This window comes from Type-C symbiont of Plautia stali, assembly GCF_059730935.1.
This window is the reverse complement of record NZ_AP035923.1, coordinates 1204266-1434951: the sequence shown is the minus strand read 5'-3', so window position 1 is coordinate 1434951 and position 230686 is coordinate 1204266. Positions and strand designations below refer to the sequence as shown.

Sequence of the window (230686 nt, the reverse complement as noted above, 5' to 3'; positions counted from 1 at the left end):
ACGGTCAGTTTGAGCCACCGAAGCTGTACGACCAGGTAGTAAAAATGGTCGAGATGGGTAAATACGATCGCCATCTGCTGGAAGACTACAGCACCGAAGAGTTCGAGCAGATGGACGGCTTCATCGACCACTGGCGCGACATGAACTTCTCCTACGCGGCAGTGAAGCAGCTGGAAGGCAAATATCTGGTGCAGAACCGCGTCAGCGGTGAAATCTACGAGAGCGCCCAGTTCCTGTATATTCTGGTCGCCGCCTGCCTGTTCTCCGGCTATCCGCGCGATACGCGCATGGATTACATCAAGCGTTTCTACGATGCGATCTCCACGTTCAAGATCTCGCTGCCTACGCCTATCATGTCCGGCGTGCGCACCCCGACCCGTCAGTTCAGCTCCTGCGTACTGATTGAGTGCGGCGACAGCCTGGATTCCATCAACGCCACCTCCAGCGCTATTGTGAAATATGTGTCACAGCGTGCCGGTATCGGCATCAACGCGGGTCGCATTCGTGCGCTCGGCAGCCCAATCCGCGGCGGTGAAGCGTTCCACACCGGCTGTATCCCGTTCTATAAGCACTTCCAGACGGCGGTAAAATCCTGCTCGCAGGGCGGCGTGCGCGGCGGTGCGGCAACGCTGTTCTACCCGATGTGGCATCTGGAAGTGGAAAGCCTGCTGGTGCTGAAAAACAACCGCGGCGTTGAAGGCAACCGCGTGCGTCACATGGATTACGGCGTGCAGATCAACAAGCTGATGTACACCCGCCTGCTGAAAGGCGAAGACATCACCCTGTTCAGCCCGTCCGACGTGCCAGGCCTGTATGACGCGTTCTTCGCCGATCAGGATGAGTTTGAGCGTCTGTATACCAAATATGAGAAGGACGACAGCATCCGCAAGCAGCGCGTGAAAGCCGTCGACCTGTTCTCGCTGATGATGCAGGAACGTGCTTCAACCGGCCGTATCTACGTGCAGAACGTTGACCACTGCAACACTCACAGCCCGTTCGATCCGGCCATTGCGCCAGTGCGTCAGTCTAACCTGTGCCTGGAAATTGCGCTGCCGACCAAACCGCTGGAAGACGTCAACGACGAAAGCGGCGAGATCGCGCTGTGCACCCTGTCCGCCTTTAACCTCGGTGCGATTGAAAGCCTGGACGATCTGGAAGAGCTGGCGACGCTGGCAGTACGTGCGCTGGATGCCCTGCTCGATTACCAGGACTACCCGATTCCGGCGGCAAAACGCGGTGCGATGGGTCGTCGTACCCTGGGTATTGGCGTGATCAACTACGCCTATTACCTGGCGAAACACGGTGTGCGCTACTCTGACGGCAGCGCCAACAACCTGACGCACAAAACCTTTGAAGCCATTCAGTACTGGCTGCTGAAAGCCTCCAACGAGCTGGCGAAAGAGCAAGGTGCCTGCCCGTGGTTTAAAGAGACCACTTATTCGCAGGGCATTCTGCCGATCGATACCTATAAAAAGGATCTCGACAGCGTATGTAATGAGCCGCTGCACCTTGACTGGGAAGCGCTGCGCGAGTCGATTAAAACCCACGGCCTGCGCAACTCCACGCTGTCTGCACTGATGCCGTCTGAGACCTCTTCGCAGATTTCGAACGCCACCAACGGTATCGAGCCGCCGCGCGGTCACATCAGTATCAAAGCGTCGAAAGACGGGATTCTGCGCCAGGTAGTACCGGAGTATGAGCGTCTGAAAGATCAGTACGAACTGCTGTGGGAGATGCCATCAAACGACGGCTATCTGCAGCTGGTTGGCGTGATGCAGAAGTTTATCGATCAGGCGATTTCATCGAACACCAACTACGATCCAGGCCGTTTCGCCAATGGCAAAGTGCCGATGAAACAGCTGCTGAAAGATCTGCTGACCGCGTACAAATTTGGCGTGAAGACCCTGTACTACCAAAACACCCGTGACGGTGCCGAGGATGCGCAGGACGATCTGGCGCCGTCTATTCAGGACGATGGCTGCGAAAGCGGCGCCTGTAAAATTTGATCGAAAGGCGCCTGCGGGCGCCTTATCGTGTCTGGGCCAGCAGCGGCTGGCCCGTTTCACTTTTGGACTTAGTCATGGCTTACACTACTTTCTCACAGAACAAAAATGACCAGCTGAAAGAGCCGATGTTCTTCGGCCAGTCAGTGAACGTTGCCCGTTTCGACCAGCAGAAATACGACATCTTTGAAAAGCTGATCGAGAAGCAGCTCTCTTTCTTCTGGCGTCCGGAAGAGGTTGACGTCTCGCGCGATCGCATCGACTATCAGGCGCTGCCGGAGCACGAGAAGCACATCTTCATCAGTAACCTGAAGTATCAGACGCTGCTGGATTCCATTCAGGGCCGCAGCCCGAACGTGGCGCTGCTGCCGCTGATCTCGATTCCCGAGCTGGAAACCTGGGTAGAAACCTGGGCGTTCTCCGAGACCATCCACTCACGCTCGTACACTCACATCATCCGTAATATCGTCAACGATCCGTCACTGGTGTTTGATGACATCGTGACTAACGAGCAGATTCTGGCGCGCGCGCAGGATATCTCGAAGTATTACGACGATCTGATCGAGATGACCAACTACTGGCATCTGCTGGGTGAAGGCACGCATCAGGTGGCGGGCAAGAGCGTGACCGTGAATCTGCGTGCGCTGAAGAAGCAGCTGTATATCTGCCTGATGAGCGTTAACGCGCTGGAAGCGATTCGCTTCTACGTCAGCTTTGCCTGCTCCTTCGCCTTCGCCGAGCGTGAACTGATGGAAGGCAACGCCAAGATTATTCGTCTGATCGCCCGTGACGAAGCGCTGCACCTGACCGGCACTCAGCATATGCTGAATCTGATGCGTACCGGTGAAGACGATCCTGAAATGAAAGAGATCGCCGCTGAGTGCCGCGACGAGTGCTTCGACCTGTTTAAGAAAGCGGCCGAGCAGGAAAAAGAGTGGGCTGAGTATCTGTTCAGCGGCGGCTCAATGATTGGTCTAAACAAGGACATTCTGTGCCAGTACATTGAGTACATCACCAATATCCGCATGCAGGCGGTGGGTCTTGATCTGCCGTTCCAGACGCGTTCGAACCCGATTCCATGGATTAACTCGTGGCTGGTGTCAGATAACGTGCAGGTGGCGCCGCAGGAAGTTGAAGTGAGCTCCTATCTGGTGGGTCAGATCGACTCCGAAGTGGGCGAAGACGACTTCAACGATTTCCAGCTGTAAGCATGAGCCGTTCCGTGGTCATCCTGCGCAACTCCGGCTCCCGGCTGGAGTGCGCAGACGAACACCCTAATCTGCTGACGACGCTGGAAGCACACAATGTGTGCGTCGAGTTTCAATGTCGCGAAGGCTACTGCGGCTCCTGCCGCATGCGTCTGCTGAAAGGCGAAGTGGATTATGCGGAAACCCCACTGGCGTTTATTCAGCAGGGCGAGATTCTGCCCTGCTGTTGTAAGGCCAGAGGGGAGATTGAGATCGAGCTGTAACCTGCCTGCAGTACTGCTGAATCCCTTTTATCGCGTTAAGATCCCGCATGGTCAGAGGGGGAACTGAGCACGCCGGAACGGCAAAACCCGCTCCCTGCGGGCCTCGACACGCGGCATCCCTGCCGCGTGACGTCCGGCTAAGCCCAGCTTCCCCCTCTTCCCTTCCAATTCTGGTGCTGCTGTAACAGGCACCCGACAACAGCGACCACCGAATCCAGCAGGGCGTGGGAGGCATAGCCGCTTGCAGCAGCCTCCGCGCCATGGATGGCGCGGCGGCAGGCCCCAGGGAAGGGTTTATGCCGGTGCGGCAAGCGGCTATGCCTCTCACGACGCGGCACCCAACACGAAGCGATGCTGATTCCATGGCATCAGCAATCACAAGCCTGGGAAGCGTTAGCTCTTCACCGCCTCCAGGACATCAATCCAGCCGTGACCGGTACTGACTTCACTGCCGTGCAGCCAGCGGCGCAGCATATTCATCGCCATCATCGCTACCACTTTCTGCCGGGTTTCCAGATTGTGCCGCCCGTGTGTAAATTTCACCCGCTGGCCCCAGCTGGCTTCCGGAGTGTGCAGCGCAATCGACACTTCCCCTTCCTGCAGATCGCCAACCGACAAGGCCAGCACTGTGCCCTGCTGAGCGGCCAACTGACGCGTGCGAGTAACCTGCGCTTCCAGCGACTCCTCACGAGCCGGCAGCAGCTCAGCGGCGCTAAGCGGCACCTGCGCGGCGGCCAGCTGCCAGTGCAGCAACCCGGCCGTGTATTGTTCGCTCAGAGCAAGGCGGAAGCCGCGATCTTGCAGTTCCCGCGCCAGCACGGCGGGCAATCCTTCAAAGCCTTCAAAAATGGTGCACTCGGCCAGCAGTAACTTAACCTGCTGCCACACCTGCTCCATCGCTACGCGCTGGCTGGCCGGGCCGGTCAGTTTGATCTCAATGATGGGCATCGACGAACGGTAGCCCATCACTACGCCTTCCGGCAGCGGCAGCGGTTCAAGCTCCGCGGCGATATCGCTCTCGCCGCGACCAAAGGTGGTCAGACGCAGGCACAGTGGGGGTTCTGGCAACGTAAAACGCGCCTTAAGACGCGGAATAATCTGCTGCTCAACCATCACTTTGAATTCTGACGGCACGCCGGGGGTAAAGAATATCCAGCAGCGATTAAGCTGCAGGGCAAACCCACAGGCGGTGCCGACCGGGTTATCGATCAACTCGGCATTGGCCGGAATCTCCGCCTGCTTGCGATTACTGGGTGCCATGAGCCGCCCGCGGCTGGCAAACCAGGCTTCCATCTTCTCCAGCCACGCCTGCTGCAGCACCAGTTCGCTGCCGCTGGCGGTGGCCGCTGCCTGCGCGCTGAGATCGTCGCTGGTCGGCCCGAGACCGCCGTTCACGATCAGCACGTCGGCAATCTGACTGCGGCTCTGTAGCGCTTCAACCAGCGAGCTCATTGCATCGCCGACCGTGCTGCGACTGGTCATCGGCAGGCCGTGCTGAAACAGCATATCGGCCAGCCACGCGGCGTTGGTATCGACAATCTGCCCATGTAACACTTCATCGCCCGTTGAGAGCATTTCGACACGTATCACGATCTCTTCTCCTTATCCCTGTGGCTTTCACTGTAGGGAGCGCGCAGGCGAAACACAATCGCCGCCGGTGCGAAATAGCGGGTTAATCGCGATGCGGAAAGGAAACAGCGGCAAAGCAGGAATCGGGCGCGACGGACATCGCGCCCACGGGGATTAACGGCGCGCCAGCAGCAGGCCAACAAACAGACCGGCAGCCGCACCGATACCAATGCCCTGCCACGGTTTTTCATGCACGTAATCGTCGGCACGATACGCTGCCTGTTTGGCACGATAGTAATAGCTGTCGGACGCCTGGCTCACGCGATTCTTCACGTCTTCCAGCGCCTGCTCGGCTTTCTGCTTCAGTTCGATATATTTCTGGTCCGCCGGATCGCCCGAGGAGCGCAGCACTTCTTCCAGCGTTTCCGTCAGCAGCGCCAGATCGTCATCAAGACGGGTTTCAAATTGATCGGTAGATGACATGTTCACAATCCTCCATGTTTAAATGCGGTGTCGATTAACTATAGTCATAAATTGCGTTTTTGCGCCGCGCCGTCATCCGCTGACTGCGCTTTTTGCCGCGCTGAACGCAAAGTTATGTCATCCGGGGCGTTGCACGCGGAATTGTGCTTCGTTTATTTGATTAATCTGATAAATTTTCAGCGGACTGAATTTTTTATTTTCGCCACTGTCGTAACCCCCTGTAGCCTGACGCTAAATGTCTTGCGACAGCCTCAATACACCCGAGCAGCTAAGGAAAAGATTTCCGGCATGAATCGTAGAAAATTTATGAAAGCGTCCATGGCCCTCTCTGCCGTTAGCGGCATGACCGGGCTCTCCTCGCTGTTTGCGCAGTCCGCCTGGGCCGATGATGGCATCGCCGACGGAACCGCCGTGCGCTTCGATTTCGATGTGCTGAAAAAGAAAGCCGCGGCGCTGGCCAAACAGCCCTGGGGCGGCGCGCCCGGCCCCCTGCCCGCGACCCTGGCCAATCTGACACCGCAGGCGTATAACGAAATTCAGTACGACGCTAATCACTCACTGTGGAACAACATCGCCGACCGCGAGCTGGATGTGCAGTTCTTCCACGTTGGCATGGGCTTTAAGCGCCGCATTCGCATGTTCTCCGTGGACGCCGCCAGCCGCGAGGCGCGGGAAATCCACTTCCGTCCGGAACTGTTTAATTATCACAACGCCAACGTGGATACCCAGCAACTGGTGGGTAAAACCGACCTCGGCTTTGCCGGTTTCCGCGCCTTTAAAAAACCGGAGCTGGCGCGACGCGACATCGTTTCTTTCCTCGGTGCCAGCTACTTCCGCGCGGTAGATGAAACCTACCAATATGGCCTGTCAGCCCGTGGCGTCGCGGTTAACACCTTCAGCAATGGCCAGGAAGAATTTCCCGACTTCACCGCCTTCTGGTTCGAGACGCCAAAAGCTGAAGACACCACCTTTGTGGTGTATGCACTGCTGGACGGGGCCAGCGTCACCGGTGCCTACAAATTCACCATTCACTGCGAAGAAAAACGCGTGGTGATGGAGGTGGAAAACCACCTGTTTGCGCGCAACGAGATTCGTCAGCTCGGTATTGCGCCAATGACCAGCATGTTCAGCTGCGGCACCAACGAGCGCCGCATGTGCAATACCTATCATCCGCAGATTCATGACTCCGATCGCCTGGCGATGTGGAGCGGCAGCGGCGAGTGGATTGCCCGTCCGCTGAATAACCCGCAGCGCCTGCAGTTTAATGCCTATCAGGATGAAAACCCGCGCGGCTTCGGTCTGCTGCAGCTGAATCATGATTTCAAAGATTACCAGGACGTGATTGGCTGGTATGACAAACGCCCCAGCCTGTGGGTGGAGCCGATCGGTAAATGGGGTAAAGGCGCCATCAACCTGATGGAGATCCCGACAACCGGGGAAACGCTGGATAACATCGTGTGCTTCTGGCAGCCGGCCGAGCCGGTCAAGGCTGGCAGCGAGTTTAATTTCCAGTACAAACTCTACTGGAGCCAGCTGCCGCCGGTCCGCAGTGGTCTGGCCCGCGTTGATGCCACGCGCACCGGTATTGGTGGCTTCCCGGAAGGCTGGGCACCGGGCGAACACTTCCCGGACCAGTGGTGCCGCCGCTTTGCTATCGATTTCATTGGCGGCGACCTGCAGGCGGCCGCGCCGAAAGGCATCGAACCGGTGATCACCGTGTCGTCCGGCACCTTCAAACAGGTAGAGATTCTCTACGTCGAACCGCTGAAAGGTTACCGTATCCTGTTTGACTGGTATCCGAATAGCGACTCAACCAAACCGGTGGATATGCGCCTGTTCCTGCGCACCAAAGATGAGACGCTGAGCGAAACCTGGCTGTATCAGTATTTCCCGCCACCGCCCGATCAGCGCAAGTACACCGACGACCGGCAGATGACGCCGGGCTAACCTGCACGGCGAGGCCAACACCTCGCCGTTAGTTTTTCTGCATGCCGACGTGCGGAATATTATCTTCCAGATAAACGTCCGTGACCGCCCGGAAGCCCAGGCGACCATAAAAGCCTTCCAGATGCGCCTGCGCGGACAGATACACCGCCCGCTGCGGCCAGTGCTGTTCGCAGCTGTTCAGCGCCTGCTCCATCAGCCGATAGCCCAGTTTCAGGCCGCGCGCCTCTTCCGACACAATCACCCGACCAATGGTCACCGGCGAGGAAGCCAGCGCGGGCGTCAGCAGACGCGCATACGCCAGCAGTTTGCCATCAAGAAAGCCCAGCAGATGGCGGTTATCGGCCGTCAAATCCTGGCCATCTATATCCTGATACGGACAGGTCTGTTCGACGATAAACACCTGATTGCGCAGCGCCAGCACGGTATACAGCTGCTGCGCGGTCAGTTCACTGTGGTGGCAATCAAGCCATTGCATATCCATCGTGCTTCCTTGTCTGAGCGAAAAAAGTGATCTTCACAGCCTATCACAGCGCATGCGCTAAACGCAGTGGGCAGCACGTAACAGGGGCGGACACGCGGAGCAATGTGATCAAACTCTCAAATTGCAGGCAAAAAAAATCAGGCCCGCAGGCCTGATTGTGAATATGACACGCTGTTTACATCAGCGGCTGGGCCAGCTGCACCAGCGTGATGAGCGGCTGCGGATAAACACCGAGCAGCAACACGAGGATGGCGGAGATCAGCACCACCACACCACCGGCGGTGAACGCCCAGTTGGCCGGGGTATCGCGGGTGTGCAGTTCCGGCGGGCTGAGGTACAGGCTCACCGTAACGCGCAGGTAGTAATACAGACCAATAGCGCTACCGGCGACAACCGCCGCGGTCAGCCACCACAGATGCGCGTTAACACCGGACGCGATGACGTAAAACTTACCGATAAAGCCCAGCGTCATTGGGATCCCGGCCAGCGACAGCATCATCACCGTCATCACGGCGGAGAGAATCGGACGATGCCAGAACAGACCGCGATACGAGTAAAGCGTATCCGCATCCGGACCACGGTACGGGCTCGACATCAGGCTGACCACACCGAAGGCGCCGAGGCTGCTGAACAGGTAACCGGCCAGATAGACACCGGCGGTTTCCAGTGACAGCTGATGGGTTTTCACCGCAATCAGCGCCACCAGCAGATAGCCAAGATGCGCGATAGATGAATAGCCGAGCAGACGCTTGATGTTGCTCTGCGAAATCGCCATCAGGTTACCGAACAGAATCGAGACGAAGGCAATCACACCCAGCACGGTGCGCACTGCTTCACTGTCGGTTACCGGTGCGTACATGAACAGACGCATGATGACCGCAAAGATAGCGATTTTGCTGGCGGTGGCGAGGAAGGTCGAGACCGGAGCCGGCGCGCCCTGATAAACGTCTGGCGTCCACAGATGGAACGGCACCAGCGACAGCTTAAAGCCAAGACCGATGATCATCATGCCCAGCCCGACCAGTAGCAGCGGCTGCTGAATCATGCTGTCATTCAGGCTTTTGCCGAGCTGCACAAAGCTCAGGCTGCCGGAATCGGCGTAGACCAGCGCAATACCGAAGATCAGGAACGAGGAAGCCGCAGCCGACAGAATCATGTACTTCAGCGCCGCTTCCAGCGAGCGCTTCTGACGGAAGGCGTAGCCGATAAGACCAAACAGCGGCAGCGACAGCAGTTCGATACCGATGAACAGCGCCGCCAGATGGTTGGCGCTGGCCAGCACAATCCCGCCCAGCGCAGCGATCAGCACCAGCAGATAGAACTCATCTTTGTTGTCCGGGAAACCGGCCAGCCACGGATAAGCAAAGGTGCAGGTTGCCAGACTCGCCAGCATCACCAGCGCGGTATAGAACATCGAGTAGCCATCCACGCGCAGCAGCGGCGTGACATCCATGGCGCCCACGTGGCCCACAAACCACAGCGACAGCAGCGCGAGGTTAAGACCGATGACCGTCAGCGTGGCATTAACAAAGTGGTTGCGTCGCCACGCAATGGACAGCATCACAACCACCACCGTCAATCCGACGATTAACAGCGGTAGCAACGCGATCAATTGTTGAGGAGTTATTGTCATGGCGAATTACGGCCTTGTAGTTGAAATTGAAGCGGTAAACCACTGCTGAATATTGCTCATCGCAGCATGGGACGTGTCGAGGATTGGCTGCGGGTAAACGCCCAGCAGCACCAGCAGCACGACCAGTACACCGATGGTCAGGAATTCGCGCGGCGACATTCCAGCCAGCGGCTCTTTTGATTTGGCTTCGCCGTAGTAAGCGCGCTGCATCATGATCAGCGAGTACACCGAGGCAAATACCAGGCCGAAGGTGGCAATCACGATAATCAACGGCACCACCTGATAGCTGCCGGTCAGAATCATGAACTCACCAACAAAGTTACCGGTGCCCGGCATACCGAGGTTGGCCACGGCAAAGAACAGCGACAGGCCCGGAATCCACTTGATGCGCGACCACAGGCCGCCCATCTGGCGCATGTCACGGGTATGCAGACGTTCATACAGCTGACCGCACAGGATGAACAGCGCCGCGGCCGACAGGCCGTGCGCAATCATCTGCACCACCGCGCCCTGGAACGCCAGCTGGCTGCCGGTGTAGATGGCAATCAGCACGAAGCCCATGTGCGAAATCGAGGTGTAGGCGATCAGGCGTTTAATATCGGTCTGCGAGAACGCCATCCACGCGCCGTAGAAGATACCGATGATGCCGAGCCACATGGCGATCGGCGCGAACTCCGCCGACGCATTCGGGAACAGCGGCAGGCTAAAACGCAGCAGGCCGTAAGCCGCCGTTTTCAGCAGGATACCGGCAAGGTCAACCGAACCAGCGGTCGGTGCCTGGCTGTGGGCATCCGGCAGCCAGCCGTGCAGCGGCACCACCGGCATTTTCACCGCAAAGGCGATGAAGAAGCCGAGCATCAGCAGATACTCAACGGTGTGTGACATTGGCGTTTTCAGCAGCTCTTCATAGCTGAACGTCCAGACGCCAGTGGCGTTGTAGTGCACAAACACCAGCGCCAGAATGGCAATCAGCATCACCAGACCTGACGCCTGGGTATAGATGAAGAATTTGGTTGCCGCGCTGATACGGGTTTTCCCGTCAGACGCTTTGTGACCCCAGAGCGCGATGAGGAAGTACATCGGCACCAGCATCATTTCCCAGAAGAAGAAGAACAGGAACATGTCGATGGCGAGGAACACGCCGATTACGCCGCCGAGAATCCACATCAGGTTGAGGTGGAAGAAGCCCTGATACTTTTCGATTTCATTCCACGAGCAGAGTACCGCCATCAAACCCAGCAGGCCGGTCAGCACCACCATCAGCAGCGACAGACCATCCAACGCCAGATGGAAATTGATGCCAAAGCGTGGGATCCACGACACCAGGAAAGTCGACTGCCACTGCGGCAGGCCCGCAGCCTGCGTCAGCGAATAGCCGCCCTGCAGCCACAGCTGCAGGCCCAGCGCCAGCGTCAGCCCCATGGTGATCAGGGCAATCCAGCGCGGCACCTTCGCGCCAAGGCGCTCAGCCAGCCAGCAAAGCAAGCCCCCAACAAAGGGTATAATTATTAGCCAAGGTAATAACACGGCGTACATTCCCTATTTTCGTCTTCGTTCAGGCTATCGGACGCGCCCGTTTCGCCTCGCCCGCGCGGGCAACGTTCACGTATTACTACGCGCTGGTTGCTGCGCTGGCGAACACCAAACTGACTGCGTTGATCTCACCCGTGCATCAGACAATCTTGAACATTCTTACGTGGGGCGCTAAACCATCGCGCGCCCCGCTCATCAATCGTTAAATCACCAGCATCAGCGCCAGCACCAACACGGCACCGACGCTCATCGACGCGATATACCAGCGCAGATAGCCGTTCTCACTCACCACCAGACCTTTATTACCGATGCGCGACAGCAGCGCCGGCAGGTTCATCATGGAGTTGAGCGGATCGCGCTGCAGCAGCCAGGCAATGCCAAGGTACGGTTTAACAAATACCTTGTCGTACAGCCAGTCGAAGCCCCAGGCCGCAAACCACCAGGTGCCGAAGAAACGGCCCGGCGCGCTGTTGGCGATGCGGGTGACCAGCTGACGTTTGCCCAGCCACAGCGCGGCGGCAATCAGGATACCGATAATCGCCACGGCACCCGAGGTGATTTCCAGCGCCACTTTGCCGGTTTCACCAAACTCGTTCTGTGGCAGCACGCCCGCCAGCGGAGGCGTAATCAGCGCGCCAACAAAGGTTGAGAGTACCAGCAGCACAATCAGCGGCAGGTGATGCGTAATGCCTTTACCGGCATGCGCATGAATTTTCTCTTCGCCGTGGAACACGATGAAGATCATGCGGAAGGTGTAGATTGAGGTAAGGAATGCACCCACCAGACCGGCGACCATCAGATTGATGTGACCGTTAGCCAGCGCACCGAACAGAATCTCGTCCTTACTATAGAAGCCGGCGGTAATCAGCGGCAGCGCGGCCAGCGCAGCACCGCCCACCAGGAAGCAGACATACACCAGCGGGATGCTCTTACGCAGACCGCCCATTTTGAAAATGTTCTGCTCGTGATGACAGGCCAGAATCACGGAACCGGAGGAGAGGAACAGCAGCGCCTTGAAGAACGCATGGGTCATCAGGTGGAAAATCGCAGCGTCCCACGCCTGTACGCCCAGCGCCAGGAACATGTAGCCGATCTGACTCATGGTGGAGTAAGCCAGCACGCGTTTGATGTCGGTCTGCACCAGCGCGGCGAAGCCCGCCAGCACCAGCGTAATCGCACCAACGATACCCACCAGATGCAGCACTTCCGGCGTCAGCAGGAACAGACCGTGGGTGCGGGCAATCAGATAGACGCCTGCGGTTACCATGGTGGCAGCGTGGATCAGCGCGGAGACCGGCGTCGGACCGGCCATCGCATCGGCCAGCCACGTCTGCAACGGCAGCTGTGCCGATTTACCCACGGCACCGCCCAGCAGCATCAGCGTCGCCCACTGCAGCATGTGGTTGTCCGCCGCGAAGTGCGCCGGGGCCAGCTCCATCAGCTCACGGAAGTTCAGCGTACCCAGTTCGTTGTAGAGAATGAACAACGCAAAGGCGAGGAACACGTCACCGACACGGGTGATGATGAAGGCTTTCATCGCCGCTTTGCCGTTTTCCGGATTGCTGTAGTAGAAGCCAATCAGCAGGTAGGAACACAGCCCTACCCCTTCCCAGCCCAGGTACATCAGCATCAGGTTATCGGCCAGCACCAGCACCACCATGCTCGCGATGAACAGGTTAGTGTAAGCGAAGAAGCGTGAATAACCCTCTTCACCGCGCATGTACCACGAAGCGAACATGTGGATGAAGAAGCCGACGCCGGTGACCACCGACAGCATGGTCAGCGACAGACCATCCAGCACCAGGTTCACTTTGATGTCAAAGTTACCCACGTGCATCCAGGTCCACAGCGCCTGGGTAAATGGCTGCTGGCCGTGACTAAAGAAGTCCACACCCACAAATACGGTGGTCAGCGCCGCAAGGCCCACTGAACCCATCCCCACCGCAGCCGACAGGTTCTCCGACCAGCGACCACGGGAAAACGCCAATAGCAGGAAGCCAATCAGCGGAAATAATACGGTTAAATAGAGAAGATTCATCCGCGCATCTCGCTCACTGTGTCAATGTTCAGCGTCTGACGACGACGATAGAGCTGGAGCAGCAGCGCCAGACCAATACTGGCTTCCGCCGCCGCGAGGCTGATTGCCAGGATATACATCACCTGACCGTCGGCTTGTCCCCAGTAGCTGCCTGCCACCACCAGCGCCAGCGCCGCGGCATTGATCATGATCTCCAGACCGATCAGCATAAACAGCAGGTTGCGGCGCAGTACCAGCGAGGTCAGGCCGAGAACAAACAGCACAGCAGCCAGAATCAGGCCGTGTTGTAACGGGATCATGCGTGCTCCTCCTTATTGGCCGCCGCGTCTGACACGCGGTTGCTCAGCACTTCGCCCTGACGATCTTCACGTCCGATATGGAACGCCACCACCAGACCGGCCAGCAGCAGCATTGACGCCAGCTCAACCGCCAGAACATACGGGCCAAACAGACTGATGCCCACCGCTTTGGCATCGATGACGGTGCCATCAATACCCTGGTCGGTTGCGGTCAGGATGGCGTAGATCATCACCACCAGCAGCAGCAGCGAGACAATGCCCGGACCGATCCACAGCGACGGCTTCAGCCATTCGCGCTCCTGATCCTGCTGGGTTTTACCCAGGTTGAGCATCATCACCACGAACACAAACAGCACCATGATGGCACCGGCATAGACGATGATCTCCAGCGCACCGGCAAAATAGGCACCCATGGAGAAGAACACGCCGGCAATCGACAGCAGCGAAACAATCAGGTACAGCAGCGCATGTACCGGATTGGTGTGGGTGATGACGCGCAATGTCGTCAGCACCGCCACCAGTCCGCAAAGATAAAACGCAAATTCCATACCTGGCTCCTTAAGGTAATAAGCCTTTAACGTCGATCGGTTTGGCTTCGTTTTCCGCGTCGCCTTTGTCTTTACCGTCGATCGCCATACCTGCCATGCGGTAGAAGTTGTACTCCGGATATTTACCCGGGCCGGAAATCAGCAGGTCTTCCTTCTCATACACCAGATCCTGACGCTTGAACTCACCGAGTTCGAAGTCCGGCGTCAGCTGAATCGCGGTGGTCGGGCACGCTTCTTCACATAAACCACAGAAGATGCAGCGCGAGAAGTTGATGCGGAAAAATTCCGGATACCAGCGGCCATCCTGCATCTCCGCTTTCTGCAGCGAAATACAGCCGACCGGGCAGGCAACGGCGCACAGGTTACAGGCCACGCAGCGCTCTTCGCCGTCCGGATCGCGCGTCAGCACGATACGGCCACGGTAGCGCGGCGGCAGATAAACCGGCTCTTCCGGATACATCTGGGTTTCGCGCTTGGCGAAGGCATGCATGCCAATCATCCAGATACTGCGCACTGTCGTGCCGAAGCCAACGACAATATCTTTTAAAGTCATCTCAAAACCCCTTACTGCGCGTTGTACAGAATCACTGCGGCAGTGGCCAGCAGGTTCAATAACGTCAACGGCAGACATACTTTCCAGCCGAACGACAGCACCTGGTCATAGCGTGGACGCGGCAGCGCAGCACGAATCAGGATAAACATCACCATAAAGAACGCCGTTTTCAGGGCGAACCAGATGAACGGCGGCAGGAACGGACCGTGCCAGCCACCAAAGAACAGGGTGACGATCAGCGCCGATACGGTAGTAATGGCCACGTACTCACCGACAAAGAACAGGCCGAACTTCATCCCGGCATATTCGATGTGGTAACCGTCGGCCAGCTCCTGTTCCGCTTCCGGCTGGTCAAACGGATGACGGTGGCACACCGCGACGCCGGCAATACAGAAGGTCACGAAGCCAAAGAACTGCGGGATGATGTTCCACAGGTGCGTCTGGCTCTCAACGATGGCGTTCAGGTTAAAGGAACCCGCCTGCGCCACCACGCCCATCAGCGACAGGCCGAGGAACACTTCGTAGCTCAGGGTCTGCGCGGAGGCACGCATTGCACCGAGCAGCGAGTATTTGTTGTTACTCGACCAGCCCGCGAACAGTACGGCGTATACCGCCAGACCCGCCATCATCAGGAAGAACAGCAGACCGATGTTCAGGTCGGTGACCATCCAGCTCGGCGAAACCGGCACAATCGCAAACGCCAGCAGCAGCGAAACGAAGGCGATAACCGGTGCCAGGGTAAAGATGAAGCGATCGGTAAACGGCGGAACCCAGTCCTCTTTAAAGAACATTTTGATCATGTCCGCCGCCAGCTGCAGCGAGCCGCCCCAGCCTACACGGTTCGGTCCATAACGGTTCTGCCACAGGCCGAGCAGACGACGCTCGGCAAAGCTCATGAAGGCACCACAGGCCACCACCACCAGCAGGATGACAATGGCTTTCACCACCTGCAGGATGATGTCAATAACGTCCGGTGTCAGCCAGCTCATTGCGCTGCCTCCTGCAGTTTGTCAATTTGCGCACCCGCGAGGAACGGCGGTACACCCGGCATGCCGAGCGGCAGACCCACCTGCCCCGCCTGCAGTGCCGCAGAGAAGCGCACCGGCAGACGCAGCGTTTCACCGGCGCAAACCAGCTCCACGGACGCACCGTTATTAACGCCCAGCTTCTCAGCATCTGCCGGGTTGATCACCAGCGTGGCCGGCGCCATGCGTTTCTGGAAGGTTGGCGAGCGCTGAGTCATCTCTTCACTACCAAACAGCCGATAGTAAGGTGCCACGCGATACTGGCTGCCGCCCACGAAGCGTGCCGGAACCTGGCTGAACCAGTCCAGTGCACTTTCGCTGGCTTCGAACAGCCGCACGCCTGGATCGCCATGACGCAGTTTACCGCCCACTTCCGCCTGGAACTTGTTCCACGCCTGCGGTGAGTTCCAGCCTGGTGCCCAGGCAAAAGGAATCTGCGAACGCGGTGCCGACGGCTGGTTGTTACCTTCCATGGAGAAGGCAAACATGGTGTCTTTATCCTGCGGCTGACGCGGTTCGTGCACGCTGATGTTGGCGCGCGCAGCGGTACGGCCACTGGCACGATGCGGTGAACGCGCCAGTTTCTGGCCACGAATACGGAAGCTGGCGTCCGGCGCCGCATCCTTAATCCCTTTCAGCTGTGGCAGCGCCACAATCGCGGCATCAATCACGTGATCGAGCTGCGTCCAGTCAATCTGGCGGCTCTCGACGGCACTGTGCAGCGAATGCAGCCAGCGCCAGCTCTCCAGCATCACCACGCTATCGTCGTAGTAGGCCGGATCGTAAACCTGGAAGAAGCGCTGGGCGCGACCTTCATGGTTGATGGAGGTGCCGTCGCTCTCGGCAAAGCTGGCGGTGGATAGCACCAGACCGGCTTTCTCCAGCGTGGCGGTGCGTTGATGATCAACCACGATCACGTGCGCGGTGTTATGCAGTGCTGCATCGACGGTGGCTTTCGGTGCGTGACGGTAGAGATCGTTCTCCAGCACCACCAGCGCTTCCGCTTCGCCTTTGTCCAGCTGCTCCAGCGCGCTGTCCAGCGACTGGCCGCCCATCAGGCCGAGACCGAAGCTGTTGGCGGCACCGGCGAGGAAGGTAATACCGACGTCAGCACCGCGCGCTTTCAGCGCTTTAGCCACGTTGGCTGCCGCTTCAATCATTGCCGTGCTGCCCGAGTGGGTGCCGGAAATGATCAGCGGTTTTTTCGCGCCGGCCAGCGCCTGTACCACCACGTCCAGCTTGCCGTTCAGGCTGCTGTCAAAGTCGCTAACCGCCGGTGCGCTGTCATCCAGCGCGTGCGCGATGGCGAAGCCCAGGCGTGCCTGATCTTCCACCGGTGCGCGATAGCTCCACGCGGCAATATCATCGAGACGGGTTTCATCAACGTTAGTGACAAACAGCGGATGTTTGGCGTGCTGACCAATGTTGAGGATGGCGGCGATCTGCCAGTCCGCAACTTTCTGAGCGGCGGCCATTTCGCGTGCTTTGCCTTTAACGGCCTGACGCACCGACAGCGCCACGCGGGCACCAACCTGAGTCAGGTCTTCACCCAGCACCAGCACGGCGTCATAGCTTTCAATTTCACGCAGCGATGGCGTGTAGATGCCGCCCTGCTGCAGCACTTTCAGCATCAGCTCAACCCGCGCCTGCTCAGCTGCCGGCATACCGGTTGAGAAGTTTTCTGCGCCCACCAGTTCGCGCAGCGCGAAGTTGCTTTCGATACTGGCGCGTGGCGAACCGATACCGATCACCTTCTTCGCCTGACGCAGGATATCCGCGGCGGCATTAACCGCCTGCTCTGCGTTCAGCGTGATGCGGTCGCTACCGCGCAGCTGTTCCGGATGACGCGGACGATCTTTACGGTTTACGTAGCCATAGCCGAAACGGCCACGGTCGCACAGGAAGTAGTGGTTCACCGATCCGTTGTAGCGGTTTTCGATACGACGCAGCTCGCCATAGCGCTCGCCCGGGCTGGTGTTACAACCTACGCTGCACTGCTGGCAGATGCTGGGCGCAAACTGCATATCCCACTTACGGTTATAGCGTTCAGAGTGGGTTTTATCGGTGAACACGCCGGTCGGGCAGATTTCTACCAGGTTACCGGAGAATTCGCTCTCCAGCGTGCCATCTTCCGGACGGCCAAAGTAGACGTTGTCATGCGCGCCGTACACGCCAAGATCTTTGCCATCGGCGTAATCTTTGTAGTAGCGCACGCAGCGGTAACAGGCGATACAGCGGTTCATCTCATGCGAGATAAACGGCCCGAGATCCTGATTCTGATGGGTACGCTTGGTAAAACGGTAGCGACGGAAGCTGTGTCCCGTCATTACCGTCATATCCTGCAGGTGACAGTTACCGCCCTCTTCGCACACCGGACAGTCGTGCGGGTGGTTGGTCATCAGCCACTCCACCACGCTTTCACGAAACTCTTTCGCTTCGCCATCGTCGATGGAGATAAAGGTGCCGTCAGACGCAGGCGTCATGCAGGACATGACGAGGCGACCACGGGTATCTTCGGCATTCTGGAATTGCTTCACCGCGCACTGGCGGCAGGCTCCCACGCTTCCCAGCGCCGGATGCCAGCAAAAATAAGGAATATCAAGGCCCAGAGACAGACACGCCTGCAGCAGGTTGTCCGCTCCGTTCACATCATATTCTTTACCGTCTACATGGATTGTAGCCATAGTGAACATGCTTCCGTAAGGCTCGTCCGCAGACGAGCGTTAAACATCTAATTCCTGCCCCGCAGCCTCAGGCCCGGGCGATTCCGTGTACGACGGCGGCTTACCAGCGCGCTTTCAGCAGGTTAGGCTGAATCCCGCCAATGGCGCGGGTATTGCCAAACACCTGCGGCGCAATGCCAGCTTCAAACTCGTCACGGAAATATTTAATCGCGCTCTGCAGTGGCTCAACGGCACCCGGTGCGTGGGCGCAGAACGTCTTGCCCGGACCGAGCTGGCGGCACAGCTGCAGCAGGGTTTCGATATCCCCCGGCTGGCCTTTTTTCTGCTCCAGCGCACGCAGGATCTTCACGCTCCATGGCAGACCATCACGGCACGGCGTACACCAGCCGCACGACTCGCGCGCAAAGAACTCTTCGAGGTTGCGTACCAGCGACACCATATTGATTTCGTGGTCGACCGCCATCGCCAGCGCGGTACCCAGACGGCTGCCGGCTTTGCCGATGCTGGCAAATTCCATCGGCAGGTCGAGGTGCTGCTCGGTCAGGAAGTCGGTACCGGCTCCGCCCGGCTGCCAGGCTTTGAACTTGAGGCCATCGCGCATACCGCCGGCATAATCCTCAAGGATTTCGCGTGCGGTGGTGCCAAACGGCAGCTCCCACACGCCCGGATTTTTCACCCGGCCGGAGAAGCCCATCATCTTGGTGCCAGTGTCTTCGCTGCTGGAGATGTTTTTGTACCACTCCACGCCATTCAGGAAGATCGCCGGCACGTTGGACAGCGTCTCAACGTTGTTGACGCAGGTCGGTTTGCCCCAGACGCCGGCACTGGCCGGGAACGGCGGCTTGGAACGCGGGTTAGCGCGGCGCCCTTCCAGCGAGTTGATCAGCGCGGTCTCTTCGCCACAGATATAGCGGCCCGCACCGGTGTGAACAAACAGCTCGAAATCGAAGCCGGTACCAAGAATGTTTTTGCCGAGATAGCCCGCGGCAGTAGCTTCGGCAATGGCACGACGCAGGTTTTCCGCGGCTTCGATGTATTCACCGCGCAGGAAGATGTAGCCACGGTAGGCTTTCAGCGCAAACGCACTGATCAGCATGCCTTCCACCAGCTGGTGCGGCAACTGCTCCATCAGCAGGCGGTCTTTATAAGTGCCAGGTTCCATCTCATCGGCGTTACACAGCAGGTAACGGATGTTCATGGATTCATCTTTGGGCATCAGGCTCCATTTCAGGCCGGTGCTGAAGCCCGCACCGCCGCGCCCTTTCAGGCCGGAATCCTTCACCGCGGCGACGATCTCGTCCTGGCTCATGCCCTTCAGCGCTTTATCCGCGCCAACGTAGCCGTTTTTATTGCGGTATTCATCAAACCACACCGGCTGTTTGTCGTCGCGCAGACGCCAGGTCAGCGGATGCGTTTCCGCAGTACGAATGATCTGTTTAATGGTCATTGATACTGCTCCAGCAGGTTAGCGATGCCTTCCGGCGTCAGATGAACGTGCGTGTCTTCATCCACCATCATGGTCGGGCCTTTGTCACAGTTGCCGAGGCAGCAGGTTGGCAGCAGCGTAAAGCGGCCATCCGGCGTGGTTTGTCCCGGCTTGATGTTCAGGTTCTGCTCCAGCGCCGCCTGAATGCCCTGGTAACCGGTGATGTGGCACACTACGCTGTCGCAATAGCGGATCACATGGCGGCCAACCGGCGTACGGTAAATCTGGCTATAAAACGTCGCCACGCCTTCCACGTCGCTGGCCGGGATGCCCAGCACCTCAGCAATCGCGTTAATCGCGCCGTCCGGCACCCAGCCGCGCTGCTTCTGCACGATCTTCAGCGCTTCAATTGAGGCTGCGCGCGCATCTTCGTAGTGATGTTTCTCATGCTCAATAGCGTGGTGCTCGGCCTCGCTCAGCACAAAGACCTCATTCGGGTCGATGGTTTGAATGGCAATTTTTTGATCGTGCATAATTAGCGGTCCACGTCTGACATAACAAAATCGATACTACCGAGGTACACGATCAGGTCGGATACCAGGCTGCCGCGGATCACCGAAGGGATCTGCTGCAGATGCGGGAAGCTTGGCGTACGCACGCGGGTGCGGTAGCTCATGGTGCTGCCATCGCTGGTCAGGTAGTAGCTGTTGATCCCTTTCGTCGCTTCAATCATCTGGAACGATTCGTTGGCCGGCATTACCGGGCCCCACGAAACCTGCAGGAAGTGGGTGATCAGGGTTTCAATGTGCTGCAGCGTGCGCTCTTTCGGTGGCGGCGTGGTCAGCGGATGATCGGCCTTGAACGGACCCTCCGGCATGTTTTTCAGGCACTGCTCCAGGATACGCAGCGACTGCCACATCTCTTCCATCTTCAGCTGCACGCGGGTGTAAGCGTCGCTGATGCCCGCGCCGACCGGCACCTCAAAGTCGAAGTTTTCATAGCCGGAGTAGGGACGCCATTTACGCACGTCGAAGTCCAGACCGGTGGCGCGCAGACCGGCACCGGTGGTGCCCCACGCTAGCGCTTCGTCCATGTTATAAGCGGCCACGCCCTGCGAACGGCCCATCAGCACGGTGTTGCGCAGCGCAGCTTTGTCGTACTCTTTCAGACGCTTCGGCATCCAGTCGAGGAACTCGCGCAGCAGACGTTCCCAGCCTTTCGGCAGATCGTGCGCCACACCGCCGATGCGGAACCACGCCGGGTGCATACGGAAACCGGTGATCGCTTCCACCACGTCATAAATTTTCTGACGGTCGGTAAAGGCAAAGAACACCGGCGTCATGGCACCGACGTCCTGAATAAAGGTGGAGATGTACAGCAGGTGGCTGTTGATACGGAACAGCTCTGACAGCATCACGCGAATTACATTCACGCGATCCGGTACGGTGATGCCTGCCAGCTTTTCCACCGCCAGCACGTAAGGCATTTCGTTTACGCAACCGCCGAGGTACTCGATACGGTCGGTATACGGAATATAGCTGTGCCAGGACTGACGCTCGCCCATCTTCTCCGCGCCGCGATGGTGGTAACCCACGTCCGGAACGCAGTCGACGATCTCTTCGCCATCCAGCTGCAGAATGATGCGGAACGCACCGTGCGCTGAAGGGTGGTTCGGACCGAGGTTGAGGAACATAAAGTCCTCATTGGTGGTGCCACGCTTCATGCCCCAGTCTTCCGGCTTAAAGGTTAGTGACTCCATCTCCAGATCTTCTTTCTGCTTAGTCAGCGTGAAAGGATCGAACTCGGTGGCGCGCGCCGGGTAGTCTTTACGCAGCGGGTGCCCTTCCCAGGTCTGCGGCATCATGATGCGCGTCAGGTGCGGGTGGCCGTTGAAGGTGATACCAAACATCTCCCAGGTTTCGCGCTCGTACCAGTTGGCGTTGGCGAAAATTTTGGTGATGGTGGGCACATTCAGATCGTTTTCAGACAGCGCCACCTTGAGCATGATGTCGCGGTTGCGTTCAATCGACAGCAGGTGATAGAAAACGGAAAAATCCGCGGCGGGCAGACCGGCGCGGTGGGTACGTAAACGCTCATCGAAACCGTGCAGGTCATAGAGCATGACGTACGGCTTCGGCAGCTTACGCAGGAATTCAATGATTTCCAGTAGCTGTTCACGCTTCACCCAGACGACCGGAATGCCGGTGCGGGTGGCCTGAACGGTAAAGGCATCCGGCCCAAAACGGTTACGCAGCTCGCCGATCACCGGATCATCCAGGTGATCCCGGGTTTGCCATGCAGGCTGAGCGAGATCTTGCGTGGTTAAATCTGTCATACGTTACTCACCATTCCGGCCTGTAATCAGGCACTCAAAAGAAGGCGTCAGGATGGCGGCACACACTACGTTGTCATTATCTGCTGCGGCCGTGGCTCCATCCGTGTACGGGGTGCTTAAACTTCGTCTGGGGTTCTCAGGTTGGTGACGGCAATACGCTCACCGCGCTTTCTTTCACGCTCAGACTGCATATTGGCGCGATACACGCCCTGATCGCCAACCACCCACGAGAGTGGACGACGTTCTTTGCCGATGGACTCACGCAGCAGCAGCAGCGCCTGCATGTAAGCTTCCGGACGTGGCGGACAACCCGGGATATACACATCAACCGGCAGGAATTTATCCACACCCTGCACCACCGAATAGATGTCATACATGCCGCCGGAATTGGCGCAGGCCCCCATCGAAATCACCCATTTTGGTTCCAGCATCTGATCATACAAACGCTGAATCACCGGCGCCATTTTGGTAAACGGCGTACCGGCGATCACCATAAAGTCAGCCTGACGTGGCGAGGCGCGCATTACTTCCGCACCGAAACGCGCCACATCATGTACTGCGGTGAATGACGTGGTCATTTCCACGTAGCAACAGGAAAGGCCGAAGTTATACGGCCAGAGAGAGTTTTTACGACCCCAGTTCACCATGTCATGCAGGGCGTGCTCGAGCTTGCCCATATAGACGCTGCGATGAACGTGCTGCTCCAGAGGATCGGTAACAATCTCCTGTTTCTGCAGGGGATAACGGTCGTTATCGCCCCCGTTCGGGTCTACGCGTGTCAGCGTGTAGTCCATCTTATTGCCTCGCTTTTACTGCTTATGAGGGTTGGTGTGACTGTGGCTGACCGGGCTCGATTTGACGACTACGCGACGACGCGCAGGCGCCCAATCCAGCGCACCGATGCGCACCAGATAAACCAGGCCTGCCAGGAGCACCAAAATGAAAATTGCGGCTTCGACAAAGCCGACCCAGCCGCTTTCGCGAATGGAGGTCGACCATGCGTATAGATAGAGGGCTTCGACGTCGAAAATGACGAAAAACATCGCAACCAGATAGAATTTTGCCGAGAGGCGGATATGGGTATCACCGACGGATTCGATACCGGATTCAAACGGCGTGTCTTTGTGGCGCGCGCGTGCACGTCCACCTAACAACCAGCCACCGGTTAACATAAAGGCACACAGGCCAAACGCGATAACAATGAAAACAATAAACGCCCAGTGATGAGCGATGACTTCTGTGGTTGTTGACATACTCTTTGCTTACTCATCAAAAGTGGCGATGGCATCCTGCACTGTCGCAGCAAACACACCACATCGATTCAAGGGAAGGATAAAAAACCTTATAAACTTTGCTGTCTTTATCAATTAAGCAGCAATTTTATGGGGTTTTTTACTCCTTTCTATAACCTTTTGTCAACTTTGACAAAAGTATCCAAACATTAATTTACACCCGCATCATATTATTAACATATGCACCCCTGAGCGCCAGCTAAATCGCTTCAGTTTGTACGGTTAATTTCAGTGTAGCGGGTATTCACATGCATGGATCGTGCATTTAACAATCATAGTTTGACAGGTCTTGCGCGGATTTCCCCCCCCTTATCGGGGGTATTTTTTTGATCCAGAACACATATTGACGTTTTTTGCTGGAAAAACCGGCAGGCGGTCTGACGAAAGACGGAGATAAAGTTGGCACGAAATGATAAATAAATTCCGCGCAGGATGAAAACGAAACACATTTCACTTTTCAGGAAGTTAGTGAAATTATCAGGTGCTAATCGTGCTAAAAAAGCGGAAATAACCGCCATAAAAAAAGCCTTAGCTGATTTTCATCAGGCTAAGGCTCTTTTCTCTAACTTTTAACAATTATCTGGCATGCCGGTTGTGACGGATTACCAGTAACGGTCAACCTTACTCTTCATCATCCAGCAGCAGCGTACCGTCCGGATTCGCGCTCAGATTGTAAGGATCGTTAGTGGATTGCATCGCGTTGAAGATGGCCAGTGCCAGCTCATTATCGCTGTCCGGATTACGGCACAGCAGATATTGCGTATCCGGCAGCACCGGCAGGCCTTCTGCCGCCCCCATCACGCGCAGCTCCGGGCTCATCATTTCAACCGGACGCGCGGTGACACCCAGCCCCGCTTTTACCGCCGCACGTACCGCCGCCAGCGTGGAAGCCACGTAGGAGATACGCCACGGGATACCCGCTTCGTTGAGATGATCGATCGCCATGTCACGGTACGGGCTTGGCTCATCCAGCAGCACCAGCGGAATGGCTTCACCGCGCTGGAAAATGTAATCTGCCGCGCAGTACCACAGCGTTGGCGAGGTGCGCAGCACCTGGTAGGTGAAGTTACCCGGACTGGAGGTGGTCACCACCAGATCCACTTCGCCCTGGTTCAGCATCTCCATCATAAACGGATTACGCTTCACGCGGACGTCGATTGCCAGTTTCGGATACACTGACGTTACGCGGTTAAGCAGAAACGGCAGAATAGTATCAGAGGTATCGTCAGACGCGCCAATCGTCAGCACGCCCTGGATATTGCTGTACATTAAAGAAGTGCAGGCTTCATCGTTGAAACGCAGGATCTTCCTGGCGTAGCCAAGCAGCTGAATGCCATGCTCAGTCAGCAATTTGTTACGTCCATGTCTGGCAAACAGCTCTTTACCTACCAATTGTTCCAGACGTTGCATCTGCTGGCTTACGGCTGATTGCGTTCTGCATACTGCTGCAGCGGCGGCTGCAAAGGTATTCAGGTCAGCAACGGCGACAAAAGTACGCAGCAGATCGAGGTCGAGATTCAGTATCGGACGATTTGCATTAGTCATGTTATTTCTTCACTTATAAGATTTTTTGAAACTACTACCCTGGTGTATTACCATACTTATCAAAGAGATAAGTGGTAATGGTGCTTAATGATCGCCCTGTGTGAAGGCGCTCATGAAAAAATCGAGTCAGGCGGATGCCGACGAACACATCACCGCAAAACGGGCAATGGCGTCGTAAAAGTCAGAACAACTTCCTGGGCCAGGGACGTCAGTAGAACGTTGCTGGAAGCTGTGTAGTTGCCTGGTTTCCCGCCAAACTGTCCTGCGGGGCAAAAAGGAATAACATCTTGTTATGCTGATGCGAAGCGATAAAGTGCATCAAATAATAAATTATACTTAATCATTTTTACGCTATAAATGGAAATGTTTTTGTTCAAAACATCGTAATTTTTGACCAAAAGCCATTTCCGGCACATCCTGCCACAACGCTGCTGATTTTTTAACCCGCCTGGTTCTTAAACTGAATGATAAGCGTTAAAGTGACAGCGTAAATGCTATTTAAGCCGCTGCCACGCGGTTTTATCCCCGGCTGACGGGGCCTGGTTTCAACCGCTTCGCAAAGCAAATAACCATCGTCATCGCCTCATGCCAGATAGTGCTTAATCATTGCTGCACATTTTTTCGGCATCTAACAAGATTCCTTTAACTATTTCATCAAGTCGCTAACCATTCCTCAGACCGCAGTTAAATGAAAAATTGCTGAATGGCGCGGCGCGCGGCTGGATATCCCGGTTTACAGGCGACCCGATCAGCGCAAGCATTTAATGTTGGCTCCTGCCATTTTAATAGATAATTAAACCAGTTTTAATAGTTAAAAATGCGTTTCGCGCCACTGAATCCGGCAAAGCCTGGCTATCGCGCCAAAACCCAGCGCTGCCCTTCTTTTGTTACGGTGAGAGGAGTAAATTGAGCAGGTTTGATTTTAGTGGCAGGTTAAAAGGACTCTGCCCATTAAGGCGGTAACGATGAATTTTCAAATTGATAAATCCGGCAAGCTGGAAAATGTCTGTTACGACATTCGTGGCCCGGTACTGAAAGAAGCTAAACGTCTCGAAGAAGAAGGCAACAAAGTTCTCAAACTCAACATCGGCAACCCTGCCCCGTTTGGTTTTGAAGCCCCTGATGAAATCCTGGTAGACGTGATTCGTAACCTACCGAGCGCGCAAGGCTATTGCGACTCGAAAGGTCTCTATTCAGCACGTAAAGCCATCATGCAGCACTACCAGGCGCGCGACATGCGCGACGTTACGGTAGAAGATATCTATATTGGCAACGGTGTGTCTGAACTGATCGTGCAGGCAATGCAGGCGCTGCTGAACAGCGGCGATGAGATGCTGGTGCCCGCGCCAGATTATCCGCTGTGGACAGCGGCGGTTTCGCTGTCGAGCGGCAAAGCGGTGCACTATCTGTGCGACGAATCCGCGGGCTGGTTCCCGGATCTGGATGATATCCGCAGCAAAATCACGCCGCGTACCCGCGGAATCGTGATCATCAACCCCAACAACCCCACCGGTGCGGTGTACAGCAAAGAGCTGCTGCTGGAGATCGTGGAGATCGCCCGCCAGCATAACCTGATCATCTTCGCCGACGAGATCTACGACAAGATTCTGTATGACGAAGCCCAGCATCATTCGATTGCCGCGCTGGCACCGGACCTGCTGACCGTGACCTTCAATGGGCTGTCCAAAACCTACCGCGTGGCGGGTTTCCGCCAGGGCTGGATGGTGCTGAACGGACCGAAGAAGCACGCCAAAGGCTATATCGAAGGTCTGGAGATGCTGGCTTCAATGCGTCTGTGCGCTAACGTGCCGGCGCAGCATGCCATTCAGACTGCGCTGGGCGGCTATCAGAGCATCAGCGAGTTTATCGCGCCGGGTGGACGGCTGTTTGAGCAGCGCCAGCGCGCCTGGGAACTGATCAACGATATTCCCGGCGTCAGCTGCGTGAAGCCGCAGGGCGCGCTCTATATGTTCCCGCGCATTGATGCGAAGAAATTCAACATCATGGACGACCAGAAAATGGTGCTGGATTTCCTGCTGCAGGAAAAAGTACTGCTGGTGCAGGGCACCGCCTTTAACTGGCCGTGGCCGGATCACGTGCGCATCGTTACCCTGCCGCGCGTGGACGACCTCGAGATGGCCATCAACAAGTTTGGTCGCTTCCTGCAAGGCTATCGCCAGTAATCTGTGACGCGTATACTGTTTGACTTTCGGGGAGCCGCACAAGCTCCCCGCCGTGCAACAGGAACCGTCCATGACCCGTAGCCACTTTTTCGCCCACCTCTCCCGCCTGAAACTCATCAACCGCTGGCCGCTGATGCGCAATGTGCGCACGGAAAATGTCTCCGAGCACAGTCTGCAGGTCGCCATGGTGGCGCATGCGCTGGCCATCATCAAAAATAAAAAATTTAACGGCAATCTGAATGCCGATCGCATCGCCATGCTGGCGCTGTATCACGATGCCAGCGAAGTGCTGACCGGCGATTTGCCCACGCCGGTAAAGTACTACAACGCGCAGATTGCCCATGAATACAAGAAGATTGAAAAGATTGCGCAGCACAAGCTGATTGAGATGTTGCCGCCTGAGTTGCAGGACGCGTATCGTCCGCTGCTGGATGAGCACCTGCATAGCGAGAGCGAGCAGGCGGTGGTGAAACAGGCTGATGCGCTGTGCGCCTACCTTAAGTGCCTTGAAGAACTGTCGGCCGGCAACAACGAGTTTCTGCTGGCCAAAGCCCGTCTGGAGAAGACGCTGGCGCAGCGGCGATCGCCGGAGATGGATTACTTCGTTGAAGTCTTCATCCCCAGCTTCAGCCTGTCGCTGGATGAAATTTCCCAGGATACGCCGCTGTAACCTGCGCCGCTCAGCGTGGGCTGTTTCAGGCGCGCATCGTCACGCTGAAATAACCGTCCGGCTGTTTACTGATGTGCAGCGGCTGCAGATTTTCCACCTGCAGCGCCACTTCACTCAGGCGTGGCGCATCGGCCGGCGGATTGACCGCCACCACCGCGCTGCCCGCTTCCAGCCCGGCGATAATGCCCGCCGGGGCATCTTCCACCACTACGCATTCTGGCGCAGAAATCCCGAGCCGCTCAGCACCCAGCAAATAAGGTTCAGGATTGGGCTTGCCGAATTTAATGTCCTCGGCGGTAATAAACACCTCCGGCAGCGGTAAACCGGCCGCTTTGTGACGGGCATGCGCCACCGGGATCGATCCCGAGGTCACAATCGCCCAGGGAATGTCGAGTGCGTTCAGGGTGGCCAGCAACGCGTGTGCACCGGCAATCGCCTGCACGCCTGCCGTGTCTTCTGCTTCCAGCTGCTCCAGCCAGCGAAATTCGGCCTGGATCGCCGCTTCAGACTGGCCCGCCATAAAGTGGCGCAGCGAGTTGATCGCCGGTTTGCCGTGAATGTAGTCCAGCACCTGCTGCGCGGCCAGGCCGTGGCGCGCGCCCCAGCGTGACCAGGCGCGATTCACGGCCGGCAGTGAATCCACCAGCGTCCCGTCTAAATCAAACAGAAAACCCCTGTACTTCACACGTTGCTCCTTATTCAGGCATTGAGGATTTGCGCGATTTCATTCTCGCTGAGGTGATACTGACGCGGACAAGTGTGCCACACCGCCAGCATGCGTTGGTATTTTTCCCACATCGGGGTTTGCGCATTGAAGCCGTGGGTGCCGGAATCGAAATGGGTATAGCGCCCTTCCACATTAACCATAAAGCGCACATAGCCGAGGTAACGCGCTTCGGTGGCCGCGTCGAAGCCGAGAAACGCCAGGCGACGCTCTTCAATGTTGCACGGCGCTTTGTGATTGGACCAGGAAACATGCAGCGCATGATGCATTTCCATAATGTCGATCAGCGTACGGCAGGTCGCCTCGCTCAGTTCGCCGAACTCTTTGTCCAGCTCGCGCAATTGCAGTCCATAGCCGCGTTCAATAATGGTCTGATAGCGGCGATAGCGCTCGGCGTTATCCGGCTCAAGCATCGCCATCATCTGGTATTGATTAGAAAGAATCAGTCGCTGTGCATGGGTCATTTCCATGGTTTACTCCCGGGCCGCAGGGCCGCTTAAGATTTAAACAATGCAGAAATGATTACACAACGAAAGCGATGCGTGTATGTCCGCATCACTATTCTTTGATTTGAACCGGGATTGGGCGCAAATTCTCTGGCAGAGAAAAGCGCCATTTGATCAAAGATCGTCGAGGAAAGTACGGTCGAGCTGCTTAAAAGCACGCTTGAGCACATCCGCCAGCGCCTGGTAAGTCGGCTTGCCGTCGACGGGGGCAATGGCCTGTCCGGCCTCTTCCAGTTTGGCGCGCACTTCGTGGAACCAGTGCAGCAGCGTTGGCGGCAGCGGCGTGACGGAACGTTTACCCAGCCACCATAATCCCTGCATCGGCAGGCTACAGGCAAACAGCGCGGTGGCAATCGCCGGGCCGAGTTGCCCGCCGAGCGCGATTTGCCACGTCAGCGTAAAAATGGCCAGCGGTGGCATAAAGCGAATCGCAAAGCGGGTTGCCGTCACCACACGGTTCTCAGGAAACACCGGCGCCAGACGTTTGTCGGCGGGCCAGGTTTTCATGTAGTGCTGGCCGCGCTGAAATAAGCCGAACCAGCCTGGATTGCCTGCGTCATTCGCCATGGTAGACCTCAACTATTACTGCAGCATTTAAAAAAATTTTATAACTACACAACTTTACGTGACATCCTTCAAAAGATTTTGTCTTTGCGGGTCACAGTGGGTATTCTGACGCCGTTTTTGCAACATTACCGGAAGCCGCAGCTCAATAAAAGAGCGCGCTGGAGCCATGTTTCGCTTCGTGGATTTCAAAAATCTGCGTAAAATTACCGAAATTTTTTGCGTGTCGTTTCTTTTTTGACTAGCGCATGATGTTAATCATTAATCTACCAGCTTTCATAGGCTACGCTGTTAGTCTGATTGCGTTATTTTTAGCCACTATTTAACAAAATAGGTACTTCCATGTCGACGAAGTTAGTACTGGTCCTCAACTGCGGCAGCTCCTCTCTTAAGTTTGCCATTCTCAATCCAGCCAGCGGTGACGAATACCTTTCCGGTCTGGCGGAGTGTTTCCACCTGCCGGAAGCGCGCATCAAGTGGAAACTGGACGGCAGCAAACAGGAAGCCCCGCTCGGCGCGGGCGCAGCGCACAGCGAAGCGCTGAACTTCATCGTTAAAACTATTCTGGCACAAAAACCAGAGCTTTCGGCACAAATCGCTGCAATCGGCCATCGTATCGTTCACGGCGGCGAGCAGCTGACGCAATCGGTGGTGATTGACGAGTCCGTCATTCAGGGCATCAAAGACGCGTCGTCCTTCGCGCCACTGCACAATCCGGCGCACCTGATCGGCATCGACGAAGCCATGAAAAACTTCCCGCACCTGTCGGATAAAAATGTCGCCGTTTTCGACACCGCCTTCCATCAGACTATGCCGGAAGAGTCCTATCTCTATGCCCTGCCGTACAACCTGTATAAAGAGCACGGCGTGCGCCGCTACGGCGCGCACGGCACCAGTCACTACTATGTGACGCAGGAAGCCGCCAAAATGCTGAACAAGCCGGTCAGCGAGCTGAACATCATCACCTGCCATCTCGGCAACGGCGGTTCTGTGGCGGCCATCCGTAACGGCCAGTGCGTAGATACCTCAATGGGTCTGACGCCGCTGGAAGGTCTGGTGATGGGCACCCGCAGCGGTGACATCGATCCGGCTATCGTCTTCTTCCTGCACGATACGCTGGGCATGAGCGTGGATGCGATCAACAAACTGCTGACCAAAGAGTCCGGCCTGCTGGGCCTGACCGAAGTCACCAGCGACTGCCGTTACGTGGAAGATAACTACGCTACTAAAGACGATGCCAAACGTGCGATGGATGTGTTCTGTCACCGCCTGGCGAAGTACATCGGCAGCTACACCGCGCTGATGGAAGGCCGTCTGGATGCGGTGGTGTTTACCGGCGGTATCGGTGAAAACGCGGCGATGGTGCGTGAGCTGGCGCTGGACAAACTGGGTCTGCTTGGCTTCGAGGTTGACCACGAGCGCAACCTGGCTGCACGCTTTGGCAAGTCCGGCTTCATCAATAAAGAAGGTACCCGCCCGGCGGTGGTGATTCCAACCAATGAAGAGTGGGTCATCGCCCAGGACGCCGCGCGCCTCACCGCGTAATGTTTCTCTCCGTCAGCTTCGGCTGACGGTGTTGTTTTTGACACCCTGTAACACCGCGAGGTTTCTATAGTGTCACGTACAATTATGCTTATTCCTACCGGCACCAGCGTCGGCCTGACCAGCGTCAGCCTTGGCGTGATTCGTGCCATGGAGCGCAAAGGCGTGCGCCTGAGCGTGTTCAAACCGATCGCCCAGCCGCGCGCTGGCGGCGATGCGCCAGACCAGACCACCACCATCATCCGCAAAAACTCCGCTATTCCGGCCGCGGTTCCGCTGCCAATGTCCCGCGTTGAGTCGCTGCTGGGTTCTAACCAGCAGGATGTGCTGATGGAAGAGATCATCGCCAACTACCACGCCAACGCCAAAGATGCGGAAGTGGTGCTGGTGGAAGGCCTGGTTCCGACGCGCAAACATCAGTTTGCCTCGGCGCTGAACTATGAAATTGCCAAAACGCTGAACGCGGAGATCGTCTTCGTCATGTCGCTGGGTAACGACTCACCGGCACAGCTGAAAGAGCGCATCGAACTGACGCAGAGCAGCTTCGGCGGCAGCAAAAACAAAAACATCACCGGCGTCATCATCAACAAACTCAACGCGCCGGTGGATGAGCAGGGCCGCACCCGTCCGGATCTGTCAGAAATTTTCGACGACTCCTCGAAAGCCAGCATCGCCAACATCGATCCTAAGCAACTGTTCGCTAACAGCCCGCTGCCGGTGCTGGGCTGCGTGCCGTGGAGCTTTGATCTGATCGCGACGCGCGCCATTGATATGTGCCGCCATCTCAACGCGGAGATCATCAACGAAGGTGAAATCCACACGCGTCGCGTCAAATCCGTCACCTTCTGCGCGCGCAGCATCCCGCATATGCTGGAGCACTTCCGTCCGGGCTCGCTGCTTGTGACCTCAGCCGACCGTCCTGACGTGCTGGTGGCGGCCTGTCTGGCGGCGATGAACGGCATCGAAATTGGTGCGGTGCTGCTGACCGGCGGCTATCAGATTGAAGCGCCGATCGCCCGTCTGTGCGAACGCGCCTTCCAGACCGGCCTGCCGGTGTTCATGGTAAAAACCAACACCTGGCAAACCTCGCTCAGCCTGCAGAGCTTTAACCTGGAAGTGCCGGCTGACGACACGCAGCGCATCGAAAAAGTGCAGGAGTATGTGGCCGGCTTTATCAATGCTGACTGGGTTGAATCACTGACCGCCACATCCGAACGCAGCCGTCGTCTGTCACCGCCGGCATTCCGCTATCAGCTCACCGAACTGGCGCGTAAAGCCGGCAAGCGCATCGTCCTGCCGGAAGGCGACGAACCGCGTACCGTTAAAGCGGCGGCGATTTGTGCCGAGCGCGGCATCGCCACCTGTGTGCTGCTGGGCAATCCGGATGAGATTCAGCGCGTGGCCGCAGCGCAGGGCGTTGAGCTCGGCAAAGGCATTGAAATTGTCGATCCGCAGGTGGTGCGTGACAACTACGTGCCGCGCCTGGTTGAGCTGCGTAAGAGCAAAGGCATGACCGAAGTGGTCGCGCAGGAGCAGCTGGAAGATAACGTGGTGCTGGGCACCATGATGCTGGAAAGCGGCGAAGTTGACGGTCTGGTCTCGGGCGCGGTTCACACCACCGCCAACACAATTCGTCCGCCGTTGCAGCTGATCAAAACCGCGCCGAACAGCTCGCTGGTCTCCTCGGTGTTCTTCATGCTGCTGCCAGAGCAGGTGCTGGTGTACGGCGACTGCGCCATCAACCCGGATCCTAATCCGGAGCAGCTGGCCGAGATCGCGATTCAGTCCGCCGACTCCGCCAAAGCCTTCGGCATCGATCCACGCGTAGCGATGATCTCCTACTCTACCGGTAACTCCGGTGCCGGTAGTGACGTAGAGAAAGTGCGTGAAGCGACGCGCATTGCACAGGAAAAACGTCCGGATCTGGTGATCGACGGTCCACTGCAGTACGACGCCGCGATCATGGAAGACGTCGCCAAGTCTAAAGCACCGAACTCAGCGGTGGCCGGACGTGCGACGGTATTTATCTTCCCGGATCTCAACACCGGTAACACCACTTACAAAGCGGTGCAGCGTTCTGCCGACCTGATCTCCATCGGGCCGATGCTGCAGGGCATGCGCAAACCGGTTAACGACCTGTCACGCGGTGCGCTGGTCGATGATATTGTCTACACCATTGCACTGACGGCGATTCAGTCGCAGCAGGCTGAAGGCTAATCCCCTTCCCCGCTCCGCATCAGCACGCCCGCCCGGGCGTGCTTTTTTTTATCCTGCGCCACAACCCTGCCCGTATAAACGCACTGGCAAAATCCCGCCTGCGCGCTAACACTGATTACACTCTCCCGCGACTTACGAGGTCAGCAATGAGCAACAGTGATGTGCACAGCCGTCGGTTACAGGCCACGCCGCGTGGCGTGGGCGTGATGTGTGATTTCTTTGCAGCGAAAGCCGAAAACGCCACGCTGTGGGACCAGCAGGGGCGGGAATATATTGATTTCGCCGCCGGCATTGCGGTGCTCAATACCGGCCACCGGCATCCCAAAGTGCTGGCGGCGGTACAGCAGCAGCTCACGTGCTTCACCCATACCGCGTTTCAAATCGTGCCGTATGAGAACTACATTCACCTTGCGGAGCGTCTGAATGCGCTGGTGCCGATTGAAGGCGCCGTGAAAACCACCTTCTTCTCTACCGGCGCCGAGGCGGTCGAGAACGCGGTGAAAATCGCGCGCGCAGCCACCGGCCGTCCGGGAATTATCGCCTTCAGCGGCGCGTTCCACGGTCGCACCAATATGACCATGGCGCTGACCGGCAAAGTGCTGCCTTACAAAACCGGCTTCGGCCCGTTTGCCAGCCCGGTGTTTCACGCACGCTACCCCAATGCGCTGCATAATGTCAGCGTGCACGATGCGCTCGACAGTCTGGAGACGATTTTCCGCAGCGATATCGCGCCACAGCAGGTGGCGGCCATCATCTTTGAACCGGTTCAGGGCGAAGGCGGGTTTTATGTCGCGCCGCCAGAGTTTGTGACGGCGCTGCGTCAGCTGTGCGATCGCCACGGCATCCTGCTGATCGCCGATGAAGTACAGAGCGGTTTTGCGCGCACCGGCAGGCTGTTTGCCAGCGAATATTATGAGGTACAGCCGGATCTGATCACGCTGGCGAAAAGTCTGGCAGGCGGGTTTCCGCTGTCGGCGGTGAGCGGCCGGGCCGCGGTGATGGATGCACCGGAGCCGGGCGGTCTGGGCGGCACCTATGCTGGCCATCCGCCAGCAATTGCCGCCGCGCATGCGGTGCTGGATATTATCAGTGAAGAAAACCTGTGCGAGCGTGCGCAATGGCTCGGTACGCAGCTGGCAGAAGCGTTGAACGGCGCCGGCTGCCGTGCGCTGGCAGAGGTGCGCGGCTATGGCTCGATGATGGCGGCGGAGTTTCATGACGCCAGCGGCCGCCCCTCAGCGGAGATCGCCAAAGCGATTCAGCAGCAGGCGCTGGCCGAGGGATTGATTCTGCTGACCTGCGGCGTGCACAGCAACGTGATCCGCTTTCTTTATCCGCTAACCATTCCGGACGCCCAGTTCAGTACGGCGCTGAACATTCTCACCCGTATTCTCAGCCAGCATTAAACACAAAAGGCACCCTTGGGGTGCCTTTCTGTGGAAGCGCAGGAATCAGGCTTCGCTGCTTTGCTTACTGCGCACCGCGTCACTGTTGCGGCTCAGCCACAGCGACAGGGCTTTGAGTGAATCATCGGTGAATTCATCACAGCGGGCGGTGATCTCTTCCGGCGTCATCCAGAACACTTCATCCACTTCCTCTTCCTGCATGGCAAACGGACCGTGCGACACGCAGCTGAACAGCCCACCCCATACGCGGCAGTGCTGATCTTCGAAGTAGAATTTGCCGTGCTCGGCGAACGGGACATCGGCGATGCCGAGCTCCTCTTCCGCTTCACGACGGGCGGATTCCAGCAGGTCTTCACCGCTTTGCACCACACCACCCGCAGTGGCATCCAGCATACCCGGCATGAAATCTTTGCTCTCGGTACGGCGTTGCACCAGAATCTTGCCCATGCCGTCGTGCACCACAATATAGGTAGCGCGATGGCGCAGACATTGCGCACGCATCTGCGCACGGCTGGCCTGCGCAATCACTTCGTTTTCTTCGCTAACGATATCCACCCACTCGATACCGTCACCTGCCGTTTGATCCACCATCCGGTAACCCTTTCTCTGTTTTCGGCGTGCCCAGCACGCGCCTGTTTGCGATGCTTTATTAGAATGAGCGCTAAGGTAAAGCGTTCTTTTCGTCGCCGCAAGGTTTTAGCGTGCTTTACCCGACTCGGCCAGCCACAGCTGCACCGAGGCGCGCTGCCACTGGAATTCTGCATAGTGCTGCAGCTTCACTGGCAGCGGATCGCCGTGCAGCGCCAGCCGGTTAATCATCACCGCCAGGTCGGTGTCGGCAATCGACCACTCGCCAAACAGGTTCTGTTGGCCGTCCGGCAGCAGGCGCTGCACCGCGGCAATCAGTTTACTGGCGGCCTGTTCGCCAGCGGGCGTGAGCGGAGCAAAGCGTTCAGCAGCAAACAGCACCTCAGTGGGACGCTCCGTGCGCAGCGCCAGCAAATCGCTGCGCAGCCACGCCTGCACTTCGCGCGCGTGGGCACGTTTTTCGCGATCGCGCGGATAGAGGCGCTCAAACTCCGGCGCCGGAAAACGCTCTTCGAGGTATTCGGCGATGGCCGAGGATTCATTCAGGCTGACATCATCAATTTGCAGCGTGGGCACACGGCAGGTCAGCGACAGGCCGCGGTATTCCTCGTCAAGCTGTGCATTGCGCGACAGGTCAACGCGCCTGACGGTAAAGGGAATGCCCTTCTCGGTAAGCGCAACATAAACTGACATGGCATACGGGCTAAAAAAACAGGAATCGGACCACAACGTAATGGCGGGATAGTTCATCAGCTGCCTCGGCTAAGCGTCAGGTGTGCATCATGTTTACCGATTTTTGCCGGCTAAGGCAATGGCGCGCTGGTCCGATGTTTTGCCGCAGGACCACAGCAAACTGGCGGTTTTTCATCATAAGCGTAAGCGCTGTCACGCCGCAGCGGCACTTCTCTTCTATGCTCAATTCAGAGCAGATAATTAATGACAGGGAGACTAAACATGCACCTGCTTATTACCGGCGGTACCGGCCTGATAGGTCGCCATTTAATTCCGCGCCTGCTGCAGCTGGGCCATCAGGTGAATGTGGTAACGCGTGACGTGGCGGCCGCGCGGGAAAAACTCGATGCGCGCGTGATGCTGTGGTCAGGCATTAACCAGCAGTCCGATCTCAATGCTATTGACGGCGTCATCAATCTGGCGGGAGAACCAATTGCCGACAAGCGCTGGACCGAGCAGCAAAAGCAGCGCCTGTGCGAAAGCCGCTGGCAAATCACTGAGCAGATCGTCTCGCTGATCCACGCCAGCAGCCATCCGCCGCGCCTGTTTATTTCCGGCTCGGCCACCGGCTTTTATGGTGATAGCGGCGATGTGGTGGTGACCGAGGACGATCCGGGCCATGAGGAGTTTACCCACACCCTGTGCGCCCGCTGGGAGCAGCTGGCGCTGAAGGCGCAAAGCGAGCGCACCCGCGTGTGCCTGCTGCGCACCGGCGTGGTGCTGGCGCGCGAAGGTGGCGCGCTGAGCAAAATGAAGCTGCCGTTCAAACTTGGCGTCGGCGGACCGATTGGCAGCGGCAAACAGTACCTGCCGTGGATCCACGTGGACGATCTGGTCAACGCCATCCTGTGGTTGATCGATAACGATCAGTTGCAGGGCCCGTTCAACATGGTGGCGCCTTACGCGGTGCGCAACGAGCAGTTCGCCGCCACGCTGGGCCAGGTGATGCATCGTCCGGCCTTTATGCGCACCCCGGCCAGCGCCATCAAACTGATGATGGGAGAATCCGCCGTGCTGGTGCTGGGCGGGCAGCACGTGCTGCCGAAGCGGCTGGAGGAGTCCGGCTTTGGTTTCCGCTGGTACGATTTGCAGGAAGCGCTGCAGGATGTCGCCGGCTGACGCATCTCCGCTCAGGCTTACCGCGGCGCCACGGCGGGCGTGAGGCAAAGCTGCTGCAGGAAACGCGCCGTTAACGGTCGGGTATCCTGCCTGCGCCAGACGGCATATAGCACAATCTTCAGCGCCAGATCGGGTAGCGGCATCAGCACAACGTTATCCGGAACGATGCGCGCCAGGCTGTGCTGGATCAGGGTGAAACCCAGCCCGGCTTCGACACAGGCAAGCGCGGCCAGCGGACCATTCACTTCAAAACGAATATCCGGCTGGAAGCCGGCGCGCTGGCAGGCTGCCAGTAATCGCGCCCGCGCGGCAGGGTTGAGATTTTCCTGGTCGGCAATCCACGCCCGGCCGTGCAAATCAGCCGGTACGGGCGCGGTCAGCGCGCTGGATGCCGGCATCGCCAGCAGCACCGGTTCGGTCGCGATCTTCTTATGCACAAAATCCGCGTCATCGTGCGGCAGCGTATGCACAATGGCAATATCGATCGCCCCCGCCTCTAACCGGGCAATTTGCTGTGCGGAACGTAACGCATGCAGCCGGACATCAATGCCCGCCCCCGGTGCCAGCCGCGCCAGCGCCGCGGGCAGCAGGCGCGAGTGTATAGCCGCCTCCACATATCCAATATCCAGCCGCCCGACGTCACCCTGCTGCAGATGCTGCGCATACTCTTTTAGCCGTTCGTGATGCTGCAAAAAGGGCGTCACCTCGGTGAGAAAGCGCTTACCCTCGTCCGTCAGGCGCAGACGTTTCTTTTCACGGTGAAACAGCACCATGCCCAGTTCGCTTTCCAGCTGTTGAATTTGCCGGCTAAGCGGTGACGGCGAAATATGTAACCGTTCCGCAGCCTGACCAATATGCTCCAGCGCCGCGACAGTGGCAAAGGCGCGCAAAATTTTTATGTCCATGACAATCCGGGTCTCAACTCTGTCAAAAATGACACTGGTCACCTTAACGGTGTTAGCGTCATTATCGCGCTAACAGCCACTGACGCAGCATTATCATCGCGCTAATCCGCCGCGAAAATTGCCGCGTTATTTTGTTTAACGTGAACGAATAAATTAGCGCACAGAGATCATTATGAGCCAGGCAATATTTTCATACACCACCGGGAAATATCAGGTCAGCGCCATCAGCGACGGCACCATGCAAGCCAGTCTGAGTTTATTAACGGACATTCACCACGACGATGCGGTCGAACTGCAACGTCAGGCAGGCATAGCACAGCCGGGCGACATCCATGTGTTTTGTTATCTGATTCGCGGTCAGGGACGCGTGATTCTGGTGGATACCGGGATGGGAAAACGCGATGCGCAGAGCGGCAAATTACTGCCTCATCTGCAGCTGGCCGGGGTGACGCCGGACGACATCGATACCCTGTTATTAACCCATGCGCACCCCGATCATATTGGCGGCTTGCTGGACAGCGCGGGTCAGCCGGTCTTTCGCCATGCCCGGCTCTGCCTCAGCCACAGCGAAGCCGCCTTCTGGCAGGATGATGCGGCGATCAGCCAGCTGAGTGAACGCGCGCAGTTAAACGCGGCGCTGGTGCGGCGCACGCTGCAGGCTTATGGCCCGCGGCTGCAGCTGATGGCGGATGAGGAGATCAGCCCGGGAATCCGTGCGCTGGCGTTGCCCGGTCATACTCCGGGGCATTGCGGGTTTCGCATTGATTCAGACGGCGAGCGTTTATTGATTTGGGGTGATATTGTGCATTACCCGCCTGTTCAGCTGGCCTGTCCGCAGGTTTCTATCGCCTTCGATATTGATCCCGTCATGGCCAGAGAGACGCGCCGGCGTATTTTGCAGCAGGTGGCAGCGGAAAATACGGTGATTGCCGGCATGCATTTTGGCGCGTCTGGCTTTGCCAGAATCGTGGCGTTAGCGAACGGCGGTTATACGGCCAGCTATGTGTCAGCAAGTGACGATGGCGAAGCGAGTGAGCCATGACCGACTAACAGGCGGATTGACGGTGACAGTACACCTGACTCTCCGCCTGTTATCACTCACGCCTGTTTCGGCTGGCCGTTCGACGCCGTCAGGCCGCCATCGACCGGCAGGTTAACGCCGGTGATATAACGCGCGTCGTCGCTGGCGATGAAAGCAATCGCGCTGGCGATATCTTCCGGCTCACCGGCGCGGCCCAGCGGAATACGGTCATAGAAGCGTGCAAGCAGCGCCTCATCGTTTTTCATCTCTTCGGTGAGATCGGTAAAGGTAAAACCCGGGCAAACGGCGTTAACGCGCACGCCGTCGGTGCCATAATCCATCGCCAGCGCGCGGGTAAAATTGGTCACCGCGCCCTTGGCGGCGTTGTAGACACTCATGCCCCAGTCGCCGCCCAGTCCGGATACCGACGAGGTATTCACCACGTTGCCTTTACTGTTGAGCAGCGCGGGCATAAAGAAGTGGGTGCAGTAAAATACACCGTCGAGGTCAGTGCTCATCAGCGACTTCCAGTCCGCTATCGACACTTCGTGAATTTTGCCCTGCACGATGCTGCCGGCGTTATTCACCAGCACATCCACGCGCCCATACTGCTGCTGCACCTGCTCTGCCAGTTGTTTAACCTGATCCGCATCGCCGACGTCGCAGGGTGCCACCAGATGCTTCTCGCCGCTCAGCGTGCTCAGCACCTGTTCCAGCTTGTCGCGGGTTCTGCCCACCAGCACCACCTGTGCGCCTTCACTGGCGAAACGCTGCGCCGCGGCGGCACCAATGCCGGATCCGGCTCCGGTAATCACCACCACTTTCTCTGCAAAGCGCGACATATTTCCTCCTGGTTATTTCGTGGTTGAAACGGTTAAGCCTGGCAGCCAGCGCGCTGAGTTCAAGCGAAGCCTGCAGATTTAACGTGGCGCTTAGTTCAGAAAAAAACCGGCGGATTATCAAATAGTGCACTTTTTTGTACGGTTATTGGTCGCCACCACCCAGCCCGTCTACAGTTAACATTCGCCATAAAAATTTACAAAAACTGAAGATTCCGGCCCGTTGTGTCGCCGTGCACGCCGGCCGGTTACGCCTTATCTTGTTACTCTGTCTGGAAGCGATAATGAAAAAACGAGCCAAAACCCTGCCCGGTGTCACACGACGCCAGGTCCTGACCTGGTCGACGCTGGGCGTTGCCGCTGGCGTCACCCGCGCCGCCGATGCTGTCTCCCTCAAGGGCTCCCCCGGCTGGACGCCCTTCGCCGATAACCCACCGGAACAGTTCCAGGCTCAGGGCTGGCTGTTCTTCACCGAGGAAGAAGCGCGCACCGTGGAAGCCATGGTTGACCGCATTATTCCGGCGGACGAGCTGAGCGTGGGCGGCAAAGAAGCCGGCTGCGCTGTCTTTATCGACCGCCAGCTGCACGGCTTTTATGGCACCTTCGAACGCCTCTATATGCAGGGCCCGTTTCAGCAGGGCACCACCGAGCAGGGCGACCAGTCGCCGCTGGTGCCGCAACAGCGCTATCGCCAGGGGCTGGCGGCGCTCAACCGCTACGTGCAGCAAACCTCGCAAAAGAACTTTGTCGATCTGACGCCGGCGCAGCAGGACGCGCTGCTGGCAGACATGGAAGCCGGAAAGGTGCATTTCAGCGGCTTTGATGCGCAGTCGCTGTTTCTCGAGGTGCTGAACAACACCATGGAAGGCTTCTTTGCCGATCCGATCTACGGCGGCAACAAAGACATGGTGTCGTGGAAGATGCTGGGCTTTCCCGGCGCGCGCTACGACTATCGCGAATACATTGAGCGCCATAACGAAAATCTGGGCTTAGAGCCGATCAGCATTGCGCAATGGAAAGCACGGGGATAGATGATGAAGAAATTACCGAAAACCGATGTGGTGGTGATTGGTCTCGGCTGGGCCGGATCGATTATCGCCAATGAACTGGCCGACGAAGGCCTGGAAGTGATCGGCATTGAGCGCGGCCCGTGGCGCGACACCGCGCGCGACTTCAATATTGGCACCGTCACCGACGAGCTGCGCTACGTGATGCGCGAAGAGCTGATGCTGCGTACGCGGCAGAACACCTGCACCATGCGCAACAATCCGTCGCAAACCGCCCTGCCGATGCGCACCTGGGGCTCGTTCCATCCGGGCAACGGCACCGGCGGCGCGGGCAATCACTGGGCTGGCATTACCTTTCGCTTTCAGCCGGAAGAGTTTCGCCTGAAAAGCCACCTGACCGAACGCTACGGTGCCAGTGCCATTCCGGATGAGCTGGTGCTGCAGGACTGGGGCACCAGCTGGGAAGAGATGGAGCCGCACTACATGCAGTTTGAGCGCGTGGCCGGCACCTCGGGTTACGCCGGTAATATTCAGGGACAGAAACGGGCGGGCGGCAATCCGTTCGAAGGTGCCCGTTCGGCCGACTATCCGACGCCGCCGCTGCGCCAGCCCTATGGTCCGACGCTGTTTGCCGAAGCAGCAAAAAATCTCGGCTACCAGCCGTTTCCGGTGCCCTCCTCGCTGGTCTCCGAGGCGTACACCAATCCCTATGGCGTCACCATGGGTCCCTGCACCTTCTGCGGCTTCTGCACCAACTACGGCTGCGCCAACTACTCGAAAGCCAGCGCCATCACCACCGTGCTGCCGGCGCTGATGCGCAAAGAGAACTTTACCGCGTACACCAACTGCGAAGTGCTGGAAGTGCTGACCGATGCCAGCGGCAAACAGGCCACCGGCGTCACCTACATCGACTCCTCCGGCGATAAGTGGGAACAGCCGGCCGATCTGGTGATCGTCGCCGCCTTTACCTTTGAAAACGTGCGCCTGATGCTGCTCTCCGGCATTGGCCAGGCCTATGATCCGGTCACCAATAAAGGCACCACCGGTCGCAATTACGCCTACCAGACCGCCAACGGCGTCACGCTGTTTTTCGACAACAAAAACTTTAACCCGTTTATCGGTGCCGGCGCGGTGGGCATGGGCATTGATGAATTCAATAACGATAATTTTGACCACAGCGGTCTGGGCTTCTTCGGCGGCGGCAGCATCCGCGTGACGCCCATCGGCTCGGCACCGATTGGCTACCGGCCTCTGCCGCCCAACACGCCCAAATGGGGCTCGAAGTGGAAGCGCGCGCTGAAAGACAACTACCTCAGCACCATGTCGATTGGCTGCGAGGCCAGCAGTTACACCACGCGCACCAACTATCTGTCGCTCGATCCCAACTACAAAGATCCGCACGGCCGACCGCTGCTGCGCATCACCTTCGATTTTGCGGCGAACGATCTGAAAATGGCGCAGTACTGCACCGGTAAAGTGGCGGAAATCGCTAAATCGATGAACCCGCGCGAGATGATTGTCAAACCGATGACCGGCCACTGGAGCAGCGTGCCGTATCAGTCGTCGCACGTGGTTGGCGGCTTTATCATGGGCAGCGATCCCTCAACCAGCTCGGTCAATAAACATCTGCAGGTGTGGGATGTACCGAACCTGTTCGTGGTGGGCGCGTCAGCCTTTCCGCAAAACCCGGGCTATAACCCGACCGGCACCGTCGGCGCGCTGGCATTCAAAGCGGCGCATGCGATTCGTCACTACTATCTGCAACGTCCCGGGGAGATGATTACCGCATGAAAACACGCCTCTCTCTGTGCGCTGCCGCGCTGCTGCTCACCAGCTTTGTGTCTCACGCCCAGCCGGAATACGATCAGTACGCGCGCGGCAGCTATATCGCCACGCTGGCGGACTGCACCGCCTGCCACACCGCCGATCCGCAGCAGCCGTTTGCCGGGGGCGTCAGGTTGCAGACGCCGTTTGGTACGCTGGTCGGCGCTAACATCACGCCGGATCGCGAAACCGGCATCGGCAACTGGCGCTATGAAGATTTCCGCCGCGCGATGACCGAGGGCATCGGCCACGGCGGCAAGCGGCTGTACGGCGCGATGCCGTTCACCGCCTACACCAAAATGTCGGATAAGGATCTGCAGGATTTGTGGGCATGGATGCAGACGCTGCAGCCGATACACAACCCGGTCGAGACCAATCAGCTGCCCTTCCCTTTCAACATCCGCACCAGCCTGATGGTGTGGAACTGGATCAACTTTGACCGGGGCGCGTTCCAGCCGGACGCCCGTCAATCCGCCCAGTGGAATCGCGGTGCGTATCTGGTGCAGGGCGCGGGCCACTGCGGCACCTGCCACACGCCGAAAAACCTGCTCGGCGGCGATAAAAATGGCGCGTTTTTGCGCGGTGAAGTGGTCGAAGGCTGGATGGCGCCGGACATCACCGCGAACCCGCACAGCGGGCTGGGCAAATGGAGCCAGCAGGATATCGTCAGCTACCTGCGTACCGGCGTGAACCGTTTCGATATCGCTTCCGGTCCGATGGCCGACGCGGTGCGTCACTCCACGCAGCACTGGCGCGATGAAGATCTGCAGGCGGTGGCGGTGTACCTGAAAAGCGGTGAATCGCGTGATGAGCAAGCGCCCGCCGCACTTGCCGCGACGGACGATCGCATGAAGCTGGGCGCGCAAATCTATGCGGCGAAGTGTTCAGCCTGCCACAGCCCGGGCGGTCGCGGTGAGAAGAATATCTTCCCGCAGCTGGCGGACAATCCGTTGCTCAATCAGGATGATGCCACCTCGCTGATTCGGGTGGTCGCCGCCGGCAGTCGCGGTGTCGATACCGATGCCCGCCCCACGGCACCGGCAATGCCGGCCTTTGCCGGCACGCTGGGTGATGAGGAGATCGCCGCAGTGGTGAGCTACATCCGCAACAGCTGGGGAAATGCCGCCGCACCGGTCAGCGCTGACGACGTGAAGAAAGTGAAACAGAAGCTGGAATAGCGCCGTGTCAGCACCGGCAGTCCTTGCTGCCGGTGCGACAGGTTGACACTCAGCTTTAGCTACGCTGCTGCACCACCGACGACTTCACCGCTGACGCCTCTCGCGTGTGTCCCGGCTGCGGCACACGGATAATAAAGGTCAGCACGCCGGCGAACAGGTAGAGCGCGGTATAGGCCCACACCACCCCGACGATATCGAAGAACGGCAGCAGCAATGAAGCAATCGCCGGGGCCACAAAGTTACTCAGCCCGGCCGACAGATTGTAAATCGATACCGCTGCGCCCTTATGATGCGGTTCCAGCGTCGGGAACACCGCGGTCATTGGCACAAAGGCAGCGACAAAGATCCCCAGCATGATCGCCGGAATCAGCGCCACCCAGAAGTTATGCCCGGCATACAGCGGCAGGTAGTAAAACGCCAGGCTGGAGATCGCCATACCGAGACAGCCGAACCAGCGCACCTGACGGATCCAGCCCAGCTTCTCACCGGTAATGCCCCAGAAAATATTGGTAAAGATGGTGACGAAGAAGAACACCGCCCAAATCTGCAGCCATTCGGAGATGGTAAAGCCGAGCCGATCGACAAACAGCAGCGGCATGATGATGGCAAAACCAAACAGCGACAGCGTATTGATGATGCGGATCAGGCAGGCATAAAACACATGCTGGTTGGTGAACAGAATGGTTACGGCACGCGACATCTCCGTCATCTTATCGCGCAGCGGCAGATTAACGCGGGAACGATCCACCGGCACGTTGCGCAGGCTGAAGTAGGCCAGCACGCCGCCGCACGCCACCCAGACAATCGCCAGCCATAAGGTGCCGGTTTCGCCCAGCATCGGGATGGTCAGGCTCGGCAGATAGCTGCCCACCACGCCAATTCCCACGGAGTACATCGCCCAGAACCAGCCGGTAGCGGCGGCCAGCTTGTCACGCGGCAGCACCTGCACCAGCATCATCATGAACGAGTAGATAAACAGCGGATAGGCCAGGCCGCGAATGCCGTAGAACAGCACCATCAGCGGATAGTTACGCAGCCCAAGCCCCAGCGACATAAACAGCGCATGCATGACGATCCACAGCACAAAGCCAATCATCATGGCGCGCTGCGGCGTAATCAGCTCCGCCACCACGCCGGAGGCCCACGCCGCCAGCGCGGCGGCCAGGCCGTAAAACGTAAACACCACCGCCGACTGGGCCGGCGAAAAGCCCATGTCAGTAATGTGGCGCGACAGGAACGCCATTTCGAAGCCGTCGCCGGCCATGAAAATGGCGATGGCCAGAAAGCCCCAGAACATCTTTTTCGGTAAGCCAAACCAGTATGCGTTCGATTGCATGACAATCTTCCTTCCGTTCGCTAATCCGATCAGGCAGGCAGCAACGCGCGCGCCTGCTGTTGTTGTACATAGAGTTCACGGAACAGGCGCAGCCGCTGCTGCAGCACGGCCCCGCGCGCCGCATCGGGCTGATAGCGCGCCTGCACCGGCGGCTTCAGGCACACGTCGGCTTCACTGCCGCCGTCGGCCAGCCACGCCAGTCGCGCCGCACCCAGCGCGCCTGAGGCGCTGGCCGGATGGGTCACTATCGGCAGCTGCAGCACGTCGGCAATCAGCTGCGCCCACAGCGTGCTGCGCGCACCGCCGCCGGTCAGGCTGCACTGCTGAATCTGCTGCTGCGTATCGCCCAGCACCGCCAGACCATCCGCCAGGCCAAACGCCACGCCCTCAATCACCGCATAGCCGAGCAGCGCGCGCGGCGTTTCGTGGCGTAAATGGAAAAATGCTCCGGTCGCCTGCGGATCGTTATGCGGCGTGCGTTCACCAGAGAGATACGGCAGAAACAGCGGTGCCTGACGCAGCTGTTCCGCACTGAGCTGTGCCATCTCGTCCATCAGCTGGCTTTCGGTGACCGACAGCAGATTGCACAGCCAGCGCAGACAGCTGGCGGCGCTGAGCATCACGCTCATCTGGTGCCAGCGTCCCGGCAGCGCATGGCAGAAAGCGTGCACGCCGGATTGCGGATCGGCACGCAGCCGATCGTTAACCACAAAAATCACGCCTGACGTGCCGAGCGAGATAAAGGCATCGCCCGCATTAACCGCACCGACGCCCACCGCCGACGCGGCATTATCACCGCCGCCGCCGGCCACGCTCACCGTGGCGGCTAAGCCCCATTCGCTGGCCAAATCGGCGCGCAGCGTAGCGCTGACCGCGCTGCCCTCAACCAGTTCGGGCATCTGCGCGCGCGTCAGCCCGCTGATCGCCAGCAGTGCGTCAGACCAGTCGCGCTGCGCCACGTCGAGCCACAGCGTACCGGCGGCGTCCGACGGCTCGCTGACAAAGCGCCCGGTCAGACGCCAGCGCAGGTAATCTTTCGGCAGCAGCACCTTGTCGATGCGGCGAAAGATTTCGGGCTCATGTTCCGCCACCCAGTGCAGTTTCGGCGCGGTAAAGCCGGGCATAATCAGGTTGGCGGCGATTTCCATCATCTGCGGATGCTGCTGGCGCAGCGCATCACACTGCGCCGCGCTGCGCGTGTCGTTCCACAATATGCACGGCCGCAGCACCTCACCGGCGGCATCCAGCAGCACGGCGCCGTGCATCTGACCGGAAAGACCGATGGCGCGGATCGCGGCCCACGCGTCCGGTGCCTGCTGGCGCAGCCCGGCGATCGCCTGACCACACGCCTGCCACCAGCGCTCGGGGTCCTGCTCCGCCCAGTGCGGATGCGGGCGCTGCACGCTAAGCGTGGCGTGATTCGACGCCACAATCTCGCCCTGCGGGTTAACGATCAGCGCTTTGAGTTCAGAGGTGCCAATATCAATGCCGAGATACATGCTGTGCGCTCCTTACACCGTCGCCGGCTGCAGCAGTTGCTGCTCTATGGCGTCTACGCTGCGCGTCACCAGCGCATGAAAAGCGCGGTCATCGGCCAGTTCGGCAAACAGCGCGCGGTCGCTGAGGAACCGCTGCAGTGCATCCTCACCGGCCAGCTGCTGGCGCAGCGCATCAGCATTGAGCACGCCATCCTGATAGGCATACGGCAGCTGGTTGCTGGCCCAGTGTTGCAGGAACAGGTAGAACAGCGCCGGCAGCACGGCGGTAGCGGTCGGTTCTGCGCCGCGCTGATAGCATTCGCGCAGCGTTGGCGTCACCATGCCGGGGATTTTCGACAGCCCGTCGGCACCAACGCGCTGGTTGGTATCTTTGATGTAGGGATTGCTAAAGCGCGCCAGCACCACGTCGCGGTAATCCGCCAGATCGAGCGGGCTGGGCGACAGTGACGGGATCACGTCCTGCGTGATGTAGTCGTACGCCAGCTGATAGATCGCGGGCTGACGTGTGCTGTCATCAATGTAGTCATGGCCGGTGAGCGTGCCGGCCCAGGCAATCGCCGCGTGCGTGGCGTTGAGGATGCGGATTTTCGCCTCTTCCCACGGCAGCACCGACGCCACCAGCTCCACACCCACCTTTTCCAGCGCCGGGCGTCCGGCGATGAAATCATCCTCAATCACCCACTGGATAAACGATTCCGCCATCACCGCCGCGCCATCGTCTTTGCCGGTGGCCACTTTGACGCGTGCGGCAACATCCGGCGTGGGGCGCGGCGTGATGCGATCCACCATGGTGTTTGGCGAAGTGGTGTTATCGCGCACCCAGCTGGCCAGCGCGCGGTCGCCCTGCGCGGCGAGAAACGCCAGCATGCCGTGACGGAAACGTTCGCCGTTGTGACGCAGGTTGTCGCAGTTGAGCAGCGTGACCGGCGCACCGCCGCTGGCCACGCGCTGGCGCAGAATGCGGGTCAGCGCGCCGTAAATAGTGCGCGCCTCACCACGGAGATCGGCCTGGATATCGGCCTGGCTGAGATCGAGCTCATGCGCCGGCGTCAGGTAGTAACCGGCTTCGGTCACGGTAAAACCGATCACTTTTGTCTCAGCACTGGCGCCCTGCGCCACCAGCGCGCTGATCTCCGCGTCCCACGGCAGAATGGTGCGCAGCGAAGTAATGGTTTCATACGCGCGCTCGCCCTCCGGCGTCACGGTTTCCAGTACGTACTCGCCGTTTTGCGCCTGCAGCTGGTTGAGCAGCGCTACCGCATCGCCGCGGATGTTGCCGAGCGCGATGCTCCAGCTGTCATCGCCCTGCTGGTGCAGCTGGTGCAGATACCACGCCTGATGCGCGCGGTGAAAAGAACCTGCGCCGATATGCATCCACACTGATTTCGTCGTCATAGTCGCCTCGAAATAAACATTTGCCGCAATTGAGGGCATTTGCCCGATGAGGCGTAGCATAGTCGCCGGCGGGGCGATCGTTCTGCGAGATCCATCACATTTAATACTTTTGCTCTTTTTTAGGGCTTTTGCTCAGTTAACGCTTCAGGGGCAAGACGCGATAAACTGGCGCATCGGAGTTTGACGGAACAAGGCGATGAGCAGAGACGAGAAGAAGCAGGAGCTGGCAGCACGGGCAGCGTGGATGTATTACGTGGCGGGCGTCACGCAGCAGGAGATTGCGCGCGCGCTGGGCTTATCGCGGCAGGTGGCGCAGCGGCTGGTCTCCAGCGCACGTGAGATGGGCATGGTCAGCGTGAAGATCGACCATCCGGTCACGCACTGCCTGCATCTGGCGCGCGAGATCGAACAAAAGTTTGGCCTGACGCTGTGCCGCGTGGTGCCGTCAGCCGGGCTGGATGATGAGGCGATTCAGCAAATGCTGGCGGTGGAAGGCGCGGCGGTGATGGCGCAGTTTATCAACGAAGAGACCCCGCAGGTGTTTGGCATCGGTTCCGGCAAAACGCTGCGCTCAATGATTGATGCGCTGCCGTGGGTTGAACGGCCACAGCATCAGTGTGTGTCGATGATCGGCGCGATTGCGCGTGACGATTCCGGTACCCGCTACGACGTACCGCTGAAAATGGCGGAGAAGATGCAGGGCAAATATTTCTTCATTCCGGCGCCGCTGTATGCTGACACGCCGCAGGATAAGGCGATGTGGGTGCAGCATCAGGTCTATCAGCGCGTCACCCAGCGTGCGCTACAGGCGAACGTGGCGTTTGTCGGCATTGGCGAAGTGATGCCGGGCTGCCCGCTCAATGCCGAAGGCTTTATCACCGATGCGCAGGTAGAAGCGCTCAACGCGCGCGGCGTGGTGGGTGAAATGCTGGGGCATTTTTTCAATCAGCAGGGAGAGCGGGTATACGGCGAAACCGATGAGCTGCTGACCAGCGTGCTGCTGGAGAGCCAGACGCAGCGCAATATCATCGGCTTTGCCGGCAGCGCGCGCAAATACGCAGCGATTCACGCCGCGCTGCACGGCGGCTGGATCTCCGGGCTGGTGACGGATGAAGACACCGCGCTGAAACTGCTGCATGATTAATTAAAAATTTCTGTGATTCGTCGCGGCGCGATGTATCGCGCGGATTTGTCCGCCGCATCGCCGGGAAACGCGCAATACATTGCGCCGCAACGGTTCAGAAACCTATTTCAACGATCCCTTCAAAAACTGCTGCAGGCGCGGGCTTTTCGGGTTGCCGAACAGTTCGTCTGGCGCGCCCTGCTCTTCGATTTTGCCCTGATGCAGAAAAATCACGTGGCTGGATACGTGACGGGCGAACTCCATCTCGTGCGTCACTACCACCATGGTTTTGCCCTCTTCGGCCAGCTTCTGCATGATGCGCAGCACTTCGCCTACCAGCTCCGGATCGAGCGCCGAGGTCGGTTCGTCAAACAGCAACACTTCCGGCTCCATCGCCAGCGCGCGGGCAATCGAGACACGCTGCTGCTGGCCGCCTGACAGATGCACCGGGTATTTGGCACGCGCGCGCGCATCAATACCGACTTTATCGAGGTATTTAATTGCCCGCTCACGCGCTTCGGCTTTGCTCAGCCCCAGCACCTGAATCGGTGCTTCAGTGACGTTATCCAGCACCGTCATGTGGCTCCACAAATTGAAATGCTGGAACACCATGGTCAGCCGGGTACGCAGCGAACGCAGCTGCTCTTTGTTGGCCACTTTCAGCTGGCCATCGGTGTCGCGCACCAGGTTTATCGCCTCGTTGTTGACCGCGATGGTGCCTTCACTCGGCTTTTCGAGGAAGTTGATGCAGCGTAAAAAGGTACTTTTCCCGGAACCGGACGAGCCAATAATGCTGATCACATCGCCGGCGTTGGCCTGCAGCGACACGCCCTTCAGAACTTCATGTTCACCGTAACGCTTATGCAGTTCGGTAACGCTTAATTTATTTTCAGCCATAGTCATACTCAGTGCGACGAAGAGGGTTTCACATGCGCGAGGAAGCGGCGCTCCGCAAGGCGGAACAGGCTAATCAGCACGTAAGAGATAAGCAGGTACAGCACCGCAGCGATGCCGAACGCGGTGAACGGCTGATAGGTCGCCGAGTTGATATCGCGCGCGATTTTTAGCAAATCCGGCACGGTGGCGGTGAACGCCAGCGCGGTGGAGTGCAGCATCAGAATCACTTCATTGCTGTAGGCGGGCAGCGCGGTGCGCAGCGCCGACGGCAGAATGATGCAGCGGTAAAGTTTAAACGGCGAGAAACCATAGGCGCGCGCGGCTTCGATTTCACCGTGTGGCACGGCGCGAATGGCACCGGCAAAAATCTCGGTGGTATAAGCACAGGTGTTCAGGGTAAATGCCAGCAGCGTACAGTTCAGGCCACTGCGGAAGAAGGCGTTCAGCAGCTCGGAGCCTTTCACCACCTCCAGCGTGTACATGCCGGAATAGAACACCAGCAGCTGCACATACAGCGGCGTGCCGCGAAACACATAGGTAAACAGCCACACCGGCGTGGAGATATAGCGATTTGGTGAGACGCGCGCGATGGCCAGCAGCACCGCAAGGCTGCCGCCAATCACCACGGACAGAATCAGCAGCCACAGCGTGATGGCCACGCCGGTAAAACGGTAACCGTCGGTCCAGAGCAGTTGTTTCCAGTACTCCTGAATAATCTCGATCATAACTCTGCCCTTTTCACCCCTACCGAGTAGCGACGTTCAAGCCACCACAGCACGCCGTTGGACAGCGTGGTAAACACCAGATAGATCACCCCGGCAACAATCGCGAAGTAGAACGGTTGCCAGGTACTTTTGCCGGCCAGCTGCGTGGCTTTTACCACATCTTCAAGGCCGAGCAGCGACACCAGCGCGGTGGCTTTGAGGATCACCTGCCAGTTGTTGCCGATGCCGGGCAGCGCAAAGCGCATCATCGCCGGGAACAGAATGCGACGGAAAGTTTGCGCGCCGGTAAAGCCGAAGGCGGTGGCGGCTTCAATCTGCCCTTTCGGCACCGCGAGAAACGCGCCACGGAAGGTTTCAGTGAAGTAAGCACCGTAGATGAAGCCGAGCGTAATAATACCGGCCACCATCGGGTCGATATCAAACTGTGCCATGCCGAGCGCATCGGTTACGGCGTTGAGGGCAATCTGCAGACCGTAAAAGATCAGCAGCATCAGCACCAGGTCGGGCACGCCACGGATTAGCGTGGTGTAGCCTTCAAAAATCATCGCCAGCGGGCGATTGCGGGAGAGTTTGGCGCCGGCCCCTATCAGGCCCAGCACCACGGCCAGCACCACCGAGCTGAGCGCCAGCTCAAGGGTCACCAGCGTGCCTTTGAGAATTACTTCAGAATAGCCATACAACATGGGTTCGATCCTGTCGTGAGGGAAATAAACAAACGCTGTCCAACAACACACGGACAGTCCTGACCAGGATGTGAATCACGGAAGGATGGTGGCAAGCGTATGAACTCCGGGAGTTTACATAAGTAAGCGCCCGGAGTGAATAGTTATGACCCACGTTAGCGTGACTCAATACACCCGTTCAGGAACAGGAGTCTTAATCGCCGTAAACGTTGAAATCAAAGTACTTCTTCGCAATCTTGTCGTAGGTACCGTCTTTGCGCATGTCGTTAAAGGCTTTGTCGATAGCAGCTTTCAGATCGGCGTCATCTTTACGCAGGCCCATACCGGTGCCGACGCCAAAGATTTTGTCATCTTTCACCGCCGGACCGGCGAACGCGTAGTTTTTCCCGACCGGCTGCTTAAGGAAGCCTTCGCTCGCCTGCACCTCATCCTGGAACGCCGCATCAATACGACCAGCGTTCAGGTCCTGATACACCAGATCCTGGTTGGCATACGGCGTAACGGTCACCCCTTTTGGACGCCAGTATTCATTGGCGTAGGTTTCCTGCGTAGTGCCCTGCAGCAGACCGATGTTCTTGCCCTTCAGCGACTCAATGGTCGGCTGCAGTTTAGACCCCTTCGGCGCCACTAAACGCGCGTTCGCTGCATACAGTTTTTCCGAGAAGGCGATCTCTTCCTGACGTTTCTCGGTGATCGAGAGTGAAGAGATGATGGCGTCGATCTTCTTCGCTTTCAGCGACGGGATCAGCGCATCGAAATCACTTTCCACATAAGTACATTTGGTCTTGATACGCTTACAGATCTCGTTGGCCAGGTCGATATCAAAGCCAACCAGCTGGCCCTGCGCGTTCTTGGACTCAAACGGCGGGTAAGTTGGATCGGTCCCGATGCGCAGCGACTGCGGTACCGCCGCGAACACGCTCGCAGCGCCGGACATAGCCAGCATCAGAGAAAGAGCCAGAACTCGCTTTTTCATAGGTAACCCTCAAGTGAAGTGCTTATTGTTATGTGGTGCGTGATGTGTTTGCGCTGAATGTTTTGCAGGTTTCATGCCAGTTGTGCAAATCGGCGAAACTGTGCGCAGGCGCACTAAATACCGCGTCCATCTGGGACGCAAGCACTTAGTTTGTGAGGGAAATATAACAGCGGTGTGAGGAAGAAAAAGTGAGATTGTTAACTTTTGGTGCACAAGATGCACGAACAGTGATCGGCCCCGCGCTTTTGCACGCATTCAGTGCATTATTGCACCATCATGCACCCTGCCAGCGGGTAAACAGATCTTCCGGCAGCTCGATATCAAACTGATCCAGCACGCGGTTGACCGTCTGATCAATCAAATCGTCGATGCGCTGCGGGCGGTGATAAAACGCCGGCACCGGCGGCATAATCAGCGCCCCAAGCTCGGCGGCGGTGGTCATCATGCGCAGATGACCGAGATGCAGCGGGGTTTCCCGCACGCACAGGACCAGCCGGCGCTGCTCTTTCAGCACCACGTCGGCGGCGCGCGTCAGCAGACTGTCGCTGTAGCTGTGCACAATGCCGGACAGGGTTTTCATGGAACATGGCAGAATTGCCATACCCAGCGTTTTGAACGAGCCGGACGAGATGCTGGCGGCGATATCGCGCACATCGTGCACCACATCGGCCAGCGCCTGCACGTCACGCAGGCTGTAATCGGTCTCCAGCGCCAGCGTCTGCCGCGCCGCCGGGCTCATCACCAGATGGGTTTCCACTTCGGCTAACGGTTGCAGCACCTGCAGCATACGCACGCCGTAGATCGCGCCGCTGGCGCCGGAAATACCAATGATGAGTCGTTTCATAATTCAGCCTTGCTGCAAAAGAGTGCGCCAATAATAGCCGCTCTGCCGCCATAAATACAAAAACAAACAGGGCGGGATTGCGCCCGCCCTGTTTCGTCTGCCTGAGACTGACCTTAACCTTCGTTATGCAGTTCCAGGTTTTCCACTTCGTTCTGACGCGCAATCGCTTTGGCATCGTCGTTACGCAGCGACTGCAGATATTCCAGATACTGCAGGTCAACGTCTTTGGTGACGTAGATGCCGTTGAACACCGAGCATTCGAACTGGGCAATATCCGGGTTCTCTTCACGCACCGCGTCGATCAGATCCTGCAGATCCTGGAAAATCAGCGCATCGGCTTTAATCAGCTGACGAATCTCTTCCACTTCACGGCCATGAGCAATCAGCTCGGTAGCGCTCGGCATATCGATGCCGTAGACGTTAGGGAAGCGAATTTCCGGTGCCGCCGACGCCAGATAGACGCGCTTCGCGCCCGCTTCACGCGCCATCTCGATAATCTGCTCAGAGGTGGTGCCGCGCACAATCGAGTCATCCACCAATAGCACGTTTTTATCGCGGAACTCAGCGCGGTTGGCGTTGAGCTTACGGCGCACCGCACTGCGGCGCAGCTGCTGGCCCGGCATAATAAAGGTACGGCCCACGTAGCGGTTTTTCACAAAACCCTGGCGGTACGGCTTATCAAGAATACGGGCAATCTCCAGCGCGGTATCGGTCGAGGTTTCCGGAATCGGGATCACCACGTCAATATCAAGATCTTCCCACTCGCGGGCAATTTTCTCGCCCAGCTTGGTGCCCATGCGCACACGTGCGCTGTAGACGGAGATCTTGTCGAGGAACGAGTCCGGACGCGCAAAATAAACGTACTCGAACAGGCACGGATTGCTTTTCGGGTTCTCTGCGCACTGGCGCGTCGAGAGCTGACCCTGCTCGGTGATGTACACCGCTTCGCCTGGCGCAACGTCACGAATAAACTCGAAGCCGAGCGTATCCAGCGCCACGCTCTCTGAGGCCACCATGTATTCGGTGCGGCCATCGGCCAGCTCACGCTTGCCCAGTACCAGCGGACGGATACCGTTAGGATCGCGGAACGCAACCATGCCGTGACCGATAATCATCGCCACCACGGCGTAAGCACCGCGCACCTGCTGATGCACCGCCGCCACGGCAGCAAAAATGTTGTCAGCTTCCAGCGGATAGTGCTGAAAACGATCCAGCTCCTGAGCAAAGATGTTGAGCAGGATTTCGGAATCTGAGGTGGTATTCACATGACGGCGACCGACTTCGAACAGCTGCTTGCGCAGTTCATGGGCGTTGGTCAGGTTACCGTTGTGAGCCAGCGTGATGCCGTACGGCGAGTTCACGTAGAAGGGCTGCGCTTCAGAGGCGCTGGAGCTGCCGGCAGTCGGATAACGCACGTGGCCGATACCCATATTTCCCTGCAAACGCTGCATGTGGCGCGCTTCAAACACGTCGCTGACCAGGCCATTGGCCTTACGCAGACGGAAGCAGTTCAGCGCATCGATGGTACAAATGCCGGCGGCATCCTGCCCGCGGTGCTGCAGCACCGTTAACGCGTCATAGATCGACTGGTTTACTGGCATAAAACCGGTGATACCAACAATACCGCACATGTTGTCATTTCCTCATTAGCCGCACTCCCGGTGTTACCGGGGTAAAAAACTCGACGTGCTTTTCAGGTAATCGAAAAACCACCTGATGATGTAACTGAACTGGGGAATGAGTTGAGACTGTTGCCAGTCCGGACTTTTTGAAAAGCCGGTGAATGTATCAAGGAAGAAGAGAATGGCGGATACAATCAGCACGCCACGCAACGCCCCGAAACAGACCCCCAACACCCTGTCGGTTCCCGACAAGCCGGTTTTCTCAACCAGCGAGCCGATCACATAGTTCACGATGGCACCCACAATCAGGGTGGCAACGAATAACACCGCGATGGCGATGCCGTTGCGAACCAGTTCGTCGTCAAAACCTGTAAACCAGACTGCAAGGTAGGCGTAGTAATGACTGGCGACAAAAAACGCGCATCCCCAGGTAACAAGAGATAAGGCTTCCCGGACAAACCCGCGAATCAGGCTGACCAGAGCCGAAAAACCAACTACCGCAATAATGACGTAATCAATCCAGATCATGAACGCTTCCAGTACAGTGCATTTGCACCCCTGCATCCAGTTCGGGGCGCATTCTAACAGAAAAAGAAAACGTTTGCGTAGGGTTTTCCGGTTCTGTCCCGAGAAAAAGGGCGATGAAAAAAACTTTCCTCGCCCTTGTTGATGTCAGCCATTTAACCTGCTGATATTCCATAAATTTTCAGTAACGCTTCGCTAAAAAACACGCCAAAAGCCGCGCCTGTTTCTGCTATCGGCGCGGCTTATCAGTTGATCAGCGTGTGCTGTACGGCTTCACAACACCGCCGAGGCCGGAGATGCCTTTCAGCTCACCGAGTGCGCCCTGCAGTTTCGCTTTGGACGCATCCGGCCCGACGTAAATGCGGGTGATCTGCCCCTGCACCGGCGTCGACGGCACGGTAAAGGCGCGATAGCCGGAGAGCCGCAGCTGCGCCACGATCTCATTCACTTTGGCGGCGTTCTTCAGCGCGCCGAGCTGTACCACATACGCCTGCCCTGCTGGCGCGGCCGGTTCGCTCTGCTTCGGCGTTTCCGCCGCTTTGGGCTGCTCTGTGGCTTTGGGTTGTTCTGTCGCTTTTGGTTGTTCTGCCGGCTTCGGTTTCGGCTGCTCCACCGGTTTAGGCTTCGGCTGCTCGACCGGCTTCGGCTTCACCTGCTCTGCCGGCTTCTGCTGCTGATGCACCGGCGGCGGCGGCGTCACGACGCTGGGCTGGCTGTTTTGCGCTGGCTGCGTACTGCCGCTGGCGGCACTGTTTTGCGTTGCGCTGCTGGCGGGCGCCTGCTGCGCCGCGCTCGCACCTTCCGGCGGCTGCGACGGCAGCGGCTGCGTCACCGGCGGCACCATTTCGCTGTCCTGCTGATCGTCAGGCTTTGGCACCAGCGGAATCGCCGCGAACTCCTCTTTATAATGCTTTTTCTTACCGTCCAGCAGACCCGGTAACACGATGACGCCAATCGCCACCAGAATCACCGTACCCACTAAACGATTCTGAAACTTACTTGCCACTGCCGTTCTCCGCTGCCATCGATTGCATCACCTGCGCTACGGTGTGGAACGAGCCGCACACCAGAATCACATCGTCGGGCTGAGCCTGCTGCCGCGCCGCCTGCCACGCGGCTTCAACGCTCTGCCAGGCGCTGCCGCCCTGCAGATGCGCCATCAGCTCATCGGCGGACGCGCCGCGCGGGCCATCGAGCGGCGCGCAGTACCAGCGGTTAACCTGCGGTGCCAGCGCGGCCAGCGTCCCGGCGATATCCTTGTCGTGCAGCATGCCAACCACCGCATGCACCGTGCCGTGTACCGGCAGCTCAGCGAGACGTGAAGCCAGATAATAAGCCGCATGCGGATTGTGTGCCACATCAAGGATCACGCGCGGCGCGGTGCTGACCGTCTGGAAACGTCCCGGCAGAATCGCCAGCGGCAGATGCTGACGAATCAGCGCCTCGCTCACCGTCAGGCCGGAAGCGCGCAGCGCAGCAATGGCGGTGGCCGCGTTAGGGAGCGGCACCTGGGGCAGCGGCAGATCGCGCAGTTCACCCTGGGCATCCTGCAGCGTCCAGCTGTCGCCCTGGCGCTGCCACTGCCAGTCGCGGTTAATTTGTAACAGCTGCGCACCCTTCTCTGCGGCCACCTGGGCAATGGTGTCGGGCATATCAGCCTCGCCGACCACCGCCGGTTTACCGCCGCGGAATACGCCGGCCTTCTCGCGGCCAATGCTGGCGCGATCCGGCCCCAGCCAGTCGGTGTGGTCCAGCGCAATGCTGGTGATTACCGCCACGTCGGCGTCGACAATGTTCGTCGCATCCAGCCGGCCGCCCAGCCCCACTTCCAGAATCACGACGTCCAGCTGCGCTTCACGGAACAGATTAAGCGCGGACAGCGTGCCAAACTCAAAGTAGGTAAGCGAAATATCGCCGCGTCCGGCCTCGATGGCGGCAAAGCTGGCGCTGTGCCGGGCTTCATCCAGCTCAGCGCCCTGCACGCGCACGCGTTCGGTGTAGCGCACCAGATGCGGCGAGCTGTAGACGCCAACGCGATAGCCTGCGGCCATCAGCAGGGTTTCCAGCGTACGGCAGGTAGTGCCTTTGCCGTTGGTGCCGGCGACGGTGAAGACAAACGGAGCGGGTTTTAGCAGGTCGAGGCGTGCGGCGACGCGCTGAATACGGTCCAGGCCCAGATCGATGGCCTGAGAATGCAGATGCTCAAGATAATGAAGCCACGTGGCCAGAGGCGACGTGGCTTGCGGGAGGTGAAGAGTGTCCATGTGCCCTGTTAGCTCTTTACGATGTGGTGCATGAATAAAAAGGCGCATCACTCTGCGCCTTTCGGTTGCCTGTCAGGCTTCGTTGCTCTCCGGCTCAGCCGCAGTCGGGCGATCACCATCCTGCAGCGGTGCCGGCAGGTTCATCATTTTCGCCAGCAGGCTGGCCAGCTTAAAGCGCATTTCCGGACGACGGATGATCATGTCGATCGCGCCTTTTTCGATCAGGAACTCACTGCGCTGGAAGCCCGGCGGCAGCTTTTCACGTACCGTCTGTTCAATTACGCGTGGGCCGGCAAAGCCGATCAGCGCTTTTGGCTCTGCGACGTTTAAATCGCCCAGCATCGCGAAGCTGGCGGAGACGCCACCCATGGTCGGGTCAGTCAGTACCGAAATATACGGCAGACCGCGCTCCTGCATTTTTGCCAGCGCCGCACTGGTTTTCGCCATCTGCATCAGCGACTGCAGCGCTTCCTGCATACGCGCACCGCCAGAGGCGGAGAAGCAGATCAGCGGGCAGTTGTCTTCCAGCGCCTGCTCAACCGCACGCACGAAACGGGCGCCGACCACCGAGCCCATTGAGCCGCCCATAAAGGAGAACTCAAACGCGGCGGCCACCACCGGCATACCGTGCAGCTGGCCTTTCATTACCACCAGCGCATCTTTCTCGCCGGTCTCTTTCTGTGCCGCAACCAGACGATCTTTGTACTTCTTCGAGTCGCGGAACTTGAGCAGGTCTTTCGGTTCCAGCTCGCTACCCAGCTCTGTCATCGAACCTTCATCCATCAGGCTATGCAGACGCTCGCGCGCGTGCATACGCATGTGGTGGTCGCACTTCGGGCAGACTTCAAGGTTGCGCTCCAGCTCGGCGCGGTACAGCACCTGACCACAGCTATCGCATTTGGTCCACACCCCTTCCGGGATGCTGGCTTTGCGCGAAGGCGTGGTAGTGCTTTTATTCAGTATGCGTTCAATCCAGCTCATTGATGACCTTTCTGTTTAATGCTGACCTGGTCCAGTCTTGTCGTTACTGCTGAAATCACCTTCAGCAGGCCGTAAATGTCGCTCATTAAACCACAACCCGTTCACGCTGTGGATAAAAATCTGGTAACAGGCTTACTGCGACTTGTGCTGACGCGCCTGGCGGCGGTGACGCCACACTTCAATCACGCCTGGCAGTACCGAGACAATGATGATGCCGACAATCAGCAACTTAAGGTTTTCCTGCACCACCGGCAGGTCACCAAACAGGTAACCGGCATAGGAGAATAGCAGGACCCACAGCAGCGCGCCTGTCACGTTAAAGAGCGCGAAGTGGCGATAAGACATGTGTCCCATTCCCGCCACAAAGGGGGCAAAGGTTCGCACGATTGGCACAAAGCGCGCAAGTATAATGGTTTTGCCGCCGTGGCGATCGTAAAACGCGTGGGTTTTGTCGAGGTAGCTGCGGCGGAAAATTTTCGAGTTCGGGTTACTGAACAGCTTCTCGCCAAACAGCCGGCCAATGGTGTAGTTAACCGCGTCGCCGAGGATCGCGGCAATCACCAGCAGCGTCACCATCAGGTGCACGTTGAGGTCGTTGCCCGGCAGCGCCGCCAGCGCACCGGCGACGAACAGCAGCGAATCACCCGGCAGGAACGGCGTAACCACCAGCCCGGTTTCACAGAACAGAATCAGGAACAAAATGGCGTAAATCCAGATGCCGTACTGCGCCACCAGCTCGGCCAGATGCACGTCAATGTGCAGAATGAAATCGACGATAAAGTGGATAAACTCCATAACAGCTAACTCCCTGACACTTTCCGATTAAAATGAATCCGCGAGGAACAACGGTCCCAGCGCAGGCTGAGGTAACGCAAACTGAGCAGGGTAATCCACCGCCACCAGATACAGCCCTTCGGCTTTCGCCGTTGCCGCCGCCAGCGTACGATCTTTTGCCGCCAGCAGCGTGGCTATCCACGTTTCCGGCTGATTGCCGCAGCCAATCTCCAGCAGACTGCCGACGATATTGCGCACCATGTGATGCACAAAGGCGTTGGCTTTGATATCGACAATCACGTACGGCCCCAGGCGCGTGACGTTGAGATGCATCACGTTGCGCCACGGCGTGCGCGACTGGCACTGCACCGCACGGAACGAGGTAAAATCGTTCTCACCCAGTAAAGCCTGGGCGGCGCGGTGCATCTTTTCCGCATCCAGCGGATGGTAAAAATGGGTAATGCCGTTACCGAGAATTGCCGGGCGCAGCCGCTGGTTGTAGATCACGTAGCGATAACGGCGCGCGGTGGCGCTGAAGCGCGCGTGAAAGCTTTCCGGCACCGCTTTCACCCAGCGCACCGCAATATCGTCCGGCAGGTTGGCGTTCACGCCCAGCGTCCAGGCGCTGTCGGCACGCGAGGAGGTGGTCTCAAAATGCACCACCTGGCCGGTGCCGTGCACGCCCGCGTCGGTGCGTCCGGCGCAAAACACGTTCACCGGGTGATTGGCCACTTTCGCCAGTGCTTTTTCCAGCTTTTCCTGCACGCTGCGTACTTCATTCTGGCGCTGCCAGCCGTAGTAACGGCTGCCGTCATACTCAATGCCGAGCGCCAGCTTAAACGGGGTCGCGTCTTCCAGCATTAATACAGATACTCCTGCACCAGCTTCTCTGCGGTTTTCACCGCCATCAGCGCGCCGCCGAAGCGGATGTTGTCGGCCACCGACCAGAACTGCAGCAGCTCCGGGATGCCGTAGTCGTTGCGCACGCTGCCAATGCTCAGGGCTTCACTGCCGGAGGCGTCGCTGACCGGCGTCGGGTAATCACCGTCGTCGCTCAGGCTGATATCGTCGGCGCGCGCCAGTTCGTCACGCGCTTCCTCCGCCGACAGCGGCCGCAGGTTTTCGATATAGACGATCTGCGCGTTGCCATAGAACACCGGCGCCTGCACGCTGCTCACCGCAATCGGTAATCCTTCGTCCTGCAGCACTTTACGTACCTGATCGACCAGCCGGCGCTCGCTCGCCACGCTGCCGGCACCGTCCGCCTGCTGCGGCAGCAGGTTAAACGCCAGCTGGCGGCCAAAATAGTGCTCATCGGCCGGTACGCCGTTCAGCAGCCGCGCGCTCTCACCGGCCAGGCCGTCTACTGCCGCTTTGCCGTGGCTGGAGACCGAGACCAGGTTGGTTACCTGCAGACGGCCTAAACCGGCGGTATCCACCAGCGGTTTGATGGCGCTTAACAGCTGGCTCACCAGCGCATCGGCCACGGTAATGATGTTGCGATTACGGTAATCCGCCAGCACCTGTGGATTGACATCCGGCACCACCAGTGGCACGTCCGGCTCCAGCGCGAACAGGTCGCTGCTGTCGATTACCAGGCAACCCTGGCTGGCGGCTTCTTCGGCATAACGCGCCGACGCCTCGCGACCGGCGGTAAAGAACGCCAGCTGCGCCTGCGACCAGTCAAATTCCGCCGCGTCCTGCACGCGCAGCGAGCGGCCATCAAAACGCACGCTCTCACCGGCGCTGTTTTCACTCGCCAGCAGATATAACTCACCAACCGGGAACTGGCGTTCCGCCAGCAGTTCCAGTACAGCGTTCCCTACTGCGCCTGTCGCGCCCAGTAGCGCAATATTCCAGCCGTCAGACATGTTGGTTTACTCCAGACAATGACATAAAAAAGAGAGGCGATGACATGCATCGCCCATTAATTCAGAAAAATCAGAGATTAGTGATTCGCCCGCAGCGTGGCGCTGAAGCCAAGCTGATTGAGCAGCGCCGCGCTCTCCGCCTCATCACAGATCACCTGCAGCGAAGACCACTCACGGCGCTCGACATACTGCTTGCGCAGGCGATCAAATTCGCCCGGCTGCGCGGCCACTTTGCGCAGCGGCGCATCGTCGCGGCGCACATCATACACCAGATGTACCAGGCGTTTCAGCGTCGGCTGATCGAGCTTGCCGTGCAGCGTAAGGGTGCCAAACTCGGGGCGCGGCAGCAGCGTGTCCAGCGCCACCTGCTGCGGCTGACCAATAAATTCGCTCCACGCCTCAAACACCTGAGTGGTGCCGCGCGCTTTCCCTTCAAGGGTATAACCGGCGATATGCGCGGTGGCGATATCGACCTTGTCCAGCAGATCGAGGTTGAGATCCGGCTCCGGTTCCCACACGTCCAGCACCACGCTGAGATCGTTACGCAGCCGGAGCACCTCCAGCAGCGCGGCGTTATCCACCACCGGACCCCGGCAGGCATTGATCAGAATGGTGTTGGGGCGTAGCGCCATCAGCAGCGCGGCATCGGCCAGATGCCAGCTTTTATAGCGCCCATCTTTAAACAGCGGCGTGTGAAAGGTCAGGATATCGGCCTGTGCCACCAGCGCGTCGAGCGGGTGGAAATCTTCGTGATCGCCGCGATCGGCGCGCGGCGGATCGCACAGCAGGGTTTTTACTCCCCACGCGGCGAGGCGTTTAGCCAGCCGTCCGCCCACGTTACCGACGCCGACGATGCCCACGGTGCGATCGCGCAGATCAAAGCCGTCGCGTTCGGCCAGCAGCAGCAGCGCGGAGAACACATATTCCACCACCGCAATCGCGTTACAGCCCGGCGCGGCCGAGAAGCCGATCCCGGCCGCCGCCAGCGAGGCATCATCGACATGATCGGTGCCGGCAGTGGCGGTGCCGACAAACTTCACCGGCGTGCCGGCCAGCAGCGCGGCATCCACTTTGGTGACGGAGCGCACCATCAGCGCGCTGGCATCCTGCAGTTCGGCTATCGGCAGCGGGCGACCCGGCACCGCCACCACCTCTCCGGTGCGGCTGAACAGTTCACGGGCGTAGGGCATATTTTCATCGACGAGAATTTTCACGGCGGCGGTCCTGTCTGCTTGAAATAAACGGGGCATATCATGGCACAAAGCCGGGGATTAACCTAACCGACTGCGATAGCGATCCGGCGTGGTGCCCGCCTGCTGTTGAAACATCACGATCAGCGCAGAGGCGGAGCTGTAACCCAGCTCGTGGGCGATGCCCTGCACGCTGCAGCCCTGCTCCAGCAGCGCAATCGCGCGCAAAAAGCGTAAACGCTGGCGCCACTCGCTGAATGACATCTGCAGCTGCTGCTGACAGCGCCGCGCCAGCGTACGCTCGGTGGTAAACACGCGCTTCGCCCATTGTGCCAGCGTGGTGTTATCACCCGGGTTCTCTTCCAGCGCGCGCAAAATCGGTGCGAGGAATTTATCGTCGGACATCGGCAGATAGCTGGTGTTCACCGGTGCAAGACGCAGCCGATCAATCAGCACTTCGCACAGCCGCCAGTCGGCGTCGCTCTGCGGCTGCTCCAGCGCGCGGCGGGCAAAATCATTCATGATGGCGTGCACGATGGCGTCCACGCTCAGCAGGCAGGCTTTCTCCGGCATGCCGGCGCATAAATCAGCGGCAAGGTTGAAGGTGCGAAACTGCGCCTGACAATGGTTGTAGCTGCTGTGGCGCTGGCCCGGCGGGATCCAGATCGGCATCTCGGCTGGCGTCAGCAGCCGCTCGCCCTCCACTTCCATCTCCAGCACGTGGCTGGTGACGAAAATCGCCTGGCCCCAGTCGTGCTGGTGCGGCAGGTATTCGGTTTTGGCGTTGGTTTGCTCATAGCGCATGAAAAAACGCAGCAGCGGCGCGTCGCGCGGTGGCTGATACTCAACCTGAAGATTCATTCTGTCCGGTCACTAACGAATTTTGTCCGATTTAAACTATCTGCTTTAAACCGGTCAAACGTAAGCTAGTCGCGATTCACATTCGGAGCCGTACTATGAACTTATTGTTACCGCTGGTGGCGGTGCTGATCTGGTCGATCAACACCATCGTCAGCAAGCTGTCTGCCGGCAGCATCGATCCTGCTGCCATCTCTTTTTACCGCTGGTTGCTGGCGCTGCTGGTGCTTACGCCCTTCTGCCTGCCGGGCGTATGGCGCCATCGTCACACCATCAAAACCCAGCTGTGGCGCTTACTGGTGCTGGGCCTGCTCGGCATGGTGCTGTACCAGAGCCTCGCCTATTATGCGGCACACAGCGTTTCGGCGGTGATGATGGGGATTCTTGGCGCCACCATTCCGCTGCTGACCATCCTGCTCAGCCTGGTGGTACTGCGCCTTGCGCCGACGCGCGGCATCCTGATTGGCGGCCTGCTGTCGTTTGCCGGGCTGGTGTGGCTGGTGAGCGCCGGCAACCCGGCACAGCTGCTGAGCCAGCGCCTCGGCAACGGCGAGCTGATGATGCTGGCGGCCTCAACTTCCTACGCGCTGTACGGCGTACTGACGAAGCGCTGGGCAATCCCGCTGCCAACGTGGCAAAGCCTGTACGTGCAAATCTTCTTCGGCGTGCTGTTGCTGCTGCCCGGCTTCTGGCACGCGCCGGAGGTGGCGCTGAATGCCGACAATATTCCGCTGGTGCTGTTCGCCGGGCTGTTTGCTTCGATTGTGGCGCCGTTCCTGTGGATCCTTGGCGTGCAGCGCCTCGGCGCCAGCACCACCAGTATTTTCATGAACGTGGTGCCGGTGTTTACCGCCCTCATTGCCGTGCTGTTCCTGCACGAACAGTTGCATGCTTATCACTGGATTGGCGGCGGTCTGACGCTGGTCGGGGTGATCCTGGCGCAGCGGCTGAAAACCCCGCTGCGTAAAGCACGCGTGATGGCTCCGCCGATCAGCGAAAGCTAACCGTCACCCGCAGGCCGCCCAGCTGCGGGCTGCGGTCCAGCTGCAGCTGCGCGCCGTGCCAGGCGCAGATATCCTGCACCAGCGCCAGTCCAATGCCCGCCCCGGGCTGGCTGGCGTGATCGAGCCGGCCAAACGGCTGCAGCGCCTGCCGCTGCTGATCCGCCGCGATGCCCGGCCCGCTGTCTTCAATCTCCAGCACCTTTTGCCGCAGCCGCGCGGTCACCGTGCCGCCGTGTGGCGTGTATTTGATAGCGTTGTCCAGCAGATTGGCGCACAGCTCGGCCAGCAACAGCGCATCGCCCTGCACCTGGCTCGCCGCCTGCTCTTCAAACCCCAGGTCGATCTGTTTACGCCGCGCCGCCGCATAACCGCTAAAACAGGCCTGCTGCACGATGTCGCTGAGATTGACCTCACTGAAAGGCTTGTCTTCGCCGTGACGCGCCTTGATTTGCGCCAGCTGCAGCAGGCGATCGGTGAGCTGAACGGTGTCGTCCAGCGTGTGGCGCATGCCCTGCAGGCTTTCGCGCCACTGCTGCGGGTCGTCGCTACTGAGCGCGACGCCAACCTGGGTTTTCAGGATGGTGAGCGGCGTGCGCAGCTGGTGCGATACATCGGCGCTAAAGCGTTCCTGCCGCGCCAGCAGCCCGCGCAGCCGCTCCAGATGGCGGTTGAAGGCGACGATCAGCGGCTGCAGTTCGGACCACGGCAGCAGCGACGGCAGCGGCGTCAGTTCGCCCGGCGCGCGGCGCAGCATCATGCGCGACAGCCGGCGCAGCGGGCGCAGCACTTTCCGCAGCAGCAGCCCGGCCAGCAGCAGCGTAATCAGCACCAGAAAACTCTGGCTGATCAGCGCGGTGCGCAGCAGACTGTCGGCAAAGGCGTGACGTGAGTTAAGCGTTTCCGCCACCAGCACCAGCGCCATGCCCTGTACGCCTTCCTCGTTCACCGGCTGCCACAGCGCGGCCACGCGAATCGGCTGCTTGCGGTAGTGCGCATCGTAGAAATGCACCAGCGCCGGATAGACATCGGACAGCGGCGCGTTGCCCGGCACCAGCGGTAAATCCGGGTAGCCAGACAGCGTGCGACCTTCGGGCGAAATCACCTGATAGAACAGCTGATCGTTCATGTTGCGCTCAAAGCTGTCCAGCACCACCCAGGGCACATCCACCTCCAGCCGCTGATGACGCACCACCAGCCGCTCGGCCACGGTGCGCGCCGAGGCCAGCAGCGAGCGATCGTAAGCCTGATTCGCCGCCTGCAGCGCGCTCTGATAATGGGTGTAGACCGACAATCCCCACAGCAGCAGCAGCGGCGCGCCCAGCCACGCCAGCAGTTCACCGCGCAGCGAGTGGATCAGTCGCACGGCTGAACCTCGAGGCTGTAGCCGAGGCCGCGCAGTGTGACGATTGCCACGTCGCTGCCCGCCAGCTTTTTGCGTACCCGATGCACATACAGCTCAATGCTCTCCGGGCTGGCCTCATCCGCCAGCGTAAAGGTCTGCTCGTACAGATGCTGGCGTGACACCGGCCTTCCCGGGCGCTGCATCAGCGTCGACAGCACGCTGGCCTCGCGCGGCGTCAGCGGCAGCGGTTTGTGATTCAGCAGGAAATAGCCTTCCGCATCGCGCTCCAGCTGGCCGAGGCTTTGCGTCTGCGTGGCCTGCCCCTGACTGCGGCGCAGCAGCGCGCGCAGACGCGCGTCCAGCTCGTCCAGCTCAAACGGCTTGGTGAGGTAATCATCGGCGCCCGCATTCAGCCCCTGCACGCGCTGTTGCAGCGCGCTCTGTGCGGTGAGCAGCAGCACCGGCACGCGTTGCCCGCGCTTGCGCAGGCGCGCCAGCACCGCCAGGCCATCGAGCCGCGGCAGCGACACATCCAGCACCACCAGCGCATAGTCTTCGCTTTGCAGCACATGATCCGCCGCCACGCCGTCGGCCACCCAGTCCACGGCGAAGCCTTTTTGCGTCAGCGCTTTCTGCAGCCAGTTGGCCAGCTCGACGGTATCTTCCACCAGTAAGAGACGCATATCACATCCTGTTAGTTTTGCCGATGGCTGAAAGGTAAATGAAAGGTTGCTGTTTTAACAATTCAGCAACCCCGAATGTTCGGTGGCAATCACACTCTGGAAGAAACAATGGAGCGACAGATGAAAAAAACAATGCGCACCGCCTTCGCCACGACCCTGCTGGCTTTTTCTCTTTCTGCAGCACAGGCTGCGGCACCCGAGCGGACCGAATGTATCGCCCCGGCCAAACCCGGCGGCGGTTTTGATCTGACCTGTAAACTGATCCAGGTTTCGCTGCAGGAAACCGGGCAGATCACCACGCCGATGCGCGTGACCTACATGCCGGGCGGCGTCGGTGCCGTGGCATATAACGCCATCATTGCGCAGCGCCCCGCCGAAGCAGGCACGCTGGTGGCCTTCTCCGGCGGGTCGCTGCTGAACCTGTCACAGGGCAAGTTTGGTCGTTACTCAGTGGATGACGTGAAGTGGCTGGCGGCCATTGGCACGGACTACGGCATGGTCGCCGTGCGCGCTGACGCGCCGTGGAAAACGCTGGGCGAACTGCTGGAGGCGATGAAACAGGATCCGACTAAAGTGGTGGTCGGCGCTGGTGCCTCCATCGGCAGCCAGGACTGGATGAAAACCGCGCTGCTGGCACGGGAAGCCGGTATCGATCCGCGCAAAATGCGCTATGTGGCGTTTGAAGGCGGCGGCGAGCCGGTTACCGCGCTGCTCGGCAACCACATCCAGGTGGTATCAGGCGACATGAGTGAAATGGTGCCGCACCTGCAGGGCGGCAAGATGCGCGTACTGGCGGTAATGAGCGACAAACGCCTGCCGGGCGAACTGGCTGACATCCCGACCGCCAAAGAGCAAGGCTTTAACGTTGAGTGGCCGATTATTCGCGGCTATTACCTCGGCCCCAAAGTCAGCGATGCCGATTATCAGTGGTGGGAACAGACGTTTAAAAAACTGGTCACCACCAAAGAGTTTCAGCAGCAGCGCGATCTGCGCGGCCTGTTTGAGTTCAACCTGTTCGGAAGCGAGCTGGACGCCTACGTGAAAAAACAGGTGGCTGATTATCGCGAACAGGCGAAATCCTTCGGCCTGGCGAAATAACGGAGGCGCACATGAGCGATCGTATTTTTGCTGCCGTCTGGCTGGTGCTGTGCCTGGCCGGACTGTTTATCGGCTGGCAGATTCAGAGCGAGTACAGCTACGAACCGGTTGGCCCGCGCCCTTTCCCGCTGCTGCTGCTCGGGCTGATGGCGATCTGCGCAGTGATGATGCTGCTGCGCAAGCCGGACAGCGTGCAGTGGCCGGTGGCCTCAACGCTGAAAAAGCTGCTGGCGCTGTGCGTGATGCTAATCGTCTACGGCTGGCTGTTTGAGCGTCTTGGTTTTGCCCTGTGTACCACGCTGCTGACCTTTGGCATCGGCATGCTGTTTGGTGCGCGCTGGTGGGCGGCGGCGCTCTCCGGCGCGGTAATGGGCATTTCACTGTTCTACGCCTTCGATCATCTGCTGGATGTCACCCTGCCCTTCGGCAGCTGGCTGAGCTAACGGGAGTCACTTATGGATACCTGGTCTTTTCTGATGCAGGGCTTTGCCGTCGCCATGACGCCGGAAAACCTGATGATTGCCCTGATAGGCTGCTTTATCGGCACCATCGTCGGCCTGTTGCCCGGGCTGGGGCCGATTAACGGCGTCGCGATTCTGATGCCGCTGGCGTTTGCGCTGCACTTACCGGCGGAATCTGCGCTGATCCTGCTGGCAACGGTGTATATCGGCTGCGAATATGGCGGGCGCATCTCGTCGATTCTGCTCAACGTGCCGGGGGATGCCGGGGCGATCATGACGGCGCTGGATGGCTATCCGATGGCGCAGCAGGGCAAAGCCGGCGTGGCGCTGTCGATTTCGGCGGTCAGCTCGTTTATCGGCTCGACCATTGCCATCATCGGCATCATTCTGTTTGCGCCAATCCTCGCCAACTGGTCGCTGGCGTTTGGTCCGGCAGAGTATTTCGCGCTGATGGTGTTCGCCATTGCCTGTCTCGGCAGCATGATGAGCCACAACCCGCTGAAGTCGTTTCTTGCTGCACTGATCGGCCTCGGCATGGCGACGGTGGGCGTCGATGCGAATACCGGCGTCTATCGCTTTACCTTTGACAGCGTGCATCTCTCAGACGGCATCCAGTTTGTGGTGGTGGTCATCGGCCTGTTCTCGGTGAGCGAAATTCTGCTGATGCTGGAGTCCACCAGCAGCGGCCAGAAGATGGTGCGCGCCAGCGGCCGCATGCTGTTCAATATGAAAGAGGCGGCACAGGCCACCGGCGCGACGCTGCGCGCCTCGTTCATTGGCTTCTTTGTCGGCGTGCTGCCAGGTGCCGGTGCCACCATCGCCAGCGCCATTGCCTATATGAGTGAGAAGAAAATCAGCGGCAGCGATCAGTTTGGCAAGGGTGACATTCGCGGCGTGGCAGCGCCGGAGGCCGCGAACAACGCCTCAGCCTGCGGATCGTTTATCCCGATGCTAACGCTGGGCATTCCCGGCTCCGGCACCACGGCGGTGATGGTCGGCGCGCTGACGCTGTATAACATCACGCCCGGTCCGGCGATGTTTACCGAGCAGCCGGACATCGTCTGGGGGCTGATCGCCGCACTGCTGATCGGTAACGTGATGCTGCTGATCATGAACATCCCGATGATCAACATCTTTGCGCGCATGCTGACCATTCCGCTGTGGTTCCTGGTACCGGCAATTGCCGCGATTTCGGCGGTGGGCGTGTATGCGGTGCACAGCACTACGTTTGACCTGCTGCTGATGGTCGGGCTGGGTATTTTCGGCTATATCCTGCGTAAGATGGATTTCCCGATGTCGCCGCTGATTCTCGGCTTTGTGCTGGGCGAAATGCTGGAGCAGAACCTGCGCCGCGCGCTGTCAATCAGCAACGGCAACCTGCCAATTCTGTGGGAAAGCCTGATCTGTAAAGTGCTGCTGGTGCTGGCTGTCGCCGTGCTGGTGGTGCCGCCGCTGTGGAAGCGCTGGCGTCGCAAGCGCATGAAGCTGGCCGCCGCGGAATAAATCCGTGTCTTATTGTTTTTCTCCCTGCCGCCCCCGTGGATTTCCCGGGGGCTTTTGCTATCATGTGCCATCGTTTTTCCGGCGCACCCGGATCTGACTCGTTTTCAAGGATTCCGCCATGCAACCTCTCAGCGGTCCCGGTGTGCCCGCGGGCGATCGTTCCTCTGTTAACCCGGCTAACGGCACCGGCCGCCCCGGCGCGGCACTGGGCGACCAGCCGCTCTCCCCGGCCCAGCGCACCACGCTGGAACGCCTGATCGTCCGGATCATGTCACTCAGCACCCTGAAAGCGCCCGAACTGTGGGCTGGCATACGCCACGAAGTAGGCGTGAAAAATGACGCCGAACTGCAGTCGCGCCATTTTCCGGCGGCGGAGCAGCATCTCAACAGCCGTCTGACGCAGGTGCAGAACAGCCACGCCACGCGTCAGCTGTTGCAGCAGCTGCTGGAAAAGCTGCCGCAGGGCAACAATCGCCAGGCGGTGAGCGACTTTATCCGTCAGCAGTTCAACCAGACGGTGTTGAGTGCGCTGAGCCAGGATCAGCTGCGTCAGGTGCTGACCATGTTGCAGAACGGTCAGATGGCCATCCCGCAGCCGCAGCAGACGCGCACCACCGATCGCACCCTGTTACCAGCCGAGCAGCAGGCGCTTAACCAGCAGGTCACGCGCCTTGCCGCCGCGACCGGAGAATCGCCGGTAAAAGTGCTGGCCGACACGCTGAAACTGGTCAATCTGAAGAGCGGCGACCCGGTTCCGTCGCGCCACTTCCCGCTGCTGACGCAATTTTTGCAGGTGCGCCAGACGCTGAGCCAGCACAGCGCACCGACGCTGCAGCTGCTGGAAAGCTCGCTCAAACAGCCGCTGAGCCACGACGAGCAACGTATGCTGGAGGATTACAGCCTGCAGCGCTTCCAGGCCACGCCGCAGACGTTGCTGACTCCGGCGCAGAGTCAGGATCTGCTGATGCTGCTGTTCAGCCGCCGCGCCGAGCGCAACAGCGAAACGCCGCTGGCCGACAGCGAGCTGCGTCCGCAGCCAATCTGGGCACCGTTTGTCGAAATTCTGCCGCGTCCACTGGCGCAGCGCCCGGCGCTAACGCTGGTGCTCGGCCTGGCGCTGTTCTTCTTTTTGCTCTGGCTGCTGCTGTAGTTAAGCCATCGCTCTCAGCAGCCGCACTCCGCCGCGGGTGCCGCGGCGGGCCACTCGCCTGCCGCCGCGCCCCACGCCATCGGGTGGCCGTCGCGCTTCCAGAAATCCAGCCCGCCAATCAGCTCTTTAACCTGAAACCCCAGCTCAGCCAGCTTTAGCGCCGCTTTGGTCGAACCGTTGCAGCCGATGCCGTCGCAGTAAGTCACATAGACGCGGTGACGATCGAGCTGCGCGGTGCTGGCCGCATCCATCTCGCGATGCGGCAACGACAGCGCGCCGCAGATATGTCCGGCCTGATACGCGTCGCGGCTGCGGGCATCAATCACCACAATCTGCGTGACGCCCTGCGCCAAATCCGCCGCCAGATCCCAGGCATCGGTGTAATAGCTGAGTTTGTGCTGCAAATAAGCCACGCTGTGCTGCGGGCTGGCGGGCGGATAAAACAAAACGGCTGACATGGCATTCTCCTGTTGTGATGTCCCTGCAGTGTACGGCAAAGTGGTCTGCATCCTGATACCACTTTGACCGGAATGATAAGACCATTATGCACCACGCCTTTTTGCCGCTGTTTCGCCATCAGACGCAGGGCGGTTTACGTCAGCGGCTGTGCGCCACGCTGCGCCAGGCCATTGTCAGCGGCCATTTGCGCTTCGGGCAGAAGCTGCCTTCGAGCCGCCAGCTGGCTGCCGATCTGGCGCTGTCACGCGTGACGGTTGAAGCCGCTTACAGCCAGCTGGAGAGCGAAGGCTACGTGCAGCGGCACAGCGGACGCGGCACCTTCGTCGCTATCGCCCTGCCGCCACCGGCGGAAAAGGCGACAGCGCAGCGCGCACCGCGCTTTTCGCAGCGCGGCACGCAGGTGCTGGCGACCGGTGGCTGCCAGGATCCCCCTTTTCCCCTTGCCTTTGCCGCCGGATCACCGGAACTGCGCGCGTTTCCGCACCGCCAGTGGCAGCGGCTGAGCCAAAGCGTACAGCGCGCGCTGGGCAGTCAGGTGATGGGCTATGGCGATCCGCTCGGTTATGCGCCGCTGCGCCAGGCGGTGGCGGATTATCTGGCGCTGTCGCGCGGCGTGCGCTGTACGGCTGAGCAGGTCATCATGCTCACCAGTTCACAGCAGGCGCTGCAGCTGCTGGCGCTGATGTTTCTGGATGCAGAGGATGAAGTGTGGCTGGAGGAGCCGGGCTACCGTGGCGCACGGAACGCCTTTCTCGCCGCCGGTGCCCGCTGCCGTGCCATGCCGCTGGACGATCAGGGCGCGCTGCCACTCAGCGGCCGGGCGCAACTGGTGTATCTGACGCCCGGCCACCAGTATCCGACCGGCACACCGATGAGCCTCGCGCGGCGGCTGCAGTGGCTGGCGTGGGCTCGTCAGCACGATAGCTGGCTGATCGAGGATGACTACGACAGTGAATTTCACTATGACGGTCGCCCGGCGCCGGCGCTGCAGGGCATGGAAGCCGATAGCCGGGTTATCAGCCTGGGGACCTTTTCCAAAACCCTGTTTCCATCGCTGCGACTGGCGTGGATGATGGTGCCCGCGGCGCTGGTGACGGCGCTGGGTCGCGCACGCAGCGTACTGGACGGCCATAGCGCCCTGCTGCCGCAGGCGATCACCGCCGAATTTATCCAGCAAGGCTATTTCGCCAGCCACCTGCGGCTGATGCGTCAGCTCTATCATAGCCGGCGCGATCGGCTGCTGGCGCAGCTGGAACAGCATCTGCAGCCGTGGCTGCGGCCGCTGCCGGCAACAGGCGGGTTGCAATTGACGGTTGAGTTATTACAGGGAGATGAGGCGCGGCTCACGCAACAGGCGCAGGCCGACGGTCTGCTGCTGCCGCCGCTGTCACCCCTTTACGCCGGCGCATCGCCACAGCAGGGCTGGATACTCGGCTTTGCGGCGTTGACACCCGGCGAAATTGACCGCGCCTGCGCGAAGCTGGTAAGGCTGCTGGCAACCTGAATCCGTCAGCGACAAAAACAACAAAGGCCGGATTAACCGGCCTTTGAGCATTAGCGTAAGCGTTACGCCTGGTATTTACGCAGGGTCAGCGTGGCGTTGGTGCCACCGAAGCCGAAGCTGTTGGACATCACCGTGGTCAGCGCTTTTTCGGTTGGCTGCGTCACAATGTTCATGCCCTTCGCTGCGTCATCCAGCTGTTCCACGTTAATGCTTGGCGCGATGAAGCTGTGCTCCAGCATCAGCAGGGTGTAAATCGCTTCCTGCACGCCTGCCGCACCCAGCGAGTGACCGGTCATGGCTTTGGTCGCGGAGATGTATGGCGTGTTGTCACCAAACACTTCGCGAATTGCGCCCAGCTCTTTCACGTCGCCGACTGGCGTTGACGTGCCGTGGGTGTTGAGGTAGTCGATTGGCGTATCCAGACCCTGCATCGCCATCTTCATGCAACGCACCGCGCCTTCGCCTGACGGTGCCACCATGTCAGCGCCGTCAGAGGTTGCGCCGTAGCCGACGATCTCGGCGTAGATGTGGGCACCACGCGCCAGCGCATGCTCCAGCTCTTCCACCACCACCATACCGCCGCCACCGGCGATCACGAAACCGTCACGGCTGGCATCGTAAGTACGCGACGCTTTTTCCGGGGTTTCGTTGTATTTCGTCGAGAGCGCGCCCATGGCGTCGAACTCACAGGCCATTTCCCAGCTCAGCTCTTCGCCGCCGCCAGCAAATACCACATCCTGTTTGCCCAGCTGAATCTGCTCTACCGCGTTACCGATGCAGTGTGCCGAGGTGGCGCACGCCGAGCTGATGGAGTAGTTGACGCCGTGGATTTTGAACGGCGTGGCCAGGCAGGCAGAGACGCCGGACGCCATCGCTTTGGTCACTACGTATGGGCCAACGCCTTTCAGGCCGCGCGGGCCACGCATCGCGTCGGCACCGAACACCTGATAACGCGGGGAACCGCCACCGGAACCGGCAATCAGACCGACGCGCGGGTTGTTCTGGTACTGCTCATCCGTCAGGCCGGAATCTTTGATTGCTTCTGCCATCGACAGATAGGCATAGATTGAGGCATCACTCATGAAACGCACGATTTTGCGATCGATGAGCCCGTTAGTGTCCAGTTTGACGTTACCCCATACATGGCTGCGCATGCCGGCATCTTTCATCTCTTCGGAGAAAGTGATTCCGGAACGGCCTTCACGCAGGGAAGCCAGCACTTCCTGCTGGTTATTACCAATACTGGAAACGATACCCAGGCCAGTAATCACTGCACGTTTCATTCAATAGTCCTCATTCCACTTCTTTTGGATTGACGTGCACTCTAGCTTACAGTTGTACGCCGAACAAGTCCGATCAGCCATTTCCTTTTGTAAATTTGCGTCATGTGACGCCACTCGCTAAAATCGCGCCACTGCCTGAAAAATGAGCCTTTCCCGTGAAGTTATCCCCGGTTGAACACGCGCAATTAAACTGGAACGATCAGGGTACACCTGTTTCCCGAGCGTTCGACGACGTCTATTTCTCCAACGACAACGGACTGGAGGAGACGCGCTATGTGTTCCTCGACGGTAACCATCTTCCGCAGCGATTTGCCGCACATCCGCGCGATCTGTTCATCGTTGCCGAGAGCGGTTTTGGCACCGGACTCAACTTTCTTACCCTGTGGCAGGCGTTCGATCGCTTCCGCGCCGCCCATCCGCAAGCCGGCTTGCGCCGCCTGCACTTCATCAGCTGCGAAAAATACCCGCTGACCCACGCCGATCTGGTGAGCGCGCACTCGCACTGGCCGGAACTGGCCCCGTGGGCCGGACAGCTACAGCAGCAGTGGCCGCTGGCCCTGCCCGGCTGTCAGCGCCTGCTGTTCAATGGCGGCGAGGTGACGCTGGATCTGTGGCTGGGTGATATTAACGCGCTGATTGATACTTTTGATGACAGCCTCAACGGCCAGGTTGACGCGTGGTTTTTAGATGGCTTCGCGCCGGCGAAAAACCCGGAGATGTGGACGCCTTCGCTGTTCGCCGCCATGGCGCGGCTGGCGCGGCCCGGCGGCACCTTCGCCACCTTTACTTCGGCGGGCTTTGTGCGGCGGGGCTTACAGCAGGCCGGGTTCAGCGTGGCGAAGCGCAAAGGCTTCGGCCACAAGCGTGAAATGCTGACCGGCTTGCTGGACAGCGCCCCCGGGCAGCTAGCGGCTCAGCCGTGGTATGCGCGTCCGCAGGCAGCCAGCCGCGAGGTGGCGCTGATTGGCGGCGGCGTGGCCAGCGCGGTGCTGGCGCTGGCGCTGCTGCGGCGTGGCTGGCAGGTTACGCTGTACTGCGCCGATGCCGCCCCGGCGCTCGGCGCATCGGGTAATCGTCAGGGCGCGCTCTATCCGCTGCTTAACCAGCACGATCCGGCGCTCGCCACTTTTTTCCCGGCGGCATTCAGCTTTGCCCGTCGCCTGTACGATGCGCTGCCGGTGATGTTCGAACATCAGTGGAGCGGCGTGCTGCAGCTCGGCTGGGATGCCAAAAGCGCGGAGAAGATCGCGCAGATGCTGAGCATGGATCTGCCGCACGAGCTGGCGCACGGCGTCAGCCCGCAGCAGGCGCAACAGCTGGCCGGCGTCGATCTCGACTGCGGCGGTATTTTCTATCCGCAGGGCGGCTGGCTGTCGCCGTCACAGCTCACCAGCAATCTGCTGGAGTATGCCCAGACTCAGGGACTGCGCATGCACTGGCTGCATCGCGTGACGCAACTGGTCCGCCAGCAGGCAGGCTGGACGCTGCAGTTCGCCCAACAGCCTGCGGTAAGCCATCAGCAGGTGGTGCTGGCCAACGGCCATGCGCTGCAGGCGATCGGGCAAAGCCGCGATTTGCCGGTGTATGCGGTGGCCGGTCAGGTCAGCCATGTTCCAACCAACGCGGCGCTGAACCCGCTGCGCACCGTGCTGTGTTACGACGGCTATCTCACCCCGGTCAGCCCGAACTTTGCCACGCACTGCATCGGTGCCAGCTACCATCGCGGTGAAACGGCAACCGCTTTCCGCGCCGACGATCAGCAGGAGAATCGCCAGCGGCTGATTAACTGTCTGCCGCAGGTTAGCTGGCCGACGCAGGTTGACGTCAGCGCTGATGAAGCGCGCAGCGGCGTGCGCTGCGCCACGCGCGATCACCTGCCGATGAGCGGCAGCGTGCCGGATTACGCGGCGACGCTCAGTGAGTATGCGGATTTACCGGCGCAGCGCGCGCGCGGCGAGCAGATTGCGGAAGCGCCGGTGCATCCCGGCCTGTTCGTGCTCGGCGCACTGGGCTCGCGCGGATTGTGCAGCGCGCCGCTGGCAGCAGAAGTGCTGGCGGCGCAAATGAGCGGCGAGCCGCAGCCGCTGGACAGCAGCACGCTGGCGGCGCTGCATCCCAACCGTTACTGGGTGCGCAAATTGCTGAAAGGGAAAAAGGCAGGACGCTAAAGCGCGGGGCGAGCGATCGCCCCGGCCAGTCAGGCAGTGAGGCGCGCCTGGGTAAACAGGTTATCCCACATGCCCACTACCAGCGCCTGGTCGCGCGGCGACAGCTCACCGGCGGCGATGGCGTTTTGCAGGCTGTTGGTGACCTGAATTTGCAGCGCTTCCGGCGTGTGTTCGCCGCTCTGCTCAATTTCCGCTACTGCCAGCGTCAGATGGCCACGCAGATAACCGCTGGCAAACAGTTCGTCGTCGCTGGCGTGTTCGACCATATCGTCAATAAGCGCCAGAATGCGGGACTCGAATTCTACGATCATCTTCTCATCATCCTTCATTTATCGGAGTGCGGCTCACAGATCTTCCGGCCACGGAAACTGTGCCGCCGTCAGTGCAGGCGTACCATAATAGCTGGCTAACGCATCAATAAAGCGCGCCGGACGCGCCGGAATGCCGTGCTGCAGATAATGCATCACCTGCGCATGCACCTTGCGCTGAAACGCGATGCGATCCGGTTCACAATCGCCGTCGAGATTGTCACAGCTGACGTTGAAGGGAAAGCCGGCTGCCACACAGAACAGCCACTCCAGCGCCTGCGGCTTAATCTCCACCGCTTCAAACTGGCCCTGCGTTTGCGCATCGCGCCCGTCCGGGCAGTACCAGTAACCAAAATCCACCAGCTTACGCCGCGCTTCACCGGCAATGCACCAGTGCGAAATTTCGTGCAGCGCGCTGGCGTAAAAGCCATGGGCAAACACCACGCGGTGCCACGGTGAGGTGTCATCCGCTGGAAGATAAATAGGTTCATCATCGCCTTTAATTAGACGCGTCTGAAAATCGTCAGCAAAGCAGCCGTCAAAAATCTCCACCAGCTGCTGATAATGGTGCTCTTTACTCATAATATTTTAATCTTTAAACAAACCGCCGCCATTGTCGCACTGGCGGCCGGTTTTGACGAGTGCGGATTACAGTGCGGCAAACCAGGCGAGAATGACACTGCCGTGGCTGTCCCACAACAGCTTAGCGCTCATGACGGCAGACACCGTCACCACCATCGGGCGAATCAGCTTCTGACCGCGCCTCAGCACCAGCCTGGCGCCGAGGCGTGCGCCAATAAACGCCCCCAGCAGCATAATCACGCCGGTGCCCCACACCACCTTGCCGCCGAACATAAAGAACAGCAGACTGGCGAAGTTAGAGGTGAAATTTAGGATTTTGGCGTGGGCGGTGGCTTTCGCCAGATTGAAGCCGCAAAGCGTGACGAAGGCCAGCGCATAAAATGAGCCGGCACCCGGGCCGAAGAAGCCATCGTAAAAGCCGACGCAGCCGCCGCCCACCAGCGCAAACGCCAGGCCATGCAGGCGCTGCTCGCGATCGGCCTCGCCAAGACGTGGCATCAGCAGGAACCACAGCCCGATGCTGATCAGCAGCAGCGGCAGTATCTGGCGCAGTATCTCAGCCTGAATATGCTGAATCAGCAGCGTTCCGCCTATCGCGCCGAGAAAGGTCATGGCGATATTCAGCCGCTGCTCGCGCAGTTTCACCGCGCCGCGCCGCACAAAATAGAGGCTGGCCGAGAAGGAGCCGCCGACCGATTGCAGCTTGTTGGTCGCCAGCGCCTGCGCCGGCGAAAGACCGGCCGCCAGCAGCGACGGCACGGTCAGCAGACCGCCACCGCCGGCGATGGAATCAATAAAGGCCGCCAGCACCGCGACCAGAAACAGCACGCCAAGTACCACCGGGCTGACAACAAACAGATCCATCTCAGGTTCCTACAATAGATGCTTATCAAGTAACGCCTGGCAGGAAGGCGGCAACGGTGGCGGCGACTTCTTCACCGGCGGCGTAGTGCCTGGCTTCTTCGGCAGGAACCAGCTTTCCAGCTCTGCGCCGCAGCCATCGCCCGGCGGCGGTGGCGCCTGATCTTCACACTCCAGGCTGCCCGGCGGACAGCGCAGGCGCACGTGCATGTGTGCCCGGTGGGCGAACCACGGCCGCACTTTGTTGAGCCACGCACGATCGCTACCGGCATCGGCACAAAGCTGCTTTTTAATCGCCGGATTGACGAAGATGCGCGTGACGTCGTCATCTTTCGCCGCCAGCTTGATCAGGCTGTCGATCTGCGGCTGCCAGTGACGCGCGATCACCTGGCGGTCGTCCGGCCCAACCAGATCGAGCGGCTGCGGCTTCAGCAGCTGCTGTGCCGTCCAGCGGCTCTGCGGCAGCTGCAGCCAGATATCCACGTCGAGGCCGGTCTGATGGCTGGCGTGGCCGCTGCTGAAACGTCCGCCGGCGGCCATGCCCATATCACCAATCAGCACCTGGCCCAGCTGCAGCTGATGCACCTGGGTGCTGAGGCGCTGGATAAAGGCGATCAGGTCCGGGTGGCCGTAATAGCGGCGCTGATCCTGACGCATCACCTGATAGTTGGGCGAGTTGAGCGGCAGCTGCTGCGCCCCGACGATACAGCCGTTGGCAAAACTGCCGATGGACTGCGGGCTGCCGGCAATCGGTTGATGGATTTGCTGCCACGGCGTGGCAGCCAGGCTGGCCGCACTGCACAGCAGCGCGGCAAGGGAGAGAAGCAGGCGGCGTATCATGCGGCTTACCAGCGCGGGACGCTGCTGTTGACGTCAGCGTTCTGCCCACGCTGGCGCAGCAGGTGATCCATCAGCACAATCGCCATCATCGCTTCCGCGATCGGTACCGCGCGGATGCCAACACAGGGATCGTGACGGCCTTTGGTGATCATCTCCACTTCCGCGCCGTCGCGGGTGATGGTGTTGCCCGGCACGGTGATGCTGGAAGTGGGCTTCATCGCCAGGTTGGCGCTGATGGTCTGACCGCTGCTGATCCCGCCGAGAATGCCGCCGGCATGGTTGCTTTGAAAACCGTTGCTGCGGATTTCATCACGGTGCTGACTGCCGCGCTGGTTGATTACCGCGAAACCATCACCGATCTCCACGCCTTTCACCGCGTTAATGCTCATCAGCGCGTGCGCCAGGTCGGCGTCAAGGCGATCGAACACCGGCTCACCGAGGCCCGGCGGCACGTTTTCGGCCATCACCGTGACTTTGGCACCGATGGAGTCGCCCTCTTTTTTCAGCGCGCGCATCAGTTCGTCCAGCGCATCGAGTTGGTCGGCATCGGGGCAGAAAAACGGGTTATCTTCCACGATACTCCAGTCTTTCAGTTCGCAGGCGATGTCGCCAATCTGCGCCAGATAACCGCGCACCACGATGCCGTGCTTCATCTGCAGATACTTTTTAGCAATGGCACCGGCCGCCACGCGCATGGCGGTTTCGCGGGCCGAGGATCGGCCGCCGCCGCGATAGTCGCGCAGGCCATATTTTTGCTCGTAGGTGTAATCCGCATGGCCGGGACGGAACAGATCTTTAATCGCGCTGTAATCCTGCGAACGCTGGTCGGTGTTTTCAATCAGCAGACCGATGGAAGTGCCGGTGGTGACACCTTCAAACACGCCGGACAATATCTTCACCTGATCCGGTTCGCGACGCTGGGTGGTATAGCGCGAAGTGCCGGGACGACGGCGGTCAAGATCGTGCTGAATATCGGCTTCGGTCAGCGGGATGCCGGGCGGCACACCATCAACAATGCAGCCAAGCGCAATACCGTGCGACTCGCCAAAGGTGGTAACGCGAAAAAGTTGTCCGATGCTGTTTCCGGCCATGGGGGTTCCTTGTTGCGATGTTGCGGGCGAGCGCTCGCCCCGATTTTTAGTCTTTATAGAATGAGAAGTGCGACTGCGCTGCGACGATTTGATCGCGCGTCAGCATGAACACGCCGTCACCGCCGTTATCAAACTCCAGCCAGGTAAAAGGCACGTCCGGATACTGCTCCATCATGTGCACCATGCTGTTACCGACTTCGCAAATCAGCACGCCCTGCTCGCTGAGGTAGTCCGGCGCGCAGGCCAGGATGCGGCGCACCAGCTTCAGGCCGTCGCTGCCCGCGGCCAGACCGAGCTCCGGCTCGTGGCGATATTCGTTCGGCAGGTCGTCCATGTCTTCGGCATCGACGTACGGTGGATTGGTGACGATCAGATCATATTTAACCTGCGGCAGATTGCGGAACAGGTCGGCGCGAATCGGCGTGACGTGATGCAGCAGACCGTGCTCTTCAATATTCTGTTCGGCCACGGCCAGCGCGTCGGTGGAGATATCGACGGCATCCACTTCCGCCTCCGGGAAGGCGTACGCACAGGCGATGGCGATACAGCCGCTGCCGGTGCACATATCGAGAATGTGGCGTGGCGCTTCGTTGATCAGGCCGGCAAAGCGGTTTTCGATCAGCTCGCCAATCGGTGAACGCGGCACCAGCACGCGCTCATCGACGTAGAATTCATGGCCGCAGAACCAGGCTTTGTTGGTGAGATAGGCCACCGGAATGCGCTCGTTAACGCGACGGATGACGCGTTCCACGATGCGGTGACGTTCGCTGGCGGTCAGACGCGCGTGGCGCATGTCTTCCGGAATATCCAGCGGCAGCCACAGCGTCGGCAGCACCAGTTGGACCGCTTCGTCCCAGGGATTGTCCGTGCCGTGGCCGTACCAGATGCCCGCCGCCGAAAAGCGGCTTACTGCCCAGCGCAGCATATCCTGAATGGTGTGCAGTTCGTTCACTGCCTCATCGACGAAAATCTTGTCCACGTAGCCCTCCGCAGGCCATAAAATCAATCGGCCGATAGTGTGCCATGAAGCCGGGCAGAATTCAGCGCAGCGAGGTGAAAAAGCTGACATTTGTTGACGCTTAGCGGTAAGGTAACGGCCAGACACCCGCCATTTCTGATGATTCACTGAGACATGAGTAAAAAGACGCCGCTAAGCCAGGACGACCAGGCGCTGTTCCGCCAGCTAATGAGCGGTACGCGCCAGCTGAAACAGGATACGATCGTGCACAAACCGGCAGTGAAAAGCCGTGAAGTGCCGCTGAAGCGGCTGCTGTCTGAGCAGGCCGATAACAGCCATTATTTCTCCGATGAGTTTCAGCCCCTGCTCTCCAGCGACGGGCCGACGCGCTACGTGCGCGCCGACGTCAGCCATTACGAGCTGAAAAAATTACGGCGTGGCGATTACACGCCAGAGATTTTTCTCGATCTGCACGGGTTAACCCAGCTTCAGGCGAAACAGGAACTCGGCGCGCTGATTGCCGCCTGCCGCCGCGAGCATATTTTCTGTGCCAGCGTGATGACCGGTCACGGCAAGCACATTCTCAAGCAGCAAACCCCGCTGTGGCTGGCACAGCATCCGCACGTGATGGCGTTTCACCAGGCACCCAAACTGTTTGGCGGCGACGCCGCGCTGCTGGTATTGATTGAAGTCGAAGAGTGGCAGCCGCCGGAGTTACCCTGACAGGCCAGGTATTTATTTAGCGGCGGTTCAGGAATATTACGCACATCATTCCCCGAAATAATTCAGGTCGCAGCAAGGCGGCAAGGAAATGAATCCCCAGGAGCTTACATTAGTAAGTGACTGGGGTGAATTGACGCAGCCAACGCCGCTGCGGCCTGAAATATGACGGGGAATCCCCAGGAGCTTACATCAGTAAGTGACTGGGGTGAATTGACGCAGCCAACGCAGCTGCAGCCTGAAGTATGACGGGGAATTACATGGCTTTGGCTAATTTGGCCGGACTCACCTGCCACGCCAGCTTGCCTTCACAGGCGTCGGCATCGAACTCCACGCAGGCAATGGCGGAGGTGGCGAACATCGGTGGCGCTTCCTGCGGGCAGAGTTCGGAAACCAGATAACCGACCAGCGGCAGATGCGAAATCACCAGCACCGCGTGCGCACCCTGCACCGCCAGCGCCTGTAAATGACAGGCGACCATGCCCGGATCGCCGCCTGGCGTCAGTTCTGGCAGCACTTCCTGCCCTTCCGGCAGTTTCAGCGCTTCACGTACCGTGGCGAGCGTTTGCCCGGCGCGCAGATAAGGGCTGACCAGCACCTTATCGATTCCCGGCGTCTGACCATTCAGCCAGCTCGCCATCTGACGTGATTCGTCGCAGCCACACAGGGTGAGAGGACGAACCGCATCACTCGCTGCTTCCAGAGCTGCGTCGCCGTGACGCATGATAAAAACTTGCATAAAGCACCGCTGTTGTTTGTCGATATCGCCGGGTACCACAGCACCAGACGCTTCATTCTGCGAATGAACGCTGTGTTTTACCCCAATGGCTTGAGTATAGTCAACCGGTTGTTTATTAAATAAGCATATCTCAGAATGGTGCCGCGCCAGGCACTGTGCGGCCCCGATTCTAACCCGCTGAATCCGTGCGGCTATTCATGAATGTGCAGAAGTGTAAAAATTCGTTTTCCCTTCTGACATTGCCACTAACGCGTCACAGGGCGTAAAACGCTCGCCGTATTGCTGCATTAATGTACGTAATGTATTGACGATCTCGCCCGCACCACGCTGGTCAATATAGCGGAACGGCCCGCCGAGAAACGGCGGAAACCCGATGCCAAACACTGCCGCGATGTCGCCGTCGCGGGCGCTGCGGATCACCGCTTCGTCGAGACAACGTACCGCCTCGTTAAGCATCAGCATCACGCAGCGCGTGGCGATCTGCTGCTCGCTCTGTTTCGCCTGGGGTTTTAACTGCAGCAGGCGGTACAGACTGGCATCGGCCTGACGTTTGCGCGGCCAGCGCGTGCGCTGATAATCATAAAAGCCTTTCCGGTTTTTGCGCCCTTTGCGATCGTCGGCCAGGATAGCGCTCACCGCCTGCGGCGCGCTGAAGCGTGAACCGTAAGCCTGTTCGAGAATCGGGCTGATTTTGCTGCCGACATCAATACCAACTTCATCCAGCAATTGTAGCGGGCCGACCGGAAAACCAAATTTCACCAGTGCGCTATCAATGTGTTCAATGGGCTCGCCCTCCAGCAGACAACGCATGGCTTCATTTATATAGGGCGCGAGAATCCGGTTAACATAAAAGCCGGGACGGTCAGCCACCACCACGGCGGTTTTGCCCTGACGGCGCGCCAGTTCCACCGTGGTGGCCAGCGTCTGCGCCGACGTGCCGCTGTGCGGAATTACCTCAACCAGCGGCATCTTGTCTACCGGGCTGAAGAAGTGCAGGCCGATAACATTCTCCGGGCGCTGCGCGCCGGCGGCGATCTGCGCAATCGGCAGCGAAGAGGTGTTAGACGCAAAGATAGTGTGCGGCTGACAGTGTTCTTCAATCTCGGCCACCATTTGCTGCTTCAGCGCCAGATCCTCAAACACCGCTTCGATCACCAGATCGCGCTGGCGGAAGCCCTGATAATCGGTGCCGCCGCTGATGCGCGCCATCTGCTGCTGGCGTTCCGCCGGCTTGAGCTGGCGCCGTTTCACCTTTTTGCTCAGCAAATCCCAGCTGTACTGCAGCGCGTGGTTAACGCCGTTCAGGTTGATATCGCGGATTCGCACCGGCAGACCGGCTTTCAGCGCGGTGACGCTGGCAATCCCGCCGCCCATCAACCCGCCGCCCAGCACGCCGATCTGCTGCAGCGGGCGCGGCGGCGCATCCGCCATCGGCTCTTTCTTCAGGGCGGTGGACGCAAAAAACAGGCTGCGCAGTGCGTCCGACTGCGCGGTCATCGCCAGCTCGCCAAACGCACGCGCTTCCGCGGCGTGACCGGCGGCGCTGCCCTGCTCCAGCCCGATGCGCACCACCTGCAAAATGCGGTCGGTGGCCGGATAGTTACCGTGGGTTTTACCATCAGTCTGGCGTTTGGCCAGCGTAAACAGCAGCGGACGCGCCAGCGGCCCCTGCAGCAGGCGATCGCGGCGCGACAGGCTGCGTGTGGCGTGCTTTCCTTTATGGACACGTGCCACGGCGGTTGCCAGCAGAATCGCCTGCGGCACCGCATCATCCACCAGGCCAAGCTTTAGCGCCTGCTTAGCGCGCAGCTGTTTGCCACTGAGGATCAGCGGCAGCGCCTGCTGCACACCAATCAGACGCGGCAACCGCTGGGTACCGCCGGAACCGGGCAACAGGCCGAGCTGCACCTCCGGCAGGCCGAGACGGGTTTTCTCATCCAGCGAGCAGATGCGCGCATCGCAGGCCAGCGCCAGCTCCAGCCCGCCGCCAAGACAGGCTCCATGAATGGCGGCGACCACCGGGAACGGCAGCGCGGCGATCTCCGCCATCACTTCCTGTCCCTGCCGCGCCAGCGCTTCAGCCTGCTGCGCCGTTTCACAACTGGCGATCATGCTGATGTCCGCACCAGCGACAAAGTTGTCGCGTTTGCCCGAAATCAGCACGATGCCCGCCAGCTGCGCATCGCTGCGCGCCTCCGCCAGCACCGCGCGGATTTGCGGCACAAACTCCGCTTTCAGGGTGTTCATCTTTTCGCCCGGAACATCAATGGTGATCACCGCAACGTGATCCGGACGCATCTGTAAATGGAATGCAGATTCGCTCATTATTCGGCCTCCAGAACCATCGCGCTGCCTAATCCGCCAGCGGCACAGGCGGTCACCAGCCCTAAGCCGCCGCCGCGCCGCCGCAGCTCATGCAGCGTTTGCGTGATCATGCGCGCGCCGGTGGCGGCGAACGGATGACCGTAGGCGATGGAACCGCCCAGCACGTTGAAACGCGTCTCGTCGACTTCGCCCAGCGCGCGATCGCGCTTCAGCACCTCGCGCGCAAAGCGTTCATCGTTAAACAGCCTGAGGTTGGCCAGCGTCTGCGCGGCAAAGGCTTCATGCATGTCGATCAGCGTCAGATCGCCGAGGGTAATGCCGGCGCGATCCAGCGCCAGCGGTGATGCGTAAGCCGGTCCGAGCAACATGTCCTGCCAGACATCAATCGCGGCAAACGCATAGCTGCGCAGGTAACCGAGCGGTGTAATGCCCAGCTCACGCGCGCGTCCTTCGCGCATCAGAATCAGCGCCGCCGCGCCATCGGTCAGCGGCGTGCTGTTGGCCGCGGTAACCGAGCCGTGGCGACGGTCAAACGCCGGACGCAGCTTTGCATAATCCGCCGCGCTGGCGTTAAAGCGAATGTTGTTGTCCTGCTCAATCGGTGCTTTCCACGGCGGCACAAATGCCGGCATCACTTCCTGCGCCAGCACGCCGGATTGCCAGGCCTGTGCCGCACGCTGGTGCGAGCGCAGCGCCAGCGCGTCCTGCTGCTCACGCGTAATACCGTGCGTTTTGGCCATCTGCTCGGCGGTGTCGCCCATGCGTAAACCGGTGGAGTATTCCGCCACGGCCGGCGGCACCGGCAACAGATCGCGTGGGCGCAGGCGGCGTAAGATGTGTAATTTTTTGCTCAGGGTGCGGGCTTTATTGAGGTCAACCAGCGCGCGCGCCAGCGTTTTGCTGACGCCAATCGGCAGCACCGAGGAGGAGTCAGCGCCACCGGCAATACCTGCATCAATGGTCCCGGCCATCAGGCTTTCCGCCACGTTGGCCACTGCCTGAAAGCTGGTGGCGCAGGCGCGGCTCACGCTGTAGGCATCGGTGTGCACGCTCAGTCCGCTGCTCAGCACGATTTCACGCGCGATGTTGGGGGCTTCCGGCATCTGCACCACCTGGCCGAACACCAGCTGATCGATCACCTCCACCGGCAATTCGCTGCGCGCCATTAATTCGCTGACCACCATGCGCCCCAGCTCCAGCGCCGGAATGCCATGAAAGTCGCTTGCCTGGCGGGCAAACGGGGTGCGTAATCCGTGGGTAATGGCGATACGTTCGCCCTGACGCGTCAGCAGCGGCTGCGCTTTGCTCATTGCACTCACCTGTAATTTACGACCTGAGCATCATTGCCCAACAGGTCTGACCTGATCATCAGTGTTAACCAGGTGTTGCTAAGTCGCCAATAACAGAAGAAAAAAAGTGCGAGGAGTAACACGAAAAAGAGGCAACGCTGCCGAAAAAGCGGGTCGGCAGCGGCGGGATTAGCGTAAGCCGAGCTGGAAAATTAGCGTTTCGGCCTGGCAGGCAAAGGTGAAATCGACGTCCAGGCGCACGCCGTCTGCTTCGTCGGTAAAGCGCGAGTGAATCTCGCACGGATCGGACTCCACCTGGCGCGCTTTGGCGCTCAGCTCGACCAGCATTGCTTCTGCCGCCTGATGGTCAGCGAACACGCCTGACCAGCTGGCGCTGCAATCGGTATTGTCCATCACGGTGCCCACGTCAACGCAGCAGCAGGCTGCCGTTTCGTTCGCACTACAGTTTCTAATGGCATCAGTCATGTTTTTCTCCTGACGATAAATCAACACTATCGGATCATTTTCTGCTGCAAAGTGTACGCCGGATGCCACGTCGCGGCTATCTTCCGACCGCTAAGTGACGAATATCACACTAAAATTTGATCCAAAACAAATTTGACTCGCTATGCTGGAGCAGAACCGCAAGGATTTTGTTAAGCAGATCTGATTTTATCGATCAAAGCAGAAATATTTTAAAAACAATATTGCAACAAATACACAGGTCGGACCTATACTCGTCGCACTGGTCTGATATGTGTCTGTATCGTCAGTCCCTACAATCCGCCGTCCTTTGTTACGCGACGTAACTACGTTTAATAATAATTTAGATGAGGTTGTGGTCATGAACCATAAGAACCTGTTTGCAAAGTCAGCTGTGGCAGCTGCAGTGGCGCTCGTCTCTTCTCACGTCTACGCCGCAGGCTTTCAACTTAACGAATTCTCAGCAATCGGCCTGGGCCGCGCCTATTCCGGTGAAGGCGCCATGGGTGATACCGCCGCCTCTGCCAGCCGTAACCCAGCCACCATGGCCCTGATGGACCGCCCTTCTTTCTCCATCGGTGCCGTCTATATCGACCCGGAAGTGGATATCAGCGGTAACAGCCCGACCGGCAACAGCCTCAACGCCAGCAATATTGCGCCAAACCAGTGGATCCCGAACATCCATTATGTGCATCCGATTAACGATCAGTGGTGGATTGGCGCCTCGGCCACCTCGAACTACGGTCTGGCCACCGAATTTAATAACGGCTACACCGCGGGCGGCTTTGGTGGCAAAACCGATCTGATGACCGGCAACTTCAACCTCAGCACCGCTTATCGGTTAAATGATAACTTCAGCTTCGGCGTCGGCTTTGACGCGGTGTACGCCAAAGCGAAAATTGAGCGCTACGCCGGTGAAGCCGGTGCCCGCGCCGGTCTGCCGGCCGATACCCAGGTCGCGCACCTGAAAGGTGACGAATGGGGCTACGGCTGGAACGCCGGTATCCTGTATGAAGTGGATAAAAACAACCGCTTCGGCTTCACCTATCGTTCCAAAGTGAAGATCGACTTCGACGGCGACTATAAGAGCAATATCCCGCGCGCCTTTAACGGCACGCCGCAGGCGATTGCGCTGGGTCTGCCGTATGGCACCAGCGGCGCCACCATTCCGGGTTCGCTGACGCTGAACCTGCCGGAAATGTGGGAAGTGTCCGGCTGGCATAAAGTGGCGCCACAGTGGGCGGTGCACTACAGCCTCGCCTATACCAGCTGGAGCCAGTTCCAGGAGCTGAAAGCCACCGGCAGCAACGGCCAGACGCTGTTCTATAAAGATGAAGGCTACCGTGATGCATATCGCATCGCGTTAGGTACCACCTACAACTACGACGATAACTGGACGTTCCGTACCGGTATCGCGTTTGATGACAGCCCGGTGCCGGCGGATAAACGTTCTATCTCGATTCCGGATCAGGATCGCCTGTGGCTGAGCGCCGGTGCGTCTTACGCCTTCACGCCGGACGCGTCGGTTGATGTCGGTGTTTCCTATATGCACGGTCAGCACGTGACGGTGAAAGAAGGTCCTTATACCTTTAATTCCGAAGGTAAGGCCTGGCTGTACGGCGCTAACTTTAACTACAAGTTTTGATAATCAGTGCAGCGGCCCATGCGGGTCGCCAGCTGCAAACAAAACGGCGACCTGTTGGTCGCCGTTGTTGTTTACTGGGAGTCGATATCTTTTAAATCGTCCTGAATCGCGCTGGCGTTCGGATTCTCCTCCGGCTTCAGCTTGCCGCCGCTGGCGAGGAAATCGTTACGCTGGAAATAGGCGTTACGGATAAAGGCGTACGGATCCTGCTGCTGTCTGAGCAGGCCGTCGGAATCAAGCAGCTGCGCGCGCGTTTCCACCCCTTCCAGCGTCCATTTACCAATCGACATCGGCCAGGTTAGCCAGCTCAGCACCGGATAAAGCGTATCGACGTAGTCGCCGCCATCCTGACGCACGGTAAAGCTGCCGTAACCTGGCAGCACCACGTACGGACCGTAGCCAACACCATAACGGCCCAGCGTGCTGCCAAAGTGGTGCGGCACTTCACGCGCCAGCTGGGGATTGGCTTTGCCGGCGACGTCGATGAAACCGCCAAGGCCGAGCACGGTATTCAGGAAGAAACGGGTAAAGTGAATGCCCGCCTGACGCGGCTCGCCGACCAGAATCGAGTTCACCATGCTGGCCGGTTCATCAAGGTTACCGAGGAAGTTGCTCAGCCCGGTACGGGCCGGCACCGGCACGTAATCACGCCAGGCAACCGCCACCGGGCGCACCACATAGGGATCCAGCACGTTGTAGTTGAAGTTAAACATCGTGCGGTTGAACCCTTCGAGCGGATCGCTGCGCTGCGCAGGCGTCGTCTCGTCGGCCGGTTTGGAACTGGCACATCCCACCAGCAGTAAACTGGCCAGCGCCAGGCCGGTCAGGCGATTATTCATTCTTCTCTCCCTGTGCAGATAAAAGGTGTATCGCTTCAGGGCTGCTGCTGATTGACCTCAACAGCCATCGGCTGGTGACCATCCCAGGGGGTGACCGCGCTTAAACCAAACCAGTCGCCGGACTGCGGATTAGCACTACCATCGCGCGAAATGCGCACCCTGATCTGCACCTGATGCTGCGCCGAAAGCAGGCGATCCGGCATCATGGCGTTGCTGTCATCCAGCGTAAGCGATAGCGGGAAGTGGCTGAGCGGTAAACGCTTTACAGCCACAGGCACCGGTGAAACACCGTCAGACACAGAAATATACAACACTCCGCCCGGCGGTAACATTTTTTCTGCCTCTGGCGTTAAGCTCACCGTCAATGCAAGCTGGCTATTTTGCTGTCCCGCGTCGGTTTTCGCTTGTTCAATGCTGCGCTCTATCATGGTAATGCGTCGATCGCCGGCCGGCAGCAGCTTCAGCATCACCTGCCACGCGCCAATCGCTTCGCCATACTGCTGCTGCTCAAAGGCATTGAACGCCAGCAGACTGAGGGTGCGCACGTTGCTGTGGTCGCGCTTCAGCAGGTCTTTCAGCAGCATATTGGCCTGGCGGTTATCCTGCGGATCGCTGGAGCGCGTCAGCACTTCGGCATAATCCTGCTGCAGTTCAAGGTTGTCCGGCGCCAGCTGCAAAGCGTGCTCAAAGGCCTGGCTGGCATCGGTGGCGTTGTTCAGCACCATGCCGAGGCGACCCAGCATTGCCCAGTCATTGAGGTTTTGCGGATCGTTTTGCAGCGAGGTGCGCAGACCGAGCTGCAGACGCGCCAGCTCTTCCATGGTCAGCGGCTGCGCATTGGGATCCATCACCCGCGCGCGCAGCGCCGGGTACTCCTGCTGCACGCTCTGCCAGCCCGCCAGCTGGGCGAGGCCACCGGTTTTCAGATAAACGCCCACCGATACCAGAACCAGGACGATCACGCCCGGCAGCAGTACCCAGCGGCTGCTGTGATGCGCGTGTGCCGCCGCGTCACCGGGCACGTCGGTCAGCAGCGTTTGCTGCAGTTCGCGCACCATCTCCGGACGTTCACTGACCACGCCCTCGGCTTCATCATGCTCCAGCTCGCGCAGACGCTGCTGATAAAAATCAGTATTGAGGCGATCGCGATCGCCGCTGCTGGCCTGACGCTGCCGCCAGCCGGCACCGACAAACAGCGCCGTCGCCGCCGCCAGTAAAATAATCAGGGTAATCCAGAATCCAGTCATTACGGCTTCCCGTCACGCTTTAGAATCGCCGCAAGGCGCTGTTGTTCATCGTCATCCAGCTCGCTGCGCGCGTTGCCGCGTCGGCTGCGCAGAATAATAATCAGCCCGCCGAGCACCACAAACAGTGCCGGTCCGACCCACAGAATCAGCGTCGACGGCGTCACCGGCGGTTCATAAGTGACGAAGTTGCCATAACGCGCCACCATGTAATCAATGATCTGCTGGCGGCTCTGGCCCTGCTTCATCAGCTCATACACTTTCAGCCGCATGTCGGCGGCAATCATCGCGTTGGAGTCGGCAATACTGTTGTTCTGGCACTTCGGGCAGCGCAGCGATGCGGTGAGCTCGCGATACTGCTCCTCCTGCTGGACCGAATCGAACTGATAAGTATCGATCGCGGCCCACAGGCTGGTGCTCAGCAGCAGACTCGCGAGCAACATAAGCAGCTGTTTCATACGCCCGCCTCCTTGCTGTATTTCTGCCACAGCGGCTTCACCTCTTCATTCCACACCCGGTCGTTCATGTCGCCGGCGTGGCGGTAGCGGATAATGCCGTGACCATCAATCAGGAAGGTCTCCGGCGCGCCGTAGACGCCGAGATCCAGACCGAGCATGCCGTCGCCGTCATACAGGCTCAGCGCATACGGATTGCCGAGCGTGTTGAGCCAGGTGACGGCTTTGCTGCGGTCGTCTTTGTAATTGAGGCCAACCACGCGAATGCCCTGCTCCGCCAGCGTGTTGAGATATTGATGCTCGGCGCGGCAGGTCGGGCACCAGGTGGCCCAGACATTCAGCAGCAGCGGTTTGCCATCGGTCAGCACCTGCTGGTTATAGATTTTGCCCGGCTGATCCAGCGCTTCGAGTTTAAACACCGGCACTGGTTTACCGATCAGCGCCGATTCGAGGCGCGTAGGATCGTCACCGCTGGCGTTGCGCGTCAGCTGCCACAGCAGCGCCGCCGCCAGCAGCAGAAACAGGACTAAAGGAATAAACAGGATCTTTTTATTCATGCCAGTTCCTCGCGCTGCGCTTTTTTGCGCGAGCGATAGCGCGGATCGAGCAGGCACAGCAGGCCGCCCACCGCCATAAACACGCCGCCGAACCAGATCCAGCGTACAAAGGGTTTGTAATAAATACGCACCGCCCAGGAACCGTCATCCAGCTCTTCGCCCAGCGCCGCGTAGAGATCGCGCGTGAAGCCGCCGCTGATCGCCGCTTCCGTCATCATGGTGCGCGCTGCGGTATAGAAGCGCTTCTCTGCATGCAGCACCGCTTCTGGCTTACCGTTGCGTGTGACATCGATAATCGCCACGCCGCCGCTGTAGTTGGGGCCCTGCAGATTATGCACGTCGCGGAAAATAAAGTGATAGTTGTGGATATCCACGCTGTCGCCGGCCTTCATGCGCACGTCACGCTCAACGCTGTATTGGGTGCTGAAGGCAATGCCCACCACCGTCACCGCCACGCCAAGATGGCCCAGCACCATGCCCCAGTGGCTGCGCGACAGATGGCGCAATCCCGCCAGAAAACGATGCCGATGGGTAGCGCGTTCGTGCACCTCCATCAGCGTCAGCAGGATCACCCAGATGGCCATCAGCAGGCCAATCACCGTCATCGCTTCGATGCGATCCTGCAACAGCCACGGCAGCACGATCGACAGGATCAGCGTCACCAGCAGACCCACGCCGAGCCGCTTCCACAGCTTTTGCGGCTCATCGCGGCGCCAGCGCACCAGCGGCCCGATGCCGAGCATCAGCGCGAACGGCGCCATCAGCCAGGTGAACATGGTATTGAAGAACGGCTCGCCAACCGAAATGCTGCCCAGCCCGAGCTGTTTATGCACCAGCGGCAGCAGCGTACCGAGCAGCACCACCAGCATTGCGGCAATCAGCAGCACGTTGTTGCCGAGCAGGAAGGATTCGCGTGACCAGGCTTCGCTCTGCACACGGCTGCGCACCTGGCCCCCTTTCAGGGCGTACAGCAGCAGCGAACTGCCGATGACAATCACCAGGAAGGCGAGGATAAACATCCCGCGCGCCGGATCCGAGGCGAACGAGTGCACCGATACCAGCACGCCGGAACGCACCAGGAAGGTGCCCAGCAGGCTCAATGAGAACGCGGTAATCGCCAGCAGCACCGTCCACGACTTAAAGCTGCCGCGTTTTTCTGTCACCGCCAATGAGTGCATCAGCGCAGTACCGGCCAGCCACGGCATAAAGGACGCGTTTTCGACTGGATCCCAGAACCACCAGCCGCCCCAGCCGAGTTCGTAATACGCCCACGCGGAACCGAGCACGATACCAATAGTCAGAAATACCCATGCCGCGGTGGTCCACGGACGTGACCAGCGCGCCCAGGCGGTATCCAGCCGGCCTGCCATCAGCGACGCAATGGCAAAGGCAAACGCCACCGAGAAGCCAACATAGCCCATATAGAGCAGCGGCGGATGGAAGATCAGCCCGATATCCTGCAGCATCGGGTTGAGGTCGCGCCCATCAATCGGGAAGTTCGGCAGCGTGCGCGTAAACGGATTCGAGGTGAGGATGATGAACAACAGGAAGCCGAAATTGATCATCCCCATCACCGCCAGCACGCGCGCCAGCGCATCCTGCGGCATGCCGCGGCTGAAAATCGCCACCGCTAATGTCCAGGTGCTGAGCAGCAGCACCCACAGCAGCAGCGACCCTTCATGCGCGCCCCAGGTGGCGGCGATGCGATAATACACCGGCAGCAGCGAATTGGAGTTGGTGGCAACGTAGCCGACGGTAAAATCGTTGACCACAAACGCGTGCACCAGCACGAGGAACGCGGCGGCGATGCACAGGAACATGCCCCAGGTGAGCGGACGCGCCAGCGCCATCAGCCGGCCATCCTGACGCGCTGCGCCCCACAGCGGATAAATACTTAATAACAGCGCTAAGCCCAGCGCCAGACACAGCAGAAAGCTGCCAATTTCCGGCATCATGATTGCGTACCCGCCTGCTGATAGGCCGCTGCCGGTCCGTTATGATTCTTCTTCATTGCGTCCTGAATTTCCGGCGGCGTGTACTTCTCATCGTGCTTCGCCAGCACCTCTTTGGCGTTGACCAGATTCCCGTCCTCCAGCACGCCCTGCGCCACCACGCCCTGCCCTTCGCGGAACAGATCCGGCAGAATGCCTTCGTAGCTGACGCTGACCACGCCGTTGGCATCATACAGTTTGAACGACACCGCCAGCGTTTTCGGATCGCGTTTGACGCTACCGGGCATCACCATGCCGCCGACGCGCAGGCGCTGACCGGCCTCCGGCTTCTGGTGATCCTCACCTTTGCCGTAGAGAATTTCACTCGGGGTGTAGAACAGGTCGATGTTGGAACGCAGCGCGTACATCACCAGCGACGTGGCAAGGCCTAAGCCCACCAGCACCGCCACCACCACATACAGGCGGTTACGACGACGGATATTCACACGGACTCTCCTGCTGCTTCACTGGCAGCTTGTTTAGCTTTTGCCGCGCGGATGCGGCGCTCGCGGGACTGACGCTGGCGAATATCTGCCAGCAGGCGGCGACGGAACAACACGGTGTGCAGCACCAGACCGATCAGCGGAATCAGCGTAAAACACACGGCCAGCCAGACGTAAAAGGCATAGCCGCCCATAGCGAAAAACTCGCTCCACGATGAGAAGGCAGGCGTCATGCTTTGCGTCCTCCCTGCGCCACGTCAATCGCCCACGGGCGGTGACGCTCGGTAAACAGAATCAGATTGCGCAGACGCATCAGGGTGAGCGCACCAAACACCAGCAGATAGCCGAGAATCGACCAGCGCAGCGGCGTGCGCATGCTGGGATCGATCGCCTGTTGCAGAATGCCCGACGAGCCCTGATGCAGCGTGTTCCACCACTGCACGGAGAAGTGGATAATCGGCAGGTTAACCACGCCGACCAGAATCAGGATGCCGGCCGCGCGTCCGGCGGTGCGGCGATCGTCGAAAGAGTGATAGAGCGCAATCACGCCCATATAGAGGAACAGCAGCACCAGTTCAGAAGTCAGACGCGCATCCCAAATCCACCAGGTGCCCCACATCGGCTTGCCCCACGCCGAGCCGGTCACCAGTGCGATAAAGGTAAACACCGCACCAATCGGCGCCATCGCGGCAGCCGCCAGATCGGCCATTTTCATCTGCCACACCAGGCCGATGAAGGCGGCGATGGCCATCGAGGCATAGACGCCCATCGACCACATCGCCGCCGGCACGTGAATGTACATGATGCGGAAGCTGTTGCCCTGCTGATAATCCGCCGGCGCAAAGCCGAATCCCCAAATCCAGCCGAGCAGCAACGCACCGACGCCCAGGATTGCGAACCAGGGAATCAAGCGACCGCATAGCTGGTAAAGCCGCTCAGGCTTTGCCCACTGGTGTAACCATTTCCACATTGACATTGCTCACACTAAACAAGAATTCGGATGGCGACCTCTCTGCCGGAGGCCCGCCTTAATGCAGACTGATGCGCAGCGCGGCAGCGGTCGCAAACGGCGACAGCGTGGCGCTGACCGCCAGCATGGCGCCGAGGATCGCCAGATAACCGCCGATCGGTAACCCCTGACCGGCCGCATCAATCGCCGCGCTGGCAAAAATCAGTACCGGTATCGACAGCGGCAACACCAGTAAACTCAGCAATACGCCGCCGCGCCGCAGCCCGACGGTCAGGCCGGTGCCAATCGCACCGAGAAAACTCAGGGTTGGCGTGCCGATTAGCAGCGTCAGCGCCATTGCCCGCCAGCCAGCAAAATCCAGCGACAGCAGCAGCGCCGCGAGCGGCGAGAGTAAAATCAGCGGCAGCCCGGTAATCAGCCAGTGCGCAATCACCTTGCCCAGCACGGTGATCGGCAGCGGCGTCGGCAGCAACAGCAACTGCTCCAGCGATCCATCAAGAAAGTCGTCGCGAAACAGCCGCTCCAGCGCCAGCAGCGATGCCAGCAGCGCGGCTACCCAGGCGACGCCAGGTGCGATGCGCGCCAGCTGCTGCGGCTCAGGGCCAATGCCTAACGGGAACAGCGTAATCACGATCAGAAAAAACCACAGCGGATTAACCACTTCCGCGCCGCTGCGAAAGGCAATCTTTAACTCACGCTGAATAACCCGGCCTAGCATCACGCCCACTCCGATGTAAGACGAATTTTGCGCACGCGCGCATGGCTGTCCGGCAGATCCTGATGGGTCGTCAGAATCACCACGCCACCGTTATCGGCATGTTCGGCGAAGCGCGCCATTAATTTTTCCACGCCGTGTTTGTCGATGGCGGTCAGCGGCTCATCCAGAATCCACACCGGAGCCGGGCTGAGCCACAGTCGCGCCAGCGCCACGCGCCGCTGCTGCCCGGCAGAAAGCTGAGCCACCGGCACCTCTTCATAGCCCAGCAGATTGACCTGCTCCAGCGCGTCATAAAGCATGTCTTCACTGCGATCGCCGTGCCAGAAATGCAGATTCTCCCGCGGCGACAGCACCGATTTCACGCCCGGATGATGGCCGAGATACAGCAGGTTTTGCTGCCATATTTCGCGCTGCCGGCGAATAGACTGCTGTTGCCAGCGTACTTCGCCCTGCTCTGGCCGGCTTAACCCAGCCAGCAGTCGCAACAGTGAAGTTTTGCCTGCGCCGTTAGGCCCTTCGATTTGCACCACATCGCCCGCCTGCACCTGAAAACTCAGTCCGTGGAACAGGGTTCGCTCATCGCGAACGCAGGCGAGATTAATCACTTCGAGCATAGAAGGGAGATTCATAGCAATAAATGAGGCGTGAATAATACCACACTCAAACCAGGGGCCGAAGTCTGTGCGCAAGCTCCCCCTTCCCCCAAATGGGGTATTCATGCGCATCAGATCAAGAAAGCGCTCAAAAAACCACCTTTGCTAATCTCTTGTTACTCTTAATTTGAATCTTTGTAACATTTCGCCCTTGCTAAAAGCGTCTACGCTTATTACGCACTGGCATTATCACCGGGAGAAAAAATGAAGCCATCGCCATCAAATAGCACGCATGACAATGACGTGGACAGTGAAGAAAAAGAACAAGGCACGGATATTGAAGTGGACGAAGACGCCCTGCCCTCGCGGGCTGCGGCGATCCATGAAGAGATTCGACAGGATGGGGAAAAGGAGCTGGAACGCGACGGCATGGCGCTGCTGTGGTCAGCGATTGCCGCCGGCTTATCAATGGGCGCCTCGCTGATGGCGAAAGGCATTTTTCAGGTACACCTCGCTGGCGTGCCCGGTGCCTATCTTCTGGAGAATCTTGGCTACACCTTTGGTTTTGTCATCGTGATTATGGCGCGCCAGCAGCTGTTTACCGAGAATACCGTCACCGCCGTACTGCCGGTGATGCATAAACCCACCGGCGGCAATTTTATGCTGCTACTGAGGCTGTGGAGCGTGGTGCTGATCGGCAATTTGATTGGTACCGCACTGGGCGCGCTGGCGTTTAATCATATGCCGATTTTCGATGACGCTACGCGCCAGGCCTTCACCGCCATCAGCGAAAAAGTGATGGAGCACACGCCGGGAGAAATGTTTGCCAACGCGGTGATTTCGGGGTGGATCATCGCCACCATGGTATGGATGTTTCCTTACGCTGGCGGCGCCAAAATTGTGGTGATCGTGATGATGACCTGGCTGGTAGCGCTGGGCGATCTGGCACACATTGTGGTCGGTTCGGTTGAAGTGCTGTATCTGGTGTTTGCCGGCACGCTGCCGTGGCAGGAGTTTTTGTGGCCGTTTGCACTGCCCACCCTGCTGGGCAACATCACCGGCGGTACGCTGATTTTTGCCCTGATCAGTCACGCGCAGATCCGTAACGACATGAGCGAAGCGGCCAAAGCCAAAGCGCGAGCCGAACAGAAGCGTAAAGAGAGGCAGAAAAATCAGGAAAAAGCGTGATCGCCACCGCCTGATTGCTGACACTTTGAGCAAACAGGCGGCCTACGGTTAAAATCCCCTGCACGGTGCGCTATACTGCGCGCCGCACGTCTCCTTAGTTAAATGGATATAACGAGCCCCTCCTAAGGGCTAGTTGCAGGTTCGATTCCTGCAGGGGACACCATCTTTTATTTCATATCATCCTGCCGCATCTAAAAAGCCTTGCATTTCAAGAAGATAATCATTTTTTGTTATCATATTTTGCCTGCTAACGTCTAATAGAATCCTTACGCGGATATGTATAGTTTTGCGTAAAACCCGGTTCGTTCTTTTTTCTATACACATATGTTGCCATCGATACCCAAACCCAGACTACGCGTACTAGAGCTATGCCCCTTCAATAATGGCGCATGCTTATCACTGCTAATAGAACCCAATGACCTAAGGGCTGGCGATTCAGAAATGGCTTATCAAGCGAACAGCCACTTGAATGATTGACCGTCCTGTAAAAAATTGAGGACAGTGTTACGTTAGAGCAAGATCCGCCGCCAATGCGGTGGAGTTTTTAACTTTTCTGGGGTAACGGGCAGAGCTAAATATAATTTTGCGCCCGATATAGCTATCACATTAAACAGGCCCCATAAGAACTACTTTTTTCCTGACACAGACAGAGATTCCAGCTTTCGTTGAAGCGCTTAAAGGGTATCAGGGAAGCTCACTGACTAAATACGCTACACAGTTACTTATGCTTACTGGTGTTCGCAGCGTTGAATTTAGTAAGGTTTCGTGGTGTGAGTTTTATTTGGTTAACGATCTGTGGGAAATCGCGAAATGGCGAATGAATAAGCACAGCTCTCATTTGGTGCCGCTATCGTCTCAAGGAATTGAAATTTTTATTATAATGAAGGAAATATCAAGCAAATATCGATTTGTTTTTTCTGGCATGAACTCCGTTAGATAGCCAATGAGTGATGCCAGTATCAATAAGGTGAAAAAGAGGACTGAATATCATGGATGGCTTACGGAAAACAGCTTGCACCATATAGTGAGCACGATTTTGCTTGAGATGGCTTCGAAAGTAAGTGGATTAAGATGCTGTTTTTGCATATTGACAAAAGATTAATAAAATAAAATTACAATCATACGTTATCTTCAAACCATTGACAAGAAATGGTGCCATAGCATTCATAAAAATTCGGACTCAGCTATATTTCCTCGGTATCAAACTGAGCAAATGATGACCAGAAATAAACGTAGAATTAACTGAATCTACAATCTCTAAAACTTCGGCTTCAATCTCCAAATATGAATTCTTAGGACCTCGACTAACAATAACCCCTAAGACTTTGAAAGCTTCAATCATTTTCTGCTGATGAATCTTATAGACATAATCTCCAGGTGTTGAACTAATGTGATAATTTGCCTCATCTATTACTTTTTTCAATCCGTTTACTACATCGATATATGAAGAACAAAAAATCAAATCTCCATTTTTTGAATTAGGGAAAATTAAATTATACCAAACATAAACATCAACAGAAGATGGGGAAATTCTTTTTCTTTTTGCAACTTCAAGATTGACAAAATCTCTAAACATATTGATATGAGAAATGTGATTTGTAATGTTGCTATTACTTATACCTGTAATATAAGTCTTAAGAGCTAAGTATGCCCCACCAATCCCAGTAAAGAGAGTTACAATCCAACCCAATCCTTGAGCCAAGTTAATTGTCCCATCCATCTGCTTAGCCATGTATTTAATGCATTCACTCTTAAGACAAAAGGGAAGCTCATACATTTTCTTATCCATCATTGTTTGATAGAATGAACACCCTAAAAATATTACACTAACAGTGGCTGCAATGAGCAAAATAAACATCAGTTTTTTTAATGAGAAATTATTCAATTGGTTTCACCTTTGACAGTCTTTCCCTCAACTCTTTAGCGATTAGCTCAAAAGACTTAGCCCTGTTAATTATTGTAATCTGATAGCTAGCTAGGTTATACTTTCTTAAGTACCAGTCTTTATTATGGAAATTATTTTTGTGAGAGGTTTCTAAACTTGAGATTGCCTTTTTGCACGCAACAATATCTTTGTATGAAGGAAGCGGGTTTATAGCTTTAATTTTAGGTAAAAAAACATCAAACTTTTCATGCCCCATACGATTTAGTTTATATATCCTCCCCATACATCTATTATATTCTTTGCGATAGGCAATACTCGTTCTAGAGTTGTTTTTCTTGGATAGATCAATCAAATTATGCAATGAAGAACGTATTCTTTTAACTTCATCTGAAGGCAATCGTGGTTTTGAATGGTCTACTCTCAAACCATGAACTACCAATGGCTTAGTTGAGTTATGGAAAACACCACTCTTTTCGTTATTAAGAGGCAAATCCTTATCAGCCAAAAGATCTTCAATATGCTTTCTTATCTGACTAAAATCAAAATCGAAGACTTTTGATGAAACGGTTATATCATCTACAAGTCGTGTATAGACCAAACCTTTTCTTCTCGCTCTCCTTACAACATTCGTTTCTTTATCATGCAAACATAATGAGGCAATATAACTTGATGTAAGTGCGCCTTGAACAATAAAATCCCCATGAGTACACAAATCAACCAAAACTTCCAATGCAACACCGCGGAAATTAAAAAAAGAACTAAAAATATCCCTTACCAAGTCTTTATGAATATTATCAAAGAAATCTTTAATATCAATTTTAAGTATAGATTTTGCACCACAATGTAAAGAGGCACAGCTCACATAATCTCTTTTAACAGAATCACTAGTGTCATTATAACTTGGCACAGATCCAAATAAAAAATCGGGCCAAATTACGAGCTCTTTAAAAATGCGAGAATTTATCTTTCTTTGAACTTTTTTTATTTTATAATGAGGCTTATGGACAATTCTCTTAGAACCATCTGATTTTGGTATTAGTATTTTCTCGTAACGCTTATCTGATGGTATTTCTTTAATTTCTAAAAGTTCAGGTATAGAAATACCTAAAGTCTTTGATAAAGTTTCAAGTGAAGAAATCCCCGCACGGCTTTTATTTTTTGGTAAGTCTGAACTCACATTAATTGTCCATGAATGAAATGAGCAAAATCACTTACGGTCTCCCCATAATCAAGGGTGTAGTTCAACAGAGATGCTTACATCAACATTCGTTAGCAGCAGCCTCTGTTTTCCTCGACCGTAAGTAATGCCGTCAGCTACGGCACCGCCGGGGATGGCGATGGTGTGGCGTCGGAACTTGTCTGGAGAAAATCCAAACGCTTTCACGAATGAAAGCAAAGCTAACAAATTTTGGGTGTTGATTGTCACATTCTAGGCGGAGCGCCTGAGCTTGTTTCTAAATTATCATCGCATTGATAAAAACACAATTATGAAATAACAAAAATGGCGCCACGCCGCGCTACTCTAGTTTCCTTATCAAGAAATTGTTTCAGTTTCACTTTTCTTCAAAGCACCATCTCCACAAGTGACAGTAGAGGTTTCACGGCCCAGGTTGAGGGTCAAGAAGCCGCTACGCGGTTCATACCCTTAGGTCATTCACCCAGTCGATCCGCCACCCCAATGCTGTTTTTCATCTGCCACAAGGTGTAAATCTGCGATCGCAGGTGCTGTTCGAGCTGACGGATAAGCTGCTGCCGCTGGGGGGCACTGGCTGGTAGCGAGTGGATTTGCCGCAATTGTTCCTCAATGGGCTCAGCCTGCTGAAAACGGGTCATCATGCCAAATACCGAGGACTTCAGCTCACTCACCGTGATGTATTTGCCTTTTTGCTCATCCAGTCCATTCAGCCGCTCGCTTAACTGTGCCAGCTTCATCATTCCCTGATGCCAGGCCGCAAGGTTTTGCGCTGGCAACGTGCTGGCCTCAAGCTGATGCTGCCACCGTGCTGATAGCGAACCCGCCTGTTCCGGCCACAGCACCTGCGCCTGCTCCACCAGCTGCTGGCCATACGCAATATTCCAGTCGGGCGCGAGTTGTTCCAGACGAGATAACTGCTGCTGCGTGTCGGCAAGCAAAGCTGGTGGTAAGGACGTCTGCTGCCGCAGCACATCCCGCTGCTGTGGCGTGAGTGTGGCAGGTACAGGAGCCAGCGATGCCGCGAGCTGAGCCTGCAGTGGATCTGGCCGGTGCATATATTGCCAGCCGCTCACCGCGACCACGCTGATAAGCAACATGGTAAACATCCCGGCACTGAAAAATTGTCACTTATTACTACGGGACAGCGCCGCTGTCTGCACCTTTATCTTTGGCTGATGTTGCTGCTGCGCGACATACACCCATCTGGCGCTATGCGGAGTTTTCGTTTCATGCGGGTGTGCGGATATCGCCCCGTTATCTAGCGTGGTGCCGGGCAAGATGTCGCTGGTCGTATCGTCACGGCTTTCCAGCCTGGCGGCACTGTTGTGCATCAGAGCACGCAATGTATCAAGCTGGCTAAGATGTTTAAGCTCCAGCCGCTGTAACACGGTCCCCAGCCGGGTAAGCAATTGTTCAGCACGATAAAGCTGACTCAGATCGCCATAATTCAGGGAAAGGGGGCGCATCTGCTGCTGCACGCGCTGGCTCAGGCTGGTGAGAATGTCCATGCGCGCGTGAATCGGTTGCGGCCACAGCGCTCCCCACTGATGGCTCACCAGCGCTTCCACTAGCGCCAGACCTTCATTCAATCCGACTAAACCAGCCAGCTGCATGCGGGCAAGCGTGTACCAGGCCGCGGTCTGCAACTCCACTCCGTTTTGTTCGAACAGCGAAAGGCAGCGTTGTTCAACGTAAAGCCAGTCTATATCCGGCCGTGCCGGATGGGTCAATTTGCTCAGCTCTTCACGCAGAGCAGCATAATCCGGCAGCTTACGCGGGTCGCTGCCGGTTTTAATCCGACGGGCAGGCATGTCATTCATGACTTATTGTCCCTGTGAGGTATTTACAGCGTGGGAGGATAATTAATTATGCAGTCTGTTTTTTTGCCTGTTCTGAGTGATGAACGATGCAAATATTTCTTTACCGCCCCCCCTTACCCGCCTTAATTAATATTGATTACCGACGCAAATAGGTAAATGCGTATAGCCGGGTTGGCTGGCCATATAAAGCGGAGCGCAAGTCGGTTTTCGTGGTTGCAAATCGTTTTGATCCTGAGGCTGAACCACCGGCTGTGGCTGTTTCTTTGATGTAGCGATCTTTTTGGCCTGCGTTTTGCCGCTGTTAAGCGGTGGTTTTGCCTGCTGCGTGTTATCTGACGAATCATACCTGGAGCAAAATTTCTTCGACTGACTCAGACTTCCGTCATTACAAACAAAACGTCCATCTGAGGTACAGTGTGCAATACCACCCTTTGCACCAGAACAGGGTTTTCTGCCTCTGGCCGCCTCTGCCTGCAGAGTCACTAATAAACTAAAAACCAACAGCGGTATCAATTTTTTCATATTCAAATCCATATGTTATTTTATTATTCAGCCTTGTTCGTAATAATGCCGCTTAGATTTGCGCTTTACCATCAAGATATTGCTGCTGCCTGAGATGCCGCAACAGAACGCGCCCCTCCGGCATAAACTCAGTGCCGTACCGCACCAGACCGAATCCCTTCAGTTCCGCATCAATCGCGTAGCGCAGTTCGCCGGGCTGCGCCTGCTCCAGCAGCACCACTCTGATGCTTTTCAGGCGCGGCTCATACCTGAGCAGAACAGCAGACAGGGTGCCAATCAGCTCATGGGCAGTACCCGGCATGCCCTGCAGGATTTTGGTCATATCGGGCAGACCATAGTCCGGCAGATGCGCCAGCGTGCCGGCGCGGCAGTTGAGGATGCGCTGCATATTGTCGAGTACGGACAAAATCACCTGATTCTGTTCGCTGACCTGATGCAGGTCGAGGCCGCCGGTGAAGTTACCGGTGAGCATTTCATACAGCGAAGGTGTGTTATGTCCCTGGGGCATCAGTCGTCCTTGAGCGGTTGTAGCGTCAAATGGTTGTTACCGGCTTCCAGAATGCGCGGCTTATCCGGGTCAAGGTCTTCACGCCCTATCACCAGCTTCCAGGTGTTGTTAACTCTATCCGGATGGCGGAACAGCCCTGCCACGGCGACAAACTGCGCATCTTCTTCCATTGGCATATCGAGGTTCGCATCACCGCCAGGTTTTACCACCACATCCCGGGTCGCCAGCAGATCGGCTTTCAGGATGGTGTCGCCATCCCTGAGGAGCTGCTGATAGACCGTTTTGTCGAAGGTTTTACGGTCTTTCAGCTGCCAGACCCGAATAACCACCGGCTCAGACAGCGAATTACTCTCGCGGGAATCGGTGTTCAGCGCCTCACGGGCGGTAAAATCCAGGTGCAGCACCTTAATCTTTTGGTAAAACACGGCGTTAAATGCCGATTTGGTGCCATCGGTGATACCCTGCGTCACCCCACACCCCGTCAGGCTGAACACCATTAGCGCAGGTAGCCAGCATGCGGATTTAATCAAACTTGTACGTAACACGTCGGTTTCCTTGTTGTGATGATGCAGGCTCCAGCCCGGCGTAATAACCCAGTTCCGTGGTAAAGGTCTGCGGAATATCCTCCGGGAGATCTTCATCTTGCGCGCCCAGTACGCCATTCATCCCCAGCCAGAATGGGCCTTCGCCGAGCGGCGGCGCAACCAGCAGGCGGGTTCGGGTGGTCAGGGTGATTTTTGCTTTAAAGCGCCAGCCGAGATACACCTGCAGCATCACCAGAAAGTCCTGATACAGCAGGCCATCCGGTTTCCAGCCCTGTGATTCCTGCTCGTTATCGGTGAACAGAGCAATCAGCAACTGGCTGTTGGCATCTATCGCCTCTTCGCCCAGCGGCGTGTTGCCATCCAGCAGAAAATCGTCATCACCGTAAAAGCCCAGCGGCTGGCTGACTGCCACTGGTCGCAGGCAATACGGGCTCACCTGCACCGTCGTGTCGGGTGCCAGCAGGCTCACCAGGGCCTGTATTCCCTCCTGGGTTTTACCTGGCTGTTGCAGCACACCCAGCAGCGCCAGAAATCGGGATACCGGGGTGGCGATGTGCTCTGCGGTGCCCGGTATCCCAAGTCCCACCAGACCCAGCAGTGACTGCGAGATAGTATCAGTACCGCCGGGCTCAAATGTGGCCGGGTAGGAGTATTTACGCCAGATACGGTAAAACTGCGTCAGGATACGGTGGCTGAAGATATCCAGAAAACCCTGCAGCGCTTCGTGACCTTCGCGACGCTGAGTGATGTCATCGAGATAGGCGGTCGGCAAGGGGGAATCAACCCCGTACATCCCCATAAAGGTCGTGCGGATGAGCGGTGGCTTGCTGTCATCCTCCTCGTCATATTCGACAGCCTTTATTTCGCTGGCCGGAAATCCCATCCCCGGATGTGGCGCAAACCGCACCGGGTCATCCGCCGGGTGGCTGGTCGAACCCATCAGCGGCCTGCCAGGATTACGCTTCTCCAGCAGCTGGCATAAGCGGTAAAAGTTGATGCGGTGAAGGTCGGCTTCCAGCCGCGGGGTCAGCCGGGAATGCGGCGGTTGTGCTTCTCTTCCCATTCCAGGCGCTCTCCAGTCGGTTGCAGGATGATAATCAGGCGGTTGAACAGATAGATATCGGTATACAGCGCAAAGAAGCGGCTCAGCATCTCGCCGAACAGACAGATGTCGCCGCGCCCGGCAAAGCCGTGACTGTCCAGCGTCACCTCAATCTGCACACCGCGTACCAGATAGCCCTGCTCGAAACGCTCGGTTTCGCGGTGCTTCACGTCAATGATGGCTTCCAGCCGACGGCGGTTCATCTCACTGTCGGTCCATTCGTACAGCGCCAGCGTCCCGCGCAGCACGTCGGCGTTGTCCATCATCGACAGGAATCCGCTGCCGAGATGGCTCAGCACGCGCCAGTGGAAACGGTCCTGCGCCGGTGGATAACAGGGTAGTGTCGGCGCACACAGGTTACGCACGGCGATACTGGCTGAGGTGGTTTTCATCACCGTATCAAGCACCGTGCTCTGCAGAGCACGTCGTGGCAGCTGGCCGTTGGTGCCGGTGAGCGTCAGCGACAGGCTTTCGTCTTCCGGCACCGTGTGATTATCAAACGCTTCACCGCCGAGGATAAGCCAGGTGTTATGCAGTCCGGACGGACCGCGACGTACGCGAGTGTGGTAGTAATATTCGGGGGCCTGATGGCGCATCATGCCGCCTTTGTGGCGAAAGCTCGAAAACGGCACGTAGCTATGCTGGCTGGATGACATCACCGAATCCACCGCATAAATCTCGGTATGACCATCCTGCACGCGCATCGGGCGCAGCATGTACTCGGTCTGAAGAGAATTGAGCGTCAGCGGGTCTGACTCCAGCGGGAATAGGTTAATCACCGGCACACAGTTCAGGCGCAGATGTTTTTCGGTAAAGCTGAAGTCATGTTCCCAGCGCTCCGCCAGCACCACGTCGATTTCAAACCAGGGGAGCTCAGCCGGAAAGACCACGGTCTCCAGCCCACGCAGGCCTGTGAACATGAATTTCTCGCGGAAGGTGAAATACTCCAGCAACAGCTGATAGCCGCTGAAACTGCTGCTGCCCTTCGGCCACAGGTCGTCGTTATCGCCAAAGCCCAGCGCGGTGAAATACCCGTCGAGCGGTCTTGTGTCGATGTCACCCGGCAGGCGCAGCCACAGGCGGGCGACATTCATGGTGAAGGCTTCATGCATGGCACAGGCCAGCGGCGCGTCGGCGTTGAAATACAGCGGAATACAGCTCAGGTCGATGCGCGTCCAGTCAGCCAGGTCACTGCAGTGAAAACGCAGAGTCATAACCGAACGCCCGTCAGGATCAGTCGACAGACGGGCATGTTCCAGCCACAACGGCAGAAGAGTCGTCTCTTTGGTGGTGGTATACCGGCAGCGCGTGCCCTTCTCGCCGATCGGCCGCGAGTTCACCTCAAAACCTTTGACGATGCGCATCGGCTCTTTCATCTCGCGCCAGTCAGGGGTGAACTCGACCACCGACATGGACGGAATGGTACGCAGGTAATGTGGCCACAGCAGACTGACCAGCCCTTCGGTTAATTCGGGCAAGTCGTCATCGAGCTTCTCGCGCAGCCGGCCCATCAGGAAGGCAAAGCCCTCGAACAATCGCTCCACGTACGGGTCGCGCGCTCCCGCTTTATCGAGATTGAGCATTGCCGCCTGCTCGGGGTGAGCACGGGCAAACTCTTCACCGGCTTCCAGCAGGTAGCGCATTTCAGCGTCGAAGTAACGCAGGGTTAAATCATCCATAAAAACCTGAATATGTGTGTTTGAAAGGTATGCCTGGCGTTTTAGCCGCAAAGCACTGCGCTGCTGGCTGGATCGAGCGCAATCAGACCGGACAGCAGCAGATCCATCTCTGGCTGTAACCGTGATTTATCGGTTTCACTGCGTGTGGCTTTCATGCGTAGCAGTCTGAGGCGGCGGGATTTCACTTCAAACAGCAGTGCCGGTGTCCACTGCGTGAGGGTAATTGACTGTGCGGCACTGTCGAGCTCTCCCAGCAGATGCAGCGCCAGTTCATTTTTGCCCTTCTGCTCGGCCACGCGGGCCATCAGCAAACGCAGCAACCATCTGTCTTTTGTCGAGTCGGTGCCCGGGCGTGTCTGTAGCCAGTGAAGCGTGGCATCCAGACCGTCGGTGTCCGCTTTATCCAGCGCTTCCGGCTCGAGAGCCAGGATATCGTTATCTGTTTCACCGGCGGCACTGACCGGCTCATCCCGCCAGCCGGACATATCGTCCAGTACGTTCTGATTTATCCAGTTCAGCGTCACTTCATCGGCAAACGGCGTACCGTCATTAAAGGCCAGGGTTTCAAGCCCGGTAAGGCGACGCAGTAATCCTTTCAGGTCGGCGGCGATGATCCCGGCAAGCACCTCCTGCCCCGATTTCATCAGCGCCTGGTGGATATACCACTGCAAATCCAGCCAGAGGTGATTAGCGCCACGCGAAAAGGCGCTGTCTGCCTGCTCCAGTATTTCGCCCCAGCTCTGCTGCAGATACAGACGTTTGAGCATGGCACGCTGGTCTGCGCGAGGCGGATCTATGCGGGTTTTGCCTTGTGCATCCGGGGCAGGAATGCTGTGCAACGTGTCATGACGCAGGCTTTTCATCAGCCGGTGTGCGGCAAGCCAGCCATCGGGTTGATCACGCAGATATCCGGTCAGGGTGCGGGCCTGGGCCAGCAAATCCTGACCGGAGGTGATGCGGCTCAGCACTGGCGCATCTGGCTCCGTCACAGGCGTGGAGAACTGTGACGGAGCCTTATTACCTGCGTTCTGCGGTACCACGGCATCCACACCTCCGGCCTTTATCAGGCGGGATTCCAGCGCGCTGTACAGGGCATTCAGCTCTGGCCGCGACGCTTCCGGCTCTGTGTCCAGACAGTCGCGCAGCAGCAGCAACGCACCGGCAGTGCGTAGTGCATCGTCGCGAACCACTTCCGGCCAGAGTGACAGGCTGTCCAGAACACGGGAGCCTGCGAGCCACTCCAGCGCCGGTTTACGGCTCCGCTCGCGCTGAGGATGAAGCTGCGTGCCATAGCGCTGTAGCAATCCCGCCAGCAGCTCAAGTCCTTCGGCAAAACCGGCTTCGCCGTCCTGGTGCAGGCGCGCCCAGCAGTAATAAGTTGCAACCCGGATATCTTTGGCCGCAGTGGTCAGCAGTTTTTCGGCAAGCGTACAAATCAACCCGGTATCAATGCCGGAGAGCTTATTGACCTCTTCGCGGATACGCTGAAAATCATCATCATAGCCCGGGTCCTCACCGGTCGGACTGGCGCTACTTACCGGCGCAAGCCAGGGCTGCCAGTTTTCCGTGCGTACCTGCGCCTGCTGCCGCAGCTGAGTTTCGTCAGCCTGACAGGCGGTGACCAGATTCTGCAGTGTGCTCATTCTTCGACCTCCTCCATGTCACTGTTTGCGGTGTTAGCCATCAGCGCCTGCGCGGTGGCCGCGCTGTCGACACTGAATATCTGATCCGGCAGCGTGAAACCGCGCAGATCCAGCAACGCCAGCGGACCTTTCCCGAGTTGTGAGCGCAGCACCCACTGCAAAGTGCGACCGTCCGGGGCAGTAAAGCTCATCATCCACTGGCTGCGGTCAAGCTGCTGGCGTTTGCCCTGGTCCAGCCAGCGAATAAAGCCCCAGGTTCCGCTGTAATCCCCGAACAGACGCGCACCGGCGTTGACTGAGGTCCAGGTCAGCATCGTCCCCGGCTTGTAAGTGTCACCCGGCCAGCGGAAGCTCTGCCAGTCGGCCATCTGATTGAAGTAGTGCAGCTTTTGTCCATCAATAATCAACTGGGTTTCCACTACCTGCGGTACAGGACGCGCCTGCAGCTCAAAGCTGATGCCCTGGCTGCCATCGGTGAACAGAATGTCTGACAGTTGGCTCAGCTGATTAATCGCCCGCAGCAAGGCCGGGTTAAAGCTCAGCCCCTGGCTGTTGACCTTATCCGGCACCCACTGGCTGCCCTCTTTGTGCAGCACCCCGTTGAGCTCTGTGGTCAGGAAGCGCTCGATACGCCCGCTGTCCTTGCGCACAAATTCAGCCAGCATGGGTAAAGAGGCATCACTTTTGCTGGCGGCAAACGGGAAACGTCCGTCAAAGGCAGTTTGCCAGTTGGCGACAACCGAGCGGCTCCATTTATCATTCAGGCTCGCCGCCGACGGCTGAAGCACGGTCTCCCAGGCCTGAGTCAGGGGCTGGACAAACATTGTGCTGCCAAAACCACTCCACTCTTCGCCCAGGCTTGCCGAAATCAGACTGCCGTACTGCTGGGTGTCGGTCAGATCCACACTTTTGCCCTGGAACACGGTCTGCGCCAGAGTCTGCATCATTGCCTGCGGATCAGAGGCGCTGGCCACCTGCTGCAGGCGCAGGCGCACGCGGGTGATGCGGGTCAGATACGTCTGCAGGCTCAGTGACGTATCCGCCGACATAACGTTGCTGCCTTTGTTTTTACCTAAAAGCTGAAGCAGCGGGCCAAAGGTGTCATCCAGCGGGCCCTGCGGCCCTGATGCAGACTGGTCAATCGCTGGCTTGTCCTGTCCACTTACGAGATCTTTAGCCGATTTGATAATGGAATCCGACAGACTTTCGCTGTGCTGGCCGGTCTGCCCCTGCCAGGCAATGGTATTCATCAGGGCAATCAGTGGCGACTGGCGGACATCGCTCATCAGCGTCAGCTGGTCGGTAACGTCTGCGATGTTGTTCGCAGAATTAAGTCGCAGACTGTTAAGGAAGCTCAGCCAGCTACCGGCAAAGTCGGTGAAGTAACGTTGCGTCAGACGTGCTTTCAGGGCCTCCGGCGACAGGTCTGAAGAGACCGCTTTCCGGCTGTCACTCAGCACCCAGTCAATTTCATCCCGGCGAGAGTTGGCGGCCTTTTCGATAGCCTGCTGAATACCGCCCTCCCACGCCTGACGGGTGAACATGCCCGGTACCACTTCATCAGTGGTGAACAGGCGGCGGGCATCAGTACCGCTGGTCATGTCTTCCAGCGACACATCGGCAAAGTTACGGCGCACCGATGTGAGCATGTTTTCATACAGCGTGCTTTCGGCGTTACGCCGGCCAATTTGCTGCAACAGCACCTGGCGGCTCTGGCTCACCAGCTGCGCATCCGGGGTAATTTTCCACTGTGGTTGCCCGGGCAGTTCGTTGATGTAGAAAGCCCACAAATCCGGCGCCAGGCTTTGCCACAGACCGGTTGAAATGCCCTTTCGCGTCGGCTGCACAGCTTTCATGGTCTGGGCATAATACGCGCCATCGGCTTTATCCGGACGCGCCATCATCAGCCAGGCCTTCAGCTGGTCATAGCCCAGCGTCGCCAGCTGAGCGCGCCGATCGCTGTTCGGTTCGGAATTCGCCAGCGCATTGAGTTTTTTAGTCAGCGCAGCACTGGCCGGATCGCGGATCAGGCGATTGTTCGCCACGCCATACCAGGGCAGCAATGCATCGAGCAACTGCGGGTTATGGTCAAGGCCAAAACGCTGATACCAGGGGGCGCCTTCCTGAATACTATGCTGCAGGCGACCGGCATGATTACGCAGCGTATGCAGCGTCGTCAGCTGCTCATCCGATACCGCAGGATGCTCCACCAGGGCATGGGCCTGCTCAGCAACAGAAACGATCTGTTGACGGTTGACCGCGAACGACAGCAGCGTTCCCGCGCCCCAGATACCCATGATGGCCATCAGCGTCCAGGCAAGCGTCTGTTCCCACGCCATACCGACTCGGCGGCCACGAACACGGGTACAGTCGTCCACGATACCCTGCCAGGTCACCGGCAAAGTCAGCGCATGGCGTTGTGATTCCGGGATAAATTTCTCAGCGTCGGCTGTTTCCTCTGTCGGATGAATTGAGTGACTGTCCGGCAGGCTGAACATCAGACCACGCAGCGGAACGCGCTGCTGGGAGGCTGTCAGCCATGGCACCAGTTGCTGAGCCCAGCGGGCGATACCGCCGTCTTTGAGGTGCTGACCCAGACGCAGCAGGAAGTCGTGGCCGTTGTTCTCAGCGACCTGGCTCACCCCCTGCGTCCGCAGGTCCGACAGCATCCGTTCAAGCTGACGACAAATATCGTCAGGCTCAGCACGCAGAGGAAAAGTAGCCCCTACCGTCTGTTCAGTGCGTTTTGCCTGCGACCAGGCGCTGTCGCACAGCTGCCACAAATAAACCGGGGCGGAATAGCGCAGCAGTTCGCTGATTTTTTCCAGGCCGCGTAAATCGTTGTCGCTGATTTGCGGGGTCAGATTAAACGACTGCGGCATGACGCGGACAATCCCGTCCAGCGGACGCCCGCGGCGCAGTTTACGCAGCGCAGCGTATTTTTCCTTATCGGGTTCAGCAGTCAGGCTGCCGCCATAAATCAAGACCGTGCGGTTGCCTTCCAGCCACTGGCGGGCTTGCAGGTTGGGCACCAACTGAGCGATGGCGTTTTCATCGCCTGTGACTAACAGCAGGCGGACTTTACTTCGCCAGAAGAGGCTATAACGACGACGGAGATGGTTGCTGATGTCCGCCCTGAGCGGCAGACGGAGCGTTCTTTTCTTTTTGACCGGTCTGGAAGAAGCCTCTCCCATCACTTTTTCCCGAATCATTAAATGAAAAGCGATAAACCCCAGCACCAGTACGCAGAGCGACACTCCCCAGACAACAAAACAGGCCGTCATGATTCGACGTATCACGTCCCATTCCGTGGAGAGATCTTCCCCCCAATACCACCACAGTAACCCACCTGCCAGCACAAGTAGCGTGACAGTAGCAACAAACAACACCGCCGTGGCAAACACCGAAAATTCAGCGGGTTTATTTTCCTTCACCATAAGGTTTAATAATTCCAAGAGCGAGAGTATGTAGAGGATCTTTGGCTATCCAGCCGCAGGGTTGTTGATAATTATTTGCGTAAACGGCCGCCAGAATCAGCACGATAAGCATTTCCATATCACCGGGGTTCCCCCAGTTGAGGTCCTGAACGTGATGGGTCACATTCCAGCCGCTATGCGCCAGGGCGGGCAGCGCCGGCTGTGAGAACAGCATGCAGGTGTCAAGCGGCGTTCCGAGGTCACTTTGCTGCTCCGCTCGTTCGCAGACTGCGGTTAAAACCTCTTTCCCGGCCATATCGTAAACTTCCCCCCGGGTGAGGCTGACCAGCCCTTTCTGCGCGACCAGACACAGTGCAGCGGACTCACCGGCAGGCTGCGCAGAATTAAACGAGGCAACTATCGAATGACACCCGGCGACCAGAATGGCCTCTGTTTCAGGGAGCGTTTGAGCCGTTGCGGCAAGTGCAGACAACGTCTCTTCGCCTTGCCATGTCTCCGGTTTTTCAGGAAGCGCCACGTCAGGAAATGAAACCTGCATCTGGCTACAGAATGCACGCCAGGCATCCAGAGAACCCTGCCAGTAGCAGCGCCATAAGTGTGGCAGAGAGGAATCTGCGCGCTGCGTCCGCCATTGCAGCACCAGCATTTTTGCCAGTAAAGCCTCGCGCTCAGCCACCGTATCGACCAGCGTTCGACCGATACGCAGCGCTTTCCCGCTCGACTCATTTTTTATCTCAGGAACCCGATGCTCCCGCTTTAGCAGCCGCAGCCAGTGTGGCGAATCGGTCCCGGCCGGGCCCAGCAGCACCATTTCACTAAGCGCGAAACGATGTTGATGCTGCTCCCACCAGGCCTGCTGCTGCTGCTCAACCAGTTGTTTGTAGTACCGGGCGTTATGGGCCGACGTCCGGTAATACAGCAGGCGTATTAACCAGAGCACGCCCATCAGAACCACCGCGCCAGCCATTCCTTTTATCACCAGTCCGGCACCGCTCCCGGCAGGATGAAGCAGCGCGCCGCCTCCCCCGCACAGCAACACCATCAGCGCCCCCGCTGACAGCCATCGCTTGCCGTCAGGGGCGCGCGCCACCCGGTAGGGTGGATACTCCGGGAATGGTCTCACAGCTCAATGCCGCAATCGGGAAAAGAGCTCACCAGCGTGCAGCCACAGGCACAACGATGACCATGCAGCGCCACCGGCTGTCCGTCCACTTCCGATAACGAACTGCCTTCACTGATGACCGTGATGCCATGTTTATTGCACTTCACTGCATCGCCTTTACAGGCGATCCCTTTCCCGAAGCACAGATAATGCCCGCCCAGCACTTTCCCACCGTACTCCCGCAGGGTATCGCCCTCGCGTATCACTGTTTTCATCCTTCATCCTTCCCTGAATCAGGCCGTTACGGTCGCCTTAAGATTTTCCGCCCAGCTGGACTCAATCATCGTTTTTGCCAGTGCCAGCCGCTGATCGCTGATGAGCTGCGTTTGCTGAGCCACCACTGTGCCTGGCTCCATCGTTGGCGCCTGCAGCTGTGCAGCGTTGGGCAGCATTGGCAGCGGTTTGCCGGAAAGCAGATCGATGGCCTGCGTTTCGAGGTAAACGGCACCCGCGGTACCGGCAAGCCCCGCGAGTTTGCCCTTCGCGCTTTTCTGTCTGATGATAACGGCCGCGCCTGCGGCAAGGGTCGCGACGCCCACCACCGCTCCGGCAATCATCAACGGCGTCATTGGCTTACTGCTGCAGCTGCCGAAATAGATCATCCGGTAAAGGAAATAGCTGCCCCAGGGTTCGCGGGAGCCGAAGGCGTTGTGCATAAACCACGCGCGGGAATCGTGGATCTGATCGTCAAACAGTGCCCGCACCAGCCCGCCTGGTTCAGTGGCGTTACTCGCTTCGCCGGCCGCCGGGAAAAGCACTTTTACACGATCGTCTCCGGCGGTTTTCATGCTGAGCCATTCGCCATACTCATTATCGTTATTCAGCAGGAAGATGGCGTTACTCATTGAATCAACCGCAGTAAAAATCCAGTTACCGGTACCCGACCGGGAGAGGCCGTGGTAATCCTCTCTGAACTCCTCTGCGGCCTGACGCAGCTGGGTTTGCCCCAGCGCGGCGTCGAAATCCTTTGGCCCCGGCGGGAGCATCAGGAAGCCATCTTCAGGTTTATGTTCGGCAATTATTTCCTTACGAGCATCGTCAACTTTTTTCTGTGCTTCTTTCCAGTCATCCTCAGACTGCTTTCTGACCAGCGGATCGCTGTCTTTATCCAGCCCATTTGCCGCCGAATCGACATAGAAGCGCTGGGTCTTGTAGGTTCCCCCGGCATAGCGGTTAATACGCCAGGCGGTGATCCAGCCCATCTGATCTTCAAGGGCTTTCTCCAGGCTGACCGGCGCGCGCGGTGGATCGTATATTGCGGCTTGTTCGGGGAGAATCGGGACTGTGGACGAACTCAGACCGAGGGTAAGCTCGCGCCAGGCGTTGAAACGATTGACTAAAGCAGTATCAATATCGAATTCTAAGACTCTATCGGCATCCATTACCCTCCAGCGCTGAGTTTTAAGATCCTCAGGTAAACTATCCTCTGGAACTTTTAGAGGGGCACCTGATTCAAAAGCAGCGGCGTACATTTCATTTAAAGCAATTTGTGACAACAGCAAACTATCGCCATCACCATTGGCCTTTCCCTGATCTCCCGGTGGATATCCCCCGCCTAAATCCGAGTGCATTCCCGGATAAACCACCTCCTGGCTGTTCGCCGGATACGTACCATCCGGACGGCGGATCGAATCCAGCGGGAAACACAGCCGCTGCTCGTGGGAAGAGACCAGATGGACACACTTTTTAATCAAGCCGCCGTAGATCTTCTCTGCCGGCAGTTCCTGGGTCTCGTCTGCCCAGCCCATATGCCCTTCCGCCACCGGGGCGATATGCGCCACGCCCACCGAGGCCACCGTATCCAGCAGGCCCAGGAACTCTACACTGAGCGGAATTTTCAGATCGCCCACTGCCAGGCACTGCTCGGGTTTGTCTTTTCCCTCCTCAGGCTTTGGCAGCAGTTCGCTAAGCCAGCGGACAAAAGCTCGTGCTGCCGCTGCGCCGCGCGAAAAGCCGTACACGTACAGCTTGATTCCCATCAGCTTTGGCTTTCCGGGCTCGGTGGGTACCAGGGCCTTTTGCAGCTCTGGTGCCATATCTTTCAGCAGGCTCTGGAAGGTCTCATAACGGTTAGCGCTGCCGGTCAGCCCAAAGGACGCCATCGAGGTGGCCATTTTATCCACCGCGCTCCAGCTCGCACTGTTCGACAGACTCATCCTGGTTGTCGTCCGCTTCAGGGCATCGATAATTCGCAGCAGACCCCAGTTGATTCTGTCCTCCCCGTGGGTCGCTGTCGCCAGCCCCATCATGCTGAAATCCAGATCGTTCACCTCGGGAAAAGGCGTCCCGACGCCGGGAATATAATATTTGTAGTATTTATCATCGCCGCTGCCGTCAGCATCCAGCAGCTCCTCCCCTTTTGCTACCCCCCCGGCAGTCCCCTGCCCGATGGTGGCGCGAAACAGACGGGCAATATTGGTGGGATGCTTCGGGTCAGCAATATATAAGTCGTGATTAAGGTTATTGCCGGTGCCGTCGAAAAACAGGCTGATGTGTAAAGTTTTACAGCAGGGAGGCTCCACGCGCTGTCTGGCGGCCAGGCACAGTTTCTGCCGCCAGGCCAGTTCATCGCTGTCCTGCAGCGCGCAGTTTGCGCCTACCAGCGCAGCCCTGGTGGGTAAACGCCCCTGAGCCGGAAACGCCGGCGGGAACCATGCCAGATCGGTAATTATTTTGGACATACTTTCGGCTCCGGCATCTTAAGGGGCTCGTTGATCGGGTAGCCCAGCCGGCCGGGGCTCACGCAGCTGGTGGTCACCTTCACCTCATCACAGGGCATAAAGTGCACCGTTATCCCGCAGGTTTTTTGCCCCGTATAATCCGGTACTGGTACCACCGCACTGTGCTGCTTATTCTGGGCTTTTATTTTTTGGGCCCAGGATAAAAATTTTTGTTCATCGGCATAACCCGGAAAATCCATTGAGTATCCCACTCCTGTTTCCCAGTCGATTTTGACCGTCATACCCGGTCGCCAATTCGCCGGCACGCCATAGCAGCACCCCCCGCCGCCGCCCTGATACGGACCGATAATGTCAATTCCCGACTGACCGTCGACACTGAAATGGTTGATCGCCCATTTGGTGTGGTTGATGGCGACAATAATCCCACCGCCGCCGCTCCGGGTTTTGGCTTTCGCCACCGGCTGGCTACAGCCCGCCAGCAGCAGGGCGCCCAGTACCACGAGGTAATGTTGTATTTTCATTTTGCATTCCTTTGATGAAGAAACGGATGACGTCCGTCTTGCTCAGCCATGACTTTTCGGGATGGCATGGCTGAGCATTACTGAATAGGGATAAAGGTCAGGTCGTGATTAAGGTTATTGCCGGTGCCGTCAAAAAACAGGCTGATGTGTAAAGTTTTACAGCAGGGAGGCTCCGCGCGCCGTCTGGCGGCCAGGCACGGTTTCTGCCGCCAGGTCAGTTCATCGCTGTCCTGCAGCGCGCAGTTTGCACCAACCAGCGCAGCCCTGGTGGGTAGACGCCCCTGAGCCGGAAATGCCGGCGGGAACCACGCCAGATCGGTGATTATTTTGGACATACTTTTGGCTCCGGCATCTTAAGGGGCTCTTTGATCGGATGTTCCGGATGGCCATAGTTGGCGCAACTGGTCGTCACTCTCACCTCATCACAGGGCAGAAAATGCAGCGTTATCCCGCAGATTTCTTGTCCCGTATAGTCCGGAACCGGTACCACCGCGCTGTGCTGCTTATTCTGGGCCTGCATATCTTTTTTCCATTTTTTGAACTTCTCTCTATCTGCAAAGCCGGGAAAACCTTTTGAGCCGCCCACCCCCGTTTCCCAGTCGACTTTCACCGTCATACCCGGTCGCCATTTCGCCGGCACGCCATAGCAGCACCCCCCGCCGCCGCCCTGGTACGGACCGATAATGTCAATTCCCGACTGACCGTCGACACTGAAATGGTTGATCGCCCATTTGGTGTGGTTGATGGCGACAATAATCCCACCGCCGCCGCTCCGGGTTTTGGCTTTCGCCACCGGCTGGCTACAGCCCGCCAGCAGCAGGGCGCCCAGTACCACGAGGTAATGTTGTATTTTCATTTTGCATTCCTTTGATGAAGAAACGGATGACGTCCGTCTTGCTCAGCCATGACTTTTCGGGATGGCATGGCTGAGCATTACTGAATAGGGATAAAGGTCAGGTCGTGATTAAGGTTATTGCCGGTGCCGTCAAAAAACAGGCTGATGTGTAAAGTTTTACAGCAGGGAGGCTCCGCGCGCCGTCTGGCGGCCAGGCACGGTTTCTGCCGCCAGGTCAGTTCATCGCTGTCCTGCAGCGCGCAGTTTGCACCAACCAGCGCAGCCCTGGTGGGTAGACGCCCCTGAGCCGGAAATGCCGGCGGGAACCACGCCAGATCGGTGATTATTTTGGACATACTTTTGGCTCCGGCATCTTAAGGGGCTCTTTGATCGGATGTTCCGGATGGCCATAGTTGGCGCAACTGGTCGTCACTCTCACCTCATCACAGGGCAGAAAATGCAGCGTTATCCCGCAGATTTCTTGTCCCGTATAGTCCGGAACCGGTACCACCGCGCTGTGCTGCTTATTCTGGGCCTGCATATCTTTTTTCCATTTTTTGAACTTCTCTCTATCTGCAAAGCCGGGAAAACCTTTTGAGCCGCCCACCCCCGTTTCCCAGTCGACTTTCACCGTCATACCCGGTCGCCATTTCGCCGGCACGCCATAGCAGCACCCCCCGCCGCCGCCCTGGTACGGACCAATAGCATCGATGCCAGACTGACCGTCGACGCTGAAATGGTTGATTGCCCATCTGGTGTGGTTAATTGCCTCTATGGTTCCGCCGCCCCCCCGGCTTTCCGCGTTCGCCGCAGGCTGACTACAGCCCGCCAGCAGCAGGGCACCCAGTACCATGAGGTAATGTCGTATTTTCATTTTGCATTCCTTTGATGAAGAAACGGATGACGTCCGTCTTGCTCAGCCATGACTTTTCGGGATGGCATGGCTGAGCATTACTGAAGAGGAATAAAGGCCAGATCGTGATTAAGGTTATTGCCGGTGCCGTCGAAGAACAGGCTGATATGCACAGCCCTGCCGCCAGGTAAGCTCGTGGCTGTCCTGCAGCACGCAGTTTGCGCCAACCAGCGCAGCCTTGGTGGGTAAACGCCCCTGAGCCGGAAACGCCGGCGGAAACCATGCCAGATCGGTAATTATTTTGGACATACTTTCGGCTCCGGCATTTGCAATGGCTCGTTGATTGGGTACCCCGGCCGGCCGGGGCTCACGCAACTGGTTGTCACCTTCACCTCATCACAGGGCAGAAAGTGCACCGTGATGCCGCAGGTTTTTTGCCCCGTATAGTCCGGCACTGGGACAACCTTGCTATGCTGGCGATTATTAGCACTCATTTTTTTTTCCCAAGCCCGATACTTAGCTGTATCCGCAAACCCAGGAAAACCTTTCATTGAGGCTTCTCCGCTTTCCCAGTCAACCTTAACCCTCATACCCGGTCGCCATTTCGCCGGCACGCCATAGCAGCATCCCCCGCCGCCGCCCTGATACGGACCAATAGCATCGATGCCCGACTGACCGTCGACGCTGAAATGGTTGATCGCCCATTTGGTGTGGTTGATGGCGACAATAATCCCACCGCCGCCGCTCCGGTTTTCCGCCTTTGCCACCGGCTGGCTACAGCCCGCCAGCAACAGGGCACCCAGTACCACGAGGTAATGTCGTATTTTCATTTTGCATTCCTTTGATGAAGAAACGGATGACGTGCGTCTTGCTCAGCCATGACTTTTCGGGATGGCATGGCTGAGCATTACTGAAGATGAATAAAAACCAGATCGTGATTAAGGTTATTGCCGGTGCCGTCGAAAAACAGGCTGATATGCTCAGTCCTGCCGCCAGGTAAGCTCGTGGCTGTCCTGCTGCGCGCAGTTTTTGCCAAACCAGCGCAGCCCTGGTGGGTAAACGCCCCTGAGCCGGGAACGCTGGCGGGAACCACGCCAGATCGGTAATTATTTTGGACATACTTTTGGCTCCGGCATCTTAAGGGGCTCTTTGATCGGATGTTCCGGATGGCCATAGTTGGCACAACTGGTCGTCACTTTCACCTCATCACAGGGCAGAAAATGCACTGTGATCCCGCAGATTTCCTGTCCCGTATAGTCCGGAACTGGTACCACCGCACTGTGCTGCTTATTCTGGGCCTTAATTTTATCTCGCCATTCTCTGTATTTTTTTGAATCAGCGAATCCTGGAAACCCTTTTGTTGATGCTTCGCCACTTTCCCAGTCCACCCTCACCGTCATACCCGGCCGCCACTTCGCCGGCACGCCATAGCAACACCCCCCGCCGCCGCCCTGATACGGACCAATAGCATCGATGCCAGACTGACCGTCGACGCTGAAATGGTTGATCGCCCATTTGGTGTGGTTGATGGCGGCAATAATCCCACCGCCGCCGCTCCGGGTTTTGGCTTTCGCCACCGGCTGGCTACAGCCCGCCAGCAGCAGGGCACCCAGTACCACGAGGTAATGTCGTATTTTCATTTTACATTCCATGTATGGCAGCCTCTCCGGAAGGCGAACTGCCTCATGAACCCACTTTCAGACTTCTGCTGAGGACCGTCCGATCAGGGTCTTAATCACCCAATCCTCGCGCTCTTTATCCAGTAGCATCCCTTTGGCGGTGGCTGAAAGCATACCGTTGAAACAGGCCGTAAACCGTTCAGCCTGCGAAGCAAATCCCGTATCGGGAACGTCCCGATAGCGAAGCATCAGCCTGGCATCGCAGATGCACATCAGAGCTTCAAACTGGCTATCGCTCAAAGCGATGTTTTGGCACTTCTCGTTGATGGCGGGCTGTGCTCCCTGCCCCATCAGCAACCCCGGCTTCTCGTCAGGATCCAGCCAGCTCCAGAACAGCGCCGGGCGCTGCAACTGGGCCTGCTGATCAGGTTCCAGAATATGAGAGAACAAATAAGGAAAAATACGGGCATCAAAGTATCTGAACAGCCCCGCCCGTCCTTCATGTGTCGCATCGGTGCAGGTTGTTAACCATTCCGCCAGTGTCGCGAAAGGCCAGGGAGAACAGAGCACCAGTAGTGGAGCAGTTTTTTGTACTTTCTGAGCCAGCTCAATCAACCACTGTTTCTGAAGCGGATCGTTCAAAGAGATCCTGATCAACAGCGGCGACTCTTCTGGCAGGGCATCTTCCGGCAAGCCCTGATAGAGAGACTGCCATAACAGAGGTGGTGAAAAATCGCGCAGTACCGGAATGACGGAAAAATCAATACCGCACTGGTCGAGAATAAAATCAAGGTGGGTCAGGTTTATATCAGCGCAGGTTTGCTGAAGCAGATTCACCCAGTCAGTGATATGGGTCGTGTTCATTTATGCCTCCCTTGGCACAAAGCCCTGTGCCAGCCGCTGCGCCTTTTTCAGACACTCTTTGCATACTGATGAAGGCAATTCAGGCAGCGGATAATCCTCACTCGCCGGGCCCTGTAATTTATGTTGCCCCTTAAGGCTTAACAGGCCTGGACCATGCACGTTGATTTCGCCCTGTGGCGTGAGCTTGATGTAAGCGCCACCGCAGGCGAGCGTGATCCCATTCTTTGCCGTCAGCTGCAGGTGTCCCTGCGTTGACTGGACGGTGACATCCTTCAGGGAAGTCAGCGACAGCACATCACTATGTGATTCAATCTCCAGTGCACCTTTGGCAGATACCAGCCGCATTCCTTCCTGTAGGGCTAGCAGCGAAACCGACTGACTTGCGTTAACCGAATAGCGCTGTGCTGCGGTGATATTGACTTCTCCCAGGCTCTGCAGATACAACCCTTTCCCGCTGTGCATCAGAGTCGTTTCCGGCGTAACGGCAGCAATACCCTTAGGTGAAGACAGCAGCAGCGCAGGCTCTTTAAGCTCACTGGCAGCGGAAACAAATGCTCTTAATGGCCCAGAATCAGGCGTTATGTTGTGGTGAGTCTGCGTAATCGTTCCCCATCCAGTTACCTGATTCAACGCTCCTTTTAGCAGACTGACCGCCGGCTGCATCTCCAGCACCTGGCCCTGTGCTTTCGTCTGGCCATCAGCGCTGATAAACATCCCTTTCTGTGCCCGGATGGCGCCCCAGCTGTCGGTTCTGAGCTCGAAACCCTCTCCACGCTTCTGCTTTTCGCCGTCGACCAGGTGCCCCAGATTCAGCTGACTCTTGCCGCCGTACTCGGTGCTGACCTTGACATGCTCTTTTCCGCGCTCGTCGTCGAGGCGGATTTTGTTGTTCGCCGGCGTGCGCAGCACGTTGCGTTTGTAGTTGCGGATGGTGACGTGATCGCCGTGCGCCGAGTCGTGCAGCACGCCGGCGATGTACGGCCGGTCCGGGTTACCGTCCTCAAAGCCAATCGCCACTTCGGTGCCCGCCAGCAGCGGCAGGTGCAGACCGTAAGTATCGCCGGCATACGGGCGGGACTGGCGCACCCACAGACTCTCGAACCCGGCTTCCCGGTTATCCCGGTCAAACAGCATGTTGACGCGATAGCGGCCGTCTTTATCGATGTGGCCGTAGGTGTCGTTCTCTGTGGTGCTGGTGACGCGGGCCGGTAATGTGCCGGCCATCACCGGGCGTGAGCCTGGCTCAGGACGGAAACTAAAATCCGTGCTGTCCGGGATCCCGTCAAAATGCACTTCAAAATCCCGGTCACGCCGCGCATGGCTGCGCATCGCCGTGATGACCACGCCCTGAGCAAACACCTCGGCCACTTCATACCCACCGGTGACGTTGAGCACCTGGCCCGGAGAGAGGGTCGGGCAGCTGGTGGTGGCATGGGTCCGGGTCTGGCCATTCAGGTAGCGCTCATGACGAATGCGGGCATAGAACGCCCCCGACTCCGCAGCCGGATTGCGGTCGTATGTATTACCCTGGGTAAGGTAGTTGTCTCCCCAGTGGTAGGCATCCCCACAGGTGGTGGCATCCCCGCGGGTCACATCGACCTGGGTATTCATGTCATCCGTGGCCTGGCGGTAGTTGTAGTCGCGGGTGCTGACCTGCTTCTGTACCACGTTATGATGGCTCTCCATCCCCCACACCGCGTCCACTCCGTCTGAATGCTGGCCCGACGGCGGCACCGAGGGCAGCGTCAGGCCTTTTTCATACCCCTGCTGACCGTCGTAAAACTCCACCACGTCGATGTTCAGGCGCGTATCCGTGGTAAAGCGAAACCAGATACCCACCTCACCCAGCAGGCGGGTAATGAAGCGCAGGTCATCCTCGCCGTACTGCATCACCTGCTCACGGCGCGGGTACTCTTTTGAGAGCGAGAACAGAAAATCCTGACCGCGCAGGGTGTGACGCTCGCGCAGGATTTTTTCCACAATCTGCGGCACCGACATGTCCTGATAAATGGCGTTCTGGTGTGAACGGTCAAGCAGCGCCAGGCGTGGCTGCAGCGTCAGGGCATAATGGGTTTCATCTTTTGATGTACCGAGGCGTTCAAAGCCGCTCACCACGCCCTGAAGGGTGCGCACCGCCTGCTGTATTTTGATGCCGTAACCCTGGTCAACCGGGGCCTGCAGCGTCAGGGAGGCCGCTTTCATCAGCATCATCTCTTTGCTGATGGCATGTTCAGAGCTGGTGAATTCAATACGGTAGCTGAACGGCCGGCTGAGCGCTTCATCGCCTTCAAACGCCAGCACATCAAGCCCGGCTTCACAACCCTTCACCGATAACTGGTGATGGCTGTGGCTGAATCTGATCGGGAGACGGGTGTTCATGCGTTATCTCCTTCAGTCCGGTCAAACTCCAGCCCGATCCCCTCTTCCTCACTCCAGCTCAGGTATAGCGACTGTGGTTTCTGTCTGGCGGCCATGTGGCTCAGCAGTTGCTGACTCAGCACCGGCAAAATCTGCTGATTGAGCAGGCTGTCGACGTTGCGCGCCCCGGTATCCGGCAGCAGACAGGCAGAAGTGAGAGCGTCATACAGGCTTTCATCAATTTGTGTGGTCAGGCCGTAGTGGCGGTGCAGGCGCTTGCTGACCTGTGACAGCTTCATTTCCACAATGCTGCGCATCGCAGCTTCTGCCAGCGGGCGATAAATCACCGTCTGGAAGCGCGCCAGCAGCGCCGGCTGGAAGTGGTCGCGCAATATCGGGCGCAGCAGTTCGTGTAAATCGCCTTCGCTGGCATCCGGCCGTTCGTCCAGCAGCTGCATCAGATGGTCGCTGCCGAGGTTGGAGGTCATCAGGATAACGGTGTTACGGAAGTCAATTTCCCGGCCTTCGCCGTCACGCATAAAGCCGCGGTCGAACACCTGATAGAACAGGTTCATCACATCACGGTGCGCTTTTTCCACCTCATCGAGCAGTACCACGCTGTACGGGCGCTTACGTATAGCTTCGGTGAGAATGCCACCCTGACCGTAACCCACGTAGCCCGGCGGTGAACCTTTCAACTGGGAAACAGTGTGCGGCTCCTGGTACTCGGACAGGTTGATGGTAATCAGCGATTTTTCACCGCCGTACAGCACATCCGCCAACGCCAGCGCGGTTTCGGTTTTACCGACGCCGCTCGGACCGACCAGCAGGAACACGCCCTGCGGGCCGTTCTCTGACGTGAGTCCGGTCTTCGCCGCGCGCAGGCGCCGGGCGATGGCGGTCAGCGCCACGTCCTGCCCGACCACACGCTGGCCGATTTCGTTTTCCAGCGTCAGCAGTTCGGTTTGCTCGTCTTTCATCAGCGAAGACAGCGGGACACCGGTCCAGTCGGCAATCACATTCGCGACGGTGCGGGTGTCCACATCCACCTGAACCAGCACATCGCCCTGCTGCGCCTGTTCGAGCCGCTGTTGCAGGTCGGAAATCTCAGCCTGCTGGGTGAGGTCCTGACGGCTGGCCATCAATTGCTGTGCCAGCGCCTTTTCATGGCTGAAACGCGCTTCCTGCTCTTCGATGCGCATATCCAGTTCATTGCGCTGCTGCTCAATGGCACCCAGGCGGTCATCATGACGGTTGCTGCCGGCGGCGATATCTTCGCAAAGCGCCTGCGCTTCCAGTGCCAGCGCGGTCAGTTGCGCTTTCAGGCGTACAATTTGTTCTGGCACCGTGTCGAGACTCATCCGTACACGTGCGGCCGCGGTATCCAGCAGGTCAACCGCCTTGTCCGGCAGCTGGCGGCCAGTCAGATAGCGGCGGGAAAGCGTGACGGCTGCGCGTACAGCATCATCAGTGATATGCACGTTGTGGTGTTCGGCGTAGCGGGATTTGAGACCGCGCAGCATCAGGCAGGCGGTCTCGTCGTCCGGCTCGTCCACTTTCACCATCTGGAAGCGGCGCTCCAGCGCGGCATCGCGTTCGAAGTATTGCTTGTATTCAGACCAGGTAGTGGCGGCAATAGTACGCAGTTCGCCACGGGCGAGTGCCGGTTTCAGCAGGTTGGCGGCATCCGCGCCGCCGGCCTGGTTGCCGGCGCCAATGATGGTGTGCGCTTCATCGATAAACAGCAGAATCGGTACCGGGGACTGCTGCACCGCATCAATCACGTTTTTCAGGCGCTGTTCGAATTCGCCCTTCACGCCTGCGCCCGCCTGCAACAGGCCGAGGTCGAGGCTGCGCAGAATAACCGGCTTCAGGCTTTCCGGAACGTTGCCTTCGGCGATACGTAAAGCCAGGCCTTCCACCAGCGCGGTTTTACCGACGCCTGGTTCACCGACCAGAATCGGGTTGTTCTTGCGGCGACGCGAGAGAATATCCACCATCTGGCGGATCGCCGTATCGCGCCCAAAAACCGGGTCGATTTTGCCTTCTGTGGCTTTGGCAGTAACGTCGAGCGTGAATTTATCGAGTGCGTTCTGCAGCGCCGGATTGAGTTCGCCTTCCTTTATGGCCGCGCCGACCGGGCGCCCGACAAATTCCACCTCACCACCATGACTCTGCGCGAGTTCCGCTGCCTGTTGCCGCTCCGGGCGTTCCTCCGACTGCCCATCAAGCAGCGGGCGCAGACGCTCCAGCTGACTGCGGCCCAGCGTCAGCAGCGGCCACAGCCCGTCACAGCGCACCAGTTTCTGTTTATCAACCAGCGCCATCAGCAAATGGACGCTGCGGATCTGTTCCTCACCGTTGAGAGAAGCAATCAACCAGGCTTCCTGCATCAGCGTCTGAAGAGTGTCAGACAATTGCGGACGCTGACGGACTGAACGCGGCAGTTTATCCAGCCAGGCAAGCAAATCCTGCCATAGCATATCCATATCCCACTCATAGCGGCGTGCCAGCACCGTCAGGTCTCCTTCCCCCTGTTCGAGCAGCTTCAGAAGCCAGTGCTCAGGCAAAATTTCCGCATGGGCGCGGGTCTGACACAGGGAGGCGGCGGCTTCCAGTGCCTGCACGCAGAATGGGTTAAGACGACGCAGAAGCGCGGCTGGCTGACTGTCCATAGCAAAAATCTCCTGATTGGGGGTACGCTACCGCCCATCGCTGTAAACCAAAGCGCATAAGGCAGCAGGAAAGAAGGAAATGACTTGTGATTTCACCCGCCGCGGATGAAATCACCAGACATCTGACAGAATGCGTATCACGGTCGCGAACAAGGCAACACGGCCGAATTTGGGCGGCCAGAATGCCGCCCCCACGACGCCATCACACAGTCGATTACGCTAAATAGTTCGTGTCGCAGGAAGGCGGCAAGCTCATCCGCCCCGGGAGCATAGATAACTATGTGACCGGGGCGGACGAGCGCGGCCAACGCACCTGCGGCACGAAATATGACGCGTAATCAGGCGGTGGCGCGTTCGTTCCAGCTATCGGAATGAATGATGTTGCCGTCTTTATAGGTCCAGGTGATTTTTTCGTAGCGCAGTTCGATCTGCTCAAGGTGGTTGTGCTTCTCGAAAGAAGGATTTTTGATGTCATGCATCACCGGATTCACTTTCACGACTTTCACGTTTTCCAGTTTGGTGTTGAAGTACTCCACTTCCTGGCCCGCGTCGTTGATTTTGTACCACTTGAATTCCGCAGACTTGAGGGTCTGCCCGGTGGTCACCGCCTTGTACAGGTAAGGACTGGAGGAGTCGATTTCCTTAGTGAACAGGAACGGGGTGTGGATACGGGTACCGGTCAGCTTGCCAGTGTTGTTGTCGGTCGGGATGTACAGGTTATGCTGCTGTGCCACCACTTCGATGCTGCCTTCACGATCCTGAACGTCCACAGAACCTTTGATGTCCGCACCACCGTCGTCTTTCAGCCAAAGATAAACAGGGATTGCCATGGATTACTCTCCGTTGTGTTGTGATACGTCATCATCCTGCGATGACGTCTGGGTGTTGCCCGGTATCTGGCAGGCATCAGCCTGCGGTACAAGACTGATTTCGACACGGCGGTTGAGCGCGCGCCCATCCGTCGTGTCATTGGTTGCGACTGGGCGGCTTTCGCCATAACCCTGCACCGCAAAACAGCTTTCCGGTACATCACCGGTGTCACGCATCCAGTCGCGTACCGCTTCGGCACGTTTCAGAGAGAGCGTCTGGTTCAGTTGCGGGTTACCGGTATTATCGGTGTGGCCGGCGACCACAATCAGCCAGCCCGGCTTCGCTTTGATGCCGACCAGTGAGTTCACCAGCATTTTGGTGGACCCGGCTTTCAGCGTAGATTTGCCGGAATCGAACAGCGACATGCTGTCGAGGCGGACAATTTTCGGCACCGGTTTCGGCTGCGGTTTTGGCGGCGGTGGCGGGGGCACATACGAACGGATCGCATCCAGCACAGGCATTCGCAGACGCTCGCCCTGATACAGACCAAGGCCCATCCGCATCGGTACGCCATTGCGCGCCTGGTCATCCAGCCCGGCCACATCGTCACGCAGGACAGCAACAGCGTCGGCTTTGGGTGCGAAATCCTGCATCGGGATACGTTCATAGCGGGCAATATCGAAGCTGACACGCTGTAGCAACTGGCGATTGTTCCAGCCACTGCTGAGCAGTGCAGCCATGGCCGCCAGCGTGAAAATCGCGAGCGCATAACGGAAGGCTTGCCCACGCGGCGTCAGGCCTCGCCCTTCCGGCAGCAGCGGCAGGATAAAATCCGGCAACGGGGCAATAACCGTACTGTCCGTTCCCACCGGCTGCCAGCCCGCTACCTGTTGCATCGCAGTATGACGGGACAGCCATGCCGTCCATACCGAGGTGGCCAGACTTCCGGCCAGGATCGGTCCCAATCCCCACAGCACCGCAACCGGTGCAATGACCGGAACATCAGGGCTCTCATCAATGAAGACCGCTTTAACGTGCAACCGGAACCAGCTCATCAGGCTGTTCATCAGCACCTGTTGCTGCATCGCAGGCGCGCCACCGGTGGTGACCCATGCAGCGACTGAGCCCGGCGCTGAAGACGCACGCCAGACCCTCACCCCTTCCCCCGGGATAGCCGCCTGCCAGAGCAGATCATTGGTCATCGCACTGCCAACCTGACCATTCAGAACCAGCGGCACAGAATGCCCGGTTTCTTTACGCAGCTGGCTGATTTGCCAGCGTAGCGCCAGCAGACGACGGGTAAGCCGCTCGCTGTCGGCGTGTTTTTGCGGACAGACGCTGACCATCACCGACAGCTGTCGGCCCCAGTCAGGACGCAACCGCAGAATCTGACAGGCAACCTGCTGCAGATCCTGATGTTCCTCCACGCGGATCCAGCATCCTTGTGTCACAGTAAGCACCGGTGACTGCTGCATACATGCCAGCGGCAGATCCCCACAGACCAGCACCACAGGCTGACGGTAAGTGGCTTCCGGGAGGTCATCCAGACGCAGGTCGACGTCATGTTCCGCACGACGCCTGGCGACAATCCACAACGCCAGGATAAGCCCCAGCACGGCAAGCAGAAAGAGCACCGAAACCAGTCGCGATACCGGCAGGAAACTCAGGCAAACCACGGCACTCAGCAGGGCGGCCCACAGCGCAAGCCCGCGCTGCTGTGCAGGACTCATTTCACAGCTCCCGGCAGCAGGGTCACCAGCATCTGATCCAGCCAGTGGCTCAGTCCCCACCACAGCGCAGCCACCAGCACCACGCTCAGGCCAATACGCACGGGCCATGACGCCAGCCAGCCGCCCATTTCTCGTCCGGTACGGCTTTCCGCCAGAACCGGATGGGTTGGTGGATAGCTGAACGGCGTGACATGTTCACTGAGCGCGTTGACGAGTTTCTGGCGCTCCGGATCGTTAAGAGAGCGGAAACTGCCGAGGAACCCCAGCATCATGACCCGCTGAAAGCAGGTCATAACAGCCTGGTCAGGCGCCGGTTCACGCAGCACATCACGCATGCGATCGCACAGTGTATCACCGGCATCCATGGTGCCGAGGAAGTGCCCCTGCAGGGGAATGTCATACCACTGCACGCAGGCGTCATCCTCCACACCACGATCTTTGACCGCCTCATCAAGCAGCGCACACTGTGCGGTGAGAATATGCTGACAGCTGACTTCATCGAGTTCGCTCGCTTTCAGCTCATGCTGCACACGTTCGACATCGGCAATGCAACGCTCCCACAACGTGCGCCCCTCTCCGTCCTGAAACGTCGGACCGTGACGCAGGCTGATGACCTGCAGCCAGGTATCCTGCAGCAGAGCATCAATATCAATGGGCGCAGCAGTACTGCGTTTAGGCTCACTCATGTTCTCAGTACCGCAAAAAGTTCAAGTTCAGGCTCGCCGAGCATGCCCGGAACGTAAAACATACAGGTGCCGCTCTGAAGCATTTCGCTGGCCAGAGGATGTGAGACATCAAGGCTGAAATACTGGTTTTCCAGACGCAGCGGAATGGCTGCCGGCACATGGCGCAGTGGCGTCAGCGGCACGCCCACCCGTGAGGAATTGACGATACTCCTGACATGATCGGGACTGCCGATCTTGCACTGGCGCGGGAACTGCTCCTGCAGTTGTGCCACCGGCATCGGTGAACGCACGGAAAGGTAGTAATCCGCCCCTTCGCGCAGACGTGGGTCATGCAGACGGGCCTGCCAGACGTGCAGCCGGGCATCGTGCTCAAGCTCAATCGCCACCACCCGCGACGGCAGGCTGGCTTCCAGCAGATCGCCCAGTAAGTCAAACAGCGGCGGGAAGACGTTATTCAGCTGTTCATGCTGCCAGACCGGAATAGCACTCACCTGGTGTTCCAGCGAGAAAGTCAGCAGGCTGCCCGCAAGCCGCGCCAGTTCCGGGTACAAACGCTCCGGTGGACTTTGCAGGTTACGCTGAAACTGGCCGAGCACCGGTTCTGCGCTGTTCAGGGCATTGAGCAGCCAGAACAACGACACATCAGCCACGGCAAAGTCGGCCATGCGCTCGTTACTTTCACGTCGCATGGCCATTAGTCGACTCAGACGGGCACGCAGTTGCGTCATCAATTGTTCCAGCTGGGTTACCAGCCAGCGGCTGCCCTGCAGAGCCAGCAGTGGCGGAAGCCAGGTTTCATCGAGTGCCCAGCTGCCCTGGAAATCCTGCTGCAGACGGGCGACCGGACAGGTCAGATAATCACTGTTGTTCTGATGGGCAAAACGCAGCGTCAGCTCTGGCTGCATCACTGCAATCTGCCGGGTATCATCGCCAAAGGTGTTGCGGACATCCCGCCAGCGCTGGCGATAACGCACAGGGCGCTCGGCCACCTCATCGGGTTTAAGGCAGTTGCCGCCATTTGCCCGCAGCAGCGGAAGCGCCAGCACCACCACCACGTCCTGTGATTCGTCCTCAAGCATCAGCACCGGCGGCAGGTCATCGGCATTATCGGTGTCGATAAGCGTGCCATCGGGGAAACGGATGTGCAGATGACGGGCCTGCAGGCGGCCCAGCTTCAGTGCATCAGGTTCGAAGGTGGCCGCAATCATCCCCCAGGGATGGGAGAGGCCCAGCCGGGCGATGCATTCCGCAGACCAGGCCGCATAGGCGACCTGTTGCTGGAAGTGCTGGGGAGAGACCATAACGCCCCTGCCCCATAACGGTTGTTCCGTTTTCATTGGCTTCCTGCCTTCGCTTACGATTTCGCCTTCGGCATCTGGGAAACCAGTGACAGGTTGACGTCCATGCCCTCCACCTGGAAGTGTGGGATGGCGTACAGCCTGACGCGGAAAAAGCCCGGGTTGTCGTCGATATCTTCCACTACCACCTTCGCGTCGCGCAGCGGGTGAGAAGCCTGCAGCTCATCGCCCGGATCGGTCATTTCGGTCACCAGGCTGCGCACCCAGGTGTTCAACTCCAGTTCCAGCAGACGCCGATCCTTGGTGGTGCCGATGTTTTCACGCTGAATCAGCTTCAGATAATGCGCGATACGCGACAGCAGGAAGATATACGGCAGGCGGGCGTTAATGCGGCTGTTAGCGGTGGCATCCGCAGTGTCATACAGCGCGGGTTTCTGGGTGGAGTTGGCCGAGAAGAAGCAGCTGTAGTCGCGGTTTTTGTAGTAGGACAGCGGAATGAAACCGAGATTGGCGAACTCGAATTCACGGGTTTCCGGGATCATTACCTCACTCGGGATCTTCACCTGATTACCGGTGCCCAGATCGTACAGATGAATCGGCAGATCCTGCACCGCACCACCAGCCTGTGGACCACGGATTTGCACGCACCAGCCATTGTTAATGAAGCTGCGCACCATGTTGGATGCGAAGGCAAACGAGGCGTTGGTCCACAGGTATTTGTCGTGATCCGGGCCTTTGACTTCTTCAACGTAGTTGAAGCTGCGCACCGGTACGGTGTCCGGGCCATACGGCAGGCGACCCAGCACACGCGGCATCACCAGACCGATATAGCGCGAATCGTCCGTCTCGCGGAAGGATTTCCACTTGATGTATTCAGCGCGGTCAAAATAGTTACCGATATCTTTGATGGCCGCTACGTCTTCCATTGAATCCTTGAGGAAGAATTGCGGGCCGGCAGAGCCGATAAACGGCATATGCGCCGCAGCAGACACTTTTGAAATATTGCGCAGCAGGGCAACATCCTGCGCAGACGCATCAAACTCATAAGCGGAAATCAGCGCCGCAATCGGCTCGCCGCCTGGTGTGTCATACTCATCAATGTAGGTGTGTTTATACAGACCGCTCTGGATAATTTCCGGGCTGTCCTCGAAGTCCTGACGCAGATCTTCTTTAGACATATCCAGCAGTTCGACTTTCACGTTCTGGCGGAAATCGGTTTTATCAACCAGCGATTTCACGCCGCGCCACAGGCTCTCCACTGCCTGGAACTCTTCGCTGTGCATGACCGCATCCAGCTGACGGCTGATCTGGTGATCCAGCGCGGCGATATGATGGTCAATCAGGTTTTTGTCGAGTTTTTCAACTTTTGTGCCTGATTTTTTCAGGCACTCCAGAAATACCTGCATGCTGGCGGTTAAACGCTCATCCGCCGTTGCATCCGACATCGCCTGCGCATCCTGCCAGATATCCAGCGCGCTCAGCTCAGAAACCGGGTTAAGATTGATTTTTTCAAACAGGGTGGCATAGACCCCACCGGTTGCCGGACGTTCCAGCACCACGCTCTCGCCACCCGTCGCATTCTCATTATTTACAGACATCAGCATCTTCCTTATTAATCCGTTAAATCATCGTGATGGTTATGGCTGTTTTGGTGCCAGGGTTGAGAGCTCAGCGCGCAGTTCTGCGCTTAACGCCGGGTCCAGCAGAATTTTTTCCAGCTCTTTTCGGAAGGCATGGTTATCCAGCAGGTTGGCTTTTAAATCACGCAGTAAATTACGCATGGAAAGCATGGCCTTCAGCTGAGGTATTTGCCGGGAGACCTGTTCCGGAGAGAAATCTTTCATGCTCTGGAAAGTCAGACTGATGCTGTCTTCGCTGCCGTCATCGGCCAGCGTATTTTTAACGGCAACCGTGACTTTGGGCGAATATTCGGAAAGCACTGCGTCAAAATTATTTTTGTTCAGATTAACTTTGGCTCGCTCTGATAATGGTGCGGTTGCCTGACCATGACTGAAGTCGCCCGCCACCAGTAATTTCAGCGGAAGCTCGGTTTTCTTGCTTGCGCCCCCGGTATGCAGGTCAAGTTTTAAGTTAATACGTGCCTTTGGCACTTCATTCTGGAAACTATCTGCCATTTCATCATCCCTCTGTTTATCTCAGCGCACATTTTTCGCGCCATACTACTTTAGAGGTAACAACAGAGCAATGATCGACAAAAAAGCAAACAGCCAGATCTTTAAGCTACAAAAGCGACAGCCACAAGCCATTAACACTAAAAAATGCAGATCATTGTCACCTGAAACCAGCTAAAAAAACTGGCAAAGACATTAAAGGCCGCACATTAATGCCAATAAAAAATAAAGTTGTGGATTAATATTAATAAAGCGTGAATTTGTTGATTCAGGTCAAAATAAAAAATCCGCCAAAAACCATCACACCATCAAGAAAGAAATGACATAAAAAGATAAAAAATGCGGATAAAAGCAGTGCGGAGTTTTATACAGGACGGTAATGAGATGAAGTAAAGATTTCAGGTAAAACAGAGCGCAACTAAGCCCCGTGCTACATCCGTTCAACGTGATCGTATAAATCACCACCCATGTGGGAAATTTCGTATAAATAACGTTCGGGAGCGACCAGAGGGAATCAATCAGGATAGCGTGGTTCATGCAATAATGACGTACGCGATAAATCGCGCCGCTGCTAATTCAGTAATCTATTCCTCGCAAAATTCATTCCAACTGCCCCGTCAGCGCTGACGCCATGCCGAGGGTGCCATGCCGTGCAGCTGACGGAAGCGGTTGCTGAAATGGCTGGAGGAGTGGAAACCGCAGCGCAGGGCAATCTCAGTGAGCGACAGCGTGCTGAATTGCAGCAGCTGCTGCGCGGCTTCCATACGGCGGCGCATCACATACTGGTGCGGCGCTTCGCCGCTGCTGCTGCGGAACAAACGTGCAAAATGGTATTCGCTGAGCGCCGCCTCTGCCGCCAGTTGGGCCAGCGTTAACGGCTGATCCAGCTGCGTATCGATCAGCGCCAGCACGCGGCGCAATACCGCCGGCGCCAGTCCGCCGCGCACCTGCGGCAGCTGCCACTGTACCTCGCTGTAGCGCTGCAGCAGATGGGTCATCAGTAGTGTTGAGGCGCTGCTCAGCATCAGCTGGTTGGCCGGTTGCTGCCAGTCGGCGCTCAGCAGAAAATGACGATACAGTTGGGTGATGCGGTCATCGTCGGCAAAAATCTTCTCATGCAGATTAAGCTGCGCCGGGCTGCGATCCCACACCTGCTCACCAAGGTGACGCAAATGCGTATCGGTGCAGTAGAGGTGCACGAAGGATAAATCCGCGCGCAGATCCCAGGTCGACTCGGTGCCAGACGGCATCAGGCAAAAGCGATCCGGCGCGCCGCCGTTGCGCCAGCCGTGCGGTGTTTTGTGCCAGGTGTCGTAACCGTCAGCCACGTACAGGCTAAGCGTATGGTGATCGCTGAGGTTGGTCACGCGATCGCCACTGTTGAACCACGCCGCCAGCCGAATGCCGCCGCTCAGCTGCACGCTATCGCGCAGCTGCGCTTTGTGACGCTGAAGCATAGTAAACGTCTGATATTCCGGCATGGTCTGACATCGCTCTCTGGATTGATGTCCTGTAGTTTACGCAACTGACCGGACAGAAAACAGGCCAATGCCGGACCAGGCGGGAAAAAGCGCAAGAATTTGCAAGTGCTGCGCAAAGCCATGCAAGCCGCGCTCCTGTCGCTCAGGCACACTGCGAGCCTGATTCCGCCGGAGAGTTTCTGATGAACCTGATGTTATACCTCGCGGTGGTGCTGATTTGGGGCACCACCTGGATTGCGATTTTTCTGCAGCAGCAGGCCGCCGATACGCCGGTACTGGTGGCGGTGTTCTGGCGCTTCCTGTTCGCCTCGTTGACCATGCTGGTGCTTCTCCGGCTGCTGAAACGTCTGCGTACGCTGGATGCGCGTGACCACCTGTTTTGTCTGTTACAGGGCGGCTGCGTATTTGGTTTTAATTTTGTCTGCTTTTACCATGCGGCAGCGATGATCAGCACCGGACTGGAGTCGGTGATTTTTTCGATGGCGGTGCTGTATAACGCGCTCAACAGCTGGATCTTTTTCCGCCAGCGCCCGCCTTTCCGCCTGCTGCCCGCCGCCGCGCTGGGTCTCGGCGGAATTGTTGCGCTGTTCTGGCAGGATATTCAGTCAGCCCATGTTGCGCCGCAGCTGCTGTGGGGCGTGGGGCTGAGCGCGCTGGGCACGCTCGGTTTCTCCTTCGGCAATATGATTTCTACCCGCCATCAGCGTCGTCAGCGCGACGTGCTGACCACCAACAGCTACGCCATGCTGTACGGTGCGCTGATCATGGCCGTGCTGGCGCTGGTGAATGGCGACGCGCTGGCACCGGCACTCAATCTGCAGTGGCTGGGGGCAATGAGTTATCTGGCTTTGTTTGGCTCGGTGCTGGGCTTTGGTGCCTACTTCACGCTGGTGGGGCGCATCGGTGCCAGTCAGGCGGCTTACAGCACCCTGCTGTTTCCGCTGGTGGCACTGACGCTTTCGACGCTGTATGAAGGCTATCAGTGGCATAGCAATGCTATCGTCGGGCTGGTGATGATTCTGGCAGGGAATATGGTGATGTTCGTGCGCTGGCCGGCTCATCGCCGGTTACATCTGGCCTGAAGCAAGAGCGGGCATGACGCCCGCTCTGTCACTCCTCTAGCGCCAGCCCCCGACGCCGATGTTGAGCTGGTGAGGTTGGTTAATGGCTTTTCTGGCAATCCAGTAAAGCAGAACGCGTTCATCATCTCTGTCGCGGTCGGCCATCGCCAGTAATTTCAGCGACAGGGTGGACCTGGTCACAGGCTGCTGTTCATCGCTTAACTCGATAACCGCCTGACCGATGATGCAGCAAACCTCATCCCCGCTGGATACGGATTCATATGCCCGGTCTTTCATATTTCCTCCTGTTGAGTGAACTATAAGCCTGGCAAAGTTCCTGTGTTTTGCCGCGCAGATGCTGCGCTTAAAACACCCTGTTACACATGCTCACCTGTCGCAATGCCTGTTCATGTGACGACATCCGCGCTGCGCTTAAGCAAAGGCGCAATGCCATTCATACCGTTTTCACAGCATTTCATTCCGTCTCCCGCTCCGTTCACGCCCGTCCGCACCACCCGCGCCCGCGTGAGACTTATTATCGCTGCAGATTCCGTATTCCCGGATGGGAGAGAGAAAAATGACAACAGCCGTTACCCCTAATCATCAGCGTGTCCGTATCCTTACCCTCGCAGGCACCATCATTACCCAGTTCGCGCTCGGCTCGGTTTATACCTGGAGCCTGTTTAATGGCCAACTGGCACAGAAACTGGATGCGCCGGTCAGCCAGGTGGCTTTTTCCTTTGGTCTGCTCAGCCTCGGTCTGGCGATTGCCTCCTCGCTGGCCGGCAAGCTGCAGGAGCGCTTTGGCGTGCGCAATGTCACTATCGGTTCAGGCATTCTGATGGCCATTGGCTTCTGGCTGACCGCCCATGCTGACAACCTGATGATGCTGTACCTGAGCGCCGGCATTCTGGTCGGGCTGGCCGATGGCGCGGGCTATCTGATGACGCTCTCTAACTGCGTGAAGTGGTTTCCGGAGCGCAAAGGGCTGATTTCGGCCTGTTCGATCGGCGCTTACGGCCTCGGCAGTCTCGGCTTTAAATTTATCTGTGGTGCGCTGCTCAGCACTCAGGGGCTGGAAAATACCTTTGTGATTTGGGGTGCGCTGGCGATGACGATGATTATTGCCGGTGCCCTGATGATGCGCGATGCGCCGCTACAGCAGGCCGGCTCACGTCAGCAGCAGGCGGCACAGGAGTTTACGCTGGCGCAGTCGGTGCGCCTGCCGCAGTACTGGATGCTGGCGCTGATGTTCCTGACGGCCTGCATGAGCGGTCTGTATGTGATTGGCGTCGCGAAAGACATTGGTGAAGGCCTGGTGCACCTGACTACGCAAACGGCGGCCAATGCGGTGACGGTAATTGCCATTGCCAACCTGAGCGGACGACTGATTCTCGGCGTACTGTCGGACAAAATGGCGCGCATCCGGGTCATTTCGCTGGCACAGCTGGTTTCGCTGAGCGGTATGAGCATCCTGCTGTTCACCCACATGAATGAAACCACCTTCTTCCTGTCGCTGGCCTGCGTGGCGTTCAGCTTTGGCGGCACCATCACCGTCTTTCCGTCACTGGTCAGCGATTTCTTCGGCCTCAACAACCTGACCAAAAACTACGGCCTGATCTATCTCGGCTTCGGCATCGGTAGCGTGCTTGGCTCGCTGGTGGCTTCGGTGTTCGGCGGCTTCACCGTGACCTTCAGTCTGATTATGACACTGCTGGTGATCTCGCTGGTGCTGTCGCTCAGTATCCGTCTGCCAAATCGTCAAAACCTGGCCTCGCCGGTACTGCATAATTAATTCACCCACCCTGCCGTGTAAATGCACGGCAGGCTTTTTACTGATGACCACAGAATTGATCACGCGTTGAGAATGACTGTTATTTAACCTTGCATTTCAGAGTAATCGGGTTATTATCAGGCGCTATTCAGCTTATTCCGATTGGTTTATTTCCCGCCCTGTCACTTTTAGCTTTTAATTGACATATCTGGTAATAATTACGGAAATAACTCTACATTCACTGCATCTTCACTCCACTTTTCCCGGTTAATCTGGCCTCATTGGAAAAGAGGAGGACTCTCCATGAAGAAGTTAATAAAAGTCGCTTCGGTGGTGGCGATGATGACCATGCTAAGCGGGTGTATTATCGAGCACGACCATGGACGCGGTCCCGGCTGGGGCCACGGGCACGGCGGCGGCTGGCATCACGGCCATGGCGGCTATCGTCACTGGTAATTGGGCAAAGCACACACAGCACATAATAAAAAATGAATAAAGAAAGGGCGGAAATCAATCCCGCCCTTATTTTTTAGCTTTTCACTGCGTAATTACATTGATACCAGACTTTCTTCAGGCCAGGCAAATTACTGTCCTGCGCCGGAAGCGATTCGACTTTATCGAAGCCGCGCTGGTTACAGTAATTCGCCAGATCAAGTTCCAGCGCATCTTTATCCAGCTTCTGTGGATCGTAACGATACTGTACGGTATTTGAACGAGCATCTTCATCCACGCGCTCAAAACCCCCGGGTTTGCTGACACTACAACCGGCCAGCATAAAAAGCGCTAACGCGCTAATAAGCATTTTATTCATTAGGGTGTCCTCATCAGACGTTGCAGTGTAAAAGGCAACGCCACACGCCTCTATAGGAAAAAGACGCGAAATGTCCGATTAATGCAAAGCTTTCGCCAATCAAATCAATAAAACCAAACGGTTTTCCTTATCACATCAGCAGTGAGAAGATGACTTCAGACAACACGAAGTCTGCACCACACCAGGTGATACCCACAAAAAGACATACTGAAAGTGACCTTTATGCCCGTGCTGAGCGGGCTTTTTTTTGCCCGTTATCCGGTAAGGCTGACCATCTTACGCAAAAGATTGGCCGCTTGTTTGTCCGGCAATGCGAGAATTCCGCTGTAAAGATCAATCGACATCGCACACATCGTGCCGCGATCCACCGCCGTATCCGCCGGCATATTCAACTGCTGCAGCTTATCGCCCCACTTGCCATACAGTTTTTCCACCACGCGCTGCAGATCGCGCTGCGCCTGAGGCTGATCCACCGCCAGCTCGTCGCCGGTACTGTTTTGCAGCAGTGCCTCGAGCGCTTCACCATCGCGCTGATTAAGCTCCGGCGACAGCACCTGTTGCAGATTGACGCCACCGCTGACCTGCGGATAGAGGAAACGGAAGCAGCGCTGCGTATCCTGCTGCTGCAGCGCCTGCATCTCCTGCACCGAAACGCGGATGTAGTTGATGATCGCCGCATCGCTGGCGCGCGCCATGCGCTGATTCACCAAATCCATCAGCCAGCCGCGCATATCGCCCAGCGCCTGCTCCGCAGGTACGCCCTCTCCCAGCTTGTGCTGCAACTCGCGATTGAGCAGTTGCCACAGCGCCGGCTCCTGCACTTTCAGCACGCGATAACCCGGCGCGTCGCTCAGTTGGATAGCCACCTGCGCCGCCAGCGCCTCGCGCTCCTGACGCGGATGCAGCCAGCTAAACCACAGCAGATTGGCCAGCAGCACAGGCAGCAAAAACAGCAGGACACCCTGCCAGACGCGCAGCGCGGTGGTGCGCAGCAGTATCACGATGATGATCGCCAGCAGCACAAAAGCGGCCAGCGTGAGCGGGAAAAGCGAGAACATGGAGCGACATTAATCCTTGCGAACGTCAATTAAAACCGGACAGCTGGCGCGTTCAATCACTGCTGCGCTTACCGAGCCTTTCAGCAGGCGGTTGAGCGGCGACAGGTGACGACGGCCCATTATAATCATACTGGCGTGCAACGCCTCAGACTGCGCCACAATGGTTTCCGCCGCTTCACCGGCCAGAATCAGCCCGCGTGCGTCAATGCCAGCGCGCAGCAGCGGTGACAGCGCATGGCGTACCACCATTTCAGCTGTGTTTTGTTCATCCTGCGCCACGACAAAATCGTCCGGGTCTTCCCCGGCGTCGATCTCAATCGGCTGATTGCACGACGAATAAGCCGGATCGACACAGCACAGCACGGTGACCTGCGCCTGTTGCGCCAGCGCCTGTTCAATGGTCAGGGCGATCACTTTTTCCGCCACCGGTGAGTTATCGATGGCCATCAGCAAGGTTTTCATCAGTCGGTTATCCTTCCGCAGCAGTTATTTTGCCAATTTCGCGAATCAGCGCCTCTTTACACTTTATCAGCGCTGTCCGGTAATGCGCTTCCTGGCGCTGAAAACGTGCCGTCGGCACCAGCAGTGAGATCGAGAAGCGCCCGAACAGCGTATCAATCGCGACCGCCATGGTGGAAATGCCCTCCAGCGTTTCGCCGCGATCGATAGCCAGTCCGCTGGCGCGCACCTCCGCAATCAGCGTCAGCAACTGCGGTAGCGTTTTTACCGTCATTTCCGTCAGTTCCGCATAGGCTTCACCGACCATCACCCGCACATCTTCGTCGCTCTCCAGCGCCAGCAGCGCCCGGCCACCGGACGTACTGTAGAGCGGCAGATTCAGGCCGATGTGGGGCACCACGCGCAGCTCACGCGTGGCCACCACGTAATGGACAATCGCCAGCTGCGTTCCGCTGGCCCGCGCCAGCGATACCGTTTCATTGATTTCCGCCGAGAGTTGTTCGAGGAACGGCCGGACAATTTCCACCACGTCACTGTGCACGCTGGAGATCAGCTTCAGCAACGCCGGACCGAGGCGCAGTCCGCCTGCCCCGCCGCTGCGCACCAGCTGCGCGCTATCCAGCGCCGCCACGATGCGCTGCACCGTCGAGCGCGGCAGATCGACCACCTGCGCAATTTCACCCAGACTCATGCCGCCCGGATGCTCACCGAGCGCATTTAAAATTTTTGCCGCACGCGCAATGACCTGAATGCCACCCGCTTTTTCATCCTCACGGCTTGAGGGAGGTTCTACCATGATACGTTCCTTTTTGGCCTGCCCTACTTTAGCGCGAACGATCGCACTTTTACACCCTGTATCACATTGCAATACACCATATCGAAATGTAAGATGCGAGCTGTATCACATCGCAATACACTGCATCAACTAATAACGAGACACCTGCTATGAATGCCCAGCCCGTCGCGGCACCGGCACCGCATCCTTTTACCCTGCGCCTCGCGCTGGGTCTGGTAGGGGTGCTGATCGCCGCGCTGACCTCCGGATTAAACGATCGCGTCACCGACATCGCGCTGGTCGATATCCGTGCCGCAGTCGGCATTAGCTACGATGACGGCAGCTGGATTATTTCGGCCTATCAGGCAGCGGAAGTCGCCGCGATGATGATTGCGCCGTGGTTCGCCGTCACCTTTTCGCTGCGCCGCTTCGCGCTGGCGGTGTCGGCCGGTTTCATGGTGTGCGGTGTCCTGCTGCCCTTTATGCCCACGGCTCCGCTGTTTATTGCGCTGCGCGTGGTGCAGGGACTGTTTGGCGGCGCCCTGCCGCCGCTGCTGATGACGGTGGCGCTGCGCTTTCTGCCACCGCCGATCAAACTTTATGGGCTGAGTGCTTACGCCCTCACCGCCACGTTTGGCCCGAATCTGGCGGCGTCGCTGGCGGCGTTCTGGACCGATGACGTCAGCTGGATGTTTGTGTTCTGGCAGGTGGTGCCGGCCATGCTGATCGCCATGCTGCTGATCGGCTGGGGTCTGCCGCAGGATCCGCTGCGCACTGAGCGATTTAAACAGATCGACCTTTTCGGCATGCTGAGCGGCTGCTCGGGCATGGCGCTGCTGATTCTGGCGCTGACGCAGGGTGAGCGTCTCGACTGGCTCAGCTCGCCGCTGTTTGTCGCCCTATTATTCAGCGCGCTGGCGTTGCTGATTGTGTTCTTTATTAATGAATGGTTTCACCCGCTGCCGCTGTTTAAGTTGCAGATGCTGCGCCGGCGTAATTTGTCGCACGGTTTGCTGGCGCTGGCGGGTGTACTGATTCTGGCGCTGTCCGGTTCGGCGCTGCCGTCGGCCTATTTTGGTCAGGTGGAGGGGTTTCGCACGCTGCAGTTCGCGCCGCTGGCGTTGACCATCGGCCTGCCGCAGTTGCTGATTGCACCGCTGGTCGCCAGCCTGCTGAATATCCGCTGGATTGACTGCCGCTGGGTGCTGAGCGTCGGTGTGCTGCTGCTGGCGACCGCCTGCCTGCTGGGCATGCAGATTACCACCGACTGGGCGCGGCAAAACTTCTGGCTGATGCAGGTCTTGCAGGCGTTTGGTCAGCCGATGGTGATTCTGCCGGTGCTGATGAGCGCCACCAGCGTGGTCGCGCCGCCGGAAGGGCCGTTCGCCTCCGCCATGTTCAATACCGTACGCGGCTTTGCCAGCATTGCCGCCAGCACGCTGGTGGAGTGGTTTATCAGCCATCGTGAGCAGTTTCACTCCAGCGTGCTGGTCGATCAGGCTGCCAGCCGCAGCTGGCTGATGACCGCAGCGGATAGCCAGCAGGCCAGCAGCAGCCTGCCGCTGTTGGCCGACGGCAGCGCCAGCAGCGCGGCCAATCTCAGCGGCTTCGCCACCCTGCTGAAGCATCAGGCCATGGTGCTGAGCCTGAGCGATGCGTATCTGATGCTGATCGCCTTCGCTGCCGGGCTGTTAGTGCTGACGCTGTGCCTGGCGAAACGCGTCTGGCCACCGCAAACCCTGATTCAACCTGTTACCAAAACTCCGGAATAACTGTTATGCACGCTTTTGCTATGAAACGAACAATCCTGCTGAGCGCCCTGCTGCTGGTTTTGCTGGCGATGGCGTTCTGGCTGTGGTCAGCCATGACCGGCAACGACCATCGCACTGATGATGCCTGGGTGAATGCCGACTACACGCTGGTGGCCCCGAAGGTGTCCGGCTACATTGCCCACGTCAACGTGCAGGATAACCAGCGCGTGCGGGCTGGCGACGTGCTGGCGACGCTCGATGACCGCGACTATCGCGTGGCGCTGGAAACCGCGCGGGCCAATCTGCAAGTCAGCGACGCCAAACGGCTGAGCGCGCAGGCGCAGCTCGACCAGCAGCAGTCCACCATTGCCGAGGCCCGTGCCACGCTGGCCGCCAGTCAGGCATCGGCACAGTACGCCGGACAGAGCGCGGCGCGCTACAACCAGCTGTACAAGAGCGGCACCATAGCCGCTGACGATCAGCAGAAAGCCAGCTCAACCCAGCGTTCTGCGGCCGCTACGGTGCGCCAGAGCGCAGCGGCGCTGGCGGCGGCCGAACAGCAGGTGAAGGTGCTTGAGGCCGCGCTGCGTCAGGCGGAGGCTGATGTCGCGGCGGCGCAGGCCAGCGTCGACCAGGCCGGGCTGAATCTCTCTTATACGCGTATTATTGCGCCGGTGGATGGCATGGTGGGTCAGCGTTCAGTGCGCGTGGGAGCCTGGGTCAGCGCGGGTACGCGTCTGCTGGCCGTGGTGCCGCTACAGCGGACTTACATCACCGCCAATTATCTGGAGACGCAGCTGGCGGATGTGCGCCCGGGCCAGAAAGTGGTAGTGAAGATTGATGCATTGCCCGGCAAGACCTTCACCGGTCACGTTGACAGTATTGCGCCCGCTACCGGCGCCACGTTTTCCGCGATTGCCCCCGATAACGCCACCGGCAACTACACTAAAGTGGTTCAGCGTTTGCCGGTGAAAATTGTGCTGGATCCGCATCAAAGCGATCTGGCGCAATTACGTGTCGGCATGTCGGCGATTCCGCAGATTGAGACCCGATGAAAATGTGAGCAACTTCTCAGAAGTGACCTATTTATTTTCGGATCGATTCCGCGTAAATTAGCGCTCGATCCTGTTTCGGGGCAGCCCGAAGCGACCTGAGTAGAAAGCGTGTAGCGATGATGAACTCCACCTTTCTCTTATTCTGTTCGGGTTACGCTGGTTTGGGATCGCCATCATTGTAACCGCTCAGAGGAGTTGTTTTGTGAAATACGCCTTGATGGGAATCTCTTTCTTCGTCTTACTTTGGGTCGGCACCTTCGTGCTGATGCTGTAAAGACGCCAGCCGGGGCGACCGCTCAGTCGCCCCGATTTGTAGTTACTCTGCTTCTTCCACCGCTTTTACCGTTCCCGGCAAAATACCGTCGGCGCGGAACATCGCTTTAATGCCACGCACCGCCTGACGAATACGATCGCTGTTTTCAATCAGGGCAAAACGCACGTGGGTATCGCCGTAATCACCAAAGCCAATGCCTGGCGAGACGCACACTTTCGCCTCCTGCAGCAGCAGCTTGGCAAATTCCAGTGAGCCCAGATGCGCATAGTGATCGGGGATTTTCGCCCAGACGTACATGGACGCTTTCGGCAGATCGACCATCCAGCCTGCCTCATGCAGCCCCTTCACCAGTACATCGCGCCGGCGTTTATACTGCTCGGCGATATCACGCACGCACTGCTGATCGCCCTCCAGTGCCGCAATCGCCGCCACCTGCAGCGGTGTGAAGGTGCCGTAGTCGTGATAGCTTTTGATGCGTGCCAGTGCCGCCACCAGCTCTTTGTTGCCGACCATAAAGCCGATGCGCCAGCCTGCCATGTTGTAGCTTTTTGACAGGGTAAAGAATTCCACCGCCACATCGCGCGCGCCCGGCACCTGCATAATCGACGGCGCTTTCCAGCCGTCATAGGTGATGTCGGCGTAGGCCAGATCGTGGATGACCAGCACGTTGTACTGTTTCGCCAGCGCGATGACGCGCTCAAAGAAGTCCAGTTCCACGCACTGCGATGTCGGGTTGGACGGGAAGCCGAGGATCATCATCTTCGGTTTCGGGTAACTTTCGCGGATGGCGCGTTCCAGCTCATTGAAGAAATCTACCCCAGCGACCAGCGGCACCGAGCGCACCTGCGCGCCGGCGATCACCGCACCGTAGATGTGAATCGGGTAGCTGGGATTGGGCACCAGCACGGTGTCGCCGTGATCGAGCGTCGCCAGCATCAGGTGCGCCAGGCCCTCTTTCGAGCCGATGGTAACGATGGCTTCAGATTCCGGATCGATATCCACCTGGTAACGCTCGGCGTACCAGCGCGAAATGGCGCGGCGCAGGCGCGGAATCCCTTTGGAGGTAGAGTAGCCGTGCGTGTCTTCACGCTGTGCCACCTGACAGAGCTTTTCCACGATATGCGGTGGTGTCGCGCCATCCGGGTTGCCCATGGAGAAATCGATGATGTCTTCACCGCGCCGGCGCGCAGCCATCTTCAATTCAGCCGTGATGTTAAATACATAGGGGGGCAGACGTTCAATACGCGAGAAACGACGGGGGGTGCTGTTATCAGCCATGATGTCCTCTGGATTACGTTAGCGCCCGGACCGTCCGAGCGACGCTGGTCACTGCCGTGACCGAAACAAGAACATAACGCGCTGATAACAATATTGTCGAGGGGGGACGGCAAATTTTTTAGCCTGCTTCGTTTAAGCGCCCAAACACCCAATCGTTTACCCACTGGCCGTTGAGGTGGTAGTTATCGCGTAGCGTGCCTTCCAGCGCGAAACCGTTCTTTTCCAGAATGCGCCGCGACGGCCAGTTGCCCTCAATCACCAGCGCTTTGAGTTTGTGGAAGTCGGCCTGCAGCAGGAACGTGCACAATGCCTGCAACGCTTCGCTGCCGTAGCCCTGACCGGTACAGGCGTGGCGCAGCATGTAACCCACTTCGGCCTGACGATACGGATGCCATTCGGCGCTGCAGCCAAACAGGCCAATCGCTTCACCGCTGTCGCGCAGGCGCGCCACCAGGCACAGCATGTGAAAACTACTGGGTTGCCACGGTGCCAGCCGCTCGTTAAAGCGCTGGCGGATGTCGTTTTCATCGGGGATCTCGCTCACCCAGGTCATGGTCGCGGCATCTTCATGTACCGCTTTGAAAATCTGCCAGTCTTCCGGCTGTAACCGGCTGAGGGACAAACGAGGGGTGAGTAATTGCATGGCCACGCTCCGCTGTTGTGCTTACGGCAACATAGCAAACCGCATCCGTGACAACCAGTGAACGCTGCACGCTTTCAGCAATCCTCTTTTTGGCACTCAGGATTTCCTCTTTTCAGATTTCGAACCGAATAATCTGCCTTGCTTCCCTTCAGGGGCGGGTGTTACGGGCGGATCTGGTCGCCATAAATGGCGCCCCTGCGGTGCATCCGCGGTCTTGCAGGGTGCGCATTGATGCGCACCGGCAGCGCGCACCTTCATATTTGGTCGCCATAAATGGCGCCCCTGCAATGCATCTGCGGTCCTGTAGGGTGCGCATTGATGCGCACCGGCAGCGCGCACCTTAAAAATTGATCCAGGCTATGAGAAACGTCTGCAGCTTGCCGGGACGCTGGCGGATCGCGATCACATTTTTTATCATGTCCGCAACCTTGCCTGCTCCGGAGAACACCGTGCCTTCCCATTTCGACATGCTGCTGGCGGTGTTTGACCGCGCCGCGCTGATGCTGATCTGCCTGTTCTTCCTGACCCGCACCCGCGTATTTCGTCAGCTACTGCAAAAAGATGAGCACTCAATCGGCGAAAAAGCCGTGGTGACCGCCATCTTCTCGCTGTTTGCGCTGTTCAGCACCTGGTCCGGCATCAACGTTGACGGCTCACTGCTCAACGTCCGGGTGATTGCGGTCATGGCGGGCGGCATTCTGTTCGGGCCGTGGGTCGGCATTGCAACCGGTGTGATTGCCGGCGTGCACCGCTTCCTGATTGATATCGACGGCATCACCTCGGTGCCCTGTCTGATTACCAGCATCATCGCCGGTATCGCCGCCGGTGCCATCAACCGCTTCGTTAGCAAAGAGCAGCGCTGGCGCGCCGGCATCCTCGGCGGCATACTGTGTGAAAGCCTGACCATGCTGCTGATCGTGCTGTGGGCGAAACCGATGTCACTCGGTTTAACCATCGTGTCGGAAATTGCGCTGCCGATGATTCTCGGCGCGTCGAGCATTGGTTTGATTGTGCTGCTGGTGCAGAGCGTCGAAGGGGAAAAAGAGGCGATTGCCGCGCGTCAGGCCAAGCTGGCGCTGGAGATTGCCAACAAAACCCTGCCGCTGTTTCGTCAGGTTAATAGCGACTCGCTGCGCAAAGTGTGCGCCATCATTCGCAGCGACATCCATGCCGATGCGGTGGCGATCACTAACACCAAACAGATTCTGGCTTACGTTGGCTACGGCGAGCAGAACTACCACAACGGCGACGACGGCATCAGTCCGACCACCGCGCAGGCGATCGCCAGCGGTAAAATTATCATTAAGAATAATGATGAGGCACACCGCACCAAAGATATTCACTCAATGCTGGTGATTCCCCTTTGGGAAAAAGGGGAAGTGACCGGCACGCTGAAAATCTACTATCGCCGCGCCCATCGTATTACTGGTTCGCTGAAAGAGATGGCGGTCGGTCTGTCGCAAATCATCTCGACGCAGCTGGAAGTCTCGCGTGCCGAGCAGCTGCGCGAAATGGCCAATAAAGCCGAACTGCGCGCGCTGCAAAGCAAAATCAACCCGCACTTCCTGTTCAACGCGCTGAATGCCATCTCCTCATCGATTCGCCTGAATCCGGACACGGCGCGCCAGCTGGTGATTAATCTGTCGCGCTACCTGCGTTACAACCTGGAACTTAACGACGATGAACCCATCGACATCAAAAAAGAGCTGTGGCAGGTGAAAGATTACATCGCCATTGAGCAGGCACGGTTTGGCGACAAGCTGTCGATGATTTACGACATTGATGAGGATCTGCACTTTTCGCTGCCCAGCCTGCTGATTCAGCCGCTGGTGGAGAATGCCATCGTGCACGGTATTCAGCCCTGTCGCAGCAAAGGCGTGGTCACGCTAAGCGTGAAAGATCTAGGCGATCGCGTGCGCGTGGCGGTGCGCGATACCGGTGCCGGCATCAGCGAAGAGGTGGTCAGCCGGGTGGCGCGCAACGAAATGCCGGGCAACAAAATTGGCCTGCTGAATGTGCATCACCGGGTGAAACTGCTGTCCGGCCACGGCTTAACCATCACCCGTCATCAGCCCGGTACGGAAATCGCCTTTACCCTCAGCAAAAGTGGTCAGCGGCTGTCCGGCCCGCTCACCCCGTTAGCGGAAACCTCAGCGTGAAAGCCATTATTGTCGAAGACGAATTCCTGGCGCAGCAGGAGCTAAGCTGGATGATCCAGCAGCATAGCCAGATCAGCATCGAAGCCTGCTTTGATGACGGGCTGGAAGTGCTGAAGTATCTGCAGACTCATCGGGTGGACGTGATTTTTCTCGATATCAACATCCCGTCGCTGGACGGCATGCTGCTGGCGCAGAACATCAACCAGTTTATCCATAAGCCGATGATTGTGTTTATCACCGCGTGGAAAGAGCACGCGGTCGAGGCCTTCGAACTGCAGGCGTTTGACTACATCCTCAAGCCGTATCACGAGTCGCGCATCATCACCATGCTGAACAAGCTGGAGGCCAGCGCACAACAGCAGCAGGCGCAGCAGCACAATCCAGCAGCCAGCGCACCGCAAACGGTGAATTTAGTCAAAGATGAGCGCATTATCGTGACCGATATCAACGATATCTATTACGTAGAAGCACATGAGAAGCTGACGTTTGTCTACACGCGGCGCGAAGCCTATGTGATGTCGATGGCGATCAGCGAGTTTTGCAGCCGTTTGCCTGAGTCGATGTTCTTTCGCTGCCACCGTTCCTACTGCGTTAATCTGAGCAAGATTGGCGAGATCGAACCGTGGTTTAACAACACCTATCTGGTGAAGCTGCGCGATATGGATGCGCAGGTGCCGGTGAGTCGCAGCAAGGTGAAGGCGTTTCGCCAGCTGATGCATCTTTGAAGGCGAACGGCACGGGAAGCCGTTCGCCCGTCAGATTACAGCACGCGCCCCAGCGCCTGGCGCAGATGGGCACCGGCGCCAAGCAGGCCCGGCTGGTCGTGAGTAATCATGTAGACCGGGATATCAACGAGATAATCGCGGAAGCGGCCTTTGTCTTCAAACGCCGCACGGAAGCCAGACGCTTTAAAGAACTCGAGGAAGCGCGGCACGATGCCACCGGCAATGTAGACGCCGCCAAAGGTGCCGAGGTTCAGCGCCAGGTTGCCGCCAAACCGTCCCATGATGACGCAGAACAGCGTCAGCGCGCGGCGGCAGTCAATGCAGCTATCCTGCAGTGCCCGCTCGGTGACATCTTTAGGCTTGAGGTTTTCCGGCTCGCGCTGATCGGATTTCACAATCGCGCGATACAGGTTAACCAGTCCGGAACCCGACAGCACGCGCTCGGCAGAAACGTGACCCAGTTCGGCGCGCAGCACTTCGAGAATCGCATCCTCTTCTTCACTGTTTGGCGCGAAGTCAACGTGACCGCCCTCACCCGGCAGGCTGACCCAGCGCTTATCAACGTGCACCAGATGGCTGACGCCGAGCCCGGTGCCAGCACCGTAGATGGCAATCGGTTTATCCTGCACCGGCGATTTGCCGCCGAACTGCAGGACGTCCTGCGCAGTCAGCATCGGAATCGCCATAGAAACCGCGGTGAAATCGTTAATGATTTCCAGCGTAGTAAAGCCCAGACTTTCCTTCATCTGACGCGTTGAGAAGGCCCAGTCATGGTTGGTCATCTCCACCCAGTCGCCGGTGATCGGACAGGCGATGGCGATGCAGCCGTCGGTAATGTCCTGTTTTTGCTCATCCAGATAGTGACGGATAACTGCTTCAAGGTTGTCGTAGTCTGATGTTGAGAATGTTTTGGCCTGGGAGATGGCGCCGGTCTCCACCTCACACAAGGCGAGACGAGCGTTAGTGCCGCCCACATCGCCGACCAGGGCGTATTTTGTCATTCTTCTGCTGCTCCGCTTGGGTCATAAACAAGTGCAGGACACTATAAAAGCCTGCCAATAAAACAACAACGCTCACCTTGCACGATGAGCGTTGGTCATTCAGTGCGACGCACAGCCTGACTGTCGCCAGCCCAACTGTACAGAGGCAACTGTCCTAAACTTTGTGGCTATTGCGCTGGTGCAGCGCCGCCGTGACGGTGCGCAGCAGCGGCGGCAAATCCTGTTTCTCCATCACCACTTCAATCAGTGACAGGCAACGCGCCTGGCTGAGCAGCGCCATCACGGCGTCGAGCTGCGCCGTTTCACTGATGCGCCAGCTCTGAGCCACACAATTCAGGCTCATCGCCTGCGGCAGCGCGGTCCAGTTCCACTGCGCGATGTCGTTGTAGCGCTGTTCCGCTCCATGGATCGCGCGTTCGACAGTGTATCCCTCATTATTCAGCAGAAAAATGATCGGGCTTAAGCCGTCGCGCTGGATCGATCCCAGTTCCTGAATGGTCAGCTGCGCCGATCCATCGCCGATGATCAGAATGACGCGGCGGTCGGGCTGCGCCGTCTGGGCACCAAAGGTGGCGGGTAAAGTATAGCCAATGGAACCCCATAAAGGTTGTACCAGCAGCTGCGCATCATGCGGTAAACGTAGCGCGGCAGCGCCAAACGCCGCCGTGCCCTGATCGGCAAGGATAATATCACCGGGCTGCAGGAAACGCTGCATCGCCTGCCAGAAAGCCTGCTGACTGATTACGGCGGCAGCAGCGGGCGGTGCATCGTCCGGCATGTCGGCCTCGCCCGTGGCCCAGTGCGCGCAGTGGCGCTGATAAACCGGCAGCAGCGCGGCCAGCGCCTGCGCCATGCTCAGCGGTGCGAAGGTTTCTCCGGCGACGCTGGCATGAAACGGCTGCAGATCAATCACCCGCTGCGCCGACAGCTGCTGGGTAAACCCGGCGGTCAGGGTGTCGGTAAAACGCACGCCGACGCACAGGGTGACATCGGTGTCTTCAATTGCCGCGCGTACAGTTTTGCGGCTGCCGCTGGCGGCGTAGGTGCCGACGAAGCCCGGTTGCTGCTCATCCAGCACGCCCTTGCCCATCAGTAGCGTGGCAGCCGGAATGGCGCGCAGCGCACGCAGCTCAGCCAGCGGTGCCTGCAGCTGCCAGCGGGCAGCGAGAAAATCGGCCAGCAGCGCCACGCGCTGCGCCGGTGCCAGCAGGCGCTCCGCCGCTGCGGCAAAGGCCTGCGCCACGTCGCGGTTTTCAGCCGGTGCCGGGCTGGCGCTGGCTGACGGCAGCGTTACCGTGGTGGCGGCGACATCCACCGCCAGCAGCAGATAGCCCGGACGATGCTGCTGTAGCGCGCCAGCGATGACCCGATCAATTTCAGCCACGGCGTTGTCGGCGCTCAGCACCGCGCAGGCGGCACTGACTTCCTGGGCCATGCGCAGAAAATGGCCGAAATCGCCGTCGCCGAGCGAATGATGCACGCAGTCGCCCTGCTGCTGGGCGTGGCTGGCGGGAGCGCCAACGATGTGAATCACCGGCACATATTCGGCGTAGCTGCCGGCGATGCCGTTAATCGCGCTGAGTTCACCGACGCCAAAGGTGGTCAGCAGCGCGGCCGCGCCGTTGCAGCGACCGTAACCATCGGCCGCATAGGCGGCATTCAGTTCATTAGCGCAGCCAACCCAGGTAATGCCGGGATGGTCAATGACGCTGTCGAGAAATTGCAGGTTGTAGTCGCCGGGTACGCCGAACAGATGGCGGATACCCGCCTGGTGCAAACGATGCAGTAAATAGTCGCCAACGTTAAGAGTGTTCATCGACCGCTCCTGTGAGGGGGAATGATCAGGAGTATTAGCGATGTGGCTGAACTGGCGAGATTTTCACCATCATCGCGCTGTCATGCATGGCAAGCATTCGTTACGACGACAGAAAATTCTGTAAGTTGCGATCTTTGCCGCGTTACGGCGCAGTGTAAACGCATACACTGCTATGCTGATGCCACTTTCTCCCACCTGAGACAGGAACGCTGCATGAGTACTTTTCCCCACGCCGAACGTTATCACCAGATGCAGTATCGCCGCAGCGGCCGCAGCGGCCTGAAGCTGCCGGCAATTTCGCTGGGTCTATGGCACAACTTTGGCGACAGCACGCGCGTCGACAACAGCCGCGCGCTGCTGCGTCACGCGTTCGATCGCGGTATTACCCATTTTGATCTGGCCAATAACTACGGGCCGCCGCCCGGTTCCGCGGAGAGCAACTTTGGCCGCATTCTGCGCGAAGATTTTCACGGCCTGCGCGACGAACTGGTGATCTCCACCAAAGCGGGTTACACCATGTGGGACGGTCCGTACGGCGACTGGGGCTCACGCAAGTACCTGATTTCCAGTCTCGATCAAAGCCTGAAGCGCATGGGGCTGGAGTACGTGGATATCTTTTACCACCATCGTCCGGATCCGGAAACGCCGCTGGAAGAGACCATGCGCGCGCTCGATCAGGTGGTGCGTCAGGGTAAAGCGCTGTACGCGGCAATTTCGAACTACCCGGCGGATAAAGCCGCCGCCGCTATCGCCATGCTGCGCGATCTCGGCACCCCCTGCCTGATCCACCAGCCGCGCTATTCGATGTTCGAACGCACGCCGGAACAGGGTCTGCTGGATGTGCTGGGTGACAATGGCGTCGGCTGTATTGCTTTCTCGCCGCTGGCCGGTGGCGTGCTGACCGACCGCTATCTGCAGGGCATTCCGCAGGATTCGCGCATCGCCAGCGGCAGCAAATTCCTCAACGAAAACCAGCTAACGCCAGAGAAGATGGCGAAGGTGCAGCAGCTGCAGGCGCTGGCGCAGCAGCGCGGTCAAAAGCTGGCGCAAATGGCGCTGCGCTGGGTGCTGCGCGACACGCGCGTCACGTCGGTGCTGATTGGCGCCAGTAAAACCGCGCAGATCGATGATGCCGTCGACATGCTGAGCCAGCCTGAATTAACGGCGGACGAGATCGTCGCCATTGAGCAAATTCTGGTGTAACCGTTTACCCGCCCGGACTTTTCCGGGCGCTGTCTTTAGCAGAAAAGGCTGCACAACCTTTCGCTGACACTTTTTCAGACTAAATCTCAAGGCGTGTCTGGTCCGATATGGCACACTAGCGCCACGGTAGCCTCGATGCTATCGATGAGGAGAAAGTATGAAACGTGCAATTTTGTTTGCCGCTTTGCTGGCAACGTTATCCCCTCTGGCGCTGCACACAGCTGAAGCCAGTAGCGCTACCATCAATCTGGCCCCTGGCGTCACGCTGCATCTCGGCGATCGCGACCGTCGCGGCTACTACTGGGACGGCGGTCGCTGGCGTGAACCGCGCTGGTGGCACGATCGCTATCAGTACAACGATCATCGCTGGTGGCGTCACGAAGAGTGGAAACGCCATCGAGCCTGGGAGCGTGAACGTGAGCGCCGCTGGCACGAGCGCGAACGTCGCGAACACTGGCGTCACGATCACCGGCACGATCGGCATGACCGCCACGACCATCATCACCATTAAAAAAAATCCCGGCGCAGACGCAGCCGGGATTTTTCTATTCAGTCATTTGCTTACCAGCCGAGCGCTTCGCCCACCAGCAGATAGATATTCAGCGCCACCACCAGCACCACAATCAGACGCCCGGCATTTTGCATCAGGCGTGAGTTCACCAGTTCATCGCCCATGATGTCACGGTTCCCGGTGAACGACAGCAGCGGAATCAGCGCCAGCGCAATACCGAAGCTCAGCAGCACCTGGCTCATCACCAGAATGCGCGTCGGATCCCAGCCCGCCCAGATAACAATAAAGGACGGCAGCATGGTAATGGTACGACGGAACCACAGCGGGATGTGGAAGCGGATAAAGCCCTGCATCACCACCTGGCCGGCCAGCGTGCCCACCACGGTAGAAGAGAGGCCTGCCGCTACCAGACTCAGCCCGAACACAATCGCCGCCGCGTGACCCAGCAGCGGCTGCAGCGTCAGATAGGCCTGGTCGAGATCGACAATGCTGGTGTGACCACTAAAGTGGAACGCGGCCGCTGCGGTGGCCATCATCGCCAGGTTAACGAAACCGGCAATGGTCATGGCGATCGCCACGTCGAGCTTGGTGGAGGAGTAGCGCTCCGCCTTGCTGCCTTTATTACCGTACTGCGTCAGCGCCGAGTGCAGATAAATGACGTGCGGCATAATGGTCGCGCCCAGCACGCCAGCCGCGAGGAATACCGCGTCCGAAGTGGGCAGGCTCGGCAGCGCCATGCCCACCACCAGATCGCTGACGCGCGGCTGCGAGAAGAACAGCTCAACGATATAAGCGGCGGCGACAAACAGCAGCAGCCCGCCAATCACCAGCTCCAGCGGCTTCTGTCCACGGTTTTGCAGCATCAGGATCAGGAACGTGGCGATACCGGTTAACACCGCGCCCTGCAGTAGCGAGATGCCGAGCAGCAGCTTAAAGCCGAGCGCAGCCCCGATGAATTCCGCCAGATCGGTGGCCATGGCGATAATCTCCGCCTGTACCCAGTAGAACCACACCGCCGGGCGCGGGAAGCGATCGCGAATATGCTCGGCGAGGTTTTTACCGGTGGCAATACCCAGCTTGGCAGACATCAGCTGGATCAACATCGCCATGATGTTGGCCCATACCACCACCCACAGCAGTTTGTAGCCGTACGCGGCCCCCGCCTGGATGTTGGTGGCAAAGTTGCCGGGATCGATATAACCAATGGCCGCGATGAAGGCCGGTCCCAGCAGCGCGAGCTTGATCTTTCTGGCTCCGCGAGCGGCGCGCTCGGCGGTGCGACTTTCTGACATAGTTTTGACCCTGTCCTAACGCTTGTCTGACCCATCCAGCTTACGGGGCATTCAAGGCAAGTGAAATTTGGTTATAGTTATCGCATTGATAGATGGTGCTATAAAGTATAGCCATTGCTATACCACAAGGTAAAGTTAGCGCTTGCTAAAAATTATGCAACAGGTTTCACTCTACTCCCGGGTCAAATTATAGACAATCTCTTTGTGGATATTTCTTGTGATCTATTTGTAAACAGGTTGTGAGCGGTGAGACTAATCTGAGAAATAAAGCGATACCGAATACTTATATTGTGGTTTTGATCTCGTTTTTAAGTAACGCGTTACATAGAATACGCAGCAAAATACAACCCTCCTCAAATTTGGAGCCGATATGTCCCATATTTTGCACTTCCTTTTAGCATTGGTGGTGGTAGCCGTGCTGGCGTTACTCGTCAGTCACGATCGTAAGAGTATCCGGATTCGCTATATCGTTCAGCTGCTGGTGATTGAAGTGCTGCTGGCGTGGTTCTTCCTTAACTCCGAAGCAGGCCTTGGTTTTGTTAAAGGTTTCGCCGGGCTGTTTGATCATCTGCTTAAATATGCAGCAGAGGGTACCAATTTCGTGTTCGGTAACATGAACGAGAAAGGTCTGGCCTTCTTCTTCCTCAATGTTTTGTGCCCTATCGTCTTCATCTCAGCCCTGATCGGTATTTTGCAGCATTTCCGCATCCTGCCGTGGGTGATTCGCGCTATCGGTACCGTGCTGTCGAAGATCAACGGCATGGGCAAACTGGAATCCTTTAACGCCGTCAGCTCTCTGATTCTGGGACAGTCAGAAAACTTTATCGCCTATAAGGATATCCTTGGCAAAATGTCACAGCGCCGCATGTACACCATGGCAGCCACCGCGATGTCGACGGTGTCGATGTCGATTGTGGGTGCATACATGACGATGCTGCAGCCAAAGTACGTGGTGGCCGCGCTGGTGCTCAACATGTTCAGTACCTTTATCGTGCTGTCGCTGATTAACCCGTACCGCGTGGACAGCGAAGAAGACCTGCAGCTGCAGGATCTGCATAAAGGTCAGAGCTTCTTTGAGATGCTGGGTGAATACATCCTGGCCGGTTTCAAGGTGGCGATTATCGTTGCGGCGATGCTGATTGGCTTTATCGCGCTGATCTCCGGCCTCAACGCGCTGTTTGATACCATCTTCGGCATCAGCTTCCAGGGCGTGCTGGGCTATGTGTTCTATCCGTTTGCCTGGGTAATGGGCGTACCATCCAGCGAAGCGCTGCAGGTGGGCAGCATCATGGCGACCAAGCTGGTTTCTAACGAATTCGTTGCAATGATGGACCTGCAGAAAATCGCCGGTCAGCTGTCGCCGCATGCGGAAGGCATTCTGTCGGTGTTCCTGGTCTCCTTCGCCAACTTCTCCTCCATCGGCATTGTCGCAGGCGCGATCAAAGGTCTGCATGAAGAGCAGGGTAACGTGGTATCACGTTTCGGCCTGAAACTGCTGTACGGCTCGACGCTGGTGAGCGTGCTTTCCGCCGCCATCGCCGGTCTGGTGCTGGGCTTCTGATCTACAGGGCGGGCTGCGGCTCGCCCTTCTCTTCTTTTATATACCTAAGCGTTATATCCCGCGCCAGTCAGCCTGCCGCCGCGTCACGCCCTGCTTCACCGTTTCCCGCAAACCCTTTGCACAATATCGAATTTCCGTTGTTGCCGTCTGCGCCCGTAGCTTTTCCTTCTGACCTCACCTCAGGAGAATCGCATGAGCATTCAGTTCCTTGGCATGATTGGCCACCGGCTTGCCTCAGAAATCATTCCCGCATCCGGCACGTTGTTCGATAAAGATTACATTGCCCGCTTTGCCCGCGCCCATGAAGCGGCCGGCTTCGATCGCATTCTTGTCGGCTACTGGTCCGATCAACCCGATGGCTTTCTGGTCACCGCTCACGCAGCGGCGCATACCCAGAAGATTAAATTCCTGCTGGCGCACCGTCCGGGGTTTGTCGCGCCCACGCTGGCGGCCCGCAAGCTGGCTTCGCTCGACCATCTCACCGACGGCCGCCTGGCCGTGCACATTATCAGCGGCGGCAGCGACAGCGAACAGCGCCGCGACGGTGATTTTCTCAGCAAGGCTGAACGCTATGCGCGCACCGACGAATTTCTCAGCGTGCTGAAACAGAGCCTTGAGTCGCCACAGCCTTACGATCATCAGGGCCGGTTTTACCAGGCTGAGCAGGCTTTCTCTGCCATTAAACCGCTGCAACATAAGCTGCCGATCTATTTCGGCGGATCGTCACCGGAGGCGATTGACGTGGCGGCGCGACATGCCGATGTCTTCGCGCTGTGGGGCGAACCGTTAAAAGGCGCGGCCGAGACGGTACGTAATGTGCGTGCGGCGGCGGCCGCGCAGGGGCGCCAGATTGCGTTTAACATCTCCTTCCGGCCAATTCTGGGTAACACCGAAAAAGAAGCCTGGGAGCGTGCCGAACATATCCGCGCCACCGCAGAGAAGCAGCTGGCGGAGACCGGCTATACCTTTGGTTTGCCGAAGCCGCAGAGTGTCGGTGCGCAGCGTCTGCTGGCGGCGGCGCATGAGAGCGAACGCCACGACAAAGTGCTGTGGACCGGCGTGGCAAAACTGGTGCAGGGCGGCTACAACTCCACCGCGCTGGTCGGCACGCCGGATCAGGTTTCTGAGGCGCTGCTGGATTACTATCGCCTCGGCATTCATAGCGTGCTGATCCGCGGATTTGACCCTCTGAATGACGCGGTGGAATACGGCCGTGAGCTGCTGCCGCTGACGCGTGAGAAAGTGGCTGCGCTCAGCGCAACTGAAAAAAGGAGCGCCTGATGCGTCTCGCCGCTCTGTTTGCCGGTGTTGCGCTGGCCTTCGCGTCACTCCAGCCGCTACTGGCGGCCGATAAAGTCACGCTGCGCCTCGGCGATGTGAAAGGCGATCGTTTTGCCGCCCTGAAAGCCTCGGGCGAACTGAACAATCTGCCTTACGATCTTAAGCTCACCGCCTTTGACTCCGGCGCGCCGGTGCAGGAAGCGCTCAATGCCGGGGCGCTCGACGTTGGCTTTACCGGCGATTTGCCGTTTCTGTTTGTCTATGCGGCAGGTGCGCCGGTGAAAGCCGTGGGTGCCTGGCAAAATAACCCGGACAGCATTGCTCTGCTGACCCGCCCCGACGCCGGCATTCACCGGCTGCAGGATTTAAAAGGTAAGCAGATCGCGGTCAACCGCGGCGGCTGGGGACACTATCTGCTGCTTGGCCTGCTGGAGCGCGCGGGCCTGACGACGCAGGATGTCACGCTGCGCTTTCTCGGACCGGTGGATGGCCGCGCGGCGCTGACGTCCGGTGCGGTCGCGGCCTGGGCGCCGTGGGAGCCCTATATCGCCACTTCGACCGCCATCGACGGCACGGTGCGCGTACCGGACGGCGGGGGTAAAGGCATTATGTCCGGTTACTCCTACGCGCTGGCCCGCAATGAAGCGTTGCAGGACGCCGGCAAGCGGGAAGCGATTGCCGACCTGCTGGCGCGACTGGCGAAGGCGCAAATCTGGGCGCAACACCATCCGCAGGAATTCGCCGGCGTGCTGAGCCAAACCCTGAATATGCCCCCCGCCATTACCCGTAGCTGGATTGACGATGCGCGTATCCGCCCGCTGGTGTTTGACACGCACCTGATTGCCACGCTGCAGAAATCCGCCGACTTTTTCCATCGTTATCAGGTGTTGCCAAAACAGGTCGATGTCAGCCAGGCGTTTGACTTCAGTCTGTCCGCCGCCGCTAACCGCATCGCCCAGCACGCGCCGGGAGACAAATCATGAGTGATTATCAGCACCATCGCCTGCGCACCTTCGTCGCCCGGCTGGCCACCCTGCTCGACAGCCAGCCGGACGAAGCGACCATTTTGCGGCAGGGCAGCGGCTGGCTGGCCGAACTGATTCGCCACGATGACTGGCTGGATGAGGCGTTTACCCAGCCCCATCCACAGCACTATCAGCAATATCTGCTATATGCCGATGCGCAGCAGCGCTTTTCCGTGGTGAGTTTTGTCTGGGGGCCGGGTCAGCAGACGCCGATTCACGATCACCGCGTCTGGGGCCTGATTGGCATGCTGCGCGGCGCCGAGATTTCACAATCGTGGCAGCCGGGCCCGCACGGTTTACAGGCAGAAGGTGCGCCGGTGCGGCTTGAGCCCGGCAGCGTGGAGGCGGTGTCGCCAACGGTCGGTGATATCCATCGCGTCAGCAACGCCTATGACGATCGCGTCTCTGTCAGTATCCACGTGTATGGCGCGAATATCGGCGCGGTTGAGCGCGCGGTCTACACCGCCGACGGCCACGAAAAACGCTTTATTTCCGGCTACAGCAACCGTTATCTACCTAACATCTGGGACCTTTCACATGACTAAACCGGTTTTCCCGTTTCGCCAGGCGGCGGAACTGCTGACAGCGCTGCGTCAGCAACAGGAAGTGGCGATCATTGACGTGCGCGATGAGGCGCTGTTTGCCACCGGGCATCCGCTGTTTGCCGTCAACATTCCGCTGTCAAAGCTGGAGCTGGAGCTGCTGGACCGCATTCCCCAACGTCACACCGCCATTACGCTGTATGACAACGGCGAAGGCCTGGCGCAGACCGCTGCTGAACGTCTCGCCGCACTGGGTTATCAGCAGGTCACGCTACTGGCCGATGATTTAGCCGGCTGGCAGGCGGCTGGCGGCGAGCTGTTTATCGATGTTAATTCACCCAGCAAAGCGTTTGGCGAACTGGTAGAACATCATGCCCGCACGCCTTCGCTCTCCGCCGATGAGGTACAGGCGCTGATTAGCGATGATGCCGACGTGGTGGTGCTGGATGCGCGGCGCTTTGATGAATATCACACCATGAGCATTCCGGGCGCCACCAGCGTACCCGGCGGCGAACTGGTGCTGCGCGTTCGCGATTTAGCCCCCTCACCGCGCACCACGGTGATTGTGAATTGCGCCGGACGCACGCGCAGCATTATTGGCACGCAGTCGCTGGTCAATGCCGGTATTCGTAATCCGGTATTCGCGCTGCGCAACGGCACCATTGGCTGGACGCTGGCCGGTCATGCGCTGGAGCATGGGCAGAGCCGCCGCTATGGCAACACCAGCGAAACCGCGCAACGTCAGGCCGCGAGCCAGGCCCGCGCCATTGCCGATCGCGCTGGCGTGACACGCATTCCTCTGGCGACGCTGACGCGCTGGCAGCAGGAAGCACGCACCACCTACCTGTTTGACGTGCGTGATGCCGAAGAGTACGCCGCCGGTCATCTGCCGGGCAGCCGCCACGTGGCGGGCGGCCAGCTGGTACAGGAGACCGATCACTACGCCAGCGTGCGCGGTGCGCGTATCGTGCTGGTGGATGATGACGGTGTCCGCGCCAATATGACCGGCTCCTGGCTGGCGCAGCTTGGCTGGCAGGTGGCGGTGCTTGACGCATTGCAGGCCAGCGATTTCAGCGCTGTCGGTAGCTGGCAGCCGCAGGTGGCGCCGGTTGCTGCGCCGGAATCGATCTCCCCCGCGCAACTGGCCGAGTGGCTGGCGGCTGGCGACACGCAGGTGCTGGATTTCACCACGCTCGCCAATTACCGCAACAGCCATATTCCCGGGGCGGCCTGGCTACTGCGTTCCACCCTGCAGCAGCAGGGCAAGGCACTACTGCCGGATGCTGGCCGCTATGTGCTGACCTGCGGCAGCAGTCTGCTGGCCAGCTATGCCGTGGAGCAAATTGCCACGCTGACCGGCAAACCAGTGCGGGTGCTGGCGGGAGGCAATGCAGCCTGGCGTGCCGCCGGTCTGCCCACCGAACAGGGCGAGCAGCGCCTGCTCTCGCCGCCCATCGATCGTTATCGCCGCCCGTACGAAGGCACCGATATTGAACCGGACGTGATGCAGGCCTATCTCGACTGGGAATATGGTCTGGTGGCGCAACTGGATCGCGACGGTACCCACGGTTTTCGCGTGCTGCAGTTGCAGCCACAGGCCGTGACGGTTTAACACGTAAAGGCGCTGCAGGTCAGCGCCATTGCGCGCAGCCAGTCGGCGAATGCAACGTCACACTGCGCAAACGGCAGTATTATTATCGGGTTATCAATACGTTTGTTCTGAACGAACAGAGAATTGGTGGAGATAAGCGGGATCGAACCGCTGACCTCTTGCATGCCATGCAAGCGCTCTCCCAGCTGAGCTATACCCCCACATCTGGAATTCGTTTTTTCAGTGCAAACCGTTGGGAGCGGTTTGGTGGAGCTAAGCGGGATCGAACCGCTGACCTCTTGCATGCCATGCAAGCGCTCTCCCAGCTGAGCTATAGCCCCGTACCGAAAAAACCGCCGAGTTACCTCGACGGACGGCATAATATGAGACCGCTGTTTGAGTGTCAACGGCAAATTCTCGTTCTGCGTGCGATCGCTGAAAAAGGCGGCAACCCTGTGTCGCCGTGGCTTTTTTTTCAGCGCAGCGCGTACTCGTCATCCCTGCCCTCAGCAGTTATCTCAACGCCGCCTCAACGGTGCACCACGCCGAGGTTAACTTTAGGTTAAAGATGTTAGCGTCAGGCTTGTTTTCGTTAATGGTGCGTGTAAAACTTAGCGCGCTAATTAACCGGTTAGCCGTCCAGGGTATTCACTCGCTAACCGGCCAGCACGTCCTCCTTGTTTAATAAAAGAAAAGTGAACTATGTCGCTGCATACACCTAAAGAGATCGCGCAACTGGCGATTCAGGCCGGCGTGGCTAAAAGCCGTCTGCCGGTTTCCACCTTATTAATTCTTGGCTTTATGGCTGGCGCGTTTATCGCGACCGGCTTCCTGCTCGATCTGCACGTTATTAACCAGCTGCCTGCTGAATGGGGCTCGTTTGCCGGCTTCCTCGGTGCGGCGGTATTCCCGGTCGGACTGATTCTGACCGTGCTGGCGGGTGGCGAACTGCTGACCGGCAACATGATGACGCTGCCCATTGCCTGGTTCGCGCGCCGCATTAGCGGTTTCAGCGTGATGCGTAACTGGTTTTGGGTCACCATCGCCAATTTTATTGGCAGCGTTGCGGTAGCATGGTTCTTCGGCCATCTGCTCGGCATGACCGAAGGCGACTATCTGAAGAAAACCGTGGCGATCGCCCATGCCAAAGTGAACGCCGATTTCATGCACGCGTTCATCTCCGGCATCGGCTGCAACTGGCTGGTGTGTCTGGCGGTGTGGCTGGCCTTCGCCAGTAAAGATATGGTCGGCAAGATCTTCGGCATGTGGTTCCCGGTGATGGCCTTCGTGGCAATCGGTTTCCAGCACGTGGTGGCCAACATGTTTATCGTGCCTGCCGCAATTTTTGCCGGTCAGATGAGCTGGGCAGAATTTGCACCTAACGTGGTTGCGGTATTTTTAGGCAATGGTGTGGGCGGTGCGATCTTTGTCGGCCTCACCTATTTCCTCGCCTTCCGTCCGGCACAGGCGGCGGTCAGCGAAGCGCAGTAAACCGATTTTGCCTTTTGTCGCACAGCAAAAGGCATTTTCTGCCTTGATTACTTTTCCCCGTAACGTTTTGTTGTAATATGTAGAGCTAATGTATTTAACAGGGACAGCATCGTGAAAAAGGAATGGCTCACTCCCGAAGAGCTCGCGCTGGAAACGGGCTACAGTCGGCAGACGGTGAATAAATGGATCAAGCGTGAAAACTGGACGACCACGCCCAAGCCCGGTGTACAGGGCGGTAAGGCGCGATTAATCCACATTGATGAGCGTGTCAAAAGCTTCATTCAGTCCACCCGCCATGCAAACGAACCGGCGGCGAATTACGGCGCTCAGCAAAATACGTTACCTGCGTTATTAATAAATTCTGTCCAGCAAATGACGGCCACCGAACAGGAACAACTGGCGGCGCTGTTATTGCGGGAAGGGATCAGGGGCGTATTACAGCGGTTAGGAATCCAGGAAGAATAGAAAAGCCGGAAGCAGTGAGATGCTTCCGGCTTTTTTGTTGCCTGCCTCATCACAGCAGCCTGACAGGCCGCTGTTCAGCTCAATCAGGCCTGTGCTTCACGCTCCGCGATGAACGCCAGCGCTTTTTCGATACGCGCCACGCTGCGGCTGCGGCCGATGGCTTCCACCGTCACGTCGAGCCCAGGCGACTGACCGGCACCGGTTACGGCAACGCGCAGCGGCATACCGACTTTGCCCATGCCGAGCTCAAGTTCATCCGCAGCAGCCTGAATGGCGTTATGCACGTTTTCCGCATTCCAGTCGCTGTCGCTGATGGCCGCCAGCTTGTCGCGCACCACTTCCAGCGGCTGACGCGCCACCGGACGCAGATGCTTTTTCGCTGCGTCCGCATCAAACGCGTCAAACTCTTCATAGAAGTAGCGGCAGGACGCGGCGATTTCGACCAGCGTTTTGCAGCGCTCACCCAGCAGCGTCACCAGCTTCGCCAGCTCCGGTCCGGTGCGGGTATCGATATTCTGCTGCTCAATGTGCCACTGCAACTGGGTCGCGACATATTCCGGCGGCAGCGTATTAATGTAGTGGTGGTTGAGCCACTGCAGTTTCTCGGTGTTGAAGGCGCTGGCCGATTTGCTCACCGCATCAAGGGTGAACAGTTCAGTCATTTCCGCCACGCTGAAAATTTCCTGATCGCCATGTGACCAGCCGAGGCGCACCAGATAATTAAGCAGCGCTTCCGGCAGGTAGCCGTCGTCGCGATACTGCATGACGCCCACTGCGCCGTGACGCTTGGACAGCTTTTTACCGTCATCGCCAAGGATCATGGATACGTGCGCGTAGGTTGGCACTTCCGCACCAATCGCTTTCAGGATGTTGATCTGACGCGGCGTGTTGTTGATATGGTCTTCACCACGAATAACGTGCGTGATGCCCATATCCCAGTCGTCGACCACCACGCAGAAGTTGTAGGTCGGTGAACCGTCGGTACGGCGGATGATCAGATCATCCAGTTCCTGGTTGCTGAATTCGATCGGACCACGAATCTGATCGTCAAAAATCACCGAACCGTCCTGCGGGTTACGGAAGCGCACCACGCACGGCTCATCGGCAGCATGATGTTCATGGCTGTCGCGGCAGCGGCCGTCATAACGGGGCTTCTCGCCTTTTTCCATCTGCTCTTCACGCAGCGCGTCCAGACGCTCTTTCGAGCAATAGCATTTATAAGCAGTACCGGCTTCCAGCATTTCGTCGATAACGTCGTTATAACGGTCGAAACGTTTGGTCTGGTAGTACGGGCCCTCATCCCAGTCGAGATTCAGCCAGTTCATCCCATCCATAATGGCTTCGATCGCTTCCGGCGTGGAGCGCTCCAGGTCGGTATCTTCGATACGCAGGACGAATTCGCCCTGGTTATGGCGAGCATAAAGCCATGAGTAAAGCGCAGTACGCGCACCACCGACGTGCAGGTAGCCCGTCGGGCTGGGTGCGAAGCGAGTTTTGATTTTCATTCAGCATTGCCTTAAATGCGCAGGTTTCGTTGTCTGGATGACAAAAAAACGGGTTAACGCGGAAAAACAGTGCGCATATTCTAGCAGGTGAGGCTGATTCCTCAATCACTGTCACGCTGGCGGCGCGGGCAGAAGTGCGTTTTTCTGCTAATAAAACCAGCACATTGGCTAAAAGCGCTGCATGATGTCTAAATTTAAAGCGAACGCACATTTATGTTTTAAAAAGCGTTGACTCACTTCGAAGGATCCCTATAATGCGACTCCACACAGCGGGGGTGATTAGCTCAGTTGGTAGAGCATCTCCCTTACAAGGAGGGGGTCGGCGGTTCGAGCCCGTCATCACCCACCACTCTTAATGAGATGGCCCGCAGTGAACAAGAGATAAGATATGGGTGATTAGCTCAGTTGGTAGAGCATCTCCCTTACAAGGAGGGGGTCGGCGGTTCGAGCCCGTCATCACCCACCATATCTTAGTCAGATGACACTCTTGTTAAGCAGTACCGAAGTGGGTGATTAGCTCAGTTGGTAGAGCATCTCCCTTACAAGGAGGGGGTCGGCGGTTCGAGCCCGTCATCACCCACCACTTCGGGTCGTTAGCTCAGTTGGTAGAGCAGTTGACTTTTAATCAATTGGTCGCAGGTTCGAATCCTGCACGACCCACCAAATTCAGAAAAGAGCGCCCTTTGGGCGCTTTTTTCGTTTCTGTGTGCCGATGCTGAACGTGCAGGATGAGAACCTGCTGCAGGTTCGACTGAATCGCCGGGAGCGATTCAGGCTGATGCGCCAGCATCACCCGCAGGGCGAGGCCCCGGATGGGCCGAGGCATATCCTGCACGACCCACCAAATTCAGGAAAAAGCGCCCTCAGGGCGCTTTTTTCGTTTCTTTACATCCCACTTCCCAGGCTACCAGCTAAGCTGCAACTGCATTCAACCACGTTTGCACGTTTGGTAGCGGCGCAATTTATTGCGCGATGAATCGCGCCGCTACAAATGGTGTGCGATTTGCGGTTGCCTTACCTGGTTGCCCTTACGCCATCAGGGCGCTTTTTTCGTTTCTTCACATCCCACCCCCAAGACTGCCAGTTAAGCTGAAACTGCATTCAATCAAAGTTGCACATGTGGTAGCGGCGCAATTTATTGCGCGATGAATCGCGCCGCTACAAATGGTGTGCGACTTGCGGTTGCCATATCTGACCGCTCTTACATTCTAGGGCGCTTTTTTGCTTCAACTGTGAAGAAAGAACCCGCTCTGCCTGAGGCCGTGCCCGCTCTATCCCCTTCCGCCCTCGTTCCTGACGAAACCTTTTCGCAAATTTAACACCTCTCACCCTCAAGCCGCAGCGGCTGCGTTCCGATAACGAAAGGGCACATTTGCAAGGAGAACGTTATGACCACCATTTCGACCAATACCAATATTGGCAACAGCAGTACTTCCGGCTCCGGAAGCGCATCCGGCAGTAGCGATAGCGCCTCGAAAATCGCCAGCCTGACCAAACAAATCGCCAGCCTGAACGATGAACTGAAAGACATCGCGAAGGACAAAAGCCTGACCGAGAAGCAAAGAAAGGATAAGCAGGAGACGATTAACGCGCAGATTCAGCTGCTGCAGGCGCAAATCCAGCAGTTGCAGAAGCAGGAAAAGGAGAAAGCGGAGCAGAAGCAGGAGAAACAGGAGGTTACTGCAGTGAAAGCGGATGGCATCAACCGCCCAACCGACAGCAACCAACTTGACGTTTATGTTTAAAACGCCGGATTAAGCGCGCGATCCTGCGTCAGCAGCGCCGCCTGCTGACGCACTTCCTGCCAGATAGCCTCCGCTGCCGGCGTAAGTGACCGGTTTTTGCGTTTAATCAGCATCAGGCTGCGATTGATCTCCGGATAGAGCCGGCGCACCGTCAGCTTACGTCCGGACGGCAGCGGCAGCGCCAGTGCCGGTAAGATACTGATGCCAATGCCCGCTTCCACCATCGGATAAAGCGTGGCCGGATGGCCAATCTCCTGTACCACCTGCACGTTCAGCGCCAGCCGCTGCAATGCGGCATCGACCAGCAATCGGCTGCCCGACGCGTAATCCTGCAGCACCATAGCGCGACCAGCCAGCATTGACCACTGGGCCTGCGGCACCTGCGCCAGCGCATCATCCTGATGGCACAACAGTAAAAACGGCTCCTGCAGAATCTCCTCGCTATCGAAATCCGCATCCTGCAGCGGACCGATGACGATGCCAAAATCGACTTCCGCATTGCGCACGCTCTGCAATACCCACTGCTGCACGCGATCGTGCAGAATCACCCGAATGTCGGGGTAACGCAGCTGGCTGCTGGCCAGACATTGCGGCATCAGATGCGCCGAGGGCGTCTGACTGGCCGCCACGCGCACCGTGCCGCTGCGCTGCTCGCCATAGCTGCGCACATCGAGCAGCGTGGTATTGAGCTCCTCCAGCAGTCGTTCCAGCCGCGTTGCCAGTTGCTGTCCGGCTTCACTCAGTAACACCTCGCGCGTGGTGCGATCCAGCAGCCGTACGCCCATCTCCGCTTCCAGCTCTTTAATGCTATGACTAACAGCCGACTGGCTCAGCCCAATCGCCTGCCCTGCCTGGCTGAAACTGCCGTGCTGCGCCACCGCCACAAAGGTGCGCAACTGTCGTAAGGTGTAATTCATCGATTACGCTCATAGATTAATGCAATAAATCAATTTTATTTCTAAACGCGACTGACGCACAATCAGCAGCATCATTTATTACATTTAACCGGATTGTAACAATGGGCTTTTTACGACTTGATCCGATGATGGTCAAACTCATCATCACCGTGCTGCTGGCCAGCTTCTTCCCAGCCAAAGGCGGGTTTGTCGATTTCTTCGAATATCTGACCACCGCGGCCATCGCCCTGCTGTTCTTCATGCACGGTGCCAAACTGTCGCGTGAGAAGATCATCGCCGGCAGCAGCCACTGGCGGCTGCATCTGTGGATTATGTGCAGTACCTTCGTCATTTTCCCGATCCTTGGCCTGCTGCTGGTGTGGTGGCATCCGGTTAACGTCGGCGCGGAGATTTACACCGGTTTCCTCTACCTGTGTATCCTGCCGGCGACGGTGCAGTCCGCGATTGCTTTCACCTCCATGGCGGGCGGTAACGTTGCCGCGGCGGTGTGTGCTGCCTCCGCCTCCAGTCTGCTGGGCGTCTTTATTTCGCCGCTGCTGGTTAACCTGGTGATGAATGTGCACAGCGATGCGCCGGGCAACGGTCTGGAGCAGATTGGTAAAATCATGCTGCAGCTGCTGGTGCCCTTTGTGCTGGGCCACCTGGCACGCCGCTGGATTGGTGGCTGGGTGGAGAAGCATCGCAGCCTGATTGGCAAAACCGATCAAACCTCGATTCTGCTGGTGGTCTATTCGGCGTTCAGTGAAGCGGTAGTTAACGGCATCTGGCACCGCGTCGGTGTTGATACCCTGCTGTGGATTCTGGCTGGCAGCCTGCTGATTCTGTTCGTCGCACTGGCCATCAACCTTGGCGCTTCCCGGCTGTTTGGCTTTAGCCGTGCGGATGAGATTGTGGTGCTGTTTTGTGGCTCGAAAAAGAGCCTGGCAAACGGCGTGCCGATGGCTAACATTCTGTTCCCGGCCAGCGCAGTGGGGATTATTGTCCTGCCGCTGATGATCTTCCATCAGGTCCAGCTGATGGTGTGCTCGTTCATTGCCCAGCGCTATAAAGCCGGCAATGAGAAGAAGCTGGCGAAGCAACAGATTGAAGCGCAGAAGTCATAAAACATCAGGCCCGCAATTGCGGGCCTGTCACTTATTCACTGCGCTTGAGCGGTTTAACTAAGCCCTGTAAGCCTTCGATTTTGATCGCCAGCGTCAGCTGCATCAGCTCACCCAGTTTGCCGGCGGGAAACTCATTTTTACGCGCAAACCACAGCAGATACTCTTCCGGCACATCGATCAGCATCCGCCCTTTGTATTTGCCAAACGGCATCGCGGTATTGGCAATGTCAACCAGCTGCTGCTTATCCATCTCAGGCGCCCAGTAAGCGAATCATTTCGGCTTCATCGATCACCGCAATCCCCAGCTCCTGCGCTTTTGCCAGCTTGGAACCGGCGGCCTCACCGGCGATCAGCAAATCGGTTTTTTTCGATACGCTGCCGCTAACTTTGGCTCCCAGCGCCGTCAGCCGCGCTTTGGCATCGTCACGGTTCATCTGCGACAGCGAGCCAGTCAGTACCACGGTTTTTCCGGCGAACGGGCTGTCGATCTCTTCGGCTTTGACCACCACCACCGCCGGCCAGTGCACGCCCACCTCCTCCGTCAGCTGGCGGATCACTTCACGGTTACTCTCCTCTTCCATGAAGTTGCGCACGTGCGCTGCCACCACTTTGCCGACGTCCTGTACCGCGATTAGCGCATCGAGATCGGCGTTCATGACCTTTTCCAGCTCGCCAAAGTGGTTCGCCAGGTTGGCCGCCGTCGCCTCACCCACTTCGCGGATGCCGAGCGCATACAGGAAGCGCGGCAATGTAGTGAATTTGGCTTTTTCCAGCGCGTCCACCACGTTTTGCGCCGATTTGGGCCCCATGCGGTCCAGTCCGGTCAGCTTGCCAGCGGTGAGACGGAACAGGTCGGCCGGGGTTTTGACGTACTCTTTTTCCACCAGCTGGTCGATGATTTTATCGCCCATGCCGTCCACGTCCATCGCACGGCGTGAGACAAAGTGCTTCAGCGCTTCTTTACGCTGCGCGCCGCAAATCAGCCCGCCGGTACAGCGCGTTACGGCTTCGCCTTCCACACGCTCTACGTCAGAGCCGCACACCGGACAGTGGCTGGGGAACACAATCTCGCGCGCATCCGCCGGACGTTCGGATTCCACCACGTTGACCACCTGCGGAATCACGTCACCGGCGCGACGAATCACCACTTTGTCACCGATACGCAGCCCCAGCCGGGCGATTTCATCGGCGTTGTGCAGCGTCGCATTACTGACTATCACGCCCGCGACCTGCACCGGTTCGAGGCGCGCCACCGGCGTAATCGCCCCGGTACGTCCGACCTGAAACTCGACGTCGCGCACCACCGTCATCTGCTCCTGCGCCGGGAACTTGAATGCCACCGCCCAGCGCGGTGCGCGCGCCACAAAGCCCAGCTGCTCCTGCAGCGCCTGCGAGTCGACTTTGATCACCACGCCGTCAATATCAAAGCCGAGTGACGGACGGTCCTGCTCAACCTGACGATAAAATGCCAGCACTTCATCCGCGGTGTGCACCAGGCGAATCCGATCGCTGACCGGTAATCCCCAGGCCTTAAACTGTTGCAGACGCTGCCAGTGGCTGGCAGGCATTTCGCCGCCCTCCAGCAGGCCAAAGCCGTAGCAGAAGAAGGTCAGCGGACGTTTCGCGGTGATACGCGGATCGAGCTGGCGCAGCGAGCCGGCTGCCGCATTACGCGGGTTGGCGAACACTTTGCCGCCGGTGCGTCGCGCTTCCTCATTCAACTTCTCAAAGCCGCTTTCAGTCATGAACACTTCGCCGCGCACTTCTACCCGCGCCGGAATATTGTCGCCGTGCAGGCGCAGCGGAATGGCGTGAATGGTGCGCACGTTCGCCGTGATGTTTTCGCCGGTGGTGCCATCGCCGCGCGTGGCGGCACGCACCAGCAGGCCGTTTTCATACAGTAAACTTACCGCCAGACCATCCAGCTTCAGCTCACAGCAATAGGTGAGATCGTCAGTGCTTTTCAGGCGATCCTGCACGCGCTTATTGAAGGCAAGAAATCCGGCTTCATCAAAGGTGTTATCAAGCGACAGCATCGGCACTTCGTGGCGCACCTGTTCAAAGGTGGCAAGCGGTGCCGCGCCCACGCGCTGGGTGGGAGAATCCGGGGTGATTAAATCGGGATGCGCGCTCTCCAGCTCACGCAGTTCGCGCATCAATCGGTCATATTCTGCATCCGGGATTTCCGGCGTATCCATCACGTGATAGAGGTATTCGTGGTGGCGTAACGTGGTGCGCAGCGCGGTGATCTGCTCCTGAACCGATGTCATATTCTCTCGTCCGATAAAAAACCCCCGGCAAGCGGGGGTTATTTAGTTAAAGGGTGATACTGCTGGCGGCGCTTAGCCAATAACCTCGCGGATGCGTGCTTTATAGGTTTCCAGCTTTTGTGGTGTCATCATGCGACGCTCATCATCCAGCACCACGCCACCGACATCATCGGCGATGCGCTGTGCCGATTGCAGCATCAGCTTAAAGTTCTGATTGGCGTCACCGTAGGACGGCACCATCATAAAGATTGAGACGCCCGGCGTGGTGAAATCGCCCATTTCATCCGGATTGAACGAACCCGGTTTGACCATGTTTGCCAGGCTGAACAGCACCGGACCGCTGCCGGCCGGGCTGAGATGGCGATGGAAAATGTTCATTTCACCAAACTGGAAGCCGGCCTGCAGAATGCCCTGCAGCAGCGCTTCACCGTTCAGTGCGCCACCGGCATGCGCGGCAACGTGCAACACCAGTACCGCTTCTTTTTTACTGCCCGGCGCAGCGGGCTGCGGTTGCGGTGCAGCTTCCTGCACAGGTGCAGGTTCAGGTTGTTTAACCTCCGGCTCGGCGGCGGTAAACTCCGGGGCCGGCTGGGTGGCGGACAGCGGTTCATTATCCAGCAGCGGATCGGCCTGAATCGGTTGTGGCTGTGGCACGGGCTGCGCCACCGGCGCCTGCGGTTGTGGCGCAGGTGCAGGCTGACGTACCGGCTCATCGTCCAGCAGCGGATCGCCGCTTAACGGCGTTTCCTGGCGTGGAAACGGCTGACGCACCGGTTCCGGCGCACGCGGAGCAGCAGGTTTGGTGACCGGCGCATCGAACTGCGGCTCGTCTTCGGCATCACGCTGACGACGCACGCGTACTTCGCCGACGCCATCGTCTTCGCTGTTCAGCAGATCATCGTCATCCGCTTCTTCACGCTGTTTCAGACGTTTGTGCGGGCGATCGCGAAACACGGAAGAGCGCTCTTTACGGCTGGTCCACAGTCCGTGAAGAAGCAGCGCTATTATGGCGATCGCGCCAACAACGATTAATATCAGACGCAAATCCTGCATCATTGTATTCTCTGTTGTTCCAATACCTTGCCACCACGGCAAACTTTATCCTCTAACTGTATTTGCCCAGCTACACAAGTGCAAGTCTGTGCAGTATTTTCTGACAAATAAGATAGCTGCCCCACGCTTTTTTGCTGTTTTTTCGCGCAAAGTGCGCCTGTCACCGATAAAAAGCCAGGTTATGATGTTGGCGCCGCTACATAAAGGAGAAAGGCTCGCTATGCCCGCTGAGAATTCGGTCTCATCCATGAATGGTATTCATTATTTTGCCCAGGGCTGGAAACTGGTGCGTCTGCCCGGTATCCGCCGCTACGTCATCATCCCGCTGCTGGTGAACATTGTGCTGCTGGGCGGTGCGTTTATCTGGCTGTTTCAGCGCCTCGGCCAGTGGATTCCCCGGCTGATGTCGCACGTGCCGGACTGGCTGCAGTGGCTGAGCTATCTGCTGTGGCCACTGGCGGTGATTTCGATTGTGCTGGTATTCAGCTATTTCTTCTCCACCATCGCCAACTGGATTGCCGCGCCGTTTTGCGGCCTGCTGGCGGAGCAGCTGGAAGGACGTCTGACCGGAAAACCCCTGCCGGACAGTGGCTGGCTCGGCATGATGAAAGACATCCCGCGCATCATGAAGCGCGAGTTACAGAAGCTCGGCTACTATTTGCCGCGCGCGCTGGGCCTGCTGCTGCTCTATTTTATCCCCGGCTTTGGCCAGACCGTGGCGCCGGTGTTGTGGTTTCTGTTTAGCGCCTGGATGCTATCGATACAGTATTGCGACTATCCGTTCGACAACCACAAAGTCAGTTTTCCTCAGATGCGTAACGCGCTGCGTCAGCATAAAACCGCCAATATGCAGTTTGGCGCGCTGGTCAGTCTGTTCACCATGATTCCGATCCTCAATCTCGCCATCATGCCGGTCGCGGTATGTGGCGCGACCGCCATGTGGGTCGATCGCTACCGCAGCCAGCATGCGCGTCATCTATAATGCATCAAAAAGCCTTATGCATTTTTGCATCAGGCTTATGGTCGCAGGCTATATAGATATACGATTTCTTTCCTTCCGCCGGGGGTCAGAACAGGTATGCTCTGAGGGTTCCCAATATTTCATACAGTTAAGGACGGGCTATGAGTAAGATCTATGAAGACAACTCTCTGACAATTGGTCATACGCCGCTGGTTCGACTGAACCGCATCGGTAATGGACGCATTCTGGCGAAGGTCGAGTCGCGTAACCCGAGCTTCAGCGTTAAATGCCGTATCGGTGCCAATATGATTTGGGACGCAGAAAAACGCGGTATTCTGAAACCGGGCGTTGAGCTGGTAGAGCCAACCAGCGGCAACACCGGCATTGCGCTGGCCTATGTCGCCGCTGCGCGCGGCTACAAGCTGACGCTGACCATGCCTGAGACCATGTCGATTGAACGCCGCAAGCTGCTGAAAGCGCTGGGCGCCAATCTGGTGCTGACCGAAGGGCCAAAAGGCATGAAGGGTGCCATCGCCAGGGCAGAAGAGATTGTTGCCAGCGATCCGGACAAATATGTGCTGCTGCAGCAGTTCAGCAACCCGGCCAACCCGGAAATTCACGAAAAGACTACTGGCCCGGAGATCTGGGAAGACACTGACGGCGCCGTAGACGTTTTCATTGCCGGCGTGGGCACCGGCGGTACGCTGACCGGCGTGAGCCGCTACATCAAGAACACCAAAGGCAAGCAGGATTTGATCACCGTGGCCGTTGAGCCTACAGATTCCCCGGTCATCGCGCAGGCGCTGGCGGGAGAAGAGATCAAACCGGGCCCGCACAAGATTCAGGGCATCGGTGCCGGTTTTATTCCGGGCAACCTTGACCTGAAACTGATTGACCGCGTGGTGGCCATCACCAATGAAGAAGCGATCAGCACCGCGCGTCAGCTGATGGAAGAGGAAGGCATTCTGGCCGGTATCTCTTCCGGTGCAGCAGTGGCGGCTGCCCTTAAGCTGCAGGAAGATGAAGCCTTCGCCAATAAAAATATTGTGGTGATTCTGCCCTCTTCCGGCGAACGCTATCTCAGTACCGCACTGTTTGCCGATCTGTTCACCGAAAAAGAGCTGCAACAGTAAACGACAGAGTCTGAAAATGATGAAAAAAGCACCCAAATGGGTGCTTTTTTGTGGCGCAGATCTCACTTTTACCACCGGGCAGATTGATTTCAGTGATGCGGCTCTGGTATTTAAGCAGCCAATTATTTCGGTGCCTGAAATTAATCTGCCTTTGAAGTGGATCAAGCTGAATCGATTTACTGATTTGGTGAAACGGCGAATCACGGCATAATCAGCAGAGTGACGTATTGCAGCAGTTTTGATCCGTCATCGAAAAAATGACTTTTTCATTCAAGCGCATTTGTTGGTCAGCGTGATGCCGTACCAGCGCACCTACACAGGCTAAAGTTACGGCTCCAGGCTAGACTTTAGATCCATAACACCAAACCTGATAAAGTTGGGGAAATAGAATGTTCCAGCAAGAAGTTACCATTACCGCACCTAACGGCCTCCATACCCGTCCTGCAGCTCAGTTCGTGAAAGAAGCAAAGGCTTTCCAGTCTGAAATCACCGTTACTTCTAACGGCAAATCTGCCAGCGCGAAAAGCCTGTTCAAACTGCAGACTCTGGGTCTGACTCAGGGTACGGTTGTTACGCTTTCTGCAGAAGGTGAAGACGAGCAGCAGGCGGTTGAGCATCTGGTCAAACTGATGGCTGAACTGGAGTAATTCCGCTCCGGCAAGCCATTAAACCGACTCCTTTGCCCCATTGAGTGCAATTATGTTGATCGCGGACAACCTGTCCGCGTTATTGCTTCCTTAGAGTACTGCTCCGCGACAGTGGCAACGCATTGGGTCAATGAGCCATCGTGATTAAAAGGTAGGGTTATGATTTCAGGCATTTTAGCATCACCGGGTATCGCTTTCGGCAAAGCACTGCTGCTGAAGGAAGACGAGATCGTCATCAGCCGTAAAAAGATTACTGACGACCAGGTTGAGCAGGAAGTTCAGCGCTTCCTCGACGGTCGCAGCAAAGCAGCCGGGCAGCTTGAAGCCATCCGTGTGAAAGCCGGTGAAACCTTCGGTGAAGAGAAAGCGGCGATCTTTGAAGGTCACATCATGCTGCTCGAAGACGAAGAGCTTGAGCAGGAAATCATCGACCTGATTAAAAAAGATCACGTAACCGCTGACGCCGCCGCCCACTCTGTGGTTGAAGGCCAGGCAAAAGCGCTGGAAGAGCTCGACGACGAATATCTGAAAGAGCGCGCGGCTGACGTACGTGACATCGGCAAGCGTCTGCTGCAGAACATTCTGGGTCTGCATATCGTTGACCTGAGCGCCATTGCTGACGAATCCATTCTGGTGGCGAAAGATCTGACGCCATCCGAAACCGCACAGCTGAACCTGAAAAAGGTGCTGGGCTTTATTACCGATCTGGGTGGTCGTACTTCACACACCTCGATCATGGCGCGTTCGCTGGAGCTGCCTGCAATTGTCGGCACCGGCAACGTGACCGCTACCGTGAAAAACGGTGATTTCCTGATTATCGATGGCGTGAACAACAAGATTTACGTCAATCCGACCGACGACGTGCAGGAAGAGCTGAAAGCGATTCAGACGCAGTATCTGTCTGAGAAGCACGAGCTGGCGAAACTGAAAGATCTGCCAGCGATTACGCTGGACGGCCACCAGGTTGAAGTGTGCGCCAACATCGGTACCGTACGAGATGTCGCCGGTGCCGAGCGCAACGGCGCGGAAGGTGTAGGTCTGTACCGTACTGAATTCCTGTTTATGGACCGCGATTCGCTGCCAAGCGAAGAAGAGCAGTTCCAGGCTTACAAAGCTGTGGCGGAAGCGATGGGTTCCCAGGCCGTGATCGTGCGTACCATGGACATCGGCGGCGACAAAGATCTGCCGTACATGAACCTGCCAAAAGAAGAGAACCCGTTCCTCGGCTGGCGTGCGATTCGTATCGCCATGGACCGCAAAGAGATTCTGCATGCCCAACTGCGCGCCATTCTGCGTGCGTCTTCCTTCGGCAAACTGCGCATCATGTTCCCGATGATCATCTCGGTTGAAGAAGTGCGCTTCCTGAAGGCTGAGCTGGAGATGCTGAAGGCACAGCTGCGTGAAGAAGGTAAAGCCTTTGATGAGTCCATTGAAGTGGGCATCATGGTGGAAACCCCGGCTTCCGCAGTGATTGCCCGCCATCTGGCGAAAGAAGTCGACTTCTTTAGTATTGGGACAAATGACCTGACGCAGTATACTCTGGCGGTCGATCGTGGTAATGATTTGATTTCACACCTCTATAACCCAATGACGCCATCTGTACTGGGCCTCATCAAGCAAGTGATCGACGCATCACATGCAGAAGGGAAATGGACCGGCATGTGTGGTGAGCTGGCTGGTGATGAACGTGCTACACTACTGTTACTGGGAATGGGGCTGGACGAATTCAGCATGAGTGCCATTTCAATCCCAAGCATCAAGAAGATCATTCGCAATACCAATTTCGAAGATGCGAAGGCACTGGCAGAGCAGGCTCTGGCTCAACCCACAGCGGAAGATTTGATGAACCTGGTGAACAAGTTCATCAAAGAAAAAACGCTCTGCTGATCCGCGAGACGCTGGCCCCAAATTACTGCTTAGGAGAAGATCATGGGTTTGTTTTCTAAACTTTTTGGCGATAAATCAGAGAGCGCGTCAGGGACTATCGATATCGTTGCGCCTCTGTCAGGCGAAATCGTGAATATCGAAGACGTACCTGATGTGGTATTCGCAGAGAAAATCGTCGGTGATGGTATCGCCATCAAACCTACTGGCAACAAAATGGTTGCACCAGTGGATGGTACTATCGGCAAGATTTTCGAAACCAACCACGCGTTTTCTATCGAGTCTGATAACGGCATCGAACTGTTCGTGCACTTCGGTATCGACACGGTAGAACTGAAAGGTGAAGGCTTCAAACGCATCGCTGAAGAAGGCCAGAAAGTGAAAAAAGGCGATGTGGTGATCGAGTTTGATCTGCCGCTGCTGGAAGAGAAAGCCAAATCCACGCTGACCCCGGTCGTGATCTCGAATATGGATGAGATCAAAGACCTGGTGAAACTCTCCGGTCAGGTTACCGTGGGCGAAACGCCGGTTATCCGCATCAGGAAGTAAACCGCGCTGATTGCGTGAAAACGGCACCCAATGGGTGCCGTTTTTGTTTTTTCACACGTTGATGAAAGATTTGCAGGCGAGCGCTTCTGACAAAGCGCACCGTGCCTGTTTGAGGGCGGGACGACCGGGCAGAGGAGCAAAGCGTCCCGCGCCATGGATGGCGCGGGCCGAGGCCCAGGGACGGTTTATGCCGTCTTTGCGATCTGTCCGGTCGTCCTGACCGCCTGCGCCTGGCGTGATGATTTACGCCTGCTTCCAGCGCGGCAGCCGCAGCGTCACTTCCAGCCCGCCTTCCGGACGGTTCACCGCCTGAACTTCGCCGTGATGGGCCAGAACCACTTTGCGCACGATCGACAGTCCCAGCCCGTAACCTTTGCCCATCAGCGGCGAATTCACCCGAACGAACGGATCGAAGATACTCGACAGCTTCTCATCATCCACGCCCGGCCCCTGATCGCGCACGCGAATCGCCAGCCACTGATTCTCCGCCTGCAACTGCACGCTAATATGCTGCCCCTGATGCGAGAAACGCAGCGCGTTGCGCAGCACGTTCTCCACGCCGCGGCGGATTAGCTCAGCATTACCGCGCACGGTGTAATCCGCGTTCTCATCCACCAGAAAATCTACGTGCACACCGGGGATCTGCGCTTCGTAGCGCACATCGGTTACCACCGCATGCAGCAGGCCGGTCAGGTCAAAATACTGCTCGCCAGGCATGCTCTCATGCTCAGCGCGCGACAGCGTCAGCAGTTCGCCGATCATCTTATCCAGGCGGCGCGCCTCCTCGTCGATGCGATTGAGTGAGGATGCTACCGACTCCGGCGTCTGGCGCGCCAGACCGGTGGCTAACTGCAGGCGCGCCAGCGGGGAGCGCAGCTCGTGGGAGATATCATGCAGCAGCTCCTCACGCGCTTTCACCAGCGTATCCAGCCGCTCCACCATCGCATCAAAATCCTGGGCCACAATCGACAGCTCATCATGGCGTCGACGCATCACCGGATAGAGCCGCACCGACAAATCACCGCGCGACACGCGGGCAAACCCCTCGCGCAGCTGACGCATTGGTCGCGTCAGGTTCCACGCCAGCAGCAGACTGAACAGCAGCCCCAGCGCGCCGGCAAAGGTAAACATCGGCTCGGGGATATTCAGAATACGACGCGGGCCTCCGCCGCCCATTGAACTGTCTTCACGCAGCCCTTTGACGTCATAGCGCAGTTCATACTCTTTACCGTCAGCGCCCTTCACCCAGCGCACAATCACCTGCGGAAACGGGCCGTGAAACGGCTGATTAAAGGTCTCCGGCGGCGCATTGTCCGGCGTAGTGGCCGGTCTGGCGTGCTGAATCACCGAGAAAAACTGGCGATCGTTCGGCTCCCAGTCGGCCATCATATCGTCAAGCGAGCTGGGGCCGCCGCGCTCCAGTACCGACACCGCTGAAGCCATTTGCAGATTAACGATCCGACGTACCGCCACAATCTCCGGCGGCTCGTGACGGTTTCCTGACAAGGTAAAGCCCAGCCACAGCAGCTGGCTGATAATCACAAACACAATCCAGAAGCCCAGCAGGATCTTCCAGAACATGCGGCCACGGTAGCTGTGTTTCATCGAATGCGATAACCAATGCTGCGCACGGTTTCAATATTCACGCTGTCTGCGGTCAGCGCAGCCAGCTTCTGGCGGATGTTGCTGATGTGCACATCCACACTGCGATCGTAAGCTTCACGCGGACGGCCCAGCCCCTTCTCCGACAGCTCATCTTTGGACACCACGCGGTCCGGTGCGCGCAGCAGCAGATCCAGCAGATTGAACTCCGACGCGGTGAGATCAAAAGCTTTGCCCTGCCACTCCGTGATACGCGTGGCCGGGTTCAGGCTGAGATCGCCCCAGCGCAGGACCTCTTTCTTGTCCGGCACCGGTGCCTGATCTTCAAAGCGACGCAGCACCGCGCGCAGACGCGCCACCAGCTCGCGCGGATAGCAGGGTTTGGGCACGTAGTCATCCGCGCCCATCTCCAGGCCGATAACGCGGTCGATATTGTCGCCCTTCGCCGTCAGCATAATCACCGGCAGGCGGCTGTTCTGCCGCACCTGACGCAGCACATCAATACCGCTCATATCCGGCAGCATGATGTCGAGAATCATCGCGGTGTAGTGTCCGGATAACGCCCCTTCAATCCCGGCGCTGCCGGTCAGCACCAGCTGGGTTTCAAAACCTTCGGCAATCAGGTACTGGCTCAGCATGGTGCCAAGCTCAACATCGTCATCAACAAGCAGGATTTTCATCTTTTTCTCTCGTACAAAATTGCCGCTATTTTGTCCTGAGTGCCGCGGGAAAGCAGCCGGTTTTACGCGATCCTTACAGTGACCGCGTCAGAACATGCTTAGGGAGACTATAGACAAAAATGGCCCGTACGCCGCGTCACAGGGCGCACGAAGCCAGAAACAGGCGGGGGGAACTAGCGGTGAAAAACACCGGTGGAGAGATAGCGATCGCCGCGATCGCAGACAATAGCGACAACCACACTGCCCGGCTGCGCTGTCGCGATGCGCAATGCGCCAGCCACAGCCCCACCTGAACTGACGCCGCAGAAAATGCCTTCGCGCTGCGCCAGCGCGCGCATGGTCTCTTCCGCCTCCTGCTGCGCCATATCTATCACTTCATCCACCAGTTCCGGGCGATAAATCCCCGGCAGATAGGCCGCTGGCCAGCGACGAATACCGGGAATACTGCTGCCCTCCTGCGGCTGTAAACCAATCACTTTCACCGCCGGGGCAAACTCTTTCAGATAGCGCCCGACGCCGCTGATGGTGCCGGTGGTGCCCATGCTGGAGACAAAATGCGTCATACGACCGTGGCTTTGCTGCCAGATCTCCGGACCGGTGGTGAGATAATGGCCGAGCGGGTTGTCGGTATTATTAAACTGATCCAGCACTTTGCCTTCACCGCGCTGCGCCATGGCCTGCGCCAGATCGCGTGCGCCCTCCATGCCCTGCTCGCGTGTCACCAAAACCAGCTCAGCCCCGTAGGCGCGCATCGCATCCTGACGCTCCTGGCTCATGTTCTCCGGCATCAGCAGGCGTAACCGGTAGCCTTTCAGCGCGGCAATCATCGCCAGCGCAATGCCGGTATTGCCGCTGGTGGCCTCAATCAGCGTGTCGCCGGGCTGGATTTCACCCCGCAACTCAGCGTGGTGGATCATCGACCAGGCCGCGCGATCTTTCACCGAACCTGCCGGATTGTTGCCTTCCAGCTTGAGCCAGATTTCGCTGCCGTTATCCGGCGTCAGGCGCTGCAACTTAATCAGCGGCGTATTGCCGATGGTGTTTTCCAGAGTGGTCACGGTGTCATTCCAGCCGAAAGGAGTACAAATAAATCGGGCGGGAAAATCCCGCCCGAAGGAGTGACAAAAATATCAGGCGCTTTCGGCAAAGGCAACCGGGCGCAGCGGCGTGGTGCCCTGGTAGATACGTGCCTGTTGCAGACCAACAAACAGCCGTTCGCCGCGGATCGGCGCCGTCTGTTCACCGGCAAATACCACCGAGATTGGCTCGCTCTGCCAGCCGACGGGCTGAACCACCAGCTGCCAGAAGTGGCCACGCGGGCTGATCTCCAGCACCTGCACCGGTAACGGTGTCTCCAGGCTACTCTGGCGTGACACGTCCACTTCCCACGGACGCAGGAACAGCTCCACGTCGCCCTGATGCGCTGGCGTATAGCCCAGCGGCCAGCGATGCGCGCCCACATGGAACTGCGAGCCGTGCACTTCGCCGTCAAAGCGGTTCACTTCGCCAAGGAACTCCAGCACAAAGCGGGTCGCGGGCTCACGCCACACGTCATCCGGTGCGCCCACCTGCTCAATATTGCCCTGACTCATTACCACCACGCTATCCGCCACTTCCATCGCTTCTTCCTGGTCGTGGGTCACAAACACGCTGGTAAATTTAAGCTCTTCATGCAGCTGACGCAGCCAGCGGCGCAGCTCTTTACGCACCTGGGCATCCAGCGCGCCAAAGGGTTCGTCCAGCAGCAGAATCTGCGGCTCAACCGCCAGCGCACGCGCCAGCGCCACGCGCTGTTTCTGCCCACCGGAGAGCTGTGCCGGGTAGCGGTTGGCCAGATGTGCCAGCTGCACCATCTCCAGCAGACGGGTAACGCGCTGCTTAATTTCGGCGCTGTTCGGACGCTCGCGGCGCGGCAGCACCGTCAGGCCAAAGGCAATGTTGTCGAACACCGTCATATGGCGGAACAGCGCATAGTGCTGAAACACAAAGCCGACCTGACGATCGCGGGCGTGCGTGCGGCTGACGTCTTTGCCATGAAAATGGATCTGCCCGCTGCTCTGGTGCTCCAGCCCGGCGATAATGCGCAGCAGCGTGGTTTTACCTGAACCGGACGGTCCGAGCAGCGCCACCATCTTGCCGGAAGGAATATCCAGAGAGATATCGTTCAGCACCGGCGTGCGGCCAAATGCTTTATTAATGTGTTTAATCTCAATGCTCATGATTTTCCTCCTGTTGGCGCTTCTGCTGATGCTCTAATCGCCACTGCACCACGCTTTTCAGAAACAGCGTCACAATTGCCATCAGGGTCAGCAGCGCGGCGGCGGTAAAAGCGCCCACGGTGTTGTAATCCTGATGCAGTAATTCAACCTGTAAAGGTAAGGTATAGGTTTCGCCGCGAATCGAGCCGGACACTACCGATACCGCACCAAATTCGCCGATGGCGCGCGCGTTGGTCAGCACCACGCCGTACAGCAGCGCCCAGCGAATGTTTGGCAGCGTTACGCGGCGGAACATCTGCCAGCCAGACGCGCCAAGCAGCACGGCGGCTTCATCTTCGTGGCTGCCCTGGCTCAGCATCACCGGCACCAGCTCGCGCACCACAAACGGACAGGTGACGAAAATCGTTGCCAGCACCATACCCGGCCAGGCAAACATCACCTGGATGTTGTGCGCATCCAGCCAGCCGCCGGCCGGGCCGTTCACGCCCCAGAACAGCAGATACATCAGACCGGCCACCACCGGCGACACGGCAAACGGAATATCGAACAGCGTCAGCAACAGCTGGCGACCGGGAAAAGTGAAGCGCGTCACCAGCCAGGCCAGCAGCGTGCCGAACACCAGGTTAACCGGCACGGTAATCAGCGCCACCAGCACCGTCAGCCAGATAGCATGCAGCATGTCACCATCCTGCAGGTTGCTAAAGGCCTTGCCGATGCCCTGCCCCAGCGCCTCCCAGAAGATGGAGACCATCGGCACCACCAGCAGGCCAATCGATACCAGCACGCCAATGCCGATCAGCAGCCATTTGCCCCAGTTCACCGGCTGACGCTCGGCATGATTGATCTGTGAAATCTCAGCCATTAGTGACCTCCCAGACGGCGGCCAAAGCGGCTCTGCAGGGTGTTAATCGCAAACAGCAGCAGTAACGACGCCGCGAGGATCACCGAAGCGATGGCGCTGGCAGCCGGATAATCAAACTCCTGCAGGCGAACAAAAATCATCAGCGAGGTCACTTCAGTTTTCCAGGCGATGTTACCGGCGATAAAGATCACCGCGCCAAATTCACCGAGGCTGCGGGTAAACGACAGCGCGGTCCCGGCCAGCAGCGCCGGCGCGACTTCCGGCAGCACTACGCGCCGGAAACTCTGCCACGGTGTGGCACCAAGGGTTTCCGCCGCTTCCTCATACTCCGGGCCTAACTCTTCCAGCACCGGCTGCACGGTACGCACCACAAACGGAATGCTGGTGAAAGCCATCGCTACCGCGATACCGAGCCAGGTGTAAGACACTTTGATATCAAAATGCGCCAGCCACTGACCGTACCAGCCGTTAACCGAAAACAGTCCGGCCAGCGTCAGGCCGGCCACCGCCGTCGGCAGCGCAAACGGCAGGTCTATCAGGCCATCCAGCAGCGTACGGCCGGGAAAGCGATAGCGGGTCAGGATCCACGCCATCAACATGCCAAACACCGCGTTAAAGAGCGAGGCCACGCTAGCTGACAGCAGCGTGACTTTATACGCCGCCACCAGTTGCGGATTGCTGATCACCTGCCAGTACTGCGCCAGCGTCATCTGCGACAGCTGCATCAGCAGCGCGCTGATCGGCAGCAGCAGAATCAGACAGGTAAACAGCAGGCTGGTGCCGAGGCTGAGGCCAAAGCCGGGCAGAACGCGTTTCTGTGCAGAAGCCAACATCAGCCGCGCCCCGCTGCCAGTAATTTATCCAGCTCACCGCCGCTGGCGAAGTGGGTTTTCATCACCTGCGGCCAGCCGCCAAACGCGTCATTAACATTGAACAGCGCAGTCTGCGGGAAGCGATCTTTCTGCTCCGCCATCAGCTGCGGGTTATTCACGCGATAGTAAAAGCCGGTGATGATTTTCTGCGCCTGCGGCGTGTAGAGGTAGTTAAGATAGGCTTTCGCCGCTTCCGCCGTGCCGTTGTGTTCGACGTTCTTATCGACCCACGCGACCGGGAATTCAGCGAGAATGTTAGTTTTCGGCACAATCACTTCGTATTGGTCTTTACCGTACTGGTTACGGATATTGTTCACTTCCGATTCAAAGCTGATCAGCACATCACCCAGCCCGCGCTCGGCAAAAGTGGTGGTGGCGCCACGGCCGCCGGTATCAAACACTTCGACGTTCTTCAGGAACCTGGTCATAAACGCTTCGGTTTTGGCCTGATCTTTGCCGTCCGCCTGGTCGGCAGCGCCCCACGCGGCCAGATAGGTGTAACGGCCGTTACCAGAGGTTTTCGGATTCGGGAAAATCAGCTTCACGTTATCGCGCGCCAGATCGGCCCAGTCGTGAATCTGCTTAGGATTCCCCTTGCGCACCAGGAAGGCCATGGTGGAATAAAACGGTGAGCTGCTGTTAGGCAGACGACTCTGCCAGTCGGCCGGGATCAGGTTACCTTTGTCGTGCAGCACCTGCACATCGGTCACCTGATTATAGGTCACGACATCGGCACGCAACCCCTGCAGAATGGCCAGCGCCTGTTTTGAGGAGCCCGCATGTGACTGTTTAATGATCAGCTTGTCGTCAGGGTGCGCCGCGTTCCACTGCTGTTCAAACGGCGCATTCAGGGCAACAAACAGTTCACGTGACACATCGTAAGAGCTATTGAGCAGCTCTGTTGCCTGTGCCGCGCCCGCTAAACTCAGCGACAGCGCTATACCGCCAAGCCATTTTTTCGAAACCGAACGTGTCATGCTGCACCCTGAGAAATGGAGTTCGAGCCTATGCCATTAGATGCTGTCAGTGTATTTATAACTCTGGCGAAAGCTGTAACGGTTTTATATATCGTTTAGGGATTTCAAAGTCTAAAAAGGCATAAGCCAGCGGCAGAGTTTATGCGCAGGGCGGGATTAACTGAGCCGCGTCAAGCGGGGATGTGGTGCGCACGGCGGCGCACCGGTAAAACGCGATGGATTAACGTGACAGCGCCTGCAGCGCCGTCAGCGAAGGGGCAAAGAAGTAGCTGCCGCTCACCGGTTTGGTGAACCGTAACATGGCATCCATCTTGCCGTCGCGCTCGCCAAACATGCTCAGCAGCTGCTGCTCAATGTTATACAGACGATGACAGTACGAAATAAAATAGAGACCGTGGCGACCGCTGGCGGTGCCGTACGGCAGGCTCTGGCGCAGAATCTTCAGGCCTTTGCCCGCTTCTTTCAAATCCACGCGACTCAGGTGCGACGTCGCCGGCCGCTGATCGCCCGGCAGCTCTTCATTGTCCTGTTTGGTGCGGCCAATAATCGCTTCCTGCTTATCAATCGCCAGCCGGTTGAACTGCGGCAGGTTGTGCTCCCAGCGCTGGGTAAACACATAGCTGCCGCCGGCATCCGGGCCGTCAGCAATGATCGCCACCTGCTGGCGCGCCTCGCCCTGCGGGTTTTCGGTGCCATCAACAAAACCGGAAAGATCGCGATCTTCGACCCAGCGGAAACCGTGCGTCTCTTCTTCAATGGCGACCGCGCTGGCAAACGCCGTCAGCGCCGCCTGCGCCAGCGAAAAGTTCACGTCGTGACGCAGCGACTGAATATGGATCAACAGATCGCGCTGGGTCGCCGGTGCCGCACCTTTGCCGAGCGGCGTGAAAGCTTTGAGTTCGGGAGCTGAGTCGGTGCCCTGCAGATCGCGCCACAGCGCATCACCAAAGGCGATGACCGCACCAAGGCCGGCGTCCGGGAATTGCTGCTGTAGCGCAGCCAGCTGTTGCAGAAAGGCGTGGCAACCCTGACGCAGCGCAGCGAGGTCGCCGGTGGCGCGGGCTTCCAGCCAAATGGCAAAACGGCGGTGCTCCAGCAGGATCCCGCTCTGAAACTGAGACATGACAATGCTCTCCGGCATAAAAGTTAACGGCGTTTTTCGCCGGTATCATACCGGAAAGCCCTGCGCAGAAGATGCGTTAACGCAATTTTTTCGCCAGTTAACGCTGCCAGACGATCTTACTGATTTTCCAGCTTTTTAACGTATCATCTGACGGCATCAGCCCGGTCGGACCGTGCCACTCGCCGCTGTAGATATAGGCGATATGCTGACTACCCGGCGCGCGGCACTCAACATCGCGCACATCCAGCCCGGCAACCATTTTGCAATTATCAAACGCTTTGCTGAATTTATCGCTGAACGCATCACCGATTTTACTGCCGTCGGCGCTGCGCGCATCGCTATCGAGCACTTCAATGCGCTCGACGCTACGCTGGCCATTAATCACCAGCTTAACCTTACCGTCATCCAGCGCCTGCCAGAAATCCACTACCTGCCCGTTCTGCGTGCGCATGCCCTGACGCAGCTGATAATCATTGTTCAGCGCGGCGCTAATGGCGGACTCCGACATTGCCGTGTTGCTGTTCAGCCCGGCGACGCCCTGCTCGGTGACGGTGAGCGAACTGCCAAACCAGCTAAACGGATTGAGCGCCGACCAGTGATAGCTGAGCGGATTGTACCAGTGACTTTCGCTGGTGCTGGCAGAGGAAGAGGAACCGGAACTGGCGCAACCGGCCAGCACCAGGGCGCTGACCAGCAGGGCGGGACGAACAACTTTCATGCAAACTCCTTTCTTTTGTGCCGACTGGCGTGCCTGTTGGAGTCGCAAACCGGCAAAAAGTTTATTCGCGGTGCTGCATGGCGGGCAGAAACCCGGCCGCGCGACGCGTGGAATCAGTATTCACGGTCTTCAATCAGGCGTTTGCCCAGCAGCAGTGAGTCGACCGGCTCGTAATCCAGCTTCTCGTAGAAAGCCACCACCTGATCGTTCTCTTCGCGCACCATCAGATGGATTTTCGGGCAGCCGCGCGCAATCAGCTTTTTCTCCAGCCGGTTCATCAGCGCATTGGCAAATCCCCGGCCCTGATAATCAGGGTGCACCGCCAGATAGTAGGCGGAGCCGCGATGGCCATCGTAGCCGCCCATCAGCGTGCCCACGACCTCGCCGCCTACCTCAGCCACCAGAAACAGCTCCGGGTCATGGTTCATTTTGCGTTCGATATCGAGTTCCGGATCATTCCACGGCCGTAACAGATCGCAACGCTCCCAGAGCGTAATGACTTCTTCAAAATCTTCCTGGCGGAAGGAGCGGATTTCCATCGGCGTTACCCTGCAATGAGGCACAATTCGCTGATTATCACGCATTCTTTGCCAGGCGCAACCCTCGCAGGGCGCAACGGCTGAAAAAAACGGCTAAATAGCGATTCGCGGCCTGAAATACAAAGTAATGTCCTGAAATGGTTCGGCAGTCGCCGCCGGACGGCGCTTAAGCTATAACACGGGGCAGGTTTACTCTCAGGGACATGTTAATGAACAAGATTTCACTGTTGCGGCGCCTGACCAATCGCCGCCAGCTGATCCTCTCCGGCCTGGCGCTGGCGGTGCTGTCGCCGCGCGCGGTCCAGGCGCAGGAAACTCGCGCGGCAGTGCCCGTCAGCGCACGCCATACACCGCCGAAACCGGCCACCAGCGGCAAGCGCATTGTGATGATCGATCCCGGTCACGGCGGCATTGATTCTGGCGCGGTGGGTCAGGAAGGCTCAGAAGAGAAGCACATCGTACTGGAGATCGCCAACACCGTGCGTACGCTGCTGCAGAACCACCCGAAGGTGGAAGTGCGGCTGACGCGCGACAGCGACCACTTCATTCCGCTCTACCAGCGCGTGGAGATTGCGCATCAGCACGGCGCCAACCTGTTTATGTCGATTCACGCCGACGGCTACACCAGCCCGGAAGCCAACGGTGCGTCGGTGTTTGCCCTCTCCAATCGCGGTGCCAGCAGCGCCATGGCGCGCTATATGTCGCAGCGCGAAAACGACGCCGATAAAGTGGGCGGCGCGGCGGTGCAGGAAAAAGATAATTATCTTAACCAGATCCTGTTCGACCTGGTGCAGACCGATACCATCCGCAACAGCCTGACGCTGGGTAAACACGTGCTGGACCAGATTCGTCCGGTGCATCACCTGCACAGCCAGCACACCGAGCAGGCGGCGTTCGCAGTGTTAAAATCCCCGTCCATCCCGTCGGTGCTGGTGGAAACCTCGTTTATCACCAACCCGCGTGAAGAACAGCTGTTGGGCACCACGGCGTTTCGCCAGAAAATTGCCCGGGCGATTGCCGACGGTATCGTCAATTACTTTGATGAGTACGATCGTCGCCAGGCCTGATAGCGTTTTGTGCTAGAATCGCGGCAAATTTTTGCAATGAGTGAGCCATGAGCAATCCCGATATTTCGCGCGTCAAAGCCTATCTGCTGGCGCTGCAGGATGATATTTGCGCCGGTCTGGCGGCGGAAGACGGCAGCGCCAGCTTTGCCGAAGACACCTGGCAACGCCCCGGCGGCGGCGGCGGACGCAGCCGCGTGCTGCGCAATGGCAAGGTGTTCGAGCAGGCTGGGGTTAATTTCTCCCATGTGTATGGCGAGCAGATGCCCGCGTCAGCCACCGCGCATCGCCCGGAGCTGGCAGGCCGCAGCTTCGAAGCGATGGGCGTGTCGCTGGTGGTACACCCGGAAAATCCGTATGTGCCAACCAGCCACGCCAACGTGCGCTTTTTCATTGCTGAAAAGCCGGGCGCCGATCCGGTCTGGTGGTTTGGTGGCGGTTTCGATCTCACCCCTTATTACGGTTTCACAGAGGATGCCCGGCACTGGCATCAGACCGCGTTCGATCTGTGCCAGCCGTTTGGCGATGACGTCTATGCGCGCTACAAAAAGTGGTGTGACGACTACTTCTACCTGAAACACCGCAACGAGCAGCGCGGCATTGGCGGCCTGTTTTTTGATGATTTGAATACGCCGGATTTTGACCACTGCTTTGATTTCATGCAGGCGGTCGGCAACGGTTTCATGCAGGCCTATCAGCCGATTGTAGCGAAGCGCAAAGAACTGGCTTGGGGCGAACGCGAGCGTCAGTTCCAGCTTTACCGCCGGGGCCGCTACGTTGAGTTCAATCTGGTGTGGGATCGCGGCACGCTGTTCGGTCTGCAAACCGGCGGTCGCACCGAATCGATTCTGATGTCGATGCCGCCGCTGGTGCGCTGGGAATATGATTATCAACCCGCCGACGACTCCCCGGAAGCCGCGCTGACCCGCGATTTCCTGCCGGTGCAGGATTGGCTGGGGCTGGAAAAATAAGCCAGGTGCGCATTCATGCGCACCCTGCGGAATAACCCGATAAAACGCGCCCCCGTAGGGTCGCCCTTCAGGGCGACCGGGTATCAGGCCAGCTTGCCGCTCACAACGGCTCGGTCTGCGCCTCCACCACCGCCAGCGCCACCATGTTAACAATGCGTCGCACCGAGGCGATGCGCGTCAGCACATGCACCGGCTTGCGGATGCCCATCAGTACCGGCCCCACCGTCACCCCTTCCGAACAGGACACGCGCAGCAGGTTGTAGCTGATGCGTGCGGCCTCAACGTTCGGCATGATCAGCAGATTGGCGGTACCTTTCAGCGGGCTGTCCGGCATCAGCTCGCGACGAATACTCTCCACCAGCGCTGCATCGCCGTGCATCTCGCCGTCAATCTCCAGCTCTGGCGCTCGCTGCTGAATCAGCGCCAGCGCCTCGCGCATCTTCCGCGCGCCGGGTGCGTTCGAAGTGCCGAAACTGGAGTGCGACAGCAGCGCCACGCGCGGTTCGATGCCGAAACGCCGCACGGTTTCTGCCGCCAGCAGCGTGATATCCGCCAGCTGCTCAGCGCTGGGATCCTCATTCACATAGGTATCGGCAATAAAGGTGTTACCGCTCGGCAGCAGCAGCGCGTTCATCGCCCCGGCGACCTTGACGTCATCGCGGAAGCCAAACACCTTCTCCACCACGTCATAATGTTCACGGTAGTCGCCGATGGTACCGCAAATCATCGCGTCCGCTTCGCCACGATGCACCATGATGGCGCCGATCAGCGTGGGATTGCCAATCACCGCGCGCTGGGCGGTTTCCGGCGTGACGCCGCGCCGCTTCATCAGCTGATAATATTCATTCCAGTACTCCTTAAAGCGCGGGTCGGATTCGTTGTTCACAATCTCAAAATCACGCCCGGCTTCGATTTTCAGCCCCTGCTTCTGCAAACGCATGGCAATCACGTTGGGACGACCAATCAGTATCGGCTTCGCCAGCCCGAGCGACACCAGCTCCTGAGTGGCGTGCAGCACCCGCACCTCTTCGCCTTCCGCCAGCACCACGCGCTGCGGCGCTTTGCGCGCCTGCGAGAAGATCGGCTTCATGAACAGATTGGTTTTATACACGAACTCGGTGAGCTGCTCGCGGTAGGCGTCAAAGTCAGCAATCGGTCGCGTCGCCACGCCGGAATCCATCGCCGCTCTGGCGACGGCCGGGGCTATCTGCACAATCAAACGCGGATCGAACGGTTTGGGAATCAGGTATTCCGGGCCAAAGCTCAGATCCTGATCGTCGTAAGCGGACGCTACCACGTCGCTCTGTTCCGCCTGCGCCAGAGCGGCAATCGCATGTACCGCCGCCAGCTTCATCTCTTCGTTGATGGCGGTGGCACCCACGTCCAGCGCGCCGCGGAAGATGAACGGGAAGCACAGCACGTTATTCACCTGATTGGGGAAATCCGAGCGCCCGGTGCAGATAATCGCATCCGGCCGCACCTGCTTCGCCAGCGGCGGCATAATCTCCGGCTCCGGATTGGCCAGCGCCAGAATCAGCGGATTTGGTGCCATCTTCTGCACCATCTCTGGCGTCAGCGCTTTCGGACCGGAGCAGCCGAGAAAAATATCCGCGCCGCCAATTACCTCATCCAGCGTGCGCGCCCCGCTATCTTCCACGGCATAGGCGGCTTTGGTCGGCGTCATGTCCGCTTCGCGATCGCGGTAAATCACCCCTTTTGAATCACACACCACGATATTTTTCTGCTGCATGCCAAGCGCCACCAGCAGATTGAGGCAGGCAATGGCTGACGCGCCGGCGCCCGACACCACCAGCCGCACGTCGGCAATCGCCTTATTCACGATGCTCAGGCCGTTAAGCACTGCCGCGGTACAGATGATGGCGGTGCCGTGCTGATCGTCATGAAACACCGGAATCTGCATGCGCTGCCGCAGCTGCTGCTCAATGTAAAAACACTCCGGCGCTTTAATGTCCTCAAGGTTGATGCCGCCGAACGTCGGTTCCAGCGCGGCGATCACCTCAATCAGCTTATCCGGGTCGTGCTCGTCGATTTCGATGTCGAACACATCAATGCCGGCAAACTTTTTGAACAGCACGCCCTTGCCTTCCATCACTGGCTTGCCGGCCAGCGCGCCAATATTACCAAGCCCCAGCACCGCCGTGCCGTTGGAGATCACCGCCACCAGATTGCCGCGCGCGGTGTATTTGTGCGCGGCCAGCGGATCGGCGGCAATTTCCAGACAGGGTGCCGCCACACCGGGGGAATAGGCCAGTGCCAGATCGCGCTGCGTCGCCAGCGGCTTAGTGGGTGACACCTGAATTTTTCCGGGGGTGGGATATTGGTGAAAATCGAGCGCGCTTTGCTTCAGTTGATCGTCCATCAGACATCCTTTTGCACGGCTGAAAAGCCCTCAGTATAAGAACGCGCGGCGCAAAAGAGGGTGAAGGCGCTCAAAGAACGCACAGTCGCCAGGGCACGGATTGCCACGGCTTCGCCTGCGGCTTTGGGACAGCCTGCTATGCTTAAGGGTGGCAAAACGCTGAGCTGAACCGATCAGGCAGGCCTGACTATCAGAAACGCGCCCCGACGTCACAATCAGAGAAAACGCATTTTCTTCATCCGGCGTCTGTTGCACTGTGTGGAACCTCCCTTGCCCGATAAGGGCGCACCTAAGACGATGACTGCCCGGGTGCCTGTTTTGCCCACATTATTGCTAATCAAGGAGTTAAGCGATGAACCAGCTAGATGCATTAAAACAGTTCACCACCGTGGTGGCGGACAGCGGCGATATCGAATCCATTCGCCATTACCATCCGGAAGATGCCACCACTAACCCATCCCTGATCCTCAAAGCTGCCGGCCTCGACGCTTACAAACACCTGATTGATGACGCCATTGAGTACGCGAAAAAACAGGGCGGCAGCAAAGAGACGCAAATCATCAACGCCAGCGATAAAGTGGCGATCAACCTCGGTATGGAAATTCTGAAAAGCGTACCGGGCCGTGTTTCGACCGAAGTGGATGCGCGCCTCTCTTTCGATCGTGGCATGTGTGTGACCAAAGCGGAGAAACTGGTCCGCCTGTATGAAGAGAACGGCATCGACCGCTCACGTATTCTGATCAAACTGGCGTCCACCTGGGAAGGCATCAAAGCGGCGGAAGAGCTGGAGAAGAACGGCATCAACTGTAACCTGACGCTGCTGTTCTCCTTCGCCCAGGCGCGCGCCTGTGCCGAAGCCGGCGTGTTCCTGATTTCGCCGTTTGTCGGCCGAATCTACGACTGGTACAACACGCGCAAACCGCTCGACCCGTATGTGGTCGACGAAGACCCGGGCGTTAAATCGGTGCGTCGTATTTACGACTACTACAAAAAGCACCGTTACAACACTGTCATCATGGGTGCCAGCTTCCGTAAAGTGGAGCAGATTGTGGCGCTGGCCGGCTGCGATCGCCTGACCATCTCCCCGAACCTGCTGGAAGAGCTGGCCAACAGCGAAGCGCCGGTGGAGCGCAAACTGGAGCCATCAACCGAGGGCTTCCACCAGCCGGCACCGCTCTCCGAAGCGGAGTTCCGCTGGGAGCATAACCAGGATGCGATGGCCGTGGAGAAACTGTCCGACGGTATCCGCCAGTTTGCCGTCGACCAGCAGAAGCTGGAAGACGTGCTGGCCGCCCGCCTGTAATCCTGAACTCACCTTCTGCCGGACGGGTCGCGGCCCGTCCGCTTTTGCCCAATTACAAGGGAGAACCCTATGTCTTCACGCAGAGAGTTGGCTAACGCGATCCGCGCCCTGAGCATGGATGCGGTACAGAAAGCAAATTCCGGCCACCCAGGTATGCCGATGGGCATGGCTGACATCGCCGAAGTGCTGTGGCGCGACTTCCTGAAGCACAACCCGACCAACCCGGCCTGGGCGGATCGCGATCGCTTCATTCTGTCTAACGGGCACGGCTCGATGCTGCTGTATAGCCTGCTGCATCTCACCGGCTATGATCTGCCGCTGGAAGAGCTGAAAAACTTCCGCCAGCTGCACTCAAAAACGCCGGGCCACCCGGAAATTGGCTATACGCCGGGCGTTGAAACCACCACCGGCCCGCTCGGCCAGGGGCTGGCCAACGCTGTCGGTCTGGCGATTGCCGAGCGCACGCTGGCGGCCCAGTTTAACCAGCCTGGCCACGATATCGTCGATCACTTTACCTATGTGTTTATGGGCGACGGCTGTCTGATGGAAGGCATCTCACACGAAGTCTGTTCGCTGGCCGGCACGCTGGGCCTCGGCAAACTCATTGGCTTCTACGATCACAACGGTATCTCCATCGACGGCGAAACCGAAGGCTGGTTTACCGACGACACCCACAAGCGTTTTGAAGCTTATAACTGGCACGTGGTGGGCAGCGCCGAAGGCATCGACGGCCACGATCCGGACGCCATCGCGGCGGCCATCAAAGAAGCGCAAAGCGTCACCGACAAGCCTTCGCTGATCATCTGCCGCACGGTGATCGGCTTTGGCTCGCCAAACAAAGCCGGCAAAGAGAAGTCTCATGGGGCCGCGCTGGGCGAAGAAGAAGTGGCGCTGACGCGTAAACAGCTCGGCTGGAACTACGGTCCGTTCGAAATCCCGCAGGATATTTATCAGCAGTGGGATGCCAGAGAAGCCGGGGCCGCGCAGGAGAAATCCTGGGAAGAGAAGTTCACGGCTTATCAGCAGGCGCATCCGCAGCTGGCGGACGAATTCAGCCGCCGCCTGAAGGGCGAAATGCCGGCTGACTGGGAAAACAAAACCAGCCAGTTCATTCGCGATCTGCAGGCTAACCCGCAGAAAATCGCCAGCCGCAAAGCCTCACAGAACACGCTGGAAGCCTTCGGTAAACTGCTGCCGGAGTTCCTCGGCGGTTCCGCCGACCTCGCGCCCAGCAACCTCACTATCTGGTCCGGCTCGAAGCCGATCAAAGAGGATCACGCAGGTAACTACATTCATTACGGCGTACGCGAATTTGGCATGACGGCGATTGCCAACGGTATCGCGCATCACGGTGGCTTTGTGCCTTATACCGCCACCTTCCTGATGTTCGTCGAATACGCGCGTAACGCAGCGCGCATGGCCGCCCTGATGAAAGCGCGCCAGATTATGGTCTACACCCACGACTCAATTGGTCTGGGCGAAGATGGCCCGACGCACCAGCCGGTTGAACAGCTGGCCAGCCTGCGCGTGACGCCAAACTTCAGCACCTGGCGACCGTGCGATCAGGTCGAGACCGCCGTGGCGTGGAAAGCGGCGATTGAGCGCCATCACGGTCCGACCGCGCTGATTCTGTCGCGTCAGAACCTGCTGCAGCCGGAGCGCAGCGCGCAACAGGTAGAGAACATCGCGCGCGGTGGCTACATCCTCAAGGATTGTGACGGCACGCCGGACGTCATCCTGATTGCCACCGGTTCCGAAGTGGAGATCACGCTGGGCGCCGAAGCGAAACTCAGCGCCGACGGCCACAAGGTGCGCGTGGTGTCGCTGCCGAGCACTGACGTGTTTGATAAACAGGACGTGGCCTATCGTGAATCGGTGCTGCCTTCCACCGTGCGCGCGCGTGTGGCGGTTGAAGCCGGTATTGCCGACTACTGGTACAAATACGTCGGTATCGACGGCAAAATTGTCGGCATGACCACCTTCGGCGAATCGGCGCCAGCCGGCAAGCTGTTCCCGGCCTTTGGCTTTACCGTCGAGAACGTGGTGAGCCACGCCGAATCGCTGCTTAAGCCTGCCTGAGTGTCTGGCCCTTTCCCGCTACCGGGAGAGGGCCGTTTTATTTCACAGCCTGATACAGAAAAAAATCCGCCCCGCCCCCTTCCCGCTTTGCGCAAACTGATTACTATAGGTTTTCCTCCGATTCCTATAGCGGACGCTTTCCCGTTGAAAAAACGTACTCCTTTTTTACTGGCCTTAATGGTTGCTGTGCTGCCCTTTACCAGCACGGCGCAGGTATCGCCCGATCCGCTGCTGGCCTCGCAGATTGTCGATCGCTATGCAGAACACATCTTCTATGGCAGCGGTGCGACCGGCATGGCGCTGGTGGCAATTGACGGTAACCAGCGCGTGTTCGCCAGCTTCGGCGAAACCCGTCCCGGCAATAACGTGCGCCCACAGCAGGACTCACTGATCCGTATCGCCTCGCTGAGCAAACTAATGACCAGCGAAGTGATGGTGAAGATGGCCGAGCGCGGCCAGATTCGTCTTGACGATCCGCTGAGCAAATACGCGCCGCCGGGCGCCCGCGTACCGACGTACAACGGCCAGCCGATTCGGCTGATTAATCTCGCCACCCACACCAGCAGCCTGCCGCGTGAACAGCCGGGCGGCAAACCGCATCGTCCGGTGTTTGTCTGGCCAACCAAAGCCGACCGCTGGCAGTGGCTGCGCGGCGCGCAGCTCAAAGCCGCGCCGGGCACGCAGGCGGCTTACTCCAACCTCGCCTTCGATTTGCTGGGCGACGCGCTGGCTAAAGCCGCCGGTATGCCTTATCCGGCCCTGCTGCAGCAGCTGGTGACGCGTCCGCTCGGCATGAAGGACACCACCTTCACGCCATCACCGGATCAGTGTCAGCGCCTGATGATTGCCGAAAAAGGGGCCAGCCCGTGCAATAACACGCTGGCAGCCATCGGCAGCGGCGGCGTGTATTCCACGCCGGACGATATGGGACGCTGGATGCAGCAGTTCCTCAACTCGGCGGTGAATCACCGCACGCCGCAGATCGATCGGCTGCAAACGCTGATTTATCGCCGCGACCAGCTGACCAAGGTGGAAGGCATGGACGTGCCAGGACGCGCCGACGCGCTGGGCATGGGCTGGGTTTACATGGCACCGAAGGCGGGCCATCCGGGCATCATTCAGAAAACCGGCGGCGGCGGCGGCTTCATCACCTACATGGCGATGGTGCCACAGCACAACGTCGGCGTATTTGTGGTGGTGACGCGCTCGCCGCTGACCCGCTTCACCCCGATGAGCGATGGCGTCAACAACATGCTGGCTGAGCTGGTGGGCAACCAGACGGGCTCACCGATGATGATCGGCAATATCCGCTAAGCCTTTGACAGCTGATGTCATGTCACCGTAGCCAAAGCGTGAGTTATGACGAGCAGTTACTGCGACCCCTCCCCTAAATCATTCGTGCTGCAGGAAGGCGGCAAGGATGGGCATCCCCGGGAGCTTACTCAGGTAAGTGACCGGGGTGAACAGCCGCAGCCAACGCCCCTGCAGTGCGAAGGATGACGGGGATTACTGAGTGACCCAGAGGGTGGGCCAGTCATCACTACTATGCCAGGCGTCACAAGTCTTCTCCTCCGCATACTCCGCCAGCACGAAAGCATTACCATCAAACTGCCAGCGTGTGGCCACACCGCAGTCGCCCAGACCGCGCCCTTTGCTGAAGGTATAAAGCTGGCCGTTACTGGCATCGAACTCGGCGTTCACCAGTTCCAGCTGATTATCAGTACGCGACGGCGGGGTAAACGGCAGGTTGAGCGTGATGCCGCGCGACACATACGGCTGGCTGCGTGTGACTTCAAACGCCAGATCGATCACGTTGTAGGCACCGGTTTCGCAGCTTATCAGCAGCAGCGCTTTGCTGTCGGTGAGTGGCGCAACGCTGACTTCCCGCCGCAGCGGATCGAGCGAGCAGTTATCGGTATTGACGCGCCAGGTTCCGTAATCGATCAGGCCGGTGGTTTCCTGCTGCGTCAGCGGCGCGGGTGCGGGCAGCGCTGCCGGCAGCTGCGGAATTGAGGGCGGCGGTGGCACATCCCACTGGACGCGATCACCGCGCTTTACCCAGGCGCTGGCCCCGTTAACCCGCCCCTGTACGTCATCCATCAGCAGCAGCGCCGCTTTCATACCGCGCAGCGGAATACTGGCGCTGGCTTTATAGGTGAGCTGTAAATTGCTGGCATCCAGCGTCTGGGCGAGAAATTCGTCGATGGCGATGGCGTTGCTGGTGGCCAGATGATGCGGCTCCACCGTCCAGTGTTTGAGGTCCGGATTGAGGCGACGCTGGTCGAGCAGCAGGTTGTCTTTTAGCGCCGCGCCCGGCAATGCACCGCTATAGGCGCTGCCGTAATCAATGCGCAGCAGCGGCCGATCGTTGACCCCGGCGTGACGTGAAATCGTCATCACCAGGCCATTATCGCCAGGAAAACTGCGTGCCACGCAGAACGCCGCGTTGTTGCAGGTGATCTGCCAGTCGGAAAACGACTTTTGCAGCGGCTCGGCCTGTACGCTGGCGATCAGCAGAAAGGGCAATAAAAGCAGCGACTTCATCCAATACGACATGAAAAAAAACGATCCCCGATTCCTGGAAAGAAAATGATAGCGCAATGCATGCGCGGTCATCAGGCCGAAACTGTGAAGTGGCCTGAAAAGCGAAGTTAACTGCTGAAAAAGCCGTCACCTTATGGGCGATCTGTGTGGAATAGCGCAACAGCTCCATCATCCGGTGCGGCTGATTTCTGCTCAATCGGATTCGTCGGACAATTTTTACCCTCTTCACAAAACGGTCAAATACACGCAAACGGTCATAAGCGGTCATGCTATGGTGCTGGCAGAGCGTCAACGCTGTGCATGGACTCTCTCATTCCCTCGCGTAATAACGCGCATTTATGTGAATGCGATCACTCAAATTTGAAATAAAGAGATCTCATTTACATAAAAAATCCAGTGAAAATCACCTTAATGTCGCCGGGCCAGTTGGTCGCTGCGGACTCGTGCCCAGCCCACATTTTCACATTCCGGCATCCAGTAATTTATAGCCATCGGAGGGAAGTCATGTTGCCGATTGAAAGACAGCAGCGAATTATTGACGAGCTTAATTTAAATGGTCGGGTCATTGTCGCTGAATTAGTCACGCTGTGTCAGGTTTCTCAGGAAACCATTCGCCGTGATTTAACGCAGCTGGAGAAACGTGGCGTATTACAGCGCAGTCACGGTGGTGCAGTACCAGCCAAACGACAGGCCGCCAACATTCAGGGAAATACACGCGGTATTAACGAGTATGAATTATCTTTTCGCCAGCGCATGAATGAAAACGTCGAGGCCAAGATGGCGATAGCCAAACGAGCACTCGATTTTATCAGCCCCGGTGATTGTTTATTACTCGACAGTAGTACCACCTGCTGGTATCTGGCACGACAGCTACCGGATATTGAATTAACGGTGTTAACCAATTCTATCAGAATCGTCCAGACCCTTGCAGCGCGCGGCAGTATCCGCACCATCTGCCTGGGTGGAGAATATTCTGACCGTTATGAAGATTTCCACGGCGTCGTCGCAGAGCAGCCGCTACGGGAATTTCAGATCAATAAGATCTTTTTTTCCTGCAGCAGTCTGGGAAATGACGGTTATTTACGCGAAGGTAACGAAAACAACGCACATTTAAAACAGCAAATGTTGTTAGCGGCAGAAAGAAAACATCTGCTGCTGGACGGCAGTAAATTTCTGCGCCCCTCATTCGCGCGTATTTGTCATTACCGCGATGTGGATTTTCTCATCACTGACCAATTAAAAGACAAAGAGCTGGAACAAGAACTGGCGTGGAACGGCGTCAATATTATTGATTGCTCGCAACGCAGCCATTCGATGCAGCTAATAAAAAATTAATCCGGAGTCTTTATGAAAAAACATCTTATCGCCTGTTCTCTGCTTGCCCTGTTTGCCGCCGCTGGCGCGCAGGCCGCTGACAAAATCCGCATGGGCATCGTGGTAAAAATTGGCGGTATTCCGTGGTTCAACGCCATGGAAGCGGGCATCAAAAGTGAAGCGGCAAAACGCGGCATCGACGCGTGGATGGTCGGGCCAACCGCCGCTGACCCGGCGCTGCAGGTGCGCGCGATTGAAGATTTGATTGCGCAGAAGGTTGACATCATCGGCGTGGTGCCAAACGACCCGAAAGTGCTTGAGCCAGTGCTGAAGCGCGCGCGGGAAGCCGGGATCATGGTGATTACTCACGAATCGCCCGGCCAGAAAGACGCCAACTGGGATTTCGAGCTGGTCGATGCGCCGACCCACGGCATCAACCATATGAAAGCACTGGCGAAATGCATGCATGAAGAAGGCAAATACGCCATGTATGTCGGCAGCCTGACGGTGCCACTGCATCAGGAGTGGACCGACGCCGCGCTCAACTACCAGAAACAGCACTATCCGAAGATGCAGCTGGTGACCGACAAGTTCGGCGTCGGCGAATCGCTGGATGACTCCATCCGCACCACCAACGAACTGATGTCTAAATACCCGGATCTGAAAGGCATTATGGCCTTTGGTTCTCAGGGACCGATTGGCGCCGGCCGCGCGGTCATGAACCGCAACAAGATCGATCAGGTGTGCGTCATCGGTGCCTTCAGCCCGGGCCAGGGTGCGTCGCTGGTACAGCGCGGTGCTATCAAGGGCGGCTATATCTGGAATCCGCAGACCGCCGGTGAAGTATTTGTGCGTATCGCCGACATGATGGAGAAAAAAGAGCCGATCACCGACGGCATGACCATTGAAGGGCTGGGCAAAGTGAAGGTGGACGAGGCGACGCACACCATTCTCGGTAACAACACCGAAAGTCTCGATAAAGAGAACCTGCCAAAACTGGTGAAAATGGGGCTGTAACATGCAAGAGGTCACTCCACAGACGCTGATTGCGCTCGACAACCTGTCGAAAACATTTGGTGGCAACCGCGCACTGAGCGATATCTCGCTGACCCTGCTGGCCGGCGAAGTGCACTGTCTCGCTGGCACCAACGGCTGTGGCAAGAGCACCTTAATTAAAGTCATTTCCGGGGTGCACGCCCCGGATAGTGGCAGCCGCATTACCCTCGGCGACGGCCAGAGTTTCCCGCGTCTGACCACCCGTCAGGCGCGCGACTTCGGTATCCAGGTGATTTACCAGGATCTGTCGCTGTTCCCCAATTTGAGCGTGGCGGAGAACATCGCCTTTGAGCATAACCTCAACGGGTTGCTCGGCTGGCACCGTCAGGCCCGGCTGCGCGACACCGCGCGCGGCATTATTGATGAGCTGAAATTCGATCTCGATCTGAATGAGAAAGTCGCCGCGCTGTCGATTGCCCAGCGCCAGCAGGTGGCGATTTGCCGCGCGCTGGTGGCCGATGCACGACTGGTGATCATGGACGAACCCACCGCGTCGCTGACGCGTACCGAGGTCAATCAGCTGCTGCGTACCGTGCGCTATCTGAAAGACAAGAATATCTGCGTGGTGTTTGTCAGTCACCGGCTGGATGAAGTGCTGGAGATTTCGGATCGCGTAACGGTGATCCGCGACGGCCGCAAGATGGGCTGCTGGCCAGCCAGAGAGATGACGCCGCATCACCTGACCGAACTGATGACCGGCCTCAAGCTCGACTACCAGTTAAAAGCGCCAACGCGCAACGCCGATCGGGCGATTCTCGAAGTGGAGAAGCTGACGCGCGCCGGTCAGTATCACGACGTTAACTTCAAACTCTACGCCGGTGAAGTGCTGGGCCTGTGCGGCCTGCTCGGCTCCGGCCGCACCGAACTGGCGCTGTCGCTGTTTGGCATGACCAAACCGGACAGCGGCAAAATCTGGCTCGACAGCAAGCCGGTGCGTTTTCGCGGGCACGAAGACGCCATCAAAGCCGGCATCGGCTACGTTTCGGAAGATCGCCTGACGCTCGGCCTGGTGCAGCAGCAGTCGGTGGCCGACAACATGGTGCTGCCGATCCTCGATAAGCTGCAAAACCGTTTCCACCTGATCGACGAATACCGCAAGAACAAGCTGATCCTGCAGTGGATTCAGCAGCTCGGCGTGCGCGTGGCCGATCCTAACCTGGCGATCTCCACCCTGTCCGGCGGCAACCAGCAAAAAATCGTGCTGGCGAAATGGGTGCTGACCCAGCCGCGCATTCTGATCCTCGACTCGCCGACCGTCGGCGTGGATGTCGGTGCCAAGGCCAGCATCTATCAGCTGATCCACGAGCTGGCGAAAGAGGGACTGTCGATCATCCTGATTTCCGACGAAGTGCCGGAGGTCTGGTACAACTGCGACCGCATCCTGCACTTCCGCGACGGCACCATCCATGCCGAATACCAACCCGATACCGTGGCGCAGGAACAGCTGGCGGAGGTGATTAATGCCTGATTTCTCTCGTTTACGTCCGCACTCCAGCCAGGGCTGGCTCGCCTGGGTGCTGCTGGCTTTCATGGTGTTCTTCTCGCTGGCCAGCGATCAGTTCCTGACGGTGCAGAACCTGCTGGATCTGGCGGAAAGCTACGCCGTTACCGGCATTTTCGCCCTCGGCCTGTTTGTGGTGCTGGTGACCGGCGGTATCGATATCTCCTTCGCCGCCGTGGCGTCGGTGGTGCAATACCTGATCGCCTCGCTGTTTGTGCAGTTCCAGTTTGATAACGCGCTGCTCAGCATTCTGCTGGCTATCGTCTGCGGCACGCTGTTTGGCGTGATCAACGCCCTGCTGATCACCTCGCTGCGTGTGGTGTCGATCATCATCACCATCAGTATGCAGTCGCTGCTGTTTGGTCTGCTGATGTGGGTTACCGGCGGCAAAAGCCTCTACTCACTGCCGGACTGGTGGATCACCCTGCGCAGCGTGCTGCCGTTTAGCGTACAGGGCAACAGTTTTCAGATTGGCTTACCGCTGGCGATCATGCTGGTGATTGCCGCCCTCACCGCGCTGCTGCTCAACAAAACCAATCTGGGCCGTCAGCTGTATGCGGTGGGCGGCGATGCGGAATCGGCGCGGCGCATTGGCATCCGCGTGGGATTGATTCACGTGTTTGCCTACGGCTGGCTCGGGGCGATGGCGGCGATTGGCGGGCTGGTGCAGGTGTACCGCATGGGTGAAGTAGTGCCGAACGCGCTGGTCGGCGGTGAGCTGGATGTGCTGGCTGCGACGGTGCTGGGCGGTGCCAGCCTGATGGGCGGCAAAGGCACGGTCAGCGGCACGCTGATGGGCGTATTCCTGATCGCCATCCTGAAAAACGGCCTCAATCTGATCGGCGTCTCCAACTACTTCATGAACATTGTGGTCGGCGGCACGATTATGGTGGCGATTGCCGTCACCCACTACAAAAAACGTAAAGAAACCGACGTCAGTTTCGTCTGACGGGAGGAGCCATCATCATGAAATCTCTCTCTGCGCTGCGGCCGGACGGCACCAACATCGGCCTGATGCTGTTGATTGCGCTGGCGCTGGCCACCTTCAGCGTCATGCTGCCGGGCCGCTTTCTCACTGATTCGACCTTTATGAGCATGGCGTTTCAGCTGCCGGAGCTCGGCCTGTTAACGCTGGCGATGTTTATCGCCATCCTCAGCGGCGGCCTGAACCTCGCCATCATCGCCACCGCCAACCTGACGGCGCTGTTCATCGCCTGGACCCTGATGAGCGCCCTGCCCGCTGATGCCGGTACCGGTCAGCAGCTGCTGTGGCTGTTTGTCGCCATCGTCGGCGCGATGGTGATTGCCGCCGTGATTGGCGTGATCACCGGCGTGATGGTAACGCGCATCGGCGCGCACCCGATTCTGGTGACGCTGGCCACCATGATGACGCTCAACGGCATCGGCATCTGGCTGACCAAAGGTGCGGCGGTGAGCGGTATGCCGCCGGTGGTGCAGTCGCTCGGCTCAGACACGCTGCTGGGCATGCCGCTGCCGCTGTGGGTATTCCTGGTTGCCGCCGCGCTGCTGGCGCTGTTCCTCGGCAAAACCCGCGCCGGCAAATGCATCTACATGGGCGGCAGCAACATCAACGCCACCTGGTTCAGCGGCATCAATACCCACCGTATGGTGATGCTGGTGTACGTCATCTCCAGCCTGCTGTGCGTGCTGGCCGGTCTGATCATGATGGCGCGCTTTAACTCGGCGCGCATGGGTTACGGCGATGCCTACCTGCTGCTGACCGTACTGGCCATCATTCTCGGCGGCACCGATCCCAACGGCGGTTTTGGCCGCGTGACCGGCGTGGTGCTGGCGCTGATTGCGCTGCAGGTGCTCTCCACCGGCTTCAACCTGATGAACATCAGCCAGCACGTCAGTCTGGCGATGTGGGGTGCCGTGCTGGTTGTGGTGCTGGCCTTCAAACAACTCAAAGCACGCTTTAACGATCACCGTGCCGTCAGGCTCAGCAAGCTGGCCGCGGCGCTTAATCCTCTGACCGAAAAAAAGGAAGTATGATGCGTATTCAAGTCTCCCCGTCGTTGATGTGTATGAATCTGATGGAGATCAAGCACCAGCTGGCCGTGCTGGACTCCCGCGCTGACTTCCTGCACATCGACATCATGGACGGTCACTACGTTAAAAACATCACCCTGTCGCCGTTCTTTATTGAGCAGATCCGCCCGCATACCCAGGTGGCGATCGATGTGCATCTGATGGTGGAAGAGCCGACCGACTTTATTGAAGCGGTGGCCAACGCCGGCGCCGATTACATTTGCCCGCACGCTGAAACCATCAACCGTGATGCGTTCCGCGTGATTAACCTGATTCGCAGCTACGGCAAAAAAGTGGGCGTGGTGCTCAACCCGGCCACGCCGGTCTCCTTTATCCATCATTACATTCATCTGCTGGATAAAATCACCGTGATGACCGTGGATCCTGGCTATGCCGGTCAGCCGTTTATCCCGGAGATGGTGCAGAAGGTGCAGGAGCTGAAGGCGCTGAAACAGGCGCACGGCCACCGCTACCTGATTGAGATTGACGGTTCCTGTAATACGCGCACCTACAACACGCTGGTCGGTGCCGGTGCCGAAGTGCTGATTGTCGGTACTTCCGGCCTGTTTAACATTCACGAAGACCTTGCCACCGCGTGGAACATGATGCGTGAGAGCATTGATGAAGCGCAGGGCCTGGCGCAGGTGTCGGCATGACAACACGCTGGCTCGGTATCGACATTGGCGGCACCGGCACCCGTCTGCAGTTGATGGAGGCAGGCCGCATCTGGAGCAGCTTTCGTAAAGTGCCCACCGCCAGCTGGGCGCAGCAGCCCGATGCGCTGGCCGCACTTGGGCAGCTGATTGCGGAAACGCTGGAGCAGCAGCCGGTCAGCGGTGTGATGCTCGGCCTGCCGGGTATTCTCAGCCGCGATCGCCAGCAGGTGATTTCACTGCCGTTCATTCAGGCGCTCGATCATCAGCCGGTAGCGGCGCTGCTGAGTGAACGACTGGGCGTGCCGGTGGCGATGGATAAAGACGTTAACCATCTGATGCTATGGGATCTAATGCAGCTGGAGCAGCTGCCGGAAAATGCGGTAGGTCTGTATCCTGGCACCGGCATGGGCAACAGCCTGTGGATCAACGGCCGCTTCTACCATGGTCAGCATGGCGGAGCCGGTGAACTCGGCCACGTGCCGGTGGCCGGTAACGCGCTGCCCTGCCCGTGTGGCAACCACGGCTGCGCGGAAACCGTGACCTCCGGCCACTGGTTGAGCCACTGGGCGCAGGCCAATGCGGCGCAAACGCCGATGTCGGCGCTGTTTACCCATCACGGTTCTGACCCGGCGCTGCAGGCGTTTGTGCAGCGGCTGGCGCAGCTGATCGCCACCGAGATGAACATTCTCGATCCGGAGTACCTGATTCTGGGCGGCGGCGTGCTGGCGATGGCAGATTTCCCGCTGGCGCAGCTGCGCAGCCAGATTCAGCAGCATTTACGGCCGCCGGCCACGCGGGATGGTTTGAAAATCATCTTCAGTCAATCCACCGATCACACCGGCTGTCGCGGCGCCTGCCTCGCCGCAGAACGGCTGTTCAGGAGCGCGCAATGAAAGGAAAAGTGTGTGTGTTTGGCTCGTTCAACCTCGACGTGGTCGCGGTGATGAACCGTTTCCCCCTGCCGGGCGAATCGCTCACGGCGCACAACAGCATGATGGGGCCCGGCGGCAAAGGGGCCAACCAGGCCACCGCCGCGCTGCGCGCCGGGGCGCGCGTGCACTATATCGGTAAGGTGGGTAATGACGATTTTGGCACGTTTGCCCGCCGCCATCTGGAGAAGACCGGTTTCGACGCCATTACGCTGTTCACCTGTAAAGAGAAACCCACCGGCAACGCGCTGATTTACGTGGCGGGCGATGATGCCGAGAACATGATATCGGTCTATCCCGGCGCAAATACCACCGTGACCGCGGCCGAAGTGGCGCGCTGTCAGCCCACCGTGGCTGCCGCCGATATTCTGCTGGTGCAACTGGAGAACAACCTCAGCGCCATTCAGCGCATGATCGACAACGCGCGTGCCGGCGGCACGTTTGTCATTCTGAATCCGGCACCGTGGCAGAAAGTCAGCGATTCGCTGCTGGCTAAGGTGGATCTGTTAACGCCCAACAGCACCGAAGCGATGCAGCTGAGCGGGATAAAAGTGACCGATTTTGCCAGCGCGCAGCGCGCCGCCGAAGTGCTGCACCGTAAGGGCGCGCGTCAGGTGATTATTACGCTTGGCACCGCGGGCGCCCTGCTCTCCAGCGCGGAGCAGCAGCTGCGTATTCCGCTGTTTCCTGCCCAGCCGCTCGACACCACCGGTGCCGGCGATGCCTTCAACGGTGCGCTGGCGGCGCGCCTGGCGTCCGGCGATGCGTTACCGCAGGCGGCGCTGTTTGCAGCGGCGTTTGCCTCGCTATGCGTCGAGCGTTCCGGCGCGGCCAATTCTATGCCCTCCTACGCCGAAGCGCTGGCGCGCATGCAGGCCCATCCGGAGTGTGAAGTGACGCCGTTAAATGCCCCGGAAATAACGCACATGGCATAGTGGCGCAATGCATTGCGCCCCGGCATAGGCAGAGTCGGCATTCGTGCCGGCCCTGTGAATTACCGCCGCGGTTATGCCTGCAACCAGCCCATCAGCTGCGCATAGTGCAGTAACATAATGGTTTTGCCGTCGCGAATGCGCCCCTCTTTCACCATCGCCAGCGCCTGAGGAAACGGCAGCTCGAGTACGGTGATCTCTTCATCTTCCACGCCACCGCCGTCGTTAGCGCGCTGCGCGTCGCTGTATTCAGCGGCGAAAAAGTGCAGCAATTCGGTCACGCCGCCCGGCGACATGTAGGCCTCAAACAGCTTTTCGACCTTACCAACCTGATAGCCGGTCTCTTCCACCGCTTCTTTACGGATGCAATCTTCCGGCGTGTCGTTATCCAGCAGCCCGGCGCAGGTTTCAATCAGCTCACCGCTGGCGTTGTCATTAACATAGGTCGCGATGCGGAACTGACGAATCAGCACCACGCTGTTTTTTTCACGGTTGTAGAGCAGGATGGTGGCGCCGTTGCCGCGATCATAGACTTCACGTTTGTGACGTACCACGTCGCCGTTGCTGCGGGTGAGTTCGTAGGTGTAGTTGCGCAGAATGAAATAATTATCAGACAGCAACTTATCTTTGATGATGTTGATCTTTAACGACATAGCCGCTCCACTGCGTAGCTGAGGGAGCCTGAGATAATAGGCCGAAGCCGCAGGGAAAACTATCTGAATTGTCGAGCAGGTTGCCTGCGATGGCGTAAGGCTGTCAGCTCAGCATTAACCCCCTTCAACCTTCATGGCTCGTGTCGTAGCGGCGCCATTTATTGCGCATCCGGGCAGCTGTGCAGTGATTAACTTAGCGCGATAAATCGCGCCGCTACAATGTGCGCAGGATGAGGGTGCAGAAATAAAATGCCGCTACGATGTGTGCAGGATGATGGTGAAGAAATAAAATGCCGCACGAATCGTAGCGGCGCTATTCATTGCGCATCCGGGCAGCTGTGCAGTGATTAACTTAGCGCGATAAATCGCGCCGCTACAATGTGTGCAGGATGATGGTGCAGAAATAAAATGCCGCTACGATGTGTGCAGGATGAGGGTGCAGAAATAAAATGCCGCACGAATCGTAGCGGCGCAATTTATTGCGCATCCGGGCAGTTGTGCAGTGATTAACTTAGCGCGATAAATCGCGCCGCTACAACGTACGCAGGATGAGGGTGCAGAAATAAAATGCCGCACGAATCGTAGCGGCGCAATTTATTGCGCATCCGGGCAGCTGTGCAGTGATTAACTTAGCGCGATAAATCGCGCCGCTACAGTGTGCGCAGGATGATGGTGCAGAAATAAAATGCCGCACGAATCGTAGCGGCGCAATTTATTGCGCATCCGGGCAGCTGTGTAGTGATTAACTTAGCGCGATAAATCGCGCCGCTACAATGTGTGCAGGATGAGGGTGCAGAAATAAAATGCCGCACGAATCGTAGCGGCGCAATTTATTGCGCATTCGGGCAGCTGTGCAGTGATTAACTTAGCGCGATAAATCGCGCCGCTACGATGTGTGCAGGATGAGGGTGAAGAAATAAAATGCCGCACGAATCGTAGCGGCGCAATTTATTGCGCATCCGGGCAGCTGTGCAGTGATTAACTTAGCGTGATAAATTGCGCCGCTACGATGTTGTGTGGTTTGCGGCTGCCTCAACCGGTCGGCACGAAAACCCTGATACCGCACCGGCAGGCGCGGCCAGGGCCACTATCAAAAACCGTTTGGCTGGTCTTTCATATCCGGCAGATGGTGGGCAATGCCTTTGTGGCAGTCGATACAGGTCTGTCCGTCCTGCACCGCTTTGCTGTGCATTTTGGCCGCGACCGTTTTCTGCGCGGTGAAGTCCATATAATCGAAGTTGTGGCAGTTACGACACTCCTGCGAATTGTTGTTCTTCATCCGGCGCCACTCGTTCTGCGCCAGCTCGATACGCGTCTCTTCAAACTTCTGCGGCGTATCAATCAGGCCAAAGATCTTGGCGTACACCTCTTTACTCGCCTGGATCTTACGAATCATCTTCGGCCCCCACTCGTGCGGCACGTGACAATCCGGACAGGTGGCGCGCACGCCGCTGCGGTTGTTGTAGTGCACCGTCTGCATATATTCCTGATAGACGTTGTTGCGCATTTCGTGACAGCCAATACAGAACTGCTCGCGGTTGGTCATCTCCATCGCGGTGTTAAAACCGCCCCAGAAGATGATGCCGCCAGCAAAGCCAAGAATCAGCAGCGTGCCGAGCGCCAGACGGCTGGGGCGTCGCCACCAGCGCCAGATACGTATAAGTTTCTGTTTCATCGCCACCTCACTGCCCAAAGCCGTCAGCCGGCTTAAAGGTGTTTTCCACCACCGGTTTGGCATCGGTCTGCGGCACGTGACACTGCAGGCAGAAGTAGCGACGCGGCGATACCGTGCTGCTCACCACGCCGTCGCGGTCGGTAAAGTGCGTCGGACTGACGCGCGGCGCGCCGGTGGTCAGATAGCTCTGGGTGCCGTGACACTGCAGGCAGCGGTTCACGTTCTTCGTCACCTGGTAGCCCTCCACGCTGTGCGGGATCACCGGCGGCTGATTAACATAGTTCAGCGGCTTACGGCTCTGCTCTTTGGGCTGATGAATGGTGCCCTGCTGCGTTGCCGTCACTTCCGGTGACTGATTGAGATCGACGCCGTTATTAGCGTACACCACGCCGCCCAGCATCAGGGCGGCAACGGTTACAAGAGTGATAAAAGGTTTCATTGCATCCTGCCTTAGATTTTCACCAGCTTAACGGCGCATTTTTTGTAATCGGTCTGCTTCGACAGCGGATCGGTGGCGTCCAGCGTGATGTTGTTGGCCAGCACGCCGGCATCGAAGAACGGCATAAATACCAGCCCCTGCGGCGGCTGATTACGCCCGCGCGTTTCCACGGTGGCGAGGGTTTCGCCACGACGCGATACCACGCGCACCTTCTCACCGCGACGGAAACCGCGATCTTTGGCGTCCAGCGGATGGATATACAGCAGCGCCTGCGGCACCGCGCGGTGCAGTTCCGGCACGCGGCGCGTCATGGTGCCGGTGTGCCAGTGCTCCAGCACGCGACCGGTGCAGAACCACAGGTCATATTCGGCATCCGGCGCTTCCGCTGGCGGCTCGTACGGCAGGGCAAAAATGGTGGCTTTGCCGTCCGGCTTACCGTAAAAACGTACCCCCTCACCGGCTTTCACGTAGCTGTCGAAACCTTCACGATAGCGCCAGCGCGTCTCTTTGCCGTCCACTACCGGCCAGCGCAGACCGCGCGCCTCGTGATAAGTATCGAACGGTGCGAGATCGTGACCGTGACCGCGGCCAAAGCTGGCATACTCCTCGAACAGGCCTTTCTGAATATAGAAGCCAAACTCACGCGCTTCATCGTTAAGGCGATCGTCGGCCACTTCGCTCAGCGGGAACTGATTCACCTGGCCGTTGGCATACAGCACGTCGTAGAGGGTTTTGCCTTTCAGCTCAGGCTGCTGAGCAATCAGCGCCTCTGGCCACACGTCCTCAACGCGGAAGCGTTTGGCAAAGGTCACCAGCTGCCACAGATCCGATTTCGCCTCGCCCGGCGCTTTCACCTGCTGATGCCAGAACTGGGTACGGCGCTCGGCGTTGCCGTAGGCGCCCTCTTTCTCTACCCACATCGCCGTTGGCAGAATCAGGTCGGCAGACAGGGCGCTGACGGTCGGATACGGGTCGGATACCACGACAAAGTTGCGTGCATCGCGCCAGCCCGGCATGCGCTCCTGCGTCAGGTTCGGCCCGGCCTGCATGTTGTTGTTACACATCACCCAGTAGGCATTCAGCTTGCCGTCTTTCAGCGCGCGATCCTGCGCCACGGCGTGCAGACCGACTTTGGCTGGCACCGTGCCCTGCGGCAGCTTCCACAGTTTTTCAGCTAAAGCGCGGTGTTTGTCATTGTTCACCACCATGTCGGCTGGCAGACGGTGCGCAAACGTGCCCACTTCACGCGCGGTGCCACAGGCCGATGGCTGGCCGGTGAGCGAGAACGGTCCGGTGCCCGGACGGGAAATTTTGCCGGTCAGCAGGTGGATGTTGTAGCACAGGTTGTTCGCCCACACGCCGCGCGTATGCTGGTTAAAGCCCATGGTCCAGTAAGAGACCACCTTGACGTTCGGATCGGCGTACAGCTCCGCCAGCGCGATCAGCTGATCCTGCTCTACGCCGCTCATGGCGCTGGCTTTTTCCACCGTGTATTCCGCGACAAATTTCGCATACTCATCGAAGCTGATCGGCGTCGACTCGCCGTTGTCCGGATTTTTCGCCGCCGCCTGCAGCGGATTGGTCGGGCGCAAACCGTAGCCGATATCCGTCACGCCTTTACGCAGCGTGACGTGATTCTGCAGGAAGGTTTTATCGACTTTATTGTTCTGAATGATGTAGTTAGCGATGAAGTTGAGGATCGCCAGATCGCTCTGCGGCGTGAAGACGATGGCGTTATCGGCCAGCTCGAAGCTGCGGTGGCGATAGGTCGACAGCACCGCCACTTTGACGTTGTCATTGCTGAGACGACGCGCGGTCAGGCGTGACCAGAGAATCGGGTGCATCTCGGCCATGTTCGATCCCCACAGCACAAACGCATCGGCCTGCTCGATGTCATCGTAGCAGCCCATCGGTTCGTCCATGCCGAAGGTGCGCATAAAGCCCACCACCGCAGACGCCATGCAGTGGCGCGCGTTCGGATCGAGGTTGTTGGTGCGGAAGCCCGCTTTCATCAGCTTTGATGCAGCGTAACCTTCCCATACGGTCCACTGGCCGGAGCCAAACATGCCGACCGATTCCGGGCCGTTGGCTTTCAGCGCCGCCTTAAACTTCGCTTCCATGATGTCGAACGCCTGATCCCAGCTTACCGGGGTAAACTCGCCGTTCTTATCGAATTTGCCGTCGGTCATGCGCAGCAGCGGCTGGGTCAGACGATCTTTGCCGTACATGATCTTCGGCAGGAAGTAGCCTTTGATGCAGTTCAGACCGCGATTAACCTCCGCCTGCGGATCGCCCTGCGAGGCGACCACGCGGCCATTCTGCGTGCCGACCAGCACGCCACAGCCGGTGCCGCAAAACCGGCACGGCGCTTTTTCCCAGCGAATCGGCTCAGCCAGGCTGGTGGCCGCTTTGGTCACGGTCGGAATGGTGAGACCGGCAGCCGTTGCAGCAGCAGCCGCCGCATTGGCCTTCATAAAATCACGACGACTCAGGTTCATGATGCTTCCTTACAGGGTTCTTCAATTTCGTCTTGCTGGTGATAAACCAGCGATACCGCCAGCACATCCGGGATGTTGCGGGTGGCTTCAATGTTGCTCAGCAGCGTGGTGCTGTCGGCCGCGCCCAGCGTTAGCGCCAGCGTGCCGCGTGCGGCATCTTCCGCCGCAATGTCGCTATCGGCAAAGTTCAGTAGCGCCTGCCGCACCGCCGCGATCGCGGTCGGACGTGCCTGAATCACCAGGCCACATACGTGCCAGCTGTCGTTATTCGTCATGATGCAGTCCTGTGGCTGAGACCGGACACGGCGCGATACAGGCGCCACAGCCGGTGCAGTGTTGCGGAAGGATTTCCGGCTGGCCGATGCCGTTGGGCATCAGGCGAAAACGGATCGCCTGCTGCTCACAACTCTCCTGGCAGCTGCGACAGTTAACGCCGAGAAAAGCGATACAGCGGCTGTCGATGCGGATGCGCCGGCTAAAAGGTTCAGTGTCGCGCGGCTGAAACAGCGGCTGCGGGCAGACGTCGGCACAGGCGGCGCAAAAGGTGCATTCGCCCTGCAGAAAGTCGAGCTGCGGCGCTTCGCCAGCGGCGATGCGGATAATGCCGCTCTCGCAGGCTTGTACGCAGCGTCCACAGCCGTCACAGCCGCTCTCTCCCCGCCACCACGGCAACGCAATACCGCCGGCAGGCATGACGCGCTGCCCGGTAAAGAGTTCACGTCGCGACAGCGCCATCGGCTCACCTCAATGCGGGGATGTAGAGATGGTGCGTAAAATAACCTGAGGTTATGAAGGGCTATATCACCCGAAAGGTGTAATTCCCGATGCGGGATCAAGAGAAGGAGAATTGAAATAAAAACGGGGGCCGACTGGCCCCCGCAGGTGAGAATTACTGCGATTAATGCGCGTTGTCTTCCGCCAGTTTAGGCGCCGCATCATCCTGATCGTCATGATGATGCTCGTGCTCTTTCATCGCCTCCGCCTGCACGCGCTTACGCACGCCAAACCAGCCGAGCACCAGCAGCACGGCAATCAGCGGAATTGAAGCAATGGTGTAAGTGCCGTTCGGGTAGTCAAACGCCATCAGCACCAGCACGCTCACCAGGAACAGCAGCGTCAGCCACGAGGTAACCGGCGCCCACGGCAGCTTGAAGCTGACATCTTCCGCTTTGCCCTCTTTGATGGCTTTGCGCAGACGCATCTGGCACACCACGATGAACGCCCACGAGGAGATAATCCCCAGCGACGCCACGTTCAGGACGATCTCAAACACCTGCGACGGAACATAGTAGTTGAGCACCACGCCGATCACGTACACGCCGATGGTCACCAGGATACCAGCGTACGGCACCTGCTGCTTACTCATCTTCGACATGAACTGCGGCGCCGAGCCGCCCATCGACATTGAACGCAGAATACGTCCGGTAGAGTACAGGCCCGAGTTCAGGCTCGACAGCGCCGCGCTCAGCACCACGATGTTCATCACGCTGCCAATGTAGGGCACGCCCAGTTTGGAGAAGAAGGTGACGAACGGGCTTTGTCCGGCCTGATAGGCGTTCCACGGCAGCAGCAGTACCAGCAGCACCACGGAACCCACATAGAACAGACCGATACGCCAGATCACGCTGTTGATGGCTTTCGGCAGCATGGTTTTCGGGTCTTTACACTCGCCCGCTGCCGTGCCCACCAGCTCAATCGAGGCGAAGGCAAACACCACGCCCTGTACCAGCACCAGCGCCGGCAGCAGACCGTGCGGGAACAGCCCGCCGTTGTCGGTGATCAGGTGGAAGCCGGTGGTGTTGCCGTCCAGCGGTTTACCGCTGCCGAGGAACACCACGCCGACAATCAGGAACACCACGATGGCCAGCACTTTCACCAGCGCGAACCAGAACTCCATCTCGGCGAACCACTTCACGCCGATCATGTTCATGGTGCCGACAATCGCCAGCGCGCCCAGCGCAAATACCCACTGCGGCACATCACCAAACGCGCCCCAGTAATGCATGTAAAGCGCCACCGCGGTGATATCGACGATACCGGTCATCGCCCAGTTAACGAAATACATCCAGCCCGCAACGTAGGACGCTTTTTCCCCGAGGAATTCACGCGCGTACGAAACAAAGCTGCCGCTGGAAGGGCGATGCAACACCAGCTCGCCCAACGCACGGAGAATAAAGAAGGAGAAGATACCGCACACCAGATACACCAGTGCCAGTGCCGGACCGGCCATCTGCAGACGCGCGCCGGCACCGAGGAACAGACCGGTACCGATAGCGCCGCCAATGGCGATCATTTGTACCTGACGGTTACCCATCGCTTTGTGGTAACCCGTGTCGTGAGAGTTAAGCCAGCGCCTTCTCGCAGCACGCTGTTCGGCTGGCGTTTTTTTAGTAGATTTCATAGCTTTCCTGTTTGTCCTGTCCATCAATCACCGCGTAACCAATCGATTGCGCCGGGCAGTGCGAAATGGGGTAAAACCGGCCCCTGAGCGGCGGAACGATGCCGCGCGGCGAGCCGGGAAATTACGGCGATGAATCCTACCCGTTCTGCATGAACGAAGCAAAATATACTGGCTGACTGCACGGGTTGATTTGTAATAATCCGTCGCGACGCACAAAAAAACCGGCCAGTGGGGTGGCCGGTAATCGGTGGCTACAGGAAAAAACTACCAGAGGGGAATAATGAAGGGCATTAACGGTAAATCTCGGCGCTGCCGCTCCACATGCTGGAATCGCCCGGATTCTGCATGCCAATGACGCGATAATGACTGGCGCCCATCTCTTCCGCTTTTTGCGACAGCTGACGGGTGGCGTCATCCAGCGAACCGCGCACGCCGCTCACCGAAACGGTGCCGCTGCTTTGCAGGTCCTGGGTTTGTGCCTCGCTCAACGGCGAGGCGGCAAAGGTAGTAAACGATGCGCTGGCAAGCAGTGCAGCAGTCATTACGGCATAACGTGTCTTCATGAGGTGCTCCTGTTGTCGTGCGGGGAAAGGGTTACGCGTCAAAGTATCGTCGGGCCAGTGCAAACCAGGCTGCGCGGGCGGTAAAAGCGTTCAATATTTCGCCAGCCAAACGCGACTAATCCAGGGAAACGTAAAACGTGGTGAGTTTCTCTGGTAAAAGTAACCAGATGTTTCAATTTCGCGCTCGCACCCCCGCTGCGGCTGACTTATAATCCCCCGCTCTTGTAAGGGTTATTATTGTGATAGTGAAACGTCCCGTTACCCGCACCATTGCCCGCGCGCTCAGCGCGATTGTGCTGCTGTCGCTGTTAACCACCGGCCTGGCGCTGATGACGCTCTCCAGCAGTTTGCGCGATGCCGAAGCGGTGAATGTCGCCGGCTCGCTGCGCATGCAAATCTACCGGCTGGCGTGGGACAGCACGCGCGATCCGCAGCAGCTGGCGCACCATATGCAGCAATATCAGCAGACGCTGGAGTCACCGGCGCTGCAGCATCTGGAGCGTCCGTGGGTACCGATTGAAGTCAGCAGCCGCTACCGCTATCTGCGCGACAGCTGGCCGGTACTGCAGGAGACGCTGCAGCCGGCGCGGGCGCAGGTGTACCAGCAGCGCGTGGCGGGCTACGTCAGTGAGATTGACCGCTTCGTGCTGGCGGTGCAGCACTATGCCGAGCTGAAAATGCATCTGGTGGCCGCCAGCAGCCTGTTCGGCTTTCTGGCGATTGTCGCGCTGGCGCTGTGGAGCATTGGCTTTATTCGCCGCAACGTGGTGCGTCCGCTCGATTCGCTGGTCACCGCCAGTCAGTACGTCGAGCAGGCCAACTTCAGTTTTCCGCCGCTTTCCGTGCATCAGCCCAACGAGCTGGGCGTGCTGGCGCAGGCGTTTACCACCATGGCGGAGCGGCTGCATTCGCACTATCGCCTGCTGGAGTGCGCGGTACGCAATAAAACCGAAGATTTAACCCAGGCCAACCGCACGCTGTCGCTGCTGTATGAAAGCTCGCAGATTCTCACCGGCAGCCCGCTCAATCCCGAGCTGTTCCAGGGCCTGCTGCGGCTGGTGCAGCGGCGGGAAGCGCTGGAGGTGCTGCAAATCGCCAGCGAGGATATCGCCTTTCAGGCTGGCGTGCCCGCCGACGATCTCAGCTGGCAGCGGCTGCCGCTGCAGCAGGAGGAGCAGCGCCTCGGCGAACTGTGCTGGCAAACCCGCCGCGCGCCGCCGGCCGATGAGCTGATGCACAGTCTGGCCAACATGCTGGCGCGTGCACTGTGGATCTGGCAGACGCAGAAGCAGTATCAGCAGATGCTGCTGATTGAAGAGCGCGCCACCATTGCGCGCGAGCTGCACGATTCGCTGGCGCAGTCGCTCTCTTTTCTGCGTATCCAGCTGACGTTGCTGCGGCGTAATGTCGATAGCAGCCAGCCGCAGGCACAGGCGATCATCGCCGATTTTGATCGCGCGCTGGCCGAGGCCTATCAGCAGCTGCGCGAGCTGCTCACCACCTTCCGCCTGAGCATTGAACAGGCCGATTTAGTGCAGGCGATGCAGGCGATGATCGCCCCGCTGCAGGAGCAGTCGCAGGCGGCGATTACCTTTGACTATCAGCCTGGCCTGCAAACGCTGGATGCCCAGCAGCAGGTGCACGTGCTGCAGATTGCGCGCGAGGCGCTGCTCAATGCAATTCGTCACGCGCAGGCGCAGCAGATTCAGATTCGCTATCAGCGTGTCGCTGATGATGAGCACCTGCTGACCATCGAAGATGACGGCTGCGGTATCAACAGCGTGGAAGAGCCGCCGGGCCACTACGGGCTGACCATCATGGCCGAGCGCGCGGCGCGTCTTGCCGGCAGCTTACTGATTACCCCGCAGGCGCAGGGCACCTGCGTCACGCTGCGTTTTCCCGCCCGCCCCGCGCACCGGCTGGCTTAACGCGTTACACTTAGCAATTGGATTGAAACTCTGGAGAACCTATGGCTCACCCTTCCCTGTCTATTATGATCGTGGACGATCATCCGCTGATGCGTCGCGGTATCCGCCAGTTGCTGGCGCTGGAACCGCGTCTGGAAGTGGTGGCTGAGGCGAATAACGGTACCGAAGCACTGGCCGAAGCGCGCCGTCTGGCACCGGATGTGATTCTGCTCGACCTGAATATGAAGGGCATGTCCGGGCTGGATACGCTGAAGGCGCTGCGCCACGAGGGCGTCGCGGCACGCATTCTGGTGCTGACAGTGTCCGACGCGCGCAGCGATATTTACGCCATGGTGGATGCCGGCGCCGATGGCTATCTGCTCAAAGACAGCGAACCGGAACTGCTGCTGGCGCAGGTAATGCGCGGCGCACAGGGCGAGAACGTGTTCAGCGAGGTGGTGGCAGAATATCTGGCGACCCGCCAGCCCAGCGCCAATCCGTTCAGACAGCTGACCGAGCGCGAGCTGGATGTGTTGCAGGAAGTGGCGCGCGGCTTATCCAACAAAGAGATTGCCGCCACGCTGCACATTTCCGAAGAAACGGTAAAGGTACACATCCGCAACCTGCTGCGTAAGCTCGACGTTCGTTCCCGCGTTGCGGCAACGGTGCTGTGGCTGGAGAGTCGCAATGTGTGAGTGCGCACATAAAGCTGCTGCGACTTTTACACTTTCTCCATAATTTATCCACGATTCCCTAATTTGCCCCGCGTACAGTAAGCAGCAGCCGGAGTTTTCAGGATCGCCCTTGCACTCCGCCAGCGTGAAGCGCAGCGTGCGACACGCTTTTACTAATAACAAGTACAAAGTACGCAGCTGAGGAGTGTCGGTTTCATGTCGAACTTTTTTATCGACCGCCCCATTTTTGCCTGGGTGCTGGCTATTTTGCTGTGCCTGTGTGGCACGCTGGCCATTATCTCGCTGCCGGTGGAACAGTATCCGGATCTCGCGCCGCCTAACGTGCGCATCACCGCCAACTATCCCGGCGCATCCGCGCAGACGCTGGAAAACACCGTCACCCAGGTTATCGAGCAGAATATGACGGGGATCGATAACCTGATGTACATGTCCTCGAACAGCAGCAACACCGGCCAGGCGCAGATCACCCTCACCTTTACCGCCGGCACTAACCCGGATGAAGCGCGGCAACAGGTACAGAATCAGCTGCAGAGCGCGCTGCGCAAGCTGCCAGCGGCGGTGCAGTCGCAGGGCGTCACGGTAAACAAAACCGGCGACAGCAACATTCTGATGATCGCCTTTGTCTCCACCGACGGCAGCATGGATAAACAGGATATTGCCGATTACGTTGCCAGTAATATTCAGGATCCACTCAGCCGTATCGACGGCGTCGGCCAGGTCGATGCCTACGGCTCGCAATACGCCATGCGCATCTGGCTCGATCCCAACAAGCTGATTAACTACGCGCTAACCACCGACGATGTGGTCAGCGCCATCGAATCGCAGAACACCCAGGTGGCGGTCGGCCAGGTCGGCGGGTTGCCGTCGGTGGACAAACAGGCGCTGAACGCCACGGTTAACGCCCAGTCGATGCTACAGACGCCCGCGCAGTTTCGCGCGATTACGCTGAAAACCAACACCGACGGTTCAGTGGTGACGCTCGGCGACGTGGCCACCATCGCCATGGGCGCCGAAAAGTATGACTTTCTGAGCCGCTATAACGGCCAGCCGGCATCCGGTCTTGGCATCAAGCTGGCCTCCGGCGCTAACGAGATGAACACCGACAAGCTGGTGCGCGCCCGTGTTGCCGAACTGGCGCAATACTTCCCGCATGGACTGGAAGCCAAAGTGGCGTTTGAAACCACACCGTTCGTCAAAGCCTCCATTAAGGACGTGGTGAAAACCCTGCTGGAAGCGATCCTGCTGGTGTTTCTGGTGATGTACCTGTTCCTGCAAAACTTCCGCGCCACGCTGATCCCCACCATTGCTGTGCCGGTGGTGCTGCTCGGCACCTTTGCGGTGCTGTACGCCTGCGGCTTCAGTATTAACACCCTGACCATGTTCGCCATGGTGCTGGCCATCGGGCTGCTGGTGGATGATGCCATCGTGGTGGTGGAAAACGTCGAGCGCATCATGAGCGAAGAGGGATTATCGCCGCGGGCCGCCACGCGTAAATCGATGGGGCAGATTCAGGGCGCGCTGGTGGGCATCGCGCTGGTGCTGTCCGCGGTGTTTGTGCCGATGGCGTTCTTTGGCGGCACCGTGGGCGCTATCTATCGCCAGTTCTCCATCACCATTGTCTCGGCGATGGTGCTATCGGTGCTGGTGGCGATGATTCTGACGCCCGCGCTGTGCTCCACGCTGCTCAAACCGCTGGCGCAGGGCCAGCACCATGGCCGGCGCGGCTTTTTCGGCTGGTTTAACCGTCACTTCAATGCCAGCGCGGAACGCTACGAGCGCGGCGTAGCGCGCATTCTGCTGAAGAGCGGCCGCTGGCTGCTGCTCTACCTGGCGATTATCGGCGTGATGGCATTCCTGTTTATTCGTCTGCCTACCTCCTTCCTGCCGCTGGAAGATCGCGGCGTATTTCTTACTCAGGTACAGCTGCCGCCGGGCTCAACGCTGCAGCAAACCTCGCAGGTGGTGGCAAAGGTTGAGGATTATTACCTGACTGCCGAGAAGGACAATGTGCTGTCGGTGTTCTCCACCATTGGTGCTGGTCCGGGCGGCAACGGACAAAACGTGGCGCGCCTGTTTGTGCGCCTGAAGGACTGGGAGCAGCGGCCAGGTCGCGATCGCACCTCGTTTGCCATCATCGATCGCGCCACCGCAGCCTTTAAAAAGATCAAAGAGGCCCGCGTCATCGCCAGCAGTCCACCGGCGATCACCGGCATGGGCAGCTCCTCCGGCTTTGATATGGAGTTGCAGGATCACGGCGGCATCGGGCACACCGAGCTGATGGCGATGCGCGATCGGCTGCTGGCGCTGGCCGACAACAATCCGGCGCTGTCGCGCGTGCGCCACAACGGGCTCGACGACAGCCCGCAGCTGCAGATTGATGTCGACCAGCGGAAAGCGCAGGCGCTCGGCGTCTCGCTGGATACCATCAACGACACCCTGACCACCGCCTGGGGCTCAACCTATGTGAATGATTTTCTCGACCGCGGCCGCGTGAAGAAAGTCTACGTCCAGGCGGCACCGGAGTTCCGCATGCTGCCGGGCGACATCAACAAATGGTATGTGCGCAACAACAGCGGCGGCATGGTGCCGTTCTCCGCCTTCGCCACCAGCCACTGGGAGACTGGTTCACCGCGTCTTGAACGCTACAACGGCTATTCGTCGCTGGAGATTGTCGGCGAGGCGGCTAACGGCGTCAGCAGCGGCACGGCGATGGATGAGATGGAGAAACTGGTGGCACAGCTGCCGCTCGGCGTTGGCTTCCAGTGGACCGGTGCCTCCTATCAGGAGCGTCTCTCCGGCTCGCAGGCGCCGGCGCTGTATGCGATTTCGCTGCTGGTAGTGTTCCTGTGCCTCGCGGCGCTGTACGAGAGCTGGTCGATTCCGTTCTCGGTGATGCTGGTGGTGCCGCTGGGCGTGGTGGGCGCGCTGGTCGCCACCTGGCTGCGCGGACTGGAGAATGACGTCTACTTTCAGGTCGGCCTGCTGACGGTGATTGGTCTGTCGGCGAAGAATGCGATCCTGATCGTCGAGTTCGCCAATGAGATCAACAGCAAAGGGCGTGAACTGCTGGAGTCGACGCTGGAGGCATCGCGGCAGCGCCTGCGGCCGATTCTGATGACGTCGCTGGCCTTTATTTTCGGCGTGCTGCCGATGGCGATCAGCAGCGGTGCCGGTTCTGGCAGCCAGCATGCGGTCGGTACTGGCGTGATGGGCGGCATGATCTCCGCCACGGTACTGGCGATCTTCTTTGTGCCGCTGTTCTTCGTGCTGGTGCGCCGCCGCTTCCCGCTGCGGGCAAAGCCGCACGACTGAGGCTAACTTCGGACAAATAAAAAGCCGCCATGATGAATGGCGGCTTTATTGATGTGTGCGGTAAGAATAACAGCAAGTTGGGAAGTGCCCTGCTTTTCTCTTCACGAATTACTTACGTAACATCGCTTCGATAAATTCTTTCCAGTTCCCCAGTTCGTGTTCAACCATAATACCCTCTCTTCTTGTAGTGGCGATTTTACGCCGTTTTTTTCTACAGGTGAATACGTTTCCACCTCTCATCACTATCGGCAACTACCGCAGAAAGCTTGAATTTGCCGAAACTGCGGACTGACGCACATTTCAGCAACCTGTTAATGCGACTCACAAAAGTGCGGACTTAATCCGCCAGGCCCGTTTTTACCACCTAAGATAATTCTTAGATCGCTAATGATGCCGCAGGCGACAATTTCGCAGGTAAGTGAAAGCGTTTACTGGCCCTGATTAGCGCCGTTTATTGGCGTCGCGGCGAGATGAAAAACAGCGCTGCTGCGCGTCTGACCTCACAGCCCACGGCGCGCTATGGTAAACTCGCGCTTTATTTAACACAGGACGGGAATACGCGATGACAGCGCAGTGGGTGATGTACGGAATTAAAATACCTGTTACTTAACACTAACTAATTTCGATACTACTCAATTACTTCTAACCTACTGATACTGATGTACTAAGTTCCATTACCTTCTATCTTCATAGTAAAGAGCCTAAGTTCTTCCCCATATAATAAGTACTACTAAATCTAGTACTCCTCTAGTTCGTCTAAAGTGTTAGGATAGTTCTTAACCAAGTACGTACATTACCAAGGAATATCATGTACAAACATGCCCTTTTACTACTGCCCTTCTTGCTGGCTGGTTGTGCTCAAGTGCAATATAACGATGGTGAAAAAGTAAGCATTCAATCTGATGCATGGTATGGATTAGATAGCCTACAGAAGACCGCTAATGCAGCCTGTGCTCAATACGGCAAAAGCAAGGCGACTTACCAACATAGTGCAAACATGAACCCGCACTTACCCGCCGGGCAAGGTGTACAAAATACTATTTGGAAGTGTGAAAATTAAGTTGATCTAATCATAAGTGCTCATTCTTACAGTTATTAAACAAGGAATTCTATATGAAATTAGTACTTCCAGAAGTAGAATGTAAAAATGGCTTTTCTTTAGGTAGGGATCTATTTTCAAGGCAAAAACTCAGCAAGCAATTAGAGAGTATTATTAAGAATTCTGAGGATGATAATTTAGTACTTGCTATCAATGATGAATGGGGGAGCGGAAAAACAACCTTCCTCAAAATGTGGCAAAGCCAAGTAAATTCATACGATGATGCTAGTTTAAAATTTATTTATTTTGATGCTTTTAAAAATGATTATCAAGAGGATGCTTTTATTGCTTTATCTTCTGCCATTTACCCTTTAATAGACAATGATGAAAAGAAGAAGAATTACATTGCCGCAACTAAAAAAGCTGGTGTCGTTCTGTTAAAAACTTCCGCAAAAGTAGCTATTAAAGCAATAACGTTAGGTGTTATTAATGGAACTGAATTAGAAGGAAGTGGTGAAGAAATAGCTGGGGTTTTAAATGAACCCATTGAAAACATAATTCAAGAAAAGCTTGAGAATTCTATTAATGAAAATGCGATCATTGAACACTTTAAAAACTCAATAACAGAAGCAGCCAATGGATCAAAGATAATATTTGTCATTGATGAGTTAGACCGGGCAAGACCGGATTTCTCACTTGATCTGCTAGAAAAAATAAAACATGTCTTTGATACTAAAAACATATACTTCGTGCTTGCAGTAAATAAAGAACAATTTATTCATTGCATTCAGAAAAGATATGGAAATATTGATGCTGATACATACTTAAGTAAATTTATACACTTTTGGTTTTCACTACCTAATAGATTCAATGTCGAAAACCAAAAGATAAACACCCAAACTTATATTGAACACCTTCAGAAAAAAATCCCGTTGAAAGGTGTTTATGATTATGCCCTTACATTACTACCAAAAATACTATCTGCTAATGACTGTTCTCTTAGAGATGCAGAAAGATGCTATTCGTCCTTAATAATAATAGCTTCAAGCGGTGGCTCTCCTGAAGAGGTTTATCAGGCCGCAACTGCGATTCTTGTTTTTTTAAAAGTAAAACACCCTAATATTTTTGATAAAATCAAAATTAATACTGTTACTGCTGATGAAGTGTATGCAATCATTAAAGCAGAAAAATTAAAAGAATCCACTTCAAGCTATATTGCTTCAATTTTATTTTCAGATTTAAGCAATAGAGATGAATATGAACAGGTAAAAAAAGAAGGTGGTAGAATATTCCATCTTCATGGTGAGCGTGTACACCCATTAAAGGAAATGTTACCCTACTTTGAAAATTTAATTTTATGATATTATCGCTTTTATTATTACATCCTTACTAATGGCACACTCGTTATACATCTTCTGCCAGTATTCTAAGGTCATGAGTACTTCACCGCCTGTTCCATTTTTTGGGATAGGCGTATCAGTACTGCATTGTTGAAGTAGATTTTCCTGTATGTAGCTGCTATTGTTCTAATGCGTCGTGTGGGTACAACCTGTTATAGCTAGTAAAAGTACAGCAACTATTGTTACTTTTTCATTCAAGCCCCCTCGACGCATCCTTGTACTTCTTCAACTAATCTAATCCCACCGGATCTATACACGTCTCAGAATAGATTGGCTGATTCTCTTGAATGATCTTTGTTAAAATACTTTTATTCTTCTCTGCCAGATCATGTAATACTACCTTCTGTTCTTCAAACTGCTTCGCTATCTCAGCCTGTCCCGCTCTTATAGTTTCTTGTACTGCTTGCTGCTTCAGTAGTACCTTCTCGTTTAAGTAAACTGTATAGATTGTGTTAGATTTCTACCCAATAAGTACACTCAGTAAGATAGTCATTAGGCAAGCGATGATCTTATTGCGTGTGCTCATCCTTCTTACCCTTCAATTGATGTAATAAGTACTCTGACTGTTGATCAGCTCTATCACTAATTCCCCAATATAGTTTTTCCGGTTTTTCGATTAGTTCATCATCCTTAGTAGTCTTGGTTAGTTTTGACCTGCCCTCAGTATTAGATACAACGCTCAGTTAGTAATGTCGGTTTGTTTACCTTCTAATTTTCCATTTCTCCAGCTTGCTGCAAATTCAGCCGGCGTCTGGTATTTCAGCGATGAATGAGGTCTGGACTCGTTATAGTCCTGCCGCCAGTCATTAATGATTTTCCGGGCATGAAGAATATCGCTGAACCAGTGTTCATTCAGGCATTCATCCCGAAAGCGACCGTTGAAACTCTCAACAAATGCGTTTTGCGTTGGCTTACCTGGCTGAATAAGTCGCAACTCCACACTATGCTCAAAGGCCCATTGATCGAGTGCGCGGCAGGTAAACTCCGGGCCCTGATGAGTTCTTATTGTCGCCGGATAGCCTCGAAAGAGCGCGATGCTGTCCAGAATACGCGTGACCTGAACCCCTGAAGTACCGAAAGCAGCGGTGATCGTCAGACACTCCTTCGTGAAATCATCCACACAAGTCAGGCACTTAATCCGACTGCCGCTGGCAAGTGCATCTATGACAAAATCCATCGACTATGTCAGGTTCGGCGCATCCGGGCGAAGAAGCTGAAGCCGCTCAGTCGCCAGCCCCATACGACGTCGTCTGCGCTTCACACTCAGGCCGTTAAGGTGATAAATGCGGTATACCCGCTTGTGGTTGACGTGAAGACCCTCCCGACGCAATAACTGCCAGATGCGCCGGTACCCAAAACGCCTTCGTTCGAGCGCCAGTTCTGTGATACGGCTTGATAAATGTGCATCAGCCGCCGGACGCTGAGCCTCATAGCGGCAGGTCGACAGGGACAAACCTGTTAGCCTGCAGGCACGGCGTTGCGACAGACCGTTCGCATCACACATAAACTCAACGGCTTCCCGCTTCTGGTCTGTCGTCAGAGCTTTCGGCCCTGAGCCACCTGATGCGCCTCCTTATCCAGCATGGCTTCAGCGAGCAGCTTCCTGAGACGAGCGTTCTCCTTTTCAAGTGACCTGAACCGCTTCACTTCGAGGACTTCCATGCCACCGAACTTCTTACGCCAGGTGTAAAGGGTGGCGTCTGAAATGGCATGCTCGCGGCAGAGTTCCCGGGCTGAAACAACGACTTCAGCCTCGCGGAGAATACTGATGAACTGTTCGTCGGAAAAACGCTGCTTCATGGGGGAGTCCTCATGTGACTTATGAAGACATTACTAACATCGTGGTGCGTTAATTAACGGGGAGCAGGCCAGGTAGGTGGTGAGAGGCGTTACTGGTTTGGACGTGTGACGAACAATGCGTACTGATTTTACTTGATCAGCCCGTGAACATATTCGCCATTAATGAGTACTTTTGCAGTCACCGTCAAATGATGGATGCACACAATGAGGCACTAGATTTTGTCGATATGGATAAGCAAGGTGAATTGCCGATTTGAAGGACTCGCCATGAACCACGGAGTTTACAGAACAACCGAATAGTTACGGATCATGGCGAGAAGGTATATAGTACGATAAAATTAATTAAGTTGCATAAAAAATATCACTCATACTTATCGATGTTAATTGAAAAGTCTCGTCTATCAAATCGTGCAATATGTAGTTTATCTAACATTCCTTTACGCTCTAGAATTCTTATTAACTTTTCTTTGTTCTCTTCTTTCATCTTCTGGCCGATGATAACTCTTGATATACAAGACTGGTCATAATAACCTTCATTTCGTGTAATCATAATCCTTGCTTCTTGTTCATATTCCCAATCGATATGCTTAGCAAAGATCAATCTATCTATAAAAAGTGGTTCTTTCTTATCAATAACTTCAGCAATGTAATCATTGAACCCTAAATTAGTATAATTTATTAAAGTATATCCATTAAAAAATCCATCATTCAGTTTTGACATAGAATCCAACAATGGATCAAAGTTAAACTCAACAGCAAATCCCCTTAAACCCCTTGCATAGTGAGACCACATTAATCGACTCTTAACTATCTCTTTATTTTTAGCATCGTGACTAAAACACTGAAACTTGTTATTTTTATAACTACCAACCAGTTTCATTGCCATATTATTAATAGGTTCACTTAAATTCGTGGAGTTTCTTTCAACAATAATTTCAACTATTTCCCTTTCAAGCTTTGCTGGATGAAAACTTCTTTCCCCGTCATTAAGCTCAATAAAATCATTACTCATTAAAAAAGAAACCATTTGTGACTGACTTAGAAGTTTGAAATCAAAATCCCCATCTTGAATTACCACTTCAAAAGGGTCATTAAAGTCAATTAAATCACAAAACCAAATGTAATCTTTTTCCAAACTTAAAAAATCATAATCATTATCTTTATAGAAATGAGTCAATGTATTGATATCCCCAATTTGACGCTTTAGAAACTCATCCATTCTATGCTTTTCAAGACCTTTGTTCATATCAACCTTCAACTAGTTTTGTTTTTAACTTACAACGTCAAATATAATCACGCGATCTCTTTCTTAATGCTCTCATAACTCTTTTATGATAATTCACCGTAGTGAATCAACTACTAATTCTGATAACTTAACCTCTTTTCCTTTAATCTAGTACTTAATCCCTTCCTCAGCATGCCTTAACTCAAATCTTCCTACCTTGAATGTATTAATCTTCATCTTTCACCCCGCAAGCCCTGAGTACCTTTACCGCATTGAGTACTTCCTCTGAATGCTGCATGAGCAGATTCAATTCGAACAAGGCATTTTGTGTTGCTTCAAGGTATGTCCAGACATTGTGGATCTGAACTGTGCTTCCATCCTTGTACTCAAGATTGAATGAATCAGGTTCTGTAGTACTAGTTCGTAGTTCATCTGTGACGTACAGGAAGTAGTACCTATCTTGAGTTTTCTTATATTCGATTCTTAACATGGTAAATTCTCATGTGTATCATGAGTTATTTATCATAGATCTATGAAATTCAATGATTTTGTGCTATCTAGGTACTTTTAGGTTAAGGGATAAGACCATGTACAGCAAGGTTTGGAAAATCTTAAAAGAAGTCGCTATCGGGATACTTTTAGTACTGTCTCTTTGGCTCGTAATAAATGGTGCATTGGAAAAATCCAAAGGTCACTTCGAATTTGGTAGCTTGATGGATTTCTTCAATACTGCGGGTACTCTTGGTACATTATTTGTTGCATATCTAGTTTATAGAAATGCCCCTAAGTGGATAAACCAAAAGTTAGACGATCATGCATTGAACATCGCCAAAGAGCTTATTACCCATGACTTACCTACTTTATTTCTTAAGCTCAGAGAAACAAGCATATATATACAAACATTCCATGACTGCTATAAAAATAACATCACAGACTCTTACAAAGTGATACGAGAATTTATTAAGCTGGATGAAAACATTAAATTATGTGATGATCTTAATCTTAACTGTAGGTTAAAGATATCATCTTTAGAAAAGTTAGGGTGGAGTTTTAATGATTCAGTAGTCCAAGAGTCCATCACTTTGAGATCAGCAGCATCAAATTATATTTCCTATCTTAAAGCGTTCAAATTACAGTCTGATGTGGTTGCTGAAGTTACAACTATAAAACACAGAATAAATAACGATGTTAACGTCCCCTTCGAAATTGAAAAACTTTATAATATCGCTCAGAATAATGCTAAACTCTCATCGAAGTTTATGATTTCATATAAAAACTTTAATGAACCTATCAGGTTGATAACTCATTACTTCAACGTGAGCAATATTAAATAATCATTTTTACAATTTAAAAATTCGGCTATAAATTTGCTCGTAAGATAATGTGACATGTTTTGAGGCACTTAGCGTTAAGGCATTAAAACATGGGTTAGAAGATATGGAAAGCATTAAAGGAAGTAGTTATTGGGATACTGTTAGTACTTTTCTCTTGGCTAGTCTTAGTAGATATTTTCACAAAAGATGTCATAAGAAGTGTTTTTGATTGGATAAGTGCATCATCCAATATACTAATGGCATTTGCAGCTATGGTTGCAATGTATAAAGCGTTTAGATGGTTCTATTCACACAAACAGAATTAAGAAATAAACTTGGGTAAATCTTTTCTAATAGAATATGATTCAATACCGTCAAGCATTCACAAAATAAAATTTGATTTAATAAGTGTTGCAAGTTACAAAGAAAATAAAGATCAATATAATTCTTTAAAAAGATACCCCGTTCTTTACCCCGCTTCGTAAGTACGTTTTATGTGAAACAGATACTTTTGAAGATACCCATGATCTATACTATTGGTACTACCCTAAGAGAGCACAAATCACTGCTCGCCACGTCCTGTTTCACAATAAAGGCCATAACTGCATATGCAGTGCTATACACTTCTTCCCAATATCATTCTTAGTGACGTTTAAGAGTGAAGCCACATTTCCTGCTCAAGCGACTAAGCTAGAGCTAAAAGATAGAAATATACATTTTAATGTTTCAATGGGGAATTCAGATTATATTTCATTCCCATTTTTACCATTGAAAGATAACACGATGCTACTCTTCAATTCTGGCTATACCTGTGTTAATTATCCTGCGTTGAGTAAGTAGTACTCAAGCGTCCTCGAGTACTTCTACATTACCTACTCTAATAGCACTTCAAATACCAGAATCTGTTTTCGATCATCATGAGTGGCTTCAATCTCTTGAAGATTAAGTATTTCGTGCCCATCAATGAAGTACTGAACTTTTCCGGCATCATTCAGTTTTTTATCTTATGATTTAACTTAATAAAACTCCTTCCACACATCACCATTACGACTTATATATTCCTCTTCAGCACCAGTATTCGGGTCAACAAACTTTAGAATTTTATCGTCATCAATTTTGGATGCTAAAGCTTCAATCTCTTGCTTGTCGATGCCTTTATGTTTTAAAGCGATATTATTCTCTATTGATTTTTTATGTAGTGAATCGAACACTGTGTTATCAACTTTGACTAAACTCATAATATTTTCCTCAGTTAGAATTTTCACTTTTGCATACTTCAATTAGCGAGCACCAACGCTCGCCAAACTCATATAGTTTGATGCCGAACACTTATTTGATGCGTCGATCCGTCCACCCTTTACGCATGATCAGATCTTGATGTTGAATCATGTCATCATCGATACTGATGTACATGTAAGCCTTCTCTTGCTGTAATAGACTCAGAAAGTACACGATGTTGTTGAAGTTGATATTTAGATCAAAGACTTGGTTGAACTTAGTACCTTCATATAATCCATAAGTACCAAATACCTTATCTTCGTCGAAGTAATCAGATACTACTACTGAACCTTGTTTATTAAAGTAGAATTGGTATGTACCTACATTACTATCCTTATCCATTACATACAGTGTGGATTAAGTATTTTTATCAATATCCTGTACTACTAATAAGGCACTCATATAACCAATCATATTTTCCGGAATGTAATTTTCTACTTTTGAACATACGGATGCCATAACTTTAGAGTTAATTGCTGTGGTCATTTTAATTACCTTATTGTGTTTAATCTGATTTTTATTTCGCAATGTCTTTGCGATGAATTCATATTATCCGGTCAAACTGGATTGAGCAAATAGGCGAAGCTTGACAAAAATATTTCCGCTCAGTACCATCTTTGTAAATTGATTTGTCTATGCCATATTGTTTCGGTATAAAATGAGATTAGACCCCAAGGGGCGGGTAAATTTAGCCTCAACACTATATAAAAAACATTCAACAGCTCTTTCCCGATTCGAACAAACCCAAGAACTTTTCATTTAAAACAGAATTTTCCACCAAAATTTTTAATTCAGACTGTATTCATACACCTAATCCACCTTAGCTTATGTACACCTTTGGTGAACCTGCCTTTCACGACATAAAACTATTAATGTTCGGGGTTCATTGGATCGGATTTATTGAGTACTAAGGGCTTCAACAGCCCGATCCCCGAGAGTGAAGCGAGAGCAGGTACTTCATTACCTTGAATGGGTTCTGCCTGCTAAAGCGGTCAAGGCTTTTACAGATTAGTGCAATACAATCTATAAGCTCTGCAGCGACTTTAGAGAGCGGCATTGCCAAACTGGACGTAACATGTAGGCAACGGCCATCAGATGCAGATTTCCCGCTATCATCGATCAACCCGGTATTGTTACAATCCTTCCCCATGAAATGTCCCATGTTCTGACACCAGGTCAGTGATCGTGCCTCCTGCGGGATAGGCCATCACGGCTTTGAACCTCAGAACTGATACGGCAGCCCAGGTAGCATTTACGCATTCAAGAGTATCGATAAACTATGTATAAGCTCTATGGCATCAAGAATTGCGACACCATAAAAAAAGCACGCAACTATTTGAGCACTTCCGGCATCGACTTTCATTTTCATGATTATCGCGCTGACGGGCTGGATGCGGCACTGCTGCAATCCTTTATCGACCAGCTGGGGTATGACGTGCTGCTGAACACGCGCGGCACCACCTGGCGTCAGTTGCCGGAAGCGGAACGCGATGCCATCCGCGATGCGGCCAGCGCCAAAGCGCTGATGCTGGCGCACCCGGCGCTGATCAAACGTCCGGTGCTGGCGGCGCCAGACGGTACATTGCTGGTGGGTTTCAAAGAACCCGTTTATCACGCCTTTATCCAGGAGAAGTCATAACATGTTCTGTCCGGTCATTGAGCTGGCTCAGCAGCTTATTCGTCGCCCCTCGCTTAGTCCGGATGACGCCGGTTGCCAGGCCATGTTAATTGCGCGCCTGGAGGCGATTGGTTTCCATGTCGAGCCGATGCACATTGGCGATACGCTTAACTTCTGGGCCACGCGCGGCCAGGGCGAAACGCTGGCCTTTGCCGGGCACACTGATGTGGTGCCACCGGGCGATGCCAACCGCTGGATCAGCCCGCCGTTTGAACCTTCGATTCGCGACGGCATGCTGTTTGGCCGTGGCGCCGCTGACATGAAAGGCTCGCTGGCGGCGATGGTGGTGGCGGCCGAGCGCTTCGTTGCTGCTCATCCCAATCATGCTGGCCGGCTGGCGTTTCTCATCACTTCCGATGAAGAAGCCAGCGCCGTCAACGGTACGGTAAAAGTGGTTGAGCGCCTGATGGCGCGCAACGAACGTATGGATTACTGCCTCGTCGGCGAACCGTCGAGCACCGAAGTGGTCGGCGACGTGGTGAAGAATGGCCGTCGCGGCTCGATGACCGCCAATCTGACCATTCACGGCGTGCAGGGCCACGTGGCGTATCCGCATCTGGCTGATAACCCGGTGCATCGCGCGATGCCAGCGCTCAACGAGCTGGTGGCGACCGAGTGGGATCAGGGCAATGAATTCTTCCCGCCGACCAGCATGCAGATCGCCAACGTGCAGGCCGGCACCGGCAGTAACAATGTGATCCCTGGCGAGTTTTTCGTGCAGTTTAACTTCCGCTTCAGCACCGAACTGACCGATCAGATGATCAAAGATCGCGTGGCGGCGCTGCTCGATCGCCACCAGCTGCGCTATACGCTGGAGTGGAATGTGTCCGGTCAGCCATTCCTGACTTCACGCGGTAAGCTGGTGGATGCGGTCGTCAACGCCGTGGCGCACTATAATGAGATCAAGCCGCAGCTGTTAACCACCGGCGGCACCTCTGACGGGCGCTTTATTGCCCGCATGGGCGCACAGGTGGTGGAGCTCGGCCCGGTGAATGCCACTATTCATAAGATCAATGAGTGCGTGAAAGCCTCGGATTTGCAGCTGCTGAGCCGGATGTATCAGCGCATTATGGAACAGCTGATCGCCTAATGGCACCTTGAAGGAGAAACCTCATGGAATGGTTAAAAGAGTACTGGTGGGTGATTGTGATTCTGCTGATGGTGGGCGTGCTGATGAACGTCTACAAAGACCTGAAGCGCATCGATCATAAAAAATATATGGATAACAAACCGGATCTGCCACCGCATCGCGATTTCAACGATAAGTGGGACGATGACGACGACTGGCCGAAGAAGAAGTAGTCGCCGCCGATCGTTTAGCGTACAAGGTCGCCCTGCACGGCGACCTTTGTTTTATGGCGCGCGGTCTCACACCATCATCACCACATCGTCGTCGCCCGGCTTCGCCCCGCTCAGCGCCTCATCGAAATAGCGGCGCGGCACGGTATAGCGCAGGTGATTCAGCGCCAGCTGCATGCTGCGTTCATCAATTGCGTGCGGCAGATCGTCAACGATATCCAGCGTCACATCGCCGCCCAGCGCAGTTAAGCGCTGCATCGCCGCTTCCGCATGCTGCATCGGCACCTGCTCGTCATAATCGCCGTGAATCAGGTGGATAGTGTTGCGCGTGCTGGCCTGCTCCGGCAGCGTGACGTAGCGGCCGCTAAAGGCCACCACGCGTCCCGCCAGATCCGGCTGGGCTTTTACGCCTTCCAGCACCATGGTGCCGCCCTGCGAAAAACCGACCAGCGCGGTGGCTTCCGGCCGCACGCCGCTCTGCTGCTGCCAGTGACGCACCGACTCGACAAAGGACGGCATCACCGCATCCACGCCCTGCTGCTGCGAGCGGTCGTGTTCCGGTATCTCGGCATACCACTGGCGGCCCTGCGGCGCGCTGGCCGGATAAGGTGCGCCCACCGACACCACCTGCGCCTGCGGAAACGCCTGCGCGAACCAGCTGCCAATCTGCGCCATCGAATCGGGGTTGTCGTTCACGCCGTGATACAGCAAAAACAGCTGCGCGGCGTTATCCGGTTGCTGAACAATTACATATCGTAGTGCCATAACGTCCTCCTCAAATCACTATACGCGGCTGACGGCAAAGTGATATTGGGAAAATTTGAACGAGATAATGGATTTATTGCAATGTGCCGAGGCGCTGCTGCCAGTGCTGCGCGGCAGCGGCATCCAGCATGATGAGTGCGTCAGCCGCCTCCGCGCGCAGCCTGAGCATCAGCGCTTTACGCCCGCTCACGCCGGCCAGCCGTGCCGCTTCACTCAGCGTTTGTTTTTGTTGCAGTATGGCACACAGCAACGGTGGCGATGCGACACCCGCCAGCCGCTGCAGCGCCGGATAGCTGGCTTCATAGGGCCGCTGCGCCCAGGCAAACGCGGCCAGCAGCGGCCAGTCGTCGGCGCTGAGAGATTGATGGTCGGTGGGCGACAGGGTCAGCGGCACCGCGATCAGCTTTTGCAGCCACGGCCAGTCGCGCGCCAGACGCTGCGCGGCGCGCTGCTGCAGGGCTTCACCGGCAGGCGTCAGCGCACAAATCGCCATCGCCGCATAGCAACCGCTGCTGGCTTCGCGCTGTGAACCGATACGCACCAGAGTAAAGCCGCAGGCGCGCCAGAACTGCCACAACGCTGCGGTGTAGCCAAAGCTCACCGACAGATAATCCGCGCCCTGCGCCTGCTGCCGCGCCGTCGCCACCAGCGCGCGACCGATGCCGCGCTGGCGCTGCGCGGCCTGCACGGCGATGCGGCTGATGCGCAGCGAACGTAACGTCGCCGCTTCAGTAAAACCGGCATGTGCCGCTAATGACTGCGCCACCAGATTGCCGCGCGGACGACGTAAGCCAGCCCACACCGCCTGCGCCAGCGCGGCATCCAGCCCGCCCTCTTCCACCAGCCACAGCGCGCCGGTGACCTGCTGTGGCTGCCCGGCCAGCCAGAAATGCATGCCGGGCGCATCCAGCATACGTCGCATATCGAGCGGCGAGGTGCGATAGTGGGCGCTCGCCAGCAGACGATAGCCAGCCTGTAAGGCGCCGGCGTGCTGCGCGGGCGTAGCGGCAAAAATTGCTGTCTGCGCGGGTGCGTCGCAGGCTTCGGCCTCTGCAAACAGCAGCGCCGCACTCAGCCACTGCTCCAGCGGATCCTGCGCCGACCAGCGCAGCGGCTCATCCAGCTGGAAGTAGCGCACCTGCGGCAGCGTGGCGCAGAAACGCAGCATGAAACCGCGCCCGGTACCTTCGTAGCCCTGCACCGTGGTGGTCAGCAGAACGCGCGGAAACCGCTGCACCAGCTGCTGTAACAGCGGCGCGGGGATGGCCGCGGCCTCATCCACAATCAGCCATTCTGCCAGCGGCTGAGCCTCCTGCGGCTGAGCGAGAATCGCATCCGGGGCCATAAAGCTAAACTGCTCAGCGGCGAACTGCGCCAGCACCTCCGTCGCGGCTTTGGCCGGCGCCGTCACCAGCGCGCTTTGCGTCTGGCGCGCCAGCATCCCCGCCAGTGCCGATTTGCCGCGACCGCGCGGGGCGATGATCACCGCGACACCGGGCGGCATGGCGCACAGCTGACGGACAATCTGCGCCTGCTGCTCGGGGGCGCGACACTGCCACGGCGCGAAGGACTGCGGTGCCGGCAGGCGCGGCGTCTGGTGCTGACGCAGCAGCATCACCTGCGCATCCTGCAGGATATGCTGTTGCAGATGGTGGATGAAATGCGGCGTGGCGATGGGCTGGTCGACATCGGCCCAGCGCAGGCTGTCGCGATCGGGCTGCGCCGGCCAGGCGTTCCAGTCAGGCGTCAGTAACAGCAGCCAGCTGCCGGCCCGCAGCGTCCCGGCCAGCGCAGCGAACGCTTCCGCGTGAAAGCCGTGGCGCGCATCAAAAATGGCATGCCGGAATTCCCGGCCCAGCAGGGTACGCAGCGCCGCAGGCGCGACGCGCGGCGGGAAGTCATCGCTGTCGCTGACCGTTAACCAGTCACCGGGCAGTGCGGCCTGCCATGTGGCCGCCTCCTGGCGCGCCCAGCCAGCTTCACCGGCTATCACGCACAGACGGCGGATACCGGCTT

208 protein-coding genes, 7 tRNA genes, 1 other RNA gene and 6 pseudogenes (2 of these 222 only partly in view) are annotated in these 230686 nt (G+C 57.4%); 78 read left to right on the top strand and 144 right to left on the bottom strand.

Going from position 1 to position 230686, the window contains the following annotated elements; all coding sequences use genetic code 11:
- From nrdA to yfaE, 3 genes are all read left to right on the top strand, one after another.
- A protein-coding gene (gene nrdA, locus AC6I7J_RS06550; protein ID WP_021509231.1) for a class 1a ribonucleoside-diphosphate reductase subunit alpha crosses the window boundary here: on the top strand, nt 1-2006 show its 3' portion. The gene continues 280 nt to the left of window position 1, outside the view; 2006 of the gene's 2286 nt are visible here — the last part of the coding sequence; the start codon falls outside the window, past its left edge; its stop codon occupies nt 2004-2006.
- Nucleotides 2007-2080: 74 nt separating this feature from the next.
- Nucleotides 2081-3211: a class Ia ribonucleoside-diphosphate reductase subunit beta gene (gene nrdB / locus AC6I7J_RS06545; RefSeq protein WP_021509230.1), complete on the top strand. Its 1131-nt coding sequence runs from the start codon at nt 2081-2083 to the stop codon at nt 3209-3211.
- 2 nt (nt 3212-3213) lie between these two features.
- Nucleotides 3214-3474, top strand: a complete 261-nt coding sequence (gene yfaE, locus AC6I7J_RS06540) for a class I ribonucleotide reductase maintenance protein YfaE (protein ID WP_498007015.1) — start codon at nt 3214-3216, stop codon at nt 3472-3474.
- A 393-nt stretch (nt 3475-3867) separates the two neighbouring features.
- On the opposite strand, the gene AC6I7J_RS06535 is transcribed toward yfaE, so the two are convergent.
- Nucleotides 3868-5064, bottom strand: a complete 1197-nt coding sequence (locus AC6I7J_RS06535) for a nicotinamide mononucleotide deamidase-related protein YfaY (RefSeq protein ID WP_498007014.1) — start codon at nt 5062-5064, stop codon at nt 3868-3870.
- A 153-nt stretch (nt 5065-5217) separates the two neighbouring features.
- The gene (gene elaB, locus AC6I7J_RS06530) at nt 5218-5526 is read right to left on the bottom strand and encodes a stress response protein ElaB (RefSeq protein WP_021509227.1); all 309 of its coding nucleotides are present in this window, start codon (nt 5524-5526) and stop codon (nt 5218-5220) included.
- 288 nt (nt 5527-5814) lie between these two features.
- Between elaB and AC6I7J_RS06525 the strand changes: the two genes are divergently transcribed.
- Nucleotides 5815-7473, top strand: coding sequence for a glucan biosynthesis protein D (locus AC6I7J_RS06525; protein WP_031280040.1), 1659 nt, complete (start codon nt 5815-5817; stop codon nt 7471-7473).
- Nucleotides 7474-7501: 28 nt separating this feature from the next.
- On the opposite strand, the gene AC6I7J_RS06520 is transcribed toward AC6I7J_RS06525, so the two are convergent.
- From AC6I7J_RS06520 to lrhA, 16 genes are all read right to left on the bottom strand, one after another.
- On the bottom strand, nt 7502-7954 hold the full coding sequence (locus AC6I7J_RS06520; RefSeq protein WP_104093075.1) for a GNAT family N-acetyltransferase: 453 nt from the start codon (nt 7952-7954) through the stop codon (nt 7502-7504).
- Nucleotides 7955-8129: 175 nt separating this feature from the next.
- On the bottom strand, nt 8130-9587 hold the full coding sequence (gene nuoN, locus AC6I7J_RS06515) for an NADH-quinone oxidoreductase subunit NuoN (RefSeq protein ID WP_031280039.1): 1458 nt from the start codon (nt 9585-9587) through the stop codon (nt 8130-8132).
- Between the two features lie 6 nt (nt 9588-9593).
- Nucleotides 9594-11114 (bottom strand): NADH-quinone oxidoreductase subunit M, encoded by a 1521-nt coding sequence (gene nuoM / locus AC6I7J_RS06510; protein WP_031280038.1) that lies wholly within the window; start codon nt 11112-11114, stop codon nt 9594-9596.
- Between the two features lie 208 nt (nt 11115-11322).
- The gene (gene nuoL / locus AC6I7J_RS06505) at nt 11323-13158 is read right to left on the bottom strand and encodes an NADH-quinone oxidoreductase subunit L (RefSeq protein ID WP_498007013.1); all 1836 of its coding nucleotides are present in this window, start codon (nt 13156-13158) and stop codon (nt 11323-11325) included.
- Entirely contained in the window at nt 13155-13457 is a 303-nt protein-coding gene (nuoK, locus tag AC6I7J_RS06500; protein ID WP_013509877.1) for an NADH-quinone oxidoreductase subunit NuoK, read from the bottom strand. Before nuoK ends, nuoL begins: the two co-directional genes overlap by 4 nt.
- Nucleotides 13454-14005, bottom strand: a complete 552-nt coding sequence (nuoJ, locus tag AC6I7J_RS06495; RefSeq protein ID WP_021509221.1) for an NADH-quinone oxidoreductase subunit J — start codon at nt 14003-14005, stop codon at nt 13454-13456. Before nuoJ ends, nuoK begins: the two co-directional genes overlap by 4 nt.
- A 10-nt stretch (nt 14006-14015) precedes the next feature.
- Nucleotides 14016-14558, bottom strand: a complete 543-nt coding sequence (gene nuoI / locus AC6I7J_RS06490) for an NADH-quinone oxidoreductase subunit NuoI (RefSeq protein ID WP_021509220.1) — start codon at nt 14556-14558, stop codon at nt 14016-14018.
- A gap of 11 nt (nt 14559-14569) precedes the next feature.
- Nucleotides 14570-15547, bottom strand: a complete 978-nt coding sequence (gene nuoH, locus AC6I7J_RS06485; RefSeq protein ID WP_021509219.1) for an NADH-quinone oxidoreductase subunit NuoH — start codon at nt 15545-15547, stop codon at nt 14570-14572.
- Nucleotides 15544-18267 carry an NADH-quinone oxidoreductase subunit NuoG gene (gene nuoG, locus AC6I7J_RS06480; protein ID WP_498007012.1) on the bottom strand — a complete coding sequence of 908 codons (2724 nt, stop codon included), beginning with the start codon at nt 18265-18267 and terminating at the stop codon, nt 15544-15546. The genes nuoH and nuoG overlap by 4 nt, the downstream gene beginning before the upstream one ends.
- 100 nt (nt 18268-18367) lie before the next feature.
- Nucleotides 18368-19708 carry an NADH-quinone oxidoreductase subunit NuoF gene (gene nuoF / locus AC6I7J_RS06475; protein WP_325969452.1) on the bottom strand — a complete coding sequence of 447 codons (1341 nt, stop codon included), beginning with the start codon at nt 19706-19708 and terminating at the stop codon, nt 18368-18370.
- Between the two features lie 2 nt (nt 19709-19710).
- Nucleotides 19711-20226, bottom strand: coding sequence for an NADH-quinone oxidoreductase subunit NuoE (gene nuoE, locus AC6I7J_RS06470; protein ID WP_394521571.1), 516 nt, complete (start codon nt 20224-20226; stop codon nt 19711-19713).
- Nucleotides 20227-20228: 2 nt separating this feature from the next.
- Complete coding sequence (gene nuoC / locus AC6I7J_RS06465; protein ID WP_031280036.1) at nt 20229-22028, bottom strand: NADH-quinone oxidoreductase subunit C/D; 1800 nt, start codon at nt 22026-22028, stop codon at nt 20229-20231.
- Nucleotides 22029-22144: 116 nt separating this feature from the next.
- Nucleotides 22145-22822 (bottom strand): NuoB/complex I 20 kDa subunit family protein, encoded by a 678-nt coding sequence (locus tag AC6I7J_RS06460; RefSeq protein ID WP_021509214.1) that lies wholly within the window; start codon nt 22820-22822, stop codon nt 22145-22147.
- Nucleotides 22823-22837: 15 nt separating this feature from the next.
- A complete protein-coding gene (locus AC6I7J_RS06455) occupies nt 22838-23281 on the bottom strand; it encodes an NADH-quinone oxidoreductase subunit A (RefSeq protein WP_021509213.1) in 444 nt (147 codons plus the stop codon).
- Between the two features lie 311 nt (nt 23282-23592).
- The gene (locus AC6I7J_RS06450) at nt 23593-23838 is read right to left on the bottom strand and encodes a hypothetical protein (protein ID WP_498007011.1); all 246 of its coding nucleotides are present in this window, start codon (nt 23836-23838) and stop codon (nt 23593-23595) included.
- A gap of 103 nt (nt 23839-23941) precedes the next feature.
- The gene (gene lrhA, locus AC6I7J_RS06445; protein ID WP_021509211.1) at nt 23942-24865 is read right to left on the bottom strand and encodes a transcriptional regulator LrhA; all 924 of its coding nucleotides are present in this window, start codon (nt 24863-24865) and stop codon (nt 23942-23944) included.
- A 965-nt stretch (nt 24866-25830) separates the two neighbouring features.
- On the opposite strand from lrhA, the gene AC6I7J_RS06440 reads away from it, so the two are divergent.
- Entirely contained in the window at nt 25831-27048 is a 1218-nt protein-coding gene (locus tag AC6I7J_RS06440) for a pyridoxal phosphate-dependent aminotransferase (protein ID WP_021509208.1), read from the top strand.
- A gap of 70 nt (nt 27049-27118) precedes the next feature.
- The gene (gene yfbR / locus AC6I7J_RS06435; RefSeq protein ID WP_021509207.1) at nt 27119-27718 is read left to right on the top strand and encodes a 5'-deoxynucleotidase; all 600 of its coding nucleotides are present in this window, start codon (nt 27119-27121) and stop codon (nt 27716-27718) included.
- Between the two features lie 25 nt (nt 27719-27743).
- Here yfbR and AC6I7J_RS06430 read toward each other — a convergent pair whose 3' ends face one another.
- The 3 genes from AC6I7J_RS06430 to yfbV form a co-directional block, all read right to left on the bottom strand.
- A complete protein-coding gene (locus tag AC6I7J_RS06430) occupies nt 27744-28403 on the bottom strand; it encodes a sugar phosphatase (RefSeq protein ID WP_498007010.1) in 660 nt (219 codons plus the stop codon).
- 14 nt (nt 28404-28417) lie between these two features.
- Nucleotides 28418-28912 carry a YfbU family protein gene (locus tag AC6I7J_RS06425; protein ID WP_021509205.1) on the bottom strand — a complete coding sequence of 165 codons (495 nt, stop codon included), beginning with the start codon at nt 28910-28912 and terminating at the stop codon, nt 28418-28420.
- 150 nt (nt 28913-29062) lie between these two features.
- Nucleotides 29063-29515 (bottom strand): terminus macrodomain insulation protein YfbV, encoded by a 453-nt coding sequence (gene yfbV, locus AC6I7J_RS06420; protein WP_021509204.1) that lies wholly within the window; start codon nt 29513-29515, stop codon nt 29063-29065.
- Nucleotides 29516-29854: 339 nt separating this feature from the next.
- Between yfbV and ackA the strand changes: the two genes are divergently transcribed.
- From ackA to AC6I7J_RS06405, 3 genes are all read left to right on the top strand, one after another.
- Nucleotides 29855-31057, top strand: coding sequence for an acetate kinase (gene ackA, locus AC6I7J_RS06415; protein ID WP_021509203.1), 1203 nt, complete (start codon nt 29855-29857; stop codon nt 31055-31057).
- Nucleotides 31058-31126: 69 nt separating this feature from the next.
- Nucleotides 31127-33271, top strand: coding sequence for a phosphate acetyltransferase (gene pta / locus AC6I7J_RS06410; protein ID WP_176428128.1), 2145 nt, complete (start codon nt 31127-31129; stop codon nt 33269-33271).
- A 146-nt stretch (nt 33272-33417) separates the two neighbouring features.
- Complete coding sequence (locus tag AC6I7J_RS06405; protein ID WP_058769908.1) at nt 33418-34677, top strand: 4-aminobutyrate--2-oxoglutarate transaminase; 1260 nt, start codon at nt 33418-33420, stop codon at nt 34675-34677.
- Nucleotides 34678-34722: 45 nt separating this feature from the next.
- On the opposite strand, the gene yfcD is transcribed toward AC6I7J_RS06405, so the two are convergent.
- Together yfcD and yfcF are read right to left on the bottom strand one after the other, a co-directional pair.
- Nucleotides 34723-35268, bottom strand: a complete 546-nt coding sequence (yfcD, locus tag AC6I7J_RS06400) for an NUDIX hydrolase YfcD (RefSeq protein ID WP_021509200.1) — start codon at nt 35266-35268, stop codon at nt 34723-34725.
- A 105-nt stretch (nt 35269-35373) separates the two neighbouring features.
- Nucleotides 35374-36015, bottom strand: a complete 642-nt coding sequence (gene yfcF / locus AC6I7J_RS06395; protein WP_058758433.1) for a glutathione transferase — start codon at nt 36013-36015, stop codon at nt 35374-35376.
- Between the two features lie 204 nt (nt 36016-36219).
- Here yfcF and AC6I7J_RS06390 point away from each other — a divergent pair, with 204 nt between their 5' ends.
- A complete protein-coding gene (locus AC6I7J_RS06390; protein WP_498007009.1) occupies nt 36220-37116 on the top strand; it encodes a TIGR01777 family oxidoreductase in 897 nt (298 codons plus the stop codon).
- Nucleotides 37117-37133: 17 nt separating this feature from the next.
- Here AC6I7J_RS06390 and AC6I7J_RS06385 read toward each other — a convergent pair whose 3' ends face one another.
- Nucleotides 37134-38021, bottom strand: a complete 888-nt coding sequence (locus AC6I7J_RS06385) for a LysR family transcriptional regulator (RefSeq protein WP_132465006.1) — start codon at nt 38019-38021, stop codon at nt 37134-37136.
- A gap of 172 nt (nt 38022-38193) precedes the next feature.
- On the opposite strand from AC6I7J_RS06385, the gene AC6I7J_RS06380 reads away from it, so the two are divergent.
- Entirely contained in the window at nt 38194-39063 is an 870-nt protein-coding gene (locus tag AC6I7J_RS06380; protein WP_498007008.1) for an MBL fold metallo-hydrolase, read from the top strand.
- A gap of 56 nt (nt 39064-39119) precedes the next feature.
- On the opposite strand, the gene budC is transcribed toward AC6I7J_RS06380, so the two are convergent.
- Nucleotides 39120-39884: a meso-2,3-butanediol dehydrogenase gene (gene budC, locus AC6I7J_RS06375; RefSeq protein WP_021509195.1), complete on the bottom strand. Its 765-nt coding sequence runs from the start codon at nt 39882-39884 to the stop codon at nt 39120-39122.
- A gap of 281 nt (nt 39885-40165) precedes the next feature.
- On the opposite strand from budC, the gene AC6I7J_RS06370 reads away from it, so the two are divergent.
- From AC6I7J_RS06370 to AC6I7J_RS06360, 3 genes are read left to right on the top strand one after another with little or no spacing between them, the layout of a single operon-like run.
- Nucleotides 40166-40912: a gluconate 2-dehydrogenase subunit 3 family protein gene (locus tag AC6I7J_RS06370; RefSeq protein WP_338670947.1), complete on the top strand. Its 747-nt coding sequence runs from the start codon at nt 40166-40168 to the stop codon at nt 40910-40912.
- Nucleotides 40913-42679, top strand: a complete 1767-nt coding sequence (locus AC6I7J_RS06365) for a GMC family oxidoreductase (RefSeq protein WP_021509193.1) — start codon at nt 40913-40915, stop codon at nt 42677-42679.
- Nucleotides 42676-43890 (top strand): cytochrome c, encoded by a 1215-nt coding sequence (locus AC6I7J_RS06360; RefSeq protein WP_132464997.1) that lies wholly within the window; start codon nt 42676-42678, stop codon nt 43888-43890. The genes AC6I7J_RS06365 and AC6I7J_RS06360 overlap by 4 nt, the downstream gene beginning before the upstream one ends.
- Nucleotides 43891-43945: 55 nt before the next feature.
- On the opposite strand, the gene AC6I7J_RS06355 is transcribed toward AC6I7J_RS06360, so the two are convergent.
- The 3 genes from AC6I7J_RS06355 to dalD are packed head-to-tail and all read right to left on the bottom strand — an operon-like array spanning nt 43946 to nt 48120.
- Nucleotides 43946-45226 carry an MFS transporter gene (locus tag AC6I7J_RS06355; protein ID WP_021509191.1) on the bottom strand — a complete coding sequence of 427 codons (1281 nt, stop codon included), beginning with the start codon at nt 45224-45226 and terminating at the stop codon, nt 43946-43948.
- A 29-nt stretch (nt 45227-45255) separates the two neighbouring features.
- Nucleotides 45256-46725: a xylulokinase gene (gene xylB / locus AC6I7J_RS06350; RefSeq protein ID WP_104093065.1), complete on the bottom strand. Its 1470-nt coding sequence runs from the start codon at nt 46723-46725 to the stop codon at nt 45256-45258.
- Between the two features lie 12 nt (nt 46726-46737).
- On the bottom strand, nt 46738-48120 hold the full coding sequence (gene dalD / locus AC6I7J_RS06345; protein ID WP_498007007.1) for a D-arabinitol 4-dehydrogenase: 1383 nt from the start codon (nt 48118-48120) through the stop codon (nt 46738-46740).
- A 196-nt stretch (nt 48121-48316) separates the two neighbouring features.
- On the opposite strand from dalD, the gene AC6I7J_RS06340 reads away from it, so the two are divergent.
- A complete protein-coding gene (locus AC6I7J_RS06340; protein WP_498007006.1) occupies nt 48317-49264 on the top strand; it encodes a sugar-binding transcriptional regulator in 948 nt (315 codons plus the stop codon).
- A gap of 102 nt (nt 49265-49366) precedes the next feature.
- Here the strand turns inward: AC6I7J_RS06340 and hisP are convergent, their stop codons facing one another.
- The 15 genes from hisP to AC6I7J_RS06265 all read right to left on the bottom strand — a co-directional run bounded on the left by hisP (nt 49367) and on the right by AC6I7J_RS06265 (nt 63456).
- On the bottom strand, nt 49367-50140 hold the full coding sequence (hisP, locus tag AC6I7J_RS06335; RefSeq protein ID WP_021509187.1) for a histidine ABC transporter ATP-binding protein HisP: 774 nt from the start codon (nt 50138-50140) through the stop codon (nt 49367-49369).
- Between the two features lie 8 nt (nt 50141-50148).
- Entirely contained in the window at nt 50149-50865 is a 717-nt protein-coding gene (locus AC6I7J_RS06330; RefSeq protein ID WP_498007005.1) for an ABC transporter permease, read from the bottom strand.
- Nucleotides 50862-51548, bottom strand: a complete 687-nt coding sequence (locus tag AC6I7J_RS06325; protein ID WP_058785603.1) for a histidine ABC transporter permease HisQ — start codon at nt 51546-51548, stop codon at nt 50862-50864. Before AC6I7J_RS06325 ends, AC6I7J_RS06330 begins: the two co-directional genes overlap by 4 nt.
- 193 nt (nt 51549-51741) lie before the next feature.
- Entirely contained in the window at nt 51742-52524 is a 783-nt protein-coding gene (argT, locus tag AC6I7J_RS06320) for a lysine/arginine/ornithine ABC transporter substrate-binding protein ArgT (RefSeq protein ID WP_031280032.1), read from the bottom strand.
- A 274-nt stretch (nt 52525-52798) separates the two neighbouring features.
- Complete coding sequence (locus tag AC6I7J_RS06315; protein ID WP_058769895.1) at nt 52799-53368, bottom strand: UbiX family flavin prenyltransferase; 570 nt, start codon at nt 53366-53368, stop codon at nt 52799-52801.
- 113 nt (nt 53369-53481) lie between these two features.
- Nucleotides 53482-54999 carry an amidophosphoribosyltransferase gene (purF, locus tag AC6I7J_RS06310; RefSeq protein ID WP_021509182.1) on the bottom strand — a complete coding sequence of 506 codons (1518 nt, stop codon included), beginning with the start codon at nt 54997-54999 and terminating at the stop codon, nt 53482-53484.
- A gap of 33 nt (nt 55000-55032) precedes the next feature.
- Entirely contained in the window at nt 55033-55518 is a 486-nt protein-coding gene (gene cvpA, locus AC6I7J_RS06305; protein ID WP_021509181.1) for a colicin V production protein, read from the bottom strand.
- A gap of 250 nt (nt 55519-55768) precedes the next feature.
- Complete coding sequence (gene dedD, locus AC6I7J_RS06300) at nt 55769-56521, bottom strand: cell division protein DedD (protein WP_211725643.1); 753 nt, start codon at nt 56519-56521, stop codon at nt 55769-55771.
- Nucleotides 56511-57779: a bifunctional tetrahydrofolate synthase/dihydrofolate synthase gene (gene folC, locus AC6I7J_RS06295; protein WP_211725644.1), complete on the bottom strand. Its 1269-nt coding sequence runs from the start codon at nt 57777-57779 to the stop codon at nt 56511-56513. Before folC ends, dedD begins: the two co-directional genes overlap by 11 nt.
- Before the next feature lie 72 nt (nt 57780-57851).
- Complete coding sequence (gene accD, locus AC6I7J_RS06290; protein WP_021509178.1) at nt 57852-58760, bottom strand: acetyl-CoA carboxylase, carboxyltransferase subunit beta; 909 nt, start codon at nt 58758-58760, stop codon at nt 57852-57854.
- A 132-nt stretch (nt 58761-58892) separates the two neighbouring features.
- The gene (locus AC6I7J_RS06285) at nt 58893-59555 is read right to left on the bottom strand and encodes a DedA family protein (protein ID WP_010617492.1); all 663 of its coding nucleotides are present in this window, start codon (nt 59553-59555) and stop codon (nt 58893-58895) included.
- A gap of 27 nt (nt 59556-59582) precedes the next feature.
- Entirely contained in the window at nt 59583-60395 is an 813-nt protein-coding gene (gene truA, locus AC6I7J_RS06280) for a tRNA pseudouridine(38-40) synthase TruA (RefSeq protein ID WP_498007004.1), read from the bottom strand.
- Nucleotides 60395-61405, bottom strand: coding sequence for an aspartate-semialdehyde dehydrogenase (locus AC6I7J_RS06275; protein ID WP_498007003.1), 1011 nt, complete (start codon nt 61403-61405; stop codon nt 60395-60397). Before AC6I7J_RS06275 ends, truA begins: the two co-directional genes overlap by 1 nt.
- A 77-nt stretch (nt 61406-61482) precedes the next feature.
- Complete coding sequence (pdxB, locus tag AC6I7J_RS06270) at nt 61483-62619, bottom strand: 4-phosphoerythronate dehydrogenase PdxB (protein WP_498007002.1); 1137 nt, start codon at nt 62617-62619, stop codon at nt 61483-61485.
- 57 nt (nt 62620-62676) lie between these two features.
- Nucleotides 62677-63456, bottom strand: a complete 780-nt coding sequence (locus AC6I7J_RS06265) for an AraC family transcriptional regulator (RefSeq protein ID WP_021509174.1) — start codon at nt 63454-63456, stop codon at nt 62677-62679.
- Nucleotides 63457-63551: 95 nt separating this feature from the next.
- Here AC6I7J_RS06265 and AC6I7J_RS06260 point away from each other — a divergent pair, with 95 nt between their 5' ends.
- Nucleotides 63552-64457, top strand: a complete 906-nt coding sequence (locus AC6I7J_RS06260; RefSeq protein WP_059009116.1) for a DMT family transporter — start codon at nt 63552-63554, stop codon at nt 64455-64457.
- On the opposite strand, the gene AC6I7J_RS06255 is transcribed toward AC6I7J_RS06260, so the two are convergent.
- Together AC6I7J_RS06255 and tctD are read right to left on the bottom strand one after the other, a co-directional pair.
- Nucleotides 64444-65820, bottom strand: a complete 1377-nt coding sequence (locus tag AC6I7J_RS06255; RefSeq protein ID WP_127834372.1) for a sensor histidine kinase — start codon at nt 65818-65820, stop codon at nt 64444-64446. The genes AC6I7J_RS06260 and AC6I7J_RS06255 overlap by 14 nt on opposite strands.
- The gene (gene tctD, locus AC6I7J_RS06250) at nt 65811-66482 is read right to left on the bottom strand and encodes a transcriptional regulator TctD (RefSeq protein ID WP_059009111.1); all 672 of its coding nucleotides are present in this window, start codon (nt 66480-66482) and stop codon (nt 65811-65813) included. Before tctD ends, AC6I7J_RS06255 begins: the two co-directional genes overlap by 10 nt.
- Nucleotides 66483-66602: 120 nt before the next feature.
- Here tctD and AC6I7J_RS06245 point away from each other — a divergent pair, with 120 nt between their 5' ends.
- The 4 genes from AC6I7J_RS06245 (at nt 66603) to flk (ending at nt 70694) form a co-directional block, all read left to right on the top strand.
- Nucleotides 66603-67580, top strand: a complete 978-nt coding sequence (locus tag AC6I7J_RS06245; RefSeq protein ID WP_058769888.1) for a Bug family tripartite tricarboxylate transporter substrate binding protein — start codon at nt 66603-66605, stop codon at nt 67578-67580.
- 11 nt (nt 67581-67591) lie between these two features.
- Nucleotides 67592-68023, top strand: coding sequence for a tripartite tricarboxylate transporter TctB family protein (locus AC6I7J_RS06240; RefSeq protein ID WP_021509169.1), 432 nt, complete (start codon nt 67592-67594; stop codon nt 68021-68023).
- A 12-nt stretch (nt 68024-68035) separates the two neighbouring features.
- A complete protein-coding gene (locus AC6I7J_RS06235; RefSeq protein ID WP_058775828.1) occupies nt 68036-69544 on the top strand; it encodes a tripartite tricarboxylate transporter permease in 1509 nt (502 codons plus the stop codon).
- A gap of 118 nt (nt 69545-69662) precedes the next feature.
- Nucleotides 69663-70694, top strand: coding sequence for a flagella biosynthesis regulator Flk (flk, locus tag AC6I7J_RS06230; protein WP_021509167.1), 1032 nt, complete (start codon nt 69663-69665; stop codon nt 70692-70694).
- 14 nt (nt 70695-70708) lie between these two features.
- Here flk and AC6I7J_RS06225 read toward each other — a convergent pair whose 3' ends face one another.
- Nucleotides 70709-71152: a rhodanese-like domain-containing protein gene (locus tag AC6I7J_RS06225; RefSeq protein ID WP_215480529.1), complete on the bottom strand. Its 444-nt coding sequence runs from the start codon at nt 71150-71152 to the stop codon at nt 70709-70711.
- Nucleotides 71153-71238: 86 nt separating this feature from the next.
- On the opposite strand from AC6I7J_RS06225, the gene pdxR reads away from it, so the two are divergent.
- Nucleotides 71239-72657, top strand: coding sequence for a MocR-like pyridoxine biosynthesis transcription factor PdxR (pdxR, locus tag AC6I7J_RS06220; RefSeq protein ID WP_498007001.1), 1419 nt, complete (start codon nt 71239-71241; stop codon nt 72655-72657).
- Between the two features lie 62 nt (nt 72658-72719).
- Here pdxR and fabB read toward each other — a convergent pair whose 3' ends face one another.
- Nucleotides 72720-73940: a beta-ketoacyl-ACP synthase I gene (gene fabB / locus AC6I7J_RS06215; protein ID WP_021509164.1), complete on the bottom strand. Its 1221-nt coding sequence runs from the start codon at nt 73938-73940 to the stop codon at nt 72720-72722.
- Nucleotides 73941-74095: 155 nt separating this feature from the next.
- On the opposite strand from fabB, the gene mnmC reads away from it, so the two are divergent.
- Complete coding sequence (gene mnmC / locus AC6I7J_RS06210) at nt 74096-76108, top strand: bifunctional tRNA (5-methylaminomethyl-2-thiouridine)(34)-methyltransferase MnmC2/FAD-dependent 5-carboxymethylaminomethyl-2-thiouridine(34) oxidoreductase MnmC1 (RefSeq protein ID WP_215480531.1); 2013 nt, start codon at nt 74096-74098, stop codon at nt 76106-76108.
- Nucleotides 76109-76137: 29 nt separating this feature from the next.
- On the opposite strand, the gene AC6I7J_RS06205 is transcribed toward mnmC, so the two are convergent.
- The 6 genes from AC6I7J_RS06205 to prmB all read right to left on the bottom strand — a co-directional run bounded on the left by AC6I7J_RS06205 (nt 76138) and on the right by prmB (nt 80769).
- Nucleotides 76138-76419, bottom strand: coding sequence for a YfcL family protein (locus tag AC6I7J_RS06205; protein ID WP_010617478.1), 282 nt, complete (start codon nt 76417-76419; stop codon nt 76138-76140).
- A gap of 33 nt (nt 76420-76452) precedes the next feature.
- Nucleotides 76453-76998: an elongation factor P hydroxylase gene (locus tag AC6I7J_RS06200; RefSeq protein ID WP_021509161.1), complete on the bottom strand. Its 546-nt coding sequence runs from the start codon at nt 76996-76998 to the stop codon at nt 76453-76455.
- A 66-nt stretch (nt 76999-77064) separates the two neighbouring features.
- Nucleotides 77065-77862: a sulfite exporter TauE/SafE family protein gene (locus tag AC6I7J_RS06195; RefSeq protein ID WP_498007000.1), complete on the bottom strand. Its 798-nt coding sequence runs from the start codon at nt 77860-77862 to the stop codon at nt 77065-77067.
- Between the two features lie 9 nt (nt 77863-77871).
- A complete protein-coding gene (gene mepA, locus AC6I7J_RS06190; protein ID WP_216864052.1) occupies nt 77872-78699 on the bottom strand; it encodes a penicillin-insensitive murein endopeptidase in 828 nt (275 codons plus the stop codon).
- Between the two features lie 5 nt (nt 78700-78704).
- Nucleotides 78705-79790, bottom strand: coding sequence for a chorismate synthase (gene aroC, locus AC6I7J_RS06185; protein ID WP_058758410.1), 1086 nt, complete (start codon nt 79788-79790; stop codon nt 78705-78707).
- A 46-nt stretch (nt 79791-79836) separates the two neighbouring features.
- Entirely contained in the window at nt 79837-80769 is a 933-nt protein-coding gene (prmB, locus tag AC6I7J_RS06180) for a 50S ribosomal protein L3 N(5)-glutamine methyltransferase (protein WP_104093054.1), read from the bottom strand.
- Nucleotides 80770-80922: 153 nt separating this feature from the next.
- Between prmB and smrB the strand changes: the two genes are divergently transcribed.
- Entirely contained in the window at nt 80923-81471 is a 549-nt protein-coding gene (smrB, locus tag AC6I7J_RS06175; RefSeq protein WP_021509156.1) for an endonuclease SmrB, read from the top strand.
- Nucleotides 81472-81724: 253 nt separating this feature from the next.
- Here smrB and sixA read toward each other — a convergent pair whose 3' ends face one another.
- The 4 genes from sixA to AC6I7J_RS06155 all read right to left on the bottom strand — a co-directional run bounded on the left by sixA (nt 81725) and on the right by AC6I7J_RS06155 (nt 86307).
- Entirely contained in the window at nt 81725-82207 is a 483-nt protein-coding gene (gene sixA / locus AC6I7J_RS06170) for a phosphohistidine phosphatase SixA (protein ID WP_021509155.1), read from the bottom strand.
- 195 nt (nt 82208-82402) lie between these two features.
- Nucleotides 82403-84532 carry a fatty acid oxidation complex subunit alpha FadJ gene (gene fadJ / locus AC6I7J_RS06165; protein WP_498006999.1) on the bottom strand — a complete coding sequence of 710 codons (2130 nt, stop codon included), beginning with the start codon at nt 84530-84532 and terminating at the stop codon, nt 82403-82405.
- Complete coding sequence (fadI, locus tag AC6I7J_RS06160; protein ID WP_021509153.1) at nt 84532-85842, bottom strand: acetyl-CoA C-acyltransferase FadI; 1311 nt, start codon at nt 85840-85842, stop codon at nt 84532-84534. The genes fadJ and fadI overlap by 1 nt, the downstream gene beginning before the upstream one ends.
- A gap of 168 nt (nt 85843-86010) precedes the next feature.
- On the bottom strand, nt 86011-86307 hold the full coding sequence (locus AC6I7J_RS06155; RefSeq protein WP_498006998.1) for a YfcZ/YiiS family protein: 297 nt from the start codon (nt 86305-86307) through the stop codon (nt 86011-86013).
- 358 nt (nt 86308-86665) lie between these two features.
- Here AC6I7J_RS06155 and fadL point away from each other — a divergent pair, with 358 nt between their 5' ends.
- Complete coding sequence (fadL, locus tag AC6I7J_RS06150) at nt 86666-87949, top strand: long-chain fatty acid transporter FadL (RefSeq protein ID WP_021509151.1); 1284 nt, start codon at nt 86666-86668, stop codon at nt 87947-87949.
- Nucleotides 87950-88020: 71 nt separating this feature from the next.
- Here fadL and mlaA read toward each other — a convergent pair whose 3' ends face one another.
- Genes mlaA through ccmA form a run of 10 tightly spaced genes read right to left on the bottom strand, consistent with a single transcriptional unit; the run spans nt 88021 to nt 95780 of the window.
- Entirely contained in the window at nt 88021-88788 is a 768-nt protein-coding gene (gene mlaA, locus AC6I7J_RS06145) for a phospholipid-binding lipoprotein MlaA (protein WP_021509150.1), read from the bottom strand.
- A 35-nt stretch (nt 88789-88823) separates the two neighbouring features.
- Nucleotides 88824-90035 (bottom strand): c-type cytochrome biogenesis protein CcmI, encoded by a 1212-nt coding sequence (ccmI, locus tag AC6I7J_RS06140; RefSeq protein WP_498006997.1) that lies wholly within the window; start codon nt 90033-90035, stop codon nt 88824-88826.
- A complete protein-coding gene (locus AC6I7J_RS06135) occupies nt 90035-90490 on the bottom strand; it encodes a cytochrome c-type biogenesis protein (RefSeq protein WP_282954626.1) in 456 nt (151 codons plus the stop codon). Before AC6I7J_RS06135 ends, ccmI begins: the two co-directional genes overlap by 1 nt.
- Complete coding sequence (locus AC6I7J_RS06130) at nt 90487-91044, bottom strand: DsbE family thiol:disulfide interchange protein (RefSeq protein WP_010617464.1); 558 nt, start codon at nt 91042-91044, stop codon at nt 90487-90489. Before AC6I7J_RS06130 ends, AC6I7J_RS06135 begins: the two co-directional genes overlap by 4 nt.
- Nucleotides 91041-92999, bottom strand: a complete 1959-nt coding sequence (locus AC6I7J_RS06125; RefSeq protein ID WP_498006996.1) for a heme lyase CcmF/NrfE family subunit — start codon at nt 92997-92999, stop codon at nt 91041-91043. Before AC6I7J_RS06125 ends, AC6I7J_RS06130 begins: the two co-directional genes overlap by 4 nt.
- A complete protein-coding gene (gene ccmE, locus AC6I7J_RS06120) occupies nt 92996-93481 on the bottom strand; it encodes a cytochrome c maturation protein CcmE (RefSeq protein WP_021509145.1) in 486 nt (161 codons plus the stop codon). Before ccmE ends, AC6I7J_RS06125 begins: the two co-directional genes overlap by 4 nt.
- Nucleotides 93478-93711: a heme exporter protein CcmD gene (gene ccmD, locus AC6I7J_RS06115; RefSeq protein ID WP_498006995.1), complete on the bottom strand. Its 234-nt coding sequence runs from the start codon at nt 93709-93711 to the stop codon at nt 93478-93480. The genes ccmE and ccmD overlap by 4 nt, the downstream gene beginning before the upstream one ends.
- The gene (locus AC6I7J_RS06110; protein ID WP_058769875.1) at nt 93708-94448 is read right to left on the bottom strand and encodes a heme ABC transporter permease; all 741 of its coding nucleotides are present in this window, start codon (nt 94446-94448) and stop codon (nt 93708-93710) included. The genes ccmD and AC6I7J_RS06110 overlap by 4 nt, the downstream gene beginning before the upstream one ends.
- A gap of 58 nt (nt 94449-94506) precedes the next feature.
- Entirely contained in the window at nt 94507-95166 is a 660-nt protein-coding gene (ccmB, locus tag AC6I7J_RS06105; RefSeq protein ID WP_058758454.1) for a heme exporter protein CcmB, read from the bottom strand.
- Nucleotides 95166-95780, bottom strand: coding sequence for a cytochrome c biogenesis heme-transporting ATPase CcmA (gene ccmA / locus AC6I7J_RS06100; RefSeq protein ID WP_498006994.1), 615 nt, complete (start codon nt 95778-95780; stop codon nt 95166-95168). Before ccmA ends, ccmB begins: the two co-directional genes overlap by 1 nt.
- 243 nt (nt 95781-96023) lie before the next feature.
- Between ccmA and AC6I7J_RS06095 the strand changes: the two genes are divergently transcribed.
- Complete coding sequence (locus tag AC6I7J_RS06095; protein ID WP_498006993.1) at nt 96024-96947, top strand: formate/nitrite transporter family protein; 924 nt, start codon at nt 96024-96026, stop codon at nt 96945-96947.
- A gap of 88 nt (nt 96948-97035) precedes the next feature.
- Nucleotides 97036-97110 (top strand) — tRNA-Arg (locus tag AC6I7J_RS06090).
- 1017 nt (nt 97111-98127) lie between these two features.
- On the opposite strand, the gene AC6I7J_RS06085 is transcribed toward AC6I7J_RS06090, so the two are convergent.
- From AC6I7J_RS06085 to AC6I7J_RS05930, 32 genes and pseudogenes are all read right to left on the bottom strand, one after another.
- Entirely contained in the window at nt 98128-98832 is a 705-nt protein-coding gene (locus AC6I7J_RS06085; protein WP_498006992.1) for a retron Ec48 family effector membrane protein, read from the bottom strand.
- On the bottom strand, nt 98825-100009 hold the full coding sequence (locus tag AC6I7J_RS06080; protein WP_498006991.1) for a reverse transcriptase family protein: 1185 nt from the start codon (nt 100007-100009) through the stop codon (nt 98825-98827). The genes AC6I7J_RS06085 and AC6I7J_RS06080 overlap by 8 nt, the downstream gene beginning before the upstream one ends.
- Before the next feature lie 473 nt (nt 100010-100482).
- A pseudogene (locus AC6I7J_RS06075) lies at nt 100483-101847 on the bottom strand (VasL domain-containing protein).
- Nucleotides 101848-101973: 126 nt separating this feature from the next.
- Nucleotides 101974-102369 (bottom strand): YdcA family protein, encoded by a 396-nt coding sequence (locus tag AC6I7J_RS06070; protein ID WP_498006990.1) that lies wholly within the window; start codon nt 102367-102369, stop codon nt 101974-101976.
- 52 nt (nt 102370-102421) lie between these two features.
- On the bottom strand, nt 102422-102877 hold the full coding sequence (gene tssE, locus AC6I7J_RS06065; RefSeq protein ID WP_498006989.1) for a type VI secretion system baseplate subunit TssE: 456 nt from the start codon (nt 102875-102877) through the stop codon (nt 102422-102424).
- Nucleotides 102877-103422, bottom strand: coding sequence for a type VI secretion system lipoprotein TssJ (gene tssJ / locus AC6I7J_RS06060; protein WP_498006988.1), 546 nt, complete (start codon nt 103420-103422; stop codon nt 102877-102879). The genes tssE and tssJ overlap by 1 nt, the downstream gene beginning before the upstream one ends.
- Entirely contained in the window at nt 103400-104485 is a 1086-nt protein-coding gene (gene tssG, locus AC6I7J_RS06055) for a type VI secretion system baseplate subunit TssG (RefSeq protein ID WP_498006987.1), read from the bottom strand. The genes tssJ and tssG overlap by 23 nt, the downstream gene beginning before the upstream one ends.
- The gene (gene tssF, locus AC6I7J_RS06050) at nt 104449-106203 is read right to left on the bottom strand and encodes a type VI secretion system baseplate subunit TssF (RefSeq protein ID WP_498006986.1); all 1755 of its coding nucleotides are present in this window, start codon (nt 106201-106203) and stop codon (nt 104449-104451) included. Before tssF ends, tssG begins: the two co-directional genes overlap by 37 nt.
- Nucleotides 106204-106244: 41 nt before the next feature.
- Nucleotides 106245-107846: a type VI secretion system protein TssA gene (gene tssA, locus AC6I7J_RS06045; protein ID WP_498006985.1), complete on the bottom strand. Its 1602-nt coding sequence runs from the start codon at nt 107844-107846 to the stop codon at nt 106245-106247.
- On the bottom strand, nt 107843-111283 hold the full coding sequence (locus AC6I7J_RS06040) for an ImcF-related family protein (protein ID WP_498006984.1): 3441 nt from the start codon (nt 111281-111283) through the stop codon (nt 107843-107845). Before AC6I7J_RS06040 ends, tssA begins: the two co-directional genes overlap by 4 nt.
- Nucleotides 111267-112406: a KPHS_23130 family T6SS system protein gene (locus AC6I7J_RS06035; protein WP_498006983.1), complete on the bottom strand. Its 1140-nt coding sequence runs from the start codon at nt 112404-112406 to the stop codon at nt 111267-111269. The genes AC6I7J_RS06040 and AC6I7J_RS06035 overlap by 17 nt, the downstream gene beginning before the upstream one ends.
- Complete coding sequence (locus AC6I7J_RS06030) at nt 112403-112660, bottom strand: PAAR domain-containing protein (protein WP_058782050.1); 258 nt, start codon at nt 112658-112660, stop codon at nt 112403-112405. Before AC6I7J_RS06030 ends, AC6I7J_RS06035 begins: the two co-directional genes overlap by 4 nt.
- A gap of 18 nt (nt 112661-112678) precedes the next feature.
- Entirely contained in the window at nt 112679-115126 is a 2448-nt protein-coding gene (locus AC6I7J_RS06025) for a T6SS phospholipase effector Tle1-like catalytic domain-containing protein (RefSeq protein ID WP_498006982.1), read from the bottom strand.
- A complete protein-coding gene (gene tli1a, locus AC6I7J_RS06020) occupies nt 115114-115647 on the bottom strand; it encodes a Tli1a family immunity protein (protein ID WP_494260253.1) in 534 nt (177 codons plus the stop codon). Before tli1a (AC6I7J_RS06020) ends, AC6I7J_RS06025 begins: the two co-directional genes overlap by 13 nt.
- A 101-nt stretch (nt 115648-115748) precedes the next feature.
- Nucleotides 115749-115982: pseudogene (locus AC6I7J_RS06015) on the bottom strand (hypothetical protein); the annotation flags it as partial.
- Nucleotides 115970-116503, bottom strand: a complete 534-nt coding sequence (tli1a, locus tag AC6I7J_RS06010) for a Tli1a family immunity protein (protein ID WP_498006981.1) — start codon at nt 116501-116503, stop codon at nt 115970-115972. The gene tli1a (AC6I7J_RS06010) and the pseudogene AC6I7J_RS06015, both read right to left, overlap by 13 nt.
- Nucleotides 116504-116604: 101 nt before the next feature.
- Nucleotides 116605-116838: pseudogene (locus tag AC6I7J_RS06005) on the bottom strand (hypothetical protein); the annotation flags it as partial.
- Nucleotides 116826-117356: a Tli1a family immunity protein gene (gene tli1a, locus AC6I7J_RS06000; RefSeq protein ID WP_498006980.1), complete on the bottom strand. Its 531-nt coding sequence runs from the start codon at nt 117354-117356 to the stop codon at nt 116826-116828. The gene tli1a (AC6I7J_RS06000) and the pseudogene AC6I7J_RS06005, both read right to left, overlap by 13 nt.
- Nucleotides 117357-117457: 101 nt before the next feature.
- Nucleotides 117458-117644: pseudogene (locus AC6I7J_RS05995) on the bottom strand (hypothetical protein); the annotation flags it as partial.
- On the bottom strand, nt 117632-118165 hold the full coding sequence (gene tli1a / locus AC6I7J_RS05990; RefSeq protein WP_498006979.1) for a Tli1a family immunity protein: 534 nt from the start codon (nt 118163-118165) through the stop codon (nt 117632-117634). The pseudogene AC6I7J_RS05995 and the gene tli1a (AC6I7J_RS05990), both read right to left, overlap by 13 nt.
- A gap of 101 nt (nt 118166-118266) precedes the next feature.
- Nucleotides 118267-118454, bottom strand: a pseudogene (locus tag AC6I7J_RS05985) (hypothetical protein); the annotation flags it as partial.
- Nucleotides 118442-118975: a Tli1a family immunity protein gene (tli1a, locus tag AC6I7J_RS05980; RefSeq protein ID WP_498006978.1), complete on the bottom strand. Its 534-nt coding sequence runs from the start codon at nt 118973-118975 to the stop codon at nt 118442-118444. The pseudogene AC6I7J_RS05985 and the gene tli1a (AC6I7J_RS05980), both read right to left, overlap by 13 nt.
- Nucleotides 118976-119032: 57 nt before the next feature.
- A complete protein-coding gene (gene tla1, locus AC6I7J_RS05975) occupies nt 119033-119818 on the bottom strand; it encodes a toxin Tle1 chaperone Tla1 (protein WP_498006977.1) in 786 nt (261 codons plus the stop codon).
- Nucleotides 119819-122197, bottom strand: coding sequence for a type VI secretion system Vgr family protein (locus tag AC6I7J_RS05970; protein ID WP_498006976.1), 2379 nt, complete (start codon nt 122195-122197; stop codon nt 119819-119821).
- Nucleotides 122194-124851: a type VI secretion system ATPase TssH gene (tssH, locus tag AC6I7J_RS05965; RefSeq protein WP_498006975.1), complete on the bottom strand. Its 2658-nt coding sequence runs from the start codon at nt 124849-124851 to the stop codon at nt 122194-122196. The genes AC6I7J_RS05970 and tssH overlap by 4 nt, the downstream gene beginning before the upstream one ends.
- Nucleotides 124852-125189: 338 nt before the next feature.
- Nucleotides 125190-125681, bottom strand: coding sequence for a type VI secretion system effector Hcp (hcp, locus tag AC6I7J_RS05960; RefSeq protein WP_058776563.1), 492 nt, complete (start codon nt 125679-125681; stop codon nt 125190-125192).
- 3 nt (nt 125682-125684) lie between these two features.
- Nucleotides 125685-127391, bottom strand: a complete 1707-nt coding sequence (locus AC6I7J_RS05955; protein ID WP_498006974.1) for an OmpA family protein — start codon at nt 127389-127391, stop codon at nt 125685-125687.
- Complete coding sequence (tssL, locus tag AC6I7J_RS05950) at nt 127388-128077, bottom strand: type VI secretion system protein TssL, short form (RefSeq protein WP_498006973.1); 690 nt, start codon at nt 128075-128077, stop codon at nt 127388-127390. The genes AC6I7J_RS05955 and tssL overlap by 4 nt, the downstream gene beginning before the upstream one ends.
- Nucleotides 128074-129414, bottom strand: a complete 1341-nt coding sequence (gene tssK / locus AC6I7J_RS05945; protein ID WP_498006972.1) for a type VI secretion system baseplate subunit TssK — start codon at nt 129412-129414, stop codon at nt 128074-128076. The genes tssL and tssK overlap by 4 nt, the downstream gene beginning before the upstream one ends.
- Before the next feature lie 17 nt (nt 129415-129431).
- Nucleotides 129432-130979 carry a type VI secretion system contractile sheath large subunit gene (gene tssC, locus AC6I7J_RS05940; RefSeq protein ID WP_498006971.1) on the bottom strand — a complete coding sequence of 516 codons (1548 nt, stop codon included), beginning with the start codon at nt 130977-130979 and terminating at the stop codon, nt 129432-129434.
- Nucleotides 130980-131012: 33 nt separating this feature from the next.
- Complete coding sequence (gene tssB, locus AC6I7J_RS05935) at nt 131013-131510, bottom strand: type VI secretion system contractile sheath small subunit (protein WP_498006970.1); 498 nt, start codon at nt 131508-131510, stop codon at nt 131013-131015.
- A gap of 614 nt (nt 131511-132124) precedes the next feature.
- Nucleotides 132125-132988 (bottom strand): helix-turn-helix domain-containing protein, encoded by an 864-nt coding sequence (locus tag AC6I7J_RS05930; RefSeq protein ID WP_498006969.1) that lies wholly within the window; start codon nt 132986-132988, stop codon nt 132125-132127.
- 182 nt (nt 132989-133170) lie between these two features.
- On the opposite strand from AC6I7J_RS05930, the gene AC6I7J_RS05925 reads away from it, so the two are divergent.
- Nucleotides 133171-134070: a DMT family transporter gene (locus AC6I7J_RS05925; RefSeq protein WP_150361603.1), complete on the top strand. Its 900-nt coding sequence runs from the start codon at nt 133171-133173 to the stop codon at nt 134068-134070.
- A 36-nt stretch (nt 134071-134106) separates the two neighbouring features.
- On the opposite strand, the gene AC6I7J_RS05920 is transcribed toward AC6I7J_RS05925, so the two are convergent.
- Nucleotides 134107-134346: a hypothetical protein gene (locus AC6I7J_RS05920; RefSeq protein WP_021313687.1), complete on the bottom strand. Its 240-nt coding sequence runs from the start codon at nt 134344-134346 to the stop codon at nt 134107-134109.
- A gap of 280 nt (nt 134347-134626) precedes the next feature.
- Here AC6I7J_RS05920 and AC6I7J_RS05915 point away from each other — a divergent pair, with 280 nt between their 5' ends.
- Nucleotides 134627-135844, top strand: a complete 1218-nt coding sequence (locus AC6I7J_RS05915; RefSeq protein WP_498006968.1) for an L-lactate MFS transporter — start codon at nt 134627-134629, stop codon at nt 135842-135844.
- Between the two features lie 282 nt (nt 135845-136126).
- The gene (locus AC6I7J_RS05910; RefSeq protein ID WP_021509106.1) at nt 136127-136279 is read left to right on the top strand and encodes a hypothetical protein; all 153 of its coding nucleotides are present in this window, start codon (nt 136127-136129) and stop codon (nt 136277-136279) included.
- A 73-nt stretch (nt 136280-136352) separates the two neighbouring features.
- Here AC6I7J_RS05910 and AC6I7J_RS05905 read toward each other — a convergent pair whose 3' ends face one another.
- From AC6I7J_RS05905 to AC6I7J_RS05890, 4 genes are all read right to left on the bottom strand, one after another.
- Nucleotides 136353-136634 (bottom strand): membrane lipoprotein lipid attachment site-containing protein, encoded by a 282-nt coding sequence (locus AC6I7J_RS05905; protein ID WP_021509105.1) that lies wholly within the window; start codon nt 136632-136634, stop codon nt 136353-136355.
- A 254-nt stretch (nt 136635-136888) separates the two neighbouring features.
- The gene (locus AC6I7J_RS05900; RefSeq protein WP_498006967.1) at nt 136889-137692 is read right to left on the bottom strand and encodes a hypothetical protein; all 804 of its coding nucleotides are present in this window, start codon (nt 137690-137692) and stop codon (nt 136889-136891) included.
- Nucleotides 137693-137701: 9 nt separating this feature from the next.
- Nucleotides 137702-138154 carry a universal stress protein gene (locus AC6I7J_RS05895; RefSeq protein ID WP_141496636.1) on the bottom strand — a complete coding sequence of 151 codons (453 nt, stop codon included), beginning with the start codon at nt 138152-138154 and terminating at the stop codon, nt 137702-137704.
- 7 nt (nt 138155-138161) lie between these two features.
- Nucleotides 138162-138947, bottom strand: a complete 786-nt coding sequence (locus AC6I7J_RS05890; protein ID WP_058770796.1) for an IclR family transcriptional regulator — start codon at nt 138945-138947, stop codon at nt 138162-138164.
- Between the two features lie 149 nt (nt 138948-139096).
- On the opposite strand from AC6I7J_RS05890, the gene AC6I7J_RS05885 reads away from it, so the two are divergent.
- From AC6I7J_RS05885 to ypdK, 3 genes are all read left to right on the top strand, one after another.
- A complete protein-coding gene (locus tag AC6I7J_RS05885) occupies nt 139097-140698 on the top strand; it encodes an MFS transporter (RefSeq protein ID WP_498006966.1) in 1602 nt (533 codons plus the stop codon).
- Between the two features lie 5 nt (nt 140699-140703).
- Complete coding sequence (locus AC6I7J_RS05880; protein ID WP_498006965.1) at nt 140704-141732, top strand: HlyD family secretion protein; 1029 nt, start codon at nt 140704-140706, stop codon at nt 141730-141732.
- A 202-nt stretch (nt 141733-141934) separates the two neighbouring features.
- Complete coding sequence (gene ypdK / locus AC6I7J_RS05875; protein WP_006120362.1) at nt 141935-142006, top strand: membrane protein YpdK; 72 nt, start codon at nt 141935-141937, stop codon at nt 142004-142006.
- 42 nt (nt 142007-142048) lie between these two features.
- Here ypdK and alaC read toward each other — a convergent pair whose 3' ends face one another.
- Both alaC and AC6I7J_RS05865 read right to left on the bottom strand, forming a co-directional pair.
- Nucleotides 142049-143284: an alanine transaminase gene (gene alaC, locus AC6I7J_RS05870; RefSeq protein WP_058758368.1), complete on the bottom strand. Its 1236-nt coding sequence runs from the start codon at nt 143282-143284 to the stop codon at nt 142049-142051.
- Between the two features lie 118 nt (nt 143285-143402).
- Nucleotides 143403-143927 carry a GNAT family N-acetyltransferase gene (locus AC6I7J_RS05865; protein WP_498006964.1) on the bottom strand — a complete coding sequence of 175 codons (525 nt, stop codon included), beginning with the start codon at nt 143925-143927 and terminating at the stop codon, nt 143403-143405.
- Between the two features lie 467 nt (nt 143928-144394).
- Here AC6I7J_RS05865 and AC6I7J_RS05860 point away from each other — a divergent pair, with 467 nt between their 5' ends.
- Nucleotides 144395-146086, top strand: a complete 1692-nt coding sequence (locus AC6I7J_RS05860; RefSeq protein WP_498007214.1) for a LytS/YhcK type 5TM receptor domain-containing protein — start codon at nt 144395-144397, stop codon at nt 146084-146086.
- Complete coding sequence (locus tag AC6I7J_RS05855; RefSeq protein ID WP_498006963.1) at nt 146083-146811, top strand: LytR/AlgR family response regulator transcription factor; 729 nt, start codon at nt 146083-146085, stop codon at nt 146809-146811. The genes AC6I7J_RS05860 and AC6I7J_RS05855 overlap by 4 nt, the downstream gene beginning before the upstream one ends.
- Before the next feature lie 35 nt (nt 146812-146846).
- Here the strand turns inward: AC6I7J_RS05855 and glk are convergent, their stop codons facing one another.
- Complete coding sequence (gene glk, locus AC6I7J_RS05850; RefSeq protein WP_058781785.1) at nt 146847-147812, bottom strand: glucokinase; 966 nt, start codon at nt 147810-147812, stop codon at nt 146847-146849.
- 154 nt (nt 147813-147966) lie between these two features.
- Entirely contained in the window at nt 147967-149628 is a 1662-nt protein-coding gene (locus AC6I7J_RS05845) for an alpha-keto acid decarboxylase family protein (protein WP_498006962.1), read from the bottom strand.
- Nucleotides 149629-149841: 213 nt separating this feature from the next.
- Between AC6I7J_RS05845 and AC6I7J_RS05840 the strand changes: the two genes are divergently transcribed.
- A complete protein-coding gene (locus AC6I7J_RS05840) occupies nt 149842-150831 on the top strand; it encodes an aldo/keto reductase (RefSeq protein WP_498006961.1) in 990 nt (329 codons plus the stop codon).
- Between the two features lie 157 nt (nt 150832-150988).
- A complete protein-coding gene (locus AC6I7J_RS05835; RefSeq protein WP_058758363.1) occupies nt 150989-151342 on the top strand; it encodes a DUF2502 domain-containing protein in 354 nt (117 codons plus the stop codon).
- A 50-nt stretch (nt 151343-151392) separates the two neighbouring features.
- Here AC6I7J_RS05835 and AC6I7J_RS05830 read toward each other — a convergent pair whose 3' ends face one another.
- Nucleotides 151393-152634: an Nramp family divalent metal transporter gene (locus AC6I7J_RS05830; protein WP_021508247.1), complete on the bottom strand. Its 1242-nt coding sequence runs from the start codon at nt 152632-152634 to the stop codon at nt 151393-151395.
- Between the two features lie 370 nt (nt 152635-153004).
- Between AC6I7J_RS05830 and AC6I7J_RS05825 the strand changes: the two genes are divergently transcribed.
- From AC6I7J_RS05825 to AC6I7J_RS05805, 5 genes are all read left to right on the top strand, one after another.
- On the top strand, nt 153005-154195 hold the full coding sequence (locus AC6I7J_RS05825) for a NupC/NupG family nucleoside CNT transporter (RefSeq protein WP_031279840.1): 1191 nt from the start codon (nt 153005-153007) through the stop codon (nt 154193-154195).
- Nucleotides 154196-154387: 192 nt separating this feature from the next.
- Nucleotides 154388-155476, top strand: a complete 1089-nt coding sequence (locus tag AC6I7J_RS05820; protein WP_021508245.1) for an LLM class flavin-dependent oxidoreductase — start codon at nt 154388-154390, stop codon at nt 155474-155476.
- Nucleotides 155476-156459 carry an ABC transporter substrate-binding protein gene (locus AC6I7J_RS05815; protein WP_104093027.1) on the top strand — a complete coding sequence of 328 codons (984 nt, stop codon included), beginning with the start codon at nt 155476-155478 and terminating at the stop codon, nt 156457-156459. Before AC6I7J_RS05820 ends, AC6I7J_RS05815 begins: the two co-directional genes overlap by 1 nt.
- Nucleotides 156456-157046 (top strand): cysteine dioxygenase family protein, encoded by a 591-nt coding sequence (locus AC6I7J_RS05810; RefSeq protein WP_058776543.1) that lies wholly within the window; start codon nt 156456-156458, stop codon nt 157044-157046. Before AC6I7J_RS05815 ends, AC6I7J_RS05810 begins: the two co-directional genes overlap by 4 nt.
- Entirely contained in the window at nt 157039-158655 is a 1617-nt protein-coding gene (locus AC6I7J_RS05805; RefSeq protein ID WP_498006960.1) for a rhodanese homology domain-containing protein, read from the top strand. The genes AC6I7J_RS05810 and AC6I7J_RS05805 overlap by 8 nt, the downstream gene beginning before the upstream one ends.
- A 124-nt stretch (nt 158656-158779) precedes the next feature.
- Here AC6I7J_RS05805 and AC6I7J_RS05800 read toward each other — a convergent pair.
- Together AC6I7J_RS05800 and AC6I7J_RS05795 are read right to left on the bottom strand one after the other, a co-directional pair.
- A tRNA-Ala gene (locus AC6I7J_RS05800) sits at nt 158780-158855 on the bottom strand.
- 44 nt (nt 158856-158899) lie between these two features.
- A tRNA-Ala gene (locus AC6I7J_RS05795) sits at nt 158900-158975 on the bottom strand.
- A gap of 361 nt (nt 158976-159336) precedes the next feature.
- Between AC6I7J_RS05795 and AC6I7J_RS05790 the strand changes: the two genes are divergently transcribed.
- Both AC6I7J_RS05790 and AC6I7J_RS05785 read left to right on the top strand, forming a co-directional pair.
- Nucleotides 159337-160125 carry a formate/nitrite transporter family protein gene (locus AC6I7J_RS05790; protein WP_498006959.1) on the top strand — a complete coding sequence of 263 codons (789 nt, stop codon included), beginning with the start codon at nt 159337-159339 and terminating at the stop codon, nt 160123-160125.
- A gap of 111 nt (nt 160126-160236) precedes the next feature.
- Nucleotides 160237-160590 (top strand): YfeC-like transcriptional regulator, encoded by a 354-nt coding sequence (locus AC6I7J_RS05785; protein WP_058758359.1) that lies wholly within the window; start codon nt 160237-160239, stop codon nt 160588-160590.
- A gap of 83 nt (nt 160591-160673) precedes the next feature.
- Here the strand turns inward: AC6I7J_RS05785 and gltX are convergent, their stop codons facing one another.
- The gene (gene gltX / locus AC6I7J_RS05780; RefSeq protein WP_132464861.1) at nt 160674-162095 is read right to left on the bottom strand and encodes a glutamate--tRNA ligase; all 1422 of its coding nucleotides are present in this window, start codon (nt 162093-162095) and stop codon (nt 160674-160676) included.
- A gap of 273 nt (nt 162096-162368) precedes the next feature.
- Here gltX and AC6I7J_RS05775 point away from each other — a divergent pair.
- The 6 genes from AC6I7J_RS05775 to AC6I7J_RS05750 all read left to right on the top strand — a co-directional run bounded on the left by AC6I7J_RS05775 (nt 162369) and on the right by AC6I7J_RS05750 (nt 163840).
- A tRNA-Val gene (locus AC6I7J_RS05775) sits at nt 162369-162444 on the top strand.
- A 41-nt stretch (nt 162445-162485) separates the two neighbouring features.
- Nucleotides 162486-162561: transfer RNA gene (locus AC6I7J_RS05770), tRNA-Val, on the top strand.
- Between the two features lie 41 nt (nt 162562-162602).
- A tRNA-Val gene (locus AC6I7J_RS05765) sits at nt 162603-162678 on the top strand.
- A 4-nt stretch (nt 162679-162682) separates the two neighbouring features.
- Nucleotides 162683-162758: transfer RNA gene (locus AC6I7J_RS05760), tRNA-Lys, on the top strand.
- Between the two features lie 44 nt (nt 162759-162802).
- Nucleotides 162803-162939, top strand: a non-coding RNA gene (locus tag AC6I7J_RS05755) — RtT sRNA.
- 544 nt (nt 162940-163483) lie between these two features.
- The gene (locus AC6I7J_RS05750) at nt 163484-163840 is read left to right on the top strand and encodes a FlxA-like family protein (protein WP_498006958.1); all 357 of its coding nucleotides are present in this window, start codon (nt 163484-163486) and stop codon (nt 163838-163840) included.
- Here the strand turns inward: AC6I7J_RS05750 and AC6I7J_RS05745 are convergent.
- On the bottom strand, nt 163837-164757 hold the full coding sequence (locus tag AC6I7J_RS05745; RefSeq protein ID WP_021508089.1) for a LysR family transcriptional regulator: 921 nt from the start codon (nt 164755-164757) through the stop codon (nt 163837-163839). The genes AC6I7J_RS05750 and AC6I7J_RS05745 overlap by 4 nt on opposite strands.
- Nucleotides 164758-164858: 101 nt before the next feature.
- Between AC6I7J_RS05745 and AC6I7J_RS05740 the strand changes: the two genes are divergently transcribed.
- Nucleotides 164859-165860, top strand: coding sequence for a bile acid:sodium symporter family protein (locus tag AC6I7J_RS05740; RefSeq protein WP_021508088.1), 1002 nt, complete (start codon nt 164859-164861; stop codon nt 165858-165860).
- Between the two features lie 31 nt (nt 165861-165891).
- Here AC6I7J_RS05740 and AC6I7J_RS05735 read toward each other — a convergent pair whose 3' ends face one another.
- From AC6I7J_RS05735 to zipA, 3 genes are all read right to left on the bottom strand, one after another.
- A complete protein-coding gene (locus AC6I7J_RS05735) occupies nt 165892-166110 on the bottom strand; it encodes a DUF3820 family protein (protein WP_058758356.1) in 219 nt (72 codons plus the stop codon).
- Nucleotide 166111: 1 nt separating this feature from the next.
- Nucleotides 166112-168130 (bottom strand): NAD-dependent DNA ligase LigA, encoded by a 2019-nt coding sequence (ligA, locus tag AC6I7J_RS05730; protein ID WP_058758355.1) that lies wholly within the window; start codon nt 168128-168130, stop codon nt 166112-166114.
- Nucleotides 168131-168202: 72 nt separating this feature from the next.
- On the bottom strand, nt 168203-169186 hold the full coding sequence (gene zipA, locus AC6I7J_RS05725; RefSeq protein WP_058775693.1) for a cell division protein ZipA: 984 nt from the start codon (nt 169184-169186) through the stop codon (nt 168203-168205).
- 217 nt (nt 169187-169403) lie between these two features.
- Between zipA and cysZ the strand changes: the two genes are divergently transcribed.
- From cysZ to crr, 6 genes are all read left to right on the top strand, one after another.
- Nucleotides 169404-170165, top strand: coding sequence for a sulfate transporter CysZ (gene cysZ, locus AC6I7J_RS05720; protein WP_215787463.1), 762 nt, complete (start codon nt 169404-169406; stop codon nt 170163-170165).
- Between the two features lie 140 nt (nt 170166-170305).
- The gene (gene cysK / locus AC6I7J_RS05715) at nt 170306-171277 is read left to right on the top strand and encodes a cysteine synthase A (RefSeq protein ID WP_058770809.1); all 972 of its coding nucleotides are present in this window, start codon (nt 170306-170308) and stop codon (nt 171275-171277) included.
- A gap of 16 nt (nt 171278-171293) precedes the next feature.
- Nucleotides 171294-171488: a hypothetical protein gene (locus tag AC6I7J_RS05710; protein WP_021508082.1), complete on the top strand. Its 195-nt coding sequence runs from the start codon at nt 171294-171296 to the stop codon at nt 171486-171488.
- Nucleotides 171489-171666: 178 nt separating this feature from the next.
- Nucleotides 171667-171924, top strand: coding sequence for a phosphocarrier protein Hpr (gene ptsH / locus AC6I7J_RS05705; protein ID WP_007889063.1), 258 nt, complete (start codon nt 171667-171669; stop codon nt 171922-171924).
- Nucleotides 171925-172083: 159 nt separating this feature from the next.
- The gene (gene ptsI, locus AC6I7J_RS05700) at nt 172084-173811 is read left to right on the top strand and encodes a phosphoenolpyruvate-protein phosphotransferase PtsI (protein WP_021508081.1); all 1728 of its coding nucleotides are present in this window, start codon (nt 172084-172086) and stop codon (nt 173809-173811) included.
- Between the two features lie 42 nt (nt 173812-173853).
- On the top strand, nt 173854-174357 hold the full coding sequence (gene crr, locus AC6I7J_RS05695; RefSeq protein ID WP_010617547.1) for a PTS glucose transporter subunit IIA: 504 nt from the start codon (nt 173854-173856) through the stop codon (nt 174355-174357).
- 243 nt (nt 174358-174600) lie between these two features.
- On the opposite strand, the gene AC6I7J_RS05690 is transcribed toward crr, so the two are convergent.
- The 10 genes from AC6I7J_RS05690 to AC6I7J_RS05645 all read right to left on the bottom strand — a co-directional run bounded on the left by AC6I7J_RS05690 (nt 174601) and on the right by AC6I7J_RS05645 (nt 183949).
- Nucleotides 174601-175962 (bottom strand): ATP-binding protein, encoded by a 1362-nt coding sequence (locus tag AC6I7J_RS05690; RefSeq protein WP_021508080.1) that lies wholly within the window; start codon nt 175960-175962, stop codon nt 174601-174603.
- Entirely contained in the window at nt 175959-176639 is a 681-nt protein-coding gene (locus AC6I7J_RS05685) for a response regulator transcription factor (RefSeq protein WP_021508079.1), read from the bottom strand. Before AC6I7J_RS05685 ends, AC6I7J_RS05690 begins: the two co-directional genes overlap by 4 nt.
- Before the next feature lie 173 nt (nt 176640-176812).
- Nucleotides 176813-177697 (bottom strand): cysteine synthase CysM, encoded by an 885-nt coding sequence (gene cysM / locus AC6I7J_RS05680; RefSeq protein WP_498006957.1) that lies wholly within the window; start codon nt 177695-177697, stop codon nt 176813-176815.
- 72 nt (nt 177698-177769) lie between these two features.
- On the bottom strand, nt 177770-178858 hold the full coding sequence (gene cysA, locus AC6I7J_RS05675; protein WP_125309126.1) for a sulfate/thiosulfate ABC transporter ATP-binding protein CysA: 1089 nt from the start codon (nt 178856-178858) through the stop codon (nt 177770-177772).
- Nucleotides 178848-179720 carry a sulfate/thiosulfate ABC transporter permease CysW gene (cysW, locus tag AC6I7J_RS05670; protein ID WP_021508076.1) on the bottom strand — a complete coding sequence of 291 codons (873 nt, stop codon included), beginning with the start codon at nt 179718-179720 and terminating at the stop codon, nt 178848-178850. The genes cysA and cysW overlap by 11 nt, the downstream gene beginning before the upstream one ends.
- On the bottom strand, nt 179720-180553 hold the full coding sequence (cysT, locus tag AC6I7J_RS05665) for a sulfate/thiosulfate ABC transporter permease CysT (RefSeq protein ID WP_498006956.1): 834 nt from the start codon (nt 180551-180553) through the stop codon (nt 179720-179722). The genes cysW and cysT overlap by 1 nt, the downstream gene beginning before the upstream one ends.
- Nucleotides 180553-181569 (bottom strand): sulfate ABC transporter substrate-binding protein, encoded by a 1017-nt coding sequence (locus AC6I7J_RS05660; protein ID WP_498006955.1) that lies wholly within the window; start codon nt 181567-181569, stop codon nt 180553-180555. Before AC6I7J_RS05660 ends, cysT begins: the two co-directional genes overlap by 1 nt.
- A 220-nt stretch (nt 181570-181789) precedes the next feature.
- Complete coding sequence (locus tag AC6I7J_RS05655) at nt 181790-182692, bottom strand: Dyp-type peroxidase (protein ID WP_166711950.1); 903 nt, start codon at nt 182690-182692, stop codon at nt 181790-181792.
- Between the two features lie 97 nt (nt 182693-182789).
- Complete coding sequence (locus AC6I7J_RS05650; RefSeq protein WP_058770813.1) at nt 182790-183410, bottom strand: RpoE-regulated lipoprotein; 621 nt, start codon at nt 183408-183410, stop codon at nt 182790-182792.
- A 113-nt stretch (nt 183411-183523) separates the two neighbouring features.
- Nucleotides 183524-183949 (bottom strand): GNAT family acetyltransferase, encoded by a 426-nt coding sequence (locus AC6I7J_RS05645; protein ID WP_021508071.1) that lies wholly within the window; start codon nt 183947-183949, stop codon nt 183524-183526.
- Between the two features lie 209 nt (nt 183950-184158).
- On the opposite strand from AC6I7J_RS05645, the gene amiA reads away from it, so the two are divergent.
- Nucleotides 184159-185016: an N-acetylmuramoyl-L-alanine amidase AmiA gene (gene amiA / locus AC6I7J_RS05640; protein ID WP_021508070.1), complete on the top strand. Its 858-nt coding sequence runs from the start codon at nt 184159-184161 to the stop codon at nt 185014-185016.
- Nucleotides 185017-185063: 47 nt separating this feature from the next.
- Complete coding sequence (gene hemF, locus AC6I7J_RS05635) at nt 185064-185984, top strand: oxygen-dependent coproporphyrinogen oxidase (protein WP_021508069.1); 921 nt, start codon at nt 185064-185066, stop codon at nt 185982-185984.
- 100 nt (nt 185985-186084) lie between these two features.
- On the opposite strand, the gene maeB is transcribed toward hemF, so the two are convergent.
- Nucleotides 186085-188364 carry an NADP-dependent oxaloacetate-decarboxylating malate dehydrogenase gene (maeB, locus tag AC6I7J_RS05630; RefSeq protein ID WP_058775684.1) on the bottom strand — a complete coding sequence of 760 codons (2280 nt, stop codon included), beginning with the start codon at nt 188362-188364 and terminating at the stop codon, nt 186085-186087.
- 352 nt (nt 188365-188716) lie between these two features.
- Here maeB and tal point away from each other — a divergent pair, with 352 nt between their 5' ends.
- From tal to ampH, 3 genes are all read left to right on the top strand, one after another.
- Nucleotides 188717-189667, top strand: a complete 951-nt coding sequence (gene tal / locus AC6I7J_RS05625) for a transaldolase (RefSeq protein WP_021508067.1) — start codon at nt 188717-188719, stop codon at nt 189665-189667.
- 69 nt (nt 189668-189736) lie between these two features.
- Nucleotides 189737-191746 carry a transketolase gene (tkt, locus tag AC6I7J_RS05620; protein ID WP_498006954.1) on the top strand — a complete coding sequence of 670 codons (2010 nt, stop codon included), beginning with the start codon at nt 189737-189739 and terminating at the stop codon, nt 191744-191746.
- Nucleotides 191747-191890: 144 nt separating this feature from the next.
- A complete protein-coding gene (gene ampH, locus AC6I7J_RS05615; RefSeq protein WP_264251081.1) occupies nt 191891-193060 on the top strand; it encodes a D-alanyl-D-alanine-carboxypeptidase/endopeptidase AmpH in 1170 nt (389 codons plus the stop codon).
- A 192-nt stretch (nt 193061-193252) separates the two neighbouring features.
- Here the strand turns inward: ampH and AC6I7J_RS05610 are convergent, their stop codons facing one another.
- Nucleotides 193253-194179, bottom strand: a complete 927-nt coding sequence (locus AC6I7J_RS05610; RefSeq protein ID WP_255467571.1) for a DUF1176 domain-containing protein — start codon at nt 194177-194179, stop codon at nt 193253-193255.
- A complete protein-coding gene (locus AC6I7J_RS05605; RefSeq protein ID WP_498006953.1) occupies nt 194154-194558 on the bottom strand; it encodes a hypothetical protein in 405 nt (134 codons plus the stop codon). The genes AC6I7J_RS05610 and AC6I7J_RS05605 overlap by 26 nt, the downstream gene beginning before the upstream one ends.
- Before the next feature lie 236 nt (nt 194559-194794).
- Here AC6I7J_RS05605 and AC6I7J_RS05600 point away from each other — a divergent pair, with 236 nt between their 5' ends.
- From AC6I7J_RS05600 to rbsK, 8 genes are read left to right on the top strand one after another with little or no spacing between them, the layout of a single operon-like run.
- Nucleotides 194795-195625, top strand: coding sequence for a DeoR/GlpR family DNA-binding transcription regulator (locus AC6I7J_RS05600; protein WP_021508063.1), 831 nt, complete (start codon nt 194795-194797; stop codon nt 195623-195625).
- 12 nt (nt 195626-195637) lie between these two features.
- The gene (locus AC6I7J_RS05595) at nt 195638-196621 is read left to right on the top strand and encodes a substrate-binding domain-containing protein (RefSeq protein ID WP_058758342.1); all 984 of its coding nucleotides are present in this window, start codon (nt 195638-195640) and stop codon (nt 196619-196621) included.
- Nucleotide 196622: 1 nt separating this feature from the next.
- Complete coding sequence (locus AC6I7J_RS05590; RefSeq protein ID WP_021508061.1) at nt 196623-198128, top strand: sugar ABC transporter ATP-binding protein; 1506 nt, start codon at nt 196623-196625, stop codon at nt 198126-198128.
- A complete protein-coding gene (locus AC6I7J_RS05585) occupies nt 198121-199110 on the top strand; it encodes an ABC transporter permease (RefSeq protein WP_021508060.1) in 990 nt (329 codons plus the stop codon). The genes AC6I7J_RS05590 and AC6I7J_RS05585 overlap by 8 nt, the downstream gene beginning before the upstream one ends.
- Before the next feature lie 17 nt (nt 199111-199127).
- Nucleotides 199128-200177 carry an ABC transporter permease gene (locus AC6I7J_RS05580; protein WP_336697940.1) on the top strand — a complete coding sequence of 350 codons (1050 nt, stop codon included), beginning with the start codon at nt 199128-199130 and terminating at the stop codon, nt 200175-200177.
- On the top strand, nt 200177-200869 hold the full coding sequence (gene alsE / locus AC6I7J_RS05575; protein ID WP_031279804.1) for a D-allulose 6-phosphate 3-epimerase: 693 nt from the start codon (nt 200177-200179) through the stop codon (nt 200867-200869). The genes AC6I7J_RS05580 and alsE overlap by 1 nt, the downstream gene beginning before the upstream one ends.
- Nucleotides 200866-201762 (top strand): allose kinase, encoded by an 897-nt coding sequence (gene alsK / locus AC6I7J_RS05570; protein ID WP_021508057.1) that lies wholly within the window; start codon nt 200866-200868, stop codon nt 201760-201762. Before alsE ends, alsK begins: the two co-directional genes overlap by 4 nt.
- The gene (gene rbsK, locus AC6I7J_RS05565; RefSeq protein ID WP_498006952.1) at nt 201759-202733 is read left to right on the top strand and encodes a ribokinase; all 975 of its coding nucleotides are present in this window, start codon (nt 201759-201761) and stop codon (nt 202731-202733) included. The genes alsK and rbsK overlap by 4 nt, the downstream gene beginning before the upstream one ends.
- A 71-nt stretch (nt 202734-202804) precedes the next feature.
- On the opposite strand, the gene nudK is transcribed toward rbsK, so the two are convergent.
- From nudK to AC6I7J_RS05525, 8 genes are all read right to left on the bottom strand, one after another.
- The gene (gene nudK / locus AC6I7J_RS05560) at nt 202805-203383 is read right to left on the bottom strand and encodes a GDP-mannose pyrophosphatase NudK (protein WP_021508055.1); all 579 of its coding nucleotides are present in this window, start codon (nt 203381-203383) and stop codon (nt 202805-202807) included.
- Between the two features lie 1090 nt (nt 203384-204473).
- Nucleotides 204474-205058, bottom strand: coding sequence for a cytochrome c-type protein NapC (gene napC / locus AC6I7J_RS05555; protein ID WP_031279803.1), 585 nt, complete (start codon nt 205056-205058; stop codon nt 204474-204476).
- Between the two features lie 7 nt (nt 205059-205065).
- Nucleotides 205066-205497 (bottom strand): nitrate reductase cytochrome c-type subunit, encoded by a 432-nt coding sequence (gene napB, locus AC6I7J_RS05550; protein ID WP_058758336.1) that lies wholly within the window; start codon nt 205495-205497, stop codon nt 205066-205068.
- An 11-nt stretch (nt 205498-205508) separates the two neighbouring features.
- The gene (gene napA / locus AC6I7J_RS05545) at nt 205509-207995 is read right to left on the bottom strand and encodes a nitrate reductase catalytic subunit NapA (RefSeq protein WP_104094115.1); all 2487 of its coding nucleotides are present in this window, start codon (nt 207993-207995) and stop codon (nt 205509-205511) included.
- The gene (locus AC6I7J_RS05540; protein ID WP_132464798.1) at nt 207992-208270 is read right to left on the bottom strand and encodes a chaperone NapD; all 279 of its coding nucleotides are present in this window, start codon (nt 208268-208270) and stop codon (nt 207992-207994) included. Before AC6I7J_RS05540 ends, napA begins: the two co-directional genes overlap by 4 nt.
- Entirely contained in the window at nt 208260-208730 is a 471-nt protein-coding gene (gene napF, locus AC6I7J_RS05535; RefSeq protein ID WP_104094114.1) for a ferredoxin-type protein NapF, read from the bottom strand. Before napF ends, AC6I7J_RS05540 begins: the two co-directional genes overlap by 11 nt.
- A 163-nt stretch (nt 208731-208893) precedes the next feature.
- Nucleotides 208894-210396, bottom strand: a complete 1503-nt coding sequence (gene ansP / locus AC6I7J_RS05530) for an L-asparagine permease (RefSeq protein WP_104094113.1) — start codon at nt 210394-210396, stop codon at nt 208894-208896.
- Between the two features lie 290 nt (nt 210397-210686).
- The gene (locus AC6I7J_RS05525; protein ID WP_058770823.1) at nt 210687-210959 is read right to left on the bottom strand and encodes a YdgH/BhsA/McbA family protein; all 273 of its coding nucleotides are present in this window, start codon (nt 210957-210959) and stop codon (nt 210687-210689) included.
- Between the two features lie 239 nt (nt 210960-211198).
- On the opposite strand from AC6I7J_RS05525, the gene narQ reads away from it, so the two are divergent.
- The 3 genes from narQ (at nt 211199) to acrD (ending at nt 216873) form a co-directional block, all read left to right on the top strand.
- A complete protein-coding gene (narQ, locus tag AC6I7J_RS05520; protein ID WP_058758332.1) occupies nt 211199-212887 on the top strand; it encodes a nitrate/nitrite two-component system sensor histidine kinase NarQ in 1689 nt (562 codons plus the stop codon).
- Between the two features lie 41 nt (nt 212888-212928).
- Nucleotides 212929-213561, top strand: a complete 633-nt coding sequence (locus AC6I7J_RS05515) for a response regulator (RefSeq protein WP_058758331.1) — start codon at nt 212929-212931, stop codon at nt 213559-213561.
- Between the two features lie 195 nt (nt 213562-213756).
- Nucleotides 213757-216873, top strand: coding sequence for a multidrug efflux RND transporter permease AcrD (acrD, locus tag AC6I7J_RS05510; RefSeq protein ID WP_021508044.1), 3117 nt, complete (start codon nt 213757-213759; stop codon nt 216871-216873).
- Between the two features lie 108 nt (nt 216874-216981).
- Here the strand turns inward: acrD and ypfM are convergent, their stop codons facing one another.
- Complete coding sequence (gene ypfM, locus AC6I7J_RS05505) at nt 216982-217041, bottom strand: protein YpfM (protein ID WP_104085366.1); 60 nt, start codon at nt 217039-217041, stop codon at nt 216982-216984.
- 640 nt (nt 217042-217681) lie between these two features.
- Between ypfM and AC6I7J_RS05500 the strand changes: the two genes are divergently transcribed.
- Together AC6I7J_RS05500 and AC6I7J_RS05495 are read left to right on the top strand one after the other, a co-directional pair.
- On the top strand, nt 217682-217933 hold the full coding sequence (locus AC6I7J_RS05500) for a hypothetical protein (RefSeq protein WP_498006951.1): 252 nt from the start codon (nt 217682-217684) through the stop codon (nt 217931-217933).
- 53 nt (nt 217934-217986) lie between these two features.
- A complete protein-coding gene (locus AC6I7J_RS05495) occupies nt 217987-219273 on the top strand; it encodes a KAP family P-loop NTPase fold protein (protein ID WP_498006950.1) in 1287 nt (428 codons plus the stop codon).
- A 718-nt stretch (nt 219274-219991) separates the two neighbouring features.
- Here the strand turns inward: AC6I7J_RS05495 and AC6I7J_RS05490 are convergent.
- Nucleotides 219992-221112 (bottom strand): annotated as a pseudogene (locus AC6I7J_RS05490) (IS3 family transposase).
- Between the two features lie 361 nt (nt 221113-221473).
- Nucleotides 221474-222358 (bottom strand): DUF2971 domain-containing protein, encoded by an 885-nt coding sequence (locus tag AC6I7J_RS05485; RefSeq protein ID WP_498006949.1) that lies wholly within the window; start codon nt 222356-222358, stop codon nt 221474-221476.
- A 566-nt stretch (nt 222359-222924) separates the two neighbouring features.
- Between AC6I7J_RS05485 and AC6I7J_RS05480 the strand changes: the two genes are divergently transcribed.
- The gene (locus AC6I7J_RS05480) at nt 222925-223671 is read left to right on the top strand and encodes a hypothetical protein (RefSeq protein WP_498006948.1); all 747 of its coding nucleotides are present in this window, start codon (nt 222925-222927) and stop codon (nt 223669-223671) included.
- 995 nt (nt 223672-224666) lie between these two features.
- On the opposite strand, the gene AC6I7J_RS05475 is transcribed toward AC6I7J_RS05480, so the two are convergent.
- Both AC6I7J_RS05475 and AC6I7J_RS05470 read right to left on the bottom strand, forming a co-directional pair.
- Nucleotides 224667-224888: a hypothetical protein gene (locus tag AC6I7J_RS05475; protein ID WP_498006947.1), complete on the bottom strand. Its 222-nt coding sequence runs from the start codon at nt 224886-224888 to the stop codon at nt 224667-224669.
- A 397-nt stretch (nt 224889-225285) separates the two neighbouring features.
- Nucleotides 225286-225414, bottom strand: a complete 129-nt coding sequence (locus tag AC6I7J_RS05470; protein ID WP_498006946.1) for a hypothetical protein — start codon at nt 225412-225414, stop codon at nt 225286-225288.
- Between the two features lie 793 nt (nt 225415-226207).
- Between AC6I7J_RS05470 and AC6I7J_RS05465 the strand changes: the two genes are divergently transcribed.
- From AC6I7J_RS05465 to AC6I7J_RS05455, 3 genes are read left to right on the top strand one after another with little or no spacing between them, the layout of a single operon-like run.
- Complete coding sequence (locus tag AC6I7J_RS05465; protein ID WP_262257428.1) at nt 226208-226567, top strand: ArsC family reductase; 360 nt, start codon at nt 226208-226210, stop codon at nt 226565-226567.
- 1 nt (nt 226568) lies between these two features.
- Nucleotides 226569-227696, top strand: a complete 1128-nt coding sequence (gene dapE / locus AC6I7J_RS05460) for a succinyl-diaminopimelate desuccinylase (RefSeq protein WP_010617581.1) — start codon at nt 226569-226571, stop codon at nt 227694-227696.
- A gap of 23 nt (nt 227697-227719) precedes the next feature.
- The gene (locus AC6I7J_RS05455) at nt 227720-227908 is read left to right on the top strand and encodes a YpfN family protein (protein ID WP_021508042.1); all 189 of its coding nucleotides are present in this window, start codon (nt 227720-227722) and stop codon (nt 227906-227908) included.
- Nucleotides 227909-227974: 66 nt separating this feature from the next.
- On the opposite strand, the gene ypfH is transcribed toward AC6I7J_RS05455, so the two are convergent.
- Together ypfH and AC6I7J_RS05445 are read right to left on the bottom strand one after the other, a co-directional pair.
- Complete coding sequence (ypfH, locus tag AC6I7J_RS05450) at nt 227975-228670, bottom strand: esterase (protein WP_021508041.1); 696 nt, start codon at nt 228668-228670, stop codon at nt 227975-227977.
- A 73-nt stretch (nt 228671-228743) separates the two neighbouring features.
- Nucleotides 228744-230686 carry the 3' portion of a tRNA(Met) cytidine acetyltransferase TmcA gene (locus AC6I7J_RS05445; RefSeq protein ID WP_498006945.1) on the bottom strand. It continues 34 nt past the right edge of the window, so only the last 1943 of its 1977 coding nucleotides appear in the window; the start codon falls outside the window, past its right edge; its stop codon occupies nt 228744-228746.

Coding starts and splice junctions, on each gene's coding strand:
- nrdB (WP_021509230.1), top strand. CDS start 2,081: ATGGCTTACACTACTTTCTCACAGAACAAAAATGACCAGCTGAAAGAG.
- yfaE (WP_498007015.1), top strand. CDS start 3,214: ATGAGCCGTTCCGTGGTCATCCTGCGCAACTCCGGCTCCCGGCTGGAG.
- elaB (WP_021509227.1), bottom strand. CDS start 5,526: ATGTCATCTACCGATCAATTTGAAACCCGTCTTGATGACGATCTGGCG.
- AC6I7J_RS06525 (WP_031280040.1), top strand. CDS start 5,815: ATGAATCGTAGAAAATTTATGAAAGCGTCCATGGCCCTCTCTGCCGTT.
- AC6I7J_RS06520 (WP_104093075.1), bottom strand. CDS start 7,954: ATGGATATGCAATGGCTTGATTGCCACCACAGTGAACTGACCGCGCAG.
- nuoN (WP_031280039.1), bottom strand. CDS start 9,587: ATGACAATAACTCCTCAACAATTGATCGCGTTGCTACCGCTGTTAATC.
- nuoL (WP_498007013.1), bottom strand. CDS start 13,158: ATGAATCTTCTCTATTTAACCGTATTATTTCCGCTGATTGGCTTCCTG.
- nuoK (WP_013509877.1), bottom strand. CDS start 13,457: ATGATCCCGTTACAACACGGCCTGATTCTGGCTGCTGTGCTGTTTGTT.
- nuoJ (WP_021509221.1), bottom strand. CDS start 14,005: ATGGAATTTGCGTTTTATCTTTGCGGACTGGTGGCGGTGCTGACGACA.
- nuoI (WP_021509220.1), bottom strand. CDS start 14,558: ATGACTTTAAAAGATATTGTCGTTGGCTTCGGCACGACAGTGCGCAGT.
- nuoH (WP_021509219.1), bottom strand. CDS start 15,547: ATGAGCTGGCTGACACCGGACGTTATTGACATCATCCTGCAGGTGGTG.
- nuoG (WP_498007012.1), bottom strand. CDS start 18,267: ATGGCTACAATCCATGTAGACGGTAAAGAATATGATGTGAACGGAGCG.
- nuoE (WP_394521571.1), bottom strand. CDS start 20,226: ATGCACGATCAAAAAATTGCCATTCAAACCATCGACCCGAATGAGGTC.
- nuoC (WP_031280036.1), bottom strand. CDS start 22,028: ATGACAGATTTAACCACGCAAGATCTCGCTCAGCCTGCATGGCAAACC.
- AC6I7J_RS06460 (WP_021509214.1), bottom strand. CDS start 22,822: ATGGACTACACGCTGACACGCGTAGACCCGAACGGGGGCGATAACGAC.
- AC6I7J_RS06455 (WP_021509213.1), bottom strand. CDS start 23,281: ATGTCAACAACCACAGAAGTCATCGCTCATCACTGGGCGTTTATTGTT.
- AC6I7J_RS06450 (WP_498007011.1), bottom strand. CDS start 23,838: ATGGCGGTTATTTCCGCTTTTTTAGCACGATTAGCACCTGATAATTTC.
- lrhA (WP_021509211.1), bottom strand. CDS start 24,865: ATGACTAATGCAAATCGTCCGATACTGAATCTCGACCTCGATCTGCTG.
- AC6I7J_RS06440 (WP_021509208.1), top strand. CDS start 25,831: ATGAATTTTCAAATTGATAAATCCGGCAAGCTGGAAAATGTCTGTTAC.
- yfbR (WP_021509207.1), top strand. CDS start 27,119: ATGACCCGTAGCCACTTTTTCGCCCACCTCTCCCGCCTGAAACTCATC.
- AC6I7J_RS06425 (WP_021509205.1), bottom strand. CDS start 28,912: ATGGAAATGACCCATGCACAGCGACTGATTCTTTCTAATCAATACCAG.
- yfbV (WP_021509204.1), bottom strand. CDS start 29,515: ATGGCGAATGACGCAGGCAATCCAGGCTGGTTCGGCTTATTTCAGCGC.
- ackA (WP_021509203.1), top strand. CDS start 29,855: ATGTCGACGAAGTTAGTACTGGTCCTCAACTGCGGCAGCTCCTCTCTT.
- AC6I7J_RS06405 (WP_058769908.1), top strand. CDS start 33,418: ATGAGCAACAGTGATGTGCACAGCCGTCGGTTACAGGCCACGCCGCGT.
- yfcD (WP_021509200.1), bottom strand. CDS start 35,268: ATGGTGGATCAAACGGCAGGTGACGGTATCGAGTGGGTGGATATCGTT.
- yfcF (WP_058758433.1), bottom strand. CDS start 36,015: ATGAACTATCCCGCCATTACGTTGTGGTCCGATTCCTGTTTTTTTAGC.
- AC6I7J_RS06390 (WP_498007009.1), top strand. CDS start 36,220: ATGCACCTGCTTATTACCGGCGGTACCGGCCTGATAGGTCGCCATTTA.
- AC6I7J_RS06385 (WP_132465006.1), bottom strand. CDS start 38,021: ATGGACATAAAAATTTTGCGCGCCTTTGCCACTGTCGCGGCGCTGGAG.
- AC6I7J_RS06380 (WP_498007008.1), top strand. CDS start 38,194: ATGAGCCAGGCAATATTTTCATACACCACCGGGAAATATCAGGTCAGC.
- budC (WP_021509195.1), bottom strand. CDS start 39,884: ATGTCGCGCTTTGCAGAGAAAGTGGTGGTGATTACCGGAGCCGGATCC.
- AC6I7J_RS06370 (WP_338670947.1), top strand. CDS start 40,166: ATGAAAAAACGAGCCAAAACCCTGCCCGGTGTCACACGACGCCAGGTC.
- AC6I7J_RS06365 (WP_021509193.1), top strand. CDS start 40,913: ATGATGAAGAAATTACCGAAAACCGATGTGGTGGTGATTGGTCTCGGC.
- AC6I7J_RS06360 (WP_132464997.1), top strand. CDS start 42,676: ATGAAAACACGCCTCTCTCTGTGCGCTGCCGCGCTGCTGCTCACCAGC.
- AC6I7J_RS06355 (WP_021509191.1), bottom strand. CDS start 45,226: ATGCAATCGAACGCATACTGGTTTGGCTTACCGAAAAAGATGTTCTGG.
- xylB (WP_104093065.1), bottom strand. CDS start 46,725: ATGTATCTCGGCATTGATATTGGCACCTCTGAACTCAAAGCGCTGATC.
- dalD (WP_498007007.1), bottom strand. CDS start 48,120: ATGACGACGAAATCAGTGTGGATGCATATCGGCGCAGGTTCTTTTCAC.
- AC6I7J_RS06340 (WP_498007006.1), top strand. CDS start 48,317: ATGAGCAGAGACGAGAAGAAGCAGGAGCTGGCAGCACGGGCAGCGTGG.
- hisP (WP_021509187.1), bottom strand. CDS start 50,140: ATGGCTGAAAATAAATTAAGCGTTACCGAACTGCATAAGCGTTACGGT.
- AC6I7J_RS06330 (WP_498007005.1), bottom strand. CDS start 50,865: ATGATCGAGATTATTCAGGAGTACTGGAAACAACTGCTCTGGACCGAC.
- AC6I7J_RS06325 (WP_058785603.1), bottom strand. CDS start 51,548: ATGTTGTATGGCTATTCTGAAGTAATTCTCAAAGGCACGCTGGTGACC.
- argT (WP_031280032.1), bottom strand. CDS start 52,524: ATGAAAAAGCGAGTTCTGGCTCTTTCTCTGATGCTGGCTATGTCCGGC.
- AC6I7J_RS06315 (WP_058769895.1), bottom strand. CDS start 53,368: ATGAAACGACTCATCATTGGTATTTCCGGCGCCAGCGGCGCGATCTAC.
- purF (WP_021509182.1), bottom strand. CDS start 54,999: ATGTGCGGTATTGTTGGTATCACCGGTTTTATGCCAGTAAACCAGTCG.
- cvpA (WP_021509181.1), bottom strand. CDS start 55,518: ATGATCTGGATTGATTACGTCATTATTGCGGTAGTTGGTTTTTCGGCT.
- folC (WP_211725644.1), bottom strand. CDS start 57,779: ATGGACACTCTTCACCTCCCGCAAGCCACGTCGCCTCTGGCCACGTGG.
- accD (WP_021509178.1), bottom strand. CDS start 58,760: ATGAGCTGGATTGAACGCATACTGAATAAAAGCACTACCACGCCTTCG.
- AC6I7J_RS06285 (WP_010617492.1), bottom strand. CDS start 59,555: ATGGAGTTTATCCACTTTATCGTCGATTTCATTCTGCACATTGACGTG.
- truA (WP_498007004.1), bottom strand. CDS start 60,395: ATGCTGGAAGACGCGACCCCGTTTAAGCTGGCGCTCGGCATTGAGTAT.
- AC6I7J_RS06275 (WP_498007003.1), bottom strand. CDS start 61,405: ATGTCTGACGGCTGGAATATTGCGCTACTGGGCGCGACAGGCGCAGTA.
- AC6I7J_RS06265 (WP_021509174.1), bottom strand. CDS start 63,456: ATGAATCTTCAGGTTGAGTATCAGCCACCGCGCGACGCGCCGCTGCTG.
- AC6I7J_RS06260 (WP_059009116.1), top strand. CDS start 63,552: ATGAACTTATTGTTACCGCTGGTGGCGGTGCTGATCTGGTCGATCAAC.
- tctD (WP_059009111.1), bottom strand. CDS start 66,482: ATGCGTCTCTTACTGGTGGAAGATACCGTCGAGCTGGCCAACTGGCTG.
- AC6I7J_RS06245 (WP_058769888.1), top strand. CDS start 66,603: ATGAAAAAAACAATGCGCACCGCCTTCGCCACGACCCTGCTGGCTTTT.
- AC6I7J_RS06240 (WP_021509169.1), top strand. CDS start 67,592: ATGAGCGATCGTATTTTTGCTGCCGTCTGGCTGGTGCTGTGCCTGGCC.
- AC6I7J_RS06235 (WP_058775828.1), top strand. CDS start 68,036: ATGGATACCTGGTCTTTTCTGATGCAGGGCTTTGCCGTCGCCATGACG.
- flk (WP_021509167.1), top strand. CDS start 69,663: ATGCAACCTCTCAGCGGTCCCGGTGTGCCCGCGGGCGATCGTTCCTCT.
- AC6I7J_RS06225 (WP_215480529.1), bottom strand. CDS start 71,152: ATGTCAGCCGTTTTGTTTTATCCGCCCGCCAGCCCGCAGCACAGCGTG.
- pdxR (WP_498007001.1), top strand. CDS start 71,239: ATGCACCACGCCTTTTTGCCGCTGTTTCGCCATCAGACGCAGGGCGGT.
- fabB (WP_021509164.1), bottom strand. CDS start 73,940: ATGAAACGTGCAGTGATTACTGGCCTGGGTATCGTTTCCAGTATTGGT.
- AC6I7J_RS06205 (WP_010617478.1), bottom strand. CDS start 76,419: ATGATCGTAGAATTCGAGTCCCGCATTCTGGCGCTTATTGACGATATG.
- AC6I7J_RS06200 (WP_021509161.1), bottom strand. CDS start 76,998: ATGAGTAAAGAGCACCATTATCAGCAGCTGGTGGAGATTTTTGACGGC.
- AC6I7J_RS06195 (WP_498007000.1), bottom strand. CDS start 77,862: ATGGATCTGTTTGTTGTCAGCCCGGTGGTACTTGGCGTGCTGTTTCTG.
- mepA (WP_216864052.1), bottom strand. CDS start 78,699: ATGATACGCCGCCTGCTTCTCTCCCTTGCCGCGCTGCTGTGCAGTGCG.
- aroC (WP_058758410.1), bottom strand. CDS start 79,790: ATGGCCGGAAACAGCATCGGACAACTTTTTCGCGTTACCACCTTTGGC.
- smrB (WP_021509156.1), top strand. CDS start 80,923: ATGAGTAAAAAGACGCCGCTAAGCCAGGACGACCAGGCGCTGTTCCGC.
- sixA (WP_021509155.1), bottom strand. CDS start 82,207: ATGCAAGTTTTTATCATGCGTCACGGCGACGCAGCTCTGGAAGCAGCG.
- fadJ (WP_498006999.1), bottom strand. CDS start 84,532: ATGAGCGAATCTGCATTCCATTTACAGATGCGTCCGGATCACGTTGCG.
- fadI (WP_021509153.1), bottom strand. CDS start 85,842: ATGAGCAAAGCGCAGCCGCTGCTGACGCGTCAGGGCGAACGTATCGCC.
- AC6I7J_RS06155 (WP_498006998.1), bottom strand. CDS start 86,307: ATGACTGATGCCATTAGAAACTGTAGTGCGAACGAAACGGCAGCCTGC.
- fadL (WP_021509151.1), top strand. CDS start 86,666: ATGAACCATAAGAACCTGTTTGCAAAGTCAGCTGTGGCAGCTGCAGTG.
- mlaA (WP_021509150.1), bottom strand. CDS start 88,788: ATGAATAATCGCCTGACCGGCCTGGCGCTGGCCAGTTTACTGCTGGTG.
- ccmI (WP_498006997.1), bottom strand. CDS start 90,035: ATGACTGGATTCTGGATTACCCTGATTATTTTACTGGCGGCGGCGACG.
- AC6I7J_RS06135 (WP_282954626.1), bottom strand. CDS start 90,490: ATGAAACAGCTGCTTATGTTGCTCGCGAGTCTGCTGCTGAGCACCAGC.
- AC6I7J_RS06130 (WP_010617464.1), bottom strand. CDS start 91,044: ATGAATAAAAAGATCCTGTTTATTCCTTTAGTCCTGTTTCTGCTGCTG.
- AC6I7J_RS06125 (WP_498006996.1), bottom strand. CDS start 92,999: ATGATGCCGGAAATTGGCAGCTTTCTGCTGTGTCTGGCGCTGGGCTTA.
- ccmD (WP_498006995.1), bottom strand. CDS start 93,711: ATGACGCCTGCCTTCTCATCGTGGAGCGAGTTTTTCGCTATGGGCGGC.
- AC6I7J_RS06110 (WP_058769875.1), bottom strand. CDS start 94,448: ATGTGGAAATGGTTACACCAGTGGGCAAAGCCTGAGCGGCTTTACCAG.
- ccmB (WP_058758454.1), bottom strand. CDS start 95,166: ATGCTAGGCCGGGTTATTCAGCGTGAGTTAAAGATTGCCTTTCGCAGC.
- ccmA (WP_498006994.1), bottom strand. CDS start 95,780: ATGCTCGAAGTGATTAATCTCGCCTGCGTTCGCGATGAGCGAACCCTG.
- AC6I7J_RS06095 (WP_498006993.1), top strand. CDS start 96,024: ATGAAGCCATCGCCATCAAATAGCACGCATGACAATGACGTGGACAGT.
- AC6I7J_RS06070 (WP_498006990.1), bottom strand. CDS start 102,369: ATGAAAAAATTGATACCGCTGTTGGTTTTTAGTTTATTAGTGACTCTG.
- tssE (WP_498006989.1), bottom strand. CDS start 102,877: ATGCCCCAGGGACATAACACACCTTCGCTGTATGAAATGCTCACCGGT.
- tssG (WP_498006987.1), bottom strand. CDS start 104,485: ATGGGAAGAGAAGCACAACCGCCGCATTCCCGGCTGACCCCGCGGCTG.
- tssF (WP_498006986.1), bottom strand. CDS start 106,203: ATGGATGATTTAACCCTGCGTTACTTCGACGCTGAAATGCGCTACCTG.
- tssA (WP_498006985.1), bottom strand. CDS start 107,846: ATGAGCACACTGCAGAATCTGGTCACCGCCTGTCAGGCTGACGAAACT.
- AC6I7J_RS06040 (WP_498006984.1), bottom strand. CDS start 111,283: ATGGTGAAGGAAAATAAACCCGCTGAATTTTCGGTGTTTGCCACGGCG.
- AC6I7J_RS06030 (WP_058782050.1), bottom strand. CDS start 112,660: ATGAAAACAGTGATACGCGAGGGCGATACCCTGCGGGAGTACGGTGGG.
- AC6I7J_RS06025 (WP_498006982.1), bottom strand. CDS start 115,126: ATGTCCAAAATAATTACCGATCTGGCATGGTTCCCGCCGGCGTTTCCG.
- tli1a (WP_494260253.1), bottom strand. CDS start 115,647: ATGAAAATACAACATTACCTCGTGGTACTGGGCGCCCTGCTGCTGGCG.
- tli1a (WP_498006981.1), bottom strand. CDS start 116,503: ATGAAAATACAACATTACCTCGTGGTACTGGGCGCCCTGCTGCTGGCG.
- tli1a (WP_498006980.1), bottom strand. CDS start 117,356: ATGAAAATACGACATTACCTCATGGTACTGGGTGCCCTGCTGCTGGCG.
- tli1a (WP_498006979.1), bottom strand. CDS start 118,165: ATGAAAATACGACATTACCTCGTGGTACTGGGTGCCCTGTTGCTGGCG.
- tli1a (WP_498006978.1), bottom strand. CDS start 118,975: ATGAAAATACGACATTACCTCGTGGTACTGGGTGCCCTGCTGCTGGCG.
- tla1 (WP_498006977.1), bottom strand. CDS start 119,818: ATGAACACGACCCATATCACTGACTGGGTGAATCTGCTTCAGCAAACC.
- AC6I7J_RS05970 (WP_498006976.1), bottom strand. CDS start 122,197: ATGAACACCCGTCTCCCGATCAGATTCAGCCACAGCCATCACCAGTTA.
- tssH (WP_498006975.1), bottom strand. CDS start 124,851: ATGGACAGTCAGCCAGCCGCGCTTCTGCGTCGTCTTAACCCATTCTGC.
- hcp (WP_058776563.1), bottom strand. CDS start 125,681: ATGGCAATCCCTGTTTATCTTTGGCTGAAAGACGACGGTGGTGCGGAC.
- AC6I7J_RS05955 (WP_498006974.1), bottom strand. CDS start 127,391: ATGAGTCCTGCACAGCAGCGCGGGCTTGCGCTGTGGGCCGCCCTGCTG.
- tssL (WP_498006973.1), bottom strand. CDS start 128,077: ATGAGTGAGCCTAAACGCAGTACTGCTGCGCCCATTGATATTGATGCT.
- tssK (WP_498006972.1), bottom strand. CDS start 129,414: ATGAAAACGGAACAACCGTTATGGGGCAGGGGCGTTATGGTCTCTCCC.
- tssC (WP_498006971.1), bottom strand. CDS start 130,979: ATGCTGATGTCTGTAAATAATGAGAATGCGACGGGTGGCGAGAGCGTG.
- tssB (WP_498006970.1), bottom strand. CDS start 131,510: ATGGCAGATAGTTTCCAGAATGAAGTGCCAAAGGCACGTATTAACTTA.
- AC6I7J_RS05930 (WP_498006969.1), bottom strand. CDS start 132,988: ATGCCGGAATATCAGACGTTTACTATGCTTCAGCGTCACAAAGCGCAG.
- AC6I7J_RS05925 (WP_150361603.1), top strand. CDS start 133,171: ATGAACCTGATGTTATACCTCGCGGTGGTGCTGATTTGGGGCACCACC.
- AC6I7J_RS05920 (WP_021313687.1), bottom strand. CDS start 134,346: ATGAAAGACCGGGCATATGAATCCGTATCCAGCGGGGATGAGGTTTGC.
- AC6I7J_RS05915 (WP_498006968.1), top strand. CDS start 134,627: ATGACAACAGCCGTTACCCCTAATCATCAGCGTGTCCGTATCCTTACC.
- AC6I7J_RS05910 (WP_021509106.1), top strand. CDS start 136,127: ATGAAGAAGTTAATAAAAGTCGCTTCGGTGGTGGCGATGATGACCATG.
- AC6I7J_RS05905 (WP_021509105.1), bottom strand. CDS start 136,634: ATGAATAAAATGCTTATTAGCGCGTTAGCGCTTTTTATGCTGGCCGGT.
- AC6I7J_RS05900 (WP_498006967.1), bottom strand. CDS start 137,692: ATGTTCTCGCTTTTCCCGCTCACGCTGGCCGCTTTTGTGCTGCTGGCG.
- AC6I7J_RS05895 (WP_141496636.1), bottom strand. CDS start 138,154: ATGAAAACCTTGCTGATGGCCATCGATAACTCACCGGTGGCGGAAAAA.
- AC6I7J_RS05890 (WP_058770796.1), bottom strand. CDS start 138,947: ATGGTAGAACCTCCCTCAAGCCGTGAGGATGAAAAAGCGGGTGGCATT.
- AC6I7J_RS05885 (WP_498006966.1), top strand. CDS start 139,097: ATGAATGCCCAGCCCGTCGCGGCACCGGCACCGCATCCTTTTACCCTG.
- AC6I7J_RS05880 (WP_498006965.1), top strand. CDS start 140,704: ATGCACGCTTTTGCTATGAAACGAACAATCCTGCTGAGCGCCCTGCTG.
- alaC (WP_058758368.1), bottom strand. CDS start 143,284: ATGGCTGATAACAGCACCCCCCGTCGTTTCTCGCGTATTGAACGTCTG.
- AC6I7J_RS05865 (WP_498006964.1), bottom strand. CDS start 143,927: ATGCAATTACTCACCCCTCGTTTGTCCCTCAGCCGGTTACAGCCGGAA.
- AC6I7J_RS05860 (WP_498007214.1), top strand. CDS start 144,395: ATGCTGCTGGCGGTGTTTGACCGCGCCGCGCTGATGCTGATCTGCCTG.
- glk (WP_058781785.1), bottom strand. CDS start 147,812: ATGACAAAATACGCCCTGGTCGGCGATGTGGGCGGCACTAACGCTCGT.
- AC6I7J_RS05845 (WP_498006962.1), bottom strand. CDS start 149,628: ATGAACACTCTTAACGTTGGCGACTATTTACTGCATCGTTTGCACCAG.
- AC6I7J_RS05840 (WP_498006961.1), top strand. CDS start 149,842: ATGAGTACTTTTCCCCACGCCGAACGTTATCACCAGATGCAGTATCGC.
- AC6I7J_RS05835 (WP_058758363.1), top strand. CDS start 150,989: ATGAAACGTGCAATTTTGTTTGCCGCTTTGCTGGCAACGTTATCCCCT.
- AC6I7J_RS05830 (WP_021508247.1), bottom strand. CDS start 152,634: ATGTCAGAAAGTCGCACCGCCGAGCGCGCCGCTCGCGGAGCCAGAAAG.
- AC6I7J_RS05825 (WP_031279840.1), top strand. CDS start 153,005: ATGTCCCATATTTTGCACTTCCTTTTAGCATTGGTGGTGGTAGCCGTG.
- AC6I7J_RS05820 (WP_021508245.1), top strand. CDS start 154,388: ATGAGCATTCAGTTCCTTGGCATGATTGGCCACCGGCTTGCCTCAGAA.
- AC6I7J_RS05815 (WP_104093027.1), top strand. CDS start 155,476: ATGCGTCTCGCCGCTCTGTTTGCCGGTGTTGCGCTGGCCTTCGCGTCA.
- AC6I7J_RS05810 (WP_058776543.1), top strand. CDS start 156,456: ATGAGTGATTATCAGCACCATCGCCTGCGCACCTTCGTCGCCCGGCTG.
- AC6I7J_RS05805 (WP_498006960.1), top strand. CDS start 157,039: ATGACTAAACCGGTTTTCCCGTTTCGCCAGGCGGCGGAACTGCTGACA.
- AC6I7J_RS05790 (WP_498006959.1), top strand. CDS start 159,337: ATGTCGCTGCATACACCTAAAGAGATCGCGCAACTGGCGATTCAGGCC.
- gltX (WP_132464861.1), bottom strand. CDS start 162,095: ATGAAAATCAAAACTCGCTTCGCACCCAGCCCGACGGGCTACCTGCAC.
- AC6I7J_RS05750 (WP_498006958.1), top strand. CDS start 163,484: ATGACCACCATTTCGACCAATACCAATATTGGCAACAGCAGTACTTCC.
- AC6I7J_RS05745 (WP_021508089.1), bottom strand. CDS start 164,757: ATGAATTACACCTTACGACAGTTGCGCACCTTTGTGGCGGTGGCGCAG.
- AC6I7J_RS05740 (WP_021508088.1), top strand. CDS start 164,859: ATGGGCTTTTTACGACTTGATCCGATGATGGTCAAACTCATCATCACC.
- AC6I7J_RS05735 (WP_058758356.1), bottom strand. CDS start 166,110: ATGGATAAGCAGCAGCTGGTTGACATTGCCAATACCGCGATGCCGTTT.
- ligA (WP_058758355.1), bottom strand. CDS start 168,130: ATGACATCGGTTCAGGAGCAGATCACCGCGCTGCGCACCACGTTACGC.
- zipA (WP_058775693.1), bottom strand. CDS start 169,186: ATGATGCAGGATTTGCGTCTGATATTAATCGTTGTTGGCGCGATCGCC.
- cysZ (WP_215787463.1), top strand. CDS start 169,404: ATGCCCGCTGAGAATTCGGTCTCATCCATGAATGGTATTCATTATTTT.
- cysK (WP_058770809.1), top strand. CDS start 170,306: ATGAGTAAGATCTATGAAGACAACTCTCTGACAATTGGTCATACGCCG.
- AC6I7J_RS05710 (WP_021508082.1), top strand. CDS start 171,294: ATGATGAAAAAAGCACCCAAATGGGTGCTTTTTTGTGGCGCAGATCTC.
- ptsH (WP_007889063.1), top strand. CDS start 171,667: ATGTTCCAGCAAGAAGTTACCATTACCGCACCTAACGGCCTCCATACC.
- ptsI (WP_021508081.1), top strand. CDS start 172,084: ATGATTTCAGGCATTTTAGCATCACCGGGTATCGCTTTCGGCAAAGCA.
- crr (WP_010617547.1), top strand. CDS start 173,854: ATGGGTTTGTTTTCTAAACTTTTTGGCGATAAATCAGAGAGCGCGTCA.
- AC6I7J_RS05690 (WP_021508080.1), bottom strand. CDS start 175,962: ATGAAACACAGCTACCGTGGCCGCATGTTCTGGAAGATCCTGCTGGGC.
- AC6I7J_RS05685 (WP_021508079.1), bottom strand. CDS start 176,639: ATGAAAATCCTGCTTGTTGATGACGATGTTGAGCTTGGCACCATGCTG.
- cysA (WP_125309126.1), bottom strand. CDS start 178,858: ATGAGCATTGAGATTAAACACATTAATAAAGCATTTGGCCGCACGCCG.
- cysW (WP_021508076.1), bottom strand. CDS start 179,720: ATGGCTGAGATTTCACAGATCAATCATGCCGAGCGTCAGCCGGTGAAC.
- cysT (WP_498006956.1), bottom strand. CDS start 180,553: ATGTTGGCTTCTGCACAGAAACGCGTTCTGCCCGGCTTTGGCCTCAGC.
- AC6I7J_RS05660 (WP_498006955.1), bottom strand. CDS start 181,569: ATGACACGTTCGGTTTCGAAAAAATGGCTTGGCGGTATAGCGCTGTCG.
- AC6I7J_RS05655 (WP_166711950.1), bottom strand. CDS start 182,692: ATGTCTCAGTTTCAGAGCGGGATCCTGCTGGAGCACCGCCGTTTTGCC.
- AC6I7J_RS05650 (WP_058770813.1), bottom strand. CDS start 183,410: ATGAAAGTTGTTCGTCCCGCCCTGCTGGTCAGCGCCCTGGTGCTGGCC.
- AC6I7J_RS05645 (WP_021508071.1), bottom strand. CDS start 183,949: ATGGAAATCCGCTCCTTCCGCCAGGAAGATTTTGAAGAAGTCATTACG.
- amiA (WP_021508070.1), top strand. CDS start 184,159: ATGAACAAGATTTCACTGTTGCGGCGCCTGACCAATCGCCGCCAGCTG.
- hemF (WP_021508069.1), top strand. CDS start 185,064: ATGAGCAATCCCGATATTTCGCGCGTCAAAGCCTATCTGCTGGCGCTG.
- maeB (WP_058775684.1), bottom strand. CDS start 188,364: ATGGACGATCAACTGAAGCAAAGCGCGCTCGATTTTCACCAATATCCC.
- tal (WP_021508067.1), top strand. CDS start 188,717: ATGAACCAGCTAGATGCATTAAAACAGTTCACCACCGTGGTGGCGGAC.
- tkt (WP_498006954.1), top strand. CDS start 189,737: ATGTCTTCACGCAGAGAGTTGGCTAACGCGATCCGCGCCCTGAGCATG.
- AC6I7J_RS05605 (WP_498006953.1), bottom strand. CDS start 194,558: ATGACCGCTTATGACCGTTTGCGTGTATTTGACCGTTTTGTGAAGAGG.
- AC6I7J_RS05600 (WP_021508063.1), top strand. CDS start 194,795: ATGTTGCCGATTGAAAGACAGCAGCGAATTATTGACGAGCTTAATTTA.
- AC6I7J_RS05595 (WP_058758342.1), top strand. CDS start 195,638: ATGAAAAAACATCTTATCGCCTGTTCTCTGCTTGCCCTGTTTGCCGCC.
- AC6I7J_RS05590 (WP_021508061.1), top strand. CDS start 196,623: ATGCAAGAGGTCACTCCACAGACGCTGATTGCGCTCGACAACCTGTCG.
- AC6I7J_RS05585 (WP_021508060.1), top strand. CDS start 198,121: ATGCCTGATTTCTCTCGTTTACGTCCGCACTCCAGCCAGGGCTGGCTC.
- AC6I7J_RS05580 (WP_336697940.1), top strand. CDS start 199,128: ATGAAATCTCTCTCTGCGCTGCGGCCGGACGGCACCAACATCGGCCTG.
- alsE (WP_031279804.1), top strand. CDS start 200,177: ATGCGTATTCAAGTCTCCCCGTCGTTGATGTGTATGAATCTGATGGAG.
- alsK (WP_021508057.1), top strand. CDS start 200,866: ATGACAACACGCTGGCTCGGTATCGACATTGGCGGCACCGGCACCCGT.
- rbsK (WP_498006952.1), top strand. CDS start 201,759: ATGAAAGGAAAAGTGTGTGTGTTTGGCTCGTTCAACCTCGACGTGGTC.
- nudK (WP_021508055.1), bottom strand. CDS start 203,383: ATGTCGTTAAAGATCAACATCATCAAAGATAAGTTGCTGTCTGATAAT.
- napC (WP_031279803.1), bottom strand. CDS start 205,058: ATGAAACAGAAACTTATACGTATCTGGCGCTGGTGGCGACGCCCCAGC.
- napB (WP_058758336.1), bottom strand. CDS start 205,497: ATGAAACCTTTTATCACTCTTGTAACCGTTGCCGCCCTGATGCTGGGC.
- napA (WP_104094115.1), bottom strand. CDS start 207,995: ATGAACCTGAGTCGTCGTGATTTTATGAAGGCCAATGCGGCGGCTGCT.
- AC6I7J_RS05540 (WP_132464798.1), bottom strand. CDS start 208,270: ATGACGAATAACGACAGCTGGCACGTATGTGGCCTGGTGATTCAGGCA.
- napF (WP_104094114.1), bottom strand. CDS start 208,730: ATGGCGCTGTCGCGACGTGAACTCTTTACCGGGCAGCGCGTCATGCCT.
- ansP (WP_104094113.1), bottom strand. CDS start 210,396: ATGAAATCTACTAAAAAAACGCCAGCCGAACAGCGTGCTGCGAGAAGG.
- AC6I7J_RS05525 (WP_058770823.1), bottom strand. CDS start 210,959: ATGAAGACACGTTATGCCGTAATGACTGCTGCACTGCTTGCCAGCGCA.
- AC6I7J_RS05515 (WP_058758331.1), top strand. CDS start 212,929: ATGGCTCACCCTTCCCTGTCTATTATGATCGTGGACGATCATCCGCTG.
- acrD (WP_021508044.1), top strand. CDS start 213,757: ATGTCGAACTTTTTTATCGACCGCCCCATTTTTGCCTGGGTGCTGGCT.
- AC6I7J_RS05500 (WP_498006951.1), top strand. CDS start 217,682: ATGTACAAACATGCCCTTTTACTACTGCCCTTCTTGCTGGCTGGTTGT.
- AC6I7J_RS05495 (WP_498006950.1), top strand. CDS start 217,987: ATGAAATTAGTACTTCCAGAAGTAGAATGTAAAAATGGCTTTTCTTTA.
- AC6I7J_RS05485 (WP_498006949.1), bottom strand. CDS start 222,358: ATGAACAAAGGTCTTGAAAAGCATAGAATGGATGAGTTTCTAAAGCGT.
- AC6I7J_RS05480 (WP_498006948.1), top strand. CDS start 222,925: ATGTACAGCAAGGTTTGGAAAATCTTAAAAGAAGTCGCTATCGGGATA.
- AC6I7J_RS05475 (WP_498006947.1), bottom strand. CDS start 224,888: ATGAGTTTAGTCAAAGTTGATAACACAGTGTTCGATTCACTACATAAA.
- AC6I7J_RS05470 (WP_498006946.1), bottom strand. CDS start 225,414: ATGACCACAGCAATTAACTCTAAAGTTATGGCATCCGTATGTTCAAAA.
- AC6I7J_RS05465 (WP_262257428.1), top strand. CDS start 226,208: ATGTATAAGCTCTATGGCATCAAGAATTGCGACACCATAAAAAAAGCA.
- dapE (WP_010617581.1), top strand. CDS start 226,569: ATGTTCTGTCCGGTCATTGAGCTGGCTCAGCAGCTTATTCGTCGCCCC.
- AC6I7J_RS05455 (WP_021508042.1), top strand. CDS start 227,720: ATGGAATGGTTAAAAGAGTACTGGTGGGTGATTGTGATTCTGCTGATG.
- ypfH (WP_021508041.1), bottom strand. CDS start 228,670: ATGGCACTACGATATGTAATTGTTCAGCAACCGGATAACGCCGCGCAG.